General features: G+C 67.6%; 221 protein-coding genes, 2 tRNA genes and 1 pseudogene (1 of these 224 running past the window's edge). 134 read left to right on the top strand and 90 right to left on the bottom strand.

Going from position 1 to position 228,815, the window contains the following annotated elements:
• Window positions 1-13 precede the first annotated feature (13 nt).
• Window positions 14-784 carry a peptidylprolyl isomerase gene (locus tag QCD70_RS05400; RefSeq protein WP_301214121.1) on the bottom strand — a complete coding sequence of 257 codons (771 nt, stop codon included), beginning with the start codon at window positions 782-784 and terminating at the stop codon, window positions 14-16.
• A 160-nt stretch (window positions 785-944) separates the two neighbouring features.
• Between QCD70_RS05400 and QCD70_RS05395 the strand changes: the two genes are divergently transcribed.
• The 48 genes from QCD70_RS05395 to QCD70_RS05160 all read left to right on the top strand — a co-directional run bounded on the left by QCD70_RS05395 (window position 945) and on the right by QCD70_RS05160 (window position 51,496).
• The gene (locus QCD70_RS05395) at window positions 945-2,306 is read left to right on the top strand and encodes a replication-associated recombination protein A (protein WP_301214119.1); all 1,362 of its coding nucleotides are present in this window, start codon (window positions 945-947) and stop codon (window positions 2,304-2,306) included.
• Window positions 2,307-2,572: 266 nt separating this feature from the next.
• A complete protein-coding gene (gene rpsD / locus QCD70_RS05390) occupies window positions 2,573-3,202 on the top strand; it encodes a 30S ribosomal protein S4 (RefSeq protein ID WP_301214118.1) in 630 nt (209 codons plus the stop codon).
• Window positions 3,203-3,315: 113 nt separating this feature from the next.
• On the top strand, window positions 3,316-3,711 hold the full coding sequence (locus QCD70_RS05385; protein WP_301214117.1) for a DUF948 domain-containing protein: 396 nt from the start codon (window positions 3,316-3,318) through the stop codon (window positions 3,709-3,711).
• Window positions 3,712-3,718: 7 nt separating this feature from the next.
• Complete coding sequence (locus QCD70_RS05380) at window positions 3,719-4,489, top strand: hypothetical protein (RefSeq protein WP_301214116.1); 771 nt, start codon at window positions 3,719-3,721, stop codon at window positions 4,487-4,489.
• A gap of 42 nt (window positions 4,490-4,531) precedes the next feature.
• Entirely contained in the window at window positions 4,532-4,750 is a 219-nt protein-coding gene (locus tag QCD70_RS05375) for a hypothetical protein (RefSeq protein ID WP_301214115.1), read from the top strand.
• Between the two features lie 73 nt (window positions 4,751-4,823).
• Window positions 4,824-7,481, top strand: a complete 2,658-nt coding sequence (gene alaS, locus QCD70_RS05370; protein ID WP_301214114.1) for an alanine--tRNA ligase — start codon at window positions 4,824-4,826, stop codon at window positions 7,479-7,481.
• Window positions 7,482-7,485: 4 nt separating this feature from the next.
• Window positions 7,486-7,977, top strand: a complete 492-nt coding sequence (gene ruvX, locus QCD70_RS05365; protein WP_301214113.1) for a Holliday junction resolvase RuvX — start codon at window positions 7,486-7,488, stop codon at window positions 7,975-7,977.
• Window positions 7,970-9,175 (top strand): endolytic transglycosylase MltG, encoded by a 1,206-nt coding sequence (gene mltG / locus QCD70_RS05360; protein ID WP_301214112.1) that lies wholly within the window; start codon window positions 7,970-7,972, stop codon window positions 9,173-9,175. The genes ruvX and mltG overlap by 8 nt, the downstream gene beginning before the upstream one ends.
• A complete protein-coding gene (locus tag QCD70_RS05355; protein ID WP_301214111.1) occupies window positions 9,165-10,034 on the top strand; it encodes a shikimate dehydrogenase in 870 nt (289 codons plus the stop codon). Before mltG ends, QCD70_RS05355 begins: the two co-directional genes overlap by 11 nt.
• A gap of 127 nt (window positions 10,035-10,161) precedes the next feature.
• A complete protein-coding gene (gene aroC, locus QCD70_RS05350; protein ID WP_301214110.1) occupies window positions 10,162-11,367 on the top strand; it encodes a chorismate synthase in 1,206 nt (401 codons plus the stop codon).
• An 11-nt stretch (window positions 11,368-11,378) separates the two neighbouring features.
• The gene (locus QCD70_RS05345) at window positions 11,379-11,885 is read left to right on the top strand and encodes a shikimate kinase (RefSeq protein WP_301214109.1); all 507 of its coding nucleotides are present in this window, start codon (window positions 11,379-11,381) and stop codon (window positions 11,883-11,885) included.
• Window positions 11,882-12,967, top strand: coding sequence for a 3-dehydroquinate synthase (gene aroB, locus QCD70_RS05340; protein WP_301214108.1), 1,086 nt, complete (start codon window positions 11,882-11,884; stop codon window positions 12,965-12,967). Before QCD70_RS05345 ends, aroB begins: the two co-directional genes overlap by 4 nt.
• Before the next feature lie 78 nt (window positions 12,968-13,045).
• Window positions 13,046-13,477 carry a hypothetical protein gene (locus QCD70_RS05335; RefSeq protein WP_301214107.1) on the top strand — a complete coding sequence of 144 codons (432 nt, stop codon included), beginning with the start codon at window positions 13,046-13,048 and terminating at the stop codon, window positions 13,475-13,477.
• An 11-nt stretch (window positions 13,478-13,488) separates the two neighbouring features.
• Complete coding sequence (locus QCD70_RS05330; RefSeq protein WP_301214106.1) at window positions 13,489-13,926, top strand: type II 3-dehydroquinate dehydratase; 438 nt, start codon at window positions 13,489-13,491, stop codon at window positions 13,924-13,926.
• Between the two features lie 83 nt (window positions 13,927-14,009).
• Window positions 14,010-14,573, top strand: coding sequence for an elongation factor P (gene efp, locus QCD70_RS05325; RefSeq protein ID WP_044438393.1), 564 nt, complete (start codon window positions 14,010-14,012; stop codon window positions 14,571-14,573).
• An 18-nt stretch (window positions 14,574-14,591) separates the two neighbouring features.
• Window positions 14,592-15,005 (top strand): transcription antitermination factor NusB, encoded by a 414-nt coding sequence (gene nusB, locus QCD70_RS05320; RefSeq protein WP_055928832.1) that lies wholly within the window; start codon window positions 14,592-14,594, stop codon window positions 15,003-15,005.
• Window positions 15,006-15,121: 116 nt separating this feature from the next.
• A complete protein-coding gene (gene pyrR / locus QCD70_RS05315; RefSeq protein WP_301214233.1) occupies window positions 15,122-15,676 on the top strand; it encodes a bifunctional pyr operon transcriptional regulator/uracil phosphoribosyltransferase PyrR in 555 nt (184 codons plus the stop codon).
• Entirely contained in the window at window positions 15,673-16,629 is a 957-nt protein-coding gene (locus tag QCD70_RS05310; protein ID WP_301214105.1) for an aspartate carbamoyltransferase catalytic subunit, read from the top strand. Before pyrR ends, QCD70_RS05310 begins: the two co-directional genes overlap by 4 nt.
• Window positions 16,626-17,963, top strand: a complete 1,338-nt coding sequence (locus QCD70_RS05305; protein ID WP_301214104.1) for a dihydroorotase — start codon at window positions 16,626-16,628, stop codon at window positions 17,961-17,963. Before QCD70_RS05310 ends, QCD70_RS05305 begins: the two co-directional genes overlap by 4 nt.
• A complete protein-coding gene (locus tag QCD70_RS05300; protein ID WP_301214103.1) occupies window positions 17,956-18,504 on the top strand; it encodes a PH-like domain-containing protein in 549 nt (182 codons plus the stop codon). Before QCD70_RS05305 ends, QCD70_RS05300 begins: the two co-directional genes overlap by 8 nt.
• Complete coding sequence (gene carA, locus QCD70_RS05295) at window positions 18,501-19,682, top strand: glutamine-hydrolyzing carbamoyl-phosphate synthase small subunit (protein ID WP_301214102.1); 1,182 nt, start codon at window positions 18,501-18,503, stop codon at window positions 19,680-19,682. The genes QCD70_RS05300 and carA overlap by 4 nt, the downstream gene beginning before the upstream one ends.
• Complete coding sequence (gene carB, locus QCD70_RS05290) at window positions 19,682-22,975, top strand: carbamoyl-phosphate synthase large subunit (protein ID WP_301214101.1); 3,294 nt, start codon at window positions 19,682-19,684, stop codon at window positions 22,973-22,975. The genes carA and carB overlap by 1 nt, the downstream gene beginning before the upstream one ends.
• Window positions 22,972-23,862, top strand: coding sequence for an orotidine-5'-phosphate decarboxylase (gene pyrF, locus QCD70_RS05285; RefSeq protein ID WP_301214100.1), 891 nt, complete (start codon window positions 22,972-22,974; stop codon window positions 23,860-23,862). Before carB ends, pyrF begins: the two co-directional genes overlap by 4 nt.
• Entirely contained in the window at window positions 23,859-24,740 is an 882-nt protein-coding gene (gene gmk, locus QCD70_RS05280) for a guanylate kinase (protein WP_301214099.1), read from the top strand. Before pyrF ends, gmk begins: the two co-directional genes overlap by 4 nt.
• A gap of 128 nt (window positions 24,741-24,868) precedes the next feature.
• Window positions 24,869-25,132: a DNA-directed RNA polymerase subunit omega gene (rpoZ, locus tag QCD70_RS05275; RefSeq protein WP_044438377.1), complete on the top strand. Its 264-nt coding sequence runs from the start codon at window positions 24,869-24,871 to the stop codon at window positions 25,130-25,132.
• A 137-nt stretch (window positions 25,133-25,269) separates the two neighbouring features.
• Complete coding sequence (coaBC, locus tag QCD70_RS05270) at window positions 25,270-26,523, top strand: bifunctional phosphopantothenoylcysteine decarboxylase/phosphopantothenate--cysteine ligase CoaBC (RefSeq protein WP_301214232.1); 1,254 nt, start codon at window positions 25,270-25,272, stop codon at window positions 26,521-26,523.
• A complete protein-coding gene (gene metK / locus QCD70_RS05265; RefSeq protein WP_055949393.1) occupies window positions 26,520-27,716 on the top strand; it encodes a methionine adenosyltransferase in 1,197 nt (398 codons plus the stop codon). The genes coaBC and metK overlap by 4 nt, the downstream gene beginning before the upstream one ends.
• A gap of 3 nt (window positions 27,717-27,719) precedes the next feature.
• A complete protein-coding gene (locus tag QCD70_RS05260) occupies window positions 27,720-29,741 on the top strand; it encodes a primosomal protein N' (protein WP_301214098.1) in 2,022 nt (673 codons plus the stop codon).
• The gene (fmt, locus tag QCD70_RS05255; RefSeq protein WP_301214097.1) at window positions 29,738-30,685 is read left to right on the top strand and encodes a methionyl-tRNA formyltransferase; all 948 of its coding nucleotides are present in this window, start codon (window positions 29,738-29,740) and stop codon (window positions 30,683-30,685) included. The genes QCD70_RS05260 and fmt overlap by 4 nt, the downstream gene beginning before the upstream one ends.
• On the top strand, window positions 30,682-32,124 hold the full coding sequence (locus QCD70_RS05250; protein ID WP_301214096.1) for an RsmB/NOP family class I SAM-dependent RNA methyltransferase: 1,443 nt from the start codon (window positions 30,682-30,684) through the stop codon (window positions 32,122-32,124). Before fmt ends, QCD70_RS05250 begins: the two co-directional genes overlap by 4 nt.
• A 43-nt stretch (window positions 32,125-32,167) precedes the next feature.
• Window positions 32,168-32,836, top strand: a complete 669-nt coding sequence (rpe, locus tag QCD70_RS05245) for a ribulose-phosphate 3-epimerase (RefSeq protein WP_301214095.1) — start codon at window positions 32,168-32,170, stop codon at window positions 32,834-32,836.
• A gap of 9 nt (window positions 32,837-32,845) precedes the next feature.
• Window positions 32,846-33,109, top strand: a complete 264-nt coding sequence (locus QCD70_RS05240) for a phosphoribosyl-ATP diphosphatase (protein ID WP_044438370.1) — start codon at window positions 32,846-32,848, stop codon at window positions 33,107-33,109.
• Window positions 33,110-33,191: 82 nt separating this feature from the next.
• Window positions 33,192-34,031, top strand: coding sequence for an ATP phosphoribosyltransferase (gene hisG / locus QCD70_RS05235; RefSeq protein WP_301214094.1), 840 nt, complete (start codon window positions 33,192-33,194; stop codon window positions 34,029-34,031).
• 2 nt (window positions 34,032-34,033) lie between these two features.
• Window positions 34,034-34,795, top strand: a complete 762-nt coding sequence (gene hisF, locus QCD70_RS05230) for an imidazole glycerol phosphate synthase subunit HisF (RefSeq protein ID WP_301214093.1) — start codon at window positions 34,034-34,036, stop codon at window positions 34,793-34,795.
• Window positions 34,792-35,169, top strand: coding sequence for a phosphoribosyl-AMP cyclohydrolase (gene hisI / locus QCD70_RS05225; RefSeq protein WP_301214092.1), 378 nt, complete (start codon window positions 34,792-34,794; stop codon window positions 35,167-35,169). Before hisF ends, hisI begins: the two co-directional genes overlap by 4 nt.
• Window positions 35,166-36,698, top strand: coding sequence for an anthranilate synthase component I (locus QCD70_RS05220; RefSeq protein ID WP_301214091.1), 1,533 nt, complete (start codon window positions 35,166-35,168; stop codon window positions 36,696-36,698). Before hisI ends, QCD70_RS05220 begins: the two co-directional genes overlap by 4 nt.
• Window positions 36,695-37,438, top strand: coding sequence for a Trp biosynthesis-associated membrane protein (locus QCD70_RS05215; RefSeq protein ID WP_301214090.1), 744 nt, complete (start codon window positions 36,695-36,697; stop codon window positions 37,436-37,438). Before QCD70_RS05220 ends, QCD70_RS05215 begins: the two co-directional genes overlap by 4 nt.
• Before the next feature lie 64 nt (window positions 37,439-37,502).
• Window positions 37,503-37,733, top strand: a complete 231-nt coding sequence (locus QCD70_RS05210) for a DUF6704 family protein (RefSeq protein WP_055781339.1) — start codon at window positions 37,503-37,505, stop codon at window positions 37,731-37,733.
• Window positions 37,734-37,736: 3 nt separating this feature from the next.
• Window positions 37,737-38,516 (top strand): indole-3-glycerol phosphate synthase TrpC, encoded by a 780-nt coding sequence (gene trpC / locus QCD70_RS05205; protein ID WP_301214089.1) that lies wholly within the window; start codon window positions 37,737-37,739, stop codon window positions 38,514-38,516.
• Window positions 38,513-39,742 (top strand): tryptophan synthase subunit beta, encoded by a 1,230-nt coding sequence (trpB, locus tag QCD70_RS05200; RefSeq protein ID WP_301214088.1) that lies wholly within the window; start codon window positions 38,513-38,515, stop codon window positions 39,740-39,742. Before trpC ends, trpB begins: the two co-directional genes overlap by 4 nt.
• Complete coding sequence (trpA, locus tag QCD70_RS05195; RefSeq protein WP_301214087.1) at window positions 39,739-40,542, top strand: tryptophan synthase subunit alpha; 804 nt, start codon at window positions 39,739-39,741, stop codon at window positions 40,540-40,542. The genes trpB and trpA overlap by 4 nt, the downstream gene beginning before the upstream one ends.
• 111 nt (window positions 40,543-40,653) lie before the next feature.
• Window positions 40,654-41,679, top strand: coding sequence for a prolipoprotein diacylglyceryl transferase (gene lgt, locus QCD70_RS05190; protein WP_441004914.1), 1,026 nt, complete (start codon window positions 40,654-40,656; stop codon window positions 41,677-41,679).
• Window positions 41,680-41,774: 95 nt separating this feature from the next.
• The gene (gltB, locus tag QCD70_RS05185; RefSeq protein WP_441004913.1) at window positions 41,775-46,421 is read left to right on the top strand and encodes a glutamate synthase large subunit; all 4,647 of its coding nucleotides are present in this window, start codon (window positions 41,775-41,777) and stop codon (window positions 46,419-46,421) included.
• Window positions 46,414-47,871, top strand: coding sequence for a glutamate synthase subunit beta (locus QCD70_RS05180; protein WP_301214086.1), 1,458 nt, complete (start codon window positions 46,414-46,416; stop codon window positions 47,869-47,871). Before gltB ends, QCD70_RS05180 begins: the two co-directional genes overlap by 8 nt.
• A 93-nt stretch (window positions 47,872-47,964) precedes the next feature.
• Complete coding sequence (gene pyk, locus QCD70_RS05175; RefSeq protein ID WP_301214085.1) at window positions 47,965-49,410, top strand: pyruvate kinase; 1,446 nt, start codon at window positions 47,965-47,967, stop codon at window positions 49,408-49,410.
• 163 nt (window positions 49,411-49,573) lie between these two features.
• A complete protein-coding gene (locus QCD70_RS05170) occupies window positions 49,574-49,849 on the top strand; it encodes a hypothetical protein (RefSeq protein ID WP_301214229.1) in 276 nt (91 codons plus the stop codon).
• A 5-nt stretch (window positions 49,850-49,854) separates the two neighbouring features.
• A complete protein-coding gene (locus QCD70_RS05165) occupies window positions 49,855-50,748 on the top strand; it encodes a hypothetical protein (protein ID WP_301214084.1) in 894 nt (297 codons plus the stop codon).
• A gap of 10 nt (window positions 50,749-50,758) precedes the next feature.
• Complete coding sequence (locus QCD70_RS05160; RefSeq protein WP_301214083.1) at window positions 50,759-51,496, top strand: hypothetical protein; 738 nt, start codon at window positions 50,759-50,761, stop codon at window positions 51,494-51,496.
• Window positions 51,497-51,572: 76 nt separating this feature from the next.
• Here QCD70_RS05160 and QCD70_RS05155 read toward each other — a convergent pair whose 3' ends face one another.
• Together QCD70_RS05155 and QCD70_RS05150 are read right to left on the bottom strand one after the other, a co-directional pair.
• Window positions 51,573-51,695: a ribosomal protein bL36 gene (locus QCD70_RS05155; protein WP_055928744.1), complete on the bottom strand. Its 123-nt coding sequence runs from the start codon at window positions 51,693-51,695 to the stop codon at window positions 51,573-51,575.
• Between the two features lie 55 nt (window positions 51,696-51,750).
• A tRNA-Leu gene (locus QCD70_RS05150) sits at window positions 51,751-51,833 on the bottom strand.
• Between the two features lie 40 nt (window positions 51,834-51,873).
• Between QCD70_RS05150 and QCD70_RS05145 the strand changes: the two genes are divergently transcribed.
• Together QCD70_RS05145 and QCD70_RS05140 are read left to right on the top strand one after the other, a co-directional pair.
• A complete protein-coding gene (locus QCD70_RS05145) occupies window positions 51,874-52,479 on the top strand; it encodes an ANTAR domain-containing response regulator (RefSeq protein WP_055928741.1) in 606 nt (201 codons plus the stop codon).
• Window positions 52,480-52,721: 242 nt separating this feature from the next.
• Window positions 52,722-52,973 (top strand): hypothetical protein, encoded by a 252-nt coding sequence (locus QCD70_RS05140; protein WP_301214082.1) that lies wholly within the window; start codon window positions 52,722-52,724, stop codon window positions 52,971-52,973.
• Window positions 52,974-52,995: 22 nt separating this feature from the next.
• Here the strand turns inward: QCD70_RS05140 and QCD70_RS05135 are convergent, their stop codons facing one another.
• Window positions 52,996-53,412, bottom strand: a complete 417-nt coding sequence (locus QCD70_RS05135) for a PaaI family thioesterase (RefSeq protein ID WP_301214081.1) — start codon at window positions 53,410-53,412, stop codon at window positions 52,996-52,998.
• 57 nt (window positions 53,413-53,469) lie between these two features.
• Here QCD70_RS05135 and polA point away from each other — a divergent pair, with 57 nt between their 5' ends.
• The 7 genes from polA to coaE all read left to right on the top strand — a co-directional run bounded on the left by polA (window position 53,470) and on the right by coaE (window position 62,661).
• Window positions 53,470-56,160 carry a DNA polymerase I gene (gene polA, locus QCD70_RS05130; RefSeq protein WP_301214080.1) on the top strand — a complete coding sequence of 897 codons (2,691 nt, stop codon included), beginning with the start codon at window positions 53,470-53,472 and terminating at the stop codon, window positions 56,158-56,160.
• Window positions 56,161-56,263: 103 nt separating this feature from the next.
• The gene (locus QCD70_RS05125; RefSeq protein ID WP_301214079.1) at window positions 56,264-56,779 is read left to right on the top strand and encodes a hypothetical protein; all 516 of its coding nucleotides are present in this window, start codon (window positions 56,264-56,266) and stop codon (window positions 56,777-56,779) included.
• 25 nt (window positions 56,780-56,804) lie between these two features.
• A complete protein-coding gene (locus QCD70_RS05120; protein WP_301214078.1) occupies window positions 56,805-58,487 on the top strand; it encodes a DUF885 domain-containing protein in 1,683 nt (560 codons plus the stop codon).
• A complete protein-coding gene (locus QCD70_RS05115; RefSeq protein WP_301214077.1) occupies window positions 58,484-59,386 on the top strand; it encodes a thioredoxin domain-containing protein in 903 nt (300 codons plus the stop codon). Before QCD70_RS05120 ends, QCD70_RS05115 begins: the two co-directional genes overlap by 4 nt.
• Window positions 59,387-59,485: 99 nt before the next feature.
• Window positions 59,486-60,361 carry a hypothetical protein gene (locus QCD70_RS05110; RefSeq protein WP_301214076.1) on the top strand — a complete coding sequence of 292 codons (876 nt, stop codon included), beginning with the start codon at window positions 59,486-59,488 and terminating at the stop codon, window positions 60,359-60,361.
• A gap of 115 nt (window positions 60,362-60,476) precedes the next feature.
• Window positions 60,477-61,931 carry a 30S ribosomal protein S1 gene (gene rpsA / locus QCD70_RS05105; protein WP_055928721.1) on the top strand — a complete coding sequence of 485 codons (1,455 nt, stop codon included), beginning with the start codon at window positions 60,477-60,479 and terminating at the stop codon, window positions 61,929-61,931.
• Window positions 61,932-62,037: 106 nt separating this feature from the next.
• Entirely contained in the window at window positions 62,038-62,661 is a 624-nt protein-coding gene (gene coaE / locus QCD70_RS05100) for a dephospho-CoA kinase (RefSeq protein WP_301214075.1), read from the top strand.
• Window positions 62,662-62,728: 67 nt separating this feature from the next.
• On the opposite strand, the gene QCD70_RS05095 is transcribed toward coaE, so the two are convergent.
• Window positions 62,729-63,757, bottom strand: coding sequence for a 6-phosphofructokinase (locus tag QCD70_RS05095; RefSeq protein ID WP_055928715.1), 1,029 nt, complete (start codon window positions 63,755-63,757; stop codon window positions 62,729-62,731).
• Between the two features lie 80 nt (window positions 63,758-63,837).
• Here QCD70_RS05095 and uvrB point away from each other — a divergent pair, with 80 nt between their 5' ends.
• From uvrB to QCD70_RS05035, 12 genes are all read left to right on the top strand, one after another.
• Complete coding sequence (uvrB, locus tag QCD70_RS05090; RefSeq protein ID WP_301214074.1) at window positions 63,838-65,907, top strand: excinuclease ABC subunit UvrB; 2,070 nt, start codon at window positions 63,838-63,840, stop codon at window positions 65,905-65,907.
• A complete protein-coding gene (locus QCD70_RS05085) occupies window positions 65,904-66,407 on the top strand; it encodes a PaaI family thioesterase (protein WP_301214073.1) in 504 nt (167 codons plus the stop codon). The genes uvrB and QCD70_RS05085 overlap by 4 nt, the downstream gene beginning before the upstream one ends.
• Before the next feature lie 73 nt (window positions 66,408-66,480).
• On the top strand, window positions 66,481-69,348 hold the full coding sequence (gene uvrA / locus QCD70_RS05080; protein WP_301214072.1) for an excinuclease ABC subunit UvrA: 2,868 nt from the start codon (window positions 66,481-66,483) through the stop codon (window positions 69,346-69,348).
• A gap of 2 nt (window positions 69,349-69,350) precedes the next feature.
• Window positions 69,351-71,252, top strand: a complete 1,902-nt coding sequence (gene uvrC, locus QCD70_RS05075; RefSeq protein WP_301214071.1) for an excinuclease ABC subunit UvrC — start codon at window positions 69,351-69,353, stop codon at window positions 71,250-71,252.
• A gap of 43 nt (window positions 71,253-71,295) precedes the next feature.
• Window positions 71,296-72,171, top strand: coding sequence for an RNase adapter RapZ (rapZ, locus tag QCD70_RS05070; RefSeq protein ID WP_301214070.1), 876 nt, complete (start codon window positions 71,296-71,298; stop codon window positions 72,169-72,171).
• Between the two features lie 72 nt (window positions 72,172-72,243).
• The gene (whiA, locus tag QCD70_RS05065) at window positions 72,244-73,221 is read left to right on the top strand and encodes a DNA-binding protein WhiA (RefSeq protein ID WP_055949459.1); all 978 of its coding nucleotides are present in this window, start codon (window positions 72,244-72,246) and stop codon (window positions 73,219-73,221) included.
• Between the two features lie 128 nt (window positions 73,222-73,349).
• Window positions 73,350-73,976 carry a superoxide dismutase gene (locus QCD70_RS05060; RefSeq protein ID WP_301214069.1) on the top strand — a complete coding sequence of 209 codons (627 nt, stop codon included), beginning with the start codon at window positions 73,350-73,352 and terminating at the stop codon, window positions 73,974-73,976.
• Between the two features lie 91 nt (window positions 73,977-74,067).
• Entirely contained in the window at window positions 74,068-75,075 is a 1,008-nt protein-coding gene (gene gap, locus QCD70_RS05055) for a type I glyceraldehyde-3-phosphate dehydrogenase (protein WP_085486158.1), read from the top strand.
• Between the two features lie 15 nt (window positions 75,076-75,090).
• Window positions 75,091-76,302 (top strand): phosphoglycerate kinase, encoded by a 1,212-nt coding sequence (locus tag QCD70_RS05050; RefSeq protein ID WP_301214068.1) that lies wholly within the window; start codon window positions 75,091-75,093, stop codon window positions 76,300-76,302.
• The gene (tpiA, locus tag QCD70_RS05045) at window positions 76,296-77,081 is read left to right on the top strand and encodes a triose-phosphate isomerase (RefSeq protein ID WP_301214067.1); all 786 of its coding nucleotides are present in this window, start codon (window positions 76,296-76,298) and stop codon (window positions 77,079-77,081) included. Before QCD70_RS05050 ends, tpiA begins: the two co-directional genes overlap by 7 nt.
• Before the next feature lie 142 nt (window positions 77,082-77,223).
• Entirely contained in the window at window positions 77,224-77,475 is a 252-nt protein-coding gene (gene secG / locus QCD70_RS05040; protein ID WP_055928680.1) for a preprotein translocase subunit SecG, read from the top strand.
• A gap of 11 nt (window positions 77,476-77,486) precedes the next feature.
• Window positions 77,487-77,849 carry an RNA polymerase-binding protein RbpA gene (locus QCD70_RS05035; RefSeq protein ID WP_301214066.1) on the top strand — a complete coding sequence of 121 codons (363 nt, stop codon included), beginning with the start codon at window positions 77,487-77,489 and terminating at the stop codon, window positions 77,847-77,849.
• A 72-nt stretch (window positions 77,850-77,921) separates the two neighbouring features.
• Here the strand turns inward: QCD70_RS05035 and pgl are convergent, their stop codons facing one another.
• The 6 genes from pgl to QCD70_RS05005 form a co-directional block, all read right to left on the bottom strand.
• A complete protein-coding gene (pgl, locus tag QCD70_RS05030; RefSeq protein WP_301214065.1) occupies window positions 77,922-78,692 on the bottom strand; it encodes a 6-phosphogluconolactonase in 771 nt (256 codons plus the stop codon).
• A gap of 3 nt (window positions 78,693-78,695) precedes the next feature.
• A complete protein-coding gene (locus QCD70_RS05025; RefSeq protein ID WP_301214064.1) occupies window positions 78,696-79,685 on the bottom strand; it encodes a glucose-6-phosphate dehydrogenase assembly protein OpcA in 990 nt (329 codons plus the stop codon).
• The gene (gene zwf / locus QCD70_RS05020; protein ID WP_301214063.1) at window positions 79,682-81,223 is read right to left on the bottom strand and encodes a glucose-6-phosphate dehydrogenase; all 1,542 of its coding nucleotides are present in this window, start codon (window positions 81,221-81,223) and stop codon (window positions 79,682-79,684) included. Before zwf ends, QCD70_RS05025 begins: the two co-directional genes overlap by 4 nt.
• 252 nt (window positions 81,224-81,475) lie before the next feature.
• A complete protein-coding gene (gene tal / locus QCD70_RS05015; RefSeq protein WP_055928666.1) occupies window positions 81,476-82,588 on the bottom strand; it encodes a transaldolase in 1,113 nt (370 codons plus the stop codon).
• A gap of 28 nt (window positions 82,589-82,616) precedes the next feature.
• Entirely contained in the window at window positions 82,617-84,710 is a 2,094-nt protein-coding gene (gene tkt / locus QCD70_RS05010) for a transketolase (protein WP_301214062.1), read from the bottom strand.
• A 223-nt stretch (window positions 84,711-84,933) separates the two neighbouring features.
• Complete coding sequence (locus tag QCD70_RS05005) at window positions 84,934-85,428, bottom strand: heme-degrading domain-containing protein (protein WP_301214061.1); 495 nt, start codon at window positions 85,426-85,428, stop codon at window positions 84,934-84,936.
• A 103-nt stretch (window positions 85,429-85,531) separates the two neighbouring features.
• On the opposite strand from QCD70_RS05005, the gene QCD70_RS05000 reads away from it, so the two are divergent.
• Complete coding sequence (locus QCD70_RS05000; RefSeq protein ID WP_301214060.1) at window positions 85,532-86,452, top strand: heme o synthase; 921 nt, start codon at window positions 85,532-85,534, stop codon at window positions 86,450-86,452.
• Between the two features lie 69 nt (window positions 86,453-86,521).
• On the opposite strand, the gene QCD70_RS04995 is transcribed toward QCD70_RS05000, so the two are convergent.
• The gene (locus QCD70_RS04995) at window positions 86,522-87,472 is read right to left on the bottom strand and encodes a COX15/CtaA family protein (RefSeq protein WP_301214059.1); all 951 of its coding nucleotides are present in this window, start codon (window positions 87,470-87,472) and stop codon (window positions 86,522-86,524) included.
• A gap of 302 nt (window positions 87,473-87,774) precedes the next feature.
• Between QCD70_RS04995 and sufB the strand changes: the two genes are divergently transcribed.
• Genes sufB through QCD70_RS04970 form a run of 5 tightly spaced genes read left to right on the top strand, consistent with a single transcriptional unit; the run spans window position 87,775 to window position 91,828 of the window.
• On the top strand, window positions 87,775-89,193 hold the full coding sequence (gene sufB / locus QCD70_RS04990) for a Fe-S cluster assembly protein SufB (RefSeq protein WP_055928655.1): 1,419 nt from the start codon (window positions 87,775-87,777) through the stop codon (window positions 89,191-89,193).
• Window positions 89,194-90,393, top strand: a complete 1,200-nt coding sequence (gene sufD / locus QCD70_RS04985) for a Fe-S cluster assembly protein SufD (RefSeq protein ID WP_301214058.1) — start codon at window positions 89,194-89,196, stop codon at window positions 90,391-90,393.
• Window positions 90,394-90,395: 2 nt separating this feature from the next.
• Window positions 90,396-90,725, top strand: coding sequence for a non-heme iron oxygenase ferredoxin subunit (locus tag QCD70_RS04980; RefSeq protein WP_055928652.1), 330 nt, complete (start codon window positions 90,396-90,398; stop codon window positions 90,723-90,725).
• Between the two features lie 2 nt (window positions 90,726-90,727).
• On the top strand, window positions 90,728-91,495 hold the full coding sequence (sufC, locus tag QCD70_RS04975; RefSeq protein WP_055928649.1) for a Fe-S cluster assembly ATPase SufC: 768 nt from the start codon (window positions 90,728-90,730) through the stop codon (window positions 91,493-91,495).
• A 3-nt stretch (window positions 91,496-91,498) separates the two neighbouring features.
• Complete coding sequence (locus QCD70_RS04970; RefSeq protein ID WP_055781451.1) at window positions 91,499-91,828, top strand: metal-sulfur cluster assembly factor; 330 nt, start codon at window positions 91,499-91,501, stop codon at window positions 91,826-91,828.
• Window positions 91,829-91,911: 83 nt separating this feature from the next.
• Here QCD70_RS04970 and QCD70_RS04965 read toward each other — a convergent pair whose 3' ends face one another.
• Window positions 91,912-92,502 carry a biotin transporter BioY gene (locus QCD70_RS04965; RefSeq protein WP_301214057.1) on the bottom strand — a complete coding sequence of 197 codons (591 nt, stop codon included), beginning with the start codon at window positions 92,500-92,502 and terminating at the stop codon, window positions 91,912-91,914.
• A 152-nt stretch (window positions 92,503-92,654) separates the two neighbouring features.
• On the opposite strand from QCD70_RS04965, the gene QCD70_RS04960 reads away from it, so the two are divergent.
• A complete protein-coding gene (locus tag QCD70_RS04960; RefSeq protein WP_055928642.1) occupies window positions 92,655-94,253 on the top strand; it encodes an ABC-F family ATP-binding cassette domain-containing protein in 1,599 nt (532 codons plus the stop codon).
• A gap of 18 nt (window positions 94,254-94,271) precedes the next feature.
• On the opposite strand, the gene QCD70_RS04955 is transcribed toward QCD70_RS04960, so the two are convergent.
• The 3 genes from QCD70_RS04955 to QCD70_RS04945 are packed head-to-tail and all read right to left on the bottom strand — an operon-like array spanning window position 94,272 to window position 95,673.
• Window positions 94,272-95,129, bottom strand: a complete 858-nt coding sequence (locus QCD70_RS04955) for an SURF1 family cytochrome oxidase biogenesis protein (RefSeq protein ID WP_301214056.1) — start codon at window positions 95,127-95,129, stop codon at window positions 94,272-94,274.
• Window positions 95,126-95,383, bottom strand: a complete 258-nt coding sequence (locus tag QCD70_RS04950; RefSeq protein WP_301214055.1) for a hypothetical protein — start codon at window positions 95,381-95,383, stop codon at window positions 95,126-95,128. The genes QCD70_RS04955 and QCD70_RS04950 overlap by 4 nt, the downstream gene beginning before the upstream one ends.
• Entirely contained in the window at window positions 95,380-95,673 is a 294-nt protein-coding gene (locus tag QCD70_RS04945) for a DUF3099 domain-containing protein (protein ID WP_301214054.1), read from the bottom strand. Before QCD70_RS04945 ends, QCD70_RS04950 begins: the two co-directional genes overlap by 4 nt.
• A 113-nt stretch (window positions 95,674-95,786) precedes the next feature.
• Here QCD70_RS04945 and QCD70_RS04940 point away from each other — a divergent pair, with 113 nt between their 5' ends.
• Window positions 95,787-96,497 carry a beta-ketoacyl-ACP reductase gene (locus QCD70_RS04940; RefSeq protein ID WP_301214053.1) on the top strand — a complete coding sequence of 237 codons (711 nt, stop codon included), beginning with the start codon at window positions 95,787-95,789 and terminating at the stop codon, window positions 96,495-96,497.
• A gap of 19 nt (window positions 96,498-96,516) precedes the next feature.
• Here the strand turns inward: QCD70_RS04940 and serB are convergent, their stop codons facing one another.
• On the bottom strand, window positions 96,517-97,230 hold the full coding sequence (gene serB, locus QCD70_RS04935) for a phosphoserine phosphatase SerB (protein ID WP_301214052.1): 714 nt from the start codon (window positions 97,228-97,230) through the stop codon (window positions 96,517-96,519).
• A complete protein-coding gene (locus QCD70_RS04930; RefSeq protein ID WP_055949502.1) occupies window positions 97,227-98,471 on the bottom strand; it encodes a glucose-1-phosphate adenylyltransferase in 1,245 nt (414 codons plus the stop codon). Before QCD70_RS04930 ends, serB begins: the two co-directional genes overlap by 4 nt.
• 47 nt (window positions 98,472-98,518) lie before the next feature.
• Between QCD70_RS04930 and glgA the strand changes: the two genes are divergently transcribed.
• The 3 genes from glgA (at window position 98,519) to QCD70_RS04915 (ending at window position 100,881) form a co-directional block, all read left to right on the top strand.
• Complete coding sequence (gene glgA, locus QCD70_RS04925) at window positions 98,519-99,700, top strand: glycogen synthase (protein WP_301214051.1); 1,182 nt, start codon at window positions 98,519-98,521, stop codon at window positions 99,698-99,700.
• A gap of 20 nt (window positions 99,701-99,720) precedes the next feature.
• Complete coding sequence (locus tag QCD70_RS04920; protein ID WP_301214050.1) at window positions 99,721-100,503, top strand: ABC transporter ATP-binding protein; 783 nt, start codon at window positions 99,721-99,723, stop codon at window positions 100,501-100,503.
• 126 nt (window positions 100,504-100,629) lie between these two features.
• Window positions 100,630-100,881 carry a type B 50S ribosomal protein L31 gene (locus QCD70_RS04915; RefSeq protein ID WP_044443333.1) on the top strand — a complete coding sequence of 84 codons (252 nt, stop codon included), beginning with the start codon at window positions 100,630-100,632 and terminating at the stop codon, window positions 100,879-100,881.
• 105 nt (window positions 100,882-100,986) lie between these two features.
• Here the strand turns inward: QCD70_RS04915 and QCD70_RS04910 are convergent, their stop codons facing one another.
• A complete protein-coding gene (locus QCD70_RS04910; RefSeq protein WP_301214049.1) occupies window positions 100,987-101,790 on the bottom strand; it encodes an exonuclease domain-containing protein in 804 nt (267 codons plus the stop codon).
• A gap of 36 nt (window positions 101,791-101,826) precedes the next feature.
• Window positions 101,827-103,545: a maltose alpha-D-glucosyltransferase gene (gene treS / locus QCD70_RS04905; protein ID WP_301214048.1), complete on the bottom strand. Its 1,719-nt coding sequence runs from the start codon at window positions 103,543-103,545 to the stop codon at window positions 101,827-101,829.
• 83 nt (window positions 103,546-103,628) lie between these two features.
• Here treS and QCD70_RS04900 point away from each other — a divergent pair, with 83 nt between their 5' ends.
• Window positions 103,629-104,528: an alpha/beta fold hydrolase gene (locus QCD70_RS04900; protein WP_301214047.1), complete on the top strand. Its 900-nt coding sequence runs from the start codon at window positions 103,629-103,631 to the stop codon at window positions 104,526-104,528.
• Window positions 104,525-105,604 (top strand): glycosyltransferase family 4 protein, encoded by a 1,080-nt coding sequence (locus QCD70_RS04895; RefSeq protein ID WP_301214046.1) that lies wholly within the window; start codon window positions 104,525-104,527, stop codon window positions 105,602-105,604. The genes QCD70_RS04900 and QCD70_RS04895 overlap by 4 nt, the downstream gene beginning before the upstream one ends.
• On the opposite strand, the gene QCD70_RS04890 is transcribed toward QCD70_RS04895, so the two are convergent.
• Together QCD70_RS04890 and QCD70_RS04885 are read right to left on the bottom strand one after the other, a co-directional pair.
• The gene (locus tag QCD70_RS04890) at window positions 105,531-106,160 is read right to left on the bottom strand and encodes a histidine phosphatase family protein (protein WP_301214045.1); all 630 of its coding nucleotides are present in this window, start codon (window positions 106,158-106,160) and stop codon (window positions 105,531-105,533) included. The genes QCD70_RS04895 and QCD70_RS04890 overlap by 74 nt on opposite strands.
• Entirely contained in the window at window positions 106,160-107,023 is an 864-nt protein-coding gene (locus QCD70_RS04885) for a Sir2 family NAD-dependent protein deacetylase (protein ID WP_301214228.1), read from the bottom strand. Before QCD70_RS04885 ends, QCD70_RS04890 begins: the two co-directional genes overlap by 1 nt.
• 147 nt (window positions 107,024-107,170) lie before the next feature.
• Between QCD70_RS04885 and QCD70_RS04880 the strand changes: the two genes are divergently transcribed.
• From QCD70_RS04880 to QCD70_RS04870, 3 genes are read left to right on the top strand one after another with little or no spacing between them, the layout of a single operon-like run.
• Entirely contained in the window at window positions 107,171-107,971 is an 801-nt protein-coding gene (locus QCD70_RS04880) for a TrmH family RNA methyltransferase (protein ID WP_301214044.1), read from the top strand.
• Between the two features lie 44 nt (window positions 107,972-108,015).
• Entirely contained in the window at window positions 108,016-109,575 is a 1,560-nt protein-coding gene (locus tag QCD70_RS04875; RefSeq protein ID WP_301214043.1) for an APC family permease, read from the top strand.
• Window positions 109,576-109,622: 47 nt separating this feature from the next.
• On the top strand, window positions 109,623-110,867 hold the full coding sequence (locus tag QCD70_RS04870; protein ID WP_301214042.1) for a D-alanyl-D-alanine carboxypeptidase family protein: 1,245 nt from the start codon (window positions 109,623-109,625) through the stop codon (window positions 110,865-110,867).
• Here the strand turns inward: QCD70_RS04870 and QCD70_RS04865 are convergent.
• Window positions 110,864-111,682 (bottom strand): SGNH/GDSL hydrolase family protein, encoded by an 819-nt coding sequence (locus QCD70_RS04865; protein ID WP_301214227.1) that lies wholly within the window; start codon window positions 111,680-111,682, stop codon window positions 110,864-110,866. The two genes, QCD70_RS04870 and QCD70_RS04865, sit on opposite strands and share 4 nt — an antisense overlap.
• A gap of 134 nt (window positions 111,683-111,816) precedes the next feature.
• Between QCD70_RS04865 and QCD70_RS04860 the strand changes: the two genes are divergently transcribed.
• The gene (locus QCD70_RS04860) at window positions 111,817-113,655 is read left to right on the top strand and encodes a DEAD/DEAH box helicase (RefSeq protein WP_301214226.1); all 1,839 of its coding nucleotides are present in this window, start codon (window positions 111,817-111,819) and stop codon (window positions 113,653-113,655) included.
• Between the two features lie 11 nt (window positions 113,656-113,666).
• On the opposite strand, the gene QCD70_RS04855 is transcribed toward QCD70_RS04860, so the two are convergent.
• The 3 genes from QCD70_RS04855 to QCD70_RS04845 all read right to left on the bottom strand — a co-directional run bounded on the left by QCD70_RS04855 (window position 113,667) and on the right by QCD70_RS04845 (window position 115,836).
• The gene (locus tag QCD70_RS04855; RefSeq protein ID WP_301214041.1) at window positions 113,667-114,983 is read right to left on the bottom strand and encodes a C40 family peptidase; all 1,317 of its coding nucleotides are present in this window, start codon (window positions 114,981-114,983) and stop codon (window positions 113,667-113,669) included.
• Window positions 114,984-115,249: 266 nt separating this feature from the next.
• The gene (locus QCD70_RS04850; RefSeq protein ID WP_044443312.1) at window positions 115,250-115,453 is read right to left on the bottom strand and encodes a cold-shock protein; all 204 of its coding nucleotides are present in this window, start codon (window positions 115,451-115,453) and stop codon (window positions 115,250-115,252) included.
• Window positions 115,454-115,751: 298 nt separating this feature from the next.
• Window positions 115,752-115,836: transfer RNA gene (locus QCD70_RS04845), tRNA-Leu, on the bottom strand.
• Window positions 115,837-115,943: 107 nt separating this feature from the next.
• On the opposite strand from QCD70_RS04845, the gene QCD70_RS04840 reads away from it, so the two are divergent.
• The 3 genes from QCD70_RS04840 to mshC are packed head-to-tail and all read left to right on the top strand — an operon-like array spanning window position 115,944 to window position 119,483.
• On the top strand, window positions 115,944-117,269 hold the full coding sequence (locus QCD70_RS04840) for a M20/M25/M40 family metallo-hydrolase (protein WP_301214040.1): 1,326 nt from the start codon (window positions 115,944-115,946) through the stop codon (window positions 117,267-117,269).
• Window positions 117,270-117,327: 58 nt separating this feature from the next.
• The gene (locus QCD70_RS04835; protein WP_301214039.1) at window positions 117,328-118,182 is read left to right on the top strand and encodes an undecaprenyl-diphosphate phosphatase; all 855 of its coding nucleotides are present in this window, start codon (window positions 117,328-117,330) and stop codon (window positions 118,180-118,182) included.
• 26 nt (window positions 118,183-118,208) lie between these two features.
• A complete protein-coding gene (mshC, locus tag QCD70_RS04830) occupies window positions 118,209-119,483 on the top strand; it encodes a cysteine--1-D-myo-inosityl 2-amino-2-deoxy-alpha-D-glucopyranoside ligase (RefSeq protein WP_301214038.1) in 1,275 nt (424 codons plus the stop codon).
• Here the strand turns inward: mshC and QCD70_RS04825 are convergent.
• Window positions 119,480-120,400: a proteasome assembly chaperone family protein gene (locus QCD70_RS04825; RefSeq protein WP_301214037.1), complete on the bottom strand. Its 921-nt coding sequence runs from the start codon at window positions 120,398-120,400 to the stop codon at window positions 119,480-119,482. The two genes, mshC and QCD70_RS04825, sit on opposite strands and share 4 nt — an antisense overlap.
• 92 nt (window positions 120,401-120,492) lie before the next feature.
• Here QCD70_RS04825 and QCD70_RS04820 point away from each other — a divergent pair, with 92 nt between their 5' ends.
• From QCD70_RS04820 to lnt, 10 genes are read left to right on the top strand one after another with little or no spacing between them, the layout of a single operon-like run.
• Window positions 120,493-121,197, top strand: coding sequence for an HAD family hydrolase (locus QCD70_RS04820; protein WP_301214036.1), 705 nt, complete (start codon window positions 120,493-120,495; stop codon window positions 121,195-121,197).
• A gap of 2 nt (window positions 121,198-121,199) precedes the next feature.
• Window positions 121,200-122,213: a tRNA (adenine-N1)-methyltransferase gene (locus QCD70_RS04815; protein ID WP_301214225.1), complete on the top strand. Its 1,014-nt coding sequence runs from the start codon at window positions 121,200-121,202 to the stop codon at window positions 122,211-122,213.
• 42 nt (window positions 122,214-122,255) lie between these two features.
• A complete protein-coding gene (locus QCD70_RS04810; protein WP_301214035.1) occupies window positions 122,256-123,206 on the top strand; it encodes an FKBP-type peptidyl-prolyl cis-trans isomerase in 951 nt (316 codons plus the stop codon).
• Between the two features lie 50 nt (window positions 123,207-123,256).
• Entirely contained in the window at window positions 123,257-124,297 is a 1,041-nt protein-coding gene (locus QCD70_RS04805) for a helix-turn-helix transcriptional regulator (protein WP_301214034.1), read from the top strand.
• Window positions 124,294-125,313: a helix-turn-helix transcriptional regulator gene (locus QCD70_RS04800; RefSeq protein ID WP_301214033.1), complete on the top strand. Its 1,020-nt coding sequence runs from the start codon at window positions 124,294-124,296 to the stop codon at window positions 125,311-125,313. Before QCD70_RS04805 ends, QCD70_RS04800 begins: the two co-directional genes overlap by 4 nt.
• A 9-nt stretch (window positions 125,314-125,322) precedes the next feature.
• Entirely contained in the window at window positions 125,323-125,667 is a 345-nt protein-coding gene (locus QCD70_RS04795) for a hypothetical protein (protein WP_301214032.1), read from the top strand.
• Complete coding sequence (gene tatA, locus QCD70_RS04790; protein WP_301214031.1) at window positions 125,657-125,917, top strand: Sec-independent protein translocase subunit TatA; 261 nt, start codon at window positions 125,657-125,659, stop codon at window positions 125,915-125,917. Before QCD70_RS04795 ends, tatA begins: the two co-directional genes overlap by 11 nt.
• Window positions 125,918-125,964: 47 nt before the next feature.
• A complete protein-coding gene (gene tatC, locus QCD70_RS04785) occupies window positions 125,965-126,717 on the top strand; it encodes a twin-arginine translocase subunit TatC (RefSeq protein ID WP_301214030.1) in 753 nt (250 codons plus the stop codon).
• Window positions 126,717-129,173, top strand: coding sequence for a DEAD/DEAH box helicase (locus tag QCD70_RS04780; protein WP_301214029.1), 2,457 nt, complete (start codon window positions 126,717-126,719; stop codon window positions 129,171-129,173). The genes tatC and QCD70_RS04780 overlap by 1 nt, the downstream gene beginning before the upstream one ends.
• Window positions 129,174-129,175: 2 nt before the next feature.
• Window positions 129,176-130,816 (top strand): apolipoprotein N-acyltransferase, encoded by a 1,641-nt coding sequence (lnt, locus tag QCD70_RS04775; protein ID WP_301214224.1) that lies wholly within the window; start codon window positions 129,176-129,178, stop codon window positions 130,814-130,816.
• A 57-nt stretch (window positions 130,817-130,873) separates the two neighbouring features.
• On the opposite strand, the gene QCD70_RS04770 is transcribed toward lnt, so the two are convergent.
• From QCD70_RS04770 to QCD70_RS04755, 4 genes are all read right to left on the bottom strand, one after another.
• The gene (locus QCD70_RS04770) at window positions 130,874-131,236 is read right to left on the bottom strand and encodes an RNA polymerase-binding protein RbpA (protein WP_301214028.1); all 363 of its coding nucleotides are present in this window, start codon (window positions 131,234-131,236) and stop codon (window positions 130,874-130,876) included.
• Between the two features lie 103 nt (window positions 131,237-131,339).
• Complete coding sequence (locus tag QCD70_RS04765) at window positions 131,340-132,086, bottom strand: glycerophosphodiester phosphodiesterase (RefSeq protein WP_301214027.1); 747 nt, start codon at window positions 132,084-132,086, stop codon at window positions 131,340-131,342.
• A gap of 34 nt (window positions 132,087-132,120) precedes the next feature.
• A complete protein-coding gene (locus QCD70_RS04760) occupies window positions 132,121-133,008 on the bottom strand; it encodes an SPFH domain-containing protein (RefSeq protein WP_441004920.1) in 888 nt (295 codons plus the stop codon).
• Window positions 133,009-133,037: 29 nt separating this feature from the next.
• A complete protein-coding gene (locus tag QCD70_RS04755) occupies window positions 133,038-133,511 on the bottom strand; it encodes an NfeD family protein (RefSeq protein WP_301214025.1) in 474 nt (157 codons plus the stop codon).
• Window positions 133,512-133,649: 138 nt separating this feature from the next.
• On the opposite strand from QCD70_RS04755, the gene QCD70_RS04750 reads away from it, so the two are divergent.
• The 5 genes from QCD70_RS04750 to QCD70_RS04730 all read left to right on the top strand — a co-directional run bounded on the left by QCD70_RS04750 (window position 133,650) and on the right by QCD70_RS04730 (window position 138,393).
• Window positions 133,650-134,390, top strand: coding sequence for an SDR family oxidoreductase (locus QCD70_RS04750; RefSeq protein ID WP_301214223.1), 741 nt, complete (start codon window positions 133,650-133,652; stop codon window positions 134,388-134,390).
• A gap of 22 nt (window positions 134,391-134,412) precedes the next feature.
• Window positions 134,413-134,883, top strand: coding sequence for an NUDIX hydrolase (locus QCD70_RS04745; RefSeq protein WP_301214024.1), 471 nt, complete (start codon window positions 134,413-134,415; stop codon window positions 134,881-134,883).
• Window positions 134,884-134,904: 21 nt separating this feature from the next.
• On the top strand, window positions 134,905-137,259 hold the full coding sequence (locus tag QCD70_RS04740; protein WP_301214023.1) for an excinuclease ABC subunit UvrA: 2,355 nt from the start codon (window positions 134,905-134,907) through the stop codon (window positions 137,257-137,259).
• A gap of 412 nt (window positions 137,260-137,671) precedes the next feature.
• On the top strand, window positions 137,672-138,025 hold the full coding sequence (locus tag QCD70_RS04735) for a VOC family protein (RefSeq protein WP_301214022.1): 354 nt from the start codon (window positions 137,672-137,674) through the stop codon (window positions 138,023-138,025).
• Between the two features lie 128 nt (window positions 138,026-138,153).
• Window positions 138,154-138,393, top strand: coding sequence for a hypothetical protein (locus tag QCD70_RS04730; protein WP_301214021.1), 240 nt, complete (start codon window positions 138,154-138,156; stop codon window positions 138,391-138,393).
• A 29-nt stretch (window positions 138,394-138,422) separates the two neighbouring features.
• On the opposite strand, the gene dhaM is transcribed toward QCD70_RS04730, so the two are convergent.
• The 3 genes from dhaM to dhaK are packed head-to-tail and all read right to left on the bottom strand — an operon-like array spanning window position 138,423 to window position 140,765.
• Window positions 138,423-139,118, bottom strand: a complete 696-nt coding sequence (gene dhaM, locus QCD70_RS04725; protein ID WP_301214020.1) for a dihydroxyacetone kinase phosphoryl donor subunit DhaM — start codon at window positions 139,116-139,118, stop codon at window positions 138,423-138,425.
• Window position 139,119: 1 nt separating this feature from the next.
• On the bottom strand, window positions 139,120-139,758 hold the full coding sequence (gene dhaL, locus QCD70_RS04720; protein ID WP_301214019.1) for a dihydroxyacetone kinase subunit DhaL: 639 nt from the start codon (window positions 139,756-139,758) through the stop codon (window positions 139,120-139,122).
• A 5-nt stretch (window positions 139,759-139,763) separates the two neighbouring features.
• On the bottom strand, window positions 139,764-140,765 hold the full coding sequence (gene dhaK / locus QCD70_RS04715; protein ID WP_301214018.1) for a dihydroxyacetone kinase subunit DhaK: 1,002 nt from the start codon (window positions 140,763-140,765) through the stop codon (window positions 139,764-139,766).
• Window positions 140,766-141,002: 237 nt separating this feature from the next.
• Here dhaK and QCD70_RS04710 point away from each other — a divergent pair, with 237 nt between their 5' ends.
• Together QCD70_RS04710 and glpK are read left to right on the top strand one after the other, a co-directional pair.
• Window positions 141,003-141,764, top strand: a complete 762-nt coding sequence (locus QCD70_RS04710; RefSeq protein ID WP_441004912.1) for an MIP/aquaporin family protein — start codon at window positions 141,003-141,005, stop codon at window positions 141,762-141,764.
• A gap of 83 nt (window positions 141,765-141,847) precedes the next feature.
• Window positions 141,848-143,362, top strand: coding sequence for a glycerol kinase GlpK (glpK, locus tag QCD70_RS04705; protein ID WP_301214016.1), 1,515 nt, complete (start codon window positions 141,848-141,850; stop codon window positions 143,360-143,362).
• 1 nt (window position 143,363) lies between these two features.
• On the opposite strand, the gene trpD is transcribed toward glpK, so the two are convergent.
• Window positions 143,364-144,416, bottom strand: a complete 1,053-nt coding sequence (trpD, locus tag QCD70_RS04700) for an anthranilate phosphoribosyltransferase (protein WP_301214015.1) — start codon at window positions 144,414-144,416, stop codon at window positions 143,364-143,366.
• Window positions 144,417-144,481: 65 nt separating this feature from the next.
• Here trpD and ctaE point away from each other — a divergent pair, with 65 nt between their 5' ends.
• The 5 genes and pseudogenes from ctaE to QCD70_RS04675 form a co-directional block, all read left to right on the top strand.
• On the top strand, window positions 144,482-145,150 hold the full coding sequence (gene ctaE, locus QCD70_RS04695) for an aa3-type cytochrome oxidase subunit III (RefSeq protein WP_301214014.1): 669 nt from the start codon (window positions 144,482-144,484) through the stop codon (window positions 145,148-145,150).
• Between the two features lie 64 nt (window positions 145,151-145,214).
• Window positions 145,215-146,003, top strand: a complete 789-nt coding sequence (qcrC, locus tag QCD70_RS04690) for a cytochrome bc1 complex diheme cytochrome c subunit (protein WP_301214013.1) — start codon at window positions 145,215-145,217, stop codon at window positions 146,001-146,003.
• Window positions 146,004-146,093: 90 nt separating this feature from the next.
• Window positions 146,094-147,170 (top strand): cytochrome bc1 complex Rieske iron-sulfur subunit, encoded by a 1,077-nt coding sequence (qcrA, locus tag QCD70_RS04685; RefSeq protein ID WP_301214012.1) that lies wholly within the window; start codon window positions 146,094-146,096, stop codon window positions 147,168-147,170.
• Window positions 147,167-148,816, top strand: a complete 1,650-nt coding sequence (gene qcrB / locus QCD70_RS04680; RefSeq protein ID WP_055950070.1) for a cytochrome bc1 complex cytochrome b subunit — start codon at window positions 147,167-147,169, stop codon at window positions 148,814-148,816. Before qcrA ends, qcrB begins: the two co-directional genes overlap by 4 nt.
• Before the next feature lie 343 nt (window positions 148,817-149,159).
• Window positions 149,160-149,678, top strand: a pseudogene (locus QCD70_RS04675) (preprotein translocase subunit SecA); the annotation flags it as partial.
• Window positions 149,679-149,825: 147 nt separating this feature from the next.
• On the opposite strand, the gene QCD70_RS04670 reads toward QCD70_RS04675, so the two are convergent.
• The 5 genes from QCD70_RS04670 to QCD70_RS04650 form a co-directional block, all read right to left on the bottom strand.
• Window positions 149,826-150,242, bottom strand: a complete 417-nt coding sequence (locus tag QCD70_RS04670) for a cytochrome c oxidase subunit 4 (RefSeq protein ID WP_301214010.1) — start codon at window positions 150,240-150,242, stop codon at window positions 149,826-149,828.
• 3 nt (window positions 150,243-150,245) lie between these two features.
• On the bottom strand, window positions 150,246-151,982 hold the full coding sequence (gene ctaD, locus QCD70_RS04665; RefSeq protein WP_055928496.1) for an aa3-type cytochrome oxidase subunit I: 1,737 nt from the start codon (window positions 151,980-151,982) through the stop codon (window positions 150,246-150,248).
• A gap of 12 nt (window positions 151,983-151,994) precedes the next feature.
• Entirely contained in the window at window positions 151,995-152,864 is an 870-nt protein-coding gene (gene ctaC, locus QCD70_RS04660; RefSeq protein ID WP_055928493.1) for an aa3-type cytochrome oxidase subunit II, read from the bottom strand.
• Window positions 152,865-153,024: 160 nt separating this feature from the next.
• Window positions 153,025-153,387, bottom strand: a complete 363-nt coding sequence (gene erpA, locus QCD70_RS04655) for an iron-sulfur cluster insertion protein ErpA (protein ID WP_055950054.1) — start codon at window positions 153,385-153,387, stop codon at window positions 153,025-153,027.
• A gap of 109 nt (window positions 153,388-153,496) precedes the next feature.
• Window positions 153,497-154,927 carry a dipeptidase gene (locus tag QCD70_RS04650; protein ID WP_301214009.1) on the bottom strand — a complete coding sequence of 477 codons (1,431 nt, stop codon included), beginning with the start codon at window positions 154,925-154,927 and terminating at the stop codon, window positions 153,497-153,499.
• Window positions 154,928-154,973: 46 nt separating this feature from the next.
• On the opposite strand from QCD70_RS04650, the gene QCD70_RS04645 reads away from it, so the two are divergent.
• Window positions 154,974-155,543 (top strand): DUF3043 domain-containing protein, encoded by a 570-nt coding sequence (locus tag QCD70_RS04645; protein ID WP_301214008.1) that lies wholly within the window; start codon window positions 154,974-154,976, stop codon window positions 155,541-155,543.
• A 29-nt stretch (window positions 155,544-155,572) separates the two neighbouring features.
• A complete protein-coding gene (locus QCD70_RS04640; protein ID WP_301214007.1) occupies window positions 155,573-156,016 on the top strand; it encodes a YdeI/OmpD-associated family protein in 444 nt (147 codons plus the stop codon).
• Here the strand turns inward: QCD70_RS04640 and QCD70_RS04635 are convergent.
• From QCD70_RS04635 to hisD, 3 genes are read right to left on the bottom strand one after another with little or no spacing between them, the layout of a single operon-like run.
• Window positions 156,013-157,053 (bottom strand): quinone-dependent dihydroorotate dehydrogenase, encoded by a 1,041-nt coding sequence (locus QCD70_RS04635; RefSeq protein ID WP_301214006.1) that lies wholly within the window; start codon window positions 157,051-157,053, stop codon window positions 156,013-156,015. The two genes, QCD70_RS04640 and QCD70_RS04635, sit on opposite strands and share 4 nt — an antisense overlap.
• The gene (gene nrdR, locus QCD70_RS04630) at window positions 157,053-157,541 is read right to left on the bottom strand and encodes a transcriptional regulator NrdR (RefSeq protein ID WP_301214005.1); all 489 of its coding nucleotides are present in this window, start codon (window positions 157,539-157,541) and stop codon (window positions 157,053-157,055) included. Before nrdR ends, QCD70_RS04635 begins: the two co-directional genes overlap by 1 nt.
• 11 nt (window positions 157,542-157,552) lie before the next feature.
• On the bottom strand, window positions 157,553-158,869 hold the full coding sequence (gene hisD, locus QCD70_RS04625; protein ID WP_301214004.1) for a histidinol dehydrogenase: 1,317 nt from the start codon (window positions 158,867-158,869) through the stop codon (window positions 157,553-157,555).
• 81 nt (window positions 158,870-158,950) lie between these two features.
• On the opposite strand from hisD, the gene QCD70_RS04620 reads away from it, so the two are divergent.
• On the top strand, window positions 158,951-159,490 hold the full coding sequence (locus QCD70_RS04620) for a flavin reductase family protein (protein ID WP_441004911.1): 540 nt from the start codon (window positions 158,951-158,953) through the stop codon (window positions 159,488-159,490).
• A 3-nt stretch (window positions 159,491-159,493) separates the two neighbouring features.
• Here QCD70_RS04620 and dnaE read toward each other — a convergent pair whose 3' ends face one another.
• From dnaE to QCD70_RS04515, 21 genes are all read right to left on the bottom strand, one after another.
• Window positions 159,494-162,961 (bottom strand): DNA polymerase III subunit alpha, encoded by a 3,468-nt coding sequence (gene dnaE / locus QCD70_RS04615; RefSeq protein WP_441004919.1) that lies wholly within the window; start codon window positions 162,959-162,961, stop codon window positions 159,494-159,496.
• Window positions 162,962-163,077: 116 nt separating this feature from the next.
• Window positions 163,078-164,001, bottom strand: a complete 924-nt coding sequence (locus QCD70_RS04610; RefSeq protein ID WP_301214002.1) for an RluA family pseudouridine synthase — start codon at window positions 163,999-164,001, stop codon at window positions 163,078-163,080.
• Complete coding sequence (lspA, locus tag QCD70_RS04605; RefSeq protein WP_301214001.1) at window positions 164,001-164,576, bottom strand: signal peptidase II; 576 nt, start codon at window positions 164,574-164,576, stop codon at window positions 164,001-164,003. The genes QCD70_RS04610 and lspA overlap by 1 nt, the downstream gene beginning before the upstream one ends.
• Window positions 164,566-165,216 carry a DivIVA domain-containing protein gene (locus tag QCD70_RS04600; RefSeq protein ID WP_301214000.1) on the bottom strand — a complete coding sequence of 217 codons (651 nt, stop codon included), beginning with the start codon at window positions 165,214-165,216 and terminating at the stop codon, window positions 164,566-164,568. The genes lspA and QCD70_RS04600 overlap by 11 nt, the downstream gene beginning before the upstream one ends.
• A gap of 127 nt (window positions 165,217-165,343) precedes the next feature.
• The gene (locus QCD70_RS04595) at window positions 165,344-165,652 is read right to left on the bottom strand and encodes a YggT family protein (RefSeq protein WP_055928464.1); all 309 of its coding nucleotides are present in this window, start codon (window positions 165,650-165,652) and stop codon (window positions 165,344-165,346) included.
• Between the two features lie 7 nt (window positions 165,653-165,659).
• Window positions 165,660-166,148, bottom strand: coding sequence for a cell division protein SepF (locus tag QCD70_RS04590; RefSeq protein WP_055950028.1), 489 nt, complete (start codon window positions 166,146-166,148; stop codon window positions 165,660-165,662).
• Window positions 166,149-166,189: 41 nt separating this feature from the next.
• Complete coding sequence (locus QCD70_RS04585; protein ID WP_301213999.1) at window positions 166,190-166,861, bottom strand: YggS family pyridoxal phosphate-dependent enzyme; 672 nt, start codon at window positions 166,859-166,861, stop codon at window positions 166,190-166,192.
• Complete coding sequence (gene ftsZ / locus QCD70_RS04580) at window positions 166,858-168,042, bottom strand: cell division protein FtsZ (RefSeq protein WP_055928456.1); 1,185 nt, start codon at window positions 168,040-168,042, stop codon at window positions 166,858-166,860. Before ftsZ ends, QCD70_RS04585 begins: the two co-directional genes overlap by 4 nt.
• A 168-nt stretch (window positions 168,043-168,210) precedes the next feature.
• Window positions 168,211-169,326: an FtsQ-type POTRA domain-containing protein gene (locus QCD70_RS04575; RefSeq protein ID WP_301213998.1), complete on the bottom strand. Its 1,116-nt coding sequence runs from the start codon at window positions 169,324-169,326 to the stop codon at window positions 168,211-168,213.
• Entirely contained in the window at window positions 169,323-170,735 is a 1,413-nt protein-coding gene (murC, locus tag QCD70_RS04570; RefSeq protein WP_301214221.1) for a UDP-N-acetylmuramate--L-alanine ligase, read from the bottom strand. Before murC ends, QCD70_RS04575 begins: the two co-directional genes overlap by 4 nt.
• 64 nt (window positions 170,736-170,799) lie before the next feature.
• On the bottom strand, window positions 170,800-171,876 hold the full coding sequence (locus tag QCD70_RS04565) for a UDP-N-acetylglucosamine--N-acetylmuramyl-(pentapeptide) pyrophosphoryl-undecaprenol N-acetylglucosamine transferase (RefSeq protein WP_301213997.1): 1,077 nt from the start codon (window positions 171,874-171,876) through the stop codon (window positions 170,800-170,802).
• Window positions 171,873-173,105, bottom strand: coding sequence for a putative lipid II flippase FtsW (ftsW, locus tag QCD70_RS04560; RefSeq protein WP_301213996.1), 1,233 nt, complete (start codon window positions 173,103-173,105; stop codon window positions 171,873-171,875). The genes QCD70_RS04565 and ftsW overlap by 4 nt, the downstream gene beginning before the upstream one ends.
• Window positions 173,053-174,702 (bottom strand): UDP-N-acetylmuramoyl-L-alanine--D-glutamate ligase, encoded by a 1,650-nt coding sequence (gene murD / locus QCD70_RS04555; protein ID WP_301213995.1) that lies wholly within the window; start codon window positions 174,700-174,702, stop codon window positions 173,053-173,055. Before murD ends, ftsW begins: the two co-directional genes overlap by 53 nt.
• A complete protein-coding gene (mraY, locus tag QCD70_RS04550; RefSeq protein WP_301213994.1) occupies window positions 174,699-175,796 on the bottom strand; it encodes a phospho-N-acetylmuramoyl-pentapeptide-transferase in 1,098 nt (365 codons plus the stop codon). Before mraY ends, murD begins: the two co-directional genes overlap by 4 nt.
• Window positions 175,793-177,217 carry a UDP-N-acetylmuramoyl-tripeptide--D-alanyl-D-alanine ligase gene (locus tag QCD70_RS04545; RefSeq protein WP_301213993.1) on the bottom strand — a complete coding sequence of 475 codons (1,425 nt, stop codon included), beginning with the start codon at window positions 177,215-177,217 and terminating at the stop codon, window positions 175,793-175,795. Before QCD70_RS04545 ends, mraY begins: the two co-directional genes overlap by 4 nt.
• A gap of 3 nt (window positions 177,218-177,220) precedes the next feature.
• Window positions 177,221-178,765, bottom strand: a complete 1,545-nt coding sequence (locus tag QCD70_RS04540) for a Mur ligase family protein (protein ID WP_301213992.1) — start codon at window positions 178,763-178,765, stop codon at window positions 177,221-177,223.
• A gap of 15 nt (window positions 178,766-178,780) precedes the next feature.
• The gene (locus QCD70_RS04535) at window positions 178,781-180,568 is read right to left on the bottom strand and encodes a peptidoglycan D,D-transpeptidase FtsI family protein (protein ID WP_301213991.1); all 1,788 of its coding nucleotides are present in this window, start codon (window positions 180,566-180,568) and stop codon (window positions 178,781-178,783) included.
• Between the two features lie 41 nt (window positions 180,569-180,609).
• Window positions 180,610-181,188 (bottom strand): hypothetical protein, encoded by a 579-nt coding sequence (locus QCD70_RS04530; protein WP_301213990.1) that lies wholly within the window; start codon window positions 181,186-181,188, stop codon window positions 180,610-180,612.
• On the bottom strand, window positions 181,185-182,141 hold the full coding sequence (rsmH, locus tag QCD70_RS04525) for a 16S rRNA (cytosine(1402)-N(4))-methyltransferase RsmH (protein WP_301213989.1): 957 nt from the start codon (window positions 182,139-182,141) through the stop codon (window positions 181,185-181,187). The genes QCD70_RS04530 and rsmH overlap by 4 nt, the downstream gene beginning before the upstream one ends.
• Window positions 182,142-182,241: 100 nt before the next feature.
• Window positions 182,242-182,673 carry a division/cell wall cluster transcriptional repressor MraZ gene (gene mraZ / locus QCD70_RS04520; RefSeq protein ID WP_055928434.1) on the bottom strand — a complete coding sequence of 144 codons (432 nt, stop codon included), beginning with the start codon at window positions 182,671-182,673 and terminating at the stop codon, window positions 182,242-182,244.
• A 264-nt stretch (window positions 182,674-182,937) separates the two neighbouring features.
• Window positions 182,938-183,321 (bottom strand): DUF3040 domain-containing protein, encoded by a 384-nt coding sequence (locus QCD70_RS04515; protein WP_301213988.1) that lies wholly within the window; start codon window positions 183,319-183,321, stop codon window positions 182,938-182,940.
• A gap of 78 nt (window positions 183,322-183,399) precedes the next feature.
• On the opposite strand from QCD70_RS04515, the gene QCD70_RS04510 reads away from it, so the two are divergent.
• Window positions 183,400-184,491, top strand: coding sequence for a polyprenyl synthetase family protein (locus QCD70_RS04510; RefSeq protein ID WP_301213987.1), 1,092 nt, complete (start codon window positions 183,400-183,402; stop codon window positions 184,489-184,491).
• A 21-nt stretch (window positions 184,492-184,512) separates the two neighbouring features.
• Here the strand turns inward: QCD70_RS04510 and QCD70_RS04505 are convergent, their stop codons facing one another.
• Entirely contained in the window at window positions 184,513-184,854 is a 342-nt protein-coding gene (locus tag QCD70_RS04505) for an Rv2175c family DNA-binding protein (protein ID WP_301213986.1), read from the bottom strand.
• Between the two features lie 164 nt (window positions 184,855-185,018).
• On the opposite strand from QCD70_RS04505, the gene QCD70_RS19195 reads away from it, so the two are divergent.
• Both QCD70_RS19195 and pknB read left to right on the top strand, forming a co-directional pair.
• Window positions 185,019-185,390 (top strand): LysM peptidoglycan-binding domain-containing protein, encoded by a 372-nt coding sequence (locus tag QCD70_RS19195; RefSeq protein ID WP_367316695.1) that lies wholly within the window; start codon window positions 185,019-185,021, stop codon window positions 185,388-185,390.
• 104 nt (window positions 185,391-185,494) lie between these two features.
• Complete coding sequence (pknB, locus tag QCD70_RS04495) at window positions 185,495-187,456, top strand: Stk1 family PASTA domain-containing Ser/Thr kinase (protein WP_301213985.1); 1,962 nt, start codon at window positions 185,495-185,497, stop codon at window positions 187,454-187,456.
• Window positions 187,457-187,535: 79 nt separating this feature from the next.
• Here pknB and QCD70_RS04490 read toward each other — a convergent pair whose 3' ends face one another.
• The 3 genes from QCD70_RS04490 to QCD70_RS04480 form a co-directional block, all read right to left on the bottom strand.
• Entirely contained in the window at window positions 187,536-188,915 is a 1,380-nt protein-coding gene (locus QCD70_RS04490; RefSeq protein WP_441004910.1) for a class II 3-deoxy-7-phosphoheptulonate synthase, read from the bottom strand.
• A 64-nt stretch (window positions 188,916-188,979) separates the two neighbouring features.
• Entirely contained in the window at window positions 188,980-189,669 is a 690-nt protein-coding gene (locus QCD70_RS04485) for a lysophospholipid acyltransferase family protein (protein ID WP_301213984.1), read from the bottom strand.
• Between the two features lie 26 nt (window positions 189,670-189,695).
• Entirely contained in the window at window positions 189,696-190,643 is a 948-nt protein-coding gene (locus QCD70_RS04480) for an ROK family glucokinase (RefSeq protein ID WP_301213983.1), read from the bottom strand.
• 183 nt (window positions 190,644-190,826) lie between these two features.
• Here QCD70_RS04480 and QCD70_RS04475 point away from each other — a divergent pair, with 183 nt between their 5' ends.
• A complete protein-coding gene (locus QCD70_RS04475; protein WP_301213982.1) occupies window positions 190,827-192,653 on the top strand; it encodes an AMP-dependent synthetase/ligase in 1,827 nt (608 codons plus the stop codon).
• Between the two features lie 10 nt (window positions 192,654-192,663).
• Here QCD70_RS04475 and QCD70_RS04470 read toward each other — a convergent pair whose 3' ends face one another.
• Entirely contained in the window at window positions 192,664-193,155 is a 492-nt protein-coding gene (locus QCD70_RS04470) for a peptide deformylase (protein ID WP_301213981.1), read from the bottom strand.
• Window positions 193,152-196,559 carry a pyruvate carboxylase gene (locus tag QCD70_RS04465; protein ID WP_301213980.1) on the bottom strand — a complete coding sequence of 1,136 codons (3,408 nt, stop codon included), beginning with the start codon at window positions 196,557-196,559 and terminating at the stop codon, window positions 193,152-193,154. Before QCD70_RS04465 ends, QCD70_RS04470 begins: the two co-directional genes overlap by 4 nt.
• Window positions 196,560-196,635: 76 nt before the next feature.
• Here QCD70_RS04465 and QCD70_RS04460 point away from each other — a divergent pair, with 76 nt between their 5' ends.
• The gene (locus QCD70_RS04460; protein ID WP_301213979.1) at window positions 196,636-197,454 is read left to right on the top strand and encodes a ParA family protein; all 819 of its coding nucleotides are present in this window, start codon (window positions 196,636-196,638) and stop codon (window positions 197,452-197,454) included.
• A 102-nt stretch (window positions 197,455-197,556) separates the two neighbouring features.
• On the opposite strand, the gene QCD70_RS04455 is transcribed toward QCD70_RS04460, so the two are convergent.
• The 5 genes from QCD70_RS04455 to QCD70_RS04435 form a co-directional block, all read right to left on the bottom strand.
• On the bottom strand, window positions 197,557-198,042 hold the full coding sequence (locus tag QCD70_RS04455) for a MerR family transcriptional regulator (protein ID WP_055782105.1): 486 nt from the start codon (window positions 198,040-198,042) through the stop codon (window positions 197,557-197,559).
• Window positions 198,043-198,320: 278 nt separating this feature from the next.
• Entirely contained in the window at window positions 198,321-199,022 is a 702-nt protein-coding gene (gene ftsR / locus QCD70_RS04450; protein ID WP_055928397.1) for a transcriptional regulator FtsR, read from the bottom strand.
• Entirely contained in the window at window positions 199,023-199,499 is a 477-nt protein-coding gene (locus QCD70_RS04445) for an FHA domain-containing protein (RefSeq protein WP_301213978.1), read from the bottom strand. It lies immediately after the preceding gene.
• Window positions 199,500-199,605: 106 nt separating this feature from the next.
• Entirely contained in the window at window positions 199,606-200,496 is an 891-nt protein-coding gene (locus QCD70_RS04440) for an NUDIX domain-containing protein (RefSeq protein WP_301213977.1), read from the bottom strand.
• Window positions 200,497-200,552: 56 nt separating this feature from the next.
• Window positions 200,553-200,756: a DUF1653 domain-containing protein gene (locus tag QCD70_RS04435; RefSeq protein WP_301213976.1), complete on the bottom strand. Its 204-nt coding sequence runs from the start codon at window positions 200,754-200,756 to the stop codon at window positions 200,553-200,555.
• Window positions 200,757-200,881: 125 nt separating this feature from the next.
• Here QCD70_RS04435 and QCD70_RS04430 point away from each other — a divergent pair, with 125 nt between their 5' ends.
• A complete protein-coding gene (locus QCD70_RS04430) occupies window positions 200,882-201,502 on the top strand; it encodes an FMN reductase (RefSeq protein WP_441004909.1) in 621 nt (206 codons plus the stop codon).
• A gap of 7 nt (window positions 201,503-201,509) precedes the next feature.
• On the opposite strand, the gene QCD70_RS04425 is transcribed toward QCD70_RS04430, so the two are convergent.
• The gene (locus QCD70_RS04425) at window positions 201,510-202,133 is read right to left on the bottom strand and encodes an alpha-ketoglutarate-dependent dioxygenase AlkB (RefSeq protein ID WP_301213975.1); all 624 of its coding nucleotides are present in this window, start codon (window positions 202,131-202,133) and stop codon (window positions 201,510-201,512) included.
• Window positions 202,134-202,207: 74 nt separating this feature from the next.
• Here QCD70_RS04425 and QCD70_RS04420 point away from each other — a divergent pair, with 74 nt between their 5' ends.
• Window positions 202,208-202,579, top strand: a complete 372-nt coding sequence (locus QCD70_RS04420; protein WP_301213974.1) for an RNA-binding S4 domain-containing protein — start codon at window positions 202,208-202,210, stop codon at window positions 202,577-202,579.
• Window positions 202,580-202,613: 34 nt separating this feature from the next.
• Here the strand turns inward: QCD70_RS04420 and QCD70_RS04415 are convergent, their stop codons facing one another.
• Window positions 202,614-203,555, bottom strand: coding sequence for a J domain-containing protein (locus QCD70_RS04415; RefSeq protein ID WP_301213973.1), 942 nt, complete (start codon window positions 203,553-203,555; stop codon window positions 202,614-202,616).
• 164 nt (window positions 203,556-203,719) lie between these two features.
• Between QCD70_RS04415 and QCD70_RS04410 the strand changes: the two genes are divergently transcribed.
• Both QCD70_RS04410 and QCD70_RS04405 read left to right on the top strand, forming a co-directional pair.
• Window positions 203,720-204,895, top strand: a complete 1,176-nt coding sequence (locus QCD70_RS04410) for an alcohol dehydrogenase catalytic domain-containing protein (RefSeq protein ID WP_301213972.1) — start codon at window positions 203,720-203,722, stop codon at window positions 204,893-204,895.
• A gap of 50 nt (window positions 204,896-204,945) precedes the next feature.
• Window positions 204,946-205,557, top strand: a complete 612-nt coding sequence (locus QCD70_RS04405) for an HdeD family acid-resistance protein (RefSeq protein WP_301213971.1) — start codon at window positions 204,946-204,948, stop codon at window positions 205,555-205,557.
• Between the two features lie 3 nt (window positions 205,558-205,560).
• Here the strand turns inward: QCD70_RS04405 and QCD70_RS04400 are convergent, their stop codons facing one another.
• Entirely contained in the window at window positions 205,561-206,742 is a 1,182-nt protein-coding gene (locus QCD70_RS04400; protein ID WP_301213970.1) for a mechanosensitive ion channel family protein, read from the bottom strand.
• Window positions 206,743-206,909: 167 nt separating this feature from the next.
• Here QCD70_RS04400 and pnuC point away from each other — a divergent pair, with 167 nt between their 5' ends.
• From pnuC to QCD70_RS04380, 4 genes are all read left to right on the top strand, one after another.
• On the top strand, window positions 206,910-207,584 hold the full coding sequence (gene pnuC, locus QCD70_RS04395) for a nicotinamide riboside transporter PnuC (RefSeq protein WP_301213969.1): 675 nt from the start codon (window positions 206,910-206,912) through the stop codon (window positions 207,582-207,584).
• On the top strand, window positions 207,581-208,720 hold the full coding sequence (locus QCD70_RS04390; protein WP_301213968.1) for an AAA family ATPase: 1,140 nt from the start codon (window positions 207,581-207,583) through the stop codon (window positions 208,718-208,720). Before pnuC ends, QCD70_RS04390 begins: the two co-directional genes overlap by 4 nt.
• A gap of 78 nt (window positions 208,721-208,798) precedes the next feature.
• Window positions 208,799-209,485 carry a DUF3105 domain-containing protein gene (locus tag QCD70_RS04385; RefSeq protein ID WP_301213967.1) on the top strand — a complete coding sequence of 229 codons (687 nt, stop codon included), beginning with the start codon at window positions 208,799-208,801 and terminating at the stop codon, window positions 209,483-209,485.
• Window positions 209,482-210,186, top strand: a complete 705-nt coding sequence (locus QCD70_RS04380) for a DUF305 domain-containing protein (RefSeq protein ID WP_301213966.1) — start codon at window positions 209,482-209,484, stop codon at window positions 210,184-210,186. Before QCD70_RS04385 ends, QCD70_RS04380 begins: the two co-directional genes overlap by 4 nt.
• 15 nt (window positions 210,187-210,201) lie before the next feature.
• On the opposite strand, the gene QCD70_RS04375 is transcribed toward QCD70_RS04380, so the two are convergent.
• The 5 genes from QCD70_RS04375 to QCD70_RS04355 form a co-directional block, all read right to left on the bottom strand.
• Window positions 210,202-213,081: a helix-turn-helix transcriptional regulator gene (locus QCD70_RS04375; protein ID WP_301213965.1), complete on the bottom strand. Its 2,880-nt coding sequence runs from the start codon at window positions 213,079-213,081 to the stop codon at window positions 210,202-210,204.
• Window positions 213,082-213,134: 53 nt separating this feature from the next.
• Window positions 213,135-213,341, bottom strand: coding sequence for a hypothetical protein (locus tag QCD70_RS04370; protein ID WP_301213964.1), 207 nt, complete (start codon window positions 213,339-213,341; stop codon window positions 213,135-213,137).
• 100 nt (window positions 213,342-213,441) lie between these two features.
• Window positions 213,442-215,097, bottom strand: a complete 1,656-nt coding sequence (locus QCD70_RS04365; protein ID WP_301213963.1) for a cellulase family glycosylhydrolase — start codon at window positions 215,095-215,097, stop codon at window positions 213,442-213,444.
• The gene (locus QCD70_RS04360; protein ID WP_301213962.1) at window positions 215,094-215,399 is read right to left on the bottom strand and encodes an ArsR/SmtB family transcription factor; all 306 of its coding nucleotides are present in this window, start codon (window positions 215,397-215,399) and stop codon (window positions 215,094-215,096) included. The genes QCD70_RS04365 and QCD70_RS04360 overlap by 4 nt, the downstream gene beginning before the upstream one ends.
• Before the next feature lie 74 nt (window positions 215,400-215,473).
• Complete coding sequence (locus QCD70_RS04355; RefSeq protein WP_301213961.1) at window positions 215,474-216,331, bottom strand: hypothetical protein; 858 nt, start codon at window positions 216,329-216,331, stop codon at window positions 215,474-215,476.
• A gap of 328 nt (window positions 216,332-216,659) precedes the next feature.
• Here QCD70_RS04355 and QCD70_RS04350 point away from each other — a divergent pair, with 328 nt between their 5' ends.
• Entirely contained in the window at window positions 216,660-216,836 is a 177-nt protein-coding gene (locus QCD70_RS04350; protein WP_301213960.1) for a hypothetical protein, read from the top strand.
• Window position 216,837: 1 nt separating this feature from the next.
• Here the strand turns inward: QCD70_RS04350 and QCD70_RS04345 are convergent, their stop codons facing one another.
• On the bottom strand, window positions 216,838-217,281 hold the full coding sequence (locus QCD70_RS04345; protein WP_301213959.1) for a hypothetical protein: 444 nt from the start codon (window positions 217,279-217,281) through the stop codon (window positions 216,838-216,840).
• Window positions 217,282-217,379: 98 nt separating this feature from the next.
• On the opposite strand from QCD70_RS04345, the gene QCD70_RS04340 reads away from it, so the two are divergent.
• Complete coding sequence (locus QCD70_RS04340) at window positions 217,380-218,432, top strand: ATP-dependent DNA ligase (RefSeq protein WP_301213958.1); 1,053 nt, start codon at window positions 217,380-217,382, stop codon at window positions 218,430-218,432.
• Here QCD70_RS04340 and QCD70_RS04335 read toward each other — a convergent pair.
• The 5 genes from QCD70_RS04335 to QCD70_RS04315 form a co-directional block, all read right to left on the bottom strand.
• A complete protein-coding gene (locus QCD70_RS04335) occupies window positions 218,405-220,039 on the bottom strand; it encodes a M20/M25/M40 family metallo-hydrolase (protein ID WP_301213957.1) in 1,635 nt (544 codons plus the stop codon). The two genes, QCD70_RS04340 and QCD70_RS04335, sit on opposite strands and share 28 nt — an antisense overlap.
• A gap of 142 nt (window positions 220,040-220,181) precedes the next feature.
• Entirely contained in the window at window positions 220,182-221,204 is a 1,023-nt protein-coding gene (gene ligD, locus QCD70_RS04330; RefSeq protein ID WP_301213956.1) for a non-homologous end-joining DNA ligase, read from the bottom strand.
• Window positions 221,205-221,274: 70 nt separating this feature from the next.
• Window positions 221,275-222,177 (bottom strand): glycine betaine ABC transporter substrate-binding protein, encoded by a 903-nt coding sequence (locus QCD70_RS04325; protein WP_301213955.1) that lies wholly within the window; start codon window positions 222,175-222,177, stop codon window positions 221,275-221,277.
• Window positions 222,178-222,247: 70 nt separating this feature from the next.
• Entirely contained in the window at window positions 222,248-223,192 is a 945-nt protein-coding gene (locus QCD70_RS04320) for an ABC transporter permease (RefSeq protein WP_301213954.1), read from the bottom strand.
• Window positions 223,189-224,487: a quaternary amine ABC transporter ATP-binding protein gene (locus tag QCD70_RS04315; RefSeq protein ID WP_441004918.1), complete on the bottom strand. Its 1,299-nt coding sequence runs from the start codon at window positions 224,485-224,487 to the stop codon at window positions 223,189-223,191. The genes QCD70_RS04320 and QCD70_RS04315 overlap by 4 nt, the downstream gene beginning before the upstream one ends.
• A 154-nt stretch (window positions 224,488-224,641) precedes the next feature.
• Here QCD70_RS04315 and QCD70_RS04310 point away from each other — a divergent pair, with 154 nt between their 5' ends.
• From QCD70_RS04310 to QCD70_RS04300, 3 genes are all read left to right on the top strand, one after another.
• Window positions 224,642-224,827: a hypothetical protein gene (locus QCD70_RS04310; RefSeq protein WP_301213952.1), complete on the top strand. Its 186-nt coding sequence runs from the start codon at window positions 224,642-224,644 to the stop codon at window positions 224,825-224,827.
• Between the two features lie 5 nt (window positions 224,828-224,832).
• Window positions 224,833-225,087 (top strand): DUF4190 domain-containing protein, encoded by a 255-nt coding sequence (locus tag QCD70_RS04305; protein WP_301213951.1) that lies wholly within the window; start codon window positions 224,833-224,835, stop codon window positions 225,085-225,087.
• A gap of 70 nt (window positions 225,088-225,157) precedes the next feature.
• Entirely contained in the window at window positions 225,158-226,156 is a 999-nt protein-coding gene (locus QCD70_RS04300) for an LLM class flavin-dependent oxidoreductase (RefSeq protein WP_301213950.1), read from the top strand.
• A gap of 9 nt (window positions 226,157-226,165) precedes the next feature.
• On the opposite strand, the gene QCD70_RS04295 is transcribed toward QCD70_RS04300, so the two are convergent.
• Window positions 226,166-226,861 (bottom strand): hypothetical protein, encoded by a 696-nt coding sequence (locus QCD70_RS04295; RefSeq protein ID WP_301213949.1) that lies wholly within the window; start codon window positions 226,859-226,861, stop codon window positions 226,166-226,168.
• Window positions 226,862-226,890: 29 nt separating this feature from the next.
• On the opposite strand from QCD70_RS04295, the gene QCD70_RS04290 reads away from it, so the two are divergent.
• Both QCD70_RS04290 and QCD70_RS04285 read left to right on the top strand, forming a co-directional pair.
• Window positions 226,891-227,247 (top strand): MmcQ/YjbR family DNA-binding protein, encoded by a 357-nt coding sequence (locus QCD70_RS04290; protein WP_301213948.1) that lies wholly within the window; start codon window positions 226,891-226,893, stop codon window positions 227,245-227,247.
• A 34-nt stretch (window positions 227,248-227,281) separates the two neighbouring features.
• Window positions 227,282-228,815: the 5' portion of a DEAD/DEAH box helicase gene (locus tag QCD70_RS04285; protein WP_301213947.1), read on the top strand. Its footprint extends 284 nt past the window's final position; the window shows 1,534 of its 1,818 coding nt (coding positions 1-1,534); its start codon is at window positions 227,282-227,284; its stop codon lies beyond the right edge, outside the window.

Genomic DNA, 228,815 nt, shown 5'->3' with positions numbered 1-228,815 from the left:
CGAGGGCAGGAGGTTACTGAACCGCGATAGAGCCGATGGTAACGGGAATCGCCGGTGCGCCGTCGGCCGATCCGTCGGCGGTGCCCGCGGCGACAACCCCCGCCTTCAGTTCGTCGAGCCCACTGGTCACGGTGCCCAGCACGGTATAGCCACCCGCCGAGTCCGACGGAATGGTGGTGTCCTCGTAGACGATGAAGAACTGGCTGCCCATGCTCGAGCCGTTCTCGCCCTGGCGCGCCATCGCGATGGTTCCCGCCGGGTAGACGTCGCCCTCCGGCGCGTTCTCGATGGGACCGAAGCTGTAGCCCGGGCCTCCCGAGCCGTCGCCGTTGGGGTCGCCGCACTGGAGCACGCCGAAGCCGGGGGAGGTGGTGAGCCTGTGGCAGGTCAGGCCGTTGTAGAAGCCCTCCTGGGCGAGCGTCACGAAGTTCGCGACACCCTGCGGGGCCGCGGCGCCGTCGAGCGAGATGCCCACGGGAATGTCGTTGATCGTCATGTCACCCGTCCAGGTACGACCTTCGGCGACCGACGGGTCGGGTGCGCTGGCGGCCTCCGCAGTCGAGCTCGGCGACGGCGACGGAGTCGGGGTTCCGGGACCGCCGGAGAAGTAGAAGACCTGCACGACGACGGCCGCCGCGATCACGAGGAGCGCGACGATCACCGCGAGGATGTTGTCGCGCCGGCGCCGTGCGATCTTCGAGGCGTGCATGGTCTGGCGCGCCTGGTAGTCGCGCAGACGCTGCCGTGCAGCGCGGGCCTCTCGGTCCTGGTTCCTCGGTGCCACGGATCCTCCATCGCCCGATCGCTCGGGCGAACACTCGTTTGCGGGACGGTCTGCTCGCGCCCTGTGCGCGAATCCCTCCTGAACTTTACGGGCCACGGGGCCTCCTTCCCAACCCGGCGTTCCCGGGGCCGGTGTCGGAAGCTGCCGGTAGCCTTGGGGGATGGTCTCCTCCCAGCCGGGTCTGCACAGCGGATCGGTTCCCCTCGCCGTGCGCATGCGGCCCCGCTCGCTCGACGAGGTGGCCGGCCAGAAGCACCTTCTGAGGCCCGGGTCGCCGCTGGTCAACCTGGCCTCCGATACCGAGGGCACGCAGGGCTCCGTCTCCGTCATCCTCTGGGGCCCGCCCGGCACGGGCAAGACCACCCTCGCCCAGGCGATCGCCCATAGCTCCGGCCGCAAGTTCGTCGAGCTCTCCGCCGTCACCGCGGGAGTCAAAGACGTGCGCCAGGTCATGGAGGAGGCGTTTCGCAGTCGCGACCTCTACGGCCTCTCCACCGTCCTCTTCCTCGACGAGATCCACCGCTTCACCAAGGCGCAGCAAGACGCTCTTCTTCCGGGCGTCGAGAACGGCTGGGTCATCCTCGTCGCCGCGACGACCGAGAATCCCTCCTTCTCCGTCATCTCACCGCTGCTGTCGAGGTCGCTTCTGCTGACGCTCGAGCAACTCAGCGACGACGATCTCGGCATCGTCGTCGATCGGGCCGTGTCGGATGCGCGTGGGCTCGACGATCGCGTGCGTCTCGACCCCGACGCCCGGTCCGCCATCGTGCGGCTCGCATCCGGCGATGCACGCCGTGCACTCACCGCCCTCGAGGCCTCGGCGGGCTCCATCCTCGCGTCCGTCGCTCCATCCGCATCCGACGACCCTGAGGCGACCGCAGAGGCGCCCCTCATCACCGAGGAGACCGTGGCGCAGGCCGTCGACCGTGCGCTGCTGCGCTACGACCGCAACGGCGACGAGCACTACGACGTCATCAGCGCGTTCATCAAGTCGATCAGGGGCTCCGACGTCGACGCATCGGTGCACTACCTGGCTCGCATGATCGAAGCAGGCGAAGACCCGCGTTTCATCTGCCGCCGTCTGATCGTGTCGGCATCCGAAGACATCGGCATGGCCGACCCGCAGGCCCTCCTGGTGGCGGTCGCCGCGGCCGACGCGGTGCAGTTCATCGGCATGCCCGAGGGGCGCATCCCCCTCGCCGAGGCCACGGTGTACCTCGCAACCGCCCCCAAGTCGAATGCGTCCTACCTCGCCATCGACCAGGCCATCGGCGACATCCGGGCCGGCAAATTCGGGCGCGTGCCGAAACACCTGCGCGATGCCCACTATCCCGGCGCGAAGAGACTCGGCCACGGCAAGGGCTACAAATACCCGCACGACGACGACAGGGGCGTGCTCGGTCAGCAGTACCTGCCCGACGAGCTCGGCCGCACCGAGTACTACCGGCCCACGGAGCACGGCAACGAGCGCGATGTGTCCGCACGGCTCGCCAAACTCCGGCAAATCACACGCGGTCGCTAGACCTTTCATCACCTCCCGTCGGCCTACGGGCACGATTGTGGTAGTGTCGATACGCCTGTTCCGGGTGGCTTTCGTGCGGCTGCGAATCCATCCAGTGAATGCGGTCGTGTTCTGTAGCCGAACCGATCCCGGCACAATCCTCTGACTTTCCCTCCGCGTCGAGACTCGATCCTCACGGATCCTGCTTGATTCGCGGTGTGTTCTCCGCGCGTTCAGACACTCTGACCTCGCCTCATCCAGCACGACGATTCACTGAAAGGATGTACATGTCTACCAAGTCACGTACACGCAGCAAGACCCGCCTCTCGCGAGCCCTCGGCATCGCCCTCACCCCGAAGGCCGCGAAGTACCTCGAGAAGCGTCCCTATGCTCCGGGCGAGCACGGCCGCACCAAGCGCAAGGCCGACTCCGACTACGCCGTTCGTCTGCGGGAGAAGCAGCGTCTGCGTGCCCAGTACGGCATCCGCGAGGCCCAGCTCAAGATCATTTTCGAAGAGGCGCGTCGCGCCAAGGGCCTGACGGGTGAGAACCTCGTCGAGCTGCTCGAGATGCGTCTCGACGCCCTCGTCGTGCGTTCGGGTCTCGCCCGCACCACCGCGCAGGCTCGCCAGCTCGTCGTTCACCGTCACATCCTGGTCGACGGCCAGCTCGTCGACCGTCCCTCCTTCCGCGTGAAGCCGGGCCAGCTCATCCACGTGAAGCCGAAGAGCGAAGGAACCGAGCCGTTCCAGGTCGCCGCCGCCGGTGGTCACCTCGACGTGCTGCCCAAGGTTCCGGGCTACCTCGAGGTCGAGATCGACAAGCTGCAGGCCCGCCTGCTGCGTCGTCCGCTGCGCGCCGAGGTCCCCGTGACCTGCGAAGTGCAGCTCGTCGTCGAGTACTACGCCGCACGCTGATTCACCGCGTGCCCATTGGGTACGCTGAGGGGCGGGTCACCGAGAATTCGGTGCCCCGCCCCTTTTTCATTGCAATGGATGCCCATGGCCGGCATCCGCTAAGGAGCTCACCCATGTCAGGTGGAGACATCGCCGGACTCATCGCGGCCGGGGTCTTCGCGGTCCTCGTGGCGTTCCTCGCTCTTCCGCTCATCAAGCTGGGCGGCGTCTTCGACGAGACGCGCGCAGCGATCAAGGAGCTGAGCGACAACGTCACCCCGATTCTCGAGGAGTCGACCGTGACCATCCAGGAAGCCAACAAGCAGATCGCCCGGGTCGACACGATCACGAAGAACGTCGCGGAGGTCACGGGCAACGTCACCAGCCTCGTCGCGCTCTTCGCCGCGTCTGTGGGCGGCCCCCTCATCAAGATCGCGGGATTCAGCGCCGCTGTGCGCGCCGGGATCCTGAGTTTCCGGGGTCCGAAAGACACCTCCGCATCCGCAGCCCGTCGCCGCAGGTCCAAGTAGCCGGGCCGTGGGCTTTCTCCTCATCGTCCTGGCCATCGGGCTCGCCGTCGGCCTGTTCTTCATCGTGCGCTCCACGGTGCGCTACATCCGGTATTCGGATTCCTCCTCCGATCCCGACGTGGGCGTGAACCCCCAGGCCGACTACATCTTCGGACGCGTCGGGGCCCAGGGCACACCGGCGGCCGCGGAGCCCGCTCCCTCGTTCGTGGATGCGCCCATGCGCGACGACGAGGCACCGGCCGTCGCCGCCATGGAGGTCGGGACCGTGTTCGGCAACCCCGGCGGGCGGCATCCCGTGACCCGGTACGACATCCCCGACAGTCTCCGGCTCACGCTGCCCGAGCTGTATCAGGGGCTGCGTCGCGACCTCGTCGACGGCGAGGAGGCCTGCAGCATCGTCGCCGCCGGAAAGGCGGCCTCGACCGACGCCCGTCTCGACTCGGCCGCACGCGTGGCCGCCCTCCGCGACGACGTCGCCGCACTCGAGGCCGTGCTGGCGGAGAGTGCGGGGGGAGACATCGACGACGCCGTGCTCGACCAGGCATGGATCTACGTGGTGCTCAATCGCATCGCCGTGTCGTGGGAGAGCTACACCCACCCGCGCGACGTGCTCGCGGCATCCGTTCGCCAGTTCGAGTGGCTCGACGCCGAGCTCTCCGGCTGGCTCACCGTGCTCGACGACGAGACCGACGATGCAACACTCGATGCGGCCTGGCGACGCCGGCTCGACGACGACGTGGCACGGCGGGCGACCGCCTTCGCCGTGCGCGCCGACTAAACTCGACTCACCCGTCCCCATCTGCGTCTCGAGGAGAGAACAATGAAGAAAATCCTGTGGCTCGTTCTCGGAGTCGCCCTCGGATTCGTTGTGGCCCACCAGGTGAACCAGACGGCGGAGGGCCGGAGATTCTTCTCCGATCTCGACAAGCGCACCAAGGGATTCACCGAATCCATCGTCGACGGCTACCGCGAGCGGGAGTCGGAACTCCGCGCCGTGCTCGGCGACGCCGGCGAGGCTCTCTCCTCGACCGTCAAGTAATCCTCCTCACTTCCCCTTTCGCGTCTGTGGCTGCGACGCTTCGCAGCCCGATGCGCTGAACGCTACGGACACCATGCATACCGCCGATATCCGCCAACGCTGGCTCACCTTCTTCGCAGACAAGGGGCACACGGTCGTTCCGTCGGCCTCGCTGGTGAGCGACGACCCGACACTGCTCTTCACCGTCGCAGGCATGGTGCCGTTCATCCCCTACCTCACGGGTCTCGTGCCTGCACCGTATCCCCGGGCCACCAGCGTGCAGAAGTGCATCCGCACCCTCGACATCGAGGAGGTGGGCAAGACGACCCGCCACGGCACGTTCTTCCAGATGAACGGCAACTTCTCGTTCGGCGACTACTTCAAGGAGCAGGCGATCCGCTACGCCTGGGAGCTGCTCGTGACCCCGGAGGCCGACGGCGGCCTCGGCTTCGACGAGAAGGATCTCTGGGTCACCGTCTACGAAGACGACGACGAGGCCATCGAGTACTGGAAGAAGACAGCCGGCCTGCCCGACGAGCGCATCCAGCGATTGGGCATGGACTCGAACTACTGGTCCACCGGCCAGCCCGGCCCCGCCGGACCCTGCTCGGAGATCTTCTTCGACCGCGGCCCCGCCTACGGGCGCGAAGGCGGACCGGCTGTCGACGACGACCGCTACATCGAGATCTGGAACCTCGTCTTCATGCAGTACCTGCGCGGCGAGGGCACCGGCAAGAACGACTTCGAGATCCTCGGAGACCTGCCGAGTCGCAACATCGACACCGGCATGGGCCTCGAACGCGTCGCCTTCCTCAAGCAGGGCGTCGAGAACCTGTACGAGATCGATCAGGTGCGCCCTGTCCTCGACACGGCGTCGGTCATCTCCGGTCGCCGCTACGGCGCCGACCACGAAGACGATGTGCGGATGCGCGTGGTCGCCGACCACGTGCGCAGCGCTCTGATGCTCATGTCCGACGGGGTCATGCCGTCGAACGAGGGCCGCGGCTACATCCTGCGCCGGCTCCTCCGCCGCTCCGTTCGATCCATGCGTCTGCTGGGCGTCGACACGGCCGTCTTCCCCGAGCTCTTCACCGCCTCCCGCGACGCCATGAAGGCCGCGTACCCCGAGGTCGAGGCCGACTTCGACCGCATCTCGCGCACGGCCTACGCAGAGGAGGAGTCGTTCCTGCGCACCCTCAGCGGCGGTATCAACATCCTCGACCTCGCCGTGAGCACGGCGAAGCAGAAGGGTGCGAAGAACCTCGCCGGCGACACGGCGTTCCAGCTGCACGACACGTACGGCTTCCCGATCGACCTCACCATGGAGATGGCCGAGGAGGCCGGACTCGCCGTCGACCGAGTGGCGTTCGAATCCCTCATGAGCGAGCAGAAGCAGCGTGCCAAGGCCGATTCGAAGGCCAAGAAGCTCGGCATCACCGATCTGGGCGTCTACAGCCAGTTCCGAGCGGCCGGCGAGACCACGTTCCTCGGCTACGACGAGCTGGTCACCGAGTCGACAATCCTGGGCCTCATCATCGACGGGCAGTCGGTGACGAGCGCCGTGGCGGGCGAGACCCTCGAGGTCATCCTCGCCGAGACGACCCTCTACGCCGAGTCCGGCGGACAGGAGGCCGACTCGGGAGTGATCCGCGGCGACGGCTTCGAGCTCGAGGTGCTCGACGTGCAGAAGCCGATCAAGGGGCTCATCAGCCACCGAGTGCACGTCACGAGCGGCCAGGTCGCCGTCGACGACGCCGCCAGCACCGTGGTCGATCCCGACTGGCGCCGTGGGGCGACCCAGGCGCACTCGGGAACCCACCTGGTGCACGCCGCGCTGCGGCAGACGCTCGGCCCTCAGGCCCACCAGTCGGGTTCATACAACAAGGCCGGTTACCTGCGACTCGACTTCTCGTGGAACCAGCCCCTGTCGTCCGAGACACGCTCGGAGATCGAGGAGATCTCCAACCTCGCGATCCGCAGCGATCTCGAGGTCGTCACCCGTGAGCTTCCCCTCGACGAGGCCAAGGCACTGGGCGCCATGGCCCTCTTCGGCGAGAAGTACGGCGACGTGGTGCGCGTGGTCGACATCGGGGGACCGTGGTCTCGTGAGCTCTGCGCCGGCACGCACGTGCAGCACAGCTCGGAGATCGGCATGATCAACATCCTCGGCGAATCGTCGATCGGATCGACGAACCGTCGAGTCGAATCCCTCGTGGGCATCGAGGCATTCCGTCAGTTCGCCGCCGAGCGCAGCGTCGTCACCCAGCTGGCCGCCACGCTGAAGGCTCCTCGAGAGGACGTGCCCGCACGCATCCAGGATCTGGTCTCGAACCTGAAGGCCGCCGAGAAGAAGCTCGCGGCCTACGAGGCGAGCGCACTCACCGCCCGGGTTCCCGGCTTCGTCGAGTCGGCACGCACCGCGGGAGAACTGCGTCTCGTCGCAGCCGACGCGGGCGAACTCTCCTCGTCAGACGATCTGCGCGCCCTGGTCACCGGGGTGCGCGAGCGTCTCGGCTCCGCTCCCTCCGTCGTCGCCCTCGCGGCGGTGGTGGGCGAGAAGCCCGTCGTCATCGTCGCGACCAACGACGCGGCACGCGCGCTCGGCCACCGGGCAGGGGCACTCGCCAAGCAGGCCGCGTCCGTTCTCGGCGGCGGCGGCGGCGGAAAAGACGACCTGGCGCAGGGCGGCGGCACCCTCGTGGCGGCGATCGACAGCGCTCTCGCGGCGGTGTCGCAGACGGTTCTGGGCTGACCGGGTGAGGTCGGGCGTGCGCCTCGGCGTCGATGTGGGCAGAGCTCGCATCGGCGTCGCGCGCAGCGACTTCCACGGCATGCTGGCCACTCCGGTCGAGACGGTCGCGCGATCCGCAGACGGCTCGGCGGACGTCGACAGGATCGCCGCTCTCTGCGTCGAACTCGACTGCACGGAGATCGTCGTCGGCCTCCCTCTGTCGCTCTCGGGAGCCAACACCCCGTCGACAGACGACGCGATCGCCTTCGCCGCGCGGATCGCAGCCGCCACGAAGACGCCCGTGCGCATGATCGACGAGAGGCTCACGACCGTGTCGGCCCAGGCCGCACTCCATACCTCCGGCCGTGCTGTGAAAGGCTCGCGTCCAGTGATCGACCAGATCGCCGCGGTTATACTCTTGCAGCATGCCCTCGATTCGGAGGCGTCCACGGGAAACCCGCCCGGGACAGCCGCATCCGAGTTGGGACCCGATCCACAGGGGGATTACCGTGACTGATCGTCAGCCACCAGAAGACCACCCGTTCTCCGAGTTCCTGCGTGAACCCGCTTCGACGTCGAAGCCCGCGGTTCAGGCGCAGTCCCGCAGGGAGCGACGCGAGACGCATTCGACCACGCGGCCGGCCGGCAAGCCGCCTCGCCGTCGTAGGGCGCTCACCGCGGTCATCGTCACCGTCGTGATCCTCGGCCTCGTCGCCGGTGCAGGGGCGTTCGTCTATTCGACGTTCGAGCCGCAGATCACCGCGATGCTGACCCCGCAATCGACAGACGACTACAGCGGAGACGGCTCGGGCGAGGTGATGGTGAAGATCGCCGACGGAGAGTTCGGTGATGCGATCGGAGTGAAGCTGCAGGAGGCCGGAGTCGTCAAGAGCTCCGAGACGTTCTACTCCCTGCTGCTGAAAGAGGATCCGCAGCCGGTCTTCCAGACGGGCACGTTCAAGCTCGCCCAGAAGATGAGTTCCAAGGCCGCCCTGTCGGCCCTGCTCGACCCGGCCAACAAGGTCGACTTCACGGTCACTATTCCCGAGGGATCGAGCGCCAAGGGCATCTATCAGGAACTGGCCGACGTCACCGGCATCCCCATCGAGGAGTTCCAGGCGGTGGGTGCGAACTACGCCGCGCTCGGCGTGCCCGCCGAGGCGCCGTCCATCGAAGGATTCCTCTTTCCTGCGACGTACCAGTTCGAGCCCGACCAGACTCCGACCGACATGCTGCAGACCATGGTGAACCGGTCGTTCGAGTCGCTCGACGCAGCGGGAGTCGCGCCGGCCGACCGCTTCCGGGTCGTCACCCTCGCCGCCCTCATCCAGAAGGAGGCCGGCAGCTCGGAAGACATGTACAAGGTCTCGCGGGTCTTCACGAACAGGCTCGACATCGGCATGAACCTCGAATCGGATGCGACGGTCGCGTACGGCGCCGGCCACAGCCGCGTCGAGACGACACCCGAGGAGCGCGAGGACGCATCCAACCCCTACAACACCTACGCCAACCCGGGTCTCCCGGTCGGACCCATCTCGAACCCGGGCGACGACGCCATCGACGCGGCGCTGCATCCGGCGGACGGACCCTGGCTCTTCTTCGTGACCGTCGATCTCGACACCGGCGAGACGGTGTTCTCCGAGACCGCTGACGAGCACGCCGCAGCGGTGGAGCGCCTGCAGGAGTGGTGGGCGGCGCATCCCGATGTCGAGTAGCCGTCTGGCCGTTCTCGGATCGCCGATAGCGCACTCCCTGTCGCCGCGGCTGCACCGGGCCGCCTACTCCGTGCTCGGACTCGACTGGCACTACGAGGCGATCGACGTCTCCGAGAACGAGCTGGCCGCGTTCGTCGCGGAACGCGGCGCGGAGTGGGTGGGCCTCTCGCTCACCATGCCGCTGAAGCACGGAATCCGGCCGCTGCTCGACCACCGCGACGAGCTGAGCCTTCTGACCGGCTCGACCAACACCGTGCGCTTCTCGCAGGAGGGCGGCTCGCGGCGTCTCGACGGTTTCAACACCGACGTGGGCGGCATCGTGCGAGCCCTCGCCGAGAAGTCGATCACGTCTGCCCGCCAGGTGGCGGTGCTCGGCGGCGGAGCGACCGCGGCCTCGGCCGTCGTCGCGGCGGCCCAGCTCGGTGCGGAGCATGTGAGCGTGCTCGCGAGAACGCCGGACAAGGCCGAGCCCCTGAGGCGGATCGCCGCGGCCTCGGGCACGGCGATCACCCTGCTTCCGCTCACTGCGGCATCGCTCGACGTCATCGACGCATCCCTGGTGATCTCCACGCTGCCGGGCGACGCCGGCCCCGTCTCGCTTCTCCGGCAGAGTCCGCTGCCCGCCCGGTCGGACCTGCTCGACGTGGCCTATCACCCGTGGCCCAGCGCGCTCGGTGCGGTGTGGTCGCTCGCGGACCGCCAGGTCGTGTCGGGCCTTCGCATGCTGCTTCACCAGGCCCTGCTCCAGGTGCGCGTGTTCGTGCACGGCGATCCGACCCTCCCGCTGACCGACGAGGCCGCGGTGCTGTCGGCCATGGAATCGTCGCTCGACGCACCAGCCGATACGCTCGCGCCGTAGCCCCGCCGCCCGAGGCCGCAGACGATCTATGGGAAGATCGGATGTCGGCTGTCTGCACGCCGACCCGTCCGCACACCGGTCACCGGCCGCCGGTGACCGCTCTGCCGCCTGAAGGAACAGCTTTCTTATGCTTCGTTGGATCACCGCCGGTGAGTCGCACGGCCCCGAGCTCATCGCCACACTCGAGGGGCTGCCCGCGGGCGTCCCCGTGCTCATGGACGACATCCGTGCCGACCTGGCCCGCCGCAAGCTCGGCTACGGCCGCGGTGCGCGCATGAAGTTCGAACAAGACCAGTTGACGCTCTCCGCGGGTGTTCGACACGGCTACTCGCTCGGCAGCCCCATCGCCATCCGCATCGGCAACACCGAGTGGCCGAAGTGGGTCGAGGTGATGAGTCCCGAGCCCGTCGACGCCGATCAGGCGTCGAGGGGCCGCGGCGCTCCACTCACCCGGCCGCGGCCGGGCCACGCCGATCTCGTGGGAATGCAGAAGTACGGCTTCGACGAGGCCCGACCCGTTCTCGAACGCGCGAGCGCCAGGGAGACGGCCGCGCGGGTGGCCCTGGGCGCCGTGGCGCGGAGCTTCCTCTCCGAGCTCGGCATCACGCTCGTCAGCCACACGCTCTCGATCGGTCCCGTGCGGGTGCCCGAGGGCAGCCCTCTTCCCCTGCCGCGCGACGTCGACGCGCTCGACGCCGACCCGCTGCGCTGCTTCGACGAGGCCACCAGCGCCCTGATGGTGGCCGAGGTCGACGCCGCCCACAAAGACGGCGACACCCTCGGCGGCGTCGTCGAGGTCCTCGCCTACGGGGTTCCCCCGGGCCTCGGCTCGTACGTGCACTGGGACCGGCGGCTCGACTCCGCGCTGGCCGCCGCCCTGATGGGCATCCAGGCCATCAAGGGCGTCGAGGTCGGCGACGGGTTCCTCACCACGACACGTCGCGGGTCGGATGCCCATGACGAGCTCGTGCAGGAAGACGGGCGTATCGCGCGTCTCAGCGACAAGGCCGGAGGCACCGAAGGGGGTATGAGCACCGGCACGGTGCTGCGCGTGCGTGCCGGGATGAAGCCCATCGCGACGATCCCGCACGCCCTCCGCACGGTCGACGTGGCCACGGGTGAGGCCGCAGCCGCCCATCACCAGCGCTCCGACGTCTGCGCGGTTCCCGCGGCGGGCGTCGTGGCGGAGGCCATGGTCGCCCTCGTCCTGGCGAACTCCGTGCTCGAGAAGTTCGGCGGCGACTCCGTTCCGGAGACCAGGCGCAACCTCGAGTCGTACCTCGCTCACATCCCCGAGCGACTCGCATCCGCCGGCATCGACGGCACCGACTGACGGCCCGCCCGATGCTCCTCGTGCTGATCGGTGCGCCCGCGGCCGGAAAGTCGCGGATCGGCAAGAAGCTCTCCCGCATCCTGGGTGTTCCCTTCACCGACACCGACACCGAGATCGTGCGTGAGCACGGCCCGATAGCGGAACTGTTCGCGACCCACGGAGAACCTCATTTCAGAACGCTGGAGCGCATCGCGGTCGAGCACGCCCTCGTCGGCAGCGGCGTCGTCGCCTTCGGGGGAGGCGCGGTGCTCGATCCGCGAACCCGTGACGACATCGCCGACCTTCCGGTCGTACTGCTGACGGTGGAGGCCTCGGCCGTGGCCGCACGCCTCTCGAACGGCAAGAGGCCGCTCGTGTCGTCGATCGAGTCGTGGCAGGCGCTCGTCGACTCGCGGCGCGAGCTCTATGAGTCGCTCGCCGACTTCCGGGTCGACACCTCGCACAGACCGACCGAACTCATCGCCGCCGAGATCGCCCACTGGGCGCGCGGCCGCAGCCACCGGAGAGACACACCATGACCGACACGACGCCCGCCACTCGAATCCCCGTCACCGGCGAGAACCCCTACGAGGTCGTGATCGGCCGCGGCCTCGTCGGCGACCTCTCCGAGTTCCTGGGGCAGGGCGTGCGCAAGGTGCTCATCGTTCACGCCCCGACGCTGGCGGCGAAGGCCGCCGCGATGCGCGAGAGCCTCCTCGACCGCTACGAGGTGCTCCTGGCAGAGGTTCCGGATGCCGAGCAGGCGAAACGCGTGGAGGTCGCGGCGTTCTGCTGGCAGGTCATGGGCCAGAGCGACTTCACCAGGTCGGACGCGGTGATCGGCTTCGGCGGGGGAGCCATCACCGACCTCGCCGGTTTCGTCGCAGCGACCTGGCTGCGCGGGGTCCGGCTCGTGCAGGTGCCGACCTCCGTGCTCGGCCTCGTCGACGCGGCCGTGGGCGGCAAGAACGGCATCAACACGGCAGAGGGCAAGAACCTCGTGGGCACCTTCTACGCACCGTCCGCCGTCGTCGGCGATCTCGACACCTTCGACACCCTCCCGAGGAACGAGATCCTCGCCGGCTTCGCCGAGATCGTGAAGGCCGGATTCATCTCGGAGCCGGAGATCCTCGACATCGTCGAGGCAGACGTCGACCGTGCCACAGACCCGTCGACCCCCGAGTTCAGGCGGGTCGTCGAGCTCTCGATCGCGATGAAGGCGCGCGTCGTGGGCGAGGACTTCACCGAGCAGGGCCTCCGCGAGATCCTGAACTACGGGCACACGCTCGGGCACGCGATCGAACACGCCGAGCGCTACCAGTGGAGGCACGGCGCCGCGATCTCGGTCGGCATGGTGTTCGCGGCCGAGCTGGGCCGCCTGACGGGCGCCCTGTCGGACGAGGTCGTCGACCGGCACCGGCGCATCCTCACCTCTCTCACGCTCCCTGTCAGCTATCCCGTGGGGCGGTGGCAGACGCTGCTGGCCACGATGCAGCGCGACAAGAAGGCCCGCGCGGGAATGCTGCGCTTCATCGTGCTCGACGACCTGGCGAAGCCGTCGGTTCTCGCGGGTCCTGAGACGTCGCTGCTCTTCGCCGCCTATCAGGAGATCGGTTCCTGACCCGAGCTGTGCAGGAAGGGTTGCCCGGCCTGTGGATGGATACTCACCGCGGGTAAGGGAACTTGCCAGAGTGGGCGCATGACGGCACACACCCCATCGACCCCCGGTCCAGACACGATCATCGCGAACGACGCCGACGCCAGAGACCTCCTGTCGAGGCTGCTCGGTCCGGCGCTGCGACGCCAGCTGTGGGCATTCTTCATCGCCCCCGACGGTGCGCAGCTGCCGATCATCATCCCGATCGACGGTATCCCTGCGAGCCCTTCGGACGACGAGCTGCGGTCGATCGTGTCGAGCCTCGGACAGGTTCTCGACGAGTACTCTCCGGGCGGCAGCATCCTGTTCGCCCTCGAACGCCCTGGCGACGAGACGCCGCACGGCTTCGACGAGCTGTGGGCAGACGGGCTGCACGAGGCCGCCCGCGACGAAGCCGTCGAGGTGTTCGCGATCTATCTCGTGCACGACGACGGCCTCCGCATGATGAAGGCGAGGTCGTCGGCGCGTCGCTAGAGTTAGGCGTCATGACCACTGTGCTCGTGCTGAACGGACCAAACCTCTCGCGGCTCGGCAGCCGCGAGCCCGACGTGTACGGATCGCAGGACCTCGAGGCGCTCCGAGCGGTGCTGACCTCCGACGCGGGCAAGGAAGCAACCATAGAGTTGCGCCAGACAGACGATGAGGGCCAGATGATCGGGTGGATGCACGAGGCCGTCGACTCAGGCACACCCGTCATCCTGAACCCGGCCGCATTCACCCACTACAGCTACGGGCTCCGCGATGCGGCGGCCCTGGTCACCAAGGCCGGCATCCCGCTGATCGAGGTGCACATCAGCAACCCGCATGCCCGAGAGACCTTTCGCCACACCAGCGTCATCTCCGGCATAGCCACGGGGGTCATCGCCGGGTTCGGCTTCGACTCGTACCGCCTCGCCCTGAGGGCGATCATCGGCCTCAACTAGGCCCCGATGCGGGGGACGGTACACTCACTGAGGGTCAATTTCCGCGCCCGCACAATTCTTCACTCGAACGGAACAGTTTTTCCATGGCTTCAACCAGCGACATCAGAAACGGCGCCGTCCTCAAGATCGACGGCCAGCTCTGGGCGGTCATCGACTTCCAGCACGTCAAGCCGGGCAAGGGCGGCGCATTCGTGCGCACGAAGATGAAGAACGTTCTCACCGGCAAGGTCGTCGACAAGACGTTCAACGCGGGCGCCAAGATCGAGACCGCCAACGTCGACCGTCGCGACTTCCAGTACCTGTACAAAGACGGCAACGACTTCGTCTTCATGGACACCGCCGACTACGACCAGCTCACCGTGACCGAGGCCGTCGTCGGAGACGCCGCCAACTTCATGCTCGAGAACCAGGCCGTCACCGTCGCGCTGAACGAGGGCCTGCCCCTCTACGTCGAGCTCCCCGCATCGGTGACGCTCGAGATCACCTACACCGAGCCGGGCCTTCAGGGCGACCGTTCGACCGGCGGCACCAAGCCCGCCACCGTCGAGACCGGCTACCAGATCCAGGTTCCCCTCTTCCTCGAGCAGGGCACCCGCGTCAAGGTCGACACACGCACGGGGGACTACCTCGGCCGCGTGAACGACTGACCCGGACCGGCACCCGACATGAGCGCACGCACCAAAGCTCGAAAGCGCGCCCTCGACGTGCTGTACGCCGCCGACGTGCGGCAGATCTCGATCAACGAGGCCCTCGCCGCCGAGGCGACCCGGGCGCTGAGCGAGCCCGCCCGCGAGGCCTCCTGGCTCTACGCGCGAGAGATCATCGACGGCATCGTCGACCACGGCGACGAGATCGACGAACTGATCGAGACGTATGCGCAGGGCTGGACCCTGGCCCGCATGCCCATCATCGACCGTGCGCTCCTGCGCATCGGCATCTGGGAGGTCCTCTTCAACGACGACGTCCCCGACGGGGTGGCGATCAACGAGGCCGTCGACGCCGCCAAACTGCTCAGCACCGACGATTCCGGCAGCTTCCTCAACGGCATCCTCGGCCGCGTTCACCAGTCGAAGGGGTGAGCGCCGCGGCCTGACGCGGGCGGTGGCCGGCCGAGGGTCGGCGCCGCCTGCTAGGCTCGGTGACGCAACAGACATCCTTTAACCATCCGTCCTGTGAGACGGGGAAGGAGGTCAGGATCGTGGCTCGAATCGTGCTGCAGAACTCTGACATAGCCCGGGCGTTGACTCGGATCTCCCACGAGATCCTCGAGTCCAACCGGGGACCGCGCGACCTCGTCATCCTCGGCATCCCCACCCGCGGTGTGGTGCTCGCCGAGAGGATCGGGGCCCAGATCCGACAGATCGAACCGGGAGCGCCCGCCGATCTCGTGGGCTCGCTCGACGTCACGATGTACCGCGACGACCTCGCGCATCACCCGACTCGCGCACCGCAACGCACCCGCGTTCCCTCGGGGGGCATCGACGGCAAGACGGTCGTGCTCATCGACGACGTGCTCTACTCCGGCCGCACCATCCGGGCAGCGCTCGACGCCATCGGCGACCTCGGACGTCCCCGGGCCGTGCGGCTCGCCGTGCTCGTCGACCGGGGCCACCGCGAACTGCCGATCCGGGCCGACTTCGTGGGCAAGAACCTGCCGAGCTCCACCGACGAGCGCATCAATGTGCGGCTCGCCGAGGTCGACGGCAGCGAAGAGGTCAGCATCGACCTCACGACGGGGGCCGGCGCATGAGGCACCTGCTCTCGACCCGGGACCTGCTCCGTGACGACGCCATCGCCCTGCTCGACATCGCCGAGGACATGAGCGAGGTGCAGAACCGCGAGGTCAAGAAGCTCCCGACCCTGCGCGGCAAGACCGTCGTGAACCTCTTCTTCGAGGACTCGACCCGCACGCGCACGTCGTTCGAGGTGGCCGCCAAGCGCCTCTCGGCCGACGTGATCAACTTCTCGGCCAAGGGCTCCAGCGTGTCGAAGGGCGAGAGCCTCAAGGACACGGCGCAGACCCTGGCCGCCATGGGTGCCGACGGCGTCGTCATCCGGCATTCGGCGTCGGGCGCCCCGCAGGTGCTGGCCCAGAGCGGCTGGATCGACGCCGGAGTGGTCAACGCGGGCGACGGCACCCACGAGCACCCGACCCAGGCGCTCCTCGATGCGTTCACGATGAGGCGGCGCCTCCATGGCGACGCGGCGCGCGGTCGCGATCTCGACGGCGTGGGCGTGATGATCGTCGGAGACGTGCTGCACTCGCGGGTGGCGCGGTCGAACCTGTGGCTGCTCGAGACGCTCGGTGCCCACGTCACCTTCGTCGCGCCGGCGACGCTGGTTCCTGTCGGTGCATCGACGTGGCCGGTGGACATCCGTTACGACCTCGACGCCGCACTCGCCGAGGTGCGCCCCGACGTCGTGATGATGCTGCGCATCCAGCAGGAGCGCATGAACGCGGCCTTCTTCCCGACGACCCGCGAGTACGCGCGCCAGTGGGGGCTCGACGACGACCGCCTCCTCGCGCTCCGCCCCGATAGCATTGTCATGCACCCCGGCCCCATGAACCGCGGCCTCGAGATCTCGTCTCGTGCCGCCGATTCGGCGCAGTCCACCGTGATCGAACAGGTGGCGAACGGGGTGTCGATCCGCATGGCCGTGTTGTATTCACTGCTGTCCGGCGACCGGGAGGCCAGATCATGACAACGACCCTCATCCGCGGGGCGACCCTGCCCGATGGAACGACCACCGATCTGCTCGTGGCAGACGGCCGCATCGCCGAACGCGGCGCCGCGATCGCGACGCCGTCCGGCGCGCAGGTTCTGGATGCCGCGGGCCTGGTCGCGCTGCCGGGTCTCGTCGACCTGCACACGCACCTCCGCGAACCCGGCTTCGAACAGAGCGAGACCGTCCTCTCGGGCACACGGGCGGCCGCGGCGGGCGGATTCACCGCCGTGTTCGCCATGGCGAACACCATGCCGGTGTCCGACACGGCCGGTGTCGTCGAGCAGGTTCAGGCGCTGGGGGAGTCGGCGGGGTACGCCACCGTGCGCCCGATCGGCGCCGTCACCGTCGGCCTCGCCGGCGAGCGGCTCTCCGAGATCGGGGCCATGGCCAATTCCCGCGCCGCCGTGCGCGTCTTCTCCGACGACGGCAAGTGCGTGCACGACTCCCTGCTCATGCGGCGCGCCCTCGAGTACGTCAAGACCTTCGACGGCGTCGTGGCCCAGCACGCCCAGGATCCGCGCCTCACCGAGAACGCCCAGATGAACGAGGGCGCTCTCTCGAGCGAGCTGGGACTCAAGGGCTGGCCCGCCGTGGCCGAGGAGTCGATCATCGCGCGCGACGTGCTGCTCGCCGAGCACGTCGGCGCCCGGCTGCACATCTGCCATGTGTCCACAGCAGGCTCGGTCGACGTCGTGCGCTGGGCCAAGGCCCGCGGCATCGAGGTCACGGCCGAGGTCACCCCCCACCACCTGCTGCTCACCGAAGACCTGATCCGCAGCTACGACGCCCGCTACAAGGTGAACCCGCCGCTGCGTCGCGACGAAGACGTGCGAGCCCTGCGCGAGGGTCTCGTCGACGGCACGATCGACATCGTCGCCACCGATCACGCACCCCACCCGGAGGAGGCCAAGGACTGCGAGTGGGATCACGCCGCATTCGGCATGGTCGGCCTGGAGTCCGCCCTCTCCGTCGTGCAGGCGGCACTGGTCGACCCCGGGCTGCTCGGCTGGTCCGACGTCGCCCGCGTGCTGTCGCACGCACCCGCCGCGATCGGTCGTCTCTCGGGCCACAGCCACTCGTTCGAGGTCGGATCGAGCGCCAACATCGTGCTCGTCGACCCGGCGTCGTCGAGCGCCTTCTCGAGGGACAGGCTCGCCGGCAAGAGTCACAACTCCCCGTACCTCGGCATGACCCTTCCCGGCTCCGTGCGGCACACCCTGCACCGCGGGTACCAGACGGTGCGCGATGGCGTCGTCGTCGACGCGGCCGAGGTCGCCGCCGCGGCGGCAGCGGGGGTGACCCGTGGATAGGATCCTGCCCGGTTCGATCATCATCATCGGGGTCATCGGGCTCCTGATCCTCATGGTGCTCGGCTGGCGCGCGCGCGGCCGGCGCCAGTCGGCGCTGTCGACCGCAGCCGTGCCCACCGCCGAGCTGCTCGGCGAGCTGCGCGTCGCCGTCACCGGTCTCTACGTGTCGACGACCACGGCGGGCGCTCCACTCGACCGGGTGACCCTGCCCGGTCTCGGTTTCCGGGGGCGCGCCTCCGTGTCGGTCTTCGACGCCGGCGTTCTCATCGCCGTGACCGGCGAGCCGCAGGTCTTCGTCGGGGCCGATCGCATCCGGTCGGTGGGCACATCGACGTGGACGATCGACCGGGTCGTCGAAGAAGGCGGCCTCGTGCGCCTCGACTGGACTCTCGAGTCCGAGGCCCAGACCCCCGCGGCCGATGTGGAGAGCTTCTTCCGCATAGAGAATCCCGACCAGAGTTCCCGCCTCATCGAGGCGATCACAGCCCTTGCGCCGCCAGACGGCCTCTCCACCCCAGACCAGGAAGGATCCCTCGCGTGATCTCAACAGAACCCGCCGTCCTCGTACTCGAAGACGGCAAACGCTACGCCGGACGCGCCTATGGCGCCCGCGGGCGCACCCTGGGCGAGGCGGTCTTCGCCACCGGCATGACCGGATACCAGGAGACCCTCAGCGATCCCTCCTACGCGGGGCAGATCGTTCTGCAGACCGCCCCCCACATCGGCAACACGGGAACGAACGACGACGACCTCGAGTCGGCGAAGATCTGGGTCGCGGGCTACGTCGTGCGCGACCCCTCCCGGGTCGTCTCCAATCACCGTGCCACCCGCAGCCTCGACGACGACCTCGTCTCGGGCGGCATCGTCGGCATCTCCGGCGTCGACACACGGGCCATCACGCGGCACCTCCGCTCGCTCGGCGCCATGCGCGCCGGCATCTTCTCCGGCGACGACTTCGACCTGAGCGACTCCGAGCAGCTCGCCATCGTGCGGGCGGCGGAGGACATGGCCGGCCGCAACCTGTCGAGCGAGGTGTCGACCCCCGAGCAGTACACGATCGAGGCCGTCGGAGAGCGCGTCGGCAGCGTCGCGGTTCTCGACCTCGGCGTGAAGACGTCGACGCTGCGCTACCTCGCGCAGCGCGGCTTCGACGTCGTCGTGCTGCCCGAGTCGGTCACCACCGACGAGGTGGTCGCCCTCAAGCCGAGCGCCCTGTTCTACTCGAACGGCCCCGGCGACCCCGAGGCATCCGAGCGGCACGTGCAGCTGCTGCGCGACGTGCTGGCCGAGAAGATCCCCTACTTCGGAATCTGCTTCGGCAACCAGCTGCTCGGCCGCGCGCTCGGCTTCGGCACCTACAAGCTGCCCTTCGGCCACCGGGGCATCAACCAGCCGGTGCTCGACAAGACCACCGGCAAGGTCGAGATCACCAGCCAGAACCATGGCTTCGCCGTGGATGCGCCGCGCGAGGGCGTCGTCGACAGCCCGGCCGGCTTCGGCCGGGTCGAGGTCAGCCACCTCAGCCTGAACGACAACGTCGTGGAGGGCATCCGCTGCCTCGACATCGACGCCTTCTCGGTGCAGTACCACCCCGAGGCGGCCGCGGGACCGCACGACTCGATGTACCTCTTCGACCGCTTCCGCGACATGGTGCTGGCGATCGACAAGGGCGAGCCTCAGACAGAGATCCACTCCATCATCGACGGAAAGAACCAGTAATGCCTCGCAGGGAAGACATCAAGAGTGTCCTGGTCATCGGCTCCGGCCCGATCGTCATCGGCCAGGCGTGCGAGTTCGACTACTCCGGCACGCAGGCGTGCCGCGTGCTCCGCGAGGAGGGCGTGCGCGTCATCCTCGTGAACTCCAACCCGGCCACGATCATGACCGACCCGGACTTCGCCGACGCGACCTACATCGAGCCCATCACCTGGCAGGTCATCGAGACCATCATCGCGAAGGAGAAGCCCGACGCGATCCTGCCGACCCTCGGGGGCCAGACCGCCCTCAACGCGGCCATCGACCTGCACAAGCACGGCATCCTCGAGAAGTACGACGTCGAGCTCATCGGTGCCTCGTTCGAGGCGATCAACAAGGGCGAAGACAGGCAGATCTTCAAGCAGCTCGTTCTGGATGCCGGTGCCGACGTCGCGCGCTCCTACATCGCGCACACGGTCGAGGAGGCCGTCGAGTACGCCCTCGACCTGGGCTACCCCCTCGTGGTGCGCCCCTCGTTCACGATGGGCGGGCTCGGATCGGGCTTCGCCTACACGGAGGCCGAGCTGCGCCGGATCGTGGGCGACGGCCTGCACCAGAGCCCGACCACCGAGGTCCTGCTCGAGGAGTCGATCCTCGGCTGGAAGGAGTACGAGCTCGAGCTCATGCGCGACACGGCCGACAACACGGTCGTGGTCTGCTCCATCGAGAACGTCGACCCCGTGGGCGTGCACACCGGCGACTCGATCACCGTGGCCCCTGCGCTCACCCTGACCGACCGCGAGTACCAGAACATGCGCAACATCGGCATCGACATCATCCGGGCCGTCGGCGTCGACACGGGCGGCTGCAACATCCAGTTCGCCATCGACCCGTCGAACGGTCGCGTCATCGTCATCGAGATGAACCCGCGCGTCTCGCGCTCCAGCGCTCTGGCCTCGAAGGCCACCGGCTTCCCGATCGCGAAGATCGCGGCGAAGCTGGCCATCGGCTATCACCTCGACGAGATCCCGAACGACATCACCAAGGTGACGCCCGCGTCGTTCGAGCCGACGCTCGACTACGTGGTCGTCAAGGTTCCCCGCTTCGCCTTCGAGAAGTTCCCGGCCGCCGACACCACCCTGACGACCACCATGAAGTCGGTCGGCGAGGCGATGGCCATCGGCCGCAACTACACGCAGGCCCTGCAGAAGGCCCTGCGGTCGCTGGAGAAGCGCGGCTCGTCGTTCCACTGGGAGCCGCTCGACGCATCCAAAGACGAGCTGCTCGCCCTGGCCAGCGTGCCGACCGACGGCCGCATCGTCACCGTGCAGCAGGCGCTTCGCGCCGGTGCCACGGCCGACGAGGTCTTCGAGGCCACCAAGATCGACCCCTGGTTCATCGACCAGATCGTTCTCATCAACGAGGTCGCCGAGGCGATCGCCTCGAGCGAGAACGCCGACACGAACATGTTCCTGCTGGCCAAGGAGCACGGATTCTCCGACGCGCAGATCGCCGCCCTCCGCGGTTTCGGCGAGAAGGAGGTGCGCGAGGTCCGGCACATCCTGGGCGTGCGGCCCGTGTTCAAGACGGTCGACACGTGCGCGGGGGAGTTCCCCGCGCTCACGCCGTACCACTACTCGAGCTACGACTCGGAGACGGAGGTCGAACCCTCCGACCGGCGCAAGGTCGTCATCCTGGGTTCCGGCCCGAACCGAATCGGCCAGGGAGTCGAGTTCGACTACTCCTGCGTGCACGCCTCCTTCGCCCTGTCGGACGCGGGCTTCGAGACGATCATGATCAACTGCAACCCCGAGACGGTCTCGACCGACTACGACACCAGCGACCGGCTCTACTTCGAGCCCCTCACGCTCGAAGACGTGCTCGAGGTGATCCACGCGGAGAGCCAGTCGGGCGAGCTCGTCGGTGTGGTCGTGCAGCTCGGCGGCCAGACCGCCTTGGGGCTCGCCAAGGGCCTCAAGGCGGCGGGCGTTCCGATCCTCGGCACCACGCCGGAGGCCATCGACCTGGCCGAAGAGCGCGGACTCTTCTCGAAGATCCTCGACGACGCCCAGCTCCTCGCGCCGAAGAACGGCACGGCGAGCGACTTCGGCGGCGCCGTCACGATCGCCGAGGACATCGGCTACCCGGTGCTCGTGCGCCCCTCGTACGTGCTGGGCGGCCGCGGCATGGAGATCGTGTACGACTCGCCCTCGCTCGAGGACTACTTCTCGCGCATGGCCGGGCAGGGCATCATCGACCCGGCGCACCCGCTGCTCGTCGACCGTTTCCTCGACGACGCGATCGAGATCGACGTCGACGCGCTCTACGACGGCCACGAGCTCTACGTCGGCGGCATCATGGAGCACATCGAGGAGGCCGGCATCCACTCCGGCGACTCGAGCTGCACGCTGCCTCCGGTCACCCTGGGCCGCGAGGTCATCGACCGGGTGCGCACGGCGACGCTCGCCATCGCCGAGGGCATCGGTGTGCAGGGCCTGCTGAACGTGCAGTTCGCCATCGGCCAGGGCATCCTCTACGTCCTCGAGGCCAACCCGCGCGCCTCCCGCACGGTCCCGTTCGTGGCGAAGGCCCTGGGCATCCCGCTGGCCAAGGCCGCGTCGCGCATCATGGTGGGCGCGACGATCGCCGAGCTGAAGGCCGAGGGCATGCTCCCGGTCGTCGACGGATCGATCGTTCCCATGGACTCGCCGATCGCCGTGAAGGAGGCCGTGCTGCCGTTCAAGCGCTTCCGCACGAAAGACGGTCTCATCGTCGACTCGCTGCTCGGCCCGGAGATGCGTTCCACGGGAGAGGTCATGGGCATCGACCGCGACTTCCCCCGCGCGTTCGCCAAGAGCCAGGAGGCCGCGTACGGCGGCCTGCCGACCTCGGGCACGGTGTTCGTCTCCGTCTCCGATCGCGACAAGCGTGCCATCGTGCTTCCGGTTCTCCGCCTGCTCGAGCTGGGCTTCGATATCCTCGCGACGGCCGGAACCGCCGAGGTTCTGAACCGCAACGGCATCACGGCCCGCATCGTGCGCAAGTTCAGCGAGGGCGCATCGGCCGATGGCGACGAGCCGACCGTGGTCGACCTCATCAACCGCAACGAGGTCGACATCGTCGTGAACACGCCGAGCGGGTCGAGCGCGCGAGCAGACGGCTACGAGATCCGGGCGGCGGCCGTTGCCGCCGACAAGCCGCTGTTCACGACCATCGCCCAACTGGGCGCGGCCGTGGCATCGTTCGAGGCGACCCGCGAAGGGTTCGACGTGTCGAGCCTGCAGGAGTACGCGATCGCCAGGGCTGCGCGCCTGTGACCCGATCGTTCGGCCAGCGGCTGCACACGACCATCGAGCAGCGCGGTCGGCTGTGCGTCGGCATCGATCCCCACGGCTTCCTCCTGGATGCCTGGGGCCTGCCGCGCACGGCCGCCGGGTTGCGCGAATTCGGGCTGAGGGTCGTGGACGCCGCGAGTGCAACCATCGGAATCGTGAAGCCCCAGGTCGCCTTCTTCGAGGTGTTCGGCTCGGCCGGCTTCGCCGCCCTCGAGGACGTGCTCGCCGCGGCGAGGCAGGCAGGGCTCCTGGTGATCGCGGACGCGAAACGGGGCGATATCGGATCCAGCGTCGACGCCTACGGCGACGCCTGGCTGACGCCTGGTTCGCCGCTCGAAGCAGACGCCGTGACCCTCGCGGCGTATGCGGGCACCGGATCGCTCGGGGGAGTCTTCGACCTCGCCCAGCGGCACGGCAAGGGCGCATTCGTGCTCGCGGCCACCTCGAACCCGGAGTCCCTGTTGGTTCAGACGGCCCGGGTCGCGGCGACCGAACGCGGAGACCTGACGGTCGCCGGGCTCGTCGCGACGGAGATCGACGAGTGGAACCGGCGGCACGTCATCGCCGGCGATGACGACGTCGACACCCCGGCACTCGGTAGCATCGGAGTCGTGCTCGGTGCAACGAAGAACCTCCTCGACTACGGCGTCGACGTGCACTCCCTCGCCGAGGGGGCGCCGCTGATGCCGGTGCTCGCACCCGGCTTCGGCCACCAGGGGGCGCTCTTCGACGACCTCGGCTCGATCTACGGCCCGCTCGCCGCGGGCACGATCGTGAGCACGTCCAGATCCGCCCTGTCCGCGGGGCCATCCGCCCTCGCAGACACGCTCGCCGACCAGGCGGGCCAACTATCCGGAGCACTGTCATGACCGTTCCCGACGTCGACCGCGCCGCGGGCTCCCGGGCGGCCATCGCCGCCCGACGCGCCCGGGCCGCCATCAAGAAGGCGGTGACCGAGCAGCGTCGCAGCGCGACCGGCGTCCTCGATCGCGCCTCGAAGCATCCCGACAGCCTCGAGGCCGGCATGCGGGTGACCGAGCTGCTCCAGGGCATCCCGGGACTCGGTCGGGTGCGCATCGAACGCGTGATCGAGCGGCTGTCGATCTCTCCCAGCAAGCGTCTGGGCGGACTGGGCGCGCTCCAGCGCGACCGCCTGCGCGAGTACCTGCTGAAGCGGGCGCCGTTCACGGGCGACGAGAAGGCCTCGCGACTCGTCGTGCTCGCCGGCCCCACGGCGGTGGGCAAGGGAACGGTGTCGACGTGGATCCGCGAGAACGTGCCCGGCGTGCTCCTCTCGGTGTCCGCCACGACACGGGCCCCACGCCCGGGCGAGGTCGACGGCGTGAGCTACTACTTCGTCGACGATGCCGAATTCGACCGCATGATCGAGGCCGGCGAGTTCCTCGAATGGGCCGTCGTGCACAACTCGTCGCGGTACGGCACGCCCCGCGCCCCGATCGACAAGGCGCTGGCCGAGGGCAGGAGCGTGCTGCTCGAGATCGACATCCAGGGCGCCAGGCAGGTTCGAGCGGCCATGCCGGAGGCACGCCTGGTTTTCCTGCTCCCGCCGAGCTGGGCGGAGCTCGTCCGCCGGCTCACGGGTCGGGGAACGGAATCGCCCGAGGAGCAGGAGCGACGTCTCGCGACCGCCGAGGTCGAGCTGGCGGCCCAGAACGAGTTCGACTACCTCATCGTGAACAACGATGTCGAGGCCGCCGCACGCGACGTCGTGGAGCTCATGCAGTGATCAGCGACAGATCCGAGTGGTCGGCGGCCAATCCGAGGTAGACTTGTCTACTTGTGCACGGTGAAGCCGCACGTCACCGCACGATCTTTTCTCAATCCGGCCGGCGAGGCCAATCAAGGAGTATCACCATGGTCAACAGGGCACAGGGCATCATCGATCCCCCCATCGACGAACTGCTGTCGAAGGTTGAATCCAAGTACGCGCTCGTGATCTTCGCGTCGAAGCGCGCTCGGCAGATCAACGACTACTACGCAGACCTGCATGAGGGAAGCCTCTTCGACAACGTCGGACCGCTGGTCGACTCGACCATCGACGACAAGCCCCTCTCGGTCGCGATGCACGAGATCAACGAGGACAAGCTCACGGTCAAGCCCATCGCGGCCACCGAATAACAGCAGCGAATGCAGCTCCGTTCCCCGGGCTGTCGTGAGGGTGCACGCCCCCACGGCCGGGGAACGGATTCGTTCGTTAACGGCACCGGCTTTCTCGTCGAAGGGGCAGAACTGACGTGACAGAACCGCAGAAGCGCCTGCGCATCGTCGTGGGCATCACCGGCGGCATCGCGGCGTACAAGGCCGTGGGCGTCGTGCGGGCATTCGTGCTGGCGGGCCACGACGTCCAGGTCGTCGCCACGGAGCACGCCCTCCGATTCGTCGGCAAGCCCACCCTCGAGGCCATCTCCCGCAACATCGTGCACACCGATCTCTACGAGGCCGTGGCCGAGGTGCGGCACGTCTCGATCGGACAGTCCGCCGACCTCATCGTGATAGCCCCTGCCACGGCCAACTCCCTGGCCAAGATGGCGGCGGGCCTCGCCGACGATCTGCTCGGAAACACCGTGCTCGCCTCGAAGGCGCCCATCGTCGTCGCCCCGGCCATGCACACCGAGATGTGGCAGAACGCCGCGACGGTGGCCAACGCCGCCACGCTGGCATCGCGGGGCATCCACTTCGTGGGGCCGGCGAGCGGCCAGCTCACCGGCACCGATTCTGGCGCCGGTCGGATGGCCGAGGTCGACGAGATCGTGGCCGCATCCCTGGCCGTCGCGGCCGCCGCGGCGCCGGTCGCATCCGACGGCGACCTGACCGGCGTGCGGGTGCTCATCTCGGCCGGCGGAACCCGCGAGCCGCTCGATCCCGTCCGTTTCATCGGCAATCGCTCGAGCGGTCGCCAGGGAACCGCCCTCGCCCGCGCGGCGGCCGCCCGAGGCGCCGAGGTAACCCTGGTGGCGGCGCACCTCGAAGTGCCCGTTCCCGACGGCGTCGAGGTCGTCTCCGTCGAGACCACCGCCGAGCTGGCGACGGCCATGGACTCGGCCGCCGCCTCGCACGACGTCATCATCATGGCCGCCGCCGTCGCCGACTATCGCCCGGCCGCCGTCTCGAACGCCAAGCTCAAGAAAGAGTCGCTGGGCGACGCGATGACCCTCGAGCTCGTCAAGAACCCCGACGTGCTCGCGGCCCTCGCCTCGCACGCCCGCGCCGACCAGCTCGTCGTGGGTTTCGCCGCCGAGACCGCCGACACCGACGCCGCACTCCTCGAGCTGGGCCGCGCCAAGATCGCCCGCAAGGGCTGCGACTACCTCGTCGTCAACCGGGTCGGCTGGACGGAGGGCTTCGCAACGGAGGGAAACACCGTGACGGTCCTCGACCGGGCCGGGTCTATAGTGATCGAGGCCCGGGGCAGCAAGCTGTCGGTGGCCGATGAGATCCTGTCTGTGCTTGCCGGGCGACTGCTCGAAGACAGGCACCGCACACCCTCAGAAATCCCTGGAGCACCATGACGAGCCTTCGCCTCTTCACGTCCGAGTCCGTCACCGAAGGACACCCCGACAAGATCTGCGACCAGATCTCCGACAGCATCCTCGACGCGCTCCTCGAGGTCGACCCGGCGAGCCGCGTCGCCGTCGAGACGCTCGTCACGACCGGCCTCGTTCACGTCGCCGGAGAGGTCACCACCTCGGGCTACGTCGACATCCCCACGATCGTGCGCGAGAAGGTGTCGTCGATCGGCTACACCTCGAGCGACGTCGGCTTCGACGGTGCGAGTTGCGGGGTGTCGGTGTCGATCGGCGCCCAGTCGCCCGAGATCGCGGCCGGGGTCGACAACGCCTGGGAGAACCGCCAGGGCGAGACGCGCAGCGATCCCTTCGACCTGCAGGGCGCCGGCGACCAGGGCATCATGTTCGGATTCGCCACCACCGAGACGCCGCAGCTCATGCCGCTGCCGATCTGGCTGGCGCACCGCCTGGCCGAACGCCTCGCCGAGGTCCGCAAGACCGGCGAGCTCGGCTACCTGCGCCCCGACGGCAAGACCCAGGTCACCATCGGCTACGACGGCATCGTTCCGAAGACCATCGAGACGGTGGTGCTCTCGACGCAGCACACCGAGTCGGTGACCAACGCCGACCTCTTCCACGACATCGAAGAGCTGGTCATCAAGCCCGTGCTCGCGGCGAGCGACCTCGACTCCCGCTCGGCGAACTTCCTCATCAACCCCACCGGCCGGTTCGTGGTGGGAGGCCCGCAGGGCGATGCCGGGCTCACGGGCCGCAAGATCATCGTCGACACCTACGGGGGAGCGTCCCGCCACGGCGGCGGCGCCTTCAGCGGAAAAGACCCGTCGAAGGTCGACCGTTCGGCGGCGTACGCCATGCGCTGGGTGGCGAAGAACGCGGTCGCCGCAGGTTTCGCCGACAGACTCGAAGTGCAGGTCGCGTACGCCATCGGAAAGGCCGCACCGGTCGGCCTCTACGTCGAGACCTTCGGAACGGGCAAGCTGCCCGACGACCGCATCATCGAGGCCATCACCGAGGTGTTCGACCTGCGCCCGGCGGCCATCATCCAGCACCTCGACCTGCTGCGTCCCATCTACGGCGCCACGGCGACATACGGCCACTTCGGTCGCGAACTCCCCGACTTCACGTGGGAGCGACTCGACCGGGTCGCCGAGCTGCAGGCCGCAGCGCGCATCTAGGTGATGACAGCGCAGGCCGGGCACGAGCAGCAGCTCATCGCCCGGGTGATGCTCGAATCGCCGCTTCCCCAGCTCGACAGGCTGTTCGACTACGCGGTGCCCGCCGCGCTCCGCGAGCAGGCGAGGCCCGGCGTGCGGGTCAAGGTGCCGCTGCGCTCGGCGGGCCGCATCGCCCGCGGCTACATCGTCGAGACCACAGAGGCGGTCGAGTTCTCCGGAACCCTCAGCGAGCTCGACGAGGTCACGTCGAGCGTGCCGGTGCTCACGCCGGAGGTCTGGAACCTCGCGCGGCGCGTGTCGGAGCGCGCCGCCGGCAGCGCGAGCGACGTCGTGCGCCTCGCCGTGCCTCCGCGCCAGGTGCGCGTCGAGAAGGCCTGGCAGCTCGAGCAGCAGTCCGGCGAGCAGCCGAGTCGGTACAGCGCCAACCCCTCGGTGACCGGATACGGCGATCGCGTCATCGATTCGGCGATCGACGCCGGCCGGCGCCTGGCCGTGGCCGCGATCCCCGCCGTGCACGAGGTGTCGCCCGGCGTCTGGGTCGGCCGCTGGGCCGTGACGCTCGCCGAGGCGGCCGCGCGCACCCTCGCATCCGGACGCACCGCCATCGTCGCCCTGCCCGACTATCGCGACCAGCAGCAGGTCGTGCAGGCGCTCTCCGCACTCGTGCCACTCGACCTGATCTCCCAGCTCGACGCCCGCCAGCCCAACGCCGACAGGTACCGGGCGTTCCTGCGCTGCCTCGAAGACGCCCCTCGGGTGATCGTGGGCAACCGCTCGGTCGTGTATGCGCCGGCGGGCAGGCTCGGTCTGATCGCGGTCTGGGACGACGCCGACCCGCTGCACACCGAGCCCCTCAGCCCGTATGTGTCGACGCGCGACGTGGCGCTGATCAGGCAGGAGCAATCCGGGTGCGCGCTCCTCTTCGCGTCGCACTCGCGCAGCACCTGGCTCGAGCGCCTGGTCGAGCTGGCGTACGTGACGCCTGTCGCGCCCGACCCGGCCGTTCTTCCCCACGTGGTTCCCACGGCCGACCAGCCCGGAGCGGAGGCGGCGGCTCACGCGCGCATCCCGTCGACGGCGTGGAACACGGCCCGGCGTGCACTCGAAGACGGTCCCGTACTAGTCCAGGTGGCCCGCCCCGGCTACGCGCCCGTGCTGGCATGCCAGGACTGTCGCACGCCAGCCCGGTGCAGGGTCTGCGAGGGGGCTCTGCGAATCGGCGGCGCCCGACAGACGCCCGCCTGCGACCTGTGCGGAGCCATCGCCGCCGACTGGCACTGCCGGCACTGCGAGTCCACACGAATCAGGCTGGTCACTGCGGGAACAGCCCGCACGGCAGAAGAGCTGGGCAGGGCCTTCCCCGGCACCCGGGTGATCGTCTCCGACGGCGAGAGGCCGCACCTCACGGTCGACGCGAAGCCCGCGCTCGTCATCGCCACCCGGGGAGCAGAACCCGTGGCGGCCGGCGGGTACCGTGCCATCCTGCTGCTCGACGGCGAGCGCATGCTGGCCCGCGAGTCCCTGACGGTCGCAGAAGACTGCCTGCGCTGGTGGTCGAACGCCATCGCCCTGGCGGCTCCGCGCGCGCCGGCGATCATCGTCGGCGTCGGGGGAGCGCTCGCGCGCGCGCTCGTCACCTGGAGCCAGCAACGATTCAGCGCCGCAGAGCTGCCCGACAGGCGGGCGCTCCGGTTCCCGCCCATGGTGCGGCTCGCCACCGTCACCGGCCGGGCGGAGACCGTCGAGCAGGCCATCTGCGCACTGCCCGATTCGGTCGACGGTCATGAATCGGCGACAATTGATGTGCTCGGCCCCGTCGATGCGGGCGACGGACTCGTTCGGGCCACGATCAGGTTCGACTATGCGCTCGGCGCAGAGGTCGCGCGCAGCCTGCGCTCGTCGATCATCCGCAATTCGACGGGCCGCACCAAGCGCCAGACCAGCAAGGCCACCGGCACCAAGACCAGCTTCAGGCCCCCGCCGGTCTTGAGGGTTCGATTCGACGACACGGAGATCCTGGAATGAAACTCGTCTTCGCCGGCACCCCTGCCGTCGCCCTTCCCACTCTCGACCTGCTCGCCCGGCACCACGAGGTCGCCGCCGCCGTCACGCGCGAGGATTCCCCGCAGGGACGCAAGCGCGTTCTCACCCCGTCGCCCGTCGCAGTGCGCGCTGAGGAGCTCGGCATCCGCACCATCCGGGCGAACAGGCTCGACGACGACGTCACGTCGCAGCTCGCGGAGCTGCAGCCCGATCTCGGTGTGATCGTGGCCTACGGAGGACTCGTGCGCAGTCCGCTCCTCGAGACGCCGCGCCTCGGCTGGATCAACCTGCATTTCTCGCTCCTTCCGCGGTGGCGCGGCGCCGCGCCCGTGCAGTGGTCGATCATGGGCGGCGACGCCGACGGGGGCGCAACCGTCTTCCAGCTGGTGCCGGCGCTCGACGCCGGCCCGATCTTCGACAGCATCGCAAGGCCCATCGGCGCTCACGAGACGTCGGGGCATCTCCTCGAGGCCCTGTCGCACGACGGGGCCGAGCTCACGCTGAAGGTCGTCGACGCCCTGGCGGCCGGCACGGCCCTGTCCGTCGAGCAGCAGGGCGAGGCGACCCTGGCACCGAAGATCACCCTCGAGCACGCCCGCATCGACTGGACGGCCGATCTCGACACCGTGTTCCGTCGCATCCGGGCCACCACCCCCGAACCGGGCGCCTTCACGATCGTCGACGGTCTGAGGGTCAAGATCCTCGAGGCCGCGCCCACCTACGACTCGGCCCCGCTGCGCCCGGGCGAACTCTCCGGCGACGGCTCCCGCGCGCTGATCGGCACGGCGACCTCGCCGCTCGAACTGCTGCAGGTTCAGCCCGCCGGCAAGAAGCCCATGCGGGCCGCCGACTGGTGGCGGGGTCTCGCCACAGGCCGTCCCCACAGCGCCGACCCACTCGCATCCGACAGATTCGACACCCCATGAACGCCCGACGCCCCGCCCCTTCGCAGATCGTGCAGCCCGCGCGCCGGATCGCCCTCGAGGTGATCACGGCCGTGCGCGAAGACGACGCCTACGCGAACCTCCTGCTTCCCACCAAGATCGCACGCGCCCGGCTGCAGACCAACGACGCGGCCCTCGCCACCGAACTCACCTACGGCACACTCCGGATGCGCGGGTACTACGACAGGGTCATCGCCCTGGCGGCCGCGCGCCCGGTCGAGAAGATCGACCCGGTCGTACTCGACGTGCTCGAGCTGGCGGCGCACCAGCTGCTCGGCATGCGCGTGGCCACCCACGCCGCGGTCAACGAGTCCGTCGAACTGGCGCGCCTCGTGAGCTCGCGCTCCGCGACCGGATTCGTCAACGGCGTGCTGCGCAGCATCACGCGCAGCGAACCCGACGAGTGGCGCGACCGCGTGATCGCCGAGGCGAAGGACGCCGACTCCCGCCTCGCAGCGGAGTATTCGCATCCGACCTGGATCATCCGTGCGTTCCGCCGCTCCCTGGCCGCATCCGGTGTCTCACCTGACGCCGTCAACGACGAGCTGCGCGATCTGCTCGAGGCCGACAACGTGCCCCCGCGGCTCGGCCTTGTCGCGCTTCCCGGCCTCGCGGATCGCTCGCAGCTCACCATCGCCGGGCGCCCCACCCGCCGCTCGCCCGTCGGCTTCTCGGCCACCGGGGGAGACCCGAGCGACATCGACGAGGTGAAGGCCGGAACCGTTCGCGTGCAGGACGAGGGGTCGCAGATCGCCGCCCTCGCCCTCAGCCGCGCCGCCACCATCGCCCCGGGCGAGACGTGGCTCGACCTCTGCGCCGGTCCTGGAGGGAAATCCGCGCTGCTCGCCGCCGAGGCGCGCCTGGGAGGCGCCGTGCTCACCGCGAACGAGCCCGTGCCCGCCCGCGCCCAGCTGGTGCGCAACGCCCTCGAGGCGATCCCCGATCCCCCCGAGGTCTGGCAGCTCGACGGAACGACGATCGGCGAGGCGTGGCCGGGGTCCTTCGATCGCATCCTGGTCGACGCGCCGTGCACAGGCCTCGGCGCGCTGCGGCGTCGACCCGAGGCGCGCTGGCGCAAGAGCCCGCGCGACGTGGCCGACCTCGTGCAGCTGCAGGAGCGACTCATCGACTCCGCCATCGAGGCCCTGCGCCCCGGCGGCATCCTGGCATACGTCACCTGCTCGCCGCACGTGGCCGAGACCCGTGGCCAGGTGGCCGGCGCCCTGTCGCGGTGGGGCGACCGCATCGCGGCGCTCGACACACGGTCGGTCGTGGCGCGCATCTCGGGTGACGACGGCGACAAGAACAGAGGCGACGAGCACGACGCGGCCGAGCCGTCCCAGGTGCAGCTGTGGCCCCACATCGATGCGACAGACGCGATGTTCATCGCGCTCTTCCGCAAGGCCGACGAGCCCCGGTGAGCCGCAGCGTGACGCCCGCATCCCACTGGATAGGCTGATCCCCATGCCCGTGCGTATCAATCCCAGCATCCTCGCCGCCGACTTCGCCCACCTCGCGAGGGAGCTCGACCGCATCTCGTCCGCCGACGCGGTGCACGTCGATGTGATGGACAACCACTTCGTGCCGAACCTGACCTTCGGCATCCCCGTCGTGGAGCGGCTGCTGCAGGTCACCGAGCTGCCGCTCGACATGCACCTCATGATCACCGACGTCGACCGCTGGGCCCCGAGCTTCGCAGAGCTCGGCGTCTTCTCCGTCACTTTCCACGCCGAGGCCACCGACGAGCCTGTCGCGCTGGCCCGCCGCCTGCGGCAGATCGGCGCCCGCGCGGGCCTCGCCATCAAGCCCGGAACGCCGGTCGAGCCCTACCTCGAGGTGCTCGACGAGTTCGACCAGCTCCTGGTCATGACGGTCGAGCCCGGCTTCGGTGGCCAGTCGTTCATGCCCGAGACCATGGGCAAGCTCGTCGCGGCGCGCGAGGTCGCCTCCCGCTCGGGGCTCGACGTGTGGCTCCAGGTCGACGGGGGCATCAACCTGCAGACCATCGAGGTCGCCGCCCGCGCGGGTGCCGACACCTTCGTCGCCGGGTCGAGCGTGTTCGGCGCCGACGACGCGGGCGAGCAGGTGGGGCTGCTCCGCCAGAAGGCACTCGAGCACACCCACGTCGCCTAAACTGCTCAGGTGAAGACTTTCGATGAGCTGTTCTCCGAGCTGAGCGCGAAGGCGCTCGAGCGCCCAGACGGCTCCGGCACCGTGCGCGAACTCGACGCCGGCGTGCATTTCATCGGCAAGAAGATCGTCGAAGAGGCCGCAGAGGTCTGGATGGCCGCGGAGTACGAATCCGACGACGAGATGGCCGCCGAGATCTCCCAGCTGCTGTACCACCTCCAGGTGCTCCTGATCGCCAAGGGGCTCACCCCCGCCGACGTGTACCGACATCTCTGAGTCCGACTCCCACCCGTTTCGCACCCACAGCTGTCCAGACGGTCGAGCACAGGCTCGACCGTCGAAACCTCGAAAGACTCTTATGCTCAAGATCGCGGTGCCCAACAAGGGCTCCCTGTCCGAAACCGCCGTGCAGATGCTGGCCGAGTCGGGGTACCAGACCCGGCGCGACAGCCGTGAGCTGCACCTCGTCGATGAACGCAACGGGGTGGAGTTCTTCTACCTCCGCCCGCGCGACATCGCCACCTACGTCGGCAGCGGCGCGCTCGACATCGGCATCACCGGGCGCGACCTGCTCCTCGACTCCGAATCTCCCGCCCTCGAGATCGCCTCGCTCCAGTTCGGCGAGTCGACGTTCCGCTTCGCGGGTCCGGATGGCGACTTCTCCGCGGTGTCGGACCTCGAGGGCCGGCGGGTCGCCACCAGCTATCCGGGGCTCGTGAAGGCGTTCCTCGCGAGCCACTCCGTCTCGGCCACGCTCGTGCGCCTCGACGGCGCCGTGGAATCGGCCGTGAGGCTCGGCGTCGCCGACGCCGTCGCCGACGTCGTCTCGACGGGCTCCACGCTGAAGAAGGCCGGGCTCACGATCTTCGGCCCCGTCATCCTCGAATCCTCGGCGGTCGTCATCTCGTCCGGCGTCGACAAGCCCGGTGCCGACACGCTGCTTCGTCGCCTGCAGGGCGTGCTCGTGGCCCGGCAGTACGTGCTGATGGACTACGACGTTCCGCTGGTGAAGCTCGACGCCGCAGCCGCCATCACGCCCGGCCTCGAGTCGCCCACCATCTCGCCGCTGCGCGACCCCGAGTGGGTCGCCGTGCGCTCGATGGTTCCGCTGGCCGACACGAACCAGGTGATGGACGCCCTGTACGACGTCGGTGCCCGCGCCATCCTGGTCAGCCCGATCCACGCCGCCCGGATCTGACCATGCCCGTCGCCGTTCGTGTCATCCCCTGCCTCGACGTGGCCGCCGGCCGCGTCGTCAAGGGCGTGAAGTTCGAGAATCTGCGAGATGCGGGCGATCCCGTCGAGCTCGCTCGCATCTATGCCGAGCAGGGCGCAGACGAGCTCACCTTCCTCGACGTGACCGCCACGGTCGACGACAGGTCGACCACCTACGACGTCGTGCGCAAGACCGCGGAGCAGGTCTTCATCCCGCTCACCGTGGGCGGGGGAGTGCGATCGAGCGAAGACGTCGCGCGCCTTCTCGCATCCGGTGCAGACAAGATCGGCGTGAACAGCGCGGCGATCGCGAGGCCCGAGCTGATCGACGAGATCGCCGACAGGTTCGGGGCCCAGGTCATCGTGCTCTCGCTCGACATCAAGCGCAGCGATGCGGTGCCCTCGGGCTTCGTCGTGACCACGCACGGCGGCCGCCGCGAATCCGGCCTCGACGCCCTCGACTGGGCCGCGGAGGCGATCAGGCGGGGTGCGGGCGAGCTGCTGGTGAACTCGATCGACGCAGACGGCACGAAAGACGGTTTCGACCTCGAACTCATCGGGCTCATGCGGTCGATCAGTCGGGTACCCGTGATCGCGTCGGGCGGCGCCGGTCGACTGGAGCACTTTCCCGAGGCCGTGCGCGCCGGCGCCGACGCCGTGCTCGCCGCATCCGTGTTCCACAATCGTGAACTGACCATCGGCCAGGTCAAAGAGACACTGAGACAGGACGGGGCGCTGATCCGATGACCCAGACACCAGGCGACGTCGAGGCCGTGCTCGCGCGGGCGCACTTCGCGGCCGACGGCCTTCTTCCCGCGATCATCCAGCAGTGGGACACGAAGGATGTTCTTATGCTGGGCTACATGAACGCCGAAGCCCTGCGCCGCACCCTCACCGAGGGCCGTGTCACCTTCTGGTCACGCTCGCGGCAGGAGTTCTGGCGCAAGGGCGACACCTCGGGCCACGCGCAGTACGTGCGCGGGGCGGCGCTCGACTGCGACGACGACACGCTGCTCGTTCAGGTCGAGCAGATCGGTGCCGCCTGCCACACCGGCGCGCTTGCCTGCTTCGACGTCGATCCGCTCGACCCGGTGCTCGGCTCCGCAGAGGCCTCCGCATGATCGGGGGGCGCGTCGCGTCGACGACGAGGGCCGAATTCGATTCCCGCCTTCACACGCATCGGGTGCTGCCCGTTCTCCGGACGCTCTTCGCCGACGGCGAGACACCGGTCGGCGTCTACCGCAAGGTGGCGAGGGGCCGAGCAGGGTCGTTCCTGCTCGAGTCCGCCGGACAGGGCGGCGTCTGGTCGCGATTCTCGTTCATCGGCGTCTCGAGCTACGGCGTGCTCACGAGCGACGCGGAGACGGCGGTCTGGGTCGATCTCGGTCTGCCGCAGTCCGAGGCCTTTCCCGACGGCCTGCCGGAGCAGCCCCTGGCCGCGCTGTCCGAGCTCTTCCACACGTGGCAGACACCCGTGATCCCCGGTCATCCACCGCTCACGGGCGGGCTCGTCGGATTCATCGGCTGGGAGACCATCCGCCAGATCGAGCACCTGCCCGACGGTCCACCCGCCGACTACGCCGTTCCGAGCCAGGCCATGGGCTTCGTGCGCGACCTCATCGTGATCGACCACCTCACGGGCACCGTGCAGCTCATCGCCACGGTGCTCGCCGACGCGCAGGGCGATGCGGATGCGCAGTGGCGCGACTCGCAGGAGCGTCTCGACGCGATGCAGGCCGAGCTGGCGAAGCCCAGCGAGGCCCGCCTCGACGAGGCCGACTTCGACACGGCCGGCACGCCCGTGGCCCGCACCGAGCGCCACGACTTCCTCGATGCGATCGAGCGCGCGAAGGTGCACATCCGCGACGGCGACGTCTTCCAGGTCGTCATCTCGCAGCGCTTCGACCTGGAGTGCACGGCGGAGCCCATCGACGTGTACCGCGTGCTCCGCACGCTGAATCCCAGTCCGTATCTCTATCTGCTCGCGCTCGAGCGCCCCGACGGCACGCCGTACACGATCGTCGGGTCGAGCCCGGAGGCGCTCGTCAAGGTCGAGAACGGCCGGGCGTTCACGCACCCGATCGCGGGATCGCGTCCGCGCGGCACGACGATCGAGGGCGACATCGAGCTGGAGCACGAGCTGCTTGGCGACGAGAAGGAGAAGTCCGAGCACCTGATGCTCGTCGACCTGGCCCGCAACGACCTGCTCAAGGTCTGCGTGCCCGGCACGGTCGAGGTCACCGAGTTCATGCGCATCGAACGGTTCAGCCACATCATGCACATCGTCTCGTCGGTCGAGGGGGCCATCAGGCCGGGCGTCACGGCGATCGACGTGTTCAGCGCCACGTTCCCCGCGGGCACCCTGTCGGGCGCTCCCAAGCCTCGGGCCCTGCAGATCATCGACGAACTCGAGCCCGCCCAGCGCGGCGTCTACGGGGGAGTCGTGGGCTACTTCGGCTTCGCCGGCGATGCCGACCTGGCCATCGCGATCCGCACCGCCACGATCGAGTCGGGCGTCGCACACGTGCAGGCCGGCGGGGGACTGGTCGCCGACTCCGATCCCGACTCCGAGTTCCTCGAGTCGCAGAACAAGGCGGCGGCGCCGCTCCGGGCCGTCGCCATCGCGAACGCCATGAGGCGCATCGTATGACGACCGATACGGATGCCGCTGGTCCGGCCCCGAGACCGGGCTCGGCCCGTCTCAAGGGCCTGATGATCCTCGGGGTCCTCGTCGTGAGCGCCCTCGTGTTCCTGGCGTGGTCGCAATCGTGGGGAACCCTGACCGTGACGGGTGACGGGGCATCCGGCCGCGCACTCGACGTGCCCGGTGCCACAGCGGCGCCGGCACTGGCCGCGCTCGGCCTCGCAGGCCTCGCCAGCGCCGCCGCCCTGGCGATCGCGGGACCGGTGATCCGCATCGTGCTCGGGGTGCTGCAGGTTCTGCTCGGAGCCAGCATCGTGCTCTCGGGCACCGGGCCGCTCGTCGACCCGGTGTCGGCGGGGGCCCCGGTCGTGACGGCGGCCACCGGCGTCGCCGGAACCGAGTCGATCAAGGCGATCGCGCGCAGCGAGGCCGTCACCGCCTGGCCTGTCGTCGCCATCCTGCTCGGCGCGCTGCTGGCCGTTCTCGGCATCGCGGTGGCCGCCACGACGACCCGCTGGCCCGCATCCGGCCGCCGTTACCAGGCCGTGCGCTTCGCATCGGAGGACGGCCGAGTGCTCGACGCCGACGACCTGCTCGAGCTCGACGACCGCGACGACACGGCCGATTCCGACGAGCCGTCGGAGCCCGTGGCGACGGAGAGCCCTGACGACGCGGCCGTGCGGCGCAAGGCGACCTCGGTCGACAACTGGGACAGCCTGAGTCGGGGCACGGACCCGACGGCGTAGGCCCGTTGCTTCCGAGCGGGCATTCGTTTTCGACTACTATTGACCTTCGAACAAGAGGAGTTCCATGAGCAACGTTTCTGAAGAACCGGGTCACGGCCACTCGCCTGCTGCCTGGACGGCCGTTATCGTGATGCTGATCGCCTTCAGCATCGGCACCGTGGCGTTCTTCTTCGACGTGCAGTGGCTCGTCTGGGCCTCCGCAGGGCTCCTGGTCGTGGGCGCGATCCTCGGCAAGGTCCTTTCCGTCGCCGGCTTCGGCGCATACAGCCCGCGGTACGCCGGCAAAGGACACTAGAGGGTGCTCGACCAGCTCCTCGCCGGGGCAGTCGAGGACGCCGCGGCCAGACAGCAGACCGCGAGTCTGGCGTCTGTCGAGGCCGCCGCTCTGGCCGCTCCCGCGCCGCTCGATGCGCTCTCGTTCCTGGCTCCCGCCGATCGCGTCAAGGTGATCGCCGAGATCAAGCGATCGAGCCCGTCCAAGGGCGCCCTCGCCGACATCGTCGATCCGCAGGCGCTCGCCCGTGAGTACGAGGCCGGCGGCGCCAGCGCCGTCAGCGTGCTCACCGAGGGCCGCCGCTTCGGCGGCTCACTCGACGACCTTCGTGCCGTGCGCGCGGCGATCTCGATCCCCGTGCTGCGCAAAGACTTCATCGGCCTCGAGTACCAGGTGTTCGAGGCCCGTGCCACGGGCGCCGACCTCGCGCTGCTCATCGTCGCCGCGCTCGATCAGGCGACGCTCGTGCGCCTGCACGCGCTCATCACCGAGCTCGGCATGACCGCGCTGGTCGAGACGCACTCCGCCGACGAGGTCAGTCGGGCGATCGATCTCGGTTCCCGCGTGATCGGCGTCAACGCGCGCAACCTCAGCACCTTCGAGCTCGACCCCGACCTCTTCGGGCGACTCGCGGGCAGCATTCCCGACGGCACGGTCCGCATCGCGGAGTCCGCCGTCAAGACCGCCTCCGACGTGGCCCATTACCGCCGAGCCGGAGCAGACGTGGTGCTCGTCGGCGAAGCCCTCGTCACCCACGGAAGTCCCCGCGAGACCCTCACAGAATTCCTGAGCGTGACACCATGACGATCGAAGCGACCCCCACCCACCTGCGCGACGAGCAGGGTCCGTTCTTCGGCGAGTTCGGGGGCCGGTTCATGCCGGAGTCCCTGATCGCCGCGCTCGACGAACTCTCCGCCGCCTACGACGTCGCGAAAGCCGACCCCGAGTTCCACCGCGAGCTCGCGGAGCTGCACCGCACCTACACGGGGCGACCCTCGATCATCACCGAGGTGCCCCGCTTCGCCGAGCACGCGGGCGGCGCACGCATCCTGCTGAAGCGCGAAGACCTGAACCACACCGGATCGCACAAGATCTGCAACGTGCTCGGCCAGGCCCTCATCGCCAAGCGCATCGGCAAGACCCGACTCATCGCCGAGACCGGGGCAGGCCAGCACGGCGTCGCCACCGCGACCGCCGCGGCCCTCTTCGGCATGGAGTGCGTCGTCTACATGGGCGAGGTCGACACCGAGCGCCAGGCCCTCAACGTCGCCCGCATGAGGCTCCTCGGCGCCACGGTCATTCCCGTGACCACGGGAACGCGCACCCTCAAAGACGCCCTCAACGAGGCGTTCAGGGACTGGGTCGCGAACGTCGAGAACACCCACTACCTGCTGGGCACGGTCGCCGGCCCCCACCCGTTCCCCGTGATGGTGCGCGACTTCGTGAAGGTCATCGGCGAAGAGGCGCGCCAGCAGGTCATCGACCTGACCGGGTCACTGCCGGATGCCGTGGTCGCCTGCGTGGGCGGGGGATCGAACGCGATCGGCATCTTCCACGCCTTCCTCGACGACCCCGATGTGGCCCTGCACGGATTCGAGGCCGGCGGCGACGGCGTCGACACGCTGCGCCACGCGGCCAGCATCACCATGGGCCGTCCCGGCGTGCTGCACGGATCGCGCAGCATCATGCTCCAGGACGAAGACGGCCAGACCATCGACTCGCACTCCATCTCGGCGGGCCTCGACTACCCGGGGGTCGGACCGGAGCATGCCTGGCTCGCCTCCATCGGCCGCGCCACCTACACGCCGGTCACCGACGCGGCCGCCATGCAGGCGTTCAGGCTGCTCTGCCAGACCGAGGGCATCATTCCGGCCATCGAGTCGGCGCACGCCCTCGCCGGCGCCATCGAGCTCGGCCGCACGCTGGGCGAGAAGGCGACGATCCTCGTGAACCTGTCGGGCCGAGGAGACAAAGACGTCGAGACGGCGGGCGCCTACTTCGGCGTTCTGGATGCCGGGGCGGGCGCATGACCGGCGCATCCGTCGCCCCCTCTCCCGTCGCATCCGCCATCGAGGCCAGCCGGCAGAGCCGCGCCGGAGCCCTGATCGGCTACCTGCCCGTCGGCTTCCCGACACTCGACGACAGCGTCGACGCGGCCGTCGCCCTGGTCGAGAACGGCGTCGACGTTCTCGAGCTCGGCATCCCCTACTCCGACCCGGTGATGGACGGCCCGGTCATCCAGAAGGCGACCCAGGCCTCGCTCGACGGCGGCTTCCGTCTGCGTGACGCGTTCACGGCCGTCGAGAGGATCAGAGCCAGGGTCGACGCGCCCGTTCTCCTCATGACCTACTGGAACCCCGTGGTGCAGTACGGAGTCGGCCGATTCGCCGACGACCTCGTCTCGGCCGGGGGAGCGGGCCTGATCACGCCCGACCTGACGGTCGACTCCGGAGCGGTCTGGCTGGCCGAGAGCGATCGCACCGGCCTCGACAGGGTCTTCCTCGCCGCACCCACGTCGACCGACGAGCGACTCCGGCTCGCCGTGGAGAACAGCCGGGGCTTCGTCTACACCGTCTCGACGATGGGCACGACCGGGGCGCGCGCCGAACTCGGTGCGGCCGCGGAGACCCTCGTCGGTCGCCTGCGCTCCGTCGGATCGGTCAGCGCCTGCGTGGGAATCGGCGTGTCGACCCCGGAGCAGATCGCCGAGATCCTCGGCTACGCCGACGGTGCCATCGTCGGCTCGGCTCTCGTGCGCGCCCTCGCAGACGACGGAGTCCCCGGCGTCGCACGCCTGGCCGCCCGGCTCGCATCCGGCACCGCGCGCTGAGCGCGCTGCCCGCCGTCCTACAATAAGCAGCAGCCCCTCCTGTTCGTTCCGCTCGCTTCGTCGAGCGGACGGGCGCCCGTATGAGCACCACACGATGAAAGGTCGAAACCGTTGGTCTTCGCCCCCACCAGCATCCCGAGCCCGACGTGGCAGTCATTCGACCTCACTCAGTGGCTCAATGACATCGGCCTGACGTTCCTCGTCACGCCCAACCACATCGAGATCCGGGCATACGCGCTCTGCATCCTCACCGGCATCGTGCTCGCCACCATCCTCACCTCGCGCCGACTCACCGCGCGCGGCGCCGAGCCGGGAGTCGTCCTCGACATCATCCTGTGGGCGATCCCGTTCGGCATCATCGGGGCCCGCGCGTACCACGTGCTCACGCACCCCGGCGACTACTTCGGCGAGGGAATCGAGTGGTGGAAGGTCTTCGCCGTCTGGGAGGGCGGCATCGCCATCTTCGGCTCGCTCATCGGCGGCGCGGTCGGCGCGTACATCGGCTGCCGCCTGAGCGGCATCCGCTTCTGGACGTTCGCCGACGCCCTCGCGCCGGGCATGCTGCTCGCGCAGGCGGCCGGCCGCTTCGGCAACTACTTCAACCACGAACTCTTCGGAACGCCCACCGACCTGCCGTGGGGTCTCGAGATCGAGTCCTCGAATCCGGCCTTCCCCGTGGGCCTCGCCGACGGAACGCTCTTCCACCCCACCTTCCTCTACGAGGTCATCTGGAACCTGGCCGGCGTCGCCGTCATCCTGCTGCTCGAGCGCAAGCTGCACCTGCAGTGGGGCAAGGTGTTCGGCGTCTACCTCATCTGGTACGGCGTCGGCCGCTCCGTCTTCGAGACGATGCGCGTCGACCCGAGCGAGATCTTCTTCGGCGTTCGCACCAACGTCTGGGGTGCATGGGCCGCCATCCTCATCGGCCTGATCATCATCCTCATCCAGACTCGCGAGCACCCCGGCGCGGAGCCGGGACCGTACCGGCCCGGCGCAGAGTGGGTGCCGGCGGGGGCTGGGGTAGAATCGAGCGATACTTACTCGGACGACGAGCTCAGGGGCGATGGGGCCACCGGAACTCCCGAGAACGAATCCATCGAACCAGGCGCCACAAGCGCACTCGGTGCGAAGTCCTAGAACTGAAAACCACAGTCGCGTAACTCGCCTACTCAGCTTCTCGACCATCACGATCGCCGTCACGACCCGACAGGGCATCCCGGCATCCTCCCTCCATGGGCCAGCGGCGTCCCAGATCCTTCAGTAATCACGTAGAGGACGGCACTTCCTTGTCCCAGCAGCCACGGTCCGAGCACCCATCGCACACCCGCTTCAGCACCCTCCCCGCCGCCCAGGGGTTGTACGACCCTGCCGCGGAGAAGGACGCCTGCGGCCTCGCCATGGTCGCGACCCTGCGTGGAACCGCAGGACACGACATCATCGACACGGCTCTGGGTGCGCTTCGCAACCTCGAGCACCGCGGCGCCATCGGCTCCGACGCGGGAACGGGTGACGGTGCCGGCATCCTCACGCAGATCCCCGACGAGTTCCTCCGCGCCGTCGGCCCGGCCGACCTGCCCCCGGTCGGGCACTACGCCGTCGGCAACGCCTTCCTGCCGACCGATCAGTCGGACCGCGAGTCGATCGTGGCCCGCATCGCCGAGATCGCCGAGGTCGAGGGCCTGCGCATCCTGGGCTGGCGCGAGGTCCCCATCCGTCCCGACGAGCTCGGACGACTCGCCCGCGCGGCCATGCCCGCGATCTGGCAGCTCTTCGTCACCAGTACGACGCACGACGCCGAAGGCGCCCCGCTCGCCGGCCTGGTGCTCGACCGACTCACCTATCGCCTGCGCAAGCGGGCCGAGCGCGAGCTCGAGGTGTACTTCATGTCGCTCTCGTCGCGCACGCTCACCTACAAGGGCATGGTCACGACGCTCCAGCTCGAGCCGTTCTACCCCGACCTCTCCGACGAGCGGTTCGCCTCGAAGCTCGCCCTCGTGCACTCGCGCTACTCCACCAACACGTTCCCGTCGTGGCCGCTGGCCCAGCCTCTGCGCATGATGGCGCACAACGGCGAGATCAACACGGTGCAGGGCAACCGCAACTGGATGCGCGCGCGCCAGTCGCAGCTCGAATCCGAGGTCATGGGAGACCTGACGCCGCTGCTGCCGATCGTCACGCCCGGCGCCAGTGACTCCGCCTCGTTCGACGAGGTCGTGGAGCTGCTGACCCTGGCCGGACGCTCGCTGCCGCACGCGATCATGATGATGGTGCCGGAGGCCTGGGAGAACCAGGCGGACTTCGACGAGAAGCACCGCGCGTTCTACGAGTACCACTCCATGCTGATGGAGCCGTGGGACGGACCGGCCGCGCTCGTCTTCACCGACGGCGACCTGGTCGGGGCCACCCTCGACCGCAACGGCCTCCGCCCCGGACGCTACCTCGTGACGGACGACGACCTCGTGGTGCTCGCCAGCGAGATCGGCGTGATCGATGTCGACCCCGCCCGGGTCGTGCGCAAGGGACGCCTCCGTCCCGGCAACATGTTCCTCGTCGACACCGCCGCAGGCCGCATCGTCGAAGACGAGGAGATCAAGGACTCGCTCGCCGAGACCGGCCCGTACGCCGAATGGCTCGACGCCGGGCGCATCAACCTGCGCGACCTTCCCGAGCGCGAGCACATCGTGCACACGCCCGCCTCGGTCACCCGACGCCAGCGCACCTTCGGCTACACCGAGGAGGAGATCCGCATCCTCCTCATGCCGATGGCCAAGAACGGCGCGGAGCCCCTCGGAGCCATGGGCTCGGACACGCCGATCGCGGTGCTCTCCGAGCGGCCGCGGCTGCTCTTCGACTACTTCACCCAGCAGTTCGCCCAGGTGACCAACCCGCCGCTCGACTCGATCCGCGAAGAGGTCGTCACCTCCATGCGCCTCGGCCTCGGTCCGGAGCGCAACCTGCTCGCGGCCACGGCGGAGCACACGCGCCAGGTCATCCTCGACTTCCCTGTCATCGACAACGACGAACTCGCGAAGATCCAGCACATCGATCCGCACTCCGGCAGCCGCATCACGACCACGATCCGCGGCCTCTACCGCGTGGAGGACGGTCCGCTCGCCATGCAGGAGCGGATCGCCGAGATGTGCCGCGAGGCCGACGAGGCCATCGACAACGGCGCCGCCTTCCTGGTGCTCTCGGACAGGGACTCGAACAAGGACCTGGCTCCGGTTCCGTCGCTGCTCATGCTGTCGGCCGTGCACCACCACCTCATCCGCCAGGAGACCCGCATGAAGGTCGGCCTGATCGTCGAGGCCGGCGATGTGCGCGAGGTGCACCACGTCGCCCTCCTGATCGGCTACGGCGCGTCCGCCGTCAACCCGTATCTCGCCATGGAGACCTGCGAGAACCTCGTGCGCAGCGGCAGGCTCACCGGGCTCACCCCCGAGAAGGCCGTCAAGAACGTCATCAAGGCGCTCGGCAAAGGCGTGCTCAAGATCATGTCGAAGATGGGCATCTCGACCGTGTCGAGCTATGCGGGCGCCCAGGCCTTCGAGGCCGTCGGTCTCGGAACGGACTTCGTCAAGGAGTACTTCACCGGCACCACCACCAAGCTGGGCGGAATCGGTATCGACGTCGTCGCATCCGAGAGCGCCAGCCGGCACCGCGCCGCCTACCCCGAGGACGAGGCCGCGTCGGCGCACGAGCCTCTCGCCACGGGAGGAGAGTACCAGTGGCGCCGCGAGGGCCCTCCGCACCTCTTCAACCCCGAGACGGTCTTCCGGCTGCAGCACTCGACCCGCAACCGCCGCTACGACATCTTCCGCGACTACACGCGGCTGATCGACGAACAGGCCGAGAACCTCATGACCCTGCGGGGCCTGTTCAAGCTGCGCAACGGCGCCCGTCCGCCGGTGCCGCTCGACGAGGTCGAGCCGATCGAATCGATCGTCAAGCGGTTCTCGACCGGTGCGATGAGCTACGGCTCCATCTCGCAGGAGGCCCACGAGACGCTGGCCATCGCCATGAACTCGATCGGTGCGAAGTCGAACACCGGAGAAGGCGGTGAGGACACCGACCGTCTGCTCGACCCGCGCCGTCGCAGCGCGATCAAGCAGGTCGCATCCGGTCGTTTCGGCGTCACCAGCATGTACCTGACCCACGCCACAGACATCCAGTTGAAGATGGCGCAGGGCGCCAAGCCCGGCGAGGGCGGCCAGCTGCCGCCCACGAAGGTCTACCCCTGGGTCGCTCGCACCCGCCACGCCACCGCGGGTGTCGGGCTGATCTCCCCGCCGCCGCACCACGACATCTACTCGATCGAAGACCTCAAACAGCTCATCTTCGACGTCAAGCGCGCCAACCCGCTGGCCCGCGTGCACGTCAAGCTGGTGAGCCAGTCGGGCATCGGCGCGGTCGCGGCCGGCGTGACGAAGGCCCTCGCCGACGTCGTCCTCGTCTCCGGACACGACGGCGGAACCGGCGCGAGCCCGCTGAACTCCCTCAAGCACGCCGGAACCCCCTGGGAGATCGGTCTCGCCGAGACGCAGCAGACGCTCATGCTGAACGGCATGCGCGACCGCGTCGTGGTGCAGGTCGACGGTCAGATGAAGACCGGACGCGACGTGATCATCGGCGCCCTGCTCGGGGCGGAGGAATACGGCTTCGCCACGGCGCCCCTCGTCGTGGAGGGCTGCATCCTCATGCGCGTCTGCCACCTCGACACCTGCCCCGTCGGTGTCGCGACCCAGAACCCCGAGCTGCGCGCACGGTTCACCGGCAAGCCCGAATTCGTCGTGAACTTCTTCGAGTTCCTGGCGCAGGAGGTGCGTGAATACCTCGCCGAGCTCGGATTCCGTTCCCTCGAAGAGGCGATCGGGCACCACGAACTCATCGACATGAACGGCGCGATCGAGCACTGGAAGGCCGACGGCCTCGACCTGAGCCCGATCCTCGTCGGACCGGAGTTCGCCGACGACGAGCCGCGCTCGAACCGCAGGAAGCAGGACCACGAGCTCGAGAAGCACTTCGACAACCGGCTCATCCGGGAGGCGCAGTCCGCACTCGAGTTCGGCGAGCCCGTGGCCATCACGCTGCCGATCCGCAACACGGAGCGCGCGGTGGGAACGATGCTCGGCAACCAGGTCACGCTGCAGCACGGTGAGGCGGGGCTTCCCGAGGGAACGATCCAGGTCACGCTGCTCGGCTCCGCCGGACAGTCTTTCGGTGCGTTCCTGCCGTCGGGCATCACGCTCCGACTCGAGGGCGACTCCAACGACTACGTCGGCAAGGGCCTCTCGGGCGGCCAGATCATCGTGCGGCCCGACCGCAAGAGCCAGTTCGCGGCAGAAGACAACGTGATCGCAGGAAACGTCATCGGCTACGGCGCGACCCGCGGCAGCATGTTCATCCGCGGAATCGTGGGGGAGCGCTTCCTCGTGCGCAACTCCGGAGCGACCGCGGTCGTCGAGGGCGTGGGCGACCACGCGCTCGAGTACATGACCGGAGGCCTCGCGCTCATCCTGGGCTCGACGGGGCGCAACCTGGGTGCCGGCATGTCGGGCGGAACCGCCTACGTGCACCGCCTGCGCACAGAGAGTGTGAACCGCGATTCGCTGGCGAGCGGCGAGCTCAGCCTGCTTCCCCTGGGAAGTGCCGACGCGGAGATCGTGCGCGATCTGCTCACACGACACGAACTCGAGACGGGATCGACGCTCGCTGCGGCGATGCTCGCCGATTTCGACACGACCGTGACGGAGTTCGTCAAGGTTCTGCCCCGCGACTACGCCGCGGTTCTGCAGACCAGGCAGACGGCCGTCGATGAAGGACTCGATCCCGATGGCGACATCGTCTGGGGACGCATTTTGGAGGTAACCGGTGGCTGATCCCAAGGGGTTCCTGAAGGTACAGGAGCGCGAGCTTCCCAAGAGACGACCGGTCTCGGTACGGCTCATGGACTGGAAAGAGGTCTACGAGCAGGGAGACCCGTCGGAGCTCCGTCGCCAGGCCGGCCGCTGCATGGACTGCGGCATCCCGTTCTGTCACCAGGGCTGCCCGCTCGGCAATCTCATTCCCGAGTGGAACGACCTGATGTTCCGAGGCGAGGGTCGGCAGGCCATCGAACGGCTGCACGCGACCAACAACTTCCCCGAGTTCACGGGCCGGCTCTGCCCAGCACCCTGCGAGAGTTCCTGCGTGCTGGGAATCAACCAGCCCGCGGTGACGATCAAGCAGGTCGAGGTGTCGATCATCGACCAGGCGTTCGCGAACGGCTGGGTGCAGCCGCACCCGCCCGAGCGTCTCAGCGGCAAGACGGTCGCCGTGGTCGGCTCCGGCCCCGCCGGACTGGCTGCGGCCCAGCAGCTGACCCGCGCCGGCCACACCGTCGCCGTCTACGAGCGTGACGACCGCATCGGAGGCCTCCTCCGCTACGGCATCCCCGACTTCAAGATGGAGAAGAAGCAGCTCGAACTGCGTCTGAACCAGATGATGGCGGAAGGCACGCGATTCCGCGCCGGCATCACCATCGGCGTCGACATCTCCTGGGACGACCTGCGGGCTCGCTACGACGCTGTGATCGTCTGCACCGGTGCGACCGTTCCCCGCGACCTCCCCATCCCCGGTCGCGACCTCTCGGGCGTGCACTTCGCCATGGACTACCTGGTCCAGCAGAACAAGATCGGAGCCGGCGACACCATCGCCGACCAGATCACGGCAGAGGACAAGCACGTCGTCGTCCTCGGCGGCGGCGACACGGGCGCCGACTGCATCGGAACGGCGCACCGCCAGGGAGCGCGTTCGGTCACGAACCTCGCCATCGGCGCCCAGCCGCCCAGCGAGCGACGCGACGACCAGCCATGGCCCACCTTCCCGACGCTCTTCGAGGTGTCGAGCGCCCACGAGGAGGGCGGCGAACGCCAGTACCTCGCCTCCACGGTCGAGTTCCTCTCGAACGAGTCCGGCGAGGTCCGGGCCATCCGCGTGGCAGAGACCGAGTTCATCGACGGCCGCCGCGTGCCCAAGGCCGGCACGGAGCGCGAGATCCCCGCCGATCTCGTTCTGCTCGCGCTCGGATTCACGGGTGCCGAGCACACCGATCTCACGAACCAGCTGGGCGCGCGTTTCGACGATCGCGGCACCGTCGGCCGGGCCGGCGACTACCAGACCAGCGTTCCCGGTGTCTTCGCAGCCGGCGACGCGGGCCGCGGCCAGTCGCTCATCGTGTGGGCCATCGCCGAAGGACGTGCTGCGGCATCGGCCGTAGACGAGTACCTTGAAGGTGCCACGGAACTTCCGTTCCCCGTCAAGCCCACCGACCGCTCGATCTCCATCTAGAGCATCTCTTTTCGTTCCATCCTTCATCCGATTCAGCCACTGATCCCTATTGCGCCCACCTCGGGCGCAGAGAACACGGAGTACCACAACACGATGAGACGCGCAAAAATCGTCGCCACACTCGGTCCGGCAACCTCCACCTACGACGACATCCGGGCGATCATCGACGCCGGCGTCGACGTCTGCCGCATGAACCTGAGCCACGGAACGTACGACGTGCACGAGGGCATCTACGCCACCGTGCGCAAGGCTGCAGCAGATTCGGGTCGCGCCGTCGCGGTGCTGGTCGACCTGCAGGGTCCGAAGATCCGCCTCGGCAAGTTCGAGGGCGGCCCCTACTACCTCAACGAGGGTGACATCTTCACGATCACCATCGACGATGTGCTCGGAACGAAGGAGCTGTCGGGAACGACGTTCAAGGGCCTGCCCCAGGACGTGAAGCCCGGCGACTTCCTGCTGATCGACGACGGCAAGGTCAAGGTCGAGGTCATCGAGTCCGACGACCGCACGGTGACCACGAAGGTGATCGTCGCCGGCAACGTCTCGAACAACAAGGGCATCAACCTCCCGGGTGTCGCCGTCAACGTGCCGGCGCTCTCCGAGAAGGACGAGGCCGACCTGCGCTGGGGCCTGAAGCTGGGTGCCGACCTCATCGCCCTGTCGTTCGTGCGCGACGCCAAGGACGTCGAGCGCGTCCACGAGATCATGGCCGAGGAGAACAGGCGCGTTCCCGTCGTCGCGAAGATCGAGAAGCCCCAGGCCGTCGACAACCTCGAAGAGATCATTGACGCGTTCGACAGCATCATGGTGGCGCGCGGCGACCTCGGCGTCGAGCTTCCCCTCGAGGCCGTGCCGATCGTGCAGAAGCGCGCGATCGAACTCTCCCGCCGCATGGCCAAGCCGGTCATCGTCGCGACACAGATGCTCGAGTCCATGATCTCCAGCCCCATCCCGACCCGCGCCGAGACCTCCGACGTCGCCAACGCCGTCCTCGACGGTGCCGACGCCGTGATGCTCAGCGGTGAGACGAGTGTCGGCGAGTACCCGGTGATCACGGTGCAGACCATGGCACGCATCGTCGAGTCCACCGAGGTGCACGGGCTCGACCGCATTCCTGCGCTCGGCACGAAGCCGCGAACGCAGGGCGGCGCCGTGACGCTCGCGGCCGAAGAGGTGGCGAACTTCGTCGAAGCGAAGTTCGTGGTCGTCTTCACCGAATCGGGCGACTCCGTGCGCCGCATGTCGCGACTCCGTTCGAAGATCCCCATGATCGGACTGACGCCCGAAGAGGGCATCCGCAACCGCATGGCCCTCACCTGGGGCGTCGAGTCGTACCTCACGGAGCGCGTCAAGCACACCGACCAGCTCATGGTGCAGGTCGACGAGGTGCTTCTCAGCAACCAGTTGGCAGACGCAGGCGACAAGGTCGTCGTGATCTGCGGATCCCCTCCCGGAAAGTCGGGCACCACGAACGACATGCGCATCCATGTCGTCGGCTCGGCCCACAACCCGTCGAAGCCAGAGGTCGTCGAGAACTAGCACCATTCTCGATGGCTCGAGACGCCCCCTCACGATCCTCGTGAGGGGGCGTTCGGCGTTCGAAGGCAGCGCTTCTACACCTCTGCGAGAGCGTTGACAATGGGCGGCGTCGCCTCTGTCGCGCGTCGATCCAGGGACATAGTGTCAGCACATGACAGACACGATGAACGACGAGATCAACGGAACGACAGCGCAGTCGCCGGCCTCGACCGGTCCGGATGCGCGAACCATCGGCGACTGGACGGACCTCGGGCGGGAGATGTGGTCCTACCTGACCGGTCGCGGCGCGGCGGTCAACTACAGCTTCGTCGACATGGTCGTCGAGGTCCCCAGGGACATCGGCCCGGACGCACCGCGCGCGACCTGGAAGCTCAACGGCACACTCCGCGTCACCACCAGCGACGACCTGGCCGCCGGTTCAGACCCGTTGCGGTCCTGACGGCCATGACGGCCGCCATCCGTTTCGACATCGACATGACCTTCGTCCTCGAGGGCGTCGACGAGAACATCGACGGGTCGGTTCATGCGTCCGGATCCACGATCGAGGTCATGCTCTCCCATCCGGAGGCCTTCATCGATCGCACACGGGCCTCGCTGGGGCGCGTCCGCGAACTCGCCCGAGGCCTGGCCCGCCGCGGCATCACCGTGCGCCTCTCCGGACCGTCCGGAATGGTGGGGGAGTTGGGCGCCGTGAAGACGTCCGTCGCGCAGCGCGTCGCGTCGGGTTCGCCGCATATCCGCCTCGGCAGGGTGGGCGCGATCTCATCGGTGCTGAAGAAGCGGTCGTCGTCCGACTCCCCGGCGCGGGTGGGCTTCCCGCCGTCCACGCTGCTGCCGCTGCTGCCCACGTTCGACCGCCACGCCAGATTCCGCCCGACCACGACGCACGCCGCACCGGGCGCGGGTCGTCCTCGGCTGATCTTCGTGATCGGTTCCGAGAACTGGGACGGCTCCCCGCCGCGCGAATTCGACCTCCTCGACGGCGTGACGGTGATCGGCTCCGGTCCCGGCGCCGACCTCCGGCTCGACGGACTCGATCCTGTGCACGCGACCATCACGCACACGGATGCCGACGAGTATGCGTTCCGCCTCGTCTCGCAGACGGACGACGGCGGCGCCGTGCCCCTCCTCGACCGCGACTCGCCGAGGCGCCCGGCCGAACGCGTGCTCCGCACGGGCGCGCGGCTGGAACTCGGGGACTGGCGGCTCGGCTACTTCCGGGCCGAGTTCGCCGATCACGGCCGACCCTTCGGTGGCAGGATGGGCGGGGAGCTCTCCCGGCAGAAGCCGCAGCCGCCCCGGCCGGGCGCGCCCCGTCGTGGGGGACTGGAGCAGTAGCAGACGGGCGGTGCGCGTGGACGACGAGTCGACTCCCGTCTACGGCACGCCCGACGGGCTGCCTGCCGGAGGCGTCCATCCCCTCTACGGCACACCCCCGTCCACCCGCGATGCCGAGGCACCTGACCGGCCCCCTGTCGTTCGGCGACGATCGGTTCCGCGACGTCTGACCGGGGCTATTCGACGGCTCGTGCGCGCGGTGCTCCGCGACCGGGACGGCGGCAGCGGACTCGATTGGCGCGACTATCCCGGCATCCACGCGGGGGATGCCCGATCGGTCCTCGGCGGCCTCCGTCTCGACGACACTCTGGATCGCAACGACAGGGTGCTGGCGCGGGTGCGACGGGCACTCGAAGCCGAGTTCCGCGTGCACTGGTGGGCGAATCCCGACACGGAGTCGCTGGAGGTGCAGGACAACGCGTGGGGCGCCGCGAGCATGCTGCAGATCGCGCATTCCGCGACGTGGCGCACGACGTCGGGCCTCACGAGTGTCGAAGACAGGGACATGGCGGCGAGAATCGTGGCTGTCGCCCTCCGTCATGAGGGCTTCGCGGCCCAGAGCCTTCAGAGACTCGATGACGAATGGGTCCTGTCCGCCCACCATGCCGACCTGCCCGAATCAGTGCTCACCCTGCGAATCGGCTTCAGCGAGTTCGAAGTGACGTTGGACTCGTCCGGTGTCCTCCCCGCCGAGCTCGAGACCGAATTCCGTGACCGAGCCGAACGATTCTCGCGACGCGACCCTTAACGAGGAATGACCCAGGCGATTCGCCTGGGTCATTCTCTGATGGGCTGGAAATGCTCAGCTCATATGCGTGGGTTTCTCAACCCTGACGCGACTTGAACCGGGGGTTGAGCTTGTTGATCACGAGCGTGCGCCCGTTGCGTCGAACAATCTGCGAACCCTGCATCTTCTTCATCGAACCCAGTGAATTACGAACCTTCATACTGAACTCCTTCCCGTTGAGGAGTACAACAAGATCGCCGCCGAAGTATTCCCGGTACCGGTGGTGGGACTCGAACCCACAAGCCCTCACGGACAGCGCATTTTGAGTGCGCCGCGTCTGCCATTCCGCCACACCGGCTCGTTCACGTGCTCGCATCAGAATACCGTAGGCTTGCAGGGTGTCAGACCAAGAAACCACCCCCGTCGCGCCCCGTCGCGTTGTCGTTGCAGAAGACGAATCGCTGATCCGTCTCGATATCGTCGAGATCCTCCGTGACAACGGTTTCGAGGTCGTCGGCGAGGCCGGAGACGGCGAGACCGCCGTCGCCCTCGCCACGGAGCTCCGCCCCGACCTGGTGATCATGGACGTCAAGATGCCCCAGCTCGACGGCATCTCCGCGGCCGAGCGCCTCAGCAAGGGCCACATCGCCCCCGTCGTGCTGCTCACCGCATTCAGCCAGAAAGAGCTGGTCGAGCGGGCGACCGAGGCCGGCGCGCTGGCCTACGTCGTCAAGCCGTTCACCCCGAACGACCTTCTTCCCGCGATCGAGATCGCCCTCTCGCGCTATGCCCAGATCATCACCCTCGAGGCCGAGGTCGCCGACCTGGTCGAGCGCTTCGAGACCCGCAAACTCGTCGACCGGGCCAAGGGCCTGCTCAACGAGAAGATGGGCCTCACCGAGCCCGAAGCCTTCCGCTGGATCCAGAAGGCGTCGATGGACCGCCGTCTGACCATGCACGATGTCGCCCTGGCGATCATCGAGCAGCTCAGCGCCAAGAAGTAGAGCCGACCCTGTCGTCCACCGGTTCCGCGTTCCGCCGGGGCCCCGCGAAGCCCACCGAGTCCGAGCGACCGGTTCGGCGTGCGACGCTCAAGCTCAAGCATGAGGCGCTCCCCGAGAATACGGCCCTGTTCAGCGATGACATCGTCGACGTCGCGCGCAGGATCAGCGGCGTAGAACTCGACTACTCGGTCGCGAGCCTCGAGCAGGTCGACGCTCTGATCGCGGGCTTCCGCGCGCAGGGGGTGACAGAGGAGCGCTTCGCCGAGACGCTCTTCGGATTCGGCTGCTACGTCGGCGAGGTCATGGTGCGCCAGACGGGTGGATCGTGGACGAGCAGCGCGGGAACCGCACTCGAGGCCTACGCCAGCTTCCCCCTGCTGGTCTCCCTGCCGCCCGACAACCTCAGTAACCCGATCGGCAAGGTGTTCAAGGCGTTCCGCAACGGCGACGCCGACAGCATCGTGCAGTTCTACCGGGTGATGACCTCGGCCTGAACCGGCCTCAGCTCTTGTCGACTCAGTGCTTGTCGATGATCATGTTCGTGATGCGGATCGTCGAGCAGCGTCGACCCTGGTCGTCGTCGATCGCGATCTCATGCGTCGTGAGCGTGCGCCCCAGGTGGATGGGCGTGCAGACCGCGGTCACGATGCCCGATCGAGCCGATCGCGTATGAGAAGCATTGATCTCGATGCCGACCGCGAGGCGGTCGGGGCCGGCGTGCAGGTTCGCCGCCATCGATCCGAGCGATTCGCCGAGCACCACGTAGGCACCGCCGTGCAGCAGCCGGGCCGGCTGCCTGTTGCCCTCGACGGGCATCGTCGCGACCGCCCGCTCGAGAGAGAACTCGACGAACTCGATGCCCATCTTGTCGGCGAGCTCGCCCGCCCCGCGTTCGCGGATCCAGCCGAGCGCATCCACCGGGTTGTCAGTCATGGTCGCCTTCGAATGTGTGAGCCGGCCGCCGTCGGAGGCGGCTTGTAGGCTGGGGACGTGTCGGATTCAGAAAAGCCTACCCTCCTCGTCATCGACGGCCATTCCCTCGCGTTCCGGGCGTTCTACGCCCTGCCCGTCGACAGTTTCCAGACGCGCGACGGGCAGCACACGAACGCGATCCATGGCTTCATCGCCATGCTCATCAACCTGTTGAAGGCCGAGAAGCCGACCCACATCGCCGTGGCGTTCGACATCTCCCGGCATTCGTTCCGCACCCGCGAATACCCTGAATACAAGGGCACCCGGGGCGAGACGCCTCCCGAGTTCAAGGGCCAGATCCCTCTTCTCGAAGAGGCGCTGCACGCCATGAACATCACCACGGTGTCGAAAGAAGACTACGAAGCCGACGACATCCTCGCCACGCTCGCCCGTCAGGGCGAAGAGCAGGGCTTCCGCGTCTTCGTCGTGTCGGGAGACCGCGACAGCATCCAGCTGATCCGACCCGACGTCACCCTCCTCTACCCGTCGGCCATGGGCGTCTCCCAGCTCACCCGCTACGACGCCGAGAAGGTCTTCGAGAAGTACGGCGTGCAGCCGCATCAGTACCCCGAGATCGCCGCGCTCGTCGGAGAGACCAGCGACAACCTGATCGGCGTCGACAAGGTCGGCCCGAAGACGGCGGCCAAGTGGATCAACCTCTACGGCAGTCTCGATGCCGTCATCGAGCGCCGCGACGAGATCAAGGGCGTCGTGGGCGACAAGCTCCGCGAGCAGTACGAGAACGCGGTGCGCAACCGAAAGCTCAACCACCTGCTGACCGACGTCGACCTGCCCGTCGGCCCTGCCGATCTCGAGCGCAAGCCGATCGACGAGCAGGCCCTGCGCGACATCTTCGGCCGGCTCGAGTTCCGCACGCTGCTCGATCGTGTTCTCAAGCTCGACGGCCAGGGCGCGGCACCGGATGCCTCGGCCGGCCCGGGCGGGGAGGGTCCCGAATCCGTTCCCGCGTCGATCACCGCGCCCACACCCGTGGCGCTCCTCGACGAAGAACTCGAGCTCTGGCTGTCCCGGGCGTCGAAGAGCAGTCCAGACGGGCTGGCCCTCTCGATCGAGACGCAGGGCGGAGTGCCGGTCGGCATCGGGGTCGCGAGCCAGACCGAGAGCCTGTTCGCGCCGTGGAGGGCGGGCAGCCCCGACTACACGGCCCTCGAGGCGTGGCTGGAGAGCGATTCGCCGAAGATCATGCACGGCGCGAAGGAGCAGATCAAGGCCCTTCGCCGCGCCGACCTCGCCGTCTCCGGGTTGCGGTTCGACACCACGATCGCCGCCTGGCTCGTGCGCCCGGACTCGTCGGCCGATCGCTCGCTCGCCGAACTCGTCGACCGCACCCTGGCCGAGGTGCTGCCCACTCCCGATCCCAACCAGCTCGTCCCCGCCGACGACGCCGACGTGGGCCCCGCGACCGAGGCGTGGTACATAGCTCGCGTCGCCGCCGCCCAGCTGGCATCGCTCGACGAGCGCACCATGAGGGTGCTCGGCGACATCGAGATCCCTACGCTCATGGCGCTCGTCGACATGGAGCTCTTCGGAATCACGGTGAGCCACGACGAGCTCACCGAGCTGTCGAGCGAACTGGCCGCCACGGCCACGAACCTCGCCACCGACGCCTACGAGATCATCGGGGGCGAGATCAACCTCGGATCGCCGAAGCAGATCCAGGAGGTGCTCTTCGACCGCCTGTCGATGCCGAAGACGCGCGCCACCAAGACCGGCTATTCCACCGACGCGGGAGCACTGGCCGACCTGCAGGCGTCGAGTCCGCACCCGTTCCTCGGCCTCCTTCTGCAGCACCGAGACGCCACGAAGCTCCGCCAGATCATCGAGACGGTCGACAAGGCCATCGCCCCCGACGGGCGTGTGCACACGCGCTACGTGCAGACCGGGTCGAGCACGGGCCGCATCTCGTCGACAGACCCCAACCTGCAGAACATTCCCGTGCGCGCCGAAGAGGGCCGTCGCATCCGGCACGCCTTTCAGGTGGGCGAGGGGTTCGAGACGCTGCTCACCGCCGACTACTCGCAGATCGAGATGCGCATCATGGCCCACCTGTCGGGCGACGAGGGGCTGATCACGGCCTTCACCGAGGGCGAAGACCTGCATCGCTTCGTCGGAGCCCACGTGTTCGGCGTCGAACCCGCCGACGTCACGCCCGCGATGCGCACGAAGGTCAAGGCCATGTCGTACGGGCTCGCCTACGGCCTGAGCGCGTTCGGCCTGTCGAAGCAGCTGCGCATCGACTCCAGCGAGGCGAAGAAGCTCATGTCCGACTACTTCGAACGCTTCGGCGCCGTGCGCGACTTCCTGCGCAACGTCGTGCTGCAGGCGAAGGAAGACGGCTACACCGAGACGATCTTCGGTCGCCGCCGCCCCTTCGCGAACCTCAACAGCGCCAACAGGGTCCTCCGAGACAACGACGAGCGCGCGGCCCTCAACGCCCCCATTCAGGGAACGGCGGCCGACATCATCAAGATCGCCATGATCGGCATCGCCCGCGACCTGAGAGAGCAGCAGCTCGCCTCGCGCATGCTGCTGCAGGTGCACGACGAGCTCGTGTTCGACGTCGCTCCCGGCGAGTGGGACACCCTCTCGGGCATCGTCACCACGCGCATGAGCACGGCGGCCGAGCTGCGCGTGCCGCTCGAGGTGCAGATCGGCCGGGGAGCGAACTGGAACGACGCCGCGCACTGATCGACCGCGCGCTGGACGACCGGGCCCGGGCGGCCTCCCGCCCGACACCGTCCAGACACCTCTAGGACGCCCGCACGACACCTGCGTGCCCGAGACTCGACAGGTGACAGCGGCGGCGAGCATCGTATTCTCGTCGTTCACGTCGGCCGCCGATCCGATGCCTCGGGCCTGGTCCCGATTCCGTGACCAGCTGATCTCGGCCGAACCGCGACCCGCCGAAGACCCCGACGAGCCTCGATCGGGCCCGGTCTGCGTCTGGCGCCTCCTGGCCAGCAACAACCGGGAGCTCGGCCGCAGCGCCGTGCTCTACCGCACCTTCCTCGACGCCCGCGCAGCGGTCTTCGAGGCACGCCTCGCCGCCTCGGAGTTCGAGATCAGGTCGGTGCACGGCCCCAACGCGGGCACGCACGGCTGGTTCGCGCTCGACCCCGGCGGGTCGCCCCTCATCACCTGCGGGCGCTGGTACGGAGCCCACGCCGCCAGCATCGAAGCGGCGCAGCACTCGATCGAGGCGTTCCAGGGCGCGACCGTGCTCGCCGAGGGCCACCGCCGTCTCTCACCGGACAGACGACGCTCGGTCCGAGAGCCCGCCCCCACGGCCGCCCCGGCGACACCGTGACGGGGGAGGTCGTTAGGCTGAATTCATGACCGGTTCAGCCACGCCTCCCGTACGAACTCCCACCGCCATCGACGCGATCGCCGAGCGATGGGTCGATGCCCTCGTGCGCCTCGAGCCCACCGTGGGCACCTACATCGGGCGTGTGGAGGCGAACTCCCGGTTCGGCGATCTCTCTCCCGCGGGCCACGACCTCTACCTCGGCGAGGTGCGACGCACACTGGCCCAGCTCGATGAGGCAGAGCCCGTCGACGACGTCGACCGGGTGACACAGCTCGATCTCGGCAGCTCACTGCGTCTGGCGATCGAGAGCGCCGAGGCGGGCCTGCACCTGCGCGACCTCAACGTCATCGCCTCGCCGTCGCAGGACATCCGCGAGGCCTTCGACCTGATGCCGACCGACACGGCCGAGGACTGGCAGGTCATCGAGACGCGGCTTCGCGCGGTTCCGGATGCCCTCGCCGGCTACGTCGAGACGCTGCGGCTGGGCATCCACCGCAGCATCGTGCCCGCCCGCCGGCAGGTGACGGAGGTGCTGGCGCAGGCGCGCAAGAACGCGTCGCCCGACGGCTTCTTCGTCACGTTGGCCGCCGGCGCGCCCGCGGACTCGTCCACCGGGTCGCTGGCGGAGGCGGCCGCCGTCGCCGCGGGAGGATACGGCCGGTTCGCAGACTTCCTCGAGAACGAGCTGCTGCCGTCGGCCACCCCGGTGGATGCCGTGGGCCGCGAGATCTACGCGCTGCGGTCGCGACAATTCCTCGGCGCGGCCATCGACCTCGACGAGACCTACGAGTGGGGCCTCGCCGAGCTCGAACGCATGACCCGCGAACAGGAGTCGATCGCCGACGAGATCCTGCCCGGCGCCACCGTGCACGAGGCCATCGCCCACCTCGACGCCGACGACGCACGGAAGCTCCACGGAACAGACGCGCTCCAGCGCTGGATGCAGGAGACGAGCGATCGCGCCGTCGACGAACTGTCGCGAAGCCACTTCGACATCCCCGACGAGATCCGCACGCTCGAATGCATGATCGCGCCGACCGACGAGGGCGGCATCTACTACACCGGTCCGACCGACGACTTCTCGCGGCCCGGCCGCATGTGGTGGTCCGTTCCCGCGGGGGTCACCACCTTCGACACCTGGCGCGAGCTCACGACGGTCTACCACGAGGGCGTTCCGGGCCACCACCTGCAGATCGGCCAGGCCGTCTACAACAGGGCCGTGCTCAACACGTGGCGTCGCCAGCTGGCGGGGTCGTCCGGGCACGCGGAGGGCTGGGCACTGTACGCCGAGCGCCTGATGCAGGAGCTGGGATACCTCGACGATCCGGCAGACAGGCTGGGCATGCTCGACGGCCAGCGCATGCGCGCCGCACGAGTGGTTCTCGACATCGGCGTGCACCTCGGCAAGCAGCGTCCCGACGGCGGGGGAGTGTGGGATGCGGACTACGCGCTCGCCTTCATGCGTGCCAACGTGAACATGGACGACGCGTTCACCCGATTCGAGGTGAACAGGTATCTCGGCTGGCCCGGCCAGGCGCCGTCGTACAAGGTGGGGCAGCGCATCTGGGAGCGCCTGCGCGACGACTACCGACGTCAGCAGGGCGACGCCTACGACGCCAAGGAGTTCCACCGGCGAGCCCTCGACCTCGGCGGCGTCGGGCTCGACACACTCCAGCGATTCCTGCTCACAGACGAGGCGACGCGATGACGACCACTCCGCCGCCCGGCTGGTACCCCGACACCGATCCGTCCCGCGAGAGATGGTGGGACGGACAGAACTGGGGCGAGGCCCTGCGTGCCGCCCCCGGTACGCCCGAGGCCCCACCGGCATCCGGTGCCCCGGGCGGGTCGCCCGCCCCGCGGCGGCCGATCTGGCCGTGGGTGCTCGGCGGGTCCGTGCTCGTCGTGATCGCCGTCGCCGTCGCCGCCGTCCTGATACTCACCAGCGTCTTCTCGTCGCTCGAACGGTCGTCGAGCGGGTCTCCGGGCAGGTCCGACCGGCAGACCGGGAGCTCCGAGGCGCCGGCCGGCGCGGTCGGCGACGGCATCGTGATCGGAGACGGGGGTGACGACGCGATCCGCGTCGTCACCTACATCGACTACTTCTGCCCCTTCTGCGGGCAGTTCGAGTCGACGAACGCGGAGCAGCTGTCGGAGTGGGTCGAATCCGGCGAGGTCGCGCTCGAGGTGCACCCCGTCTCGATCCTCGACCGCGCCTCGCTGGGAACGCAGTACTCGACCCGCGCGGCGAATGCCGCCGCCTGCGTGGCCGACACGGCACCCGATCGGTTCGAGGCGTTCAGCGCGCTGCTCTTCGAGAACCAGCCCGCCGAGAACACCGAGGGCCTGAGCGACGCGGACCTCGTCGACCTCGCGGACCAGGCCGGGGCGCTCGAGGACACCGGTGTCGCCGACTGCATCGACGCGGGACAGTTCACCGACTGGGTGACGCAGGCCACGGACCGTGCGTTGTCCGGCCCCCTTCCGGAGTCCGACGTCGAGAAGCTGGCGGGCACCCCCACGGTCATCGTCGACGGCTCCCAGTACACGGGCAGCCTCACCGACGCCCAGGAGTTCGCCGACTTCGTCATGGCGGGTTCCATCTGACGGTCGCCGTCATCGGCCGTCGCGCCTGAGTAGTGCGGGGGGCGCGAGTGAGTAGCGCATCACCTGTCGAGCGCCGTCGGCGCTTCGTAGCGTGGGCCCATGAGCACATCTGATCCGCGCGTCGATCGCGCCGAACGCCAGGCCAGGGCCGCTGCACGCCCCGGCAACACCCTCCTCCTCGTCCTCCTGGGAGCAGTCCACGCCGCCGTCTGGGTCGCCGCCGGATTCGGCGTCGGCATCCTTCTCGACACCGTCCGTCTGATGACCGTCAACCAGGTCGGCGGCTGGAGCAGCGGCTTCGACGGAGCGACTTCGCAGCTGCTGGGAGTCGGGGCGATCGGCCTCGGCTCGGTTCTCGGAGTGTTTCTCACGGGGAGGCTCGGCCGGCTCGGCCTCGGCGCCGCCATGATCATCCCGTTCTGCACCGCCTTCCTGGGCATCGCGCTCGGGCTGGTGCTCTTCATCCCGAGCTGGACCGAACCGGACGCTGTCGGCGAGAAGGTCGCGTTCATCGACGGGGGCGACAGGGAACCCTGGCAGTCCGACGCGTGGATCGCCTACTACCTGCCCTTCTGGCTTCCCGCCGTGTTCGGCGTCCTCCTGCTCCTCGCCATCGCAGCGGCGCTGGCGGCGACTCGACCGGCTCGGGTGGATGCAGGACATCGAGGCTCACGGCACGCGGGTTCCCGGTGTGGTCACGGAGGCGATCGCGACAGGAACGGAGATCCAGGGAATGCCCCGGATCCAGTTCACGACACGATTCCGCGACACGGCCGGCGTGGACCGCTGGGTGACGAAGAAGGCCACGTTCCCGCGCGCATCCACACCACGTGCCGGGGATCCCGCAGTCGTCTGGTTCGACACCCGCGCGCCGCACGACGAGTCGAGGATCATGGTCGGGCTCGGACCCGAGGCGGCGCAGTCGACGGGGATCGCCACGGTGTTGCCGCGGGAAGACCAACGGGGCTAGAATGACTTGGCACGTTTTGTGCCATCCCATCCGCTCGCCTTCGGTGGAGCTGTCGTGCTCGAAACCTCGAACTCGTCTGCCGTCGGCCTGATATATGTCCATCCTGGAGCATTTACTTTTATGACAATCGCAACGACCGACAGAGTAGCCAAGCAGGTCGCCATCAACGACATTGGCTCGGCAGAAGATTTTCTCGCCGCGGTCGAAAAGACACTGAAGTTCTTCAACGACGGAGACCTCATCGAGGGCACCGTCGTGAAGATCGACCGCGACGAGGTTCTCCTCGACGTCGGGTACAAGACCGAGGGTGTCATCCCCTCGCGCGAACTTTCCATCAAGCACGACGTCGACCCCACAGAGGTCGTCAAGGTCGGTGACCTGGTCGAGGCCCTCGTTCTTCAGAAAGAAGACAAGGAAGGCCGCCTGATCCTCTCCAAGAAGCGTGCTCAGTACGAGCGTGCGTGGGGAGACGTCGAGAAGATCAAGGACGCCGACGGTGTTGTCACCGGTAGCGTCATCGAGGTCGTCAAGGGCGGGCTCATCGTCGACATCGGACTCCGAGGCTTCCTGCCCGCGTCGCTCATCGAGCTTCGCCGCGTGCGCGACCTCACGCCCTACCTGGGCCAGGAGATCGAGGCGAAGATCCTCGAGCTCGACAAGAACCGCAACAACGTCGTTCTGTCGCGCCGCGCCCTGCTCGAGCAGACGCAGTCCGAGAGCCGCACCACGTTCCTCAACAACCTCCAGAAGGGCCAGGTCCGCAAGGGCGTCGTCTCGTCGATCGTCAACTTCGGTGCGTTCGTCGACCTGGGTGGAGTCGACGGACTGGTTCACGTCTCCGAACTCAGCTGGAAGCACATCGAGCACGCCTCAGAGGTCGTCGAGGTCGGCCAGGAGGTCACCGTCGAGATCCTCGAGGTCGACCTCGACCGCGAGCGTGTCTCCCTGTCGCTCAAGGCGACGCAGGAAGACCCGTGGCAGGTCTTCGCCCGCACCCACGCAATCGGACAGGTTGCACCGGGCAAGGTCACGAAGCTCGTTCCCTTCGGCGCGTTCGTTCGCGTCGCAGAGGGCATCGAGGGACTCGTCCACATCTCCGAGCTCTCGGGCAAGCACGTCGAGCTCGCCGAGCAGGTCGTGTCGGTCGGCGACGAGGTCTTCGTCAAGGTCATCGACATCGACCTCGAGCGTCGCCGCATCTCGCTGAGCCTCAAGCAGGCCAACGAGGGTGTCGACCCCGAGGGCACCGAGTTCGACCCGGCGCTCTACGGAATGCTCACCGAGTACGACGACCAGGGCAACTACAAGTTCCCCGAGGGCTTCGACCCGGAGACGAACGAGTGGCGCGAGGGCTTCGAGACCCAGCGCGAGAAGTGGGAGCAGGACTACGCTGCAGCCCAGGCTCGCTGGGAGGCCCACAAGAAGCAGGTTGCCACGAGCAACGCCGAGGTCGCTTCGGGCGACGGCGCCAGCGCTGGTTCCTCCTTCTCGAGCGAGTCGACCGGAGCCGGCACCCTCGCCGACGACGAGACCCTCGCCGCGCTTCGCGAGAAGCTGTCGAGCAGCAACTCCTAAGTCGCAACACAGAACGGCCGTCCTTCGGGGCGGCCGTTCCGTCGTTAACGCGTCGACCGTCACCGCGTCGACGAGGCCGCCCGGGCGCCGCCGTTACCATGGAGCCATGTTCATCGTGGGCCTCACCGGCGGAATCGCATCAGGAAAATCCACTGTGGCCCGGCGGCTCGTCCACCACGGCGCCGTGCACGTCGACGCGGACGCCATCTCCCGGGAAGTCGTCGAGCCGTCGACCTCGGGGCTCGAGGCCGTCGCAGCCGAGTTCGGCGCCGGGGTGCTCGCGGGCGACGGGTCGCTCGACCGCGCCGCGTTGGGGGCGATCGTCTTCGCCGATCCGGATGCCCGGGGCCGGCTCGAGGCCATCATCCACCCTCGGGTGCACGCACGCACCGCCGAGCTGATCGCCGCGGCAGAGGAAGCGGATCCGGCAGCCGTCGTCGTCTACGACGTTCCCCTCCTCGTCGAGGCCCGCAGAGAACTGCAATTCGACCTGATCGTCGTCTGCGAGGCGCCGGCAGAGGTGAGGATCGAGCGCCTCCTCGCGAACCGCGGAATGCCTCGACCCGAAGCCGAAAGACGCATCTCCGCCCAGGCCAGCGACGAGGAGCGGCGCGCGGTCGCGGATGTCGTCATCGACACGTCGGGCTCGCTCGAGCACACCCTCGATCAGGTCGACGAGCTGTGGACGGACCTCGAGGCACGAGCCCAGGACAGGGCCCGCGTCTCCTGACCCGTCCCCTTCGACAAGCTCAGGGAACGATGACTCCGTTCCCTGAGCCTGTCGAAGGGCCTCGTTGCTAGCCGAAGAGCAGCGCCGCCTCGTCGTAACGGTGCTGCGGAACCGTCTTGAGCTTGCCCAGCGCCTCGGCGAAGCCGACCGTGACGATCTCGGTGCCCTTGAGGGCGACCATCTGGCCCCAGGCCCCGTCGCCGATGATGTCGCTCGCGGCCATGCCGAGTCGTGTGGCCAGCACCCGGTCGTACGCGCTCGGAACGCCTCCGCGCTGGATGTGCCCCAACGTCGTCGCCCGGGTCTCGATTCCGGTGATCGACTCGATGAGGGGGGCGATGCGCTCACCGATTCCTCCGAGCCGCGGCCGGCCGAAGGCATCCAGACCCCGCTCGGAGTGCGGGTCGTCCATGCTGTCGGGCATGAAGCCCTCGGCCACGACGACCAGGGGAGCGCGACCGCGATCGTAGGCGCTCTGCACCCACTCGCACATCTGCTCGACACTCGTCTTCTGCTCGGGGATGAGGATGGCGTGGGCGCCGGAGGCCATGCCGGAGTGCAGCGCGATCCAGCCGACGTGGCGGCCCATGACCTCGGCGACCATGCAGCGGCTGTGCGACTCCCCGGTCGTGCGCAGACGATCCATCGCGTCGGTGGCGATCTGCACGGCGGTGTCGAAGCCGAAGGTGTAGTCCGTGGCGTCGAGGTCGTTGTCGACCGTCTTCGGAACGCCGACGATCTTCAGGCCGGCGTCGGTGAGACGTTTGGCCGCGGCGAGGGTGCCCTCTCCGCCGATGGCCATGATCGCGTCGATTCCGAGGCGTTCCATGTTGGCGGCGATGTTCTCGGGGCCGCCGTTCTCGCCCTCGAACGGATTGGTGCGCGAGGTGCCGAGGATCGTGCCGCCCTGCTTGGCGATGCCGCGGATGTTGTGACGGGTGAGCTCCATGATGTCGGCGTTGACGACACCCCGCCATCCGTCGCGGAAGCCGACGAACTCCTGGCCGTTGATCTCGGTGCCCTTGAGAACCGCTCCACGGATGACCGCGTTGAGTCCGGGACAGTCGCCGCCCGAGGTGAGAATGCCGATGCGCATGGCGCCGCTCCTGTTCGAAAGAAATCCGTTTCCACTGCCAGGCAGGGACCAGTGTCACTACCCCGACCTAAACTTATTGCATGGAACCCACCCGCTCCGTCCACCCCTTCGAAGTCGTCAGTGAATACACTCCCAGCGGCGACCAGCCCACCGCGATCGCCGAGCTGACGGCCCGAATCAACGCGGGCGAAACCGACGTGGTGCTTCTCGGAGCGACAGGAACAGGCAAGTCGGCGACCACCGCCTGGCTCATCGAGGCGGTGCAGCGTCCCACCCTCGTTCTCGCGCACAACAAGACCCTCGCCGCCCAGCTCGCGAACGAGTTCCGAGAGCTCATGCCCAACAACGCGGTCGAGTACTTCGTGTCGTACTACGACTACTACCAGCCCGAGGCCTACGTTCCCCAGACAGACACCTTCATCGAGAAGGACAGCTCCATCAACTCCGAGGTCGAGCGGCTCCGTCACTCGACCACGAATTCGCTTCTCAGCCGCCGCGACGTCGTGGTGGTCTCGACGGTCTCGTGCATCTACGGCCTCGGCACCCCCGAGCAGTACATGAACGCCATGATCGCCCTGCAGGTCGGCCAGCGCATCGACAGGGACTGGCTCATCCGCAAGTTCGTCTCGATGCAGTACAACCGCAACGACATCGACTTCTCCCGGGGCAACTTCCGCGTGCGCGGAGACACGATCGAGATCATCCCGCAGTACGAGGAGCTCGCCATCCGCATCGAGATGTTCGGAGACGAGATCGAGGCTCTCTACAGCCTGCATCCGCTCACCGGCGACATCGTGCGAAAGCTCGACGCGGTGTCGGTCTTCCCGGGTTCCCACTACGTCACCGACACCGACGTCATGCAGCGCGCCATCGGCACGATCCAAGACGAGCTCGAGCTGCGAGTCGGCCAACTCGAGAAGGAGGGCAAGCTGCTCGAGGCCCAGCGCCTGCGCATGCGCACGACGTTCGATCTCGAGATGATGCAGCAGATCGGATTCTGCTCGGGCATCGAGAACTACTCCTGGCACATGGATGTGCGACCTCCCGGCGCGGCGCCGCACTGCCTCATCGACTACTTCCCCGACGACTTCCTGGTCGTCATCGACGAATCCCACGTCACCGTGCCCCAGATCGGCGCCATGTACGAGGGCGACTCGTCGCGCAAGCGCACGCTGGTCGACCACGGCTTCCGGCTGCCGAGCGCACTCGACAACCGCCCGCTCAAATGGCCCGAGTTCAAAGAGCGCGTCGGCCAGACGGTGTACCTGTCGGCGACCCCGGGCAAGTACGAGATGGGCATCGCCGACGGCGTTGTCGAGCAGATCATCCGACCGACCGGCCTGATCGATCCAGAGATCGTGATCAAGACCTCCACGGGGCAGATCGACGACCTGCTCGAAGAGATCCGTCTCCGTGCCGGTCGAGACGAACGTGTGCTCGTCACGACGCTGACCAAGAAGATGGCCGAGGAGCTCACGGACTTCCTCGGAGAGCACGGGGTCAAGGTGCGCTACCTGCACGCCGACGTCGACACGCTCCGCCGGGTCGAGCTGCTCACCGAGCTCCGGGCGGGCCTCTACGACGTCCTCGTCGGCATCAACCTGCTGCGCGAGGGCCTCGACCTGCCGGAGGTGTCGCTCGTCGCCATCCTCGACGCCGACAAAGAGGGGTTCCTGCGTTCGTCGACCTCCCTCATCCAGACCATCGGTCGAGCCGCGCGCAACGTGTCCGGACAGGTCATCATGTACGCCGACAAGGTCACCGACTCGATGGCCTTCGCCATCAGCGAGACCACGCGTCGGCGCGAACTCCAGGTGGCCTACAACACCGAGCACGGCATCGATCCGACCCCCCTGCGCAAGCGCATCGCCGACATCACCGAGGTACTCGCCCGCGAGGGCGCCGACACGGCGCAGCTGCTGGCCGGTCGGGACAACTCCAAGAAGAAGTCGCCCACGCCCAACCTGCGACGCGAGGGCATCGCCGCAGAGGGTGCGAACCAGCTCGAGGCGATCATCGCCGACCTCAACGAGCAGATGCTCCAGGCTGCGGGCGAGTTGAAGTTCGAGCTCGCCGCACGTCTTCGCGACGAGCTCGGCGACCTCAAAAAAGAGCTCCGCCAGATGTCCGCCGCCGGGCACCTCTCGTGAGCGCCGATCCGGCACCGCCTCGCCGGCGGGTCGTCGAGTGGGAGGATCCGCTGATCGGAGCCGCCCAGGCGAAGACGCTCGGCGGCCTCGAGTACCTGAACGCCATGATCGCGGGCCGCATCCCGCCCCCGCCGATCGCCGTTCTGATGAATCTCGAGCTCGTGTCGGCGAGCCGCGGCACGGCCGTCTTCACATGCACTCCCGACGAATCGGTCTACAACCCCATCGGCGCCGTTCACGGCGGCTTCATGTGCACCGCCCTCGATTCGGCTCTCGGCTGCGCGGTCCACTCCACGCTGCGGGCCGGGCAGGGTTACACGTCGCTCGAGATCAAGGTCAATTACCTCCGCGCCCTCAACACGGTCTCGGGAACGCTCACCGTCACGGGCACGGTCACCAAGCCGGGAAGCCGCGTCGCCTTCGCCGAGGGCGTGGTGACCGATTCCGAGGGGCGCACCGTGGCGACCGCATCGAGCACCCTGCTCGTGTTCGAGGTCTAGCACAGACATTCGAGACTGCACGCCGTCAGCGGAACGGGGACGCAGTGTCGGTGGCCGCACATAGACTTTCGAGGTGTCAGTTTCGAAGGTAGATTCCTCCAACGTCCTCAGCGTCCACGGCGCGCGCGTCCACAATCTTCAAGACGTGAACCTCGAGATCCCACGGGATTCGCTCGTCGTCTTCACGGGTCTCTCGGGGTCGGGCAAGTCGTCTCTGGCCTTCGACACGATCTTCGCCGAGGGGCAGCGCCGCTACGTCGAATCGCTGTCGGCCTACGCGCGCCAGTTCCTCGGGCAGGTCGACCGCCCCGACGTCGACTTCATCGAGGGCCTCAGCCCCGCGGTGTCGATCGACCAGAAGTCGACCAACCGCAACCCGCGGTCGACGGTGGGCACGATCACCGAGATCTACGACTACATGCGCCTGCTCTGGGCCCGCATCGGCATTCCGCACTGCCCGATCTGCGGCGAGCCCATCAAGTCGCAGACCGTGCAGCAGATCGCCGACCAGCTCATGGAGCTCGAAGACGGTATCCGCTACCAGGTCGCGAGCCCCGTGGTCTCGCAGAAGAAGGGCGAGTTCGTCGACCTCTTCAAAGAACTGGCGGCGGGCGGGTACTCGCGCGCCCTCGTCGACGGCGAGGTCGTTCAGCTGAACGATCCGCCCAAGCTCAAGAAGCAGATCAAGCACGACATCTCGGTCGTCGTCGACCGCCTCGTCGCGGGCCCCGACATCCTGAGCCGTCTCACCGACTCCCTCGAGACCGCTCTGCGCCTCACCGACGGGCTGGTGCAGATCAACTACGTCGACTCCGAGGGTCCCGACGCCTGGCAGACGTTCTCCGAGAAGCTCTCGTGCCCGAACAACCACCCCATCGCCCTCACCGAGATCGAACCGCGCACCTTCTCGTTCAACGCCCCCTTCGGGGCGTGCCCGGAGTGCTCGGGCCTCGGCACGCGCATGTCGGTCGACTCCGACCTGCTGCTGGGAGATCCCGACCTCAGCATCGCCGAGGGCGTCATCGTTCCGTGGACGACCCAGGGGAAGGGGCTCTTCAGCTACTACGAGAAGCTGCTGCACGGCCTGTCCCGCGACCTCGACTTCTCGCTCAAGACCCCCTGGGGCAAGCTGAGCGACGAGGTGCAGAACGCCGTGCTCCGCGGCAACAACTTCGAAGTCAAGGTCCGCTGGAAGAACCGCTACGGCCGCGAGGTGAGCTACTCGTCCGGCTTCGAGGGCGTCGTGCCCTACATCGAACGGCAGTTCCTGCAGGCCGAGACCGACACGCAGCGTGCGCGCTGGTCGGAGTTCCTCCGCGAGATCCCGTGCCCCGTCTGCGACGGCAAGCGCCTGAAGCCCGAGGTGCTCGCGGTGACGGTCAACGGCCGCAGCATCGCCGACGTCACCGACATCTCCCTCACCGACGCACAGGCCTTCATGCACGACGTCGAGCTCACCGACAGGGAGGCGGCGATCGCCGCCCAGGTGCTTCGCGAGATCCGCCTGCGGCTCGACTTCCTCATCCAGGTGGGCCTCAACTATCTCAACCTGGCCCGCGCCGCCGCGTCGCTCTCCGGCGGCGAGGCCCAGCGCATCCGTCTCGCCACCCAGATCGGCTCGGGTCTCACCGGCGTTCTCTACGTGCTCGACGAGCCGTCGATCGGGCTTCACCAGCGAGACAACCGTCGCCTTATCGAGACGCTCGTCAAACTGCGCGACCTCGGAAACACGCTGATCGTCGTGGAGCACGACGAAGACACGATCCGCACGGCCGACTGGGTCGTCGACATCGGGCCGGGGGCGGGTGTGAACGGCGGAAAGGTCGTGCACTCCGGCTCCTACGCCGAGCTGCTCGCGAACACCGAGTCGCTGACGGGCGACTACCTGTCCGGCAGAAAAGAGATCGAGGTGCCCGCCACCCGCCGCCCGATCGATCCCGAGCGAGTGATCACGGTGGTCGACGCCGAGGCGAACAACCTGCGCAAGGTCACGGTCGACTTCCCGCTCGGCACCTTCGTGGCGGTCACCGGCGTCTCCGGGTCCGGCAAGTCGTCGCTCGTCAACGACATCCTCTACCGGGTGCTCGCGAACAAGCTCAACGGCGCACGCAAGATCCCCGGCAAGCACAAGCGGGTCACGGGGCTCGAGAACCTCGACAAGGTCGTGCACGTCGACCAGAACCCCATCGGCCGCACGCCGCGGTCGAACCCGGCCACCTACACCGGCGTCTTCGACCGCATCCGCAACCTCTTCGCTGACACGGCAGAGGCGAAGGCCCGGGGGTACCTCGCGGGTCGCTTCAGCTTCAACGTCAAGGGAGGCCGCTGCGAGGCGTGCTCCGGCGACGGAACCATCAAGATCGAGATGAACTTCCTGCCCGACGTCTACGTCAAGTGCGAGGTGTGCGGGGGAGCGCGGTACAACCGCGACACCCTCAGCGTGCACTACAAGGGCAAGAGCATCTCCGAGGTGCTCGACATGCCCATCGCCGAGGCGGCGGAGTTCTTCGAGCCGATCGGCGCCATCCACCGCTTCCTGAAGACGCTCGTCGACGTCGGCCTCGGCTACGTGCGCCTCGGCCAGAGCGCCACCACGCTCTCGGGCGGCGAGGCGCAGCGGGTCAAGCTCGCCACCGAGCTGCAGAAGCGCTCGAACGGCCGCACGGTCTATGTGCTCGACGAGCCGACCACCGGCCTGCACTTCGAAGACGTGCGCAAGCTCCTGCTCGTGCTGGGCAGCCTGGTCGATAAGGGCAACACCGTGATTGTCATCGAGCACAACCTCGACGTCATCAAGAGCGCAGACTGGCTGATCGACATCGGTCCCGAGGGCGGCGCGGGCGGCGGCCGCATCCTGGCCACGGGAACCCCCGAGCAGCTGGCGAAGGTGAAGAAGAGCCACACCGGCTTCTTCCTCAAGGAGATCCTCGAGGCGAAGTAGTCATGGCACGAACCTCTCCAGACACTGTCCCGTACCGCCCGAAGGCGGGGGAGATCCCCACACAGCCCGGGGTCTACCGGTTCCGTGATGCAACCGGACGGGTGCTCTACGTGGGCAAGGCGCAGAACCTGCGTGCCCGGTTGAGCAACTACTTCGCGCCCCTGCGCAGCCTGCACGAGCGCACGCGGCGCATGGTGACCACGGCGGCGTCGGTCGAGTGGACCGTCGTGGGCAGCGATGTCGAGGCTCTGCAGCTCGAGTACACGTGGATCAAGGAGTTCGATCCGCCCTTCAACGTCAAGTTCCGCGACGACAAGACCTACCCGTTCATGGCGATCACGCTCGCCGACGAGGCGCCCCGAGTCATCGTCACGCGCAACACCCGCATCCCCGGCGCCCGCTACTTCGGCCCGTACCCGAAGATCTGGGCGGTGCGCGAGACCATCGAGCTCATGGTGAAGGCCTTTCCCATCCGCACCTGCTCCGACTCGAGCTACAAGAAGGCGATGCAGACGGGGCGGCCGTGCTTTCCGGGTCAGATCGGCCGATGCGGCGGTCCGTGCTCGCACAAGGTCACCGTCGAGGAGCACCGGGCGATCGTCGACGACTTCGTGGCCTTCATGGCCGGAGGAGACAACCGCTTCGTCACCGAGGTCACCCGCAAGATGAAGGAGGCGGCCGCCGAGCAGCAGTACGAGGCGGCGGCGACCTACCGCGACCAGCTGCAGGCACTCGACGCCGTGCTCGAGAAGAGCGCCGTCGTGCTGAGCGACAACGTCGACACCGATCTGTTCGGCGTGGAGCACGACGAGCTCGCCGCGGCCGTGCAGCAGTTCATCGTCAGGGGAGGGCGCATCCGCGGTGTGCGGGCCTGGGTCGTCGACAAGGAGCTCGACCTGACCACGGCCGAACTCGTCGACTCCATCCTGCAGGCCGCCTACGACGGCACCACGGTGCCCCCGCGCGAGATCATCGTGCCCGAGCTGCCCGAAGACAGGGCCGAGCTCGAGACCTGGCTCGGCAGTCGCAGGGAGAAGGGCAAGGTGAGCCTGCGCACCGCCCAGCGCGGCGAGAAGGCCGCGCTGATGCAGACCGCCCGGGTCAACGCCATGAACGCGCTCCAGCTCTACAAGACGAGGCGCAGCGCCGATTTCGTCGCGCGAAGCCAGGCGATGACCGACATCCAGGACGCGCTCGGAATGCCCGACGCGCCCCTGCGCATGGAGTGCTTCGACGTCTCGCACCTCGGCGGCACCAACATCGTCGCCTCGATGGTCGTCTTCGAAGACGGGCTTCCGAGAAAAGACCAGTACCGCCGGTTCACCATCGCGGAATCGACCGACGACACCGACTCGATCCACCAGGTCGTCACCCGGCGTCTCGCCTACCTGCGCGAGGGCACGGAGCGCAGGGAGTCCGACTCGGCATCGAAGAAGTTCTCGTACCCGCCGAACCTCCTCGTCGTCGACGGCGGGCAGCCCCAGGTGCAGGCCGCGGCCAGAGCACTTCGCGAATCCGGCGTCGAGGGCATCTTCCTCTGCGGACTCGCCAAGCGTCTCGAGGAGATCTGGCTGCCCGACAGCGACTTCCCCGTGATCCTTCCCCGGGGCAGCGAGGCGCTCTTCATGCTGCAGCGCCTGCGCGACGAGGCCCACCGCTTCGCCATCATCCACCAGCGTTCCCGGCGCAAGCGCGACATCGCCTCCGTCCTCGGCGGGATCCCCGGCCTGGGCCCGATACGCGTCAAAGGACTGCTCACGCATTTCGGGTCGGTGTCGCAGCTGCGACAGGCGAAACCGGATGCGATCGCGGCCGTTCGCGGGGTCGGTCCCGCCCTGGCAGAGACCGTCTTCGCGCATCTTCATCCAGACGGACCGGCACCAGCATCCGAACCTCGCCGGTAGGCTGGACGTTCACCCCGACGGCACTCCTCACGAAGGCGAACCCATGACCGACGCTCCACTTCCCCAAGAGGTGCTGATTGTCACCGGGATGTCGGGGGCCGGCCGGTCCACGGTCGCCAACGCGCTCGAAGACCTGGGCTGGTACGTCGTCGACAACCTGCCGCCGCAGATGCTGCGACCCCTCGTCGATCTCGCCGAGAAGGCGGGATCGACTCTTCCCCGCATCGCCGCCGTGGTCGATGTGAGGGGCCGCGACTTCTTCGGAGACCTCCAGGAGATCATCCACTCCCTCCGGGCCGGCAGCCAGCTCCGCGTTCTGTTTCTCGAGGCCACCGATTCGGCGCTCGTGCGGCGATTCGAACAGGTGAGACGCCCGCATCCGCTTCAGGGCGACGGCACGCTCCTCGACGGCATCGAGCGCGAACGGGTACGGCTGCACCCCATCCGCGAGTCCAGCGACATGGTCATCGACACGTCGGATCTGAACATCCACCAGCTCGCCACCCGCATCGCGGAAGGCTTCTCGAACACCGATACTCCCGGCGTGCAGGTCACCTTGATGAGTTTCGGCTTCAAGTACGGCACGCCCACCGACGTCGATTCGATCGCCGACGCGCGCTTCCTCCCGAACCCCTTCTGGATCCCCGAGCTGCGGGCCCACACCGGGCTCGACCCCGAGGTCAGCGACTACGTCCTCACGCAAGACGGAGCGAGCGAATTCCTCGAGGCCTATGCGGCCTCCCTCAAACCCGTGCTCGCCGGTTACCAGCGCGAGAACAAGAGACACGCGACCATGGCCATCGGGTGCACGGGCGGCAAGCACCGTTCCGTCGCGCTCACACGGGCACTCGCATCCCGACTCGCCACCTACCCGGGCGTCGTCGTCAACGTCAAGCACCGCGACCTCGGTCGCGAATAACACCGGCAGCCTCCGCCCCGGGTGCCACAAGCACCGCCGCCGGAGACCGCCGCACGAACGAATGGATAGAGATTGGCCCTCACCGCCGATGTCAAAGAAGAACTGACCCGTGTCGTCGCCAAGAAGACGACCCTCCGGGCCGCCGAACTGGCCACGATCCTCCGCTTCTCCGGAGGACTGCACCTCATCTCGAACCGCATCGCCATCGAGTCGGAGCTCGACACCCCCGAGCTCGTCAAGCGCGTACGGCGCGACCTGGCCGAGTTGTACGGCATTCGCGGAGAGGTCTCCCACGTCTCCGCGTCGGGCGCCAAGCGCACCGGCACATATCTCGTCAGAGTCATCGACGGCGGAGAGACCCTCGCCCGGCAGACGGGCCTGCTCGACGCCCGCCGCCGGCCGATCCGCGGACTTCCGAACCGCCTGACCACGGGTTCCCAGGAGGAGCTGTCCGCGGTCTGGCGGGGGGCGTTCCTGGCGAACGGAACCCTGACCGATCCCGGCCGCTCCGCCGCCCTCGAGATCACCTGCCCCGGCAACGAATCGGCCATGGCCCTCGTCGGTGCGGCGGCCCGACTCCACGTGCAGGCGAAGGCCCGTGAGGTCAGGGGAGTGCACCGCGTCGTGATCCGCGATGGCGAGGCCATCGCGCGCATGCTCTCCCTCATGGGCGCCGCCGACGCGGTCTCCCGGTGGGAGGACCTGCGCCAGCGCCGCGAGGTGCGGGCCACGGCCAACAGGCTGGTCAACTTCGACGATGCGAACCTCCGCCGCTCGGCGCAGGCCGCCGTCGCCGCGTGCTCGCGGGTCGAGCGGGCGCTCGAGATCCTGGGGCCGGATGTTCCCCCGCACCTGAAGTACGCCGGCGACCTGCGGCTGAACTTCCGCGACTCCAGCCTCGACGAGCTCGGACACCACGCCGATCCTCCGATGACCAAGGACGCGATCGCCGGCCGCATCCGCCGCCTCCTCGCGATGGCCGACAAGCAGGCGAGCGACCTCGGCATCCCCGGCACCGACGCGAACCTGCCACCGGACCTCGACGACTGACATCCATACCGACCAATCGGCCGGCGTCAGGAAGTTTTCAGGGCGCTGTCCGTTGACCTCAGTAGACTGATCAGGTCACTCACAGCCGCCCCGGTACTCGGCGCGGCGCCTTATTCGAGGAGATATCAATGGCTGACTACACCCTTCCTGAACTCGCGTACGACTACTCGGCGCTCGAGCCCAGCATCAGCGGCACGATCATGGAGCTTCACCACTCCAAGCACCACCAGGCCTATGTGACCGGTGCGAACACCGCGCTCGCCCAGCTCGCCGAAGCCCGCGACTCCGAGAACCTCGGCGCCGTCAACAAGCTCGAGAAAGACCTCGCCTTCAACCTCGGCGGCCACGTCAACCACTCCATCTTCTGGACGAACATGTCCCCGAACGGCGGAGACAAGCCGGTCGGCGAACTCGCGGCCGCCATCGACGAGTTCTTCGGTTCGTTCGAGAAGTTCCAGGCCCACTTCACCGCCACGGCGCTCGGAGTGCAGGGTTCAGGATGGTCCGTCCTCGCATGGGACAGCATCGGCCAGCGCCTGATCATCCAGCAGTTCTTCGACCAGCAGTCGAACTTCGCCGCCGGAACGGTGCCCCTGCTCATGCTCGACGTGTGGGAGCACGCCTACTACATCGACTACAAGAACGTCAGGGCCGACTACGTCAAGGCGTTCTGGAACATCGTCGACTGGCAGAACGTCACGACGCGCTTCGAGACTGCCCGCGAAAAGACCTCGGGCCTCCTGCTACTGTCGTAGCGACGACGGCGTGTCGGGCCCTGTGGCCCGGCACGCCCTCAGTTTCAGCCACCCAGCCCCGCGGGGCCACACGATTCATGGAGAACTTCACGTGTCTGTAAAGATCGGTATCAACGGCTTCGGTCGTATCGGGCGTAACTACTTCCGCGCAGCTCTGGCCAAGGGCAGCGAGCTCGAGATCGTCGCGGTCAATGACCTCACCGACAACAAGGCCCTCGCGCACCTCCTCAAGTACGACACGATCACGGGTCGTCTCGATGCCACGGTCGAGCTCGACGGCGACAACATCATCGTCAACGGCAAGCCGATCCTCGTGCTCGCCGAGCGCGACCCCTCCGACCTGCCCTGGGGCGAGCTGGGCGTCGACATCGTCATCGAGTCGACCGGCCGTTTCACGAAGTCCGAAGACGCCCGCAAGCACATCGCGGCCGGCGCCAAGAAGGTCATCGTCTCCGCTCCGGCGACGGGCTCAGACGTCGCGACGCTGGTTCTCGGCGTCAACGAGGGCACCTACGACCCCGCCATCCACGACATCATCTCGAACGCGTCGTGCACCACGAACTGCCTCGCGCCCCTGGCGAAGGTCTTCATGGACAACTTCGGCATCGAGCGTGGCCTCATGACCACGGTCCACGCCTACACGGCCGACCAGAACCTGCAGGACGGCCCGCACAGCGACCTGCGCCGCGCCCGCGCCGCAGCCGCCAACATCATCCCCACGTCGACGGGTGCCGCCAAGGCCCTGGGCCTCGTCATCCCCGAGCTCGTCGGAAAGCTCGACGGATACGCACTGCGCGTACCGGTGATCACCGGTTCGATCACCGACCTCACGGTCGAGACCAGCTCCACGGTCACCGTCGAGCAGGTCAACGAGGCGTACAAGAACGCCGCGAACGGCGAGCTCAAGGGAATCCTCTCGTACACCGAGGACCCGATCGTCTCGAGCGACATCCAGGGCGACCCGCACTCGTCGATCTTCGACGCCGGCCTCACCAAGGTCATCGGCAACCAGGTGAAGATCGCCTCGTGGTACGACAACGAGTGGGGCTACTCCAACCGCCTCGTCGACATCACCGAGTACGTCGCCGACCGCCTGTAATACGAGGAATCCACTGTGACTCTGCGCACTCTGGATTCGCTCGGCTCCCTCACGGGAAAACGCGTCCTCGTTCGGTGTGACCTCAATGTTCCGTTGAAAAACGGGGTCATCACCGACGACGGGCGCGTTCGAGCGTCTCTGGCAACCATCAACGCCCTGGTCGATCAGGGCGCACGAGTGATCCTCATCAGCCACCTCGGGCGGCCAGACGGTTCACCCGATCCCCAGTACAGCCTGCGGCCCGTCGCCGAGCGCCTGTCCGAACTCCTCGACAAGCCTGTGGCCTTCGCCGAAGACACCGTGGGCGCGAGCGCACAGCAGGCAGTCGAGGCTCTGGCCGACGGCGACGTCGCTCTTCTCGAGAACCTGCGGTTCAACGCCGAGGAGACGAGCAAGAGCGCCGACGAGCGATCGGCTTTCGCCGCACGGCTCGCCTCGTTCGGAGACGCATTCGTCTCCGACGGGTTCGGCGTCGTGCATCGCAAGCAGGCGAGCGTCTACGAACTCGCATCCGCGCTCCCGAGCGCTGCGGGGCTTCTCATCGCCGCCGAGCTCGACGTGCTCGAGAGACTCACCGAGAAGCCCGAACGGCCCTACACGGTCGTCCTCGGCGGCTCCAAGGTCTCAGACAAGCTCGGCGTGATCGGACACCTTCTTCCGAAGGTGGACACACTGCTCATCGGCGGAGGGATGCTCTTCACGTTCCTCGCGGCACAGGGCTTCCGCGTCGGCGGGAGCCTCCTCGAGGCCGACCAGATCGAGACGGTCAAGGGGTACCTGGCCGAGGCGACCGAGCGCGGAGTGCGCATCGTGCTGCCGACAGACGTGGTGGTCGCATCGAAGTTCGGTGCCGACGCCGAGCACACCGTCACGAGCGCCGAGACCATCGAAGAGACGCCGTTCGGCCAGAGCGGACTCGGGCTCGACATCGGCCCAGAGACCGGCGCCGAGTTCGCGCGCATCATCGCGGAATCCAAGACCGTGTTCTGGAACGGACCGATGGGCGTCTTCGAGCTCGCACCGTTCGCCGAGGGCACTCGTGCCGTCGCCGATGCGCTGACCCGCGTCGACGGGCTCGGTGTGGTCGGCGGAGGAGACTCGGCAGCCGCCGTACGAGCCCTCGGCTTCACCGACGAGCAGTTCGGTCACATTTCAACTGGCGGTGGAGCAAGCCTCGAATTCCTCGAAGGCAAACGCCTGCCCGGACTGGAGGTCCTCGGATGGTAGTCAACAGAACGCCGCTCATCGCGGGCAATTGGAAGATGAACCTCGACCACCTGCAGGCGATCGCATTCGTGCAGAAGCTCGCATGGAGCCTGAAGGACGCCGGGCACAACTTCGCCGACGTCGAGGCGGCGATCTTCCCGCCGTTCACCGACCTGCGCAGCGTGCAGACCCTCATCTCGGCAGACAAGCTCGAGCTCGCCTACGGTGCGCAAGACGTCTCCCAGCACGCGAGTGGCGCCTACACGGGCGAGATCTCGGGTGCGTTCCTCAAGCAGCTCGACTGCCGCTACGTCATCATCGGTCACTCGGAGCGACGCACTCTCCACGCCGAGACCGACGACGTCGTGGCCGCGAAGACGGCGGCCGCGATCTCGAACGGTCTCGTTCCGATCGTCTGCGTCGGCGAGACGGCCGAAGACCTCGAGAAGCACGGCCCCAGTGCCGTGCCTGTCGCCCAGTTGACGGCCGCGCTCTCATCGGTGCAGTCCGCATCGGATATCGTCGTCGCGTACGAGCCCGTCTGGGCGATCGGCTCAGGCCAGGCGGCGACACCCGAGCAGGCAGAAGCGGTCTGCGCCGCACTTCGCGCCGTGCTCGAATCCACCCTGGGCTCCGATGTCGCGGCGAAGACGCGCATCCTCTACGGCGGATCGGTCAAGTCGACGAACATCGGCGGCTTCATGAAGCAGCCCAACGTCGACGGGGCCCTGGTCGGCGGCGCGAGTCTCGACCTGACGGAGTTCGCCAGCATCATCCGGTACCAGAAGCACGCGTTCTAATAGCAGTGCGAGAGGCCGACCCGTCTCGGGTCGGCCTTTCGTGTACCGCTGCAGTCATGGTGCGTGTCATCGGACGCATACAGGTATAATTGACGTTGGTCTGGCTTCACACCGGTCGGCCATCATTCTTGAGAGGCAATTCGTGCAGATCCTTCAGGTCGTTCTACAGGTGCTGCTCGGTATCACGAGCCTCCTTCTGACCCTCCTCATTCTTCTCCACCGCGGTCGCGGCGGAGGCCTGTCCGACATGTTCGGCGGCGGCGTCACATCCAACCTCGGTGCATCCGGGGTCGCGGAGCGCAACCTCAACCGCATCACGGTGATCCTCGGACTCGTGTGGGTCGTGTGCATCGTCGTGCTCGGTCTCATCACCAAATTCGACACCGGAATCTAGGAGTATCGGCAATGGCTTCAGGCGGCAGTGCAATTCGCGGGTCACGGGTGGGCGCAGGCCCGATGGGCGAGCAGGATCGGGGCTTCCACGCCGATCGAATCAAGGTCTCCTACTGGGACGCCCTGGGCAACGAGACGGTCAAGTACTTCGCGGCGACGCTGCCCGAAGACGAGATCCCCGAGACGATCGACTGCCCGTCCTCCGGTCTTCCCGCTGGTCGCGACAAAGAGAATCCTCCGTCGGTCGTGAAGCTCGAGCCCTACAAGACGCACCTCGCCTACGTCAAGGAACGCCGCACCGAGGAGGAGGCCGCGCAGCTTCTCGAAGACGCGCTGACCCAGCTCCGCGCACGGCGGGGCACGGCGACCGCCTAGCCGTCGCTCGCACGCATTCGACGAAAAAGCCCCTCGGCCGAGCCGAGGGGCTTTTTCGTGCGATCGTGCCGATCAGTAGTAGGTCGGCGTGATGAGGTACTCCGGTACCTCGGACGCGGCGTCCTTGTCGACGAAGAACACGGTTCGCCGACGGCCCTCAGCACCAGCGACCGGTACCTCGTCGGTGCTGGCACCCGCCAGCGCGAGGCCGAGGGCCGAGGCCTTGTCGGATCCGGCGAGGACGAGCCAGATCCGATCCGACGAACGGATGACCGGGAGCGTGAGGCTGAGGCGCTGGGGCGGCGGCTTGGGCGACTCCCGCACGGCCACGACGGTCGCGTCGGTCACGCGCACGGCATCCTGGCCCGGAAACAGGGAGGCGATGTGCCCGTCCGGCCCGACGCCGAGGAAGGTGATGTCGAACTTCGGGTAGTCGCTTCCGTCGCCGGCCTCGAGCAGTTCGAGCGCGTAGACGGCCGCGGCCTCATCGATATCGGCGACCTCGTCGGTCGACGGGAACGGGTGCACCTGCGAGGCGGGAACGTCGATGTGATCGAGCAGCGCCTCGCGCGCCTGCAACTCGTTGCGGTCGGGATCGTCCCGCGCGACGAACCGCTCGTCACCCCACCAGAAGCTCACCCTGTTCCAGTCGACGCTGTCCCTGGCCGGCGACGCATTGATGGCCGCCAGCACAGCCGTGCCGACGGAGCCTCCGGTGAGGACGACGTTCACGGCGTCGCGGTCTTCGAGGAGGTCGATGGTCTTCGTGATGAAGCGCGCCGCCACGGAGCCCGCCAGCGAGGCCTTGTCGGGGTGGATGAGCACACGGCGTTCGTTCGTCATGGCCTACCGCACCTCTGTGGTCGTCTGCGACGCCGAGGCGGACTCGGGACCGGGCTCGCCCAGTTCGAGCACGCCCTGCGTGAGCACCTCGCCGTAGAGGTCGTCGGGGTCGAGCCTGCGGAGTTCCTCTGCCAGGCAGTCGCGAAGCGAGCGACGGGGGAGTGCCAGGTCGTGCAGCGGCTGGTTCGGCTGAACCAGGGTCGCCACGTTGGGAACAGAGCGCTCGAGCTCGATGACACCCGACGAACGGGAGAGCTTGACGCCGTGGATTCCACTGGACCCGTTGGCGCGCGACGAGATTCCGTAGTCGACCGTCACCTTGAGCTGGTGACGCAGCCAGGCTGCGAGCAGCAGGGTCGACGGGGAGTCGGACGCGCCCGACACCTCGATGGCCTCGACGGGCTCGAAGGGCGGCTGGTCGAGCACCGCGGCCAGCTGCGCACGCCAGAGGGTGAGTCGCGTCCACGCGAAGTCGGTGTCGCCGGGGGAGTAGTTCCGCGACAGTGTACGCAGCGTCTCGTTGGGGTTGCTGCTGTTCGACGAGTCGGTGATGCGACGCTGGGCGATCCGGCCGAGGTCGGATGTCGACGGCGATTCGGGCGCATCGCCCGGCCACCACACGACGACAGGGGCGTCGGGCAGGAGCAGACCCGTGACGAGTCCTTCCTCGTCGCTTGCCGCCGCGCCGTAGGCCTTGAGCAGAACGACCTCGCTCGCGCCGGCGTCGCCACCCACGCGGATCTGCGCATCCAGTCTCGCGCCGCGGCCCGACTTCACGCCGTCGTCGGCATCGGTCGACACGACGATGACGCGCATCGGGTGCTCACGAGAGGCGTCGTTGGCCGCCTCGATGGCGTCCTCCTCCTGGCCCAGGGCCGTTCGGATGACCAGGGTCAGCACGCGACCGAGTGCGACGGCGCCGCCCTCCTCGCGAATCTTGACGAGGGCCTTCGAGACCTTGCTTGTGTTGGTATCGGGCAGATCGACGATCATGGCCGCCTCCAGGTTCTTCCGTCGCGGGCGAGCATCTCGTCTGCTGAGTCGGGGCCCCAGGTTCCGGGGCGGTATTGATCGGGCTGTCCCTGGGTGGTCCAGAACTCTTCGATCGGGTCGAGGATCTTCCAGGAGAGTTCGACCTCTTCCTGGCGGGGGAACAGCGGCGGGTCTCCGAGGAGCACGTCGAGGATGAGGCGCTCGTAGGCCTCGGGGCTCGCCTCGGTGAAGGCGTGGCCGTAGCCGAAGTCCATGGTCACGTCGCGCACCTGCATGCCGGCACCGGGAACCTTGGAGCCGAAGCGGATGGTCACACCCTCGTCGGGCTGTACGCGGATCACGAGCGCGTTCTGGCCGAGCGCCGATGTCTGGCTGTCGGCGAAGAGATACTGCGGAGCGCGCTTGAACACGACGGCGATCTCCGTCACCCGGCGGCCGAGGCGCTTGCCCGCGCGCAGATAGAACGGAACGCCCGCCCAGCGGCGGGTTCCGATGTCGAGCCGCATGGCCGCGTAGGTCTCGGTGAGGGATTCGGGGTTCATGCCGTCCTCCTCGAGGAAGCCGGTGACCTTCTCGCCGCCCTGCCACCCGCCGGCGTACTGGCCGCGGGCGGTGTGCTTGGCAAGGTCCTTCGGAAGCCGGATGGCGGCGAGCACCTTCTCCTTCTCGGCGCGCAGGTCGGACGCGTTGAAGGAGATGGGCTCCTCCATGGCCGTGAGCGCGAGCAGCTGCAGCAGGTGGTTCTGGATGACGTCGCGTGCGGCGCCGATGCCGTCGTAGTACCCGGCACGACCGCCGACGCCGATGTCCTCGGCCATGGTGATCTGCACGTGGTCGACGTAGTTCGAGTTCCAGATGGGCTCGTAGAGCTGGTTGGCGAAGCGCAGGGCCAGAATGTTCTGGACCGTCTCCTTGCCGAGGTAGTGGTCGATACGGAAGACCGAGTCGGGAGCGAAGACCGATTCGACGACGTCGTTCAGTTCGCGCGCCGTCTTCAGGTCGCTGCCGAACGGCTTCTCGATGACGACGCGGCGCCACTGCCCTTCTTCGGGGTGGGCCAGGCCCGAGCGGCGCAGCTGCTCGGTCACGAGGGGGAACGCCTTCGGCGGCACCGAGAGGTAGAACGCGTAGTTGCCCATCGTGCCCCGCTCGGCGTCAAGGGCGTCGATCGTCTCCTTGAGGTGATCGAATGCCTCGTCGTCGCTGAACTCGCCCGACACGAACCGGATGCCTTCGGAGAGCTGGCGCCACACGTCTTCGTCGAAGGGTGTGCGCGCGTACTCCTTGACGGCGTCGTGCACGACACGCTCGAAGTCCTGGTCCTCCCAGTCGCGGCGAGCGAACCCGATCAGCGAGAAGCCCGGCGGAAGCAGACCGCGGTTGGCGAGGTCGTAGACGGCCGGCATCAGCTTCTTGCGCGACAGGTCGCCTGTGACGCCGAAGATGACGAGTCCGCTGGGGCCGGCGATTCGATTGAGCCGCCGGTCGGACGGGATTCTGAGCGGGTTGTATTCCGGAGTGATTTCTACCGGTGGCATGAGACTCCTTGAGACCTTCTGGGTCGACGGGTTAGTGCGGCGCTGGAACAGCGCGGAGAACGGGGCGGGTGCGATGCGGACCGTCGGACGAAGAGCTCATGGGGACGTCGCGGTGGCGACGATCGGCGCGAGAGACGGCCGGCAGAAGTGTGGTGGCTCCGGTTGTCTCGGACGAGAGAACAACGGAGAGGAGGGCCGGGTCCACCGTTCCGACGCGGCCATGGCCGCTGCCGGAACGGTGGACCCGGACACTCACTTGGACGACTCGAGTGCGGTCGTGACCGTGTCGAGCAGCTCGTTCCAGGAGACGATGAACTTGTCGACTCCCTCGGTCTCGAGCAGTTCGGTGACCTCGGCGTAGGAGATGCCCTGAGCAGCGATCTCGTCGAGCACCTTGTTGGCGGCGGCGTAGGAGCCCGTGATGGTGTCTCCGGTGATCACGCCGTGGTCGAAGGTGGCGTCGAGCGTCTTCTCGGGCATCGTGTTGACGACCTCCGGGGCGACGAGCTCGGTGACGTAGGTCGTGTCGGGCACGGCCGGGTCCTTGACGCCGGTGGATGCCCAGAGCGGCCGCTGCTTGTTGGCGCCGGCCGCGAGGAGTCCGGCCGCGCGCTCGGTCGAGAACGCCTGCTCGTAGACCTCGTAGGCGAGCTGGGCGTTCGCGACGCCCGCCTTGCTCTTGAGCGCCAGAGCCTCATCGGTTCCGATGGCCACCAGGCGCTTGTCGATCTCGGTGTCGACGCGCGACACGAAGAACGAGGCGACGCTGTGGATCTTCGACAGGTCGAGCCCGGCGGCCTTCGCGCGCTCCAGGCCAGCCAGGTAGGCGTTGATGACGTCGCGGTAGCGGGCGAGGCTGAAGATCAGCGTGACGTTGACGCTGATGCCGGCCGCGATGGTCTCGGTGATGGCCTCGAGGCCCGCGATGGTCGCGGGGATCTTGATCAGCACGTTCTCCTTGGCGACCTTGTCGAAGAGCTCCTTGGCCTGCTTCGTCGTGCCCGCGGCGTCGTTCGCCAGGCCCGGCTCGACCTCGATCGAGACGCGGCCGTCGAATCCGTTCGTAGCGTCGTAGATCGGGCGGAAGATGTCGCAGCCGTTGGCGACGTCCTGGGTCGTGATCTCGAAGACGGCCTCGGTGACGTTCTTGCCGGCCTTGGCGAGCTCGGCGACCTGCGCCGCGTAGGACTCTCCGTTGGTCAGCGCCGCGGCGAAGATCGACGGGTTCGTGGTGACACCGACGACGTTCTTCTCGGCGATCAGCTTCTCGAGTCCGCCGGAGGTGATGCGCTCGCGCGACAGGTCGTCGAGCCAGATGCTGACGCCGGCTGCGGAGAGCTGGGCGGTGGGTGTTGTATCGGTCATGTACGTACTCCTAGAAGATTCTTGTGGTCTACAGCGACGAGATCGAGAGCTTGGCGGCCTCGATGGCGTGCTCGGTGGTGATGCCGAACTCGCGGAACAGCGTCTGGTAGTCGGCGGATGCGCCGAAGTGCTCGATCGAGACGCTCTTGCCGTGGTCTCCGACGTAGGAGCGCCAGGTCAGGTCGAGGCCGGCCTCGATCGACACGCGCGCCTTGATCGCTGCGGGAAGGACCGACTCGCGGTACTCCGCACTCTGCTCCTCGAACCACTCGAGGCTCGGTGCCGACACGACGCGGGCGTTGATGCCCTCGTTCTTGAGGAGCTCGCGCGCCTCGACGGCGATCTGAACTTCGGAGCCGGTCGCGATGAAGATCACGTCGGGGGTGCCGTTCGGAGCCTCTGCCAGCACGTACGCGCCCTTGGCGACGTTCTTCGCCGACGCGAAGGTCTCGCCGGAGGCGTCGCCCTCGCCACGCTCGAACACCGGGATGTTCTGGCGCGTCAATGCGATGCCCGCGGGCCCCTTGCGGCGCTCGAGGATGGTCTTCCACGCGTAGGCGACCTCGTTCGCGTCGCCGGGGCGCACGATGTCGAGCCCCGGGATGGCGCGGAGCGTGGCCAGCTGCTCGATCGGCTGGTGGGTCGGTCCGTCTTCTCCGAGGGCCACGGAGTCGTGGGTCCACACGTAGATCGCGGGGGACTTCATGAGGGCCGCGAGGCGAACGGCGGGACGCATGTAGTCGCTGAAGATGAGGAAGGTTCCGCCGAACGGGCGGGTGTTTCCGTGCAGCACGATGCCGTTCAGGATCGCGCCCATGGCGTGCTCGCGGATGCCGAAGTGCAGCACGCGGCCATACGGGTTTCCCGTCCACTCGTGCGTGGAGTGCTCGGCCGGGATGAAGGATGCGCCCGACTCGATCGTGGTGTTGTTCGACTCGGCGAGGTCGGCCGAGCCGCCCCAGAACTCGGGCATGATCGGCGCGATGGCGTTGATGACCTTGCCCGACGCGGCGCGGGTCGAGACGGCCTTGCCCGCTTCGAAGACCGGGAGCGCCTCCTCGAGGCCCTCCGGAACGTCGCCGGAGAGGACGCGGTCGAGGAGGACCTTCTTCTCGGGGTTGGCGGAGGCCCAGGCGTCGAATGAGATCTTCCACTCGGCGTGCTCGGCCTGGCCGCGCTCGACGGCGCTGCGGGTGTGCGCGATGACCTCGTCGGCGACCTCGAAGCTCTGCTCGGGGTCGAAGCCGAGCACCTCCTTGAGGCCCTTCAGCTCTTCGGCGCCCAGGGCGGAGCCGTGGATCTTTCCGGTGTTCTGCTTCTTGGGCGAGGGCCAGCCGATGATGGTCTTGAGGATGATCAGCGACGGCTTGTCGGTGACGGCCTTGGCCGCCTCGATGGCGTCGAAGAGGGCCTCGACGTCTTCGACGTACTGGCCCGTCTTCTTCCAGTCGACGACCTGCACGTGCCAGTGGTAGGCCTCGTAGCGGGCGCGCACGTCTTCGGTGAACGCGATGTTGGTGTCGTCCTCGATCGAGATCTGGTTGCTGTCGTAGATCGCGATCAGGTTGCCGAGCTGCTGGTGGCCGGCGAGCGACGAAGCCTCGCTCGTGACGCCCTCCTGCAGGTCGCCGTCGCCGGCGATGGTGTAGATGAAGTGGTCGAAGGGGCTGGTGCCGGCCTCGGCCTCGGGGTCGAAGAGACCGCGCTCGAAGCGCGAGGCGTAGGCGAATCCGACGGCCGACGACAGGCCCTGGCCGAGCGGCCCGGTCGTGATCTCGACGCCGTCGGTGTGGCCGTACTCGGGGTGGCCGGGAGTGAGCGAGCCCCAGGTGCGCAGCGCCTTGAGGTCGTCGAGCTCGAGGCCGTAGCCGCCGAGGTAGAGCTGGATGTACTGGGTGAGCGAACTGTGGCCGACCGAGAGGATGAAGCGGTCGCGACCGATCCACTCGTTGTCACTCGGATCGCGCCGCATGACCTTCTGGAACAGGAGGTAGGCGGCGGGGGCGAGGCTGATGGCCGTTCCCGGATGCCCGTTTCCTACCTTCTCGACGGCGTCTGCCGCGAGAACCTTCGCCGTGGATACGGCCTGGTCGTCAATGGGAGTCCATTGGAATGATGCCACGAGGAATAAGCCCCTTCTCAGTTGCAGGCGGACAGATTTGCCCGTCAGGCGCCGCGATGTGAATCGGTAGCAGGGAGAACCGCGTGAGAGACCGGCGAATGTGAGCCCCCGCACGGTACGTGTTCAGCACAGTGCGACATGGCTTCTCCGCAAGAAAGACACGCAGGAAACACCGACTGCTGTGTCGCCGCTACAAGTATAGGGAATCAGAGGGGAGCCTCGGCTACCCCTCGACAAACTCGCGGAGGGCGGACACGACGAGGTCGTGATCCTCGATCTGCGGCAGCCCGGAGACCGTCGCGACGGCCACGATGCCGGTGCCCCTGACCGACACGGGAAAGCCGCCCCCGTGGGCCGCGTACTCCATCTGGTCGAACCAGCCCTCTGACTCGATCCGCTTTCCGGCGATCTTGGGGCGGGTGCCGAGCAGCAGCGAGGGGATCCCGTAGCGCTCGACGGCGCGCGCCTTGCGCGCGATCCAGACGTCGTTGTCGGCCTGTGCGCCCTCGAGTGCGACGTGGAAGAGGATCTGCGATCCGCGTCGGATGTCGATGGCGATGGGCAGGGCACGCTCCGTGCCGAGACGCACGAGGATGAGCCCCAGCCTCAGGGCGTCGGACGGCCCGAAGGAGTCGACCTGGAGCTCGGCCGCCTCGTCCTCGATGCGGGCGGCCAGGCGGGCGAACTCGTCCGGAGTGGTGGGGTCGGTGTGCGTCATGCCTGTCACGGTATCGGCTCCGACCGAGGTTCGAGAACCGATCGCTTAGACTGATTCGGGATCGCGCGCGCCCTGCGCGGGGCCCGGAACAGTCTGAGGAGCAATGGACGTCGCTGTAGAGGGCCGCACGGAGAAGCAGCGGATCAGCCTGTCGGCGAAGGCCAAGGCCTACGTCGCGCTGACGAAGCCGCGGGTGATCGAGCTGCTGCTCGTGACGACGGCGCCGGTGATGATCCTGGCGCAGAACGGCATTCCCGACCTCTGGCTGGTCGTCGCCACGCTCATCGGCGGCGCGCTCAGCGCCGGCAGCGCCGGCGCCTTCAACTGCTACATCGACCGCGACATCGACCGCGTCATGAAGCGCACCCAGGGTCGTCCCCTCGTCACCGGCGAACTGAGCGACCGCGAGGCCCTCGTGTTCGCGTGGGTCATCGGCGTCGCATCCATCGTCTGGCTCGCCGTCTTCGCCAATCTGCTGGCGGCGGCGCTCTCGCTCATCGCGATCCTGCTCTACGTGTTCCTCTACACGGTGTGGCTGAAGCGTCGCACCTCCCAGAACATCGTCTGGGGAGGAATCGCCGGCTGCATGCCCGTGCTCATCGGCTGGGCCGCGGTCACGAACTCGCTCAGCTGGACCCCGTTCATCCTGTTCGGTGTCATCTTCCTCTGGACGCCGCCGCACTACTGGCCGCTGTCGATGAAGTACCGCGACGAGTACAAGGCGGCGAATGTTCCCATGCTCGCGGTCGTCCGCGGCCGCGCCGTCGTGGGTCTCCAGACGATCCTCTACGCGTGGGCCACCGTCGCCTGCTCGCTGCTGCTCATCCCGGTCGCACCGATGGGCATCGTCTACAGCGTCGTCGCACTCGGCTCCGGCGCGTGGTTCATCTACGAGACGCACCGGCTCTACAACCGGGCCATTCACGGCCTCGAGGTCAAGCCGATGAGGGTCTTCCACGCGTCGATCAGCTACCTGACGCTCGTCTTCCTCGCCGTCGCCATCGACCCGCTGCTTCCGTTCTAGCCGGGCTCTCTCTGCGGCGATGCCGTTCGCTGAGCCTGTCGAAGCGGCACTGGATCGCCGCGGAGGCGGTCAGCGCCGGGGCTGACCGACGGAGCTGAGCTCCCTGGGGTCGTCCACCGATTCGGGGGCGTTCGACGACGAGCGCAGCGACAGCACCAGGGCGGTCATGGCCGCGACCAGAAGCGCGGCGAGCACCATGTGGATGCCGACGAGCAACGGCGGCAGTCCGAGTCGCGCCTGGGTGAGGCCGACGACCACCTGCACGGCCTCGATGGCCAGCAGCGCCAGCGCCCAGCGCGTGACACCGAGCCTGCCCACGAGCGCAGCGACGACGAGCACCATCGTGAGCGCCAGGAGCACGTACGCGGGCCAGCTGTGGAAGTGCTGCAGCAGCTCGGCGTCGAGGCCGTTGCGGGGGGTCTTCTCGTCGCCGGCGTGCGGTCCGGAGCCCGTGGTGAGAATGCCCACGACCACGGTGATCGCGACGAAGAGCGATGCGGTGTGCGCCACGATCATGAACCACAGCGGCACGGTGCGGCGATCTCCACGCGGCCCGCGGTACACGCGGTAGACCAGGATCGTCGCGTTGACGACGAGGAGGATCGAGATCACGAAGTGCAGCCCGACGATGAACGGGTTGAGTCCGGTCAGCACCGTGATGCCGCCGATGACGGCCTGGAGCGGAATGGACAGACCCTGGAGAAGCGTGAGCACGAACAGGTCCCTGCGCTCCCTCCAGTAGCGCACCACGGCCAGGAACACCGCGATCACGATGAGGGCGAGCACGAAGGTGAGCATGCGGTTCGCGAACTCGATCACGCCGTGGATGCCCATCTCCGGCGTGGACACGAACGACGCGTCGGTGCATCGCGGCCAGGTGGGGCATCCCAGGCCCGATCCCGTCAGCCTCACCGCGCCGCCGGTTCCGATGAGCACCACCTGGAACACGAGCGACAGCCAGGCCAGCACGCGAACGGGTCGACTGATGGATGCGGGGAGGAATGCGATGAGTCGCTTCACGGCTTCGGGTGTTCCTTGTCAAGACTTGTCGATGAAAAGGCCCGCGACCTACTATCCGGCAGGCATTGCCTGTAGAATTTGAAAGTTGTAGAAATCCGCGTTCGAACGCGTTTTGCGCATATCGCCCAGCGTTGGGCGGGGCTAACGCCCCCAGACCTCAGTACATTCTAAGTACGTGCGTTCTCCCCACGAGAACGTGATCAGGCAATCATTTCGGTGATCCGTGCCGAATCACATTTACACCCGGTCTGGAATGCCTGCCGCTGTCCGCGGGTTGAGATCAACGAGGAAGGGAGAAAGTCATGTCTGACGTACTAATCGACCGTCCGGAACTCGAAAACCTGGGGGTTTACGAATTCGGTTGGTCCGACTCCGATGCGGCGGGTGCCGTCGCGAAACGCGGTGTCGACGCCGACGTCGTCAAGGGCATCTCCGCCCTCAAGAGCGAGCCGGAATGGATGCTCAAGAACCGGCTCAAGGGTCTGCAGCTGTTCGAGCGCAAGCCCATGCCGACCTGGGGCGCAGACCTCTCCGGCATCGACTTCGACAACATCAAGTACTTCGTGCGGTCGACCGAGAAGCAGGCCACCACGTGGGACGACCTGCCCGACGACATCAAGAACACCTACGAGCGGCTCGGCATCCCCGAGGCCGAGCGTCAGCGTCTGGTGTCGGGCGTCGCCGCGCAGTACGAGTCCGAGGTTGTTTACCACACCATCCGCGAAGACCTCGAGGCGCAGGGCGTCATCTTCATGGACACCGACACGGCGCTGCGTGAGCACCCCGAGTTCTTCACCGAGTACTTCGGCACGGTCATCCCCGCCGGCGACAACAAGTTCGCCGCGCTGAACACGGCAGTCTGGTCGGGCGGCTCGTTCGTCTACGTTCCCAAGAACGTGCACGTCGAGATCCCCCTGCAGGCGTACTTCCGCATCAACACCGAGAACATGGGCCAGTTCGAGCGCACGCTGATCATCGCCGACGAGGGCAGCTACGTGCACTACATCGAGGGCTGCACCGCGCCGATCTACAAGTCCGACTCGCTGCACTCCGCCGTCGTCGAGATCATCGTGAAGAAGAACGCCCGCGTTCGCTACACGACGATCCAGAACTGGTCGAACAACGTCTACAACCTGGTCACCAAGCGTGCGATCGCACACGAGGGCGCGACCATGGAGTGGATCGATGGAAACATCGGCTCCAAGGTCACCATGAAGTACCCGTCGATCTACCTCGTCGGAGAGCACGCCAAGGGCGAGACCCTGTCCGTGGCGTTCGCCGGCCCCGGCCAGCACCAGGACGCCGGCGCGAAGATGATCCACATGGCGCCGTACACGCAGTCGTCCATCGTCTCCAAGTCCATCGCCAGGGGCGGTGGCCGTGCCGGCTACCGCGGCGAGGTGCGCATGGCGGAGAACGCTCATCACTCAGCCAACACCGTGCGCTGCGACGCTCTGCTGGTCGACACCAAGTCGCGCTCCGACACCTACCCGGCCATCGACATCCGGGTCGACGACGTGCAGCTCGGCCACGAGGCCACGGTCTCGCGTGTCAGCGAGGAGCAGCTCTTCTACCTCATGAGCCGCGGTCTCCCCGAAGACGAGGCCATGGCCATGATCGTGCGCGGCTTCATCGAGCCGATCGCCCGCGAGCTCCCCATGGAGTACGCACTCGAACTCAACAAGCTCATCGAGATGGGCATGGAAGGCAGTGTCGGCTAGATGTCCGCAGCACCAACAGCGAACACAGGTCTCATCGAGACCGAACAGCACGGCCTCAAGGCTCACTCAGACGGAGGTGACGCGTACGTGCCCGTTCAATCACGGGCAGAGCGCTTCACCTCCACCTCCGTCGACGACTTCGAGAAGGTCACCGGTTTCGAGATCGAGTGGAAGCTCACGCCCATCACCCGGATCACCGCCCTTATCGAGGGCGAGCTCGACGGCTCGGCCCCGGCGCTCACGTTCAGTGAGACGCCGGGCGTCACGGCGGCGTGGGTCGACCGCACGGATGCGCGCATCGGCTCGGCCGGCGCGCCCGAAGAGCGGGCCAGCGCCAACGCCTGGTCGTCGTTCGACAAGGCCCTCGCCATCGATGTCACCGGTGAGGAGCCGCAGGAGTTCGTCGTGACCCGCGAGGCGACAGATTCCGCCCCGCGCGCCGGGCACACGGTCATCACCGCTGCCCCGTTCAGCCGCGGTCTCGTCATCCTCCGCAATTCGGGCGACGCCCAGCTGACCGAGAACGTCGAGATCGTCGTCGGCGACCAGGCGGCGCTCACCGTGGTCACGGTGCAGGAGTGGAACGACGAGAGCAACCATCTGGCGAGCCACTTCGCCCGCGTCGGGCGCGACGCGCGCCTGCGTCACGTCGTCGTCAGCCTCGGCGGGGGAGTCGTGCGGGTCAACCCGTCGATCCACCTCGTCGAGACCGGGGCCGACGCCAGCGCCTTCGGTCTGTACTTCGCCGACTCGGGGCAGCACCTCGAGCAGCGCGTCTACATCGACCACGTCGCGGCCCAGACGAAGAGCCGAGTGAAGTACAAGGGTGCGCTCCAGGGCGCCACCGCCCGATCCGTCTGGGTCGGCGACGTTCTGATCGGCCCGCACGCGACGGGCACCGACAGCTACGAGGAGAACCGCAACCTGGTGCTCTCGGAGGGCCCCCGGGCCGACTCCATCCCCAACCTCGAGATCGAGACGGGCGACATCATGGGCGCCGGCCACGCGTCGTCGACCGGGCGCTTCGACGACGAGCAGCTGTTCTACCTGCAGTCCCGCGGCATCCCCGAAGACGAGGCCCGGCGTCTCGTCGTGCGCGGCTTCCTCGCGGAGATCGTCGCCCAGATCGGGTCCGACGACCTCGAGACCCACCTGTCCGCGGCCATCGAGGCCGAACTCAGCGAAGCGCAGGGACACTGACCATGGCCGCAGAGCTCATCTGCTCCGTCGACGACCTCACCCCGAACGAGGCGGTGCGCGTCGTGATCGACGGTGTCGCCATCGCGCTGGTGAAGGACTCGGCGGGGGAGTGCCACGCCATCGGCGACACGTGCACCCACGGCGACATCTCGCTCGCCGAAGGCTTCGTCGAAGACGAGACCCTCGAGTGCTGGGCCCACGGGTCCAAGTTCTCGCTCGTCAGCGGCAAGCCCCTCACCCTTCCGGCCTTCGAGCCTGTTCCGGTGTACGAACTCACCATCGTCGATGGCGAGGTCTACATCGACCCGACCAAAACGAAAGAGATTGTGTAGCCATGTCGAATCTTGAGATCCGCGATCTCCACGTGAGCGTGGAGACCGAGCTGGGAACCAAGCAGATCCTGAAGGGCGTCGACCTGTCGATCGGCGAGGGCGAGACCCACGCGATCATGGGCCCGAACGGCTCCGGCAAGTCCACCCTCGCCTACGCGATCGCGGGGCACCCCAAGTACACGGTCGAGAGCGGCTCCGTGAAGCTCGACGGCGAAGAGGTCCTCACCATGACGGTCGACGAGCGGGCCCGCGCCGGCCTGTTCCTCGCCATGCAGTACCCGGTCGAGATCCCCGGCGTGAGCGTGTCGAACTTCCTCCGCACCGCCAAGACCGCAATCGACGGCGCGGCACCGCCCATCCGCGGCTGGATCAAGGACCTGGACTCGTCGATGTCGCAGCTGCGCATGGACAAGTCGTTCCGTGAGCGCAACGTCAACGAGGGCTTCTCGGGTGGCGAGAAGAAGCGCAACGAGATCCTCCAGCTCGAACTGCTCAAGCCGAAGTTCGCCGTTCTCGACGAGACCGACTCGGGTCTCGACGTCGACGCGCTGAAGATCGTGTCGGAGGGCGTGAACCGCGCCAAGGCGAACACCGGCCTCGGCATCCTGCTCATCACGCACTACAACCGCATCCTCAAGTACATCCAGCCCGACTTCGTGCACGTGTTCGTCGCGGGCAAGGTCGTCGAGCAGGGTGGACCCGAGCTGGCCGTGCGCCTCGAGAACGAGGGCTACGACCGGTTCCTCTCGAACGCCGTCGTCGGGTCGTAGGTCATGGCCTCGACACTCACACCCCAGCGCTTCGACGAAATCGAGGACAAGCTGAAAGACGTCATGGACCCGGAGCTCGGGGTCAACATCGTCGACCTCGGCCTGATCTACGACCTCGCGTGGGACGACGAGAACGACGCCCTGCTGATCAGCATGACCCTGACCAGCGCCGGATGCCCGCTCACCGACGTGATCGAAGAGGAGACCGCCCAGGCCCTCGACGGCACGGTCGAGCAGTTCCGCATCAACTGGGTCTGGATGCCGCCGTGGGGTCCGGAGAAGATCACCGATGACGGTCGCGAGATGATGAGGGCCCTCGGCTTCTCGATGTAGCTTCGCCGCAACACACAAGAAGGGCTCCGCCACGATCGTGGTGGGGCCCTTCTTCGTGCCGGGGGTGGGCTGCCGCCCGGCGCCTACCGGTCGCGCTTCGAGCTCAGCTTCCAGGCGAGGGGCAGGATGCCGGCGGCGAGCAGTGCCTTGATGACCCCGCCGATCAGGAACGGGTACAGCCCGGCCTCGAGCGTCTGCTCGAGCGTGAGTCCGAGCGATGCGGCGAGCCACGGCAGGCCGACGGCGAATGTCACGAGCGTTCCGGCCGACATCGACACGAAGGCGCCGAGTACGCGACGGTCCCAGGTGCGCTGGGCAAGCCAGCCGGTGAGGGCCGCAGCGGCGATGAAGCCCACGATGTAACCGCCCGTCGGGCCGGCGACGACGCCCCATCCGGAGCTCGCGTCGCTGAACCACGGCAGGCCGAACGTGCCGAGTGCGAGGTAGAGCACCATCGAGAGGGCGCCGCGAAGCGCGCCGAGCGTGCTGCCGACGAGGATCACGGCGAGGGTCTGACCGGTGATCGGAACCGGGTACAGGGGGATGGTCACCTGGGCGAGCACGCCCGTGAGCGCGGCGCCGGCACCGATGAGCAGGATGTCGGTGGTCAGCGATCGGGAGAAGAGCCGGTCGGCGAGGGTCGGCCGCGACGCGGCGAGGGTGAGTGACGACACTGAAGAACTCCTAGGGAATGGGCAGAACACTGAACGTGTTGAGAGGGTGCGGAAGGCCTTGCGAAACCGGCGACCGCTTTCGGATTTATACTATTGCTACCTCCCCCCAAACCCCCGTTGTGGAAACACGACAGTAGAAATGGATTCTGCCTGTGCTCAATGTTCAAGACCTCGAACTCAGGGTCGGTGCACGGGTGCTGATGCAGGACGTCTCCTTCCGAGTCGCCGACGGTGACAAGATCGGCCTCGTCGGTCGCAACGGAGCGGGCAAGACCACCCTCACGAAGGTGCTGGCGGGGGAGCAGCTGTCGAACGGCGGCAAGGTCGAGCGCAACGGCGAGATCGGCTATCTCCCACAGGACCCGCGCTCGGGAAACCCGGAAGACCTGGCGCGCACGCGCATCCTCGACGCCCGCGGGCTCGGACAGCTCGTGCTCGGAATGCAGCAGGCCACGACGGACATGGGCAGCTCCGACCCGAAGGTCAGCGCGGCGGGCATGACCAAGTACGGCAACCTCACCGACCGCTTCCTGGCTCTCGGCGGATACGCGGCCGAGGCCGAGGCCGCCTCGATCGCCTCCAACCTCAACCTGCCCGATCGCATCCTCGACCAGCCGTTGTCGACCCTCTCGGGTGGCCAGCGTCGACGCATCGAGCTCGCGCGCATCCTCTTCTCCGACGCGCGCACCCTGATCCTCGACGAGCCCACGAACCACCTCGACGCCGACAGCGTCGTCTGGCTCCGCGAGTTCCTCAAGAACTACTCCGGCGGATTCATCGTGATCAGCCACGACATCGAACTCGTGGGCGAGACGGTGAACCGGGTGTTCTACCTCGATGCCAACCGCCAGGTCATCGACGTCTACAACATGAACTGGAAGAACTACCTGCGCCAGCGCGCCGCCGACGAGGAGCGCCGCAAGAAGGAGCGCGTCAACGTCGAGAAGAAGGCGTCGGTCCTGCAGCTGCAGGCGGCGAAGTTCGGCGCCAAGGCGTCGAAGGCCGCGGCCGCTCACCAGATGGTCGCCCGCGCCGAGAAGATGCTCTCCGGCCTCGAGGAGGTGCGCGCCGTCGACCGCGTCGCCAAGCTGCGCTTCCCGACACCGGCGCCGTGCGGCCGAACGCCGCTCATGGCATCCAATCTCTCGAAGAGCTATGGCTCGCTCGAGATCTTCGCCGCGGTCGACCTCGCCATCGATCGGGGCTCGAAGGTCGTGATCCTCGGCCTGAACGGTGCCGGAAAGACGACTCTGCTGCGCATCCTCGGCGGGGCGGACAAGCCCGACACCGGCCAGATCGAACCGGGCCATGGCCTGCGCATCGGCTACTACGCGCAGGAGCACGAGACCATCGACGTGAAGCGCAGTGTTCTCGAGAACATGGTGTCGTCGTCGCCCAACATCACCGAGATGGAGGCACGGCGCGTTCTGGGGTCCTTCCTCTTCACAGGCGATGACTCGCACAAGCCGGCGGGAGTGCTGTCGGGCGGCGAGAAGACCCGTCTCGCCCTGGCGATGATCGTGGTCTCGGGCGCCAACGTACTGCTGCTCGACGAGCCCACGAACAACCTCGACCCCGCCAGCCGCGAGGAGATCCTCGACGCCCTGGCGCACTACGAGGGCGCCGTCGTTCTGGTCAGCCACGACGAGGGAGCGGTCGAGGCCCTGAACCCCGAGCGTGTCCTCATTTTGCCCGACGGCGTCGAGGATCACTGGAACAAGGACTACGCCGACCTGATCTCGCTGGCCTAGGGCCGCCGGGCGTCAGCCTCAGCGACGCTCGGCGCGCGAAGCCTGCTCGACGAGTTCGTCCTCGATGTCGTTGTCGGACTTCGCCTTGGCGCGGCGACGCCGTTCGCGCTCGGCGGCGCGCTTCTGCTCGTCGGGATCGTCGGCGTTCTCCAGGCGGTATTCCTGCCGCGCCGCGTAGCCGAGCCCCACGAAGCCCAGCAGCGCGAAGACGAACCACTGGAACGCGTACGACAGGTGCGGGCCCTCGTCCTCCGGAGGGCGCGTGCCGAGCGTTCCCGTGTCGGCCGAGGGCGATTCGCTCGCGAGCTCGCCGTACGCGCCCGTGTAGACAGGCGCATCCAACTTCGCGGCGATCGTGGGCAGGTCGATCGAGGGGATCTCGCCCTCTGGCGCCGTGCGGTCCTTCAGGGTGGGCTCGCCGGCCTTCAGCCGTGCGACGACCGTCACCTCGCCCTGAGGAGCGTCAGGCACGACATCGGGCTTGTCCTGCTGCTCTCCGGTGGGCAACCAGCCGCGGTCGACGACCACGATATCGCCGTCGTCGAGCTGGAACGGCACGAGGAGTTCGAATCCAGGCTGCCCGCCCATCGGTCGATTGCGCACCAGAAGCTGGTCGTCGCTGAGATAGCTGCCGGTCAGCGACACCGTCGTCCACTTGTCTTCGGCGTCGAACGAGTCGAGGTCGCTCAGCACGTCGCCGATCGGGCGAGGTGCGGCGTCGTAGTTCGCGGCCACCCTGTCGTTCTCGGCCACGGCGGCGTCGCGTCGTGCGAGCTGCCAGGAGCCCAGCCATACGCACACGAGGGCGAAGACCACGGTCACCGCCAGGTACCCCGCCCAGCGCGAGCTCCGCAGGAACCGCCAGCCGGTGTTCATGCCCGGCCCCTCGCATCCGCCGTGCCCGAGCCGGGCGTCGTCGCGCCGCCGTCGGCCAGCACCTCGAGCGGGAAGTCTCGGGCGGCGAGGAATTCGCGCAGGAAATCGACGTGCTCGTCGCACGCCAGCCAGACCTTGCGGCGCGTCTCGGCGTGGATCTTGGGGTTGCGCCACTCGATCCGCCACGTGGATGCCTCACGGCAGCCCGCGCGGGAGCACTGCGAGCCCTCCGGCTCGAGCCCGAGGCCGATCATTCCGGACGACCACCGAAGTCGCGAGGCGGACGTGCCCCGGGAATGGCGACGACCCCGCCCGGCCTGTTCACGACGGACTTGGTAGGGGAGCCGACGTTCGCCAGGATCACGGCGAAGTACGGAAGCACGATCGCCCCGATCGCGGGGAGGACGAGCCACCAGCCGTGCAGGAAGAGCATCAGGATGATGCAGACGACCCGGATGCCCATGGCGATGCCGTACTTGACCATGCGCGTGTGACGCTCATCACCCGGGGAAGGCGGGAGGTCGGTGATCGACTGCTGTTTCATGGGCTCGTCTGCTCGGGTTCTGGGGCCGGTGGGCTGCCCTAAGCCTACGCCGCGTATGCACCTCTTATGCTGGTACGGGCCAGTGATCCACGCCCCGCATCGAAGGACTTATCATGACGACAACTCGCACCGTACTCATCACCGGCGGAAACCGCGGAATCGGTTTCTCCCTCGCGGAGGAGTTCATCGCCCAGGGGCACCGGGTGGCCGTGACCGCACGCTCGGGCCAGGGTCCGGAAGGCAGCCTCACCGTGCTCGCCGATGTCACGGATGCGGAGTCCATCGACCGCGCCTTCACCGAGGTCGAGGCCGCCCTCGGACCTGTCGAGGTTCTCGTGGCCAACGCGGGCGTCACCAAGGACACCCTCCTCCTGCGTATGTCGGAGGACGACTTCACCTCGGTCATCGATACCAATCTCTCTGGATCGTTCCGCGTGATCAAGCGTGCCTCCAAGGGAATGCTCAAGGCGCGCTTCGGCCGCATCATCCTGATCTCGAGCGTCGTCGGGCTCTTCGGATCGGCCGGACAGGTCAACTACGCGGCGTCGAAGGCCGGCCTCGTGGGAATCGCCCGCTCGATCACGCGCGAGCTCGGATCGCGGGGCATCACGGCGAACGTCGTGGCCCCGGGCTTCATCGAGACCGACATGACCGCCGCCCTGCCCGAGGCGACGCAGGCCGAGTACCTGAAGTCGATTCCCGCAGGCCGCTTCGCCACGCCCACAGAGGTGGCGCGGGTCGTGGCATGGCTGGCATCGGATGACGCGGGATACATCTCCGGTGCGGTCATCCCGGTCGACGGCGGTCTCGGAATGGGCCACTGACCTTCAGGCCTGCGGCGGGTCAGCCGCGCAGGCCGAGGGCCGGAAGAACCTGGCTCAGGTCGCGCTCGCTGATCGCCACGTTCGCCGTCCGGCGTACGAGCGGTCGCGCGTCGAAGGCGATCGACAGGCCGGCGGCCTGCATCATCTGCAGGTCGTTGGCGCCGTCTCCGACCGCCACGGTGCGCGTGGCCGGAACTCCATAGACGGATGCCCATTCGGTGAGCGCCGAGGCCTTGGCCTCGGCGTCGATGACGGGTCCGCGGACCGCGCCCGTGAGACGACCGTCGCGCACCTCGAGACGGTTCGCTCGCCAGAAGTCGAGCCCCACCTCTCCGGCGAGGTCGTCGAGCAGTTCGTGGAATCCGCCCGACACGACGCCGACCACGCTGTCATGGGCGTGCAGGGTGTCGATCATCTGCTGCGCACCGGCGGTGAGCCGGATCTGGGCGGCGATGTCGGGCAGCTGCTCCACGGCGAGCCCCTCGAGGGTGGCCACGCGGGAGCGCAGGCTCTGTTCGAAATCGAGCTCGCCGCACATGGCGCGCTCGGTGATCTCGGCGACCTCGGCGAAACTGCCGGCGGCCTGCGCCAGCATCTCGATGACCTCGTTCTCGATCAGCGTCGAGTCGACGTCGAGCACGACGAGGAACCGCGCGGGATCCTGCGACGAGATCCGTGAATCTATCGGCTGGCGGCCCGGGCTGTACAGAACTGCCTCCGATGTCAGACTCATGGCTCTACGCGGATTCCCTTTCCGACGACCGTGATGCCCGAGTCGGTCACGGTGAATCCGCGCTCTCGATCCCGCGCCGCATCCGTGCCCACCTGGGCTCCGGCCGCGACGACCACGTTCTTGTCCAGAATAGCCCGCTTGACGATGGCGCCCGGTTCGATGTGCACCCGGTCGAAGAGCACCGAGTCCTGAACGAGCGCCTCGGATTCGATGGTCGACCACGGCCCGATGACGCTGCCCTCGACCCGTGCGCCCGAGATCAGGCAGCCGAGGGAGACGAGCGAGCCGAGCGTCGTGCCCGTGTTGCCCTTCGCATCCCGCACGAACTTGGCCGGCGGCGAGTTGAGCTGCTGGGTGAAGATCGGCCACTCGCGGTTGTAGAGGTTGAAGATCGGCAGCGCCGAGATCAAGTCCTGGTGCGCGTCGTAGAAGGAGTCGATGGTGCCCACGTCGCGCCAGTAGTAGCGGTCGCGGTCGGTGGCTCCCGGAACTTCGTTGCGCTGCAGGTCGTAGACGCCGGCCAGTCCGCGCTCGACGAAGTCGGGGATGATGTCGCCGCCCATGTCGTGGCTGGAGTCGGGCTTCTCGCCGTCGCGGATCACGGCCTCGATGAGCATGTCCGCGTCGAACACGTAGTTGCCCATGGAGGCGAGAACCTCACCGGGCGAGTCGAGGAGACCCTTGGCGTCCTTCGGCTTCTCCAGGAACTCGGAGATCTTGGTGGGGTCGTCGTCGGAGGTCTGGATGACGCCGAACTGGTCGGACAGCTCGATGGGCTGGCGGATCGCTGCCACGGTCGCGCCCAGTCCGGACTCGATGTGGGCGGCGACCATCTGCTCGAAGTCCATGCGGTAGACGTGGTCGGCGCCGACGACCACGACGATGTCGGGCCGCTCGTCGCCGATCAGGTTCAGACTCTGCAGGATCGCATCGGCCGAGCCGGCGAACCAGCGCTTACCCAGTCGCTGCTGCGCGGGGACCGAGGCGACGTAGGAGTCGAGCATCATGGGCAGCCGCCACGTCTGCGACACGTGACGGTCGAGGCTGTGCGACTTGTACTGGGTGAGAACGACGATCTGTCGCAGGCCGGAGTTCACCAGGTTCGACAGAGCGAAGTCGATGAGCCGGTAGCTTCCGCCGAACGGCACTCCGGGCTTCGCGCGATCCGCCGTGAGCGGCATGAGCCGCTTGCCCTCTCCACCAGCCAGGACGATGCCAAATATCTTCTTCGATGCTGCCATGTCATAACAGTAGAGCCTCGGCGGGGGCGTGTACTACGTTCATAGCTGTGCGAGTAGACGTGATATCCCGAGAGTATCCACCCGAGGTCTATGGCGGAGCCGGGGTGCATGTCGCCGAACTCGTCAAGGCTCTGCGCGGCAGCATCGATGTGGTCGTCAGGGCGTTCGGCGAGCCGCGTGACGAGGAGGGGGTGTTCTCCTACCAGACGCCGGCCGGGCTCGTCGACGCGAATCCCGCCCTGAGAACGCTCGGCACCGACCTCGAGATCGCGAACGACGCCGCGGGTGCCGACGTGGTGCATTCGCACACCTGGTACGCGAATGCTGCCGGCCAGATCGCCTCCCGGCTGCACGGCATCCCCCACGTCGTCACGGCCCACTCGCTGGAGCCGCTCCGGCCGTGGAAGGCCGAGCAGCTCGGCGGCGGCTACCGTCTGTCGAGCTGGATCGAGAAGACGTCGTTCGAGAGCGCCGACGCGGTCATCGCGGTCAGCCACGGAATGCGCCGGGACATCCTGCGCAGTTATCCGTCTCTCGATCCGGACCGGGTCAGTGTCGTCTACAACGGCATCGACCTCGAGAAGTGGCACCCGGTGAGCGACGACGCCGTGCTCGCGGAACTCGGAATCGACCCCGACCGGCCCACCGTGGTCTTCGTCGGCCGGATCACACGCCAGAAGGGACTGCCGTACCTCATCCGGGCCATCGATCGCCTGTCTCCGGAGGTGCAGGTCGTACTGTGCGCGGGAGCCCCCGACACGCCTGAGATCCTCGAGGAGGTCGCGTCCGGCGTGCGGGAGCTGCAGAAGACCCGCTCCGGGATCGTGTGGATCGACCGCCTTCTCGACACCCGCACGCTGTCGGTCGTGCTCTCGAGCGCCACCGTCTTCGTCTGCCCCTCCGTGTACGAGCCTCTCGGCATCGTGAACCTCGAGGCGATGGCCTGCGGCCTCCCCGTCGTCGGAACCGCGACGGGCGGGATCCCCGAGGTCGTCGATGACGGCGTCACGGGCGTGCTCGTTCCGATCGACCAGGTCCAGGACGGCACGGGCACGCCCGTCGATCCCGACCGCTTCGTCGCCGACCTCGCGGCGGCGCTCACCCGGGTTCTCGACGACCCCGAGCGGGCGAAGGCCATGGGGCGCGCCGGCCGGCTCCGAGCGGAGAGCACGTTCAGCTGGGCGCAGATCGCGGTCGAGACGGAGCGTATCTACCGCTCGCTCCTGTGATCACCGGTTAAGCTAGTGCCATGCCCGTGGTACTCCAGCTGTCCGATGTGTCCGTAGTCCGAGACGCAAATCCGATTCTCTCGAACCTCGACTGGACGGTGGAGGGCGACGAACGCTGGGTCATCCTCGGCCCGAACGGCGCGGGCAAGACGACGCTGCTGCAGATCGCCGCGGCGATGAGCCACCCGTCGACGGGTACCGCGACGGTGCTCGACGGCAAACTGGGCCAGGTCGACGTGTTCGAGCTGCGCCCCCGTGTCGGCTTCGCATCGAGCGCGATGGCCCGCCGCTTTCCCGCCGACGAGACTGTCCTCAACGTGGTTCTGACCGCCGCCTACTCGGTGACCGGTCGCTGGAACGAGGATTACGAGGACGTCGACCTCCGACGCGCTCACCGAGTGCTGGCCGAGTGGAAACTCGACCACCTCGAGAACCGCCTCTTCGGATCGCTGAGCGACGGCGAGCAGAAGCGCGTGCAGATCGCCCGATCGGTCATGACCGATCCTGAGCTGCTCCTCCTCGACGAGCCCGCCGCGAGCCTCGACCTGGGCGCCCGTGAGGAGCTCCTGCAGCTGCTCGGCGGCTACGCCAGCTCATCGGACTCCCCGGCGATCGTCATGGTCACGCACCACGTCGAGGAGATCCCGCGCGGCTTCACCAACGTTCTGCTCGTCTCGGGCGGACGCATCGTGGCAGCGGGTCCCCTGGCCGAGGTCCTGACCTCCGAGAACCTCGAGTCCACCTTCGGCCTTCCGATCACGCTGACCGAGACCGACGGCCGGTACTCGGCTCGCGCCGCCTGACACTCGCTCCGACTCGGCACTTTTCTGATAGAGTTGACCGCTGGCCCGGTCGCCGCTGCAGTGTGCCGCGTTCGTACAGGGCCGAACAGACTTTCTCGCATCACTCGTAACCCATAAGGAAACCCCATGAAGACAGACATCCACCCGAACTACGCTCCGGTTGTCTTCCGCGATCTCGCCTCCGGCGCCACCTTCCTGACCCGTTCGACGGTCGGCAGCTCGAAGACCATCGAGTGGGAAGACGGAAACACCTACCCGGTCATCGACGTCGAGATCTCCTCCGAGTCGCACCCGTTCTACACGGGCAAGCAGCGCATCATGGACTCGGCCGGTCGCGTCGAGAAGTTCAACAGCCGTTACAAGGGCTTCGGCGCGTAACACGCTGCACCATACGAAAGCAGGGCCGGAAGCGAATTCGCTTCCGGCCCTTCTTTCGTATGGTGGTTCTGTCGCGTGCTTCTGCATGCGGCTTCCGGGTGCGGGTCAGCCGACGGGCCACGCGGTGCGCGCCGTGAACTCCGGATTGTGCGTACGCCGCATGTACTCCTGGAAGCTCTCTGCCTGCTCGCGGAACCAGTCGACCTGCTTCTCGTGCAGCTCGTGCACGGCCAGGACCGACACGGCGTCGTGCTTCTGGGCGAGCGCCTGGGCCACACGGCCGGCAGCTATGGCATCGGCGCCGGCGTCGTGGGCGTCGAGCAGTTCGACGCCGTAGACGACCGCGGCGGCCTCGAGGGTGCGCTTGCCCTTGCGGTAGCGATCGACGGCCTTGTCGATGACGAGGGGATCGATGATGGCGGCGGGAAGCTCCAGAGGATCGATGCCGTAGCGCACCGCCTCGTGGTGGAGCAGCGTGAGGTCGTAGGGCGCGTTGTAGATGACGAGCGGCACGCCCTCGGCGAGCAGCGCTTTCAGTGCCTCGACGATCTCGTACACGACCAGGGCCGCCGGACGCCCCTCGGCGACGGCGCGCTCTGTGGTGACCCCGTGCACGGCTGTCGCCTGCTCGGGAATCTCGACGCCGGGGTTCGCGAGCCAGTCGAGGCGCGACACCGGATGCCCGTCGGCGCCGATCACACTGACATTGGCCGTGACGATGCGGCTCGTCTGCACATCGATGCCGGTGGTCTCGAGGTCGAAGACGGCGAGGCGGTGCCACCACGCGGGAGCGGCCTCGCCCTCGAGCTGCGCCTGGCCGGTCGCCGCGTGATCGATCTCTGCCTGGTCGACGACCAGGACCGCGTCGTCGGAGAGACTGAATAACTCGGGCTGCACTGAATCTGTCACGACACGAACTCTACCGGCCGCCTCGGACACCGCCGATCAGAACCGCTGGTCGACCGACTGGCCGATCTGGAGCCAGTAGAAGCTCTGCGTTCCCAGGGTCAGCGTGAGGCTGCCGTCGTCGCCGATCGTGGGGAACTCCCCGCCGCCGAACAGGTCGACGAGTCGCCCGCCCGCCTGGTCGGGCAGCTGGATGTGCACCGCGACCGGATTGTGCGCGAAGCTGAACACGCACAGCACCTGCTCGGGGGAGTCGCCGAGGTGGGTTCCCGATCCCTCGTAGGTGCGCACGAAGGCGAGCACGGACTCGTGATCGGTCTGCAGCACCTGCATGCTGCCGAGGCCGAATGCGGGGTGCGCCTTGCGCACGTGGATCACGTTGCGCACCCAGTGCAGCAGCGAGCGCGACTGCGCCAGCTGCGACTCGACATTGACCAGGGCGTAGTTGTAGACGAGCGACTGCACCACGGGCAGGTAGAGCTTGCCCGGATCGGCGGTCGAGAATCCGGCGTTGCGGTCGGGCGTCCACTGCATCGGCGTACGCGACGCGTCGCGGTCGTTGAGCCAGATGTTGTCGCCCATGCCGATCTCGTCGCCGTAGTACAGGAACGGGCTGCCTTTGAGCGCGAACAGAAGGGCGTGGGCGAGCTCGAGCTCCGCGCGGGAGTTGTCGAGCAGGGGAGCGAGGCGGCGCCTGATGCCGATGTTCGACCTCATGCGCGGGTCGTAGGCGTACCAGCCGTACATCGCCTGGCGGTACTCCTCGGAGACCATCTCGAGGGTCAGCTCGTCGTGGTTGCGCAGGAAGACGCCCCACGCGGCCGAGTCGGGCACATCCGTGGTCTCGGAGAGGATGCGTACGAGCTCGTCGGCGTTCTGCGACCTCAGCGAGTAGAAGATGCGGGGCATCACGGGGAAGTCGAACGCCATGTGGCACTCCGGCTCCTCGTCAGTTCCGAAGAACGCCGCGACCTCTCTGGGCCACTGGTTCGCCTCGGCGATGAGCACGCGCCCCGGGTAGTCCTCGTCGACCATGGCGCGCAGCTTCACGATGAAGTCGTGCGTCTTGGGCTCGCCCTCGCCGTTGCCCTCGTCGGACTCGTAGAGGTAGGGGATCGCGTCGAGCCTCAGGCCGTCCACGCCGAGCTCGAGCCAGAATCGCACGATGTCGAAGATCGCGTCGTGCACGGCCGGGTTCTCGAAGTTGAGGTCGGGCTGGTGAGAGAAGAAGCGGTGCCAGAAGAACTGGCGACGCACGGGGTCGAAGGTCCAGTTCGACTCCTCGGTGTCGACGAAGATGATGCGGATGCTCTCGTACTTCTCGTCGGTGTCGCTCCACACGTAGAAGTCGCCGTACGGGCCCTCAGGGTCGGACCGGGACTGCTGGAACCACTCGTGCGCATCCGAGGTGTGATTGAGGGGGAAGTCCATCACGAGCCGCATGTTGCGCTCGTGGGCCTTCGTGACGAGGTCGCGGAACTCGTCGAGGGTTCCGAACTCGGGGAGGATCGACGTGAAGTCGGAGACGTCGTACCCTCCGTCACGCAGCGGCGAGTTGTAGAACGGCGGCAGCCACAGTGCGTCGATTCCGAGCCACTGCAGGTAGTCGAGCTTCGACACCAGGCCGGCGATATCGCCCGCCCCGTCTCCGTTGCTGTCGACGAACGACCGCACCATCACCTCGTAGAAGACGCTTCGTCGATACCACTGGGGATCGAGCGTGAGTCCCGGCAACTGGATGGGGGCGGTGAAGTTCACGTACAAGTCCTTCCGATGCGCGTATGGGGGCGGTCGCCACGCTGCATCACGCCAGTCTAGGCCTGCACCTACACTGGATCACGATGATTGTTCCTTCGCCATACGCATCCCGACTCGAGGCCATCCCGCTCTCTCGTCGCACCGAAGACATCGCGGGCAGCACGACCGAACTCTGGGTCTACGGCCCGAGCGACGCCGACACGACGATCGTGCTGGTTCACGGCTTCCGCGGAGACCACCACGGCCTCGAGCCGATCGTCGCGCACCTGCCCCGCTACCGCACGATCGTCGCCGATCTGCCGGGATTCGGGGCATCCACACCCCTCGACCGCACCCATGACATCGACGGCTACTCGGCCTGGCTGATCGAGCTCGTCGACCGCGTCCGCGGACCCGGCAGGACCGTCGTGCTCGGCCATTCGTTCGGATCGATCATCGTGTCTCGGGCTCTGTCCCAGGGACTCGATGTCGATGACATCGTTCTTGTCAATCCCATCGCCGCGCCCGCCCTCTCCGGCCCCCGCGGCATTCTCACCCGGTTGGCCGTCTTCTACTACTGGGCTCCGGCGAAGATGCCCGAGCGCCTCGGGTTCGCGGTGCTCAAGTCGCCCCTCGTGACGCGCATCATGAGTGTCACGATGGCCAAGACACGCTCGCGGTCGCTGCGCCGGTGGATCCACAACCAGCACGACCTGTACTTCGGCGCCTTCTCGAACCGGCAGGTCGTGCTCGACGCGTTCACGGCGTCCATCTCGCACGACGTCTCGGAGTACGCGGCCGACAACCGCACCCGCACTCTTCTCATCGCCGCCGACAAAGACGACATCACGCCGGTCGAGGCCCAGCACAGGCTCACCCGCAAGATCTCCGATTCGCGCCTCGTCGTGCTGACAGACGTCGGTCACCTGGTGCACTACGAGGTTCCGCAGCAGGCGGCCGCGGCGATCGACGAGTTCCTGCAGAGCGAGCAGGACACGCCGTGAGGGTCGTCGTCGACTGCCGCTACACGCGCATCGGCCGACACGACGGCATCAGCCGGTACACGGCGGGGCTCGTCTCCGCGCTGACCGAGCAGCGGCACGAGGTCCTGATGCTGGTCAGCGACGTCCGCCAGCTCGAGATGCTTCCCGACCTGCCGTGGCACCTCGCGAGTTCGCCGACGAGTGTCAGGGAGCCCCTCGTGGCCCTGCAGGTCAACGCACTGAAGCCCGACGTCGTGTTCTCGCCGATGCAGACCATGGGATCGTTCGGCCGGCGCTACCGGCTCGTTCTCACGGTTCACGACCTCATCTACTACTCCAACCCCACTCCTCCCCGAGATCTGGCATGGCCGATCCGGCTCCTGTGGCGCGCCTACCACCTCTCCTGGTGGCCTCAGCGCTTTCTGCTGTCGCGAGCGGATGCGGTGGTCACCGTCTCTCAGACCACCCGCAACCTCATCGCGCGCAACAGGCTCACCCGCAGGCCCGTCACGGTCGTGCGCAACGCGGCCGACGGCGCCGAGTCGGCCCCGCTGCCGGCGCAGCAGAGGCGCAAGCAACTCGTCTACATGGGGTCGTTCATGCCGTACAAGAACGTCGAGACGCTGGTCGAGGCCGCAGGCCTGCTCGACGACTACGAGCTGCACCTCATGAGCCGGGTGTCGGATGCCGACAGGCGGCGCCTCGAGGCGGTCTCACCGGCGGCGCGGCTCGTGTTCCACGACGGGGCGAGCGACGACGAGTACATCGACGTGACGAGGCATGCGACGGCCCTGGTGACGGCATCGCTGGAGGAGGGCTTCGGCATTCCCCTCGTCGAGGCCATGGCCCAGGGGACGCCCATCGTCGTGAGCGACATCCCCGTGTTCTCCGAGATCGGCGGCGATGCGGGGTTGTACTTCGCCGCGCACGACGCGGCGGCCCTGGCGACGCAGGTGCGATCGCTCGAAGACCCCGACGAGTTCACGCGCCGTTCGCTCGCCGGCGTCGACCAGGCTGCGACGTTCAGCTGGACGAGGTCAGCGCAGACCCTATGGCAGCTTCTCGCCGAATTGGCGGCTCGACCGGCAGGCCGTTGAACTCCTCGAGCACGAGCAGGCCGTCTGCATAGCGGAAGCGATGCGCTGATCCATTCGGAATGCGCGTGTGGCCGCCCGGAAGCGCCTTGTCGGTCACCCAGCGCACCACTGAGCCGATGACACCGCCGTGGGCCACGATCAGCACGCGCCGACCCGGATTCTCGAGAGCGATGCTCTCGAGCGCGGGAAGCACCCGGCGAGTCACGTCGCTGCGTCGTTCGATTCCCGGCACACCCTCCATGCCCGGGAATCTGTCTGCGAGCGCGGCCGCATCCAGCCCCTCCGCCTCGCCGTAGGCGCGCTCGACGAGCCGGTCGTCGACCTGCGGCTCGCCGAGATCGAGTCGACGGGCGATGATGCGAGCGGTCTCACGAGCCCGGCCGAGCGGACTCGTGACGATCGCATGCCACGTCTCGCCTGCAAGGCTCTCCGCAGCGGCCGCTGCCTGCGCGCGTCCCGTGTCGTTCAGCGCAATATCGGTCGAGCCCTGGATGCGCCGGGCCAGGTTCCAGTCGGTCTCGCCGTGGCGCACGATGACCAGGTCCGTCGTCGGCATCAGGCCGGGATCCCGGGGAGCAGGTGCCGACTCAGTTCGGCGAGCGTCTCCGTGGCGCCGGCATCCAGTTTCACCGTCGCGCGCGAGTCGCCCTTCGTGACCCCCCGGTTGACGATGACGATGGGCAGCCGCCGCCGACGCGCCTGTTCGAGGAGCCGGATGCCCGAATTGACCACGAGCGACGACCCCGCGATGAGCATCGCCTCGGCACCGGCGACGAGGGCGGAGGCCTCCAGGAACCGCTCGGTGGGAATGAACTCGCCGAAGAACACCACGTCGGGTTTCAGCATGCCCTGGCACACCGAGCACGACGGCACGACGAACGACGAGTAGTCGGTGACGTCGGCGTCGCCGTCGGGTGCAAGAGTGATCGCATCGGGCTGGTCGACCCAGGGGTTGTCGGCCGAGATGCGCTCGGCGATGCTCGCTCGGGCGAACGTCTGGCCGCAGTTCAGGCAGAGCACCCGATCCATCGAGCCGTGCAGGTCGACGAGGTGCGTGGAACCCGCGCGGGCGTGCAGTCCGTCGACGTTCTGCGTGACGACGCCCGACACGACTCCCGCGTCCTCGAGCTCCGCGAGGGTGCGGTGGCCCTCGTTGGGGCGAGCGGCGTCGAACATCTTCCAGCCGAGGTGGCTGCCGGCCCAGTACCGGCGCCTGTAGTCGAGGCTCTCCCGGAACTGATCGAAGGTCATCGGATTGCGCTTGGGCGCCCCGGCACCCCGGTAGTCGGGGATTCCGGAGTCGGTGCTCATGCCGGCGCCCGTCAGGACCACGATCTTTCGGCCCTTGAGGGCCGCCACAGCCTCGTCGATGTCGGCGGGCGAGGCTTCTCGAGGGCTCGATTCGACGAGCGGGACCATCTGCACCTCCTGCCGTCGGGTCATGGACTCCGACGCTTCGCGTTACTCTTCGAAGTCTAAACAGTCCCCGTTGCCGTTTTGTTTCCGATCGGCAGACCGCCCGTGTCATGGGGGAGGGAACGCGATCGAATCAGGAGTGCCTCGACGGTGAAGACAGTGTGGATCGACAGCCTCGACGTGCCCGGACTCGACGACTACGCGCGACTGACGGATGTCGTGCTCAGACGCCTCAGCGAGCCGGCAGGCGGCCTCTACATCGCGGAATCGCCCAAGGTTATCGCCCGCGCCCTCGCGGCAGGTCACCGACCGCGCTCTGTCCTGGTGCAGGAGCAGTGGTTGTCCGATATGGAGACCCTGCTGGCCGGATGGGATGACGTGACCGTGTTCGTCGGGGACGCGCCGACGCTCGAATCGCTCACGGGCTACAACCTGCACAGGGGTGCCCTCGCGGCCATGCATCGCCCCGAACTCCGGCCCGTCGCAGAGGTCATCGAGGGCGCGAGGCGGGTCGTGGTTCTCGAGGACATCACAGACCATACGAATGTCGGGGCGATCTTCCGTGCCGTCGCCGGTATCGGCGCCGACGCCGTGCTGATCTCTCCCCGGTGCGCGGATCCGCTGTACCGGCGAAGCGTACGGGTCAGCATGGGCACCGTGCTCCAGGTTCCGTGGACCCGACTGCCCGAATGGTCGGAGGCGGCTCCGCTCCTGCATGACGCCGGATTCCACATCGCAGCCCTCGCCCTCTCCGACGAGGCGGTCACCCTCGACGAGTTCGCAGCCGAGGTTCCGTCGAAGCTCGCGCTCGTCCTGGGATCGGAAGGGGACGGACTCTCGCGGCAGGCGCTGTCCGCCGCGGACACCGTGGTGACGATTCCCATGAGCCACGGAGTGGATTCCCTCAACGTGGCCTCCGCGAGCGCCGTGGCGCTCTATACGCTCCGCTGAGCTTCAGCGGTAGTATCCGGCTACCACGCAACGAGGAGGATGCAATGTCGCAGCAGTCCACGACGTCCACGGCGGGCGAAGGAACGTCTGACGGAAAGGGGCTGGCCACCGGATCCCTGGGACTCGTCGGATCCGTGGTGATCGGGCTCGCGTCCACGGCTCCCGTCTACTCCCTGGCGGCCACGGTGGGGTTCGTTGTCCTGGCCGTGGGAGCACAGGCCCCCATCGCCATCGTCCTCGCGTTCATTCCGATGTTCCTCACGGCCTATGCCTATCGGGAGCTCAACGAGGCCGTTCCCGACTGCGGTACCTCGTTCACGTGGAGCACGAAGGCATTCGGCCCGTGGGTCGGATGGATGAGCGGGTGGGGCGTCATCGTTGCCGGAACCATCGTGCTCGCGAACCTCGCGCAGATCGGCAGCAAGTACTTCTGGCTCCTCATCGGCAATCCCGACCTCTACAACAGCACGCCCCTCGTCACGGCCACGGGCGTGCTCTTCATCGCGGCCATGACGTTCGTCAGCGTGCGCGGCCTGGAGATCGGCGAGATCCTGCAGAACATCCTGCTCGGCATCCAGTACGTTGCGCTCATCCTGTTCGTCGTCTTCGCGCTGGGCAGCGTCTTCGCCGGCACGGCGCCCGAGGGATCGATGGTGCCTCAGGCCGACTGGTTCAACCCGTTCGCCTTCGACTCGCTGCCCGGCTTCACCGAGGCGATCCTCCTGTGCCTGTTCATCTACTGGGGCTGGGACACATGCCTCGCCCTCAATGAGGAGACGAAGGACCCGGAGCACATCCCGGGACGCGCGGCCCTGCTCTCGACCGTCATCCTGGTGATCACCTATGTGGCGGTGGCCGTGGCCGCGATGGCGTACGCCGGCCTAGGCGAGGCGGGGCTCGGGCTCGCAAACGACAAGAACGCGGAAGACGTGTTCTTCGCCCTGAAGGACGCACTCTTCGGACCGTGGGCGTGGCTGCTCGTCATCGCCGTGATGGTCTCGGCCATCTCGTCGACCCAGACCACGATCCTGCCGACCGCTCGGGGAACGCTCTCGATGGCCACCTACCGCGCGCTGCCCGAGCGGTTCGGCCGGGTGCACCCGCGATTCCGCACGCCGGCGTTCTCGACGATCGTCATGAGCATCGTGGCCAGCGTCTTCTATGTGGGCATGACGATCATCAGCGACGCGTTCCTCTCCGACACGATCCTGTCTCTCGGACTGGCGATCGCGTTCTACTATGCGATCACGAGCTTCGCCTGCGTCTGGTACTTCCGACGTGAGCTCTTCACGTCGGCGCGCAACTTCGTGACGAAAGGCCTCTTCCCTCTGCTCGGCGGGCTCATGCTCACCGCAGCCTTCGTCCAGTCCGCCATCGACATGCTCGATCCCGACTACGGGTACACAGTGCTCTTCGGCATCGGGGGAGTCTTCGTGATCGGCGTGGGCTCGCTGCTCGTCGGTGCCGTGGTCATGGTCGTGTGGTACTTCTTCCCCGCGGCGAAGCCGTTCTTCCGCGGAGAGAGCCTCAATCGCGAGACGCCGGTTCTGGTTCCGGAAGGCGAGACCCGCATCCCGAGGTCGGTGGACGGCGGACGGATGTGATGCCCTTGGGGGCGTTCTCCAAGCAACAGGTCTCCTAGGATTGGCGGGTGTCCCCGACGTCAGCACCCGCCCGCCGCCGCGGCCGCCGGATCGTCGCGATCTCGGCCACGGGCATCCTGGTCGTCGTCGCGGTCGCCCTCGGCCTGTACGTGCCCGCCGCCCTCGCGGCACCGCTCCCCACGGCGCAGCTCCAGCTGGACGTTCCGACGCCCGCCCCGGCCGAACCCGCCACGCTCGCACTGCCGGGCGTGGGAACCGGCGCGATCGCATTGGAGGGGTCGGACGAGCTGCTCGGTGAGAGCGGTCAGACAGGGCCAGTGCCGATAGCCAGCGTCACGAAGGTCATCACCGCCCTCGTCGTCCTCGACGCCCACCCGCTCGTCGAGGGAGACGACGGCCCCGGCATCACCATGACCGCGGCAGACGTGCAGATCCTCGAGCAGACCCGTGCTGTCGACGGATCGTACGAGCTCGTCAACGAGGGACAGGTTCTGTCGGAGCGCCAGGTGCTCGAGATCATGCTGCTGAAGTCGGCGAACAACTACGCAGAGACGGTCACGAACTGGGCGTTCGGCTCGCTGGCCGCCTATCTCGACGCTGCCCGGGCGTTCACCGCCGAGCACGACCTCTCCGACACCACGGTCGTCGACGCGTCGGGCCTCGATCCGGGCAGCCGAAGCTCGACGAAGGACCTGATGCGCATCGCCTCGCTCGCCCTCGCCGATCCGGTGCTGGCCACGATCGTGTCGACAGCCCTCGACGAGGTTCCGGTGATCGGCGAGATCGACAACAGCAACAAGCTTCTCGGCGTCGACGGCATCGACGGCATCAAGACCGGAACGACGGACGAGGCCGGCTCCTGCCTGCTGTTCTCCGCCGAATTCACCGTGGACGGCGAGACGAAGTCGGTCGTGGGTGTCATCCTCGGCGCACAGAGCTCCCAGGCGGCCCGCGATGCGGTGCAGGCGCTCCTCGCCAGCACGAGGGCCGCATTCACCACGATCCCGCTCATCACGGCCGACACCGAGGTGGGCGAGTACACGACGGTGTGGGGCGAGACGGCCCCCATCGTCGCCGCCACCGACGAGGACGCGCTCGTCTGGTCGAACGATCCGGTCGCCGTCGATGCCAGCGCGGACGACGTCGTGACCGCCCGGTCGGGCGTCGACGTGGGCACCATCCGCTACACCGTCGACGGACGCACGGAGCAGGTGGCGCTCGAACTCGACGGAACCCTGGAGGATCCCGGGTTCTGGTGGCGCGTCGGCCACCCCGAGCTGGTCTTCGGCTAGTCCTCGAGACCCGCGGGATCGGAGGGCGCCGTGCCCGGCACGTGCATCGGCACGGCATCCGGCCTCTTCGGCGAGATTCCATCGCCGCTCGACCGGTGGGTGACGCGTCGGATCACCCAGGGCACGAAGTGCGTGCGTGCCCAGACCAGGTCCTCCGAACGCGCCTGCCGCCACGTCGCCACGGGCAGCGGCTCGGGGGCGCCCGGCTGCAGCTCGTTCTCGACGTTCAGCGCCTGCAGCACGAGACGTGCGACCTCGTGGTGGCCGAGGGGGTTGAGGTGGAGGCGGTCGGGGCTCCACATGCGCGAGTCCTGAATGGACGACAGGCCCCACTGGTCGGCCACGATGCAGTCGTGACGGGCCGCGATGGTGCGGAGGTTCTCGTTGTAGATGGCGACCTTGCCCCGGATGCCGCGGAACACGGGGGAGAAGGCCACGTCGGTTCCCGTGAAGATCACGACGGTGGCGTTGTCGCGCCTGAGGCGCTCGATGCCCGCATCCATTCGTCGGGCGATGTCGTCGGGATCGGTGCCGGGGCGGATGATGTCGTTGCCGCCGGCCGAGATCGTTATGAGGTCGGGGTGCAGAGCCAGGGCCGGTTCGACCTGTTCGTCGAGGATGCCCTGCATCAGGCGACCCCGGATGGCCAGGTTCGCGTAGGCGAAGTCATCTCCGGCCTCGGCGCCCAGCACTTCCGCCACCCGATCGGCCCACCCTCGGTAGCCACCGGGGCTCGCGGGCTCCGGGTCTCCGATGCCCTCGGTGAACGAGTCGCCGATGGCGACGTACCGCCTCCATGGATGCCGCTCCGTCATATGCACTCCTTCGAAGAAATCCACTCGTCAACATACTCCTCTCGCCACGCCGCTCCAGACACGGCGTTTTGTCGTCGCGTCGGTGGCGGCGGGTAGTGTGGATGCACGTGAACAGCCTGCCCGATCCCCTCGCCATGCCCGAAGACCGGGTCGATCCCTCGGGCACCGCGATCACTCCGGCCGTCGGCGGCGGAGCGGCCGAGCATCTGTCGCCGTCGTTCCCCGAACGCGCGGCGTGGGGCACCGCGTCCAAGCTCCGAGCCTGGCAGTCAGAGGCGCTCGAGGCGTACTTCACACACCAGCCGAGAGACTTCCTGGCCGCGGCCACGCCCGGCGCCGGCAAGACCACCTTCGCCCTGCGACTGGCCAGCGAACTGCTGCACAGAGGCATCATCGACAGGGTCACGGTCGTCGCCCCCACCGAGCACCTCAAGAAGCAGTGGGCCGATGCGGCAGACCGCGTGCACATCCGGCTCACCCCCGGCTTCAAGAACAGCGACCGGCGCTACGGCAGCCATTTCCACGGCGTCGCCGTCACCTACGCCCAGGTCGCGGCCCGACCCGCACTGCACCGCGAACTCACCGAGTCGGCGCGCAGTCTCATCATTCTCGACGAGGTGCACCACGGCGGTGACGCGCTCAGCTGGGGCGAGGCCATCAGAGAGGCCTTCGCACCCGCAACCCGCCGGTTGTCCCTCACCGGAACCCCGTTCCGCTCCGACACATCGCCGATCCCGTTCGTGAGCTACTTGCAAGACGAACACGGCATCCGGCTCTCGCAGACCGACTACAACTACGGATACGGGCGCGCCCTGCAAGACGGAGTCGTGCGCCCCGTGCTCTTCATGGTCTATGCGGGCCACATGCGCTGGCGCAGCAAGGTCGGCGACGAGATGGAGGCGCGCCTCGGCGAGGGAAACACCAAGGACATCACCTCCCAGGCCTGGCGCACCGCTCTCGACCCCGCCGGCGACTGGATCCCCTCGGTTCTCGCGGCCGCCAACCGTCGACTCGCCGAGGTGCGGCAGGGCATCCCGGATGCCGGGGGCCTGGTGATCGCGACCGACCAGTTCACGGCGCGCGCCTATGCGGCGATCCTCGAGAACATCTCCGGCGAGCCCGTCACCGTGGTGCTCTCCGACGAGAAGGAGGCCTCGGGTCGCATCGAGGAGTACTCCAAGTCGTCGCGTCGGTGGATGGTCGCGGTCCGCATGGTGTCTGAGGGCGTCGACATTCCCCGCCTCGCCGTGGGCGTCTACGCGACGAGCGCGTCGACCCCGCTCTTCTTCGCCCAGGCCATCGGCCGATTCGTGCGCGCCAGGCGCCGCGGAGAGACGGCCTCCATCTTCCTGCCCAACGTTCCGGGTCTCATGGCCCTGGCCGGCACCATGGAGCTCGAGCGCGACCACGCACTCGATAGGCGCGACTCGGGAGACCCCGAGGGCGACATGTGGAACCCCGAAGACGCCATGGTCGCCGAGGCGAACGTTCAGGACAGGGCGTCCGATGCCCTGCAGAACGACTTCGCGTTCCAGGCGCTGGGCTCGCACGCCACGTTCGACCGTGTTCTCTTCGAGGGCAGCGAGTTCGGCGCGGAGGCGCCCGTCGACAGCGACGAGGAGCTCGACTTCATCGGCATTCCGGGGCTGCTCGAGCCCGATCAGGTGCGCGAACTCCTGCAGCATCGGCAGGCCAGGCAGCAGCGGCACGCCGCCGATCGCCGCAAGAACGCCCCGCCGACCCCTTCGGAAGACGAGCCCGCGGCACCCCTGTACCGCACGCTCGCGGAGCAGAGAAAACTCCTGAACAGCCTCGTGGGCATCTGGGCGAAGACATCAGACCAGCCGCACGGTCTCGTGCACGCCGAGCTTCGCCGCGTGTGCGGCGGCCCTGCCGTACCCCAGGCGAGCGTCACGCAGCTTCAGTCGCGCATCGCGACCGTGCGCAAGTGGATGGGCGCCCACCACTCCTGACGGGCGTCCGCCTAGAGGAACCGAACGAAGTAGTAGCTTCCCCACAGCGAGCTGGCATGCGTCACGTAGCGACCCCAGTCGGGGGAGTGGATGACGCCGCCGTGGCCGTCGTAGATGCCGATGTGACCGCTCCAGACCACGGCGTCGCCGGCGCGGGCGTCGGCGGAGGAGACACGGATGCCCTGGGCGGCCTGGGTGGGGACGTAGCGCGGCAGGTTGATGCCGAACTGCTTGTAGACGTACTGGGTCAACCCGTCGCATCCGAAGCTGTCGCTGGGATCCGCACCCCAGCCGTAGGGCACGACGCCGACGAACTGCTCGGCGTAGGCGACCACCGCGTCGCCGTTGTAGCTCTGGGGAGGGTTGACGACCGGGGCCGATGGGGCCGGTGCGCTGGGCGCAGGAGCGCTGGGAGCACTTCCGCCGGACGACCCGCCGTCGGATGATCCACCGCCCGAGGAGGGAGCGCCGGGAGCGGGTGCCGCTGCCTCGGCGTCCGCCGCCGCCTTCGCGGCCGCCTCATCGGCGGCCTGCTTGGCCTGCGCGGCCGCCTGAACGCCCGCCTGGTACTGCTCCTCGGTGAGTTCGACGTCAGAGGTGAGCGCCTGCAGCTGCACCGTCAGTTCGGCCTCGTGATCCTGCTGCTCGAGGAGAGCCGCGCCGACGGCCTGCTGGGCTGCGACGGCGTCGTCGAGGGCGCTCTGAGCCGAGGCTGCGAGGGCGCCGAGGGCGTCGCGGGCCACGTCGGCCTGGTCGCTGAGCGAGGTCGCCGCGTTCTGGTCGATCTCCGCCTGCTGGTAGATGCCCGTCGTCGACTCGCTGAGCTTCGACATGGCTCCGAGCTGGTAGAGGAGGTCGTCGGCCTTGTCTCCATCGACGAAGAGACGAGAGGACAGGTCGTTGCCGCCCGATCGGGCGAACTGGGCTGCGAGGATCGCGGCCTGGGTACGGGAATCGTCGGCCTTCGTCTGGGCCGCCGTCGCCTGCGTCGCCAACTGTTCGGCTTTCAGGGATGCCGCGTTGTAGGCGTTCTGAGCGGTCTGGTTCTCCTCCCAGCGCGAACTCGCGGCAGCCTGGGCCTGGGCCACCTGGCTCTGCAGACCGTCGATGAGGCCGGTGATGCGGGCGATCTCGGCTTCCTTGCCGGCTTCTGACGCACGGGCTGCGACCACGTCATCCCATGAGGGGTAGTTGTCGGCCGCCACCGGTGCCGACGATACGGCGCCGACCGCGAGCAGGCCGATCACCGCCGTTGTCGCGAGGGCGCTTCGCCACGGAGAGCGGCGCCGCGACGGCCTCGCATTCGACGCGATGGTGATGTCGAGCATGGATTCCCCGTCTTCCCCGAAAGTCGCGACGAGAGGTGAGTCACATTCGTCACAGAAACAACATCGTTCACACTAGCAACGAATGAGGTGCGGTTCCATACACGATCCGTAATCGAATCGCAGCAGCTGAAGCGGCGTGTCGTGAATTGGGAGCGGGAACGACGAAGGCCCCCCACCCGAATGGGTGGAGGGCCTTCGTTTTTAAGCTTCGCGCCAATCGGAATCAGATGCCGCTCTCGCGGACCCGAAGCCGATCGAGGAAAGACTTAGAGGGGGCGGATGTTCTCAGCCTGGGGACCCTTGGGGCCCTGTGCGACGTCGAATTCGACCTTCTGGTTCTCGTCGAGCGAGCGGTATCCGCTGGAGGCGATAGCCGAGTAGTGCGCGAACACGTCGGGGCTGCCGTCTTCGGGGGCGATGAAGCCGAATCCCTTTTCAGCGTTGAACCATTTCACTGTGCCTGTAGCCATTGCAAACTCCTCCTGGAGTGATAATTCGGTCCCGATTGTCGGGGCCACTCGTCGGGGTGTTCGTCGTCTCCCAGGATTGGGCCCGAACAGTGTCGGGCAGGGCACCGCAGGCACCCCGGACGTGCGAGGCACATCAACTTCTACGAACAGCCTACTATGCTCTCGGCCTCGACGGGCGACCAATATCATCACGCCTTGGTCACACTCCGTCATACGAGGGCTCTGCGGCCGACGGAAGGCAACGAAAAACCCCCGGCATCTCGTATGAAACGAGAGGCCGGGGGTGATGTCCAGTCTGTGTCCGAAGGGGGACTTGAACCCCCACGCCCTATACGGGCACTAGCACCTCAAGCTAGCGCGTCTGCCATTTCCGCCATCCGGACTGGATGAGCTGCTTTCCGTTCCCGGTGCAACCAAGGTAAGACGATAGCACGGTTTGAAACCCTCTCGACGCCACGGGCGCGGGCAGCCCCTGCGGTACCGTGATGCCATGACTTCGACGCCCGCGAACCCCGGCCCCGAGCCCGATCTCGATGCCACCGCCGTGATCGCCCGCGACCTGATCCGCTTCGACACATCCAACTTCGGCGAGGGCAGGTCCAACGGCGAGACCGACGCGGCCGAGTATGTCGCGGCGCATCTCGAGCGTCTCGGCCTCGTGCCGGAACTCATCGACTCCGAACCCGGACGCACCAGCGTCGTCGCCCGGGTGGCGGGCGAGGATCCGAGCCGCGGCGCCCTCGTCGTGCACGGCCACACCGACGTCGTGCCGGCGATCGCCGACGACTGGTCGGTCGATCCGTTCGGCGGCGAGATCAAGGACGGCATGCTCTGGGGCCGCGGCGCGGTCGACATGAAGAACATGGATGCGATGATCCTGACCTCGCTCGACGACATCCTGTCCTCGGGTCGCAGGCCGGCCCGCGACCTCGTGATCGCGTTCTTCGCCGACGAGGAGGCCGGGGGAGTCCTGGGGTCGCACTACCTGGTGAAGAACCGCCCCGATCTCTTCGCCGGCGCGACGGAGGCGATCAGCGAGGTCGGCGGGTACTCGATCGACCTCGACGGCACCCGCGCCTACCTCGTGCAGACGGGGGAGAAGGCCTTGATCTGGGCCAGGCTGGTCGCCCGCGGAACCGCCGGGCACGGATCGCAGATCAACTCCGACAACGCCATCACCCGACTCGCCGGCGCCGTCGCCCGCGTCGGGAGCCAGGAATGGCCCGTGCATCTCACCAAGACCACCACGGAGCTCCTCGGTCGGGTTGCCGCGATCCTCGGCAGGGACCCCCAGCGAACGACCCCCGACGAACTCGCCATCGCGACCGGCACGGCATCGAGGTTCATCTCCGCCTCGCTGCGCAACACGGCGAACCCCACGGGGCTCACCGCCGGATACAAGCACAACGTCATCCCCGACCGGGCGGAGGCCCTGCTCGACATCCGCGTTCTGCCGGGCCAGGAGGACGAGGTCATCGGGCGCATCCGGGAGCTCGCCGGGCCGGGGGTCGAGGTCGAGATCTCGCATCAGGACATCGGCCTCGAGACCGACTTCTCCGGCCCGCTCGTCGACCAGATGATCGCGAGCCTCCACGAGTTCGACCCCGAGGCGCAGGTGCTCCCGTACCTGCTCTCGGCGGGAACCGACAACAAGGCCCTCAGCACGATCGGGATCAAGGGCTACGGCTTCGCGCCCCTGCAGCTCCCGCCGACCCTCGATTTCCCGGCGCTGTTCCACGGCGTCGACGAGAGGGTTCCCCTCGACGCGTTAGTGTTTGGCAGAAAGGTTCTGACCGACCTCCTGCTCCGCTACTGACCGGCCGCACCACCGCACGCCCGACCGACTACGTCGCATCATCTCCCAAGGAGAGTTCGTGGACTTCCTCAACGCCGTCATCCTCGGCCTCGTTCAGGGACTCACCGAGTTCCTGCCGATCTCGTCGAGCGCGCATCTGCTCATCGTCGGACGTCTTCTGGGCACGGGCGACGACCCGGGCGCAGCCTTCACGGCGATCACGCAGCTCGGAACAGAGACGGCCGTCGTCATCTACTTCTGGCGCGACATCTCGCGCATCGTCTCCACGTGGTTCCGATCCATCATCGGCCGGGTGCCCCGCTCCGATCCCGACGCGAAGCTCGGCTGGTTCATCATTCTCGGCAGCGTGCCGATCGTCGTGCTGGGCCTGATCTTCCAGGACGCGATCGAGAGCACCCTGCGCTCCCTCTGGATCGTGGCGGGCACGCTCATCGTCTTCGGAATCCTGCTCGGGGTCGCCGATTACGTGGGAGCGAAGAAGAGGAGGCTCGACCAGCTGACGGTGCCGCACGCCACCGTGTTCGGGTTCGCCCAGGCCCTCGCACTGATCCCCGGGGTCTCCCGTTCCGGCGGCACGATCACGGCGGGTCTCTTCATGGGCTACGAACGAGCGGCCGCCGCCCGCTACTCCTTCCTGCTCGCCATCCCGGCCGTCTTCGGCAGCGGCCTCTACCAGGTGTACAAGTCGGTCAAGGAGACCTGCACCGTCGCCACCGCCACGTGCACGCCCGAGGTCTTCGGCCCGCTCGAGACCCTGGTGGCCACGGTCATCGCCTTCGTCGTGGGCCTCGTCGTCATCGCCTTCTTCATGAGCTACATCTCGAGGCGCAGCTTCCTCCCCTTCGTCGTCTACCGCATCGCCCTCGGCGTGATCCTCATCGTGCTCCTCGGCACCGGAGCGATGCAGGCCTGACCCCCGCGCGACGGTAGTCTTTTCCAGTGCATTCCTGGAGCAGGCCCGTCGTCCCCCCACTTCCCGGACGAGGTCCCGTTCCCCGGGTCTTCGACGACTCGACGGGTTCGCTCGTCGAAGCGGCGGGCGTCGACGGCCGCGTCGGCCTCTACGTCTGCGGCATCACGCCCTACGACGCAACACACCTCGGCCACGCGTCGACCTACCTGGCGTTCGACGGCCTGCAGCGGCTGTGGATCGACGCGGGCCTCGAGGTCGACTACGTGCAGAACATCACCGATGTCGACGACCCGCTGCTCGAGCGGGCGACCGCGACCGGAGTGGACTGGAGGGAGCTCGCGGAGTCCCAGGTCGACCTCTTCCGCACCGACATGGCCGCGCTCCGGGTCCTCCCGCCCCGCGACTACGTCGCCGTCACCGAGGTCGTCGCCCCGATAGCGGATGCCGTACGCCGGCTCGTCGAGGCCGGCTTCGGCTACGGGGTCGACACGCCCGACGCCAGGGATGCCGGCAGCCGGGACATCTACTTCGACATCGATGCGGCCGCGGAGCGCACGGAGTGGCACCTCGGACTCGAGAGCCGCCTCGACGCGGGCACGATGGCCGCCTTCTTCGCGGAACGCGGGGGAGACCCCGACAGGGCCGGAAAACGGAATCGTCTCGACCCGCTTCTCTGGCGCGCCGCGCGCGTCGGCGAGCCGTCATGGCACAGCCCAGTCGGAGAAGGGCGCCCCGGCTGGCACATCGAGTGCTCGGTGATCGCGCTCGACGCTCTCGGCCCGCACTTCTGCGTCCAGGGGGGCGGCAGCGACCTCGTCTTCCCGCACCACGAATTCTCGGCGGCCCACGCCACGGCGCTCACCGGTCGACGCTTCGCCGACGTGCACGCCCACGCCGGAATGGTGGCCTACCAGGGCGAGAAGATGAGCAAGTCGCTCGGCAACCTCGTGCTCGTGTCGGCGCTGCGCGCATCCGGCGTCGATCCGTCCGCCGTGCGCCTCGCCGTGCTCGCCCACCACTACCGCGACGACTGGGAGTGGACGGATCAGGGCCTCGCCGAGGCCGTCGCCCGGCTCGAACGCTGGCGCGACGCGGCGGCGCTACCGACGGCATCCGCACCCCGCGACGAGGAGATCGCCCTGCTCGACGAGCTGCGCACCGTTCTCTCGTCAGACCTCGACACCCCGGCCGCCCTCGCGGCCATCGACCGCTGGACGGCCGGCGGTCATGCGACGAGCGGCCTCGCGGCCCAGGCGATCGACGCCCTGCTGGGCATCGATCTGGCGAGCCGGGCGGCCTAGTCCTTCGGACGCCAGGGCTCGTCCGGCCGGCCGTCGCCCCGCTTACGCAGGTACTTCTCGAACTCCTGCGCGATGGCTTCGCCACTCGCCTCGGGAGAGTCGACGGTGTCGCGGGCCTGCTCGAGCTGCTGGATGTACGACGCCATCTCGTCGTCCTCGCCCGCGAGCGCGTCGATGCCGGATTCCCACGCGGAGGCCTCGTCGACCAGATCGCCCCGGGGGATGACCACGTCGACGAGTTCCTCGAGCTTGTCGATCAGGGCCAGGGTCGCCTTGGGCGACGGCGCGTTGTGCACATAGTGCGGAACGGAAGCCCAGATGGAGACCGTCGCGATGCCCAGCGCCTCGGCGGCATCGGCGATCACACTGAGGATGCCCACGGGCCCCTCGTACGTGGACCTCTCGATGCCGAGCTGGCTGCGCACGGACGCGTTCTCGCTCGTCGCCGTGACCGAGATCGGTCGCGTGTGCGGAACGTCGGCGAGCATCGCTCCGAGAAGGACGATGCCGGAGACCCCGGCCGTCATCGCGGCGTCGAGCACCTCGACCGTGAACTTCTTCCAGTTGCGCGACGGCTCGGCTCCCACGAGAAGGAAGACGTTGCCCGTGTTGTCCGATCCGACCCTGAGCTCGGCATCGGCGGCGAGGGGGATGTTGTCGACGTCGGTGCTGGCCGGTCCGTAGAGGGTCGCGCTCGGCCAGATCAGGGCACGGGTGCCCTCATCGTCTTGAGACACGACCGGCCGGTTGAACTGGAAGTCGAAATACTCCTCGGCGTCGACGCCGGCGAGCGTCACGACGTCGAGTTGCTCGCGCAGAAGCTGGACCGCACCCGTGGCGGCCTCTCCTGCGTCGTTCCAGCCCTCGAATGCGACGACGAGAAGTCGCCCTTTGAGGAATTCGTTGCCCTGTGTCACCGTGTCGAGAACCCTTTTCGTCGTTGCATGATCGTCTGTCAAGGATAGGCCGTCGATTCCGCCCGGGTCCGCGACCCGTAGACTCCTTCGACGTGAAGACACGCCTCCCCGCCGCCGTTCTCTGGGACATGGACGGAACCATCGTCGATACAGAGCCCTACTGGATGGACTCGGAGACCGCTCTCGTCGCCCGTTTCGGCGGCACGTGGACGCACGAGGACGCCCTCACCCTCGTGGGATCGGGCCTGGAGCGCTCGGCACAGATCCTGCAGCGCCACGGCGTCGACATGGCGACCGGTGCGATCGTCGACCACCTGACGGCCGAGGTGATGACGCGCATCAGCATCTCGGTGCCCTGGCGTCCCGGAGCCCGGGAGCTGCTCTCCGCCCTGCGGGAGCACGATGTGCCGTGCGCCCTGGTGACGATGTCGCTCGGCGTGATGGCGGAGCACGTCAGGTCGTTCATCCCGTTCGACGCCTTCGACGTCGTGGTGTCGGGCGACAGCGTCGAGAACAGCAAGCCCCATCCGGAGGCGTACCTCGAGGCCGCCCGTCTCCTCGGAGTACCGATCGAAGACTGCGTGGCCATCGAGGACTCCGTTCCCGGCGTCGCCAGCGCGGCGGCCTCCGGAGCCGTCACCATCGGCGTTCCCCACATACTCCCGCTCGACGACAGCGCGGCCAGCGTGCTGTGGGCCACGCTCGAGGGCCGCACCGTCGACGACGTCGCGACCGCGCTGGCCGAACACCGCCGATCGCCCACCATCCACCCCACGACCGGAAGTCGACACCAGTGACCATGAACTCCTTCTCCGGACCGTTCCGCGTCGGCGAGCGCGTGCAGCTCACCGGCCCCAAGGGCAAGCTGAACTCCATCACCCTCACGGCGGGCGCGGAATTCCACACCCATCGCGGCGCCATCGACCACGACGCGATCATCGGCAGGCCCGACGGGTCGGTCGTCGCGAACACGGTCGGTGTCGAGTACCTCGTGCTCCGGCCGCTTCTCACCGACTTCGTGATGTCGATGCCCCGCGGCGCCGCCATCATCTACCCGAAGGATGCGGCCCAGATCCTCGGCCAGGCCGACATCTTCCCGGGCGCCACCGTCGTCGAGGCCGGCGTGGGCAGCGGGGCGCTCTCGCTCTGGCTCCTGCGCGCGATCGGGCCGGAGGGCACGCTGTCGTCGTTCGAGCGGCGGGAGGAGTTCGCCGACGTCGCGATGGCGAACGTGACCGCGTTCTCGGGCTCGGCTCCCGAGAACTGGAGCATCACGCTCGGCGACCTGAGCGAGGCGCTGCCGGAGAGGCACGAGAACCATTCCGTCGATCGGGTCGTCCTCGACATGCTCGCTCCGTGGGAGTGCATCCCCGCCGTCACCGACGCGCTGAAGCCCGGCGGCGTCGTGCTCTGCTACGTCGCGACGGTCACGCAGCTCTCCCGCGTGGTCGAGACCATCCGCAGCACCGGATCGTTCACCGACCCCCAGCCGTCGGAGACGATGATCCGGTCGTGGCACGTCGAGGGCCTCGCCGTGCGGCCCGATCACCGCATGATCGGCCACACGGGCTTCCTGGTCACCGCTCGCCGGCTCGCCCCCGGCGCCGAGCTTCCGGAGCTGAAGCGACGCGCATCCAAATCGGAGTACTCGGACGACGACGTGGAGGCCTGGACCCCGGGCGCCCTCGGCGAACGCGGCATCAGCCCCAAGAGCCTGCGCAAGCGGGTGCGGATGGCGACGGCGACGGCCACCGCCAGGACCGGCGGCGATACCGCCCCACCGGCGCCCGGCGAAGAGTCCGATCCGGAATAAACTAAGCTGTTGTCCGCTCAACAACCAGTGAAAAGAGGATCCGTGCGCAAGTCCCTCGCGCTCATTCTGTCCGCGGGTCTTCTGGCCACCCTGTCGGCCTGCGCGTCGACCGGATCCGGTCTCGCCGACGGCGACTGCTCGCCCCTGGCGCAGCCCGGTTCCGCCTCCGAGACGATCACCGCCACGGGCGACCCCGGGGCGGCCACCCTCGACTTCGCCACGCCGCTCAAGTCGAAGCAGACCGAGCGTTCTGTCCTCACCGCGGGCTCAGGCCCTGCAGCCCAGGTGGGCGACGTGATCTGGGGCAAGGCGGTGCTGGCCTCCGGTACAGACGCCTCGTCGGCCCAGCAGACGCCCTTCATGATCACGCTCGACGAGAAGGTCACCCCTCCCGGATTCACCGACGCTCTGGCCTGTGCCCGCGCCGGTGATCGCATCGCCGCCGTCATTCCTGCAGCGCAGGCCACGACCGACGCCACGCAGGCTCCCACCGACGACTCCGCCGATGCCTACGTCTTCGACATCACCTCGGTGTACCCGGGTGCCGCCACCGGCGCGGCCGAGCCGGCAGAGGCCGGCTTCCCCAGCGTCGTCACGGCGCCAGACGGCCGACCCGGCATCACCATCCCCTCCGGCACGGTTCCCACCGACCTCCGCTACACGACCCTGAAGAAGGGGTCCGGCGACACTGTCGCCGAGGGCGATGTTCTCGTGGTGCAGTCGCTCGGGGTCGTCTGGGACGACAAGTCCGTCTTCGCCTCAACGTGGGAGGACGGCATGGCGACGCAGATCCGCGCCGCCGACATCTCGACCGACCAGAACGGCGTGGTGCCCGGACTCCTGAAGGCGCTGGTCGGCCAGACGATCGGATCGCAGGTCCTCGTGGTCGTGCCCCCGGCCGACGGCTTCGGAGACACGGGAACGACCGGTGTCCCCGCCGGATCGACGATCGTGTACGTCGTCGACATCCTCGGCGCCAACCCGGCCTCCTGAGCGGCTCGGCCTCGGTCGCCGCGGGCGGCCGGCGCACTAAAATGAAGTCCGTGCCCGAGTCCTCCCCATCGATCCCGTCGAGCGACGTCTCCGCCTCCGCAGTCGCGGTGGAGGAGCGGCTCTTCAGCCTCGTGCTGGCCCTGGTGTCCACTGAGATCGGACTCACCAAGGCCGAGATCCTGGGTGCCGTGCAGGGTTACCGGCAGAAGTTCGTGCCCGGTGGCGACAACTCGAGTCTCGAGCGGCAGTTCGAACGCGACAAAGACGACATCCGCGAACTCGGCGTGCCGCTGGAGACCCTCGAGTCGCCGACCGATCCGGGCAACAACCAGGCTCTCCGCTATCGCATCTCCAAGGGCGACTACGACCTTCCCGCCGACATCTCCTTCACGCCCGAGGAGACCACCCTGCTGAATCTGGCTGCCATGGTCTGGCGGGAGGGCTCGCTCTCGGGGGAGTCCCGCAGGGCCCTGCTCAAACTGAGATCCCTGGGCACGGAGGGCAGCCAGCAGCTCATCGGCTACGCCCCGCGCATCCGCACCCGCGATGCCGCCTTCGGCCCCCTGACCGATGCCCTCGACAAGGCCGTGCTCGTTCGGTTCAGCTATCTCAAGCCGGGCGAGCTGAACGCCCGCGAGAGACTCGTCGCTCCGGCGGCCGTCGTGCAGCACCAGGGCCGGTGGTATCTGCAGGCGTTCGACCAGAAGGCGGATGCGCCGCGCACCTTCCTCCTGTCGAGGATCGTCGGTCCGGTGGTCGTCACACGCACGCCGTCGCCGCAGTCGGCCTCGGCGACGGCCGGCGACGACGCCCTCGCCGAACTCGACGAGATCTGGCGCACCCACGTCGCGCACGTCTCGGTGCGGCCCGGCACCGATGCCGAATCCCGTCTCGGCAAGCGGCGGGGCAGCATCCGGAACCCCGACGGAACGATCGCGCTGCACTACACCGATCTCGCCGTGCTGGCCGACGACCTCGCCGCCTTCGGACCCGAGGTGGTCGTGATCTCCCCGGCGGGTCTCGTCACGGCCGTCCGCGACCGGCTCGCCGCCATCATCGCGAGCCACCCAGACGATATGGATGCCGTATGAGCGGCGACCAGAACGCCCCCGGCGGCTTCCACCACGCCCAGGACAAGCTGACCTTCCTGCTCTCGCTCGTTCCCTACCTGATCCAGCAGACCCAGGTGAGCGTGAGCGACGCCGCCCGGCACTTCGGAGTCTCACAGCAGACGATCCGCGAGGCGGTCCTGCTGATCGCCGTCTCCGGCGTGCCGGGAAGCGACAGCAACTACCAGCACGGCGATCTCTTCGACATCGACTGGGACGCCTTCGACGAGAACGAGATCATCATCACGCAGCTCGTGGCAATTGACGACTCGCCGCGGTTCTCCGCACGCGAGGCGTCGGCGCTCATCGCCGGGCTGCAGTATCTCCAGTCCTTGCCCGAGAACGTCGACTCCGCCGCGTATTCGAGCCTCGCCGCGAAGCTGGCCCGGGGCGCATCCGAGGCACCGAGCCAGGTGATCGTCTCGCCGGCGGCGACGAACGACTCCTTCGCCCGCATCGGCGACGCTCTGTCGCGAGGAATGCAGCTCGAGTTCGACTACCGCGATTCGAAGGGCCAGTCGGAGCATCGACGCGTCGACCCGCTGCGCCTCGACTCCGACGACGACGACTGGTACCTGCGGGCCTGGGATCACTCGCGCGAGTCGGTTCGCACGTTCCGGCTCGACCGGCTCGACGGCCTGAACGTCACCGACCTGCCCATCGAGCATCGGCCGTCCGACGTGGCCCTGTCCGACTCTCTCTTCGACACCTCGGGCGAGCACACGACCGTCGTCCTCGAATTCCGGCCCGAGGCGCTCGGCCTGCTGGGAGAGTTCGTGCCCGAGGGCACCCGGGTGACCCGCGTGGGCGAGCTGAGCCGGGCATCCGTCCGCGTCGCCCATTTCCACGGCCTCACGCGGCTCGTCGCCGGGCTCGCGGGAGTCGCCCGCGTGGTCGACCCGCCCGAGGCTCGACGTGCCGTGCGGCAATGGGCCGTCGACGCCCGCGCGGCGTATCCCGCCGCACCCGGCGAGCACCCCACGATCGCGAACGCGTAGGCTGTCACGATGCAGTGGTGGTCGTGGATCGTGATCTGGCTCGTTCTGGCGCTGGCGCTCGTGGGCACGATCGGGTACTTCGGGTGGCGTCTCTTCCGCAAAGGGATCGCGGTCGTCGAGGAACTGGAACGACTGACCGACAAGATCGATCTTCTGCAGCGCAACGTCGACGAACTCGCATCGGACTCACCACCGAACGCCATTCTCGACGGCTACTCGGCGGTGGCGAACCGGCGGGATCGCGAGAGGGACCGGCGGGCGACCATGCGGCAGCTTCGCAGGGACACCCGCCTGGCGCGGGGTAGACTGATCACCGCACCACACGCCTGGGAAGGACGGACCGATGCTCGGTAACGCATTTGGGTGGCCTCACCTACTCATCATTCTCGTCGTCGTCGTTCTGCTCTTCGGTGCTCCGAAGCTCCCGGGTCTCGCACGCAGCCTCGGCCAGTCGATGCGCATCTTCCGCAGCGAGGTCAAGACGATGAAAGACGAGAACGCGTCTCCGTCCGACGCTGCCGCGTCCGACTCCTCAGCACAGGCCGCGCCGGTCGCCGACCAGACGCCGAGCGTCGTCTCGCCTGAGTCCAAGCCAAAGCCATAGGCACGGTGGCCGCCCGATCACAGCGGCGTGCCAATCGCGAGGGGCGCATGTCTCTCGGCGCGCATCTCCTCGAGTTACGCAAGAGACTCTTCATCGCCGCCATCGGCATCGTGCTCGGTGCCGTCGCGGGCTGGTTCCTCTCCGACCTCGTGCTCGACGCGATCCGCGGCCCGATCACCGAGATCGGCGAGCAGCAGGGCCGGGTCGCCAGCATCAACTGGGACAACATCGGCGGGGCATTCGACCTCAAGGTGCAGATCGCGTTGACGATCGGCTTCGTCGTCTCGTCGCCCGTCTGGCTCTACCAGATCTGGGCGTTCCTCGTGCCCGGGCTCACCCGGCGCGAGAAGGTCTACAGCGTCGGATTCCTCGGGGCGTCGATTCCCCTGTTCCTCGCCGGCTGCGTCGCCGGGTGGTATGTACTGCCCCACATCGTCGTACTCCTCGCGAGCTTCGCCCCGTCTGAAGACACGAACCTGATCACGGCACGGGGCTATTACGACTTCGTGCTCAAGCTGGTGCTCGCGGTCGGAATCGCGTTCGTCCTCCCCGTCTTCCTCGTGCTGCTCAACTTCGTCGGAGTGCTCAGCGCGTCATCGATCATCAAGTCCTGGCGCATCGCGATCCTGGCGATCGTGCTCTTCACCGCCATCGCCACGCCGGCCGCCGACCCCACGGCGATGATCCTCCTCGCGATCCCCATGGTCGTTCTCTACTTCGCCGCCTACGGCGTCGCGTGGATCCACGACTGGCGGGTCGCCCGGGCCGCCGATCGCCTCGAAACCGAATTGGCCGCCTGATGCCCGCATCCGATCCCGCCACCCTGTCGCCCTCCGAACGCTATGCGCGCAGTCGCGCGAGAGGGGGTCGGCCCCTGCTCGACGCGTTCGCCGCGCAGAAGAACTTCGGCCTCGACTCCTTCCAGCTCGAGGCCTGCGGCGCTCTCGAGGGCGGCGACAGCGTGCTCGTCGCCGCGCCCACCGGCGCCGGCAAGACGGTCGTGGCGGAGTTCGCGGTGTTCCTGGCGATGCAGCAGAAGAGGGCGAAGGTCTTCTACACGGCGCCCATCAAGGCGCTGAGCAACCAGAAGTTCCAGGAGTTCACCGCGGAGTACGGTCCGGAGAGCGTCGGACTGCTCACCGGAGACACGAACATCAACGCCTCCGCGCGCATCGTGGTGATGACCACCGAGGTGCTGCGCAACATGATCTACGCCGACTCCGATCTGCTCACCGACCTGGCCTACGTCGTGATGGACGAGGTGCACTACCTCGCCGACCGATTCCGCGGGGCGGTGTGGGAAGAGGTGATCATCCACCTGTCCTCCGACGTGCGGCTCGTATCGCTCAGCGCGACTGTCTCGAACGCCGAGGAGTTCGGCGACTGGCTGCAGGCGGTCCGCGGCGAGACCTCGGTCATCGTGTCGGAGGAGAGGCCGGTTCCCCTCGACCAGCACGTGATGGTGCGCAGCAAACTGATCGACCTGTTCGACGCCACAGGCAAGGCGGCGACGAACAGGGTGAATCCCGAGCTCCTGCGCATCGCGCGCAACTCGATGCCCCAGGGATCGAATCGGCGGGGTGGCTCGCGCGACCGGCGCGGCGGCGGCTCGTACCATCGCGGGGGTGCGGCACAGGAACGTGCCGACCGGCCCGAGGTCATCGAGATGCTCGACCGGCAGAATCTGCTGCCGGCGATCTTCTTCGTGTTCTCGAGGGTCGGATGCGATCAGGCCGTCAAGCAGGTGCTGCGGGCCGGCATCCGGCTCACCACGTCCGACGAGCGAGACGAGATCCGCGACATCGTGGAGGATCGCTGCCGCACGATCCTCGACGAGGATCTGGCCGTGCTCGGCTACTGGGAATGGCTCGAGGGCCTCCAGCGCGGCGTGGCCGCCCATCACGCCGGTCTTCTTCCCGCCTTCAAGGAGGTCGTCGAAGAACTGTTCCAGAAGAAGCTGGTGAAGGTCGTCTTCGCGACCGAGACCCTGGCCCTCGGCATCAACATGCCTGCACGAACCGTGGTCCTCGAGAAGCTCGAGAAGTTCAATGGCGAAGCACGGGTGCCCATCACGCCGGGGGAGTACACGCAGCTCACCGGTCGGGCGGGCCGCCGGGGAATCGACGTGGAGGGACACTCCGTCATCCAGTGGCGAGAAGGGCTCGACCCGCAGGCGATCGCCTCACTGGCGTCGAGGCGCAGCTACCCCCTCAACTCGAGCTTCCGACCCACGTACAACATGGCCGTCAACCTCATCGAGCAGTTCGGTCGCGCCAGAACGCGCGAGAGCCTCGAATCCTCGTTCGCGCAATTCCAGGCCGACAGGGCGGTCGTCGATCTCGCCCGCAAGCTCCGCTCACAAGAGGAGTCGCTCGCGGGCTACGCGCGATCGATGGCCTGCGACCGGGGCGACTTCTCGGAGTACGCGGCGCTCAGACGCGAGATCACCGATCTCGAGCGCTCGGGAGCCGGCCGCGCCGACAGCCAATCCCGGGCCGATCGGGATGCCAGGGCCAAGAAGATCAACGATCTCCGTCGTCGACTCAAGGTGCATCCCGTGCACTCGTGCCCCGACCGCGAGCAGCACGCACGCTGGGCCGAGCGGTGGTGGCGCCTGAAGAAAGAGACCGACCGCCTCGCGCAGCAGATCAGCACACGGACCGGAGCCATCTCCAAGGTCTTCGACCGTGTCACCGATGTGCTCGTCGAGCTCGGGTACCTGTCGGAGCAGGACGACGGAGAGATGACCCTGACGCCGACGGGGCGAACGCTGAAGCGCATCTACGGCGAACGAGACCTGCTGGTGGCCGAGTGCCTGCGCAGACAGGCCTGGAAAGACCTCGACGCGGCCGGACTCGCCGCCATCGCCTGCGCCCTGGTGTACGAGCCGCGCAGGGAGGAGAACGAGGGGGCCGATCGGTTCCTTCCCCGTGGAACGTTCCGGGCAGCGCTCGAGTCGACCCGACACATCCTCGATTCGCTTCAGGAGCTCGAGGCGAGGCATCGACTGCCCGAGGGCGCTCCGCTCTCCACCGGGCTCAGCCTGGCCATGCACCAGTGGGCCCGCGGCGCCCGCCTCGACGACGTGCTGGTCGACGCCGACATGCAGGCGGGAGACTTCGTTCGCTGGACGAAGCAGACCATCGACCTGCTCGACCAGCTCCAGGGCCAGCCGGACGCCCGGATCGCCCGCGCGGCCCGCGACGCACTCGACCTGATCCGCCGCGGCATCGTGGCCTATTCGTCGGTGGCGTGAGCATGGTCGTCGAGCTGAGCCCGCCGAACGTCGCCGCGCACCCCGCAGCGCCATCGTCTCGCCCCCGACCCGGGGGCAGCGCATCCGTTCGCCTGCCCGGGCCGTCGTCCATCCCGAGCGAGCGCGCGCGCCCGATCATGCCGTACTGGCTCGCCCTCCTCACGGCGGCGGCCGGGGGAGTAGCTCTCGACACGGGTTTCCCCGACAAGGACGTCTGGCCGGTCACGTTCCTGGGAATCGGGCTCGTGCTCGTCTCCCTGATCGGTCGGCGTCTCTGGGGTGCACTGCTGATCGGCCTCGTCGGCGGCTTCTCCTTCTGGGGCGTGCACATCTTCTGGCTCACGCTGTACCTCGGGCCTATCCCGTGGCTGGCTCTGGCGATTCTGCAGTCGCTCTTCTTCGCCGTCGGGGCAGCGCTGATCGCCGTGGTCTACGGTCGTGCGTCGATCACCTGGCCGGGCGCCGGCATCCGGCTTCTGATGCTGCCCGTCGTGGTCGCCGGACTCTGGACGGCCAGGGAGGCCCTCACGGCCGTCTGGCCCGAGGGCGGATTCTCGTGGGGACGCGTGGTCTTCTCCCAGTCCGAGAGCCCCTATGCGTCGCTGGTCGGCTGGATCGGATTCTCCGGACTCTCGTTCGTGATGGTCTGGCTCGTCGCATTCCTCGTCGAACTCGCGCGCACGCCCGGAGTCCTCGCGAGGACTCGAGTCCTGTGGGCAGCCGTGGCCGTTGTCGCCACACTCGCGGTGCCCGCCTGGTACGCGCCGACCGAGGGCACGTCGCGCATCGCCGCGGTGCAGGGCAACACCGACGCGTCGCTGTTCTCCGAGCGTGCCGCCGGCGACGTGCTGAGCGACCAGACCGCCGAGACCTTGAAGATCATCGATCAGAGGGTCGACATGGTCGTGTGGCCCGAGAACGGCTCGGACCTCGACCCCGCCCGATCGCAATTGGCGGCCGATCAGCTCGACTACCTGAGCGAGGCCATGAATGCGCCGTTCATCGTCGGCACGATCACGAACCCGTCCGAGGACACCTATTTCAACACCTCGCTGCTCTGGAAGGCCGGCAGCGGTTCGGTCGACCACTACGACAAGCGACACCCCGTTCCGTTCGCCGAGTACATGCCCGCGCGCGCAATCTTCCGAGCGATCGTTCCCGACCTGGTCGACCTCGTGACACGCGACTACTCGAAGGGAACCACCGACACCGTCTTCGACATCAACGGCGTGATCGCGGGAATCTCCATCTGCTTCGACATCACCGACGACGCGGTCGCCCGCGAGATGATGGGCGACGGGGCCCAGGTGATCCTCGCCCAGACGAACAACGCCGACTTCGGCAAGACCGACGAGAACCTGCAGCAGTTGGCGATCGCCCGCCTCCGTGCCGTCGAGACAGGGCGCAGCGTCGTGAACATCTCCACGGTGGGCACCAGCGCGATCATCGCCCCGGACGGTTCGACGATCGCATCGGTCGCCCCCTACGAGGCCGGATCGATGATCGCGGACGTTCCGCTCGCGACCCGGACCAGCCCGGCGACACTTCTGGGCGCGGGCATCGAACTCCTCGTGTCTGGGCTGGGCCTCGCGGGCCTGGTGCTCTCGCTGGCCACCGCCGCCGCACGACGCCGGGTCAACTGACAAGCGCCCCGTGTCAGCTGTCGCTGACCGGGGCGCTGAATCGTGCCGTGATGAGTACTAGGCGTTGACCTTATGGCCACGGCGGGCACGAAGGTAGGTGAGCCGCTCCTCGAGGAGCTCCTCGAGCTCTGCACGGGTGCGACGCTCGAGCAGCATGTCCCAGTGGCTTCGCGGCGTCTTGGACTCCGCGTGCTCGACGACGACGGGCTCAGACCCGACCATGCGTGTGGCTTCCATGCTGCAGTACTTGCACTCCCAGGTGTCGGGAGCCTCGGCCTCTGCGGAGAACACCATGTCGGTGTCTTTTCCGCAGGAGGAACAGTGATACGTGTGGGTCAAGCGCGGGGAGAAGACGACGCCTTCTTCGGTCTGGAGGCTTTGGCCTCCGAGTCTCATTCCGCGCAAGCTGCGATCCGCCATTGTGTGGTCCTTTCTCGCGTTGCTTACACCGTTATAAACCCCAGAACAGGGGTAATTCTTCCCAGCCGGAGCTTTACCAGAACTCTCCCAGAGAGTCTGCAGGTCAGGCGGGCGGAACCGGCGAGCGGTCTTCGGCCGTGCTTCGCACGACGTCGAGTGCGAGGTCGCATCTGTCGGTGACGATGCCGTCGACGCCCATCGCGAGGAGCCGTCGTATCTCGTCGGGGTCGTTGATGGTCCACACGTGCATCTCGACACCTCGGCGGTGAAGCGCTCGCACGACGCGCGGCGTCGCGATCGAGAGCCGGCCGCGCCTCGGGGGGACCTGCACGGCGTCGACGCCACCGACAACCCAGGGGGCGAGCCCGAGCACACCGAGCTTCGCCAGAGCGAGGATGGCGACGAAGCGAGGGGCGCTGGCCGAGTTCGCGACCCCCGGGAGGAGATCGAGTGCCACAGCCCGGCGGCTGGCCGAGAACGACGTCACGAGCACACGACCAGTGGCGCCCGCCTCGATCACGGCGCGCGCGATCGCGACTCCCGCGCGCTGCGACTTGACGTCGATGTTGAACCGCGCCTGCGGAAAGGCTCTCAGGGCGTCGAGGAGCGTCGGCATGCGATGGCCGTCGCCCAGGTCGACCTTCTGCAACTCATCGGTTGTCATATTCGCGACCTCGGCGTCGATGCCGGCGACTCGCAGCAGACTCGGATCGTGCGCGATCATCGCCACGCCGTCGCGGGATGCGTGAACGTCCGTCTCGATGTAGATCGCCCCTCGACGCAGCGCGGCGTCGAACGCCGCGAGCGTGTTCTCGGGCGCGTCAAGGGCGAGTCCTCGATGCGCCAGCACCCGCGGAGCGGGCGGCGAGAACCACTCGCCGCGGTCAGCTGGTCGGTGTCGTCGGGCCACGGTCGCCGAATGCCTGCCCTATTCCTTTGAGCGCCTCGGTGAGTTCGCTCGGGATGATCCAGAGCTTGTTCGCCGAACCCTCCGCGAGTTTGGGGAGGGTCTGCAGGTATTGATAGGCGAGGAGCAGTTGGTCGGGCTCACCCTGGTGGATCGCCCCGAACACGGTGGTGATGGCCTCGGCCTCGCCCTTCGCGCGCAGCACGGCCGCCTGGGCGTCGCCCTCGGCACGAAGGATCTCGCCCTGTCGGTGACCCTCTGCCTCGAGGATCGCGGACTGCTTCGTGCCCTCGGCGGTGAGGATGACGGCGCGACGCTCACGCTCGGCGCGCATCTGCTTCTCCATCGAATCCTGGATCGACAGGGGAGGATCGATCGCCTTCAGCTCGACCCGTCCGACTCGGATGCCCCACTTTCCCGTGGCCTCGTCGAGCACGATGCGCAGCTGCCCGTTGATCTCGTCGCGGCTGGTGAGCGCCTGTTCGAGATTGAGGCCACCGACCACGTTGCGCAATGTGGTGGTTGCAAGCTGTTCGACCGCCCCGAGATAGTTGGCGATCTCGTAGGTGGCCGCGCGGGCGTCGGTGACCTGGAAGAACACCACCGTGTCGATCGACACGACGAGGTTGTCCTCGGTGATCACGGGCTGCGGTGGGAACGACACGACCTGCTCGCGCAGGTCGATGAGGGGACGGAGCCGGTCGATGAAGGGCACGAGCACCCGAAGGCCCGGCTCGAGGGTCTTGTGATAGGCGCCGAGCCGCTCCACGACTCCGGCCGTGGCCTGAGGGATGATGCGGATCGAGCGGGCGAGGATCACCAGAACGAAGATGACGATCACCACGATGATCGCGATCACCACGATCTGTCCGACGATGGAGGAATCCGAACCGGTCACAGCGCTGTCCTTTCTGCGGGGACCACGAATGCCGTGGCGCCGTCGATGGCGGTCACGAGCACCCTCTGACCGAGGTCGACATCCGCCGCGTCGGTGATGGGGGAGACCCGAGCCGTCCAGATGTCTCCATTGGAGAGCTTGACGTGACCGCCGCCCTTCGTGAGCCGCGTCGTGACGATGCCCTCGAGCCCGATGAGCGCATCCACGTTGCTCTTCGTGGGGTCGCCGCCCCGCCGAAGAGCCCGGAGCAACGGAGGGCGGATGGTGAAGATGAGGAGAAGCGAGATCGCAGCCGCGATCACGATCTGCAAGAACCAGGGAACCCCGACGAGGCTGGAGACGAGACCGCCGACGCTGCCCAGAGCGATCATGAGGAACGTGAATTCGAGACTGAACATCTCGACGATGAGAAAGACCAGCACCAGGGCCAGCCAGATCGTCCACGCGTAGGACGCCAGGAATTCGACCATCTGTACACGACTCCTCTCGTCGATGTATTCCTCAAAACTACCAGCAACGCCTGAGTGCATGACCCTGACTTGGTAGTCTCGGGAGCCAGAGTCAAAGGAGCACCGAGAGTGTCAACAAACCCCCTGCAACCCGAATCCATGGCCGCGAAGCGCGTGCTCGTCACCGGCTCATCGCGTGGAATCGGCGCCGACACCGTGTCGTACTTCGCCGCGGCCGGCGCCCGGGTCGCCATCAACTTCCGCAATAAAGAGGCGCGAGCCCTCAAGCTGGCAGCGAAGATCGCCGAGTCCGGGGGAGAGGCCATCACGGTCGGAGCCGATCTCACCGACCCCTCCTCGGTCGCCCAGCTGTTCGAGCGCATCCAGTCCGAGTTCGGCGGACTCGACGTTCTCGTCCTGAACGCCTCGGGGGGCATGGAGGGCGGCATGGCCGCCGACTACGCCATGACGCTCAACCGCGATGCCCAGCTCAACGTGCTCACGAGCGCCGTGCCCCTGCTCGCCCCGGGCTCACGAGTCGTCTTCGTCACCAGCCACCAGGCGCACTTCATCCACACGACCGAGACCATGCCGGAGTACGTTCCGGTGGCCCTGTCGAAGCGTGCAGGGGAGGACGCGCTCCGCGCACTCATCCCCGAGCTCGACGAGAAGGGCATCGAGTTCGTCGTCGTCTCGGGAGACATGATCGAGGGAACGATCACGGCCACCCTCCTCGAGCGAGCGAATCCGGGCGCGATCAGTTCGCGCAAGGAGTCGGCCGGCCGCCTGTACAACGTGGGGGAGTTCGCCGCCGAGGTCGCACTCGCCGCCGTCGAGCCGATTCCCGTGAATCACACGCGGTACGTCGGCGACATCAGCGACTTCACGCCCGTCGACTGAGATCCAGAACGAACCGGCCGGCATGAGCGTGCACGCCACGACCACCGACGTCGTCTATGCGAAGTCACGAGTGCTTCTCGTCGACCAGTACGACCACGTGCTGCTCATGCTGACCCGCCACGACGTCGACGGCTATCCGGCCAGGTGGCTGACGACGGGCGGGCACCTCGAGCCGGGCGAAGACCATCGCACGGCCGCCGTGCGCGAACTCTTCGAGGAGACAGGCCTCGTCATCGACGATCCGGGAGCACCGTTCTCGACCCGCGACTTCGTGGCCGAACGGGCTCCCGGCGTCTGGGCCGCGCACCACGAGGCGTGGTACTCCTTCCGCACCCGGCGATTCGAGGTCGATTCGACGAGGTGGACGCCCGAGGAGAAGGTAGACATCATCGACCAGCGGTGGTGGAGCCTGCGCGAGCTCGAGACGACCGCCGACCCGGTCGAACCCGAGAACCTCGCTCGGCTCCTGCGCGGCCAGCTCGCATCCTGCTGACTGTTCGACGAGAGGGAATCCATGAGCACGGCAGCCGACAACCACGACCGCATCCGTGTGCAGGGTGCCCGCGAGAACAACCTGAAGGATGTCAGCGTCGACATCCCGAAACGACGCCTCACCGTCTTCACCGGTGTCTCGGGGTCGGGCAAGAGCTCCCTGGTGTTCGCCACGATCGCCGCCGAGTCGCAACGCATGATCAATGAGACCTACAGCGCATTCCTGCAGGGATTCATGCCGACGCTCGCCCGTCCCTACGTCGACGTGCTCGAGGGCGTGACGACCGCGATCATCGTCGACCAGGAACGCATGGGGGCAAACTCGCGCTCGACCGTCGGAACGGCGACCGATACGAACGCGATGCTGAGGATCGTCTTCAGCAGACTGGGCCAGCCCCACCTCGGCTCGCCACAGGCATTCGCTTTCAACGTTCCCTCGGTCAGCGGCGCCGGCGCCGTCACGATGGAGAAGGGCGGGCGAGAGGTCAGAGAACGCCGCAGTTTCACGGTCACCGGGGGCATGTGCCCCCGCTGCGAGGGCATGGGCAAGGTCAACGACATCGACCTCACCCAGCTCTACGACGACAGCAAATCGCTCAACGAGGGCGCCCTGACCATTCCGGGATACACGGCAGACGGGTGGGGAGTACGCATCTTCACGGGCTCCGGATTCCTCGACGCCGACAAGGCGATCCGCGACTACACGACGAAGGAGCTCGACGACTTCCTCTATCACGAGCCCGTCAAGATCAAGGTCGGCGACATCAACATGACCTACGAGGGACTCGTCCCCAAGGTACAGAAGTCGTTCCTGTCGAAGGACCGGGAGGCGATGCAGCCCCACATCCGGGCCTTCGTCGACCGGGCAGTCACTTTCACGACCTGTCCGGAGTGTTCGGGCACGCGTCTCAACGAGGGCGCGCGCTCCTCCCGCATCGGCGAGATCAACATCGCCGATGCCTGTGCCATGCAGATCAGCGATCTCGCCGAATGGGTGCGCACGATCGACGAGCCGTCGGTCGCGCCCCTGCTGAGCGCCCTGCAGCACACGCTCGACTCCTTCGTCGAGATCGGACTGGGATACCTCTCGCTCGATCGACCCGCGGGCACGCTCTCGGGCGGCGAGGCGCAGCGCACGAAGATGATCCGGCACCTGGGCTCTTCCCTGACCGACGTCACCTATGTCTTCGACGAGCCGACCATCGGTCTGCACCCCCACGACATCCAGAGCATGAACGGCCTCCTCCTGCAACTGCGCGACAAGGGCAACACCGTTCTCGTCGTCGAACACAAGCCCGAGACGATCGCCATCGCCGACCACATCGTCGACCTCGGGCCGCGCGCGGGCACCGCGGGAGGCGAGGTCTGTTTCGAGGGCACCGTCGACGGGCTGCGGGGGAGCGGCACCCTGACCGGCATCCATTTCGACGACCGGCACACCCTCAAGAAGACCGTGCGAACGCGCACCGGTGCCCTGCAGATCCGCGGGGCGCGAACGCACAACCTGCGCGACGTCGACGTCGACGTTCCCACCGGCATCCTCACCGTCGTCACGGGCGTCGCGGGCTCGGGCAAGAGCTCGCTCATCCACGGCTCGATCGCGGGTCGTGACGGCGTCGTCTCGGTCGACCAGGGCGCCATCCGAGGGTCCCGTCGCAGCAACCCGGCGACATACACGGGACTGCTCGAACCCATCCGCAAGGCGTTCGCCAAGGCGAACGGCGTCAAACCCGCCCTGTTCAGTGCGAATTCGGAAGGGGCCTGTCCGAACTGCAACGGCTCCGGCGTGATCGTCACCGACCTCGGCATGATGGCCTCCGTCACCACCACCTGCGAGGTATGCGAGGGCCGTCGTTTCGACGCCTCGGTGCTCGACTACCACCTGAACGGGCGCGACATCAGCGAGGTCCTCGGCATGAGCGTCGACGAGGCGCTGCTGTATTTCTCGACCGGCGACTCGCGCACGCCGGCCGCCCAGTCGATCCTGGAGCGTCTGGCAGACGTCGGCCTGGGGTACATCCGTCTCGGACAGCCCTTGAACACGCTCTCCGGCGGAGAGAGGCAACGCCTGAAGCTTGCCACCCACATGTCGGAGCAGGGCGGCGTCTACATCCTCGACGAGCCGACCACCGGGCTTCATCTCGCCGACGTCGAACAGTTGCTCGGCCTTCTCGACCGGCTGGTCGACTCAGGAAAGTCGGTGATCGTCATCGAGCACCACCAGGCGGTCATGGCTCACGCCGACTGGATCATCGACATCGGGCCCGGCGCCGGCCACGACGGAGGCACCGTGGTCTTCGAAGGAACTCCGTCCGACCTCGTCGACGCACGATCGACCCTGACCGGCGAATACCTGGCACGGTACGTGGGTGCCTGAGCGTCGTTCGTGACAACGAGTCTGTTCTGGCCCGGTTGTGATTATGTCAAGAGATTTCACGGTGACGAGCCAGAGCCACGGATGCGCGACGGTCGTCGTGCAGGCCCGTCACCAGATGAGCGCATCGCACAGCCATAGAGTTTCAGCCATCGACTCGCCACCCGGAGCAGCCTGCGCCGGAGCGCACAGAGTCACCGTGCAGAGACCATCGGGCGACCGGCTCGGGCCGGCTCGCAGTCGCTGATCGACCCCGCTCCGCCGCCTCCACCAAATGTCCGATAATGCACATTATGTCAACACACCCGCGCGCCGCGCCCGGCGCTGCCTAGCCGGTGCCGACATCCGCGCCTTTCGACAGGGTGAGGGAACAGGCCTCTTTACACAACTCCATTCTCGGCGGCAGGATGTCGGCATGGAGCGAGTTCTGGGCGTCGGCGGAGTGTTCATGCGTTCGTCGGATCCCGACGCCTTGTCCGCCTGGTACCGCGACAATCTCGGAATCGGCACCGACCCGTCGGACCCGTGGCAGCAGCAGGCAGGGCCCACGATTCTCGCGACGTTCGATCGCACAAGCGACTACCTCGGATCCCCCTCGCAGCAGATGATGCTGAACTTCCGCGTCGCCGACCTCGACGCGATGCTCGAGCAGCTCCGCTCCGCGGGAGCGGAGGTCGACCCTCGCACCGAGACGATGGACGGGGTCGGTCGGTTCGGCTGGGTCGTCGATCCGGAGGGCAATCGCATCGAGCTGTGGCAGGCCGCCTGACTCCTCTCCCCCGCCGTTGCGGTGCGCCGTCTGACGAATGCGCCGTCATGATCGGCACGGACGCCCGTCTAGGTCAGTGAGGGATCTTCACCGCCTCGGTGGTCCCCGGGCGCTCTGGAGGTCGGTTCATGTCGGCATGGGGATCGTTCGACGTCGTCTTCGCCGCTCTGTCGTCGAGCGCCGCCTGCTTCGCCCTCGCGCTCGCGCTGCTCGCCTCGATCCTGGCGTGGTCGTCGAGCATGACCCGTAGAACGGAACTGCTTCTCAGCCGATCGATCTGGGGGTGCGTGACGATCGGCTGCGCCTTCGTCGCGGTCGCCAGCCTCGTCGTCCTCATCGGTCCGACAACGGTCGATGTCTCCTCGTAGAGGCGCACCCGACGTAGTGCACAGAGTGACTACGACTCGCCGAAACCCGACTCCACGAGCTCGGCCAGCGCATCCACAGCGGCCCTGCCGTCGGGGCTCGGCGTCGACAATTCGACCGATCGGCCCTTGACGAGCCCCATCGACATGATGCCCAGCAGGCTTCGTGCATCCGCCCCGTTGACCGTGACCGGAACCCCGAGCGAATTGGCCAGCTTCACGAACTCGGCGGCCGGCCGGGCGTGCAGCCCGTCGGTGTTCACGATGGTCACGCTGCGGGAATACCCCGATGTCGTCTCGTCGGCGACCGGATGCGGGTCGCCGGCAGCGAACGCGCCGATCGCAGACCGGGCGGCGGCCACCACCGCGCCGAGGTCGGCGCCCGACTCGGCCTCGACGGATGCGGCGACGGCACCCTCGACGAGCGGGGCGTCCACGATCACCACGCGATCGCGCACGTCATCGTCGAGGAAGTCCTTCGCCGTCTCGGCCGTGAGGATGGCCGAGCCCAGGTCGCACAGTACGACGACACCCTCCCCCGAGTCGACCGAGGCGATGGCCTCCCCGACTCGCTCGAAGCTCGTGCCGATTCCGCCCTCGTCCGTGCCTCCGGCGGCTGCCATCGCCGTGGTCCCGGCCATCTGCTGCGCGAGTTCGACCAGCCCCTCCGCGATCTTGGAGCTGTGCGAGACGAAGACCAACCCGACCTTGCCGGCCACCGGCGCCATATCAGGCGTCCGTCGCCGTGTCCGCGGCGGCACGGAGCAGCAGGGCCGAGGACTGAGCACCGGGATCGCGATGCCCGATGGCCCTCTCCCCCAGGTAGCTCGCCCGACCCTTGTGCGCTACGAGCGGCTCCGTGGCCCGGGCGCCGCCCTCCGCCGCCGTCGCGGCGGCGTCGAGGATTCCTGCTTCGTCCGAGCCGTTCGACAGGGCGGCCGCGGCCGCGTCGACGGCGGGCGTCCAGGCATCCACCATGGTCTTGTCGCCCGGGGCGGCCTTGCCTCGCAGGACGACGCCGTCACGAGCGGCCGTGAGCAGGGCCACGATCGCCGCGCCGTCGAGCTCGGCCTGTCCGGCGATCGCACCTGCCGCCTTCAGGTACGCGGTGCCGTACAGCGGGCCTGCCGCACCGCCCACGGTCGAGATCAGCGTCGTCGCGACGAGCTTGAGCGCATCCGCCGGCGTGGCATCGTCGGCCAGATCGTCGAGCTTCGGCAGAACGGCCGAGAACCCCCGATCGAGATTCTCTCCGTGGTCACCGTCGCCGATGTCGCGGTCGAGCGTGATGAGCTCGACCCGGTGCTCGGAGATGACGGCGGCACTCGCCCTGATCCAGCGAACGGCCCATGCCGTGTCCAACGTCATGTCGTCTACCTTCCCCACCGCAGGGCGGCGGTCTGCACGGGTGCGTCCCAGAGCTGCTCGAGCTCGTCGTCGAGCCTCATGACGGTGATGCTCATGCCCTGCATCTCGAGCGAGGTCACGAAGTTGCCGACGAGTGTGCGCGAGACGGTGATGCCGCGCTCGGCCAGCGCTTCGGCGGCGCGACGGAAGACGATATAGAGCTCCACCTGCGGAGTGCCGCCCAGTCCGTTGACGAAGAGGAGAACCCGGTCTCCCGACGCGAAGGGCAGGTCGTCGACGATCGGTGCGAGGATCCTGTCGACGATCGCGTCTGCGGGCTCGATCTTGATGCGCTCGCGCCCGGGCTCGCCGTGGATGCCGATGCCGATCTCGATCTCATCATCGGCCAGCGTGAAGCTCGGCTCCCCCGCATGCGGAACGACGCACGGAGTCAGGGCGACTCCCATCGACCTCGTCACCGAGTTGACCCGTGTCGCGATCGCGGCGACCGAGGCGAGGTCGTCGCCGCGCTCCGCCGCCGCGCCCGCGATCTTCTCCACGAGAACGGTGCCCGCGACACCGCGCCGCCCCGCCGTGTACAGCGAATCCTTGACCGCGACGTCGTCGTCGACGATCACGGTCTGCACGTCGATGCCATCCGCGGCGGCGAGGTCTGCTGCCGTCTCGAAGTTGAGCACGTCTCCGGTGTAGTTCTTGACGATGTGCAGCACGCCCGCTCCCCCATCGACGGCCTTCGTGGCCGCGAGGATGGGATCAGGAGTCGGCGAGGTGAACACGGGGCCGGGAACGGCGGCGTCGAGCATGCCGAAGCCGACGAAACCGCCGTGCAGCGGCTCGTGCCCGCTTCCGCCGCCGCTGACAAGGGCGACCTTGCCCTGTCGCGGCGCATCCTTGCGGGCGATGTAGATGGGATCGTGCGAGACCGCGACCAGGTCGCCGTGGGCGGCCTCGAATCCGGCGACCGCTTCTTCGACCACGCGACGCGGATCGTTGATGAGTTTCTTCATGAGTGGCAATCCTCTTTGATGGTGCCGTGCGACCTGGGCCTGGAACGGCTCAGGGAGCCGCGCGGGAGCGCAGCTCGCACTGCCAAATCTACTTGTTCGCCCGAGTTCCACGGAAGTGTCTGGACTTTTGCCCGCCAGACCATATGCGCCGCAGATCCCTGCGGATATGGTGTAGTCAACCGCTTGATGTGGGGTTCTGCACAAGGTGACATAGACGTCACACGAAGGAAGGTCGACGTGGACAATCTCGGAGTTGTATTTCTCGCTGAACTGGTAGGCACGGCCCTGCTCGTTCTTCTCGGTTGCGGCGTCGTCGCCAACGTGGCGCTCGTGAAGAACAAGGGTTTCAATGGCGGGTTCCTGATGGTGAACATCGGGTGGGGCTTCGCCGTGTTCTCGGGTGTGATCGTGTCGTACAACAGTGGTGCGCACCTGAACCCCGCCGTCACCCTCGGCCTCGTCGCGAACGGCGCGACCGAGTTCGGCTCCGGCGTTCCCGTGAACATCGTGTCGATCCTCACCTACATCGCCGCCCAGCTGCTGGGTGCGATCATCGGCGCCGTGTTCGTCTGGCTCGCCTACAAGCAGCACTTCGACGAAGAGCCCGACGCGGCCAACAAGCTCGGCGTGTTCTCCACCGGACCGGCGATCCGCTCCTACGGGTGGAACTTCCTGACCGAGGTCATCGGCACGTTCGTGCTGGTGTTCGTGGTCATCGGCTTCGGGGGCGGCAGGCAGGGTGAGGGCGGCCTCGCAGCCCTGGGTGCTCTTCCCGTGGCGATCCTCGTGATCGCGATCGGCGCATCCCTTGGTGGCCCGACCGGGTACGCCATCAACCCGGCCCGTGACCTCGGCCCGCGCATTGCGCACTTCATCCTCCCGATCAAGGGCAAGGGCTCCTCCGACTGGTCCTACTCCTGGGTCCCGGTCCTCGGCCCCATCGTCGGAGGCGTCCTGGCCGGCTTCGCCGCCGTGCCCCTCCTCCCCATCCTCACCTGACACACAGCGGGCCCGCACATGATCGTGACGGGCCCGCTCTCGTGTCACCCACGAACCTCAGGACTCAACAAAGGAGTTAGACAATGACGGACTACATTCTCGCGATCGACCAGGGAACGACCAGCACCAGGGCGATCGTCTTCGACCACTCGGGCTCGATCGTCTCGACCGGCCAACTCGAGCACGAGCAGATCTTCCCGAAGGCGGGCTGGGTCGAGCACAACCCCAAAGAGATCTGGGACAACACGCGTGAGGTCATCGGCCAGGCGCTGTCGAAGGCCAACATCACGCGCCACAACATCAAGGCCGTGGGCATCACGAACCAGCGCGAGACCGCGGTGGTATGGGACAAGAACACGGGCGAACCCATCTACAACGCCATCGTCTGGCAGGACACCCGCACGCAGGAGATCGTCGACCGCTTCGCCGCCGACGGCGGGGTCGACCGGTTCAAGGACATCGTCGGACTCCCCCTGTCGACGTACTTCGCCGGAACAAAGATCGTCTGGATCCTCGAGAACGTCGAAGGCGCCCGTGAGCGCGCTGAAGCCGGGGACCTGCTGTTCGGCACGACCGACAGCTGGGTCACCTGGAATCTGACCGGCGGCGTCGACGGCGGCGTGCACATCACCGACGTCACGAACGCCAGCCGCACCCTCTTCCTCAACCTCGAGACGCTCGAGTGGGACGACGACATCCTTGCGGTGTTCAACGTGCCGAAGTCGATGCTTCCCGAGGTGAAGAGCTCGTCGGAGACGTACGGGCTCGTCCACGACTCCAGTCTGCTGCGCGAGGTACCCGTCGCCGGAATCCTGGGCGACCAGCAGGCCGCCACGTTCGGCCAGGCCGCCTTCGACAAGGGCGAGGCGAAGAACACCTACGGCACGGGAAACTTCCTGATCTTCAACACCGGCACCGACATCGTCAAGAGCGAGAACGGCCTGCTCACCACCATCGGCTACAAGCTCGGCGACGGCGAGACCCACTACGCCCTCGAAGGCTCCATCGCCGTCACCGGATCGCTCATCCAGTGGCTGCGCGACAACCTCGGAATCATCTCCTCGGCACCCGAGGTGGAGGCGCTGGCAGACACGGTCGACGACAACGGCGGCGCGTACTTCGTGCCGGCCTTCTCCGGCCTCTTCGCGCCGCACTGGCGATCGGATGCCCGGGGCGCGCTGGTCGGACTGACCCGGTACGTGAACAAGGGCCATATCGCCCGCGCCGCCATCGAGGCGATCGCCTTCCAGACACGCGAGGTTCTGGACGCCGTGAACGCCGACTCGGGTGTGCCCCTCACGGAGCTCAAGGTCGACGGCGGAGCATCCGCCAATGACCGTCTGATGCAGTTCCAGGCCGACATCCTCGACGTGCCCGTCGTGCGACCGGTCGTGGCCGAGACCACGGCGCTGGGCGCGGCCTACGCGGCCGGCCTGGCCGTCGGCTTCTGGTCGACCCTCGACGAACTGCGCGACAACTGGCAGGAGGACAAGCGCTGGACTCCGAGCATGGACGCGGCAGAGCGAGACCGCCTGCTGCGCAACTGGAAGAAGGCCGTCACGAAGACCCTCGACTGGGTCGACGAAGACACCCAGTGAGTCAGTGACGCGTGGCTTCGGCCCACGCGTCGAGAGTGGCCGTCGCCGCACCGGAATCGATCGTCCGGGCGGCGACGGCCATTTTCTCGCGCAGGCGCTCGACGATCGGCCGCCGTCCCTGCTCCGGATCCGAGGCGAGGTCGAAGGCCACGAGACCCGCGGCGGCGTTCAGCAGCACGATGTCCCTCACGGGGCCCACCTCCCCCTGGAGGACGCGGCGTGCGATGTCGGCGTTGTGCTCGGCGTCGCCGCCGAGCAGATCGCCGATCTGCGCACGGGCGATGCCGAGGTCACGAGGATCGAGGTCATGCTCGACGACCGCTCCGAGAGAGACCTCCCAGATGTGGCTGTGACCTGTCGTGGTCAGCTCGTCGAGCCCGTCGTCGCCGCGGAAGACGAGAGCGGTGGCGCCGCGCGTCTGGAAAACGCCCACGAAGATCGGCACGCGATCGAGTTGCGCCACCCCCACAGCGGATGCCTCGGGTCGCGCGGGATTGCACAGCGGGCCCAGGTAGTTGAAGACGGTGGGCACGCCCAGCTCCCGTCTCACATTGGCGACGTTGCCGAACCCGGGGTGGAACTTCGAGGCGAACGCGAACGTGATTCCCGCCTCGTCGAGGACCTCTGCCGTTCGCACATTGGTGATGTCGAGGTCGACGCCGAGGGCCTGCAGCACGTCGGAGGATCCCGACTTCGAGCTGGCTGCGCGGTTCCCGTGCTTGACCACCGGCACGCCCGACGCGGCCGCGACGATCGACGCCATGGTGGAGACGTTCACCGTGCCGTGCCTGTCTCCCCCGGTTCCGACGATGTCGAGCGCCATCGGGTCGACGTCGAGGCTGACGGCATGATCGAGAACCGCATCACGGAATCCGACGATCTCGTCGACCGTCTCCCCCTTGGCCCTGAGGGCGATGAGGAATGCGGCGAGTTGCGCGTCGGACGCCTGACCCGTCATCACCTGGTCCATCGCCCACGATGCCTCGGAGACCGAGAGGTCGTCCCGGGCGAGAAGCGAGGAAAGGATTTCGGACCAGGACTGTGAGTACGCCATATCCCGATTCTAAAGGCCGAACGCCTGCCGGCCGGGTGTCAATGGGCTGCGCCACTCACACCCAAATGCAAAAACCCTGTGCTGATATCGGACATAATGGAGAAGTGACGAGCAGCTCCCTGACCCAGACTTCGAGTGCCCCGCTGATCCAACGACCGAACGTCGTGGCAGTGGGCACAATCGTGTGGCTCGGAAGCGAGGTGATGTTCTTCGCCGGCCTCTTCGCCATCTACTTCACGCTCCGCAGCACCTCCGGTCCGCTGTGGGAGAGCGAGTCGAGCGTGCTCAACGTTCCATTCTCGCTGGTGAACACGATCATCCTCGTGGCGAGTTCGTTCACCTGCCAGGCGGGAGTGTTCGCCGCAGAGCGTCTCCAGGCGCGCGCCACCGGATGGCAGCCGAACAGGTGGGGCACCACCGAGTGGTTCTTCCTGACCTACCTCCTCGGTGCGATCTTCGTGTCGGGCCAGATCTTCGAGTACGCGACGCTGGTGTCCGAGGGCATCTCCATCAGCTCCAGCGCATACGGCTCCGCGTTCTACCTCACCACCGGTTTCCACGGCCTCCACGTCACCGGCGGCCTCATCGCATTCCTGCTCGTGATCGGCCGCATCTTCGCCGTCAAGAACATGGGGCACCGCGAGGCGACGAGCGCCATCGTCGTGTCGTACTACTGGCACTTCGTCGACGTGGTCTGGATCGGCCTGTTCCTCGTCATCTACGTGCTGAAATAGATCAACCGGCCCCCACCCGAACCCCGGTCGACGCATCAAGAGAGTTGTGAGAAGAGTGAAGAGAATGGCCCGAAAAGGCAGCACGGCGAACAGACGTCATCCCATGGCGACCGTTGCCCTGATCGCAATCGGACTCCTGTTCACGGGCGGTGGATACGCGCTGTTCAGCAGCACGGCCACGGCCGAGACGAGCACCGCCTCTCAGACCACCATCGACGAGGGCAAGAAGCTCTTCGCCGCGAACTGCGCCAGCTGCCACGGACTCGACCTTCAGGGCACGGGCGAAGGCCCCAGCCTCCTCGGAGTCGGTGCGGCCTCGGTCGACTTCCAGGTGGGAACAGGACGCATGCCGATGGCCATGCAGGGTCCGCAGGCCATGGAGAAGGCACCGCAGTTCACCGCCGAAGACACCGAAGCGCTCGCCGCCTACGTCGCCTCCCTCTCCCCCGGCCCCGCCGTTCCAGACGACAGCCTGCTCGACGCCGAGGGCGATGCCACGAACGGTGCCGAACTGTTCCGCATCAACTGCGCCATGTGCCACAACGTCGCCGGAGCCGGTGGAGCACTCACCGAGGGCAAGTTCGCCCCCGCGCTGACCGGCGTCGCCGCCGTGCACATCTACGAGGCCATGGTCACCGGTCCTCAGAACATGCCCGTCTTCAACGACAAGAACCTGTCACCCGAAGACAAGCGCGATGTCATCACGTACCTCAAGTACCTCGAGAAGAACCCGTCCCCGGGCGGATACGAACTCGGCAGCCTCGGCCCCGTGGCCGAGGGACTCTTCGTGTGGATCTTCGGCCTGGGTGCCATCGTCGCCCTGACCGTCTGGCTCACGGCGAAGTCCAACTAGTCCGGCGGCCCTGCCGCTCACACATTCTTCACCGAGGCGAGGACGTTCCCGACAGGGACTTCCTCGAAGAAAAGCTCGAAAGGCAATCACATGGCACATGACGATCTGAGCGGCAAGGACATCACCGCTGTTTCGTCGGCTGACGTCTCGCACGAGACGGCAGCTCCTGGCACGGCCGTCGTCCCCTCCGAGACGTTCGAGAACCCGGGCTTCCCGGCTCACCGTCCGCGCGTGACCGACACCGACCCGAAGGCCGAGAAGAAGGCCGAACGACAGGTCTACACGTTCTTCTACCTCTCGATCGTCGGAAGCATCTTCGCCATCGCGTCGTACATGGCCTTCCCCATCGAAGACGGCGACACCGGAGCCCTGCGGCTGCACACGATGATGCTCGGCATCGGTATCGTTCTCGCCCTCTTCGGCCTCGGTCTCGGCGCCGTGCACTGGTCGAAGAGCCTCATGGCGAACCACGAGGGCATCGACCAGCGTCACGCCGTGCGTGGCAGCGAGGAGACGCGCGCCCGTGCCGTCGAGATCTTCAAGGAAGCCAATGAGGAGTCGGGCTTCGGCCGCCGCACCCTGGTTCGCAACACGCTCCTCGGCGCTCTCGTCGCCTTCCCCCTCCCCGCGGTCGTGCTCTTCCGTGGATGGGGCCCTCAGGACGAGAATCCTGTCGAACTGCTCGAGCACACGATGTGGGAGAAGGGCGCCCGCCTGACACTCGACCCGTCCGGCCTGCCGATCAAGGCATCCGACGTCACGCTCGGGTCTGCGTTCCATGTCATCCCCGAAGGACTGAACGAGTCCGAGCACCGTCTCGAGGAGAAGGCCAAGGCCTCCGTGCTGCTGATGCGCCTCGACCCGGCCAAGCTCAAGGAGAGCCCGGAGCGCGCGGGCTGGTCGTACGACGGCATCGTCGCCTATTCGAAGATCTGCACGCACGTCGGATGCCCCGTCGCGCTGTACGAGCAGCAGACGCACCACCTGCTGTGCCCCTGCCACCAGTCGACTTTCGACGTCACCGAAGAGTGCAAGGTCATCTTCGGACCGGCGAAGCGCGCACTGCCGCAGCTGCCGATCGCCGTGGACGGCGAAGGCTACCTGATCGCCCAGAGCGATTTCCACGAACCCGTCGGCCCGAGCTTCTGGGAGCGATCTTCATCATGAGTACAGTGACCACGCCGGAGACGGCACCAGCACCAGCCGCAGCGCCGACACGGCCGTCCGCGCCGCGCAGCACCTCCAGCCGCTTCACCGAGGCCGCTGCGAACTACATCGACGAGCGCACCAGCATCTCAGGCGTCGTCAAGGAGTTCGGTCGCAAGATCTTCCCCGACCACTGGTCGTTCATGCTCGGCGAGGTCGCCCTCTACAGCTTCGTCGTCATCCTCCTAACGGGAACGTTCCTCACGTTCTTCTTCCAGGCATCCATGGCCGAGGTCGTCTACAACGGCTCCTACGTTCCGCTCAAGGGCGTCGAGATGTCCACGGCCATGTCGTCGACGCTGAACATCTCGTTCGACGTGCGCGGTGGTCTGCTGATCCGCCAGATTCACCACTGGGCGGCCCTGACCTTCATCGCGGCCATCGGCATCCACATGCTCCGCATCTACTTCACGGGCGCCTTCCGCAAGCCGCGTGAGCTGAACTGGGTCATCGGGTTCATCCTCTTCATCCTGGCGCTGGCCGAGGGCTTCACCGGCTACTCGCTTCCCGACGACCTGCTCTCCGGAAACGGCCTGCGCATCATCGACGGCCTCATCAAGGGACTGCCCGTCGTCGGCACCTGGATCTCCTTCCTGCTCTTCGGTGGCGAGTTCCCGGGAACCGACATCGTCGGCCGACTGTATTCGCTGCACATCCTCCTGCTGCCCGCGATCCTCGCCGTCATGCTCGCGCTCCACCTCGTCTTCGTCGTCGTGCACAAGCACACGCAGTGGTCGGGCCCGGGCCAGACGAAGGACAACGTCGTCGGCTCCCCCATCCTGCCGATGTTCGCGGCCAAGGCCGGCGGATTCTTCTTCATCGTCTTCGGCGTGATCGCGCTCATGGGAACGTTCTTCACGATCAACCCGATCTGGAACTACGGCCCCTACGACCCGTCGCCCGTCTCTGCGGGAACGCAGCCCGACTGGTACATCGGCTTCGCCGACGGCGCCCTGCGTCTGATGCCGCCCGGACTCGAGTTCGAGCTCTGGGATCGCACCTGGTCGTTCAACATCATCATCCCCGTGCTCATCCTCGGCGGCTTCATCGTCGCCGTGCTGGTGTACCCGTTCATCGAGGCGTGGATCACCGGCGACAAGCGGGAGCACCACCTGCTCGACCGTCCCCGCAACGCGCCGACCCGTACCGCCATCGGTGTCGCCGGCGTGCTGTTCTACGCGGCCCTCTGGGGTGCTGCGAGCTCCGACATCATCGCCACGCACTTCCAGCTGTCGATCGAAGGTGTCATCCACGTCAACCAGGCGCTCCTCATCCTCGGACCGATCATCGGTTACCTGGTCACGAAGCGCGTCTGCCTCGCCCTCCAGAAGAAGGACCGCGAGATCGCCCTCCACGGCTTCGAGTCGGGTCGCATCGTGCGTCTGCCCGGTGGAGAGTACATCGAGGTCCACCAGCCGGTCGACGAGTACGAGCGGTGGAAGCTCATCGACTACAACGACTACCAGCCGCTCATGATTCGCCCGAACGCCCGCGGTCAGATCACGGCCGTCCAGCGCTTCCGCGCCGGCCTGTCACGGTGGTTCTTCGAAGACCGCATCGCGCCGGTCAGCCCGAAGGAGCTCGAGAGCGGCAGCGGCCACCACTAGATCCGCTCGCGTAAGAGATCAGAAACGGTCCTCCCTTCGGGGAGGGCCGTTTCTGTCGTTATCCATACGGGAGGGTTCGAACGTAAGATCGCAGCGTCGCGATTTCGATTACATGATCGATGGTGACTCCATCAACTTGATCGAGAACGGCCGAGGCCGTATCGCCCATCTCCGACGCTGGCCCGACGGGCCTGCACGCGGCGGTCGAGGCCAAAGAACACCTCAGCGTCAGTCCGCAGGCACCGACCGAATGTCCGCGTCCATGCACCCGGCCGGGTCTTCCTGACGGTGGAGGAGAAACTCGCAGCCCTGGTCGACGACATAGCGGAGCGACGACGAGGCCGCCATCGTCGCGCGCGCCGGCGAGATCGGCGCCGTGACCATCTCCACCCTGATGTCGGGCAGGGGCACCGGCACCCGTCTGGGAGGCGTGGACGGGCGCGACCACGACGAGGTGGTCGGCAGAGGCGGATTGGCGGTCATCGCAGCCGGACGTTACGCCTCCCGTCGTCTCGACGCCCAGCTCCGCGGTCGATCAGCGCGCCAGGACGACCCGGCATCCAGCAGCACCTACGCAAGCCTTCGGGACGAACTCGTGCAGAGCAACTCCCCCGCCTACATTCTGGCCGAGATCGATCGGCACGGTGGAGACCTGCCTGCGCTTCGGCGCCGGCGGATCGCCGACACGTCCCAGGACATTGCCCAAAGCATCCGACTCGACAGGCACCGTGCGACCTTGGCCTACAGCCGCGCCATCTCCGCTCAGCGACGCGCGGTCCTCGCGCGACGCAGCGAGCTCTTCGCCGACGAACATGCGGCTACGCCACCGACGACCCGTTCGGAACGACAGGCGACCGGATGACGAGAGAACTCAGAAGGCTCTGACCACGCACAGTTCTCAGAACCGACTGACGACAGACGGACTGAGCAGCGCGTGAACAAGCGCGCTCGTACGACGAAGGGCCCGTCTCGACGATGCGAGACGGGCCCTGAGACCGTGCGTGGCGGACTAGCGGGCGAAGTACCCGCGGTAGTACTCGTACACCCAGCCGACGATCGCGACGAGCACGAGAGCGACTCCGATGAACGTGATCCACGTGCCCACGGCGAAACCGAGAAGCATGAGAGAGGCAGACCCGGCGAGGATGACGGGCCACCAGCTCCACGGGCTGTAGAAGCCCATCTCGGGGTCGCCGTCGTCGATGTCGGAGTCGAGGCGGTCCTCCGGAAGATCTCCGCCCTGCGCGCTGTACACGCGCCCCAGGTAGAAGGCGAGGAAGGCCGCAAGCATGCCGGCCAGGCCGATGCCGAGCGCACCGACCCACTCGACGTTGCCCGTGTCGATGATGCTCCAGAAGACGTAGACACCCGCGAGGAGGACGCAGAAGACCGCCAGGATCCAGAAGAGGTTCTTATTGGCTCTCATGTCTTACTTCACCTTCTCGGATGCCGTGTCGTACGTCGGGGCGTCGGGCGCGTCTTTCGCCGGGCCCACACCGAAGGGGATGCCCGCCTCGGGGTGGTTGAGGTCGAAGGCCGGCGACTCGCTGCGGATACGCGGGATCGACGTGAAGTTGTGGCGCGGCGGCGGGCACGACGTGGCCCATTCGAGCGAACGCGAGTAGCCCCAGGGGTCGTTGACCGTGACCTTGGGAGCGCGGCGGGCCGTGATGTAGACGTTCAGGAAGAACGGCACCAGCGACGCGGCGAGCAGGAACGCACCGACCGTCGAGACCTGGTTCATCGATGTGAAGCCGTCCTCAGGCGAGTACGTCGCGTAGCGTCGCGGCATGCCGACGACTCCGAGCCAGTGCTGGATCAGGAACGTGGTGTGGAAGCCGATGAACAGCATCCAGAAGTGCCACTTGCCGAGCGTCTCGTTGAGCATCTTGCCGGTCCACTTGGGCCACCAGAAATAGAACCCGCTGAACATCGCGAACACCACGGTGCCGAAGACGACGTAGTGGAAGTGCGCGACCACGAAGTAGGAGTCGGACACGTGGAAGTCGAGAGGCGGCGATGCGAGGATCACGCCGGTGAGACCACCGAAGGTGAACGTGATGAGGAAGCCGATAGCCCAGAGCATGGGTGTCTCGAACGTGACCGAACCTCGCCACATGGTGCCGATCCAGTTGAAGATCTTCACACCCGTGGGCACCGCGATGAGCATGGTCATCAGGGCGAAGAAGGGAAGCAGCACCGAGCCGGTGACGTACATGTGGTGAGCCCAGACGGTGACCGACAGCGCCGCGATCGAGATCGTCGCGTAGATCAGCGTCTTGTAGCCGAAGATCGGCTTGCGGCTGAACACCGGCAGGACCTCGGAGATGATGCCGAAGAACGGGAGCGCGATGATGTAGACCTCGGGGTGGCCGAAGAACCAGAACAGGTGCTGCCAGAGCAGCACTCCCCCGTTGGCGGCGTCGTACACGTGGGCGCCGAGGATGCGATCGGCTCCGAGGGCGAAGAGGGCCGCTGCCAGCACGGGGAACGCCATGAGCACGAGGATCGACGTGACGAGGATGTTCCAGGTGAAGATCGGCATGCGGAACATCGTCATGCCGGGTGCGCGCATGGTGATGATCGTGGTGATGAAGTTGACCGCACCGAGGATGGTTCCGAATCCGGAGATGCCGAGTCCGATCACCCAGAGGTTTCCACCGTCGCCGGGCGTGAACGTCTCGCTCGAGAGCGGGGCGTAGGCGAACCAGCCGAAGGATGCCGCGCCCTGGGGGGTGAGGAACCCCGCCACGGCGATCAGGCTGCCGAAGCTGTAGAGCCAGTACGCGAAGGCGTTGAGTCGGGGGAAGGCGACGTCGGGCGCACCGATCTGAAGCGGCATCAGCACGTTGGCGAAACCGGCGAACAGCGGCGTCGCGAACATGAGGAGCATGATCGTGCCGTGCATCGTGAAGAGCTGGTTGTACTGGTCCTTCGTCTGCAGGATCTCGAGACCGGGCTCGAAGAGCTGGGCGCGGATGACGAGCGCCATGACCCCGCCGAGGCAGAAGTAGATGAACGAGGAGATCAGGTACATGTACCCGATGGTCTTGTGGTCGGTGGAGGTGATCCACTTGACCAGCACGTTGCCCTTGCGCTCAGCGCTTCGGGACTGTCCGTCGGTGAGCGTCTGACCGGTGGTCGGCGCTACGGCTGTGGTCGTCATCGTTACGTTCCCCTACTCCGCTACCCGGGGCGACGTCGTGCCGGGGAGGTTCTGATTTCTGTCGTACTCGTGTCCGAGCTGGCCGTTGAATCCGGCGTCCTTCAGAGACTGGATGTACGTGTCGTACTCGTCTTGCGAGACGACCTTGACGTTGAAGAGCATGAGCGAGTGGTACTCGCCGCACAGCTCCGCGCACTTGCCGCTGTACGTGCCCTCACGCTCCGGCGTCACGTACATGTAGTTCGTCTTGCCGGGGATCATGTCTTTCTTGTAGAGGAAGTCGATGACCCAGAAGGAGTGGATGACATCGCGAGCCTCGAGCTGGATCTCGACCTTCTTGCCCACCGGCAGGTACAGCGTGGGGATCTCGGACTCGACCAGGCTGCCCTTGGCGTCGTCGGGGTCGGGCTGGCCCTGGATGCCGGCGGAGTAGACGTCTTCGTCGACGTAGTTGAAGTCCCATGCCCACTGCTTGCCGTAGACGGCGATCGTGACGTCGGGGTCGTCGTACTTGGCCTCGATGGCCGACTGGTCACGGGCGGTGAAGGCGAAGAAGCCCAGCACCAGGATGAGCGGAACGACCGTGTAGAAGATCTCGATCGGCATGTTGTAGCGCAGCTGGGCGGGGAGGCCCGTCTGGCCGCGGCGACGACGATAGACGATGACCGCCCAGAGCGTGAGGCCCCAGGTGATGACTCCGACGATGAGGAGCACGATCCACGACGTGACCCAGAGCCCGATCACGCGATCGACGTTGTTCGTCGTTCCCGGCTCGGTGGGCAGCCACCCCTGCAGCTGCTGCTGAGTGCAGCCGGCGAGGAGGAATGCGAGGGTGGCAGCAATGGGAATTGCGGCCCAGCGGAGACGTCGAGAGCGCACCAGTGACCTTTCGGAAGACTGTGGAAGGAACTACCCACAAGTGTAGAGAACCGAGGCCTAGCCTACTCGACATAACACGCCCGCCTGAATCCACGAAGGGAGCCGCTTGACAGCGACTCCCTTGAGGAACAGCGGATCTCCGGGCCTCGTGGGACCCGAATAATCAGTGGAACGAATCGCCGCAGGCGCAGCTTCCTCCGGCGTTGGGGTTGTCGATCGTGAACCCCTGCTTCTGGATGGTGTCCTCGAAGTCGATGGTGGCTCCGTCGAGGTACGGCACACTCATCTCGTCGACGATCACCTCGACCCCGTTGTAGTCGACGACGGCGTCTCCGTCGAGCTGGCGCTCGTCGAAGTAGAGCTGGTAGATGAGGCCCGAGCATCCGCCCGGCTGCACGGCGACGCGCAGGCGGAGGTCTTCACGGCCCTCCTGCACGAGCAGGCTGCGCACCTTCTCGGCGGCGGCGTCGGTGACGCCCACGCGGTGGCTGGGCGCCTCGGTCTGGGTCATTGTGGTGTCGCTCATGGCTGCTCCTAGGAAGTCGGGAAAGCACGTGCGGCGCTGAGCGCGGGAGACCCGCTCACGAACGTCGGTAGTGGTCAGTCTAAACACGCAAACCGTGCGTGGGCGGATTTCATTCCGAGAGCTGGGCGAGAGTCTTCTCGTTCAGTCGCGCCAGAAGAAGGGCCTCACTCAGGATCGCGCGCTTGAAGACGCCCAGGTGCTGCGACTCGTTCGGGCTGTGCGCGCGGGTGTCTGGGTCCTCGACGCCGGTCACGAGGATCTGCGCGTCGGGAAAGACGCGGGAGAGATCGGAGATGAACGGGATGGATCCGCCGATGCCGGTGTCGACCGGATCGACACCCCAGCCGTCCTTCATGGCCGCCTTGGCCTCGCGTACCGCCCAGCCGCTGGTGTCGACGAGGAACGCGTCGCCGAGGTCGACGTCGGTGATCTCGAGGGTCGCTCCGAAGGGCGCATGGGCACGCAGGTGCGTCTCGATGGCGGCGAACGCCTCGCGCGCCTTCTGCCCGGGGGCGATGCGCGAGCTGATGCGCACGGCCACCTGGGGCAGAAGGGTGTTGGATGCGTTCGCGACGCTGGGTGCGTCGATCCCGGTTACCGTGATGGCCGGCTGGAACCAGAGCCGCGACAGGATGGCGCCGTGCCCGACGCTCCGCACTCCCTCGAGGAACCCTGCTTCCTCGGCCAGCTGATCCTCGGGATACTCCGGGGTCGCACCCTGCGTTCCGACGAGGCCGTCGACGGCGACCGACCCGTCTTCGCCATGCAGCGACGCGAGCAGGCGGACGGCTGCGAGCATCGCATCCGGCGCCGCACCCCCGAACATGCCCGAGTGCGACGCGTGCTCGAGGGTGCGCACCGTCAGCTTGAACGTGACGTTGCCGCGCAGGCTGATGGTGAGGGCCGGGGTGTCGACGTTCCAGTTGTCGGAGTCGGCGACGACGATGACGTCGGCCTCCAGCTGCTCGCGGTGCTTGTCGAGGAATGCTGCGAAGGAGCGCGAGCCGAACTCCTCTTCTCCTTCGATGAAGACGACCAGACCCAGGTCGAACTCGTTCTGCGTCGCCTCGACCAGGGCGCGCACCGACGCGATGTGCGACACGACGCCGGCCTTGTCGTCGGATGCCCCGCGCCCGTACAGACGGTCGCCCCGGATCGTGGGTTCGTAGGGCGCCGACTGCCAATCGGCCTCGTCGCCGGGGGGCTGGACATCGTGGTGCGCGTAGAGCAGCACGGTGGGGCGCCCGTTCTTCGCCGCCCTCGTCGCCAGCACGGCGGGCTGTCCGAGACCACCCTCGGGCGTCTCCGCCTGCGACGTGACGACGGAGTCGAAGGCACCGGTGTCGTCGAGCAGCGCGGCCACCGCCGCTGCGCTCTGGGCGACGAACGACCGGTCGAAGGCCTCCCACGACACCGACGGGATGCGCACGAGGTCGGTCAGGTCGGAGATGGATGCCGGCATGTTGCGCTCGACGATCTCGCGCACCGTCTGCTGCGCTTCGCTGCCGTGTGAATTGATCGTGCCCGTGTTCTCAGTCATAGAGGTAAACTTTATCCTTCTGCACTTTTCGGCAAGGACGTACCTCGTGGCCAAAGACAAAGCACCCGCTCTCGACGCGCAGCTCGACGACGCCCCGCTGGGCGGCAAGGGTCACGCGACCCCGACGCGCAAGGAGCGCGAGGCCGCGAACAGGCGTCCTCTCGTCGCCGGCGACAACAAAGAGGCCCGCAAGGCGTCGCGCGCGAAGCTGCAGGAGTCCCGCGACAGGGCCCGCATCGGCATGGCCAACGGCGAGGAGAAGTTCCTCCCGATCCGCGACAAGGGTCCCCAGCGCCGCTACATCCGCGACTACGTCGACGCACGGTTCAGTCTCGGCGAGGTCATGATCCCGGTGATGTTCGCCGTCATCCTGGCGACCCTCGTTCCGAACCCGACCGTTCAGACGGCCCTGATGCTCGCCCTCTACGCGTTCGTCGTTCTCGTGGTGGCCGACAGCCTCCTGCTCGGCTGGCTCGTCACGCGCAAGCTCAAGGCGAAGTTCGGCGACGACCGCGTCGAGAAGGGCGTGCGCTGGTACGCGGCCATGCGCGCCCTGCAGCTGCGCCCGCTCCGCCTGCCGAAGCCGCAGGTCAAGCGCGGCAAGTACCCGGTCTGATCCACGGGCCTCGACCCAGGCGAAACGACATGGCTGCTCTCGTGAAGTTCACCACGACCATCGTCCTCGACGGCAACAACACCGGCATCGAGGTTCCCGCCGACGTCATGTCCGCTCTCGGAACGGCGAAGCGGATCCCCGTCGTCGTGACCGTGGGAGGCCACAGCTATCGCAGCAGCGTCGCGCCTTACAAGGGCCGGCTGATGATCTTTCTCAGCGCGGCGAACCGTGAGGCGGCGGGCGTCTCCGGCGGCGACGAGGTCGAGGTCGCCCTCGAGCCCGACACCGCCCCCCGCGAGGTCGCCGTTCCCGCCGACCTCGCCGGCGCTCTCGATGGCGACCCTGCCGCGAAGGCCCGCTTCGACGCGCTCTCGTACAGCAATCAGAACCGCATCGTGCTGCCGATCGAGTCGGCGAAGACCGAGGCCACGCGCCTCCGCCGGATCGACGCCGCGCTGGCCGAGCTCCGCTAGGCGCTCTCCGCCGCGAGCAGTCTGTCGAGCCCGCGATTGATACGGCGCGCCCACAGGGGCCCGAGGTAGAGGAACGCGGTGTAACCCTGAACGAGGGTCGCGCCCGCTCTAAGCCGCTCGACCACGTCGTGCGCCGTCTCCACCCCGCCGACGGAGATCACGCAGAGCTCCGCAGGCACGACCGCCCGGATGAGACGCAGCACGTCGAGGGATCGCGCCGCCAGAGGGGCGCCTGAGAGCCCGCCCGCACCGGCTGCCGCCACGATCGTCGGGTCTGTGCGCAGGCCCTCGCGGGAGAGGGTGGTATTCGTGGCGATGATGCCGTCGAGGCCCAGGTCGACAGCGAGCCGGGAGACCCGCTCCACCTCGTCGTCGGTGAGGTCGGGCGCGATCTTCACGAGCAGCGGTGTCGAGCCGGCCTCGGTCTTGACCGCCTTCAGCAGCGGCTCCAGCTTGTCGATCTCCTGCAGGCCGCGAAGCCCCGGGGTGTTCGGGGAGCTGACGTTCACCACCAGGTAGTCGGCCACCGGGGCGAGCGCCCGTGTGCTCGAGATGTAATCGCCGATCGCGTCGTCGACATCGACGATGCGGCTCTTGCCGATGTTGACCCCGATCACGGGTCGGCCCGGATACGCGGTCGCCCGCGCCACTCGAAGCGAGGCCTCGGCCGCTCCCCCGTTGTTGAACCCCATCCGGTTCACGACCGCCCGGTCGGCGATGAGACGGAACAGGCGGGGCCTGTCGTTCCCCGGCTGCGGATGCGCCGTGATGGTACCCACCTCGACATGCCCGAACCCGAGTGCACCCAGACCCTGGATGCCGCGGGCATCCTTGTCGAATCCGGCCGCCAGTCCGAACGGGGTGGCGAAGTCGAGACCCAAGGTCTTCACGGCGTGCGTCGATCTCGACGCGGTGAATCGTCGGACGATGCCGCCGATGCCGAGGCGCGGTATGAGACGGATCACCGTGAACGCGAGGTGGTGCGCGCGTTCGGGGTCGAGGCGGGTCAGGACGAGGGAGAAGAGAAGCGCATACATCACTCGACCGTGGTCTGCTTCTCGTCGGAGGAGCGTGACGCCGCGTGCTCGACACGCAGCAGGGTGATGGCCTCTTCGAAGTCTTCGAGCGAATCGAAGCCCTGATACACGCTCGCGAAGCGCAGGTAGGCCACCTCGTCGAGCTCGCGCAGGGGCTGCAGGATGGCGAGACCGATATCGTTCGCCTCGATCTGCGCGGCTCCGCTGAGGCGCACGGTCTCCTCCACGCGCTGGGCGAGAATCGCCAGGTCGGAGTCGGTGACGGGTCGACCCTGGCAGGCCTTGCGCACTCCGCTCACGATCTTGTCGCGGCTGAAGGGCACGACGACACCGCTGCGCTTGATCACGTTGAGGCTTGCGGTCTCGGTGGTGCTGAAGCGTCGGCCGCATTCCGGGCACTGGCGCCGACGGCGGATCGCGAGGCCGTCGTCTGTCGTTCGAGAATCGACGACCCGGGAGTCGGGGTATCGGCAATATGGGCAGAACATGGGGAGAAGGCCTACCTGTCTGTGGATTCGAAACGCGCGGCCACGGCCTCGGCGTGCGCCGGCAGGTTCTCCGACTCGGCGAGGGCGTGGATTCGGCCGCTGACCTCTCGGAGGGCCGCACTGTCGTAGCGGATGACCTGCTGAGGACGGAGGAACGTGTAGGCGCCGAGGCCTGAGGAGAACCGGGACTGGCCCCCGGTCGGGAGCACGTGGTTCGAACCGGCGAGGTAGTCGCCGAGGCTCACGGGAGAGTACGCACCCAGGAAGATCGCCCCGGCACTGTGGATCGCGGGAAGGAGTGCGTCGGGATCGCTCGTCTGGATCTCGAGGTGCTCGGGACCGTAGGCGTTGCTGAAGTCAGCCGCCGCCGCGAGGTCGTCGACGAGCACGATGGCCGACTGCACGCCGTCGAGCGCCACGGCCACCCTGTCGGCGTGACGCGTGGACCGTGCGGCGTCGTCGAGCAGCGACCGAACGGAGTCGGCGAGCCGGGCCGAATCGGTCACGAGCACAGCCGCGGCGAGCTCGTCGTGCTCGGCCTGGCTCACCAGGTCTGCCACGACGAACGACGCGTCCGCGCTGTCGTCGGCGATGATGAGGATCTCGGTGGGACCTGCTTCGGAGTCGATGCCCGCACGCCCGTGCACGATGCGCTTGGCAGCGGCGACGTAGACGTTGCCGGGCCCGGTGATGACTTGAACGGGGTCGAGGCCGAGCGACGGGATGCCGTGGGCCAGGGCGCCGATCGCGCCGGCGCCGCCCATGGCGTAGACCTCGGTGATGCCGAGCAGACCCGCCGCGCCGAGGATGGTGGGGTGCACCGATCCGCCGAACTGCTTCTGCGGGGGCGAGACGAGGGCGATCGAGGAGACCCCGGCAACCTGCGCGGGAACCACGTTCATGACGACGCTCGACGGGTAGACCGCCTTGCCGCCGGGCACGTAGAGACCGACCCTGTCGACAGGCTGCCACCGCTGCTCGACGAGCGCTCCGGGGCCGAGGCTCGTGGTCGTGGGCGGGGGAACCTGGGCGCGCGTGGCCTTGCGAACCCTGTCGATGGCCGACTCCAGGGCGGTGCGCACCGCGGGGTCGAGCTGTGCGACGGCGTCGTCGATCTCGCTCTGCGAGACCCGGATGGACGCCGGCGCGACGCCGTCGAACCGCAGGGCCTGGTCGAGGATCGCCTGCTCTCCCCGAGCGACCACATCATCGATCAACTCCTGCGCGGCGAGCTGCGCGACCGACACATCGGTCAGCGAACGGGGCACCAGGTCGCTGAGTTCGGAAGGGCTAGGCTTGTGACCTCGGAGGTCGATCGTCTGAATCATGGCCTGTTCATTGTATTAGCCGTTCCCCGGTGTCCTCTCCTCGGGGAATAGCCCACCCTCCGTGCCGCGTTGGAGGAATGCGTGACCGATAGCACCGAGCCCGACGCCCCCGAGGCGACCCCCAGCCAGCCGCAGACACCCGACGATCTCCTGGCTTTCAAACAGGCGTTCCGGCGTCATGCCGCCGGCGTGGCCGTGGTGACGGCGCTCTCCCCCGAGGGAGATCCCGTCGGCTTCACCGCCACGTCGTTGTCGTCGCTCTCCGCGGTGCCGCCCATGGCGACCTTCAACATGGCCCGCTCGGCCAGCGCGTGGCGCGCGATCTCCGAGACCGAGTTCGTCGCCATCCACATGCTCGGTTCGCGTAACCGTCCGGTGGCGGAGATCATGTCGGGCGATCACTCGCTGCGATTCGCGGGCGACCACTGGCACCGGGGGCCGCACGGCCTGCCCGTGCTCAAGGACGTGACCGCGTGGATGGTCGGCCGGATCATCGGGCGCATGCCGCTGCACAACAACGCGGTCGTCGCCGTTCAGATCGAGCAGGGCGGCCTCGGCGACGACGACGAGGCCCTGCTGTATCACGAGCGCTCCTACCGGCTGCTCGGCGACCACGCCTAGCCGTCAGGCGAGGCAGTTCGGCCCGAGGAGCGACTTCAGCTCTCCGTAGAGGTCGGCCGAGACGCGAACCGGGTAGGGAATCTCGAACACCCGGGCCGTCTGGCCCTTGACGAGCTTGAGCCGAACCTCGGTGTCGCCCGAGTGACGGATCAGCACGTCGTTCAACGCCTTGACCGTGTCGGTCGTCGCACGAGCCTCGGTCAGGGAGATCTCGACCGGGCCGAAACCGCCCGCCTGTCCGAGGTCGGGCGAGAACAGGCTGAAGGCGTGCAGGTTCAGACCGTCGTCGCGCATGCTCACGCGCCCCCGCACGACGACGATGGAGTCGTTCGTCAGCGCCGGTGCGAACTCCTGGTAGGACTTGCCCATGAACATAGCCGTGACCTCGCCGCCGAAGTCCTCGATCTGGATCATGCCGTACTGGTTGCCGCTGTTGCGTGCCGTGCGGTGCTGCACGTTCGTGATCAGGCCCGCCACCGTCACCTGGTCGCCGTCCTGCGTGTGCTCGCTCGCGAGCAGATCGGTGATCGAGGTCGAGGCGTGCTTCGCCAGAGGTATCTCGAGGCCGGCGAGGGGGTGGTCCGACACGTAGAGGCCGAGCATCTCGCGCTCGAACGCCAGTTTGTCGCGCTTCGTCCACTCGGGACGCTCGGGAACCTGGCTCTCGGTCTGCGGCTCGTCCCACAGGCTGTCGAAGTCGAAACCGACCTGGCCGTTGGCCTCGGCCCTCTTGTCGCTGACCGCGCTCTCGACGGCATCCTCGTGGATCTCCATGAGGGCGCGGCGCGACGATCCGAGCGAGTCGAAGGCGCCCGCCTTGATCAGCGACTCGATCGCCCGCTTGTTCGTGACGGGCAGGGGAACCTTGCGCAGGAAGTCGTGGAACGACTCGAAGCGGCCCTTCTCCTCGCGGGCGTTCTTGATCCCGTCGACGACGTTGAACCCGACGTTGCGCACGGCGCCGAGACCGAAGCGGATGTCCTCCCCCACGGCGGCGAAGAATCCGATCGACTCGTTGACGTCGGGCGGAAGCACCTTGATGTTCATGCGACGGCACTCGTTGAGGTAGATCGCCATCTTGTCTTTCGAGTCGCCGACGCTCGTGAGAAGCGCGGCCATGTACTCGGCGGGATAGTGGGCCTTGAGGTAGGCGGTCCAGTACGAGACCACGCCGTACGCGGCCGAGTGCGCCTTGTTGAAGGCGTAGTCGGAGAAGGGCAGCAGGATGTCCCAGAGTGTCTGGATCGCGGCCATCGAGTAGCCGTTCGCCTTCATGCCCGCGGAGAAGCCCTCGAACTGCTTGTCGAGCTCGGACTTCTTCTTCTTGCCCATCGCGCGGCGCAGCAGGTCGGCCTGGGCCAGGGTGAAGCCGGCCAGCTTCTGGGCGATCGACATGACCTGCTCCTGATAGACGATCAGGCCGTAGGTGGTTCCGAGCACCTCGAACAGAGGCTCTTCGAGCTCGGGATGGATGGGCGTGATCGGCTGCAGCGCGTTCTTGCGGAGCGCGTAGTTGGTGTGGGAGTCGGCACCCATGGGGCCGGGCCGGTAGAGCGCGAGCACGGCCGAGATGTCTTCGAAGTTGTCGGGCTTCATGAGCCTGAGAAGGGAGCGCATGGCGCCACCGTCGAGCTGGAAGACTCCGAGGGTGTCGCCGCGGGCCAGGAGCTCGTAGGAGGGCACGTCGTCGAGTTCGAGGTCTTCGAGGACGGGCCGGTGACCGCGGTTCGACTGGATGTTGTCGAGCGCGTCGTCGATGATCGTGAGGTTGCGGAGCCCCAGGAAGTCCATCTTGATCAGGCCGAGCGACTCGGCAGCAGGGTAGTCGAACTGGGTGACGATCTGGCCGTCCTGCTCCCGCTTCATGATCGGGATGATGTCGATCAGGGGCTCGCTCGACATGATGACGCCGGCGGCGTGCACGCCCCACTGCCTCTTGAGGTTCTCGATGCCGACGGCCGTGTCGAACACGGTCCTGGCCTCCGGGTCGCTCTCGATGACCGCGCGGATGTCCGAAGCCTCCTTGTAGCGCGGGTGCTTCGTGTCGAAGATGCCCGAGAGGGGGATGTCCTTTCCCATGATGGGCGGCGGCATCGCCTTGGTGAGCTTGTCGCCCATGCCGAAGGGGAAGCCGAGCACGCGGGAGGAGTCCTTGAGGGCCTGCTTCGCCTTGATGGTTCCGTAGGTCACGATCTGGGCGACGCGCTCGTCGCCGTACTTCTCGGTGACGTACTTGATGACCTCGCCGCGGCGACGGTCGTCGAAGTCGACGTCGAAGTCGGGCATCGAGACGCGGTCGGGGTTGAGGAACCGCTCGAAGATCAGCCCGTGGCGGATCGGGTCGAGGTCGGTGATGTTCATGGCGTACGCGACCATCGATCCCGCGCCGGATCCTCGGCCGGGACCGACACGGATGCCGTTCTTCTTCGACCAGTTGATGAAGTCGGCGACGACGAGGAAGTAGCCCGGGAACCCCATCTGCAGGATCACGCCGGTCTCGTACTCTGCCCGTTCGCGCACGTCGGTGGGGATGCCGTTCGGGTACCGCGCGGCGAGCCCCGTCTCGACCTCTTTGACCAGCCACGTGTCTTCGGTCTCGCCCTCTGGCACCGGGAACCGGGGCATGTAGTTGGCACTGGTGTTGAAGACGGTCTCGCAGCGCTCGGCGATGAGCAGCGTGTTGTCGCAGGCCTCGGGGTGGTCGCGGAACAGATGCCGCATCTCCGCCGCCGACTTGAGGTAGAACTCGTCGGCGTCGAACTTGAAGCGGTTCGGGTCGGACAGCGTCGATCCGGACTGCACGCAGAGCAGGGCGGCGTGGCTCGTCGCATCGTGGGCGTGCGTGTAGTGCAGGTCGTTGGTTGCAACGAGCGGCAGGTCGAGCTCCTTCGCCAGGCGGAGCAGGTCGGGCATGATCTGGCGCTCGATGCCGAGGCCGTGATCCATGATCTCGGCGAAGTAGTTCTCCTTGCCGAAGATGTCGCGGTAGTCGCTCGCCGCCTTGCGCGCCTCCTCGTACTGGCCCAGTCGCAGGCGCGTCTGGATCTCGCCGCTCGGGCATCCGGTGGTCGCGATGAGTCCCGTCGAATACATGCTGAGGAGCTCGCGGTCCATGCGGGGCTTGAAGTAGTAGCCCTCGATCGACGCCCGGGACGACAGGCGGAACAGGTTGTGCATGCCCTCCGTCGTCTCGGAGAGCAGCGTCATGTGCGTGTACGCACCCGATCCGGAGACGTCGTCACGACCGGAGTTGGGACCGCCCCACTTGACCCGGGTCTTGTCGCCGCGAGCCGTGCCCGGCGTGATGTAGGCCTCTGTTCCGATGATCGGCTTGATGCCGGCCTCGGTCGCCGTCTTCCAGAAGTCGAAGGCGCCGAACACGTTTCCGTGGTCGGTCACGGCGACCGCCGGCATGCCCTGTTCGACGGCCGCCTCGATCAGCGGTTTCACCCGCGCCGCGCCATCGAGCATCGAGTACTCGCTGTGCACGTGAAGGTGGACGAATGAATCGTGGGAAGGCACAGATAACTCCGACTACAGCTGGGTGAGAGGACTCAAGTTTACGACGGCTCCCCCGGCGAAGGGCCTCAGTCGGCTCGGAGAATGTCGAGCGCGTGCTGCAGATCGAGCGGATACTCCGACTCGAACGAGACGTACTCGCGGGTTCTCGGATGCACGAATCCGAGCCGCTTGGCGTGAAGCCACTGGCGTGTCAGCCCGAGACGTGCCGAGATCGTCGGATCGGCGCCGTACATGGAGTCGCCGACGCACGGATGCCGTTGCGCGGCCATGTGCACGCGGATCTGGTGAGTGCGGCCGGTCTCGAGGTGGACCTCGAGAAGCGACGCCGACGGGAAGGCCTCGAGGGTCTCGTAGTGGGTGACACTCGGCTTGCCGGCCGCGGTCACCGCGAACTTCCAATCGGAGCGCGGGTGGCGCCCGATGGGAGCGTCGATCGTGCCCGCAAGCGGGTCGGGATGGCCCTGCACGACGGCGTGGTAGATCTTGTCGACCTCTCGGTCGTGGAAGGCCTTCTTCAGCCAGGTGTAGGCGTCTTCGCTCTTCGCGACGACCATCAGGCCGCTCGTGCCGGCGTCGAGGCGATGGACGATGCCCGCGCGCTCGGATGCGCCGCTCGTGGAGATGCGGAAGCCTGCACCCGCAAGCGCGCCGAGAACGGTCGGTCCGGTCCAGCCGACGGACGGGTGGGCGGCGACGCCGACCGGCTTGTCGATCACCACGATGTCATCGTCGTCGTAGACGATGCCGAGGTCGGGCACGTCGATCGGAACGATCTGCACCTCGGTCTTCGGGCTCCACGTGACCTCGAGCCACGAGTCGGCCCGCAGACGGTCGGACTTGCCGACGGGTGCGCCATCGACGGTCACTCCGCCTGCGTCGAGGATCTCAGCCGCGAAGGTGCGCGAGAATCCGAGCATCTTCGCCAGTGCCGCGTCGACCCGGGAGCCGTCGAGGCCGTCCGGAACCGGGAAGGAACGGCTCTCCGCCATCAGGAGTTCTCGCCGGCTCGAGTCGCGGGCGACTCCTCGAGCTCGGCGTCCTCTTCGCCGGAGCGAGCGGGACGGGACCCGTCGAGGCCCACCCCGCGAAGGGTGAGGATGAGGAAGAGTCCCATGCTGACGACGATCGCCGTATCGGCGATGTTGAAGATCGCGGGCAGCAGGGGGATGCGGAGGAAGTCGACGACATGGCCGATTCCGAAGCCCGGCTCGCGGAACAGACGGTCGGTCAGATTGCCGAGCACTCCCCCGAGCAGCAGGCCGAACACGATGGCCCAGCCGAGAGAGCGGATGCGCCGTGCGAACCAGACGATGAAGACGGTGACCGCAGAGGCGAGGATCGAGAAGATCCAGGTGTAGGCGTTGCCGATGGAGAAGGCAGCGCCCGGGTTCTTGACGAACTGGAACTGGAGGAGGTCGCCCAGAACTGGGACGACCTCATCCGGTTTCAGCGTTGTGACAACGAGGTACTTGGAGCCTTGATCGAGGATTAACGCAGCGATTGCAACGAGAACCAGGACGATCAGGACCCTGGGACTGGCCTTCGCGGCAGTCCTAGCCTCCAAAGCCGGTGTAGCTCGGTGCGGCGGACTTGGATCCGCCCTCGGTGCCTGAGGAGTCGAGCTCGCGGAGCTGGCCCTCGATGTAGCTCTTGAGCTTCACGCGGTAGTCCTTCTCGAACGAGCGCAGCTCGTCGATGCGGTGCTCGATGCCGGCCTTCTCCTGGTTGAGGCGGGCGAGATCGTTGCGCTGCTTCGTCTCGGCCTCGGCGACGATGCGTGCTGCCGTCGCGTGACCCTCGGCGATGAGTGCGTCGCGCTTGTCTGCACCCTCTTTGACGTGCTCGTCGTGAAGACGGCGCGCGAGCTGAAGCAGGTTGGTGGTCGAGGCCGCATCGTCTTCGACCGAGGTCGGAGCAGCGGCGACGGGAGCCGGAGCGGCGGCCACGGGCTCGGGGACGACCTCGTCGGCCACGACGGGCTCGTCGGCGACGGGCTCGGCCACGACGGGCGCATCGACGGCCGCCGAAGGGGCGGATCCGCCGGAGGAGAGCTGAGCACGAAGCTCCTCGTTCTCCTGGGTCAGTCGACGGAGTTCTACGACGACCTCGTCCAGGAAGTCATCGACCTCGTCCTGGTCGTAGCCCTCGCGGAACTTGGTCTGCGCAAAGCGCTTGTTAACAACGTCTTCTGGAGTTAACGCCATGTTCTTCCACCTTTATTACTTTTGACGAACGGGATATCGCTAACCAACGCTAGCAATAAACACGGCGCTGAGCAGGAAAGCCCTCGTCGCACGTGTCTCGATTGTGCATGACACACCCTACAACGAGCTACACCGAATACCTGACGAAGTTCAGGATCGACATGGCGATGATGACGAGCAGCATCACGATGCTCCAGCCGAAGTCGAAGGCGACCGGGCCGAGCCTGAGAGGCGGGATGATGCGCCGGAAGAACTTGATCGGCGGATCGGTGACCGTGTACGCGACCTCGGCCACGAACAGCACGAACCCCGCCGGACGCCAGGATCGCTGGAAACTCTGCACGAGATCGAGGACGAAGCGCCCCCACATGAGGAAGAAGTAGACGAGCAGCGCGTAATACGCGACTGACGCGATGATGATGACGAGTGAACCCACTCGTCAATTATGACTGGACGAAGAAGGAAGACTCCGCACGGGTGTCCGTCGTGGTGTCGCCCGAGACCGAGACGTGCGACGGCGAGAGCAGGAAGACCTTGCTCGTGACGCGCTCGATCTTGCCGTAGAGACCCTGCGAGAGGCCGCCGGCGAAGTCGATGAGGCGGCGCGCGTCGGCATCCGTCATCTGCGACAGGTTGATGATGACGGGAATGCCCTCGCGGAAGTTCTCGGCGATGACCTGCGCATCTTTGTACTGCTTGGGGTGAACAGTGAGGATCTCGTTCATTTCAGTGGGTGCCACGTTCTTCTGGATGTGCGTCTTGCGCAACGGAGTCACCGGAGCTCGGGTTGCGGCAGGTGCAGCGTGCGTCTGAGCTGAGTGGGATTGGGGAGCGGGAACCGGGGCGACGGGACCGGGGGCGGGAGTTTCGTACTCCAGCTCTTCGTCCGCCAGGCCCAGGTACACCATCGTCTTGCGAAGCGGGTTGGCCATTGTGTTCCTCCGGTATGTGGTTCAGGTGCCTAGTCGAAAGATTAACCGTCCGTCGGACGATTTCCCGTGATTGCGGTGCCAATTCGTAGGTGTGTCGCCCCTTCGGCGATGGCCTCCTCGAAATCGGCGGACATACCCATCGAGAGCGAGACGGCGTCGGGTGCGACGAGCCGGATGCGATCGGACAGTTCGCGCACGTGCGCGAATGCCGCGCGGGGGTCGGCTCCGATGGGCGCGACCGCCATCAGGCCCTCGAGCCGGATGCCCGGGGCTGCCAGGGCGTGCTCGACGAGGTCGTCGAGGGCGCCCGCAGCGACTCCACCGCGCGCGGGATCGTCGGTGAGGTTGACCTGGAGGAACACCCGCGTCTCGGTCTCGTCTGAGGCGAGGGCGTCGATCAGTGAGGCCCGATCGACGGAATGGATGACGTGGGCGTACGCACGTACCTGGCGGGCCTTCTTGCCCTGCAGCTGCCCGACGAAGTGCCATCGCAGATCAGCGAGGTCGGCGAGCTCTGCCGCCTTGTCGCGCGCCTCCTGATGCCGGTTCTCGGCGACATCCCGAACGCCGAGACCGTGCAGCTCACGGATGAGAGCGGAGGGATGGAACTTCGTGACGGGGATGATCGTGAGATCCGACGCGCTCCTGCCCGATCGGGCCGCGGCCTGCGCGACCCGATCGGTGACCTCGGAGAGCCTCGACGAGAGGGTCACTTGAGGAAGTCGGGGACGTCCAGGTCGGTGTCGTCGTCCTCCGACGCGGGATCGAAGGCGACGGCACCCGTGAGGTGGTGCTCGCCCGTCTGCGACCAGGCCGGAGCCGGAGTCTCTGCAGGCTCCTCGGCGTGGCGGACCGGCGCCAGGGTGGAGATGGCGGTTCCGCCGGGACCGTACGGGTCCTTCTCGTCGGCCGACGCGACGAAGCTGCCCCGCCTCTGCTCGGTGGCGTCTCCCCCGTCGAAGCCCGCGGCGATGACCGTGACGCGCACCTCGTCGCCGAGGGTGTCGTCGATGACCGCACCGAAGATGATGTTGGCCTCGGGGTGCACGGCGTCTTGGACAAGTTTGGCGGCGTCGTTGATCTCGAAGATTCCGAGGTTCGATCCGCCCTGGATCGACAGCAGCACGCCGTGGGCGCCTTCGATGCTGGCCTCCAGAAGCGGCGATGCCACGGCGAGCTCGGCCGCCTTGATGGCACGGTCGGCGCCACGGGAGGAGCCGATGCCCATGAGGGCGGATCCGGCGCCCTGCATGACGCTCTTCACGTCGGCGAAGTCGAGGTTGATGAGCCCGGGTGTGGTGATGAGGTCGGTGATGCCCTGCACGCCGGCGAGCAGAACCTGGTCTGCGGTGGAGAACGCCTCGAGCATGCTGATGCCGCGATCGCTGATCTCGAGAAGCCGGTCGTTGGGAACGACGATGAGGGTGTCGACCTCGTTCTTGAGGGTCGCCACGCCGTCTTCGGCCTGCGACGCACGACGCTTGCCCTCGAAGCCGAAGGGCTTGGTCACGACACCGATCGTGAGAGCGCCGATGGATTTGGCGATCCGCGCCACGACCGGCGCGCCACCGGTACCGGTTCCGCCGCCCTCGCCCGCGGTGACGAAGACCATGTCGGCTCCGGACAGCGCCTCCTCGATCTCCTCCGCGTGATCTTCTGCGGCTCGTCGGCCCACCTCGGGGTCGGCGCCGGCGCCGAGGCCACGCGTGAGCTCACGACCGACGTCGAGCTTGACATCGGCATCGCTCATCAGCAGCGCCTGGGCGTCGGTGTTGATGGCGATGAACTCGACGCCGCGCAGTCCGAGCTCGATCATGCGGTTGACGGCATTGACGCCGCCGCCGCCGATTCCGACAACTTTGATGACTGCGAGATAGTTCTGGTTGGTTGTCACGTCCGGCCTCCGCTGGAACCCTAAACCTCTAGCTGAGACTTAAAGTTATATCGAGTATGCATTTCTTGTTTCGAACCTAAGGGGATCGCCCTGTCCTGCGTCTCCACAGGCCCCGCGTGTCGCGAACTGCCGGAGGAAAGCGACGCGGGCGACAGGGATCGTGCGCGATCAGTGGGTGATCGGAGCCTCGGGCGATGAGACGTCGTATTCCGTGACATTCGGGATGCCGGGATTCGAGATCATGCTCCCGACGATGCGCGCCTTAAGGGCCGAGTCCTCAGCGCTGCCCCACACCACACGCTGCCCGCTCGTCAGCACCAGGGTCACGGAATCGGGAGTGGGCGCGCTCACCGAGTCGACCTGGGCCAGGAACTCGGGAGTGAGCGCGAGGAGGACCGAACTCGCCGCAGCGAAACCGGGCGAATCCACGGGCGTGGCGGCCGTGTCGATGATCGGGTAGCCCGCGGCCCGCTCTGGGGTCGTCTCGACGACGACGCCGGCGGCATCCACGAGCGTGAAGGCACCGTCGACGGCGACCGTCACCACCGGCCGCCTCTCGACGATCCGTATGACAAGCGTGTCGGGCGGCCGGGCCTCGGTGACGTAGCTCTGGATCAGCGGGAAGGTCTCGAGCGTGCTCTTCACCTCGCCGAAGTCCACGAGGGTCAGGGGCCTTCCCAGTTGGTCGTCGAGAGCGGCCGACACCGCGGCGGGGTCGACGCGGGATGCTCCCTCCACCGTGATCGTGCGCACGGCGAGCAGGGGCGAATAGGCGGTGAGCACCACGAGCAGCACGAGGGCGACGGTGCCGGCGAGGGCGATCAGGTATCTGCGACGACGAGTGCGGGTGGCCTGCGTGAAACGCCTGGCCTCGGCGCGCTCGTACCTGCGGCGGCGCCTCTCGGCGTGGGCGAGGTTCTTCTGCGCCTCGCGCTCCGACTCGACGGTCGGGTCGGTGCGGCGGGTGAGCCACCACGGTTTCGACGCGGGGTCGTCGTCGCTCTCCCCTCCCCCGCTCCTGCCGGGCGCCTCGTCGAGCGGGTCGATCGATACCTCGGGCAGCGGTGGGGGGTCGCGGAGTGGTCTGTCCGTGGCCGGCGGCGTAGCACCGCCGGTGGGAATGACGGCGATGGGCTCGGTGATCGCGTCGACATCCGACGCGGCCTCGCGCTTCGGACGTCGAAGCACGGGACGCCGGGTGGAACGCCCGTCCTGTGAGGCGGGCGGCGTCTCGGCGGGAGGAGGCCCGGCCGGCGGCGGGGTCACGCCAGGAGGTCGTTTCATGCCGCGGGCGGCGCCTGGGTCTCGCGGGCGAGGGCCTCGAGCAGCTGCGGCACGATGAGGTTGACGTCGCCGCAGCCCAGCGTGACGACGTAGTCGCCTTCTCGCGCGATCGACGCCGTGAAATCGGCGGCCTGCTGCCAGTCGGCGATGTAGCGCACGGCGGAGGGGTCCTCGAACCGCTCGGATACCAATGCGCCCGTGACTCCGAGAACGGGGTCTTCGCGGGCCCCGCATACATCGAGCACGACCGTGAAGTCGGCGGTGCGCTCGAGCGTCTCCGCGAACTCCCCCGCCATCAGCTGTGTACGAGAGTAGAGGTGCGGCTGGTGCACGGCGATGATGCGTCCGTCTCCCACCACCGTTCGCGCCGCCGTGAGAGCCGCGGCGACCTCGGTGGGGTGATGCGCATAGTCGTCGTAGACGCTGACGCCCCGCACCGTGTCGTGCAGCTCGAACCGGCGACCGGTTCCGCCGAACCGGCCCACGGCATCCAGGATCTGAGAGGCCTCGAAGCCCATGCCGACCAGTACGGCGAAGGCGCCGGCGGCGTTCAGCGCGTTGTGCCGTCCCGGCACGAGCAGCGTGCCCGCGTAGTCCTCGCCCAGGTAGCTGATCTGGAAGGCGACCACGTCGCCCGTCTCGACCGAGTGCAGCCGCACGTCGGCGCCGTCGCTCTCGCCGAAGGTCAGCACCCGACGGGCGTCGAGTCGTTCGGAGACGCGGACGGCGCCGGCATCGTCGGCCGAGATCACGACGAGCTCGGACGCCTCGTCGGCGAACCGCACGAATGCGTCTTCGACCGCCTGCACGGAACCGTAGTGGTCGAGGTGGTCGGGATCGACGTTGGTGATGAGCGCGACGGCCTTGTCGTACAGCAGGAAGGAGCCGTCGGACTCGTCGGCCTCGAGCACGAAGATGTCGCCGGTTCCGCTCGCGGAGCTGGTGCCGAGCGCGGAGATCACTCCCCCGTTGACGAAGCTGGGCTTCTGGCCGAGCTCGATCAGGCCGGTCACGATCATTCCCGTCGACGTGGTCTTGCCGTGGGCTCCCGCGACCGCGACGAGACGATGGCGACCCGCGAGCCAGGCGAGGGCCTGGGAGCGGTGCAGCACCGGAATGCCTCGCTCTTTCGCGAGGAGATACTCCGGGTTGTCGGGCCAGAGTGCGCTGGTGACGACGAGCGTGTCCGCATCTCCCAGGTTCTCGGCGGCGTGCCCGATGCTGATCGTGGCGCCGAGGTCGCGGAGGGCACGAGTGCCCTTCGACTCCTTCGCGTCGGAACCGGAGACCCGGAGTCCCGCCTCGACCATCAGCCGCGCGATGCCGCTCATGCCCGACCCGCCGATTCCCACGAAATGCACCGCGCCGAGTTCGGTGGGTATCTGCTGGCTGAGGTCTGGCTTGATCACGGTGCTGGGGCTCATCTCTTCGAACGGAACCGGACACGGCCTGCGGCCGGTTCAGATGACAAGGTTACGCTCTCGCCAGCGCGCGACGGATCAGCTCGACGAGACGCGCGTCGCCGTCGGCGATGCCGACGCCGCGGGCCGCGTCGGCCATCGCAGCGATCCGCGGCCGATCGGCGAGCAGGGCGAGCAGTTCGCCGTCGACGAACTGCGGACTGAATCGCGCGTCGTCGACCAGGATCGCCGCATGCGCCTCGACGAGGTCGTGCGCGTTGACCTTCTGCTCGCCGTTTCCCACGGGATAGGGCACGAGAACACTCGGAAGGCCGAGCACGGCAAGCTCCGACACCGTGGCCGCCCCGGCTCTCGCCACGACGAGGTCGGCTGCGGCGAAGGCGAGGTCCATGCGGTCGGAGTACCGCACGACCCTGTACCCATCGACACCCGGATCGACCAGGTCGGGCTTGTCGCCCCAGATGTGCAGGATCTGCCACCCGGCGTCGAGGATCGAGCCGTAGGCATCCCGGATCGTGTGGTTGAGCCTCTGCGCACCGAGCGACCCGCCGGTGACGAGGAGGACGGGCGCGTCGGGCTCGAGTCCGAAGGTGTCACGCGCGCTCGGGGACGTCGCGGCCCTGTCGAGCCGGGAGATCTCACGCCGGAGCGGCAGCCCGGTGAGCGTGGCGTGAGGCAGGGGTGTGCCGGCGAAGACCACACCGACATAGGGGGTGAATCGCGCGCCCAGCCTGTTCGCCAGGCCGGGCCGGGCATTGGCCTCATGGATGACGACGGGAACGTGCGCGCGTCGGGCCGCCAGATAGGCGGGCGCGGCCGCGTAACCGCCGAACCCGACGACCACGTCGACCGACCGCTCCACGATGAGCGAGCGCAGCTGCTCCACGACGCCGAGAAGACGGGGGACGAAGGTGAGGGCGGCCCCGCTCGGCCTGCGAGGAAAGGGCAGCCGCGGAATGGTCACGAGCTCGTAGCCGCGCAGCGGAACCAGCCTGGCCTCGAGGCCCTCGGCCGTGCCGACGACGATGATCGACGCCTCCGGGTCGCGACGCCGCACCTCGTCGGCGGTGGCGAGCAGGGGGTTCACGTGGCCCGCGGTACCCCCTCCCGCAAGCAGGTAGGTGGTCATCGGGTCGCCTTCCCGGCGGGCACCTCGGCCGTCAGGTCGCGCTGCCGCGCGATGGAGAGCACGAGCCCGATGCCCACGAGGGTGGTCACGAGCGCCGAGCCTCCCGAGGAGATGAGCGGCAGGGGCACGCCGAGAACCGGGATGACCTGCAGCACGACGGCAATGTTGACGAAGGCCTGGCCGATGATCCAGACCATGGCCGACCCCGTCACGACCCGCGAGAAGAGATCGGTGGAGGACCTCACGATCCTGAGGAACGAGACCGCGAGCACCACGAAGAGCGCCAGCACGACGATCGCGCCCACGAGGCCGAGCTCCTCGCCGATGATCGCGAAGATGAAGTCGTTGTCGGCGGCGGGCAGCCAGAGCCACTTGGCCTTGCTGTTGCCGAGGCCCACTCCGAACACCCCGCCGGCCGCCATGGCCCAGTCGGCGTGCTGGTTCTGATACGAGAGGCCGGACTGGTCACCGGATCCGATGCCGAGGAAGTTCTCGATGCGCGAGAGTCGAGACGAGCTCGACAGCGCGATGATCACCGTCAGCACAAGCCCGACGATGACGGGGATCACCAGCATGCGCAGCCTGATGCCGGCGAAGAACAGGGCCCCGAAGACGAGGGCGGTCATGATCATCACGGTTCCCAGGTCGCCGCCCAGCATCACGACGAAGATTCCAAGGCCTGCGACCGGGAGCGCCGGGATCAGCACGTGGCCCCAGCGACCGAGGTACGGCTCCTTCTTGGCGAGGATCACGCCGAGCCAGGCGACGAGCCCCACCTTGATGAGCTCGGACGGCTGCGCGTTGAAGCCGCCGATGCCGATCCAGTTGCGGTTGCCGCCCACCTCGATGCCGAGGGGCGTCGTGAGCACCAGGAGCTGGAGGGCGATTCCGGTGACCAGGGGAAGCCAGGCCCAGCGACGCCAGATGCGCACGGGCAGCTGCGAGATGACCAGCATCAGGGGCACGCCGACGATGGCGAAGATGGCCTGGCGCCAGAACACTCCGAAGGATCCCTGCGAACCGGCGTACGACGAGATCGAGCTCGACGAGAGCACCATCACGAGGCCGAAGAGCAGGAGGAAGAGCGTCGTGCCGAGAAGGAGGAAGTAGCTTCGCGATTCGGGCTGGAACGCACGCCCCAGGGTGATGCGGGCGCTTCTGCCTGTGCGGCTGCGGTCAGTCGTCGAGGGCGGAGTGGCCGTGCTCGCGCCCGGCCTCGGAGTGGTCACCGTCTGCGGCGGCAGCGTCTGCGATGTCAGCGCTTGGGGCCGCACCGCCTGGGGCCGCACTGTTCGGGGCCGCACTGTCGGTCGTGTCGTCGTCAGCCGGATCGCCTCCCAGATAATGTCGCACGGCGCGTGCAAAGCGGTCGCCACGGTCGGAGTAGTCGGTGAACTGATCCATCGACGCGGCCGCCGGTGCCAGGAGCACCACGTCACCGGGCACCGCGAGGGCGGCAGCCAGTTCGACAGCGACCGACATGACACTTCTAGTCTCCGTGCCGGTCACCTCTCGCACCGGAAGGTGGGGGGCGTGTCGCTCGAATGCCTCCCGCAGCGCGGTGCGGTCCTCGCCGAGGAGGACGACTCCGCGCAGCGTCGCAGCTCGCGCGCGCACCAGCGGCTCGATGTCGACGCCCTTGAGCAGCCCCCCGGCGATCCAGACCACCGACGGGTAGGCGGAGAGCGAGGCGGCCGCGGCGTGCGGGTTCGTCGCCTTCGAGTCGTCGACCCAGGTGATCTCGTCGCGCATCCCGATCACCTCGATGCGGTGGCGGTCGAGGCGGAACGTCTCGAGCGCCGTCCTGATGGCCGGGATAGAAACTCCGACGCTGCGAGCGAGCGCCGTGGCCGCGAGCACGTCGGCGACGGTGTGGGGGGCGCCGAGACCGAGCTCGGCGAGGCGGGACACCGTCGTGATCTCGAGTGCGGAGCTGTGCCTGTCGTCGTGGAAGGCACGGTCGACCAGGATGCCGTCGACGATGCCGAGGTCGCTGGGCCCGGGCACGCCGAGGTCGAATCCTATGGCCCGAGCGCCCTCGACGACCTCCGCGTCTTCGACCATCCTCAGCGTGAGCGCGTCGGCCCGGTTGTAGACGCAGGCGGCGCGGGTGTTGGTGTAGACGCGGGCCTTCGCCGCGACATACGCGTCCATCGAACCGTGCCAGTCGAGATGGTCCTCCGCGACATTGAGGCAGACCGCCGCCCACGGCGACATGCTCGACGTGGAGTGCAGCTGGTAGCTCGACAGCTCGACCACGAAGACATCGAATCCCTGGGGATCGCGGACCGCGTCGAGCACCGGAACACCGATGTTGCCGCAGGGCGCCGCCCTCAGCCCTCCGGCCGCCAGCATGGCGGCCGTCAGCTGGACCGTCGTCGTCTTTCCGTTGGTTCCGGTGACGGCGATCCACTCGGCGGGCGCACTGCCCGCACCGGATGTGCCGACCTTGTCGCGCAGACGCCAGGCGAGTTCCACGTCGCCCCAGACGGGGATGCCCCTCTCGATCGCCCAGGTGATGACCGGATGGTCCGGGTGGAATCCCGGAGACACGACCAGGAGTTCGGGATCGAGGGTCTCGAGCTCGGGCGGAACCGAGGCCAGGGGGGTCGCCTGCACCAGCTCGGCGCCGATGACGTCGAGCATGAGCCGATAGCGGTCGTCGACCTTCTCCGCGACGACGAGCACGCGCGAGCCGAGCTCCGCCAGCGTGTCGGCGACGGAGAAACCGGTGATCCCGAGCCCGAGAACGCCCACGCGGAGGCCAGACCAATCGTCGTTCCAGCTGGTGAGGCCGAGCGCCCTGCCGTCGGCGGGCTCGATCATCGGGAGATCCATTCGAGGTAGAACGACCCCACGCCCGCGGCCACGAGGAGACCGGCGATGATCCAGAATCTCACGACGATCGTGACCTCGGCCCATCCCTTGACCTCGAAGTGGTGGTGCAGCGGGCTCGCGAGCCAGATGCGCTTGCCCCGGGTGAGCTTGAAGTAGGTGAGCTGGATGACGACCTGCCCGGCGACGATCACGAAGATTCCGCCGATGACGATCAACAGCAGCTCGGTGCGGCTCAGGATGGCGAGGGCCGCGAGGGCTCCGCCGAGCGCGAGCGACCCGGTGTCGCCGAGGAAGATCTTCGCCGGGTTGGTGTTCCACCACAGGAAGCCGATCAGGGCGCCGACGATGGCGGCGGCGACGATCGCCAGGTCCATCGGGTCGCGCACCTCGTAGCACTTGCCGAGCACGTCGGGGTCGAGCTGAGGATTGAAGCAGTTCTGGCTGTCCTGCCAGAAGCCGATGAAGACGAAGGCGCCGATCGCGAGGATGCTGGAGCCCGGGGCCAGGCCGTCGAGGCCGTCGGTGAGGTTGACTCCGTTCGACGTGCCCATGACGATCACGCAGACCCAGACGACGAACGCGATCACCACGATGGCGGGTACGACCAGCATCGTGAAGTTGATGTGGGTGTCACGCACGATCGAGATCGCCGTGGAGGCCGGCGTCAGCCCGTTGCCGTCGCGGAAGTTCAGCGCAAGCAGGGCGAAGACGACTCCGACGACGATCTGGCCGACGAGCTTGGCGATGGGGCCGAGGCCCAGGCTTCGTTTGCGATGGGTCTTGATGAAGTCGTCGATGAACCCGACGATGCCGAGTCCGACCATGAGGAACAGAACCAGCAGCGCCGAGATGGAGATGCCCCGGTGTGTGAACAGCAGCGCCACGAAGTATCCGAACAGCGTGGCGAGAACGATGACGATTCCGCCCATCGTGGGCGTTCCGCGCTTCACATGGTGCGACTCCGGGCCGTCCATGTTGATGAACTGGCCCCAGGCCAGGCGCTTGAAGAGTCGGATGAAGACGGGCGTCATGAAGAGCGTGAAGACCATCGACAGGGAGCCTGCAGCGAGAAGGGTGATCATGCGAAGAGCTCCCCCAGACGATCGCCGAGGAACCGGAGTCCCGCGGAGTTCGACGACTTCACGAAGACGATGTCGCCCGAGCGCAGATCGGGTGCGAGCACGTCATAGGCCTCGTCGGCGGTCTCGACGAACACGGACTCGCCGTCCCACGACCCCTCGTGGGTCGCGGCGAGATGCAGAGCCCGGGCTCCCTCCCCCACGACGACCAGCTTCTCGATGCCGAGCCGCACGATCATGCGTCCGATGCGGTCGTGCTCCTCGAGCGAGAACTCGCCGAGCTCGCTCATCTCGCCGAGCACCGCGACCTTGCGCGACGACGGCGAGGCGATCTGGGCCAGCGTCTTGAGGCCGGCCACCATGGAGTCGGGGCTCGCGTTGTAGGCGTCGTTGATGATCGTGACGTCGTCACGGCCCCCGAGGACCTCCATGCGCCAGCGTTCGGCTCGCGTCACGGTCTGGAGGGCGTCGACGATGCGATCGATGCCGACGCCGAGGCTCTCCGCCGCAGCGGCCGCAGCCAGCGCGTTCATCACGTGGTGCTCGCCGAGCACGCGGAATCGAACCGGACGGCTGTCGCCGGATGCCAGCGTCAGCACGAAGTCGGTGCCGGATGCGTGGGCGACGACGTCGTGGGCACGCACGGCCGCGCGCTCGTCGAGGCCGAACCACACGACACGGGCGGCGGTCTTGTCGGCCATGCCCGCGACCCGGGGGTCGTCGATGTTCAGCACGGCGACGTCGGAGGACTCGAGGTCGGACACCATCTCTGTCTTCGTGGCCAGCGTGGTGGCGATGCCGCCGAATTCGCCGGCGTGCGCCAGTCCGACGGTCAGGACGACGCCGACATCGGGCTTGGCCATGCGGATGAGGCGCGTGATCTCGCCCGGGCCGGATGCGCCCATCTCGGCGACGAGGTACCGGCTCGACGGAGTCAGCTTCAGCATCGTGAGCGGAGCGCCCACCTCGTTGTTGAACGAGTCGCGCGGCGCCACCGTCTCGCCCTCGGTCTCGAGGATCGAGCGGAGGAGATTCTTCGTGGTCGTCTTGCCGTTCGAACCCGTGATGCCGACGATGCGCAGCAGCCCGTGCTCGCGCACGCGCCGCACGACCTCGGTCGCGAGGGCGCCCAGGGCGAGCACGGCGTCGTCGACGATGATCTGGGCGACGGACGCGTCTGACTGTCGTTCGGCGATCACGAGCGAGGCGCCAGCGGCCACCGCCTTGTCGATGAAGAGGAACCCGTCGCTGAACTCGCCGGGTTTCGCGACGAAGATGCCGCCGTCACGGATCTCGCGCGAGTCGGTGTCGACCGCGCCGGCGACGACGGTCTGCGGCGACGTTCCGGCCGCCACGACCGCGTCGGGAAGGACGAGTCTGCCGCCGATGATGTCGGCGATGTCGTCAAGTGTGAGTTGGAGCATGGGTCAGAGCCATCCGTATTCCTGCAGGGCGAGCCGTGCCTCGTCGCGCGCGGAGTAGGGGATCTTCTCGCCCGCGACTTCCTGGTAGTCCTCGTGGCCCGGCCCGGCGTGGAGGATCACATCGTGCTCCCCCGCCACCGAGAGGGCCTTGCGGAACGCGAGTCGAGGATCGGGAACCTCGTAGAGTTCGACGTCGTCACGAGCCGCGCGCGCGGCCTCGAGAAGCACGGCCCTGATCGAGGCCGGATCTTCGGTTCGTGGGTTGTAGTCGGTGATGACCACCACGTCCGCGAGGCGCGCGGCGATCGAGGCCATGTCCACCCGCTTCGTCGTGTCTCTGTCGCCGTCGGCGCCGAACACCATGATCACCCGGCCATCCGTGACCCGCCGGAGCGCCTCGAGCGCGCTCTGGAACGCATCCGGGCTGTGGCCGTAGTCGATGTACACGCGGGGGCCGGTGTCGGCCGACACCCGTTCGGCGCGACCGGGCACGAAGGCATCGATCCCCCCGTCTCGCTCGAGCACGTGGGCGATCGCCTCGAGGTCGTAGCCCGACTCGACGAGCATCACGATCGCCAGGGCGGCGTTCTCGGCCATGAACCGGCCCAGGATGGGGATGCTCGTCGTGATGGACCGGTGGTCGGGGCCCTCGATGGTGAACCGCGTGTAATCCACGGTCTCCTCGAGGATCTCGACCTGCCAGTCGGCCTCGATTCCGGGCCTCGTCGAAATGGTGGCGACGGGAATCCTCGACTCCTCGGCGAGACGCGCACCCCACTCGCCGTCGACCAGCACGACTCCCCTGCGGGCACGATCGGGCTCGAACAGCTCGCGCTTGGCCTCGAAGTAGTCGTGCATGCTGCCGTAGTCGTCGAGGTGGTCGTGGGTGAGGTTCGTGAATCCCACCACGTCGAACACGATGCCGTCGATGCGGTGACGGGTCAGCGCCTGGGCGGAGACCTCGATGATCACGGAGCGCACCTCCGCCTCGCGCATGCGGGCGAGCAGGGCATGGACCTCGGTGGCCTCTGGCGTGGTCAGCGTGCTGGTGATGCGGAGGTCGCCGATGCCCCGCTCGGCCGTGGTGCTGAATCCGGCGACGATGCCGAGCTGGGACAGGATCGCGTCGAGGATGTAGGTGACACTCGTCTTGCCGTTCGTGCCCGTGACGCCGAACAGGGTGGGCGGATCGTCGAGCGTGCGATAGATCCACGCGGAGACCGCTCCGAGAGCCTCCCGCGGCTGCGGTGTGACGATCACGGGCAGACCGCTGCCTTCGGCGAGCACGGCACCCTCGGGGTCGGTGAGCACGGCGACGGCTCCCCCCTCGGCTGCGGCGCTCGCGAACGAGGCGCCGTGCACGTTCCGCCCGGGAAGGCCCACGTAGAGATCTCCGGGCACGATGTCGGTCGACGTCAGGCTGATGCCGGAGACGGAGTCGGGCGAGAACTCCCCCCGCTGTTCGAGACCGAAGTCGACGACGAGCTGGGAGAGCGATCGTGCGATCGGGTGTTCCGGGCGCAATCCCTGCGAAACCCGATCCGGCACAGATGACTCCTTCATTCAGTAAGTGGTGGGCAGCTCGGGCGCGGGAACCGTGGACGGCTGCACCCGATAGGTCTTCAGCACCTGTGACAGTACCTTCTGGAAGACCGGCGCTGCCGCCAGTCCAGATGTAATGGTAACGGGCTTCCTGATGGTCACCGAAACGACGTACTGCGGGTCGTCCGACGGCGCCATGCCCGCCATGGAGGTCAGATACGCGCCTCCGTAGGCTCCGGAACCGTCGCTCATCTCGGCCGTTCCTGTCTTGGCGGAGACACGGTACCCGGGGATCTTGATCGCGTCGGCGGCGTATCCCGTCGTCGCGACGGACTCCATCATGTGCACCGTGTCCTGGGCCGCCTGGGGAGAGATGACCTGCTCCCCGGTCGATGCCGGCGGAGCGTCGGTGACCGTTCCGTCAGCGTGCCGGCATCCCTCGAAGAGCTGCACGGGCATCCGCACGCCGTTGTTCGCGATCGCCTGGTATGCACTGGCCATCTGCACCGCCGTCACCGTGAGGCCCTGGCCGAAGGTGGTGTTGTAGATGGTCTGGTCGTCGAGCTGGGTCGGTCCGCTCACATCGCCGGGCAGGATGTCGCCGCTGTCCTCTCCGACGAAACCCACCTCTGTCTTCTGCCCCAGGTGGAACTTGTTCATGTAGTCCCAGCGCTGATCGACCGACATGTTGTTGCTCAGCATCGAGATGCCGGTGTTGGAGGACTGCTCGATGACACCGGTGAGGGTCCAGCGCGTGGGGGCGTGGTAGAACGAATCGTGGATGACGGCGTCGCCCGAGGTGTACTCGTAGGGCGCGAGCACCTGGCTGTCGGGCGTCGCGGCTCCCGCATCGATGAGGGATGCGGCGGTGATCGACTTGAAGGTCGACCCGGGCTCGAACGGGTCGCTGAACACCTTGGCCCCGCGGTACGCGGGGTCGGTCGCGTCGATGTTGTTGGGGTCGACCGTGGGGTATTCCGCGGCCGTCAGGATCTTGCCGGTCTTCGCCTCGGTGACGACGACGGTGCCCGACTCGGCGCCGACCTCGGTCACCCGCTGGGCAAGCGCCTCCTGGGCGAAGTACTGGAGGTCGCTGTTGATCGTGAGCTGGACGTCTCCGCCATCGACGGCATCCTTGACGGTGACCGTCGATCCGGGGATCGCCACCCCGTCCTCTCCGGTCTCCGTGATTTCACTCCCGTCGGATCCCGCGAGGCATGAGTCCTGCGTCAGCTCGGTGCCGGCGAGGGCGGTGCCGTCTGCGGCCACGAAGCCCACGAGGTTGCCGGCGACACTGCCGTCGGGGTATGAGCGCGACTGATCGGCCTTGTAATACAGCCACGGGATGTCGAGGGCCCGGATGGCGTTGTATGTCGCCACGTCGACGGACTTCGAGATGAGCGCGTAGCGCGACGAGGGATCGGCGGTGAGAATGGCGGTGATCGCGGCAGGATCGAGCCCCATCGCCGTGGCCAGCTCGCCGATCGCCTCATCGGCCGTGACGGTGACCTCTCCGGAGCCGTCGGCCGCGGGCCGTTCGAACTCGTCGACCGCGGACGGGTCGGCCTCGATGGCGTAGCGGAGGATGCTGGTGGCCAGGACGACGCCGTTGGCATCGACGATGTCGCCGCGCGTGCCCAGCGTGACCGTGCTGTCGGAGCGGCTGGCGAGCGAGGCGGCGTTCAGTCCCTCGGCCTGCACGACCTGGATGTCGACGAGCCGGACCACGAACACGGAGACCACGGCCACGATGAGGAGCACCGCGATGGCGACGCGCCCTCGGGTTGTTCTGGTGGTCGTCGAGGTCACATGCGGCCTTTCATTCGGCTGGTGAGCGGGTCACCTGTCGGTCAGTGCGTCTGAGGAGAGGGGAGCGCACCCTGCCACGGTACTGTCGGGTCGGGTGCGGCGGCCTGAGGCGCGCTCGACGCGTCGGGAACCGGCGCGGCGACGACCTGCTCGGGCTGCAGAAGCGAGTTGGGGACAAGAGCCTGGTCGGCGGAGATCGGTGCATTCGCAGCGGACGCCGGTGTGGGAGATCCCAGAACGGCGCCGTCGGAGAGTCGAAGGTAGACCGTGTTGCCGTTGGAGACCATGCCGAGCGCCTGGGCATTCTGCACGAGGTTCTGCGGCGACGAGAAGGCGGTGAGCTGCTCGGTGAGGGCCTGCTTCGTTCTGGCCAGGTCCTTCTGCTGGGACTGCAGGGAGGAGATCTGGTACGCGCCGTCCGACAGGCCGATGCTCAGCAGCAGCTGGGCGAGCGCGATGACGGCGATGCCGCCGATCGCGACGGCCGCGTAGACGATACGAGGGCGTTGACGCGGCCGTGCCACGCGATCGGGTGCGGGTGAGAGCCACCGGCGACGCGGCTCCCCCGCGGGCGCCGGTGCACCGAGCCGCTCGATGGGGACGGTGGCCAGGTTGGTCATGATGCACTCCTGATGCGCTCTGCAGCTCGGAAACGGACAGGGGTGGCGCGGGGATTCTCGGCCTTCTCCTCGTCGGTCGCCAGTTCGGCGCCGCGGACGAGGAGGGAGAGCTCGGGTTTGTGCTGGGGCAGTTCCACGGGGAGTCCGGGAGGCGCCGTCGACACGGTCAGCGCCTGGAGGGCGCGTTTGACGATGCGGTCTTCGAGCGACTGGTACGACATGACGACGATTCGCCCCCCGACGCGAAGCACGCCGATGGCTGCGGGGATGGCGCGTTCGAGCACGCTCAGTTCCTGGTTCACCTCGATGCGGAGCGCCTGGAACACCCGCTTGGCCGGATGGCCGGCGCGCGAGAGCGCGGCGGGGGTCGCCTGCTGGAGGAGGTCGACGAGGTCTGCGGACCGTACCAGGGGCTGCTCGGCGCGTCGCTGCACGATACGGCGGGCATAGCGGTCGGCCAGCTTCTCTTCGCCGTAGTCGCGGAAGATGCGCCTGAGGTCGGACTCGGAGTACTCGGCGAGGATCATCTCGGCCGTCAGGGGCGCGTCCTGGTCCATCCGCATGTCGAGCGGTGCGTCTTTCGAGTAGGCGAATCCGCGCTCGGCGCGATCGAGCTGCATGCTCGAGACGCCGAGGTCGAACAGCACGCCGTCGACCGACGGGATGTCGAGACCCTGCAGGGCCTCACCGATCTCGTCGTACACGCAGTGCACGAGGTGCACCCGATCGCCGAACGGCTTCAGCCGCCCCTCGGCGAGTGCGAGGGCCTGGAGATCGCGGTCGAGCCCGACCAGAGTCAGTTCGGGAAACCGTGTGAGGAAGGCTTCAGCGTGCCCGCCGAGCCCGAGCGTCGTATCGACGAGCACGGCGCCCGGCCGTTCGAGCGCAGGCCCGAGCACGCTGATGCAGCGCTCGAGCATGACGGGGGTGTGGATTCGTGTGACGTCGTCCATGGTGTGTCGACCCGTTCGTTCTGCCTGATCCCCATCCATTCCGACCTGGCACCGGGGAAGTGTGCCAGGGCGAGGAACGGGTGGGAGTCACGCGGAACGACTAGAAGAGGCCGGGAATCACCTCCTCGTCGGTCTCGGAGAACGCGGCCTCCTGGGCGGCCAGATAGGTGTTCCAGGCTTCGGCGTCCCAGATCTCGGCCCGTGAGCCGGCGCCGATGACAACGAGCTCGCGCTCGAGACCCGCGTAGCTGCGCAGGTGCGCCGGGATGCTGACGCGGTTCTGCTTGTCGGGGACCGACGCGTCGGCTCCGGAGAGGAAGACGCGCATGTAGTCGCGGGCCTGCTTGCTCGTCACGGGTGCCTGGCGGATCTTGTTGTGCAGTTCTTCGAACTCGGCGGAGCTGAAGACGTAGACGCAGTGCTCCTGCCCACGGGTCAGCACGACGCCGCCCTCGAGTTCGTCGCGGAACTTCGCCGGAAGGATGATGCGACCTTTGTCGTCGAGTTTGGGAGCGTACGTGCCAAGGAACATCGTCCTTTCTCCCCCTCGAAGCCGGCCTGGTGTTGGGTGTTCCTCCACGTTACTCCACTTCACACCACCAATCAACGATATTGGCGGGTCGAGCCATCACTTTTATTCCCAGATCGCCTAAATCTCGCCGATTTTTTTGGTGGAGGGAAATGGAGGAGATTGTCGCACCCGGGGCGAAGAATGGTCCAATGGCGACAAAAAAAGGGGCCGACCCGAAGGTCGGCCCCTGAAGTGGAGGTGGGTGGAGGAGGGTGGGCTCTGGGCCTACTCCTCGCGATCCTGGCGCTTGTCCCAGCGCTCGTTGAGTCGGTCCATGAGATTGGTCTTGGATGCGGCCCCGCTCGGCGACGCTGCAGTGCGCGGCCCGGAGACGGGACGGCCGACGGCCGATTTGGACGGCCGGAGCGCCAGGAGCACGCCGGCGAACATGGCGACGAAGCCGAGGAGCCCGACGATCAGAAGGTGGGTGATCACGCCCACGATCACGACGACGAGTCCGACGACCGCGAGGAGGATTCCCAGCACGAGGGCGCCGTAGTTCAGCTTTCCTCTGCCGGCATTGACCGCCGACACGAAATCGGCATCGTTGTGATAGAGACTGCGCTCCATCTCATCTAGAAGCTTCTGCTCCTGCTCGGAAAGCGGCATCCTAATTCACCTCAGGCTCGGTCACACGCGTCGTACTTGAAGCGATTGTAGTGCGCTGCATCTGGCTAGGCTAGGCGCGTGACACAAAGCACGCACCTGGTCAGCCAGGTCGACACCGAAATCGCCGAATTTCTCGCGTCTCGTGATCCTATTCTCGCTGCTATCGCAGACGATGCGGCCGTGTTCGCGAATTTCTCCCGGTATCTTCTCAGCGGCGGCAAGCGCTTTCGGGCCCGGTTCTGCATAGCAGGGTGGCAGGCGACCTCGACGGGCTCCGAACCCGATGAGGAGCGGGCCGTGCTGACGCTCTCCGCGGCGCTCGAGGTGTTCCACGCCGCGGCCCTCGTGCACGACGACATCATCGACAATTCAGACACCCGTCGGGGCATGCCGGCCACGCACATCCGGTTCGCCTCGGTGCACTCGGAGGGCGGCTTCGCCGGTCGAGCAGACACCTTCGGTCGCGCAGGGGCGATACTCCACGGAGACCTGCTGCTGGGCTGGAGCGACGAACTCGTCGACTCGGCCCTCGACCTGCTCGACGACAGGCAGCGCGCCCGGTCGACACGGGCCGAATTCAATCGCATGCGCACCGAGGTCACCGTGGGCCAGTATCTCGACATCCTCGAGGAGAACGCCTGGCCGACCGTCCCCGAGTCGGAGACCCTCCGACGAGCGGAGCGGGTGATGACCTTCAAATCGGCGAAGTACAGCGTCGAGGCACCCCTCGCCCTGGGAGCCCTCGTGGCCGGAGCCTCATCGGACCAGGTCGATTCGCTCCGCCGCTTCGGCCTGCCCCTCGGTCTCGCATTCCAACTGCGAGACGATGTGCTCGGCGTGTTCGGCGATGCGGCGGTCACCGGAAAGCCCGCCGGCGACGATCTGCGCGAGGGAAAGCGCACCGTTCTGGTCGCCCTCGCACGCCAGGGCATGAGCGAGAGCCGGCGAGCCGCCTTCGATCAGGCTCTCGGCGACTCCGGGCTCGACGACGGCGCCATCGCCGATCTTCAGCGGCAGATCGAATCCAGCGGCGCACTCGAGAGCGCGGAGCGATCCATCGAGTCGTACACGAGAGACGCCATCCGTGCGCTGCGTTCCGCGGAACTGGAGCCGCAGGCCGTTGCCGATCTAGAAGAACTGGCGCGCCTGCTCACCGACAGATCGGCCTGAGCGGCACGACCGGCGACTCGATCAGGCGAGTGCCTGCGCCACCCGGCGCACTTCGGCTTTGCGGCCCGCGAGGAGGGCGTCGATCGGCGCGACACCGAGGGACTCCTCCTCTTCGAGCAGCCACTGCATCGATTCGTCGGGAGAGAAACCCGAGTCGAGGAGCACGATGATGGTTCCCTTGAGCTCCGGCAGCGGTTCGCCGTCGCGCAGGAAGACCTCGGGGACGACGAGCACCTTGTCGCGGCGGATGGCGAGCAGCGAGTGCTCCTCGATCTGCTTGCGAACTCGGCCGGGAGTGGAGCCGAGCAATTCGGCCACGTCGGGGATGGTCAACCAGGTTCTTACGGGGGTGTTTTCACTCACGTTCCCAGCCTGCCATGATCGGGGCCGGACGCGGCACCCCACGGTCGATATCGCATCGTTATCCGACGCGTGCCCCGCCGCGGCTCCAGACCGTTGACGGCCGCCGGCATCCGTGGAAATCTTGATACGAGGATTGATCGAGAATTGCGAGGTGCACGGCCGCTATGACCAGGTCACCGAGCCGCGGCCGTCAAGCGCGATCGGGCAGACCTCGTTCCCTCCTCGCTCTCGTCGCTGTGCCCTTCGTGCTCGGCGGAATCCTGGCATCCAAGATCGCCACGGCATCGAGCCGTCGGCGCGAGCGCACCCCTGCGACCACGGTCGATGAGCCCTCCTACCGGGTGGAACTCGGCGATACGGTCAGCGAGATCGCGATCCGCCACGGGCTCCCCACGGCGCATGTGCTCGCCCAGAACGGCCTGAGCTGGAAGACGCCGATCTTCCCCGGGCAGCTGATCCGGCTCGATCCGATTCCCGACGATCTCGAATGGCCGACGGCCGAGACGGCCGACGGTCGACCCACCCCGTCGGCGTGAGCGCACGATCGAACAGCGGGTCTGGCATCTTCGCGGTGTCTATCCCGGCTTCCACAGCCGACGCTCTCTAAACTTCATTCGTGACCACAGCGCCCACTGACCCTATGATCGGACGTCTCATCGACGGTCGGTACCAGGTGCGGGCGCGTATCGCCCGTGGCGGCATGGCCACGGTCTATCTGGCGACCGACCTGCGGCTCGAACGCCGCGTGGCGATCAAGATCATGCACGGTCACCTCGCCGACGAATCCAACTTCAAGGAGCGCTTCGTCCAGGAGGCGCGCTCGGCGGCCCGACTGGCCCACCCCAACGTGGTCAACGTGTTCGACCAGGGCCAGGACTCCGACATGGCCTACCTCGTCATGGAATACCTGCCGGGCATGACCCTGCGCGACCTGCTCAAAGACTATGGAACGCTCACCACCGAGCAGACCCTCGACATCATGGACGCGGTCCTCGGCGGCCTCGCCGCGGCTCACAAGGCCGGCATCGTGCACCGTGACCTGAAGCCGGAGAATGTTCTCCTCGCCGACGACGGCCGCATCAAGATCGGCGATTTCGGGCTCTCGAGGGCCACGTCGGCCAACACGGCCACGGGTCAGGCGCTGCTCGGCACCATCGCGTACCTCTCCCCCGAACTCCTCACGCGTGGCACGGCCGACGCCCGCAGCGACATCTACGCGGCCGGCATCATGATGTACGAGATGCTCACAGGGGCGCAGCCGTTCGTCGGCGACCAGCCCATGCAGATCGCGTTCCAGCATGCCAACGACCAGGTGCCGAGACCGAGTGCCGTCAACCCGTCCGTTCCTCGCGACCTCGACGAGCTCGTTCTCTGGGCCACGGCCAAGAACCCGGTCGACCGACCGACCGACGGCCGCGCCATGCTCGAACAGCTTCGACTCACCGAACAGACGATGTCGGCCACGCAGGCGGCAACCACAGGGGTGCAGCGCACCGTGGTCATGCCCGCCGCGCTCAGCCCGGAGGTCGCCTCCGCCCAGACCCAGGCCTTCCGCAACACCGGGCTCACCTCGGCGTTGACCGCCCCCACGCGGGCACCCCTTCCTCAGCAGGCGCCCCCCGCGACGACCCGCAGCGTCGCGCCCTCCGCACCGTCCGATCGACTGAAGGCCTCGGCCGCGGTGCGTCGCCGACGCGGATTCTGGATTGCGGGGATCATCGTCCTCCTCGTGGCGCTCGCCGGAGGCACGGGATGGTATTTCGGCATCGGCCCGGGCGCCCAGCTTACGATCCCCGAAGTCGCAGGTCAGGCTCCTGATGCCGCGCAGGCGGCACTCGAGGAGCTCGGCGTCGTGGTCACTCGGGCCGATCAGTCGAGCGTCACGGTGCCCGTCGGAACGGTCGTCGGAACCGACCCCACCTCGGGCGCGCATGTCGCGCGCGACTCGAACGTCACCCTGTTCGTGTCGACCGGCCCGGCGCAACTGCCGCTCCCGCAGTTGATCGGCGCCGACCAGGCGGCGGCGCAGCAGGCCCTCGAACAGGCCAAATTCACGGTCGGCAGCACGTCGCAGGTGTTCTCGGGCGATACGGCTGCGGGAACCGTGCTCGACGCCTACGGCGCCGACGGCGCGAGCCTGGCCGTCGACGGATCCACTGAGGGCGTACTGTACGGCGAGGCGCAGCCCGTCTCGTTCCTCGTCTCTGCGGGCGCCATCCCCGATGTATCAGGCCAGAGCGTCGACGAGGCGACCGCCACCCTGCAGGCCGTCGGACTGTCGGCTGCGGCGGGCGAACAGGTCTACAGCGATTCTGTCGAAGAAGGACTCGTGATCCAGGCGATCGCGCCGGCCGATACCGTGCGACCCGGCGACACGATGTCGTTGCAGGTCTCCCGGGGTCCCGAGCCTGTCGAGGTGCCGGATGTCGTCAAGCTGTCGTGGTCCGAGGCCAAACCCATCCTCGAGGCGGCCGGATTCGACCTCAGCTACCCCGCTGGCGCCGACATCGTTCCCGGGCTCGTGACCGTGACGGCCACCAACCCGGTCGCGGGAACGAGCGTGCCGCGCGGATCCAAGGTCACGGTCAGCGTCAGCTTCTAGGCGCGAGCACCGGGAAGCAACGAGAGAGCCCCGAACGCACGGGGCGTTCGGGGCTCTCTCGTCGGACGATCAGCGAGTGTCAGGCCCGGCGCACTTCTCCCAGTTCCTCGGCCACCAGGAATGCCAGTTCGAGCGACTGCATGTGGTTGAGGCGGGGATCGCAGAGCGACTCGTAGCGCGTCGCCAGGTCGGCCTCGTCGATGTGCTCCGAGCCGCCGAGGCACTCCGTGACGTCGTCACCCGTGAGCTCCACGTGGATGCCGCCCGGGTGGGTGCCCGCGGCACGATGAGCCTCGAAGAAGCCCTTGACCTCGTCGACGACGTCGTCGAAGCGACGCGTCTTGTAGCCGGTCGGAGTCGTCAGGCCGTTGCCGTGCATGGGATCGGTGACCCACAGGGGCACCGCGTCGGCCGACTTGATCGTTTCGAGCAGGGGCGGCAGCGCGTCGCGGATCTTGCCCGCGCCCATGCGCGTGATGAAGGTGAGGCGGCCGGGCTCGCGGTTCGGGTCGAGCTTGTCGATGAGACGAAGCATGTCGTCGCCCGTCGTCGTCGGCCCGAGCTTCACGCCGATCGGGTTGCGCACGCGGCTCAGGAAGTCGACGTGTGCGCCGTCGAGGTCGCGGGTGCGCTCGCCGATCCAGAGGAAGTGGCTCGACGTGTTGTACGGGGTGCCCGTTCGCGAGTCGATGCGCGTCATGGGCCGCTCGTAGTCGAAGAGCAGCGCCTCGTGGCTGACGAAGAACTCGGTGCGCTTCAACGCCTCGAAGTCCGCGCCGCACGCGATCATGAACTTGACGGCACGGTCGATCTCCCGAGCCAGGTGCTCGTACCTGACGTTCGCCGGGTTCGACGTGAAGCCCTTGTTCCAGTCGTGCACCTGGCGGAGGTCGGCGAAGCCGCCCTGCGTGAAGGCGCGGATGAGGTTCAGCGTCGACGCGGCCGTGTGGTAGCCCTGCACGAGCCGGCGAGGGTCGGCCTCGCGCGACTCCGGCGTGAAGTCGTAGCCGTTGACGATGTCGCCACGGTAGGCGGGGAGCGTGACGGAGCCCCGGGTCTCGGTGTCGCTCGACCGCGGCTTGGCGAACTGGCCGGCCATGCGCCCCATCTTGATGACGGGCATCGAGGCGCCATAGGTGAGCACGACAGCCATCTGCAGCACCGTCTTGACCCGGTTACGGATCTGCTCCGCCGTCGCGCCGGAGAAGGTCTCGGCGCAGTCTCCGCCCTGGAGCAGGAACGCCTCTCCTCGGGCCGCCACGGCGAGCCGGTCGCGCAGGTTGTCGACCTCGCCCGCGAAGACGAGCGGCGGGAGACCGGCGATCTCCGACGACGCCGACTCGACGGCGACGCTGTCGGGCCACGACGGCTGCTGCTTCACGGGCAGCTCGCGCCAATAGTCCAACCCGGCGATCACAGAGTCATCTGCTTGAACGACCAGTTCGGTTGGATCTACCACGTGCGGGTTCCGTATCTGTTTCTTTTTCGGCGATCGCGAACCGAGTGCCCGGGGGCCGGTCGCGTCAACGGGCGACGCTCGCCCGTTTCTCCTTTACCGAAGTCGCGTAGACGTCTGCGTATTCCTGGCCCGAGAGCCGCTGCAGTTCGTACATGATCTCATCGGTGACGCTTCGGAGGATGAATCGGTCGGATTCCAATCCCTCGAACCTAGAGAAATCTAGCGGCTCGCCAATGATGACGCCAACTCGCCTGATCTTGGGCACCTTCGTGCCGATGGCCATCACCTTGTGCGTGTCGATCATCGCCACGGGGATGACAGGGACCCCGGCTTCGAGGACCATGCGAGCGACACCGGTGCGACCCCGGTACATCTTGGCGTCGGGGCTGCGCGTGCCCTCGGGGTAGATGCCCAGCAGGTCGCCGCGGCCGAGTACGCCCAGGCCCGTGTTCAGCGATGCCTCCGATGCCTTGCCGCCCGATCGATCGATCGGCAGCTGGCCCGTGGCGAGGAAGAAGCCCCGCACCAGCCATCCCTTGATGCCCTTGCCTGTGAAGTAGTCGCTCTTGGCGAGGAACGACACGCGCCGCGAGAGCACCAGCGGCAGGATCACCGAGTCGATGAACGACAGGTGGTTGCTCGCGAGGATGGCACCGCCGGTGTGGGGCACGTTCTCGAGCCCGCGAATCCAGGGGCGGAAGATCGTGAGCACGATCGGCCCGGCGATCAGGTTCTTCATGATCCAGTAGAACATCGTGTGCCTTCTCCTGCTCGCCCGGGTCAGATCTGCGCGGCGTAGAGGCGCGCGAGGTCGGCGGCGCCGACGACCCCGGCGTCGTTGACGAGTTCAGCGATCCTGAACTCCGGCTCGGGGTGATACCCGCGGGCCGGAAGGTTGTCGAGGAACGACTGCCGGATGGGGTCGAGCAGCAGGTCGCCCGCCTGGGCTACTCCCCCGCCGATCACGAAGAGCTGGGGGTCGAGGACCGCGGCGAGGCTGGCGCTCGCCTGTCCGATCCAGTGGCCGAGCTCGCGCAGTGCAGCCAGGGCACCCGGATCTCCGGCCTGGATGAGCTCGCTCACCTCATGGCCGGTGAGCACGCCGACGCGGGCCCGCGCGGCCGCCAGCCCGATGCCGATGCCGCCGGCATCCGCCAGTTCGTTGGAATAGCGGAGCAGCGCCCGACCGGAGCCGTACTGCTCGATGCAGCCCCGCGCGCCGCAGCCGCAGGGAAGACCGTCGGGAACGACCCTCATGTGGCCGAGCTCCGCCGCAGCGCCGAAGCCACCGCGGAACATGCGGTCGGCCGACACGATCGCTCCCCCGACGCCGGTGCCGATCGTGAGCATGCACATGTCGCTGACGAGCCGGCCCGCACCGTAGCGGAACTCGGCCCAGCCGGCCGCATTGGCGTCGTTCTCGATGATGACGCGGTAGGGCACGCGGCGCTCGAGCTTCTCTCGGAAGGGCTCGTTGCGATAGCTGATGTTCGGCGCGTAGTACACGGTCGACTGCGCGGCATCGATGAATCCTGCGGCGGCGACGCCGACGGCGGCGACGTCGTAGCCCTCGGCGAGCTCCGTGATCATCGCGACGACAGAGTCCTCGATGTTCTGGATGTCGACGGCCTGGGTGGGCCGTCGGTCGAATCGCACGATCTGCCCGAGGTCGTCGACCAGAGCGCCGGCGATCTTGGTTCCGCCGATGTCGATGCCGATGGCGTGCATGAAACCCGTGTCCTTCCACGTCGCCGGCCGGGTGAGGCAAGGACGTCGCTTGCGATGCGCCTTCCGACAAAGGATCGAATGCGCCAAGTAGAGTGTAGTTATCCGGCGCCATAGAGCACCATTTGGCCGGAGCATCGGCCCACCCGCCGACGAGCACATTGACCTGTTGACAAAGGAGTTGACGTGGAAGAATTCTCTGTACCCGCCGTTGTGAAGGCTGACCCCGACGCGAACGTGACGGACCTGCTGCTCGCGCGGGCGGCCGCCACCCCCGACGCGCCGCTGTTCGCCGTTCCCGACGGCGACGAGGGCTGGAGCGAGATCACCGCCGCGGAGTTCCTGCACCGCGTGCGCGCGACCGCGAAGGGTCTCATCGCCCTGGGCATCTCGCCGGGCGACAAGATCGGCTTCATGTGCAAGACGCGCTACGAGTGGACGGTGGTCGATTTCGCGACCTGGTTCGCGGGCGCCATCCTCGTTCCCATCTACGAGACCTCCTCACCCAGCCAGGTGCAGTGGAACCTCAGCGATTCCGGCGCCGTCGCCGTCATCCTCGAGACCGCCGATCACTTCGCGAAGTTCGACGAGGTGCACCCCGACCTCCCGGCGATCGAACAGGTGTGGCAGATCGAGCTCGGCGATCTCGACAAGATCGTCGCGGCGGGAACGGGCGTCAGCGACGAGACCCTCGAGGCGGCGCGCTCCCGCGCCGTCGGAAGCGACCTGGCCACGCTCATCTACACGTCGGGAACCACGGGACGGCCGAAAGGCTGCATGCTCACGCACTCCAACTTCGTGGAGCTGAGCCGCAACGCCGGGGTCGCGATGAAGGAGATGCTCGAGCCCGGCGCATCCACCCTGCTGTTCATCACGACCGCGCACATCTTCGCCCGGTTCATCTCCGTTCTCTGCGTGCACGCCGGTGTCAAAGTGGGGCACCAGCCCGACACGAAGAAGCTGCTGGTCTCGCTCGGCAGCTTCCGTCCGACGTTCCTGCTCGCGGTGCCCCGTGTGTTCGAGAAGGTCTACAACTCATCGGAGCAGAAGGCGGAGACAGGCGGAAAGGGTGCGATCTTCCGCAAGGCCGCCGCCGCCGCCATCGAGCACTCCGTCGCCCTGGATGCCGGAAAGGTTCCCCTCGGCCTGCGGCTGCGGTTCGCGCTCTTCGATCGCCTCGTGCTGTCCAAGATCCGGCAGGCGATGGGAGGGCGCGTGCAGTACGCCGTCTCGGGATCCGCCCCGCTCGGCCACCGACTCGGGCACTTCTACCGGAGCCTCGGCATCAAGATCCTCGAAGGCTACGGACTCACCGAGACCACCGCCCCCGCCACGGTCAACCTCGTGTCGAAGTTCAAGATCGGCACCGTGGGGCCCGCCCTTCCGGGGGTCGGCGTGCGTATCGCCGACGACGGCGAGATCCAGGTCACGGGAATCAACGTGTTCGCCGGCTACTGGAACAACGAGGCCGCCACCCGGGAGGCGATGGACGGCCCGTGGTTCAAGACCGGCGACATCGGGGCGTTCGACTCCGACGGGTTCCTCACCATCACGGGCCGCAAGAAGGAGATCATCGTCACCGCGGCGGGCAAGAACGTCGCCCCCGCTGTTCTCGAGGACCCGATCAGGGCGAATCCCCTCGTCGGCCAGGTCATCGTCGTCGGCGACCAGAAACCCTTCATCTCCGCCCTGATCACCCTCGACCCGGAGATGCTGCCGGTCTGGCTGGCGAACAACGGTCAGCCCTCGCAGCTCACGCTCGCCGAGGCGGCGCAGAACCCCGCGGTGCTGGCGGAGATCCAGCGTGCGGTCGACGAGGCCAACAGCACGGTCTCGAGGGCCGAGTCCATCCGCAAGTTCGTGGTGCTGAGCCATGATCTGACCGAGGACTCCGGCCACCTGACGCCGAAGCTCACGATCAAGCGACACGTGATCATGAAGGACTTCGCCCCCGATGTGGAGCGCATCTACCAGGCTGCTCCGGCCACGGAGGGCCAGTCGCTCATCCTCTGAGACGCGGAGGTCAGAACCAGTCCGACTCGCGCACCTGCTTCATGGCCTCGCGCCGCGCGGGCTTGTCGAGGCGATCGAGGTAGAGCAGGCCGTCGAGGTGGTCGGTCTCGTGCTGCAGCGCCTGCGCCATGACACCCGTTCCCGAGACCTCGATCTCGGCGCCGTCGAGGTCGATGCCCGTCGCGCGGGCGAACGGGTAGCGCATGGTGGGGAACCAGAGTCCGGGAACCGAGAGGCATCCCTCGTCGACGAGCTCCGGCTCGCCCGACAGCTCGACGATCACGGGATTGAGGATGTACCCGATGCGGCCGTCGACGTTGTAGCTGAAGGCGCGCAGGTTGACGCCGATCTGCGACGCGGCCACACCCGCCCGGCCGGGCAGTCGGACACTGTCGAGCAGGTCCTCGACGAGTCCGCGGATGCGATCGTCGATGATGCCGACGGGCTCGGACACGGTCTTCAGCACGGGGTCGCCGAAGAGGCGGATCTCTCTGGCGCTCACTGGGCGGCCACCACGACGAGCAGGTCGCCCGCTTCGACCTGCTGCGTCGCGGGGATGGCCACGCGGCTCACCCTCCCGGCGATCGGCGAGGTGATGGCGGCCTCCATCTTCATGGCCTCGATCGTCGCGACCGACTCCCCCGCCGCGACGGTCGAGCCCTCGCTCACCTTGAGGGTGACGACTCCCGAGAAGGGCGCGGCGATCTGACCGGGCTTCGACGCATCCGCCTTCTCTGCGGACTTCGTGTCGACGGTGATGCTGCGATCTCGCACGAACACCGGGCGCAACTGGCCGTTCAGGATCGTCATGACCGTGCGCATCCCCTTGTCGTCGGCCGTGCCGATGGCTTCGAGACCGACGTAGAGCTTCACGCCCTTGTCGATCTCGACCACGTTCTCGACGCCCTGGCGGAGGCCGTAGAGATAGTCGACCGTGTCGACCACCGACAGGTCGCCGTACTGCTCGCGCACCTGCTCGAAGGTCTTCGTCGGACCGGCGAACAGCAGCCTGTTCAGCGTCGACCTGATGGCGCCGCTGTCGTCGCCCGAGAGGATGTCGACGTCGGCCTCGTCGAGCGGGGTGACCCCGATGTCGACGTGGCGGCCGGCGAGGACCTTGGTGCGGAACGGCTCCGGCCATCCGCCGGGCAGCTCGCCGAGCTCACCGGCCATGAAGCCGATCACGGAGTCGGGGATGTCGTAGTTCTGGGGATTCTCCTCGAAGTCCTTCGGATCGGCCTTCACCGCCGCGAGGTGGAGCGCGAGATCGCCCACGACCTTCGACGACGGCGTCACCTTGGGCACCCGTCCGAGGATCTTGTTCGCCGCAGCGTAGAGATCCTCGATCCGCTCGAAGTCGTTCGCGAGGCCCAGGGCGATGGCCTGCTGGCGGAGGTTGGAGAGCTGGCCGCCGGGGATCTCGTGGCTGTAGACGCGGCCCGTGGGGCCCGCCAGGCCCGACTCGAACGGGCGGTAGACCGTGCGCACGGCCTCCCAGTACGGCTCGAGGTCGAGCACCGACTGCAGCGAGATGCCGGTGTCGCGGTCGGTGTGCGCGAGGGCGGCGACGAGACTGGATGCCGATGGCTGGCTGGTCGTGCCGGCCATCGGTGCGCTCGCCACGTCGACCGCGTCGGCCCCCGCGCGGCTCGCGGCCAGCAGCGTCGCGAGTTGACCGCCCGGCGTGTCATGGGTGTGCACGTGCACGGGCAGGTCGAAGTTCTCGCGGAAGGCCGCGACCAGCTTCTCGGCCGCGGCGGGACGGAGCAGGCCGGCCATGTCCTTGATCGCGAGCACGTGGGCACCCGAGGCGACGATCTGCTCGGCCAGCCGCAGGTAGTAGTCGAGGGTGTAGAGGTTCTCGGCAGGATCGAGCAGGTCGCCCGTGTAGCAGACCGCGACCTCGGCCACCGCGTGCCCGGTCTCGAGCACAGACTCGATGGCGGGACGCATCTGCTCGACGTCGTTGAGTGCGTCGAAGATACGGAAGATGTCGACTCCGGTCTTCGCCGCCTCTCGCACGAACGCGTCGGTCACCTCGGTCGGATACGGGGTGTAGCCCACCGTGTTTCGACCGCGCAACAGCATCTGGAGGTTGATGTTCGGAACGGCCTCCCGCAGCGACGCGAGCCGCTCCCACGGGTCTTCGCCGAGGAAGCGCAGCGCCACGTCGTAGGTCGCCCCTCCCCACGCCTCGACGGACAGCAGCTCCGGCGTCATGCGAGCCACGTAGGGCGCGACGGCGAGCAGGTCGCGAGTGCGCACGCGGGTGGCCAGGAGGGACTGATGGGCGTCGCGGAACGTCGTCTCCGTCACGGCGAGGGCCGTCTGCTGGCGCAGGGCGTTCGCGAAGCCCTGCGGACCAAGCTCGAGCAGACGCTGCCTCGAACCGGCCGGCGCGGGAGTGTCGAGGTCGATCGCGGGCAGTTTGTCGAGCGGGTTCACGCTCGACAGGCGTGCGCCGTTCGGCTGGTTGACGGTGACGTCGGCCAGCCAGTTGAGGATCTTCGTTCCGCGGTCTTTCGACACGTGGCCGCGGAGCAGTTCGGGTCGCTCGTCGATGAACGAGGTGCTCAGGTCGCCCGCCTCGAAGCTGGGATCTTCGAGCACGGCCTGCAGGAACGGGATGTTCGTCGCGACTCCTCGGATGCGGAACTCGGCGAGGGCACGCTTCGATCGGCGGACCGCGGCCGAGAAGTCACGGCCCCGGCAGGTGAGCTTGGCGAGCATCGAGTCGAAGTGGGGGCTGATCTGCGCCCCGGGGTTGATCGTTCCGCCGTCGAGCCGGATGCCGGCGCCTCCCGGAGACCGGTAGGTGGTGATCTTGCCGGTGTCCGGCCGGAAGCCGGCGGTGGGATCCTCCGTGGTGATGCGGCACTGCAGGGCCGCTCCGCGAAGAACGATCCGATCCTGCGACAGGCCCATCTCGGCGAGGCTGACGCCGGCGGCGATCAGCATCTGCGACTGCACGAGGTCGACGTCGGTCACCTCTTCTGTGACCGTGTGCTCGACCTGGATGCGGGGGTTCATCTCGATGAAGACGTGCTCGCCCGCGCGCTCTCCGACCGTGTCGACGAGGAACTCGACGGTTCCGGCGTTCACGTATCCGATCGACCGGGCGAACGCGATCGCGTCGCGGTGCAGCGACTCGCGCAGCTCGTTGCTGATGTTGGGTGCCGGCGCGATCTCGATGACCTTCTGGTTTCGACGCTGCACGGAGCAGTCCCGCTCGAACAGGTGCAGGGTCTCACCCGTCGAGTCCGCGAGGATCTGCACCTCGATGTGCCGGGGACGCAGGACCGCCTGCTCGAGGAACATGGTGGAGTCGCCGAATGCGCTGTCGGCCTCTCTCATCGCCGCCTCGAGCGCCTCGCGCAGCTCGGAACGCGACGCGACCCGGCGCATGCCTCGTCCGCCGCCGCCCGCGACCGCCTTGGCGAACAGGGGGAAGCCCACCTCGTCGGCTCCGGCGAGGAGGACGTCGAGATCACGGGATGCGGGAGTCGACCGGAGAACCGGCACGCCCGCCGCGATCGCATGCTCCTTCGCCGTGACCTTGTTGCCCGCCATCTCGAGCACGTGGGAGCCCGGTCCGATGAACGTGATGCCCGCCTCCCGGGCGGCCTCGGCCAGCTCGGGGTTCTCGGAGAGGAAGCCGTAACCGGGGTAGATCGCGTCGGCGCCGCTCTCGAGCGCGACACGGATGATCTCGCCCACGTCGAGGTACGCACGCACCGGATGGCCGACCTCGCCGATCTGGTAGGCCTCGTCGGCTTTGAGGCGATGCATGCTGTTTCGGTCTTCGTAGGGAAAGACTGCGACCGTCTTCGCACCGAGTTCATACGCCGCGCGGAATGCCCTGATGGCGATCTCCCCACGGTTGGCGACGAGAATCTTGGAGAACATGGGGGCCTTTCACAAATACGCGCGCATACAGCGCACGGTTAGGTTGTCTCAGCCTAGTAAAGGTAACGTGGTGTCCGTGCATGTACTCAGCGTCAGCTCCCTCAAGGGAGGAGTGGGAAAGACCACGGTGACGCTCGGGCTCGCCTCGGCCGCTTTTGCCAAGGGCCTGCGAACGCTCGTCGTCGATCTCGATCCTCAATCCGATGTGTCCACCGGTATGGACATCCGTGTCGCCGGACACCTCAACGTGGCCGATGTTCTGGCCAGCCCGAAAGAGAAGGTCGTTCGCGCGGCCATCGCTCCCAGCGGCTGGACCAAGGACCGCGGCGGCAAGATCGATGTACTGATCGGCAGCCCGTCTGCCCTCAATTTCGACGGCCCGCACCCCAGCATCCGCGACATCTGGAAGCTGGAGGAGGCGCTCGCCACGGTCGAGGCCGACTACGACCTCGTTCTGATCGACTGCGCCCCCTCGCTCAATGCCCTCACCCGAACCGCCTGGGCCGCCAGCGACCGCGTCAGCGTCGTCACCGAGCCCGGCCTCTTCTCGGTGGCCGCCGCAGACCGCGCACTCCGTGCGATCGAAGAGATCCGTCGGGGGCTCAGCCCGCGCCTGCAGCCGCTCGGCATCATCGTCAACCGCGTGCGCTCGCAGTCGCTCGAGCACCAGTTCCGCATCAAGGAGCTGCGCGACATGTTCGGTCCCCTGGTTCTTAGCCCGCAGCTGCCCGAGCGCACCTCGCTGCAGCAGGCCCAGGGCGCGGCTAAGCCGCTTCACGTCTGGCCCGGAGAAGGCGCCCAGGAGATGGCGCGCAACTTCGACCTGCTGCTGGAGCGCGTGATGCGCACGGGCAGACTCGGCGAGTACGCCGACGCGAAGAGCGTCCGCAGCTAGAGACCGGCCCTTCGACAGGCTCAGGGAACGGACCTCCGTTCGCTGAGCCCGTCGTTCGCTGAGCCTGTCGAAGCGCAGCCCGTCGAAGCGACCGCGTGCCGCCTAGGAGATCTTTCGGTTGGCCCGTCGCGCCGCGAGCTCGTCCATGGGGTCGGGAACGGTCGAGTCGATCGACACCAGCGTCGTCTCGACCTCGCGAAGAACCTTGCCTACGGCGATGCCGAAGACGCCCTGGCCGCGACTGACCAGGTCGATGACCTCGTCGTTCGACGTGCAGAGGTAGACGCTCGCCCCGTCGCTCATGAGCGTGGTCTGGGCCAGGTCGTTGATGCCCGCTTCGCGGAGCTGCTCGATCGCGGTGCGGATCTGCTGGAGCGAGATGCCCGTGTCGAGGAGGCGCTTCACGAGCTTGAGAACGAGGATGTCGCGGAAGCCGTACAGCCTCTGTGATCCCGAGCCTGCAGCGCCGCGCACGGTCGGCTCGACGAGCGCGGTGCGCGCCCAGTAGTCGAGCTGGCGGTAGGTGATGCCCGCTGCACGGGCCGCGACGGCCCCGCGGTAACCGGAGTCTGCATCGAGCTCTGCCATGCCGTCTGTGAAGAGGAGCCCGTCGAAGCGGGCGTCATCGCTGCGCTTCGTGCCTGGACCGGCACCGGTCCCGATGTTCTCGCTCAAGAAACGCGCCTCTTCCAGAAAATTGTCGGCTGTGAAAAGCCGGGTAGGTCTACTTGGTCCACGCTAGCGAGGCGACCGCTCGGCGGCAACGACATCCGCACGAAGCGGTCGGCGTGTCGCACAGAATCGTGACGGCGACGGATCATCGGCGGCACGGGTCGTCCTGAGCACACAGTCTACGGCGCGACGGGTCAGGGAACGAGTCTCCCGAGGGCTGATCTGATGAGGCTCCCCCGCACGATCTCGAGCTGTCCCGCGATCTCGACCGCGAGTTCGGCCGCCCGCGCGCGGGAGGACGCGTCGTTGCGCCGGGAGACAGGGACGAGCGCGCTCTCGATCAGACCGAGCTCGCGCTCGGCGGCGACCCGGAAGCCCCGGAGGTGCCGGGGCTCGATGCCGCATCTCTGCAGCTCGACCAGGGCCTTGAGCACCGCGAGGGTGTCGTCGCCGAAGGTCTCGCCCGGCACGATCACGGAAGCCGACACGGCGTCCTGCAGAAGCATCGGCGTCGCGCCGGCCTCGCGGATGAGTTCATCGCGGCTGAGCCTGCGGCCGCTGGGCAGCATCGACGGCCCGTGGTCGGTCGTCGATCCGGGCAGAAGGGGGCCGAGGCCGGCGTCGACGTCGTCGAGGTACGACTTGATGACGACGAGAGGAAGGTAGCGATCGCGCTGCATCGTGAGGATGAGGCGGAGTCGATCGAGGTCCTGCTGGCAGAACTTGCGGTACCCCGACTCCGTTCGAGCGGGCCGAACCAGCCCGCGCTCCTCGAGGAAGCGGAGCTTCGACGGGGTGAGGTCGGGGAACTCGGGGGTCAATCGGGCCAGGACCTGGCCGATGCTCAACAGCTGGGGCGAAGCCTGGCCGCGGGCCGATGCGGGTGTCGCCGCCATCTACTCGCCGGCAGCGGTGGCGACGTCGAGCCGCGACGGGTAGAACGTCAGACGGAACTTGCCGACCTGCACCTCGGCACCGTCGCTGAGGAGGGCCCTGTCGACCCGCACCCCGTCGAAGTAGGTGCCGTTCAGCGAACCGAGATCGGTGACCTCGAACGCGGTGCCGTGTCGGGTGAAGGCCGCGTGGCGGCGGGACACGGTGACGTCGTCGAGGAAGATGTCGGCCTCCGGGTGACGACCGGCAACCGTGTTGTCGGAGTCGAGGAGGAACCGCGCGCCGTTGTTCGGTCCCCGGCGAACGATCAGCAGCGCGGAGCCCGACGGCAGTGCCGCGATCGCCTCGAGTTCTTCTGCCGTGACGCCGCCCTCGAGAGCCGCGAGCTGGGCTGCGAACTCCGCGGTGAAATGCAGGGTCGTGTCGGTCTCGTTGCGTACGCGGTTCGCGGACTCGTGTGCGTTCGTGTCATCAGCCAAGTTCGTGACCTCCTAGAGCCTCAAGCGTAGCCGATGCGAGTGCGCTCGCGAGCAGGGAATGCGCCGTGCGGATCGCGCTCTGCGCGCATCCACAGCTCGCCGGGCGTCAGGCGACCGTTCCCGCCATGCCGTCGATGATTCCCCGCATCCAGCGAGGCCCTCTCGTGGCGCACCCCAGCGCTTCCACGCGATCGCGGAGCGCCGCATCCGCGGTCACGACGACCACCCTGGCGTGGGAGTCCCGGCCGGCGCGTGCGATCTCGACGATCAGCTCGTCGCCCTCGCCCTCGGCCCGATCCACCTCGAGCCCGGGCGCCCGGATGCCGTCGGCGACGACCCGGGACGGGTCGGGCTCTCGGGGCGGCCGGGCACGTCGCGCCTCGCCCTCGAGCACGACGACGATCGAGGGCCAGCATCGGTCGACATCGGCACCGACAAGTGCTCCGTCGATCCCGGCATCGGACACGGTTGCAAGATCGTCGAGGAGTGCCGAGGCTGCGGCCGCGCGGTCCTTCCACCACCCGTTAGGACGAGAGCCGACGACGTTGGCCGCGTCGACGACGACCACGATCGGATGCTCGACCACGGCCCGAAGAGCGGGCCAGCGGGCCGCGAAGCCGGGGTGCAGGGGAAGCGATTCGACCTCGTCGAAGGGAATCCAGCGGAGCTCGACGCTCTCGGCGTCTCCGATCCGGGCGTCGAAGTGCCGCGTCGCGCGCACGCCGACCGTCGCGTAGCTCCAGAGTCCGAGATCGAGCACGCTCGTGAACTCGAGCGCCAGGGCGTCGGCGGGCACGCCCGCCTCCTCCTCCGCCTCGCGAAGCGCGCCGCGCACCGCGGACTCCGCTTCGTGGCGAGCTCCTCCGGGAAGTCCCCACGTTCCGCCGAAATGGCTCCACTCGACCCGGTGCTGAAGCAGAACACCGCGATCGTCGTGCACCAGCAGACCGGCGGCGCCGAACGTTCCCCAGAATCTGCGCCCGTCCGGTGCGGTCACCCATGCGTCCCCGCTGCCGTGCGGGCGGCGAGCCGGACCCGCCGGATCGAGCCCTGTCACAGCTTCACGAAGCGGGGCACCGCAACGCCGTCGACCATCGCCTCGCCGAGGAACATCTCGAGAGGCCTCACCCAGAGCGAGCCGTCGGCCGATCGATACACGGCCATCGGCTCCTCGGTCTCGCTGTGCCTCGCCTCGCCCACGACGTCGTAGCGACCGCCCTTGAAGTGAACGTACGGGCCGGGCTCCAAGGTGTCCATCACCCGATTCTGCCTCATCGCCTGACCACGAGGCGCAGTGCATTGGGCGCGGGAATATTCGCCGAGACAGTGATGTTCGATCGAATATAGATGCAAACGCATTGAAATGTGGAGTGGAGATCATCATGGACAAGTCGATCGCAGTCATCTCGGCCGGACTCAGCCAGCCCTCGTCGACGCGGCTGCTCGCCGATCGCCTCGCGGAGGCGACGTCGCGGACGCTCGCAGAGGCAGGATCGGAGGCGACGATCACCGTGATCGAGCTGCGCGACCTCGCCCACGAGATCACGAACATGATGCTGACCGGCTTCGCGGCCGGCGATCTGAAGACCGCCATCGAGACCCTCACGAGCGCCGACGCCGTGATCGCGGTGACCCCGATCTTCTCGTCGTCGTACAGCGGCCTCTTCAAGTCGTTCTTCGACATCCTCGAGCCGCGCACTCTGGCAGGCAAGCCGGTGCTCATCGCAGCGACAGGCGGCACGGCCCGGCACTCGCTCGCCCTCGAATACTCGGTGCGCCCGCTCTTCGCATACCTGCAGTCGATGATCGTTCCAACCTCGGTGTTCGCCGCTTCCGAGGACTGGGGCAGCACCGGCGGCGCGCACGGCGACCTGGCCGTGCGCATCACCCGCGCGGCGGGCGAGCTCGCTGAGCTCGTCGAGGGCCGCCCGACCGCTCACCCCGCAGAGGAGACCGTGATCCCCTTCGCCCAGCAGCTGGCGAACCTCGCCGTCTCGGCCTAGTCGCCGCTCAGGCCCGCCGGAACTGCACACTGATACGGGGCCCGACCGCCTTGGCCGACTTCAGGATCGCGTGCTCGTAGGTGCGCTGGCAGCTGCCGCCCATCACGATGAGGTCGCCGTGCCCGACAGGAAACCGGGACACCTCCCCACCCGCGACCGGCCGCACCGAGAGCACGCGCTCGGCTCCGACCGACAGGATGGCGACCCTCGTGTCGCGCTGCACCGAGCGGCCGACCCGGTCTCCATGCCAGGCGACACTGTCGTCGCCCGTGCGGTAGAAGCAGAGGCCGGCCGTGGCGAATCGCTCGTCGTCGACCCGTGCGTAGTGGGTGTTGAGCCGACGCATGGCTTCGTCGAGAGCGGGATGGGGCAGCGCATCGGCCGCCCCGAACCAGCTCACGAGTCGCGGCACCTCGACCACGCGGTCGTACATCTCACGTCGGTCTGCTCGCCAGTCGACGGCGCCGACCAGTTCTTCGAACAGGGTGTCCGAGTTGGCGACCCAGCCAGGGCACACGTCGATCCACGCGCCGGATTCGAGCGGAATCCGCCGCAGGCGGCCACCGAGGGGACCGACGACAGGAGCCGCATCCGGTTCGTCGAAGAGCGAGGCCTGATATGCGAGAGTCATGTCTCGACGATACCGTCATTCGAACATATGTTCTAGTCCGCTCGTGCGCCTCGGCAGTCTCGTAGAGTCGAACAATGGAAGCCGGTTCATCGATCAGGGTCGACAGCTGGATCTGGGCTGTGCGACTCGTGAAGACGCGCTCGCTCGCCACGGCGGCGTGCCGCGCGGGCCACGTGCGCGTGAACGGCGAGAAGGTGAAGGCTGCCCAGTCGGTACGGATCGGCGACGAGGTGCGTGTGCGCACGAGCGACGCGGAGCGCATCGTTGTGGTGCGGCGGATCCTCGCGAAGCGCGTCAGCGCCGTCGTCGCCGCGGAGAGCCTCACCGACAACACTCCCCCGCCCCCGGCCCGTGAAGACGTGCCCTTCGTGCCCATCCGCGACCGCGGCGCCGGCCGCCCGACCAAGCGCGAACGGCGAGACATCGAGAAGCTCCGCGGGCACTAGCGGCGGAGAGTGGCCGTAGCCGCCGCCGCACAGGTCAGACGAACTGCACTGCCTGCTGCAGCCGGGTCCGCACCTCGAAGACGTCGCCTCGCCGCCGGGCATCGCCCTCGGACACGCCCGACCGCATCACCGACGACAACCGCGAGCGCGCGATGACGAGGGTGCCGGCGTTGCGGCCCCGATCCACAGACTCCGATGAGGCGTCGACAAGTGCCTCGTCGGGCAGCACGATGACCTGACCGTCGAACCTCACACCGAGAGACCTGCCGAGCTTGCGGGCCGAGCGCACGAGGTCGCGCACGGGCTGCTCGCCATCGGGGATCGCGTCGCCCGCCAGCTCTCCTCTGTGCAGGCGCACCGGATCGCCCCAGTCCTCCGACCGCACGGCGAGCAGTCCTGCGGGTCCGAGCACGATGTGGTCGATCTTGTGGCCTGTGGGGCTGGCCACGTCGTTCCAGACCGTGAATCCCATGCCCAGGTCGGAGAGGGTGCGGGCGGTCTGCTCCTCGGCGAGGGCCTTGCCCAGCAACCAGCGGATCTCGCGCGGAGCGCTTCTCACCAGGGCGGGGTCGTACGGGTCGGCCAGAGCGGCACCGCGGCCCGCCCATTCGCGGATCAGGGTGAGGAACCGCTCGCGCGCCTGCCCGCCCGGGTGCCCGTAGGAGCGGGCCTTCAAGGACGACGCGGTCGACGGCGGCGCACTGCGTGCGGCCCACGACGACGACCCCGCGGGTCGGGCCGAGCCGACGCGGCCGGATGCCGACGACGATCCGCGGTCGTATGCGGACCGGGATTCGGGGTCGCCCACCACCAGCCAGGCGGCCTGCACGGCATGGAACCGGGCGGATGTGCCGCCGGTGTCCGGATGCGTCTCGCGGAGCCGTCGACGATAGGCGCGCCGCAGTTCGTCGTTGCTCGCCGTGGGGGCGATTCCCAGAACCTCGTAGGGCGTGGCCGATGTCGGACTGTCAGACATACCGCGCGTGAACCTTCCTGCTCAAGGTGTGACCCAAAGGTCCCGTGCACGAGAATACCGGCCGATCCTGAGGTCTCGCCCCTCGGCATCCGGGTTGCTACACCGTTATTCCTCCGCTGTCGACCCGTCGGGCGTCCTCGGCCGCGACCGCGCACCATGGAAGCATGAGAGCACTGACATGGCAGGGAAAGCGCAACGTCCAGGTGGAGACCGCCCCGGACCCGGTGATCATCGAGCCGACCGATGCGATCATCCGCATCACCTCGACGGCGATCTGCGGCTCCGACCTCCATCTCTACGAACTCTTCGGCCCGTTCCTCGACCGGGGCGACATCCTGGGCCACGAACCGATGGGCATCGTCGAGGAGATCGGTTCGGAGGTGCGCAACCTGGCGGTGGGAGATCGCGTCGTCGTGACCTTCAACATCGCCTGCGGCCACTGCTTCATGTGCCGACGGGGGCTGCAGTCCCAGTGCGAGACGACCCAGGTCAGAGACCAGGGCTCCGGCGCCTCGCTGTTCGGCTACACCAAGCTCTACGGCCAGGTCCCCGGCGGGCAGGCTGAGCTGCTGCGCGTTCCGTTCGCCGACTACAACGCCATCCCCGTCTCGTCCGACGGCCCCGACGACCGCTATCTCTTCCTCAGCGACATCCTGCCGACGGCCTGGCAGGGCGTGAAGTACGCGAACGTGCCGGATGGCGGCACCCTCGGCGTGCTCGGGCTGGGCCCCGTCGGCCAGTTCGTGGCGCGGGTCGGCGCGCACCTCGGCTACCGGGTGCTCGCGGTCGATCCCGTTGCCGAGCGCCGCGAGATGGCTGCACGGCACGGTGCCGAGGTCTGGGACCTCGACGACGACATCGTGGACGCGCTTCGCGACCAGACCGACGGGCGTGGGCCCGACTCCGTGGTCGACGCGGTCGGCATGGAGGCCCACGGCTCGCCCGGAGCCGGATTCGCCCAGGCCGTCGTCGGAATCCTCCCCGACGCGTTGGCACGCCCCGCCATGGACAAGGCGGGAATCGACCGGCTCGCGGCGCTGCACACGGCCCTCGATCTGGTTCGCCGTGGCGGAACGGTGTCGCTCAGCGGCGTCTACGGAGGCGAGGCCGATGTGATGCCCATGAAGTCGATGTTCGACAAGCAGGTCTCGCTGCGCATGGGCCAGTGCAACGTGCGCAACTGGACCGACGACCTGATGCCCCTCGTCGAGGACTCGAGCGACCCGCTCGGCGTGCTCGACCTGACGACGCACCGCGTCTCGCTCGAGGAGGCCCCGGCCATGTACGAGGTGTTCCAGAAGAAGGAGGACGGCTGCGTGAAGGTGGTGCTGACTCCCTAGGGACGAAAGTCTCTTCCTAAACGGGGACACGCACCACTACCGTATGCAGCATGACCAATAATCCACTCGCAGCTGTCGCCAAGGGGATCTGGTGGGCCGTGCTGCTGCGCGGAATCTTCGCCGTGATCTTCGGAATCATCGCCCTCGCCGCACCGGGAGCAGCCCTGACGGGCATCGTGATCGTGTTCGGTGTCTACGCGATCATCGACGGGGTCACCGCGGTCGTGCATGCTCTGCGCATCCGCACCCCCGGCAGCGGATGGGGATGGCTGCTCTTCCAGGGCGTCGTCTCGATCATCGCCGGTTTCGTCGCCCTGGTGTTCCCGGCGCTCGCGGGGGTCATCGGGGGACTCTTCGCGCTGTGGACGATCGTCATCTACGCCGTGATGCACGGCGCCCTGGGCATCGGCTCCGCCGCGGGTCTGAGCGACGGGCGCAGCCGCACCATCGGAATCGTCTCCGGTGTGCTCACGCTCGCCTTCGGCATCCTGCTCGGCATTCTCACGCTCGTGACGCCCGGCGCCACGGTGCTGAGCCTCATCTGGATCGTGGGGATCTACGCGATCATCTTCGGAGTCATGTTCATCGTGGCGGCCATCCAGCTGCGTCGCGGGGCGACGTCGCTGCTCGGCCAGCCGGATGCGTCGACGCCGACGCTCTGACAGTCACTCGGTCTCGGCGGGGCGCACCACGTCGATGCGCCCCGTGAAGAGGCTTCCCCTGTTCTCGGCCTCGGGATCTCCCGAGAAGAGGCCGCCCGTTCCCGGATTGGGCTCGGGATCGAGCGAGGGCCGGCGCATGTCTGCCTCGGCCGTATCCTGAACGCGCACGCGGGGCAGCGACACGGGGCTCTGCTCGTGGAGCCAGGTCACGAGCTCCTCACGCACGAAGCAGCGCAGGTCGAAGAGGGCCGGCGCGTCGACAGCGCTGACCAGGATGCGGATCCGCACGTAGCCGCCGACCGCGTCGGTGACCTGCAACACACTCACACGCTTGTCCCACAACGGGGTGCGGGACAGGACCCGGTCGAGCTCCTCCCTCATGTGCTGGGGAGTGACGCGCCAGTCGAGATCGAACTCGACCGATCCGAGCAGCTCGGAGTTGCGACGGGTCCAGTTCTGGTACGGGCGCGAGGTGAAGTAGGTCGACGGGAGGATCATGCGTCGGTCGTCCCAGATGTGCACGACCACGTAGGTGAGGGTGATCTCCTCCACCCTCCCCCATTCCTCTTCGACGATGACCACGTCGTCGACCCGGATGGCATCGCTGAAGGCGAGCTGCATTCCCGAGAAGACGTTCGAGAGGCTGGACTGCACGGCCAGGCCGGCGATGATCGACAGCAGTCCGGCGGAGGCGAGCAGGCTGGCTCCGAAGGTCTGGGCTCCGGGGAACGACAGCAGCACCGCACCGAGCGCCACCACCACGACGACCACGATGCTCAGTCGCTTCAGGATCAGCACCTGTGTGCGCACACGTCGGGCGACCCGGTTGTCGGGCGTGTCGATGCGGTAGCGCGCGAGCCCCAGGTTCTCGAGGAACACGATGATGGCACCGACGAGCCATGCGATGGTGACGATGGCCAGGATCCTCATCGCGAGCCCGATGGCAGACGCGGCCTGCGGATCGGTCACGGTGATGCCGAGCGAGACCCAGACGAAGCAGACGACGAGCGCGGCACGGAACGGTCGACGCGCGGTGTCGATCAGCTGTCCCGCCCACGGCCTGCGCCTCGCCGTGATGCGGAACGCCAGCGCCACGATGAGCACGACGACCACCGCGGCGGCGACGGCGATGAGGGCGCCGAGGAGACTGGTGACGAGTTCGGACTGGAGGATGTCGGCAAGCATTCGCGCTCCCAGAGTCGGTGATGCGGCGGATTCTTTCGAAGCATGGCCGGAGAGGCCGCCTCCATGCTCGCTCTTCTCGACATGCAGGCCAAATCCGATCGATGCCGCGCATCGTTAGGCTTGACCTCTCGTCACCCCTTACGCCTTTCGAAAGGCCCTCTCGATCCGTGTTCGACCTCCTCGGCTTCCTGCAGTCCACCGCCTTCTCCCTGCTCGGCGAGAGCGTGTCCGTGATCGAGGTCGTCGGCTTCGTGACCGGCGCACTCTGCGTCTGGGCTGTGACGCGGCAGTTCATCTGGAACTGGCCCGTCGGTATCGCGAACAACGTCGCGTTCCTGATTCTCTTCATCGGCGCGGGCCTGTACGCCGACGCCGTCCTTCAGGTGATCTTCGCGGCGGTGGCCGTATACGGCTGGGTCCTGTGGTCGAGGCGCGGTGCCGCAAACCGCGGCGCGGTGGTGGAGGTGCGCCGGGCCTCACGGCGCGAACTCCTCGGCGGTCTGGTCTCGGCGGCCCTGCTCACCGCCGCGGCCGCGGTGCTGCTGCACAGCGCCACCGATTCGACCGTTCCCCTGCCCGACGCCTTCGTGCTGGCCGGGTCGCTGCTCGCCACGTGGGGGCAGGCGCGAAAGATCATCGAGCAGTGGTGGGTGTGGATCGCCGTCGACGTCGTCTCCATTCCGCTCTACGCGACGAAGGGCCTGTGGCTGACCGCGGTCCTCTACGCGGGCTTCCTCGCCCTCTGCATCGACGGCCTGCGCCGCTGGACCATCGAGCTGCGGCGCACGCGTGCCCAGCGCGAGGCGCAGCCGGGCCACCGGAGCCGGGTCGGAATCCGATGACCGCGCGCACGGGCCTCATCATCGGCAAGTTCTATCCTCTTCACGCCGGGCACGTGTCGCTGATCGAGCGGGCCGCGCGCGAGGTCGATCGACTGGTCGTGCTGGTGATGGCGACGCAGATCGAGACCATTCCGCTGGAGCGCCGCGTCGCCTGGGTGACCACGGCCACAGCGGAGCTCGCCTCGGTCACCGTGCTCGGAATCCTCGACGATGCGCCGGTGCACTACGACAGCGAGATCGCGTGGGTTGCCCATCACGAGGTCACGCTGGCGGCGCTCCGCCGCGGCGGAATCCACACCGTGGACGTGGTCTTCAGTTCGGAGGAGTACGGCGCCGAGCTGGCCGAGCGACTGGGCGCCGTGCACGTGCTCGACGACCTCGAGCGTCGTCGCATCCCCATGAGCGGCACGGCCGCTCGCGAGAGGCTGGCCGAACGCTGGGACCAGCTGGCCGAACCGGCCCGACTCGACCTCGCCACACGCATCGTCGTGATCGGCGCCGAGTCGACCGGCACCACGACGCTCTCCGAGGGGCTGCGGGCGCACTATCGTGGCCTGCCCGGATACGAGGCGATCGCCGAGGTCGACGAGTACGGCCGCCGGTTCACCTACGAGCTGCACGCCCGTGCGGCGGCCGAGTCACTCGCATCCGGTTCGCCCGCGCCCGAGATCGACGATCTCGTCTGGCTGCCTGAGCATTTCGCGCATATCGCGCGCACCCAGACCGCCATGGAGCAGGCCGCGGCCCTCGCCTGCTCACTGGTGATCGCCGACACCGACGCGTTCGCCACGTCGCTGTGGGAGCGTCGCTACATCGGCGCGCACAGCACGGCGGCGCACGAGGCGGCGACGACCGAGCTGCCCCACCGTGACCTCTACCTCGTCACCGATCACGTCGGCGTGCCCTTCGACCAGGACGGCTGGCGCGACGGCGAGCACATCCGACCGGAGATGACGAGCTGGATCGTCGACGGGCTCACGGCCCGCGGGCTCCCCTGGGTGCTGCTCCGCGGCGCCCACGAGACACGGCTCGACTACGCCATCGAGGTCATCGACGCACTCGTCGAGAAGAACACGACGTTCGTGTCGCCGACGTGGGCGGATGTCACCAGGCTCGCCGACAGCCCGAGTCCGTGAGCACCATTCCCAGTCTTTCTCCAGCCCGCCCATGAGAAGTTGTAGCTACAACCGAGAGTTCCGACCGAATCGAGAGACGTGACACCGCCACCCGAAGACGCCCGACCGACAGACCGACCCGGCAAGCTCACGGTCAAACAGCAGCGCGCCGCCGACAGGGAGGCGAAGCTGGCGGCATTCCGCCAGGCCCAGGCGAAGCAGAAGCGCAACCGCCTGATCGCCATCGTCACCGGCTCCGTCGCGGCCGTCGCGGTCATCGGGCTCCTGATCGGCTTCGTCGTCACCTCTGCCACACCCAAGCCCGACCCCTCGAGCATTGCAATAGACGGGTTGCAGACGTACCCGGGGCTCACGGCGAACCACGTGACCACGACCGTCGACTACCCGCAGAACCCGCCCGTGGGCGGCGATCACGCCGGAGTCTGGCTGAACTGCGGCGTCTACACGCAGTCCGTACCCAACGAGAACGCGGTCCACGCGCTCGAGCACGGCGCCGTGTGGCTGGCCTACGATCCCGCACAGCTCGATGAGGCCGGGGTCGAGGCGCTCCGTTCGAAGCTTCCCGACTCGTACATCGTGGTCTCACCCGTCGACGGACTCGATTCGCCGATCGTCGCCAGCGCGTGGGGAGCTCAGGTCGCCCTCGACGATCCCGACGACGAGCGGCTCGGGCTGTTCCTCGACCGCTTCTGGCGCTCCAACGATGCACCCGAACCCGGCGCCGCGTGCACCGGCGGACTCGACGCGCCCGGTCGCGTGGCGTGACCGACTCCGCCGTCGCGACAGAGCCCGGCCGGCCGGCCGGCGCGAGCCGGTGGCGGCTCGTGGTCGCCGGCGTCATCGCGGGCGCCCTCGTTCTCGCCGTCGGCCTCGCCGGGGGCTGGATGCTCGCGGCACGGTCTGCAGACCCGTCGACGACGAGCGTCGAGGCCGGATTCGCGCGGGACATGCAGGTGCATCACGATCAGGCCGTCGAGATGGCTCTCATCGTGAGAGACCGCACGGACGACCCGGAGATCCGCAGCCTCGCGTACGATATCGCGACCAGCCAGGCGCAGCAATCGGGTCAGATGTACGCGTGGCTCAACGACTGGGGCCTGCCTCAGGCGCGACCCGGAGCGACCATGGAGTGGATGTCGGCACCGACGCTCGACGGCTCGGCAAGTCAGGGCCACGAGCATGGAATCCTCACCCCGGAGTCGTCGGACGCCGCCGCCGCCGTGGCGATGCCCGGCATGGCGAGCGACGCCGATCTCGAGCGGCTCCGGAATGCCAGCGGCACCGACGCGGAAGTGCTCTTCCTCACACTGATGCTCTCCCACCACCGCGGCGGCGTCGACATGGCCGACGCCGTCCTCGACCGCAGCACCCATCCCCTCGTCACGACCCTGGCGCGGGCGATCGTCTTCGCCCAGTCGGGCGAGATCGACTACATGGAGAGCCTGCTGGAGCAGCGCGCCCCCTGATACGGAGAACGACGGTCAGCCGTCGTGGGATCGATCGAGGAAGACGGCCTCGGTTCGGCTCGTGGCCCCGAGCTTGCGCAGGATGTTCGATACGTGCACGCTGGCGGTCTTCGCACTGATGAAGAGTCGCTCGGAGATCTGCCTGTTGCTGAGCCCTTCCGCGATCAGATCGAGCACCTGGCGTTCTCGCGCGGTCAGCCCTGCGGCCGAATCGGCCGCGCCCGTCGCACTGTCTCGGGATGCCGGGCGGCCGAGTCGACGTTCGAGAGAGGCGAGGCGCAGGAGCACGAATCCGCTCGATGTGTCATCGGCTCGGCTACGGGCCTCTGCGATGACCTGCAGTGCAGACTGCTGGTCGGCCTGACGGGCGAGCGCCTCGGCAAGACGCGCCAGCGCGTAGGGCTCGAGATGGCTCGGCACCTGGGAGGAGGAGACGGACTCCGCCGCCCGCCGCCACGCAGCGATCGAGTCCTCGATCTCGGCCTTGACGACCGAAGCGTACTGAGGGGCCGTCGGCCACTCGGACAGGCGGGAAAGAACGTCATCGAAGCGCCGGTGGATCATGACGCCATCGTCGTCCGGCAGCCGCCCCTCGACCGACGTGAACGCCCGTGCAGCGACCGCGAGGAGCGGGAGGTCGAGGGCGGCGAAGTCGAGGTGGCCATCGTCGAGCACCGTGCGACAACGCTGCCACGCCTCTCTCGCACGCCCCCTCTCGAGCAGCACTTCGCCGGCGATCGCCGCCCACGTGCGTTCAAGGCGTGCGTCGATGCGGGACTGCTGCTCGAGGCCGGGAGCCCATTCCTCGAGGAGCGTCTCGGCGACAAGGACGTCTCCGTGCAGCACGAGCGACCTCAGTTTCAGCAGACGGACGTCGGAGCTGAATCCGATCGGCGCGTCGAGCTCGAGCGATCGGTCGAGCAGCTCGTCGGCCTCCACCACACGACCGAGCGAGAGAAGGGGGCCGATGGTGTTCGACGCGAACATGATCCCGCTGGTGCGCTCGACCCCTCGAGCGGTGGCCCGAGCCGCCCCGGTGCGAGCGACCTCGATCGCCGGGTCGAATCGTCCGAGCATCGCGAGGGCATCGGAGTAGTTGACGCAGAACCGCATCATGGCCGAGTCGTCGTCTTCGGCGAGCTCGCCGGCGAGCTCGAGGTCGGCGAGGCCGCTGTCGACACCCCCGACGCTGAGGGTCGACATGCCCCGGATGTTCGCCGCGACCGACATGCGCGCCCTCGATCCCACGGACTCGGCCTCCGCGTAGGCGGAGTCGGCGACGGGGATCGCGTCGGAGAACCGTGCGGCGAGCATAAGACGGGCGGCCAGCTCGCCGAGAACGTTGGCCCGGAGCACGCTGCGGGGCTGCCCCTCGAGCACCACGAGGGCACGCCGCAGAAGCTCGATCGATCCTTCGCGTCCGATGTTCGCCAGGAACGACGCCTTGTCGCGGAGCATCCGCGCGAAGAACGACGAGTCGTCGGTCGACGACGAAGAGATCGCCTCATCGATGAGCGAGATGGCCCGATCGCTTCTGCCCGCGTTGCGCAGGATATAGGCCGTCTGCGCCATCAGCTGCGGAAGAGTCCGACCCGCCACTGTCTCTGCGTCGGGCACATGCTGCCACAGGTCGATCGCCCGCTCCCCCATGCTCGCGGCGATAGCGAACGCGTACGACCCGCGGGCGGCATCCATCGCCGCGAGAGCGGACACGAACGCCTGGGGAAGATCATGCGCGGCCATCCAGTGGTACGCGATCTCGGAGGCGTCGGTGTGGGAGCGCGCGCGGGACGCCAGTTCTTCGGCGTACCTCGAGTGATACCTCATGCGCTCGCCCGGAAGCAGCTGCTCGTGCACGGCGTCTCGCACCAGGGCGTGACGGAACCGATAGGAGGTGCCGTCGACCACGAGGATGTGCGCCCGCACCGCGTCGCGCAGAGCGGCCTCGAGCGGTTCCTCATCGATCGACGACACCGCGACGAGGAGTTCGTGTTCGACGCCCAGGCCGCCGGAGGCGAGAAGGCGGAGCACCTGCTGCGTCTCGTCGCGGACGGTGTCGTAGCGGGCGAGCAGAATGTCTCGGAGGGTATCGGGCAGCCGATCGGCATCGTGCGTCTGCTGCCACGACAGCAGTTCCTCGATGAAGAAGGGAATGCCGTCGGAGCGCTCGTACAGGAGCGCGAAGTCGACCGACGTGCGCCTGTCGACCGACAGCTGCCGCACGAGAACCCGGGCCTGCCGGCGGGTGAGCCTCGTCAATTCGAGGCGCTCGACCGCCCTGCTGCGGTCGAGCTCGGGCAGCCAGGCGCGCAGCGCGGAGCGGGCGCTGGCGTCTTCCGTGCGGAAGGTCAGAAGCATCAGGACCCGGCTGCGGGGGTCGAGCCGGGCGAGGAACCGGAGAAGTTCGAGGGTGGCCGGATCGGCCCACTGCACGTCCTCGACGATCATCACCACGGGGGTCTGGCGGGACACCATGCCGAGGAGCGCTGCGACGCTGTCGAACAGGCGGGCCGCTCCACCGCTGGCCGAAGGCAACCGCTCCGCCTGAGCAGTCAGCTCCGGAAGGAGCAGCGCCAGCGAGTCGAATGCCGAGCCGGATGCCTGCCGGATCTCCTCGGCTCCGAGTTCGGCGACCAGACCGCGCAGCACCGAGACGATCGGACCGTACGGCGGCGCATCGCGGTCGAGGTCGACGCACTGGCCCCGAACGACACGCACGGCGGGCGGCGCGGCGGCACTGAACTCGTCGACGAGGCGCGACTTTCCTATGCCAGCCTCGCCGCTCAGCACGACGATGCGGAATGCTCCGGAGAGCACATCGTCGAGCGCGCGTCCGAGCGCCTCGAGCTCGATCTCCCTGCCGACGATGTCGGCCCGGACTGCGCTGGTGGTCACCGTCCTATGGTGCCAGTCCGCCGCGTCTGCCGGGCGAGCATCGACCGTGGACCTCAGGAGTGCGATCCGGCCCGGCGCGCGATGTGCCGCGGGGCCCGCTCGATCCGCGCACCGACCCACGCGGCCACCCGCTGCAGGGGTCGGCGCGACTCGCGCGGATGGGCGCGCTCGAGCGAGATGCGCCGGGCTTCGAGCTCTTTCTCCATGCGGGCCTCTGCCTCGCGGTAGAGGCGGTAGTACGAATAGTCGCTGATATTCACGGTGATGCTCCTCATCGATCGGAATCTCTCTATGACTCGAGATTCCTCTCTAAGGAGGGGTGTGGGCATCGGGCGAATTGCCTATCTTCGCGACGCTGCCCTACGAGCTCCGCACGTCGACGGCGATGGGCAGGGGCGGGGCGCCATGGGCCCTGACCTGTACGCCGACACGAACGTCAGCACCGGCACCGACGGGCACCGCCCAGTCGACGCCGGAGCAGGTCACGCGGCCGTCGCTGACGTCGCACGACATGCCCCAGGCATTCTCGACGCCGGTCGCCGACGGATCGCTCCAGCTGATCGTCCACGCGCCCGCCGTCGTCGACGAACGGAGCACCACCTCGGCCACATAGCCGTCGGCCCACTCGCTCTGCACCGTCAGGTCGGCGGTCATCACGTCTGAGCCCGATCCATGCAGCGGCTTCAGGGGCGTGGGCGCCGGGGTGGTGGAAGGAGACGGCGTGGTGATGGGAGACGGCGTCGGTCTCGGTGTCGGCGGGCTCGAGGGCAGCGACGAGGCATTCGGCAGGAGAGGCGCCAGAGCGGCGAGCTTGGCTGCCTGCGGTGTCACCCAGTCGTCCTGCACGAGGCCGCCCGTGTCTCCGCTGTTCGGATTGAACGACCAGTACGAGAAGCTCAGATCGTTGGAGTCGATGTAGTCGACCAGCTCGGCGAGCCAGTCGGAGTCGGACGCCGTCTCGAGCTTCGTGCCGAACTCACCGACGAGAACGGGGGCGATTCCGCGCTGCGCGATGTATCCCCAGTTCGTCGTCCAGACCGTGCCGAGGTTCGCCGGATAGCCGGCGGCATCGAACCACGTCTGCCGGAAGACGCTCGCCGGATAGTCGTGCGGCGAGTACACGACGCGATCGCCGACATCCAGAATCACGGGCGCCCCGGCGACGTCGGCCAGCCCGCCGCCCCACCAGGTACTCGAGCCGTCGGAGGATGTCTCGACGCCCTCGACGACGATGAGCAGGCCGGGATTGACCGCGAGAACGGCATTGCCCGCCCGGGTGGCTGCAGCCTGCCAGTCGGTGGCGGGGTCGCCGCAGCCCCAGCAGGCGGCACCGTGCGGCTCGTTGTGCAGGTCGACCGCGATCACGCTCGGAACGTCGAGATAGCGTTCGGCCAGACTCGTCCAGTCGTCGATCCAGCGCTGCTCGCTGTACTGCGGCGTGTACCAGAGCGCGGACTGCGACCCGGAGTCGGGCCGGTGCCTGTCGAGCATCACCGCGAGGCCGTGATCTGCCGCGCTCTCGACGACGCGATCCATGAGCTCGAGCGGCGTGAGCCCCACGAGATCGGGGTTGAGCTGCTCGTTGATCGACGTCGCCGTCGTCGCGGCGAGGCACTCGCTGGAGAACGGAAGCCTGACGGTGTTGAAGCCCATGGCCGCGATCTGCGCCATGCCGGCGTCGAGGGAGATCGACCAGAGTCCGTGCGGGGCGCAGTTCGCGGTCTCCATGCCGAACCAGGCCACGGCGCGGATCACCACGACGTCGCCCGCGCTGTCGATGATGTCCGAGCCGTCGGTGCGCATCGGGGCGGTGATCACATCGTCTCCTGTCTCGGAGGGCACGGCCGTCTCCGACGTCTGCGCCGGCTCGACGATGGTGCCCGACGGCAGCTCGAGCGCGGTCGCGGTGGAGCCGAACGGCGCGGCGAGCACGACGAGCAACGAGAGAATGCAGCCCAGCGAGGCGACACGCAAACGCACGGTCCGGGAACGCGCGCTGCGGGAACGCATCGTCATGGAGCATCCGGGGTTCGCTGCGACCAGGCCTCGGCGATCTCACCGAGATGCCGGGATGCCTCGCTCAGCACATCGGGGCGGGCCGAGTAGCGCAGCTCCCGCCCCACCCGCTTCGACGAGACCAGGCCGGCGGCATCGAGTGCCGCGAGGTGCTTGGCGATGGCCTGCCTGCTGACGGGAACCGACTCGGCCAGGGCGGAGGCTGACAGCTCAGCGCCCGCGACCCGCCCGAGGATCTGCCACCGGGTCGCCTCGCCGAGTGCCGAGCAGACCTGCCGGAGATGTTCGAGATCGTGCGCCATTCGGGGCTCCTTCGACGTGGGCGGCGGGTGGTGCCGCAAGTCTAAGGCAACCTACGGGTTGCGATGCGCGGAAATCAGTACCAGTTCACGGACTGGGAGTGCGACCAGGCGGCGCAGGGGGTGCCGTAGCCGCGCTTGATGTAGTCGAGTCCCCAGATCACCTGAGTGGTCGCATTCGTCTCCCAGTCGGAACCGGCCGAGGCCATCTTGCTTCCCGGGAGCGCCTGCGGAATTCCGGCCGCACCGCTGGATGCGTTCTCGGCCTGGTAGTTCCAGCCCGACTCCTTCTGCCAGAGGGAGACCAGGCACGAGAACTGGTCGTCGCCCCAGCCGTACTTCGAGGCCCCGAGGGCCTGGGCCGTGGCCTTCGCGCCGGCGACGGTGTTGCCGGCCGCCAGCGCCTCGGCGGCTGCAGCCTCCGCGGCGGCCGCGGCATCGGCGGCAGCCTGATCCGCTTCGCTCGCCGCGGCCTGAACGCTGGCCTTCGCATCGGAGGCCTGCTTCACCAGCGACAGAACGGTATCCCTGTCGAGCGACTGGTACGCGGCGAGCGAGGCCACCGTCGTAGAGAGCGGGGTCGTGTCGACCTTGTCCTGCACGGCCGCGATCACCTGGTTCGCGTCGTCGATGGTGCTCTTCGCCTTCTCGTTCGCCTGGGCCTTCGCAATGACCTCGTAGACGCCCAGCTGATCGCGTTCCAGGCCTGTTCCGCTCGAGAGCTGGGCCGTCGCCGCCACCCTCTCCTGCTCCGCCGAGTTCGCCTGCACGACGAACCCCGTGCCGACCAGCGTTCCCGCGACGGCCACGATGGCAGTTGCAGCGAGATATCTCTTGCGGGCGGTTCTGCGGCGGACGTTCGCCAGCTCGCGTCGGGTGGCAGCGGATCGGGTTGCCGCGGTCGGGGTGGAGGCGGTGTCTGAAGCGTGGTGCATGTCGTCCAATGGATCTTCGACCGGCATGCCGAATGCGGGCGCGGCCGTGCCAGGGCGCTCGCTTTCCCCGTGGTGCTCTGTCTGTCCGGAGGGGACGAGACCGTGTGACGCAACCGGGTAAGCGGGGCGAGGTCTCGTGGCGTGACGAATCGGTGTCGGGTGCGCCCGGGCGATGTTCTCTGCTCGCGGGCGAAGCGGCAAGTATGCGCAGTACTCCTGAGATTTCACGGTTAAACCCCTGTGCACTCCGTGCACAGCCGGGTGAACTCGGCCTGTCGCACACGAGCCCGCCGTGTCATCCTGATCATGCAGACGAAGGAGAACATCGATGTCACACGACGAATCCGCAGCACGCCCCGGCAAAGGCGACGAGTACCCCGACGCGGCCGGGTACCCCGACGGCACGGGAACTCTCGACGAGGGCACGGCCGACGCATCCGTCACCACGGAGGGCGCCGAGATCGAGGACTTCGCGCTGTCCGACGAGGAAGACCTCGAGAACTAGCTCAGTCGCCGGGCGGCAGCGCCTCGTGGTGGCGCCTGCCCCGGGTGCGCCGATCCTCTTTCATCTCCGCCTCGAAGAGGTGACGGCGCCCTCCGGCGAGTTCGGACCGAGCTGACGCCTCGGCGTCGCGGAATGCCGTGTAGTACCCGTCGTCGTAGTCTTCGACGATCTGGAATGTCCAGCGGCCCTCGATGACGTTGCGCCCGACCAGCTCGGCCTCGATGCGGGAGGCCATCTCGTCGTGCCCGGCGCCCCTGAGCAGCTCGACGGCCTTACCCAGCGCGAGGTCGCCCATTCCTGTCAGGCGGTGAAAAGCGTACAGCTCACCGCGGGCCTGCTCCACGATCTCGAGTGCCTCCGAGAGCTTTCCCAACGCCTCGACCGTCGCATCGTCCAAGCGTTCCGGGCGCCGGTGCGCCGCGTCCGGTCCATCATGTTCCGTCATGGCCCCATGCTAGACAGGCGCGGAGATCCGCTCAGGGGGTTGCTGTCGGCGCCGACAAGGGGGTTGGCGTTGCGACGCCGACGGAGCAGGATCGGCTCATGTCATATTCTTCTGCACCCGGCCCCGCGCCCATGCTGGCGAAGTCCGTTCCCGAGCTTCCCGACCAGGACAGCGTCGCCGGCGGGCTCGGCTACGAGCCCAAGTGGGACGGCTTCCGCGGAATCGTCTCGTACGACGGCGAGTCGGTCGAGATCACGAGCCGCGGGTCGAAGCCGCTCACCCGATATTTTCCCGAGCTGGTGGATGCCTTCCTCTCACAGCTCGAGGTGCCGTGCGTCATCGACGGGGAGATCGTGCTGCGGCGCGGCGCCCCGGGCGGTGAACGCCTCGACTGGGACGCGCTCTCGCAACGGATCCACCCGGCCGCCAGTCGCATCCAGACCCTGTCGCGCGAGACACCGGTGAGTTTCGTCGCCTTCGATCTGCTGGAGAGAGACGGTGACTCGCTGATGGAGCAGCCGTTCTCCGAGCGGCGGAGTGCGCTGGTGGATCTGCTCGGCTCGGCCGTCGCGCCCCTTCACCTGAGCCGGCTGACGCAGGATGCCGACACCGCCAGGCGCTGGCTCGTCGAGTTCGAGGGCGCCGGGCTCGACGGAGTGGTCGCCAAGCCGTTGGCCGCCCCGTACTCCCCCGGCAAACGCGTGATGCTCAAGGTGAAGCACCATCGTTCCGCCGACGTGGTCGTCATCGGTTACCGGGTGCACGCGAGCGGCAAGGGCGTCGGTTCTCTGCTTCTCGGCCTCTACGACGACTCGGGCGAGCTGCGAAGCGTGGGCGGCGCCTCGACGTTCACCGCAGCACGACGGCTCGAGCTCGTCTCCGAGCTCGAGCCCGCCGTGATGCGCGACTCCGACGGGGCGGTCGTCACAGGCGAGGGCGAGCGAAGCCGCTTCTCCTCGGGCAAGGACGTGTCATTCGTGCGGTTGGAGCCCACCATCGTCGCCGAGGTGCGCTACGACCAGATGGAGGGATCGCGGTTCCGGCACACGGTGCAGTTCGACCGCTGGCGGCCCGACCGCGACGCCCGCTCGTGCACGTTCGACCAGCTCGAGATTCCCGTCGCCTACGACTTCGGAGCCGTGCTCGAGTAGCGACGACGGGCGCGGAGCCCGACCATCGTGGCCCCGACGAGCAGGGTGAGCGACGAGACCGCGAGCAGCGGAACCGCGTCGGCCGATCCCGTGGCAGCGAGAGCGGGCTGCGGTGCGGCGGGAGCCGGCGCCGCCGGAGCCGCCTCGACCGGCGTCGGCGCGGCCACCCCGTTGATCAGCACGGTGTCGTTCGCGAGCGACGCCGTGGCGAACGCGATGGCCCTCGACATGATGCCGAGTGCCTCCTCGTTGATGTTCGCGAGGTTGTCGCCGGCCTGGTGGTAGTTCTGGTCGTGGGTCTCGCCGACGACGCCGCCGAACAGGGCCGCCTCCTCCTCCGTCTTCACATCGTCGGCCCCGGTGAACAGTCCGGAGGCCGGAATGTCGTTGTCGATGAACGCCTGGTAATCGCTGCGTCCGTCGAACGACGTACCCACGAACGGCTGGCCGATCGACGTGAAGTAGTTCTCGAACACGTCCTCCGTCTCGATCGACCCGGCGGGGATGTCGACGTCGGCAGGGACGCTCGACTCGTCGGCGTCGTATGTTCCGATGATGTAGTTCGGAGAACCGACCATGTCGAAGTTGAGGTAGGTGGCGATGCGGTCGAGGGCTGCGGGGTCGTTCTCCACCAGGTCCTCCACGTAGTGGGTGGACCCGACGAGGCCGAGCTCCTCGGCACCCCACCAGGCGAAGCGCACCTTGTTGTTCAGCTCGCCTTGCTCGGCGAGTTGCACCGCGACCTCCAGCAGGGTCGCGGAACCGCTTCCGTTGTCGTTGATGCCCGGTCCCTCCGGCACGCTGTCGAGGTGCGAACCGAGCATCACGACGTTGTCGGCACGCCCGGTCGGCGTCTCGGCGATCACGTTGAAGGTCGTCACCGGCCCGGTCGATTCGTCGAGGGCAACGGAGATCGAGACGGCACCCGCACCGATGGCCGTGACGAGAGCGGCGCCCCGGTCGGCCTCGATGCCGAACGTGGGCACCGTGCCCGGCGTGACTTCGCCGAGCGTGCCGTTGAGCGGACCCGCCTCCGAGTTGTAGACGATGAGGGCGCTCGCACCCGCATCGGCCGCAGCGATCGACTTCTCGGTGAACGAGCAGACTCCGCGGCTCACGACGGCGATGCGGTTCGCGGCGTCGATGCCGTCCCACTCCCCGCTGCAGCCCGTGCTGACGGCCGGCAGAATCGCGTCGAGGGTGATCGGCTCGGTTCCGGGCGTGTAGGTCATGGGGATGGCCTGCTCGGGCGTGAGCGTCTCGCCGCCGATGGCGACCGCCTGCGACACGATGGTCTGCACCGTCACCGTGAAGTATTGCCGCGAGGTCGTGTAGCCCGCCTCCGCGAGCACGCTCTCGACGTACTGGCCGCTCGCCTCGTACCCGGGTGTTCCCGCGGCCCTGTTGCCGTCGTTGCCCGGCGCATCCGCGATGGCCTGCAGGTCGGCGAGCCGCGCCATGATCGCGTCGACGGTGACGGTATCGGCGAATGCGTCCTGGTCCACGGCCGATGCGGATGTCGCGCCACCCCAGACCATGGCCCCCGCGAGAGCGGTGGCGCCGATCGCGGCGAAGGCGGAACGTGAACGTCGTTGTTTCTTCTGCAAGGGTCCCCCTGATGATGTGGCCCGCGGCTGCGGGCCGGTTGCGCCAGCCTAGGGAGACAGCAACGTGCCCCCAATAGGGGGTGTCGGACCGTTACTCATTCTTTACACCGGTGAAACACGGCGGATGCCGGCCGCCGACGAATCAGGACGGCTTCTTCGCCCGACTCGGCTGCACCCGCGGCGGCTCGCCCGGCATCTTCGGGTAGTCCGGGGGGAAGGGAAGCTCGCCGAGGCCGTTCTCCAGATCTCGAGCCCACCATTCGAGGAGCACGTCGATCGAGGCGGGCTTCTCGCCCATGGCGGCCCAGGGATCGCCCGTGGTCGACAGGCGCTCGGGAACGGTGAGGATGGTGAACTCCGCCGGGTCGGCGCGATCGAGCTCGCTCCACTCGATCGGGCACGACACGGGAGCGTGGGCGAGCGCTCGCGGACTGTACGCTCCGGCCATCGTGCGGTCGCGGTTGGCCTGGTTGTAGTCGACGAAGATGCGCTCGCCGCGCTCCTCCTTCCACCAGTGCGTGGTGACGGCATCCGGCATCCGGCGTTCGAGTTCGCGGGCCGCGGCGATCACCGCGTGCCTGACCTCGAGGAACTCCCACTCCGGCCGTATGGGTGCGAAGACGTGCAGCCCGCGGTTTCCCGAGGTCTTGATGAAGGCATCCAACCCGGCCTCGCCGAGCACCGCGCGCAGCTCGACGGCCACGGGCTTGGCGTCGTCGAAATCGGTGCCGGGCTGCGGGTCGAGGTCGATGCGCAGCTGATCGGGGTAGTCGCTGCGCTCCGCTCGCGACGCCCACGGGTGGAACACGATGGTGTTCATCTGGGCGGCCCAGACGGCGGCGGCCGGTTCGTCGAGCACGAGCTGCGGATGCGTTCGGCCGCTCGGGTAGACGACCATCTCGCTGCGCACGTAGTCGGGAGTCCCCTTCGGCGGGTTCTTCGAGAAGAACTGCTCGCCGTCGATGCCCCCGGAGAATCTCTGCAGCGACACCGGACGGTCTCCGTTGGCCTCGATGAACGGCCCGCCCACCGCCACGAGATACCGGGCGAGGTCGAGCTTCGTGATGCCCGCCTCGGGCCACAGGACTCGCGACGGAGAAGAGATGCGAACCTCCCGATCGCCGTGGGGCCCGGGAACCGTGATGTGTGCCGCTTCGCTCGCCATAGGGGCAGGCTACCCGCGCGTGAGGGGCGGCGTCACTCCCCCGACGCCGCCCCGAGATCTCGCGCCCCTCTTATTCGGCGGTCAGCGAGTCCACGTAGTCGCGGTTCTCCGAGATCCACTTCTCGACGACGGGGCCGAAGTCCTGGCCGTCGTAGTCGACGAACATGGCCTTCTCGAGCGAGTACAGCTGCTCGAGGTCCATCTCGTAGTCGCCGATCCACTCGGCGGCCTGCGGGAAGTCCTTCTCGAAGTCGGTCTTGGCGAAGGCGTGCAGGCTCTCGACGGAGTCGAGCGTTCCCTCGGGGTCTTCGAGGTTCTTGATCGGCAGGTCGGTGTAGGCCCAGTGCGGCTCCCAGAGGGTCACGACGATGTTCTCGCCCGCGTCGGTGGCGCTCGTGAGCTCGGTCAGCATGGCCGCGGTCGACGACGTGACGTACTCCATGTCTTCGAGGCCGTAACCCGGAATGACCCGATCGGTCGTCGCCTTCGTCAGGCCGGCGCCCGGTTCGATGCCGACGATGCGGTTGTCGAAGAGGTCGGCATTGTCGGCGAGCTCGGCGAGCGAATCGATGGGGGCGTCCTCGTTCACGGCGATGGTGAGCTTCGACTCCTCGTTCCAGGCGCCGATGTCGACGATGTCGTCGCCGTACTCGTCGAGGTACGACGCGTGGGTGTCGGGCAGCCAGACGTCGAGCGTGAGGTCGTAGTCGCCGGTCGAGAGGCCGGAGAAGACGGGTGCGACGTCGGCGTACTCGAGTTCGACGTCGTATCCCTTCTCGTCGAGGATCGCCTTCCAGAGTTCGGACGCGGCGATGCCCTCGTCCCAGCCGTTGAACACGGCGAGGCTCAGCTTCTTCTGGTCGGTGTTGCCGTCTCCGACGACCTCGGCCTCCGTGGCGGCGCAGCCGCCGAACGCGAGCACGCCCGCGGTCGAGAGGGCGAGCAGAGACATGATGCGAGTGCTGTTCTTCATGGGTGTTCCTGTTCTGGGCGACCGGATGGGCCACCCGTCGGGTGAGAAAAGATCTGCGAGCCGCCGCCGGTCAGACGAGGGCGGGGTCTGCGCGCTCCGGCTCCGGCACCGCGTGACGCTCCGGTGCCACAGGGGCGGCCGACGAGCGGCGGCGCAGGATGCGGGCGCCGAGCATCCTGCCCAGCACGGTCTCGCCGGTGCCGAGGGCGGCGGTCAGACGGTCGAGGTAGATCGCGAGGATCACGACCGACAGGCCGGCCTCGAATCCGAGAGCCACGTCGATGCGGTTCAGGCTGGCGACCACCTGCGCACCGAGTCCCCCGGCGCCGACCATGCCGGCGATGACGACCATCGAGAGCGACAGCATGATCACCTGGTTCACACCGGCCATGATCGTGGGGCGCGCCAGCGGCAGCTGGATCTGCCGGAGGATCCGCCAGCGGGACGCGCCGAAGGCCTGTCCTGCCTCGACGATCTCGGTGTCGACCCCCCGGATGCCCAGTTCGGTCAACCTGACCCCGGGAGCCAGGGCGAAGATGACCGTCGCCACGATTCCGGGAACGACGCCGACGCGGAAGAGGATGAGCGCCGGAATGAGATACACGAAGGCGGGCATCGTCTGCATGAAGTCCAGCACGGGGCGGATGATCCGCGACGCGACCGACGACGTTGCCGCCCAGATCCCGAGAGGGATGCTCACCAGCACCGCCAGCACGCTCGCGACCAGCACGAGCGCCAGGGTGTCCATGGCGTTCTCCCACTGGTCGACGCTCACGATGACGAAGAGGCCCACGGCCGTGCCGAGCGCGAACTTCCATCCTCGAGCGAGATAGCCGAGAACCGCGGCGATCACGATCACCACCCAGAAGGGCGGTGACGCGAGCAGCAGGTCGACCACGTCGTAGGCGGCCAGGAAGATGGCGCGGATGACGTCGAAGACGCCGCCGAAGGTATCGGTGACGAAGGAGATGAAACCGGCGACCCAGGTTCCGAGGTCGAGACGGAAGTCGGTCATCGCACGACCCCTTCCGTCGTCGACTCGCGGAGGGTCTCGGTGATGACCTCGAGCGTGAGCGTCGTGGGCGGCAGCTGCACCGGAACATCCGCCGTGTTCGTCGACACGTTGCCGAGCGCCGCGAGCAGCGTGACCCGGGGAATGACACCGAGGAGTCGACCGTCGTCACCGACCACCGCGATCGGCAGGTCGCTGCCGACCGACGGCTCGACGAGGTCGACGAGGTGCGCGTCGGAGGGGACGATGGTGGCCTCGTGCCGGAGGATGGCCTCGAGGTCGTTCTGGTTCGATTTCACCTGACGGAGCACGTCGCGGTCGCGGACGACGCCGGCCAGGGTGCGGTCGCGTCGGGTCACGAACACCGCGGAGGTCTGCAGGTCCCGCATGATGCGCAGCGCGGCGCGGGGGCCGGCCGAGAGCGGAAGCACGGCACGGGCCTGCTCCATCACGCTGGCGGCGGTGAGCACGCGGGCGCGGTCGACATCCTGCACGAACTGGGCGACGTAGTCGTTCGCCGGGTCGGTGAGGATCTCCTCGGGGGTGCCGATCTGCACGATGCGTCCGTCGCGCATCACAGCGATCCTGTCTCCGAGGAACATGGCCTCGTTGAGATCGTGCGTGATGAACACGATGGTCTTTCCGAGTTTCTGCTGCAGCTCGATGAGCTGCTCCTGCATCTCCCGGCGGATCAGCGGGTCGAGGGCCGAGAACGCCTCGTCCATCAGCAGCACATCGGTGTCGGCGGCGAGGGCGCGGGCGAGGCCGACGCGCTGCTGCATTCCGCCGGACAGCTCGCCCGGAAGCGAATCGGCCCAGCCGTCGAGCCCGACCGTGGTGACCATGTCGCGGGCCCGTCGCATCCGCTCGGCCTTGCCTACGCCCTGGATCTCGAGGCCGTAGGCGATGTTGTCGAGGACGGAGCGATGCGGCAGCAGTGCGAAGTGCTGGAAGACCATGGAGACCCGCTGGCGGCGGATCTCGCGAAGCCTGGCCCTGGGCACGCCCGTGATCGGGGACCCGCCGATCGTCACGCTGCCGCCGGTCGCGTCGAGCAGCCCGTTCAGCATGCGGATGAGCGTCGACTTGCCCGAGCCGGACAGGCCCATGACCACGAAGATCTCACCGGGTTGCACGTCGAAGGATGCGTCGATCACCGCGGCCGTGCCGAGTGCGGACACCTCCGCCCTCGAGCTGCCGGAGCGGAGCCGGTCGACGATGTCGGATGGTCGGCGGCCGAACGCCTTGTAGAGGTTTTCGGCCTTCAATGCCGGGATAGTCGATGTCACGTGAAGAATCTCCGTCACGTCCGGCGGCTCTTAAATGCGGTCGCCAGAGGTGTTCTGTGCTCGCAGACGGGTTGCCGTAACCGCTCTCGACGCTGGAATGCAGCGCGGGCAGAAGCCATCATGAGAGCGCTTCGTCACGGCTTCACCGTACGAACCCGCGGCAATGCCTGCGGACGCGCGTCTTGGGGTGATGGGTCAATTGACCGGGGTCAACGGTAACAGCTATCCGACGCATGTCGATCCGAAAACGTCCCTCGAACGGGGGTATGGGCTGACCTGCGCCGGTGCGATCGGCGCGCTGGAGGCGATCGGCGGCGATGCCGATTCGTTACCAATCGGGGTAACGTGACGCGCATGGATGCCTATACGGAGAACCCGCGCACCAACGTTCTGTCGATCGTGAGCCTGGTCACGAGCATCCTCGGCCTGGCCGTGGTGCCGATCATTCTCGGCCACATCTCGCTCGCGCAGATCAGAAGAACCGGCGAGCAGGGTCGGGTCATGGCGGTCATCGGCCTCGTCATCGGATACCTCAGCCTTCTCGGCTACCTCATCGTCATCGCCATCGCGGTCGCCGTGTTCGCCAGTCGTGGAATGTCCGGGAGCTGAGAGTCGTTGAGGAGGTGAACGGCGCTCTCCGCATTCGCCGTCCGCACTCCGATACGAAAGCTGCCACTCCATGTCGATTCCGCTGTCCATCCTCGACCTCGCTCCCATCGCCCCCGGCCAGACGGCCCGCGAGAGCTTCGAAGGCAGCGTCGCGCTGGCGCAGGCGGCCGAGAGGTCCGGCTATCGGCGGGTCTGGTATGCCGAGCATCACAACATGCCCACCATCGCCTCGTCGGCGACGAGCGTTCTGATCGGCTACGTGGCCGCTCACACCTCGTCGATCCGTCTCGGCTCGGGCGGCGTGATGCTGCCCAACCACTCGCCGCTCACCATCGCCGAGCAGTTCGGCACCCTCGAGACGCTCTTCCCGGGCCGCATCGACCTGGGCCTCGGCCGTGCTCCCGGAAGCGACCAGAACACGATGCGGGCGCTTCGTCGCGACCCGATGTCGGCCGACTCCTTCCCCCAGGACGTGGTGGAGCTGCAGGGCTTCCTCAGCGGAGACTCCCGCATCCCCGGCGTGCAGGCGGTGCCCAGGGCCGGCGGCATCGTGCCCCTCTACATCCTCGGCTCGTCGCTGTTCGGCGCCCAGCTCGCCGCGCAGCTCGGCCTGCCCTACGCGTTCGCGTCGCATTTCGCACCGGATGCGCTGCACGAGGCCGTGGCCGCATACCGCGGCGGGTTCCGGCCCTCGGCGCAGCTGGCGGAGCCCCACGTCATCGCGGGCGTGAACGTGGTCGCATCCGACGACCACGACGATGCGGTGGAGCAGGCCGCCACGACCCGACGGGCCCGCGTGCGCGGCATGATCTCGCGCGGTCCGGCCACTCCCGACTACAGCGATGCGCAGATCGACGAGTTCCTCACCACGCCGAACGGTCGCCAGATCGCCTCGATGATGACCTACTCCGCGGTCGGCACCCCGACAGAGGTGCGCGACTACCTCGACGACTTCGCCCGCCACGCGCAGGCCGACGAGCTGATCCTGGCCCACCAGTCCCCCGAGCTGCCCGCGCGCCTTCGTTCGGTCGAGCTCACGGCCGAGGCGATGGCGTCGGTCTCGGTCTAGCCCTCGGGGTCACCAGGTTCCCGGCGGCGACTCGATGATCGGCACCGGCGTGTACGACCAGTGGGCACCGTTGGCGTAGTGGCTCGTCGCCCACGGCGACGCCCAGATGGCCTGCTCGATCTGCGCCGTCGGAGCCGACGACGAGAATCCTGCGACGATGCCCGCATAGCCGGGGTTGCTGTGCAGCGCCTCCGCCGCGTTCTCGGCGGCGATCACCAGCGTGTCATAGCTTCCCAGCCCGCTGTTGCCGCCGGACCCCCAGCCGTTGTTGAGCGGGTTGTTGCGGTTCCACCAGTTGTCGGGGCCGTTCTCCTGTCGCATCCATCGCAGCATCACCGTGACGTTGTCGTCGGTGCGCGGAAAGTCGCCGAGGAGCAGCACGAGTTCTGCCCAGTCACGGTTCGTGCTTCCGGCCGCCAGCCCCTGAACGCCGGCGACGGTTGCGAACGAATCGCGGGCGACGGATGCCTGCGTGACGCCCGCCGGCAGGTCCAGCACCTGTTCGTCGGCCTGGCCGGCCAACGTGGAGTTCGCTAGAGCCGGCTCATCCTGCGGCATCGAGGGCGCAGGTGCGATGGCGGTGAGGGCGGCCAGCGCCAGCACAGCCGCTCCTGCGGTGAGACCCAGGATGCGCCGCGCGAGTCGCGCGCGACGGGAGACCGGCCTGGCGACCGGCCTCGACGGGGGCAGGTGATAGCTGTTCATGGGCAGTAGGCCAACTGTACGCTCGGATCATGGCAGAGCTGTTCTCGAGAGACGACGTCTTCGCGGTCTGCGACGCCCTGCCGGCCACGCGGAACGAGAACCCCTTCGGCCCCGAGACGAGCGTGCACAAGGTTGTCGGCAAGGTCTTCGCCATCATGAACCTCGACGGAGAGCCCGTGACGGTCACTCTGAAGGCCGATCCTCCTCATGCGGAGGCCCTGGTCAGGGACTACCCGTGGATCACGCCCGGCTACCACATGAACAAGCGTCACTGGGTGACGGTGACAATCGGTCCCGACGCGGATCCGCAGCTCATCACCGACCTGATCGTCAACTCCTACGAGCGGGTCGTCGAGGGCCTGCCGAGAGCCAGACGCCCCACCTGACGCCCGCCTCCGCGGTGTGGACTACCGTTGAGGGATGGCATCCTCTACAATTTCCGGCCCGACCGAGGCCGACGCCGCTCAGGCCGAGCAGACATTCTCCGATCTTGGCCTCGATGACGCAGTGCTCAAAGCGCTGAAAGACGTGGGCTATGAGACCCCGTCCGCGATCCAGGCGGCAACGATCCCCCTCCTTCTCGACGGCCGCGACGTCGTCGGCCTCGCCCAGACGGGCACGGGCAAGACGGCCGCATTCGCCCTCCCGATCCTCTCCCGCCTCGACCTCTCGCAGAAGACGCCGCAGGCGCTCGTGCTCGCTCCGACCCGCGAACTCGCCCTCCAGGTCTGCGAGGCGTTCGAGAAGTACGCCTCCCACCTGCGCGGCGTGCATGTGCTTCCGGTCTACGGCGGCCAGGGCTACGGCGTTCAGCTCTCGGCCCTGCGCCGCGGCGTGCACATCGTTGTCGGCACTCCCGGACGCATCATGGACCACCTCGAGAAGGGCACGCTCGACCTCTCGCAGCTGAAGTACCTGGTGCTCGATGAGGCAGACGAGATGCTCAAGATGGGCTTCGCCGAAGACGTCGAGACGATCCTCGCCGACACCCCCGACGACAAGCAGGTGGCACTGTTCTCGGCCACGATGCCGTCGCAGATCCGACGCATCTCGGCCAAGTACCTTCACGATCCCGAAGAGATCACGGTCAAGAACAAGACCACCACCTCGGTCAACACGACCCAGCGCTACCTCATCGTGTCGTATCCGCAGAAGGTCGACGCGCTGACCCGCATCCTCGAGACCGAGAACTTCGAAGGCATGATCGTCTTCACCCGCACCAAGAACGAGACCGAGACGCTGGCCGAGAAGCTGCGTGCGCGCGGATACTCCGCTGCAGCGATCAACGGCGACATCGTGCAGGCCCAGCGCGAACGCACGGTCAACCAGCTCAAGTCGGGCAAGCTCGACATCCTCGTCGCCACCGACGTCGCCGCGCGCGGTCTCGACGTGGAGCGCATCAGCCACGTCGTCAACTTCGACATCCCCATCGACACCGAGTCGTACGTGCACCGCATCGGCCGCACCGGTCGAGCCGGCCGCACGGGCGACGCGATCAGCTTCGTCACGCCGCGCGAGCGACGCATGCTGACCGCGATCGAGAAGGCGACCAGGCAGCCGCTGACCGAGATGAAGCTGCCGAGCGTCGACGACGTGAACGCCACGCGACTCACCCGCTTCGACGACGCGATCACCGCGGCCCTCAGCCAGCCGGAGCAGATCCAGCAGTTCCGCGACATCGTCGGCCACTATGTGGAGCATCACGATGTGCCGGAGGGCGATGTCGCCGCGGCGCTCGCTGTCGTCGCCCAGGGCGACACTCCCCTGCTGCTCGATCCGGAACCCGTGCGCACGCCGCGGTTCGAACGCGACTCCCGCGAGCGACCCGAACGGTCGGACCGCCCGGACCGGTTCCGCGACGACCGTCCGGCCCGCGGCGAACGCGGCAGCCACGGAGACAAGTGGGAGCGCCCCGACCGGGGCGACCGACCCGACCGTGCGCCCCGCAGCTCGG

Origin of the sequence: Agreia sp. PsM10 (assembly GCF_030433855.1) — a bacterium.
GTDB lineage: Bacteria > Actinomycetota > Actinomycetes > Actinomycetales > Microbacteriaceae > Agreia.
The sequence above is the reverse complement of the archived record's forward strand: the minus strand, read 5'-3'. Positions and strand labels throughout refer to the sequence as shown.

What these genes read in the sequence shown, in the direction of transcription:
- QCD70_RS05395 (WP_301214119.1), top strand. Translation starts at nt 945, where the DNA reads ATGGTCTCCTCCCAGCCGGGTCTGCACAGCGGATCGGTTCCCCTCGCC.
- rpsD (WP_301214118.1), top strand. Translation starts at nt 2,573, where the DNA reads ATGTCTACCAAGTCACGTACACGCAGCAAGACCCGCCTCTCGCGAGCC.
- QCD70_RS05385 (WP_301214117.1), top strand. Translation starts at nt 3,316, where the DNA reads ATGTCAGGTGGAGACATCGCCGGACTCATCGCGGCCGGGGTCTTCGCG.
- QCD70_RS05375 (WP_301214115.1), top strand. Translation starts at nt 4,532, where the DNA reads ATGAAGAAAATCCTGTGGCTCGTTCTCGGAGTCGCCCTCGGATTCGTT.
- alaS (WP_301214114.1), top strand. Translation starts at nt 4,824, where the DNA reads ATGCATACCGCCGATATCCGCCAACGCTGGCTCACCTTCTTCGCAGAC.
- QCD70_RS05355 (WP_301214111.1), top strand. Translation starts at nt 9,165, where the DNA reads ATGTCGAGTAGCCGTCTGGCCGTTCTCGGATCGCCGATAGCGCACTCC.
- aroC (WP_301214110.1), top strand. Translation starts at nt 10,162, where the DNA reads ATGCTTCGTTGGATCACCGCCGGTGAGTCGCACGGCCCCGAGCTCATC.
- QCD70_RS05345 (WP_301214109.1), top strand. Translation starts at nt 11,379, where the DNA reads ATGCTCCTCGTGCTGATCGGTGCGCCCGCGGCCGGAAAGTCGCGGATC.
- aroB (WP_301214108.1), top strand. Translation starts at nt 11,882, where the DNA reads ATGACCGACACGACGCCCGCCACTCGAATCCCCGTCACCGGCGAGAAC.
- QCD70_RS05335 (WP_301214107.1), top strand. Translation starts at nt 13,046, where the DNA reads ATGACGGCACACACCCCATCGACCCCCGGTCCAGACACGATCATCGCG.
- QCD70_RS05330 (WP_301214106.1), top strand. Translation starts at nt 13,489, where the DNA reads ATGACCACTGTGCTCGTGCTGAACGGACCAAACCTCTCGCGGCTCGGC.
- efp (WP_044438393.1), top strand. Translation starts at nt 14,010, where the DNA reads ATGGCTTCAACCAGCGACATCAGAAACGGCGCCGTCCTCAAGATCGAC.
- nusB (WP_055928832.1), top strand. Translation starts at nt 14,592, where the DNA reads ATGAGCGCACGCACCAAAGCTCGAAAGCGCGCCCTCGACGTGCTGTAC.
- QCD70_RS05310 (WP_301214105.1), top strand. Translation starts at nt 15,673, where the DNA reads ATGAGGCACCTGCTCTCGACCCGGGACCTGCTCCGTGACGACGCCATC.
- QCD70_RS05305 (WP_301214104.1), top strand. Translation starts at nt 16,626, where the DNA reads ATGACAACGACCCTCATCCGCGGGGCGACCCTGCCCGATGGAACGACC.
- carB (WP_301214101.1), top strand. Translation starts at nt 19,682, where the DNA reads ATGCCTCGCAGGGAAGACATCAAGAGTGTCCTGGTCATCGGCTCCGGC.
- gmk (WP_301214099.1), top strand. Translation starts at nt 23,859, where the DNA reads ATGACCGTTCCCGACGTCGACCGCGCCGCGGGCTCCCGGGCGGCCATC.
- rpoZ (WP_044438377.1), top strand. Translation starts at nt 24,869, where the DNA reads ATGGTCAACAGGGCACAGGGCATCATCGATCCCCCCATCGACGAACTG.
- metK (WP_055949393.1), top strand. Translation starts at nt 26,520, where the DNA reads ATGACGAGCCTTCGCCTCTTCACGTCCGAGTCCGTCACCGAAGGACAC.
- QCD70_RS05260 (WP_301214098.1), top strand. Translation starts at nt 27,720, where the DNA reads ATGACAGCGCAGGCCGGGCACGAGCAGCAGCTCATCGCCCGGGTGATG.
- fmt (WP_301214097.1), top strand. Translation starts at nt 29,738, where the DNA reads ATGAAACTCGTCTTCGCCGGCACCCCTGCCGTCGCCCTTCCCACTCTC.
- QCD70_RS05250 (WP_301214096.1), top strand. Translation starts at nt 30,682, where the DNA reads ATGAACGCCCGACGCCCCGCCCCTTCGCAGATCGTGCAGCCCGCGCGC.
- rpe (WP_301214095.1), top strand. Translation starts at nt 32,168, where the DNA reads ATGCCCGTGCGTATCAATCCCAGCATCCTCGCCGCCGACTTCGCCCAC.
- hisG (WP_301214094.1), top strand. Translation starts at nt 33,192, where the DNA reads ATGCTCAAGATCGCGGTGCCCAACAAGGGCTCCCTGTCCGAAACCGCC.
- hisF (WP_301214093.1), top strand. Translation starts at nt 34,034, where the DNA reads ATGCCCGTCGCCGTTCGTGTCATCCCCTGCCTCGACGTGGCCGCCGGC.
- hisI (WP_301214092.1), top strand. Translation starts at nt 34,792, where the DNA reads ATGACCCAGACACCAGGCGACGTCGAGGCCGTGCTCGCGCGGGCGCAC.
- QCD70_RS05220 (WP_301214091.1), top strand. Translation starts at nt 35,166, where the DNA reads ATGATCGGGGGGCGCGTCGCGTCGACGACGAGGGCCGAATTCGATTCC.
- QCD70_RS05215 (WP_301214090.1), top strand. Translation starts at nt 36,695, where the DNA reads ATGACGACCGATACGGATGCCGCTGGTCCGGCCCCGAGACCGGGCTCG.
- QCD70_RS05210 (WP_055781339.1), top strand. Translation starts at nt 37,503, where the DNA reads ATGAGCAACGTTTCTGAAGAACCGGGTCACGGCCACTCGCCTGCTGCC.
- trpB (WP_301214088.1), top strand. Translation starts at nt 38,513, where the DNA reads ATGACGATCGAAGCGACCCCCACCCACCTGCGCGACGAGCAGGGTCCG.
- trpA (WP_301214087.1), top strand. Translation starts at nt 39,739, where the DNA reads ATGACCGGCGCATCCGTCGCCCCCTCTCCCGTCGCATCCGCCATCGAG.
- gltB (WP_441004913.1), top strand. Translation starts at nt 41,775, where the DNA reads ATGGGCCAGCGGCGTCCCAGATCCTTCAGTAATCACGTAGAGGACGGC.
- pyk (WP_301214085.1), top strand. Translation starts at nt 47,965, where the DNA reads ATGAGACGCGCAAAAATCGTCGCCACACTCGGTCCGGCAACCTCCACC.
- QCD70_RS05170 (WP_301214229.1), top strand. Translation starts at nt 49,574, where the DNA reads ATGAACGACGAGATCAACGGAACGACAGCGCAGTCGCCGGCCTCGACC.
- QCD70_RS05165 (WP_301214084.1), top strand. Translation starts at nt 49,855, where the DNA reads ATGACGGCCGCCATCCGTTTCGACATCGACATGACCTTCGTCCTCGAG.
- QCD70_RS05155 (WP_055928744.1), bottom strand. Translation starts at nt 51,695, where the DNA reads ATGAAGGTTCGTAATTCACTGGGTTCGATGAAGAAGATGCAGGGTTCG.
- QCD70_RS05135 (WP_301214081.1), bottom strand. Translation starts at nt 53,412, where the DNA reads ATGACTGACAACCCGGTGGATGCGCTCGGCTGGATCCGCGAACGCGGG.
- QCD70_RS05120 (WP_301214078.1), top strand. Translation starts at nt 56,805, where the DNA reads ATGACCGGTTCAGCCACGCCTCCCGTACGAACTCCCACCGCCATCGAC.
- QCD70_RS05115 (WP_301214077.1), top strand. Translation starts at nt 58,484, where the DNA reads ATGACGACCACTCCGCCGCCCGGCTGGTACCCCGACACCGATCCGTCC.
- QCD70_RS05110 (WP_301214076.1), top strand. Translation starts at nt 59,486, where the DNA reads ATGAGCACATCTGATCCGCGCGTCGATCGCGCCGAACGCCAGGCCAGG.
- rpsA (WP_055928721.1), top strand. Translation starts at nt 60,477, where the DNA reads ATGACAATCGCAACGACCGACAGAGTAGCCAAGCAGGTCGCCATCAAC.
- coaE (WP_301214075.1), top strand. Translation starts at nt 62,038, where the DNA reads ATGTTCATCGTGGGCCTCACCGGCGGAATCGCATCAGGAAAATCCACT.
- QCD70_RS05095 (WP_055928715.1), bottom strand. Translation starts at nt 63,757, where the DNA reads ATGCGCATCGGCATTCTCACCTCGGGCGGCGACTGTCCCGGACTCAAC.
- uvrB (WP_301214074.1), top strand. Translation starts at nt 63,838, where the DNA reads ATGGAACCCACCCGCTCCGTCCACCCCTTCGAAGTCGTCAGTGAATAC.
- uvrC (WP_301214071.1), top strand. Translation starts at nt 69,351, where the DNA reads ATGGCACGAACCTCTCCAGACACTGTCCCGTACCGCCCGAAGGCGGGG.
- rapZ (WP_301214070.1), top strand. Translation starts at nt 71,296, where the DNA reads ATGACCGACGCTCCACTTCCCCAAGAGGTGCTGATTGTCACCGGGATG.
- QCD70_RS05060 (WP_301214069.1), top strand. Translation starts at nt 73,350, where the DNA reads ATGGCTGACTACACCCTTCCTGAACTCGCGTACGACTACTCGGCGCTC.
- tpiA (WP_301214067.1), top strand. Translation starts at nt 76,296, where the DNA reads ATGGTAGTCAACAGAACGCCGCTCATCGCGGGCAATTGGAAGATGAAC.
- QCD70_RS05035 (WP_301214066.1), top strand. Translation starts at nt 77,487, where the DNA reads ATGGCTTCAGGCGGCAGTGCAATTCGCGGGTCACGGGTGGGCGCAGGC.
- pgl (WP_301214065.1), bottom strand. Translation starts at nt 78,692, where the DNA reads ATGACGAACGAACGCCGTGTGCTCATCCACCCCGACAAGGCCTCGCTG.
- QCD70_RS05025 (WP_301214064.1), bottom strand. Translation starts at nt 79,685, where the DNA reads ATGATCGTCGATCTGCCCGATACCAACACAAGCAAGGTCTCGAAGGCC.
- zwf (WP_301214063.1), bottom strand. Translation starts at nt 81,223, where the DNA reads ATGCCACCGGTAGAAATCACTCCGGAATACAACCCGCTCAGAATCCCG.
- tal (WP_055928666.1), bottom strand. Translation starts at nt 82,588, where the DNA reads ATGACCGATACAACACCCACCGCCCAGCTCTCCGCAGCCGGCGTCAGC.
- QCD70_RS05005 (WP_301214061.1), bottom strand. Translation starts at nt 85,428, where the DNA reads ATGACGCACACCGACCCCACCACTCCGGACGAGTTCGCCCGCCTGGCC.
- QCD70_RS05000 (WP_301214060.1), top strand. Translation starts at nt 85,532, where the DNA reads ATGGACGTCGCTGTAGAGGGCCGCACGGAGAAGCAGCGGATCAGCCTG.
- sufB (WP_055928655.1), top strand. Translation starts at nt 87,775, where the DNA reads ATGTCTGACGTACTAATCGACCGTCCGGAACTCGAAAACCTGGGGGTT.
- sufD (WP_301214058.1), top strand. Translation starts at nt 89,194, where the DNA reads ATGTCCGCAGCACCAACAGCGAACACAGGTCTCATCGAGACCGAACAG.
- QCD70_RS04980 (WP_055928652.1), top strand. Translation starts at nt 90,396, where the DNA reads ATGGCCGCAGAGCTCATCTGCTCCGTCGACGACCTCACCCCGAACGAG.
- sufC (WP_055928649.1), top strand. Translation starts at nt 90,728, where the DNA reads ATGTCGAATCTTGAGATCCGCGATCTCCACGTGAGCGTGGAGACCGAG.
- QCD70_RS04970 (WP_055781451.1), top strand. Translation starts at nt 91,499, where the DNA reads ATGGCCTCGACACTCACACCCCAGCGCTTCGACGAAATCGAGGACAAG.
- QCD70_RS04955 (WP_301214056.1), bottom strand. Translation starts at nt 95,129, where the DNA reads ATGAACACCGGCTGGCGGTTCCTGCGGAGCTCGCGCTGGGCGGGGTAC.
- QCD70_RS04950 (WP_301214055.1), bottom strand. Translation starts at nt 95,383, where the DNA reads ATGATCGGCCTCGGGCTCGAGCCGGAGGGCTCGCAGTGCTCCCGCGCG.
- QCD70_RS04945 (WP_301214054.1), bottom strand. Translation starts at nt 95,673, where the DNA reads ATGAAACAGCAGTCGATCACCGACCTCCCGCCTTCCCCGGGTGATGAG.
- QCD70_RS04940 (WP_301214053.1), top strand. Translation starts at nt 95,787, where the DNA reads ATGACGACAACTCGCACCGTACTCATCACCGGCGGAAACCGCGGAATC.
- serB (WP_301214052.1), bottom strand. Translation starts at nt 97,230, where the DNA reads ATGAGTCTGACATCGGAGGCAGTTCTGTACAGCCCGGGCCGCCAGCCG.
- QCD70_RS04930 (WP_055949502.1), bottom strand. Translation starts at nt 98,471, where the DNA reads ATGGCAGCATCGAAGAAGATATTTGGCATCGTCCTGGCTGGTGGAGAG.
- QCD70_RS04920 (WP_301214050.1), top strand. Translation starts at nt 99,721, where the DNA reads ATGCCCGTGGTACTCCAGCTGTCCGATGTGTCCGTAGTCCGAGACGCA.
- QCD70_RS04915 (WP_044443333.1), top strand. Translation starts at nt 100,630, where the DNA reads ATGAAGACAGACATCCACCCGAACTACGCTCCGGTTGTCTTCCGCGAT.
- QCD70_RS04900 (WP_301214047.1), top strand. Translation starts at nt 103,629, where the DNA reads ATGATTGTTCCTTCGCCATACGCATCCCGACTCGAGGCCATCCCGCTC.
- QCD70_RS04890 (WP_301214045.1), bottom strand. Translation starts at nt 106,160, where the DNA reads ATGCCGACGACGGACCTGGTCATCGTGCGCCACGGCGAGACCGACTGG.
- QCD70_RS04885 (WP_301214228.1), bottom strand. Translation starts at nt 107,023, where the DNA reads ATGGTCCCGCTCGTCGAATCGAGCCCTCGAGAAGCCTCGCCCGCCGAC.
- QCD70_RS04875 (WP_301214043.1), top strand. Translation starts at nt 108,016, where the DNA reads ATGTCGCAGCAGTCCACGACGTCCACGGCGGGCGAAGGAACGTCTGAC.
- QCD70_RS04865 (WP_301214227.1), bottom strand. Translation starts at nt 111,682, where the DNA reads ATGACGGAGCGGCATCCATGGAGGCGGTACGTCGCCATCGGCGACTCG.
- QCD70_RS04860 (WP_301214226.1), top strand. Translation starts at nt 111,817, where the DNA reads ATGCCCGAAGACCGGGTCGATCCCTCGGGCACCGCGATCACTCCGGCC.
- QCD70_RS04855 (WP_301214041.1), bottom strand. Translation starts at nt 114,983, where the DNA reads ATGCTCGACATCACCATCGCGTCGAATGCGAGGCCGTCGCGGCGCCGC.
- QCD70_RS04850 (WP_044443312.1), bottom strand. Translation starts at nt 115,453, where the DNA reads ATGGCTACAGGCACAGTGAAATGGTTCAACGCTGAAAAGGGATTCGGC.
- QCD70_RS04840 (WP_301214040.1), top strand. Translation starts at nt 115,944, where the DNA reads ATGACTTCGACGCCCGCGAACCCCGGCCCCGAGCCCGATCTCGATGCC.
- QCD70_RS04815 (WP_301214225.1), top strand. Translation starts at nt 121,200, where the DNA reads ATGAACTCCTTCTCCGGACCGTTCCGCGTCGGCGAGCGCGTGCAGCTC.
- QCD70_RS04800 (WP_301214033.1), top strand. Translation starts at nt 124,294, where the DNA reads ATGAGCGGCGACCAGAACGCCCCCGGCGGCTTCCACCACGCCCAGGAC.
- QCD70_RS04795 (WP_301214032.1), top strand. Translation starts at nt 125,323, where the DNA reads ATGCAGTGGTGGTCGTGGATCGTGATCTGGCTCGTTCTGGCGCTGGCG.
- tatA (WP_301214031.1), top strand. Translation starts at nt 125,657, where the DNA reads ATGCTCGGTAACGCATTTGGGTGGCCTCACCTACTCATCATTCTCGTC.
- tatC (WP_301214030.1), top strand. Translation starts at nt 125,965, where the DNA reads ATGTCTCTCGGCGCGCATCTCCTCGAGTTACGCAAGAGACTCTTCATC.
- QCD70_RS04780 (WP_301214029.1), top strand. Translation starts at nt 126,717, where the DNA reads ATGCCCGCATCCGATCCCGCCACCCTGTCGCCCTCCGAACGCTATGCG.
- lnt (WP_301214224.1), top strand. Translation starts at nt 129,176, where the DNA reads ATGGTCGTCGAGCTGAGCCCGCCGAACGTCGCCGCGCACCCCGCAGCG.
- QCD70_RS04770 (WP_301214028.1), bottom strand. Translation starts at nt 131,236, where the DNA reads ATGGCGGATCGCAGCTTGCGCGGAATGAGACTCGGAGGCCAAAGCCTC.
- QCD70_RS04755 (WP_301214025.1), bottom strand. Translation starts at nt 133,511, where the DNA reads ATGGTCGAATTCCTGGCGTCCTACGCGTGGACGATCTGGCTGGCCCTG.
- QCD70_RS04750 (WP_301214223.1), top strand. Translation starts at nt 133,650, where the DNA reads ATGGCCGCGAAGCGCGTGCTCGTCACCGGCTCATCGCGTGGAATCGGC.
- QCD70_RS04745 (WP_301214024.1), top strand. Translation starts at nt 134,413, where the DNA reads ATGAGCGTGCACGCCACGACCACCGACGTCGTCTATGCGAAGTCACGA.
- QCD70_RS04740 (WP_301214023.1), top strand. Translation starts at nt 134,905, where the DNA reads ATGAGCACGGCAGCCGACAACCACGACCGCATCCGTGTGCAGGGTGCC.
- QCD70_RS04735 (WP_301214022.1), top strand. Translation starts at nt 137,672, where the DNA reads ATGGAGCGAGTTCTGGGCGTCGGCGGAGTGTTCATGCGTTCGTCGGAT.
- QCD70_RS04730 (WP_301214021.1), top strand. Translation starts at nt 138,154, where the DNA reads ATGTCGGCATGGGGATCGTTCGACGTCGTCTTCGCCGCTCTGTCGTCG.
- dhaM (WP_301214020.1), bottom strand. Translation starts at nt 139,118, where the DNA reads ATGGCGCCGGTGGCCGGCAAGGTCGGGTTGGTCTTCGTCTCGCACAGC.
- dhaL (WP_301214019.1), bottom strand. Translation starts at nt 139,758, where the DNA reads ATGACGTTGGACACGGCATGGGCCGTTCGCTGGATCAGGGCGAGTGCC.
- dhaK (WP_301214018.1), bottom strand. Translation starts at nt 140,765, where the DNA reads ATGAAGAAACTCATCAACGATCCGCGTCGCGTGGTCGAAGAAGCGGTC.
- glpK (WP_301214016.1), top strand. Translation starts at nt 141,848, where the DNA reads ATGACGGACTACATTCTCGCGATCGACCAGGGAACGACCAGCACCAGG.
- trpD (WP_301214015.1), bottom strand. Translation starts at nt 144,416, where the DNA reads ATGGCGTACTCACAGTCCTGGTCCGAAATCCTTTCCTCGCTTCTCGCC.
- ctaE (WP_301214014.1), top strand. Translation starts at nt 144,482, where the DNA reads ATGCAAAAACCCTGTGCTGATATCGGACATAATGGAGAAGTGACGAGC.
- qcrC (WP_301214013.1), top strand. Translation starts at nt 145,215, where the DNA reads ATGGCCCGAAAAGGCAGCACGGCGAACAGACGTCATCCCATGGCGACC.
- qcrA (WP_301214012.1), top strand. Translation starts at nt 146,094, where the DNA reads ATGGCACATGACGATCTGAGCGGCAAGGACATCACCGCTGTTTCGTCG.
- qcrB (WP_055950070.1), top strand. Translation starts at nt 147,167, where the DNA reads ATGAGTACAGTGACCACGCCGGAGACGGCACCAGCACCAGCCGCAGCG.
- QCD70_RS04670 (WP_301214010.1), bottom strand. Translation starts at nt 150,242, where the DNA reads ATGAGAGCCAATAAGAACCTCTTCTGGATCCTGGCGGTCTTCTGCGTC.
- ctaD (WP_055928496.1), bottom strand. Translation starts at nt 151,982, where the DNA reads ATGACGACCACAGCCGTAGCGCCGACCACCGGTCAGACGCTCACCGAC.
- erpA (WP_055950054.1), bottom strand. Translation starts at nt 153,387, where the DNA reads ATGAGCGACACCACAATGACCCAGACCGAGGCGCCCAGCCACCGCGTG.
- QCD70_RS04650 (WP_301214009.1), bottom strand. Translation starts at nt 154,927, where the DNA reads ATGACTGAGAACACGGGCACGATCAATTCACACGGCAGCGAAGCGCAG.
- QCD70_RS04640 (WP_301214007.1), top strand. Translation starts at nt 155,573, where the DNA reads ATGGCTGCTCTCGTGAAGTTCACCACGACCATCGTCCTCGACGGCAAC.
- QCD70_RS04635 (WP_301214006.1), bottom strand. Translation starts at nt 157,053, where the DNA reads ATGTATGCGCTTCTCTTCTCCCTCGTCCTGACCCGCCTCGACCCCGAA.
- nrdR (WP_301214005.1), bottom strand. Translation starts at nt 157,541, where the DNA reads ATGTTCTGCCCATATTGCCGATACCCCGACTCCCGGGTCGTCGATTCT.
- hisD (WP_301214004.1), bottom strand. Translation starts at nt 158,869, where the DNA reads ATGATTCAGACGATCGACCTCCGAGGTCACAAGCCTAGCCCTTCCGAA.
- dnaE (WP_441004919.1), bottom strand. Translation starts at nt 162,961, where the DNA reads ATGCTCGATGGCGCGGCGCGGGTGAAACCGCTGATCGAGGCGGCCGTC.
- QCD70_RS04610 (WP_301214002.1), bottom strand. Translation starts at nt 164,001, where the DNA reads ATGGCGGAGAGCCGTTCCTTCCCGGTTCCGGACGGCCTCGACGGCTCC.
- QCD70_RS04600 (WP_301214000.1), bottom strand. Translation starts at nt 165,216, where the DNA reads ATGGCGTTAACTCCAGAAGACGTTGTTAACAAGCGCTTTGCGCAGACC.
- QCD70_RS04590 (WP_055950028.1), bottom strand. Translation starts at nt 166,148, where the DNA reads ATGGCCAACCCGCTTCGCAAGACGATGGTGTACCTGGGCCTGGCGGAC.
- QCD70_RS04575 (WP_301213998.1), bottom strand. Translation starts at nt 169,326, where the DNA reads ATGAAACGACCTCCTGGCGTGACCCCGCCGCCGGCCGGGCCTCCTCCC.
- QCD70_RS04565 (WP_301213997.1), bottom strand. Translation starts at nt 171,876, where the DNA reads ATGACCACCTACCTGCTTGCGGGAGGGGGTACCGCGGGCCACGTGAAC.
- murD (WP_301213995.1), bottom strand. Translation starts at nt 174,702, where the DNA reads ATGATCGAGCCCGCCGACGGCAGGGCGCTCGGCCTCACCAGCTGGAAC.
- mraY (WP_301213994.1), bottom strand. Translation starts at nt 175,796, where the DNA reads ATGATCACCCTTCTCGCTGCAGGCTCCCTGTCGATGGTCTTCACGCTC.
- QCD70_RS04545 (WP_301213993.1), bottom strand. Translation starts at nt 177,217, where the DNA reads ATGCTCCAACTCACACTTGACGACATCGCCGACATCATCGGCGGCAGA.
- QCD70_RS04530 (WP_301213990.1), bottom strand. Translation starts at nt 181,188, where the DNA reads ATGACCAACCTGGCCACCGTCCCCATCGAGCGGCTCGGTGCACCGGCG.
- rsmH (WP_301213989.1), bottom strand. Translation starts at nt 182,141, where the DNA reads ATGGACGACGTCACACGAATCCACACCCCCGTCATGCTCGAGCGCTGC.
- mraZ (WP_055928434.1), bottom strand. Translation starts at nt 182,673, where the DNA reads ATGTTCCTTGGCACGTACGCTCCCAAACTCGACGACAAAGGTCGCATC.
- QCD70_RS04515 (WP_301213988.1), bottom strand. Translation starts at nt 183,321, where the DNA reads ATGCCGCTTTCCGAGCAGGAGCAGAAGCTTCTAGATGAGATGGAGCGC.
- QCD70_RS19195 (WP_367316695.1), top strand. Translation starts at nt 185,019, where the DNA reads ATGACCAGGTCACCGAGCCGCGGCCGTCAAGCGCGATCGGGCAGACCT.
- pknB (WP_301213985.1), top strand. Translation starts at nt 185,495, where the DNA reads ATGATCGGACGTCTCATCGACGGTCGGTACCAGGTGCGGGCGCGTATC.
- QCD70_RS04485 (WP_301213984.1), bottom strand. Translation starts at nt 189,669, where the DNA reads ATGTTCTACTGGATCATGAAGAACCTGATCGCCGGGCCGATCGTGCTC.
- QCD70_RS04480 (WP_301213983.1), bottom strand. Translation starts at nt 190,643, where the DNA reads ATGCACGCCATCGGCATCGACATCGGCGGAACCAAGATCGCCGGCGCT.
- QCD70_RS04465 (WP_301213980.1), bottom strand. Translation starts at nt 196,559, where the DNA reads ATGTTCTCCAAGATTCTCGTCGCCAACCGTGGGGAGATCGCCATCAGG.
- QCD70_RS04455 (WP_055782105.1), bottom strand. Translation starts at nt 198,042, where the DNA reads ATGGCAGAGCTCGATGCAGACTCCGGTTACCGCGGGGCCGTCGCGGCC.
- ftsR (WP_055928397.1), bottom strand. Translation starts at nt 199,022, where the DNA reads ATGGCGGCGACACCCGCATCGGCCCGCGGCCAGGCTTCGCCCCAGCTG.
- QCD70_RS04435 (WP_301213976.1), bottom strand. Translation starts at nt 200,756, where the DNA reads ATGGACACCTTGGAGCCCGGCCCGTACGTTCACTTCAAGGGCGGTCGC.
- QCD70_RS04430 (WP_441004909.1), top strand. Translation starts at nt 200,882, where the DNA reads ATGGACAAGTCGATCGCAGTCATCTCGGCCGGACTCAGCCAGCCCTCG.
- QCD70_RS04425 (WP_301213975.1), bottom strand. Translation starts at nt 202,133, where the DNA reads ATGACTCTCGCATATCAGGCCTCGCTCTTCGACGAACCGGATGCGGCT.
- QCD70_RS04420 (WP_301213974.1), top strand. Translation starts at nt 202,208, where the DNA reads ATGGAAGCCGGTTCATCGATCAGGGTCGACAGCTGGATCTGGGCTGTG.
- QCD70_RS04415 (WP_301213973.1), bottom strand. Translation starts at nt 203,555, where the DNA reads ATGTCTGACAGTCCGACATCGGCCACGCCCTACGAGGTTCTGGGAATC.
- QCD70_RS04410 (WP_301213972.1), top strand. Translation starts at nt 203,720, where the DNA reads ATGAGAGCACTGACATGGCAGGGAAAGCGCAACGTCCAGGTGGAGACC.
- QCD70_RS04405 (WP_301213971.1), top strand. Translation starts at nt 204,946, where the DNA reads ATGACCAATAATCCACTCGCAGCTGTCGCCAAGGGGATCTGGTGGGCC.
- QCD70_RS04400 (WP_301213970.1), bottom strand. Translation starts at nt 206,742, where the DNA reads ATGCTTGCCGACATCCTCCAGTCCGAACTCGTCACCAGTCTCCTCGGC.
- QCD70_RS04390 (WP_301213968.1), top strand. Translation starts at nt 207,581, where the DNA reads ATGACCGCGCGCACGGGCCTCATCATCGGCAAGTTCTATCCTCTTCAC.
- QCD70_RS04365 (WP_301213963.1), bottom strand. Translation starts at nt 215,097, where the DNA reads ATGACGATGCGTTCCCGCAGCGCGCGTTCCCGGACCGTGCGTTTGCGT.
- QCD70_RS04360 (WP_301213962.1), bottom strand. Translation starts at nt 215,399, where the DNA reads ATGGCGCACGATCTCGAACATCTCCGGCAGGTCTGCTCGGCACTCGGC.
- QCD70_RS04355 (WP_301213961.1), bottom strand. Translation starts at nt 216,331, where the DNA reads ATGCACCACGCTTCAGACACCGCCTCCACCCCGACCGCGGCAACCCGA.
- QCD70_RS04350 (WP_301213960.1), top strand. Translation starts at nt 216,660, where the DNA reads ATGTCACACGACGAATCCGCAGCACGCCCCGGCAAAGGCGACGAGTAC.
- QCD70_RS04345 (WP_301213959.1), bottom strand. Translation starts at nt 217,281, where the DNA reads ATGACGGAACATGATGGACCGGACGCGGCGCACCGGCGCCCGGAACGC.
- QCD70_RS04340 (WP_301213958.1), top strand. Translation starts at nt 217,380, where the DNA reads ATGTCATATTCTTCTGCACCCGGCCCCGCGCCCATGCTGGCGAAGTCC.
- ligD (WP_301213956.1), bottom strand. Translation starts at nt 221,204, where the DNA reads ATGGCGAGCGAAGCGGCACACATCACGGTTCCCGGGCCCCACGGCGAT.
- QCD70_RS04325 (WP_301213955.1), bottom strand. Translation starts at nt 222,177, where the DNA reads ATGAAGAACAGCACTCGCATCATGTCTCTGCTCGCCCTCTCGACCGCG.
- QCD70_RS04320 (WP_301213954.1), bottom strand. Translation starts at nt 223,192, where the DNA reads ATGACCGACTTCCGTCTCGACCTCGGAACCTGGGTCGCCGGTTTCATC.
- QCD70_RS04310 (WP_301213952.1), top strand. Translation starts at nt 224,642, where the DNA reads ATGCCTGCGGACGCGCGTCTTGGGGTGATGGGTCAATTGACCGGGGTC.
- QCD70_RS04305 (WP_301213951.1), top strand. Translation starts at nt 224,833, where the DNA reads ATGGATGCCTATACGGAGAACCCGCGCACCAACGTTCTGTCGATCGTG.
- QCD70_RS04300 (WP_301213950.1), top strand. Translation starts at nt 225,158, where the DNA reads ATGTCGATTCCGCTGTCCATCCTCGACCTCGCTCCCATCGCCCCCGGC.
- QCD70_RS04295 (WP_301213949.1), bottom strand. Translation starts at nt 226,861, where the DNA reads ATGAACAGCTATCACCTGCCCCCGTCGAGGCCGGTCGCCAGGCCGGTC.
- QCD70_RS04290 (WP_301213948.1), top strand. Translation starts at nt 226,891, where the DNA reads ATGGCAGAGCTGTTCTCGAGAGACGACGTCTTCGCGGTCTGCGACGCC.